This is a genomic window from Rhizobium bangladeshense, assembly GCF_017357245.1.
GTDB lineage: Bacteria > Pseudomonadota > Alphaproteobacteria > Rhizobiales > Rhizobiaceae > Rhizobium > Rhizobium bangladeshense.
The window spans coordinates 2,491,611-2,713,223 of sequence record NZ_CP071612.1 but is presented as its reverse complement, the minus strand read 5'-3'; the positions used below and the strand labels follow the sequence as shown (position 1 = coordinate 2,713,223).

Here is a 221,613-nt window from a genome sequence, read left to right as displayed (position 1 = left end):
ATCGGCGCTGGTGCGCTCCTCATCACCACCGAACCCCAGCCATTCGAAATTCGAGGTGCCGGGATGATCGCCGAAATAGTCCGAAAAGCCGCGGATCCGGTCGCGATGCACCTGATAGATGGGATGGCAGATCGCAACGACAGGCCCAGTTCGAAGTGCCATTCGGCTGATATAGAGCGCAGCCGTCCGGCCGGCGGCATTATTGTCGATGCCGACGAACTCCCCGACGCGCTCGGAAGCCCGGGTGACGACCTGGACCACGGGCAGGCCTTGCGAATTTACCTTTTCCACCGCGGCGCTGATCAGGGGGCTGCTTGGCACGGCAAGGATCAAGCCAGCGCGTGAAAGGTCGGTGGAGAGGATGCGTCGCGCAATCGCCTCCGGATTCATCTCGTCCGTGAAACTGCGGTGCACGACCACCAACGGATCGAGAGTCGCCGCAGTCCTTTCGAAGGCGTGGGATAGGCGACGATAGAAGCTCGTTTCCGGACGAACCATCAGCACTTCTATCCGGAGCAGGCCGCGATGGGTGTCGGGAAGCTTGCGCGGATAGTCCAGGTGACGCGCGGCGGATATGACCTTCTCGACCAGTTCCGGCCGAACGCCCCCGCGTCCGTTCAGGACCCGCTCGACCGTGGCCGTCCCGACGCCGGCGTGGCGGGCGATATCCCGATAATTCGGCTTGCTCACTTTCCAGTCCTTCGGATGCTAACGCGATGTGGTCGAACCTACGGGCAATTTTTGCTTCTTCATACAGCCGGGCGCCAAAACGCACAGGCAGTGACACAACGCAAAGCTTGTTTCGCGGGTGCAGCCGATCTATGATTTCTCACAATTCAGCATGAGATTGCAGGCAGAATTTCACCGTTAAACCGGCACGGTAGGCTTTGTCCCTCCGGCCGGGCGAAGGAGCTGGGCAATGAAAATTCTCATGGTTCTCACATCACATGATCAGCTGGGAAATACCGGAAAAAAAACCGGCTTCTGGCTTGAGGAGCTCGCGGCTCCTTACTTCGTCTTCCGTGACGCCGGGGCCGAGGTCGTACTCGCGTCGCCCAAAGGGGGCCAGCCTCCGCTCGACCCGAAGAGCAACGAGCCAGCATTCCAGACGGAAGACACGAGGCGATTTGAAAAAGATTCGGCCGCGACCGCTGCGCTCGCCAACACGTTGAGGCTGTCCGACATCGACCAGGCCGATTATGACACTGTGTTCTTCCCCGGCGGCCATGGCCCGCTTTGGGACCTGACGAACGACCGCAATGCGCACTCACTGATCGAGGAGACACTTGAGGCGGGAAAGCCGCTGGCACTCGTCTGCCACGCACCGGGAATCCTTACCAATGTCAAGGCGCCAGACGGCGGGCCGATCGCGAAGGATCGCACTGTGACCGGCTTTACCAATTCCGAGGAGGCCGCCGTGCAGCTCGTCGAGGTCGTGCCTTATCTGCTCGAAGACGTGCTGAGAGAACAGGGGGCTAGGTTTTCAGCAACTGATGACTGGGCGGTGCATGTGGTCCAGGATGGGCTGCTGATCACCGGACAGAACCCGGCCTCGTCGAAGCAGGCCGCACGCCTGCTGCTCAACGCGCTCGGCAATCAGGCCGCAGCATGACGCGCATGGGAGAAACGTGTCTGCGGTGCGGTGCAGTTGGGCTTCGAGCGATTTTTCTTAAAGAAAAGCTTTGGCGCAGTGTCGGGTCGGCGAGGGCTTGTCCGTCCTTAGCTCGTTCATTCCGTCTACAAAAGGATCACCATCATGCCAAGCACCATACGCCTGCACCGCGTTTTCGCGACCAGCCCGAAGAAGGTCTATCGCGCCTTCATCGAGGCTGACGCGCTTGCCAAATGGCTGCCGCCGAACGGCTTCCTCTGCACCGTGCACCACCTGGAACCGACCGTCGGCGGCACCTTCAGAATGTCTTTCCGCAACTTCACGACCGGCAACAGCCACGCCTTCGGCGGCGAATTTCTCGAGCTCGTCCCTGGCGAACGCGTTCGTTATACGGACAAGTTCGAAGACCCGAACCTGCCGGGCGAAATGGAAGTTACCGTGACGTTGAAGAAAGTCTCGGTCGGCACCGAGGTGGATATCACCCAGGCCGGCGTGCCGGATCTCATCCCGCCCGAAGCCTGCTACCTCGGCTGGCAGGAGTCTCTGCGCAACCTTGCCCGGGTCATCGAGCCGGATATCAACGAATAGTGTGACTGCGCGAGACTAGACGAGCCGCGCAGCCGCTTGCCACTTCTCCGCCCGTCATTCCACAATATTCCGTGGAACGGGGGCGGAGAGGCGGGAGTTGCAGGGGCTGGGGGTGGTCGGCCGAATTCTAAGTAATGAGCGCTTTGCTTTATTGTGCTGATCGTCTAGCGCGCGGGAAGCAGCGAAGACAGCCAGAGGGAATAGGTCAGGGATATGCCAGTCGACCACAAGACCATCGGCAGTGTCATCGCCTCAGAGATCAGCCTGGCCGTTTCCTGTGGATCGAGCTCCCAGGAAAACAGCGCGACCGCCTGTCCCGGCTGGCGAGTCTCCGGGAGTGCTTTCTGCATGTCTTCGAGCACGGACGCGGTAGCGGCTTGTTCGGCTGCTGACGCGTTCTGAACTGGAACAATCGCGGTATTGGCATTGTTTTCGGCTTCGCCGGACATTTGGAGCTCCTTGTTTGGTTTCGTTGGTAGAAAGCCGATCCGGGGCTAGAAGTTTCATGACATGTCGATGAAGTGATCGGCGTGGACTCAGCCGATGCTGACCTGATCGAGGAAAAGGGGAAACGCTCTGAAATTTCCCTCGCTTCGTCAACGCCTCGCGCACGCCGTCGCACCCCATTGCTCATTAGGCCTGAGCTCTGCGATTTCAGCCTCGGCGATCGCCGTCGCGCGCGTGCCCCGCCGACAAGAGGCCTCTCTCGCAGCGAACTCGGCCAGAAATTAACTGTCGCAAGAAAATCGCCTTCCATTTCACAGTATATATGTTAACACTTTATTAGGAGTGGGGAGTATTCCGGTTTTGATCTAAGAAAAATTGGCGTTGTTGCCGATAAATATCGGCGCGGCGGTGCGTTTTCGCGCTTCCGGCCGGTTTTATAAACTTGAATCAGTGCTGGTTTACTTGTGTTGTTTGTGGGGGTATTCTGATGGGTACGCAAAGCAGCGGCGGTGGCAGCACGATTTCTTTCGCCAATACGCCACAGGCGACGGATGACTCTTACATTTGGACGGAAGACCAGCTGCTCAGTCTCCAGCTCTACAACGCGGCTACCAAAACCATAACCCTCGACGTGATGTCGAATGATCTTGGCGGGAATGCCAAATCCCTGTTCTCCGTCGACGATGGAGACGGCAATCCAATTACCACCGACTATGAGCTGCTTGCGAAAGACGTCGGAGCGAATGGGGCATCTGCCTGGGAGAAGACCCTGCTCGGCAATTGGGTCAGGATCAACAATGGAAAGATCGAATACCGTCTTAGCGATGGAAGCGGCATCGCGGGCTCGGGCGCGGATATCAACACGCTGTCTGCCGGTGAAATCCTCAAAGATAGTTTCGTCTACGCGATACGACTCGGCAATGGCACGCTGAGCGAGGCAAATGTCACGATTTCGCTCACCGGCGCCAACGATGCGGCTTCGATCGTCGTCGATGCGACGGTCAGCGACGACCGGGCGACGGTCGAGGCGGGTGCGGCCGGCAGCGGCGATCCGAATGCCTCCGGCAAGCTGACGGTCAGCGATGTCGACGACGGCGAGGCGGTGTTTGCCGCCCCGGCCTCACTCGACGGCATCTATGGCAGCTTCAGCTTCAATGCCGCCACCGGCAGCTGGACCTATACGCTCGACAATAACCGGGCGGCGACGCAGGCGCTCAACCAGGGTGACGCCGTCAGCGACATGCTGAGCGTCAGCTCGCTCGACGGCACGGCCAGCCACAACATCGTCGTCGCCATCACCGGCGCCAACGATGCGGCTTCGATCGTCGTCGATGCGACGGTCACCGACGACCGGGCAACGGTCGAGGCGGGTGCGGCCGGCAGCGGCGATCCGAGTGCCTCCGGCAAGCTGACGGTCAGCGATGTCGACGACGGCGAGGCGGTGTTTGCCGCCCCGGCCTCACTCGACGGCATCTATGGCAGCTTCAGCTTCAATGCCGCCACCGGCAGCTGGACCTATACGCTCGACAATAACCGGGCCGCGACGCAGGCGCTCAACCAGGGTGACGCCGTCAGTGACACGCTGAGCGTCAGCTCGCTCGACGGCACGGCCAGCCACAATATCGTCGTCGTCATCACCGGCGCCAACGAAGCGGCTTCGATCGTCGTCGATGCGACGGTCAACGACGACCGGGCGACGGTCGAGGCGGGTGCGGCCGGCAGCGGCGATCCGAATGCCTCCGGCAAGCTGACGGTCAGCGATGTCGACGACGGCGAGGCGGTGTTTGCCGCCCCGGCCTCGCTCGACGGCATCTATGGCAGCTTCAGCTTCAATGCCGCCACCGGCAGCTGGACCTATACGCTCGACAATAACCGGGCGGCGACGCAGGCGCTCAACCAGGGCGACGCCGTCAGCGACACGCTGAGCGTCAGCTCGCTCGACGGTACGGCCAGCCACAATATCGTCGTCGCCATCACCGGCGCCAACGATGCGGCTTCGATCGTCGATGCGACGGTCAACGACGACCGGGCGACGGTCGAGGCGGGTGCGGTCGGCAGCGGCGATCCGAATGCCTCCGGCAAGCTGACGGTCAGCGATGTCGACGACGGCGAGGCGGTGTTTGCCGCCCCGGCCTCACTCGACGGCATCTATGGCAGCTTCAGCTTCAATGCCGCCACCGGCAGCTGGACCTATACGCTCGACAATAACCGGGCCGCGACGCAGGCGCTCAACCAGGGTGACGCCGTCAGTGACACGCTGAGCGTCAGCTCGCTCGACGGCACGGCCAGCCACAATGTCGTCGTCGCCATCACCGGCGCCAACGATGCGGCTTCGATCGTCGTCGATGCGACGGTCACCGACGACCGGGCAACGGTCGAGGCGGGTGCGGCCGGCAGCGGCGATCCGAATGCCTCCGGCAAGCTGACGGTCAGCGATGTCGACGACGGCGAGGCGGTGTTTGCCGCCCCGGCCTCGCTCGACGGCATCTATGGCAGCTTCAGCTTCAATGCCGCCACCGGCAGCTGGACCTATACGCTCGACAATAACCGGGCCGCGACGCAGGCGCTCAACCAGGGTGACGCCGTCAGTGACACGCTGAGCGTCAGCTCGCTCGACGGCACGGCCAGCCACAATATCGTCGTCGCCATCACCGGCGCCAACGATGCGGCTTCGATCGTCGTCGATGCGACGGTCACCGACGACCGGGCGACGGTCGAGGCGGGTGCGGCCGGCAGCGGCGATCCGAATGCCTCCGGCAAGCTGACGGTCAGCGATGTCGACGACGGCGAGGCGGTGTTTGCCGCCCCGGCCTCACTCGACGGCATCTATGGCAGCTTCAGCTTCAATGCCGCCACCGGCAGCTGGACCTATACGCTCGACAATAACCGGGCCGCGACGCAGGCGCTCAACCAGGGCGACGCCGTCAGCGACACGCTGAGCGTCAGCTCGCTCGACGGCACGGCCAGCCACAATGTCGTCGTCGCCATCACCGGCGCAGATGATGGGCCAGCTAGGCAGGCACCGACTGACATTAAGCTGACGCCCGTCGTTCCGGCGGACAGCGTCAACTTCAATAATTTCGAGTTCAGTGGTCTGCTGTCGGCGACTGATCCCGACGCAGGTGGATTCAGCTTCAGCATTGCTTCGCAGTCGAATCCGGGCTTGTTTTCGATAACCGGCAATACGCTTAATTCGGATGCGCTATCAACGAACGGCACATTTTCAGTGACGGTAACGGCAACGCAGACCGGTGATCCGATGGGGCCGGCCTTCGAAAAGACCGAGACGTTCACGATGATCACCGGTGGTAATGGCAATTCAGTCGACAATCCGAGCGGTGGGACGGGCGACGATGTGCTCTACGGCGGTGGCGGTAACGATATGATGTTTGGGCTCGGAGGTGACGACACTCTTTTCGGCCAAGACGGCAACGACACCCTCAACGGTGGTGTCGGCAATAATACCCTGACCGGGGGCGTGGGAAATGACACTTTCTTTTTCCAGAAGTTTGCCAACACCACGAACCATATGACTGACTTCAACGCTGGGACGAATAGCACAACCGTGGACAGGTTCCAGTTGGACGTTGGAGGCGGCACGTTCGAGTTCGCGGTCGGCAACAACGATATAAGCGTTGACAATGTGAAGGTGGGGAACAACGGCACGATCAATGTTGCCGGAACGGAGGTGGCCGTCAAAACGGACGTGAGTGTCACGAACGCAACGGTCCAGAGCACCATCAATGGTTACAGCAACATCACCACAGGGGCTTTGTTCGTGTTCCACAATACGGATCTCGGCCATGCGGCAGTCTACTACGATCAGAACCCAAGTTCAGCCGGCGGCGCGGTGCTGGTTGCTGAATTCGACAACATCACCACCCTTGGCGGGCTTGCAAACTTCAACTCGGGTGACTTCCTGTTTGGCTGAGGCGGTCTGTGATCACGACCAGGATTCACGGGGCTCGCAGACGATGAGGCACTTTTCCGACAGCAGCCGAACTCTACCTCATTACCGCGCTGGGGCCTGACGAGGACCTCCCGGGAGCTTTGTGCGCCGAGCGCGCTGGGCGCACAAGACTCATCGGGCGGTCGATAGCGTCACTTCACACGCGTTGCGGCAGCGTGCCGACTTCAATTGCTCCCATCGTTCGGCCTTGCCTTGGCGCTGTCGTTGGTGGTGTCCGACGCTGTTTTTCCGTCCGGTTGTTGGCCGAAATAGGTGCCGCCGAGGTGGCCGCCGGCGCTGGTGTTCCTGACCTGCTGTTCTGCACGTTTTTGAAGTTCACGAACGTTGGTCTTGCTCATGTTCGGCTCCTTTTTCGAGGTTCACGACTTCTCACCAACCGGTGGGGGCCGACACAGTTCCATATTTTCTGCCGGAACACTTCCTGGCCTTGGCGGTTTTCCCTACTCAACTAGGAGAAACGACGATGGGCATGACAACTCCCAAGGACGGGCCTCCGGGCACCACCGATCAGTCCCCCCGCTGGGAAGGACCGAAAGGAAACACTCCGCGCGGCTACGTGAAACCCAAGGACGATCCGGACAAAAACCGCGACGCCAACGGCGAAAACAATCGCGACCCGGAGATGAGCGACATTTCCGATGCGCTGAAGCAGAAGGGTGAATGACATGGCCGATCGGAAAAAGGACGCGGCCGGCCAGTTCGCCAGATCCCAAGCCGACCGGAAAGCGAGCGGCGTGGCGAGCGCAAAGCCGACGGTGATCACCGGCTCCGAGGATGCAACGGTGAACAAGAACCCTCCGGGCAAGAAGAAGCCTGAGAAGGACTGGGACATCAACTACGATCCCGCCGATACGAACGAGGGGCGGATGCGCTGAGCTTTTGGCGCACCGCCTCATTCCGTTCGCCTTAAGTTAACGGCCGAAATAAGCCGGATGGTCGATGTCAGCGAGCAGGCCGGGTTCTGTCGGCTGCCAGCCGAGGAGCGCGCGGGTGTGGGCGTTGGAGGTCGGCACGTCTAAGCCTGCAAACATCCCGAACCAGCCGAAATGTTCAGCTGCCTCTTCCCGTGGCAGCGAGACGGCCGGCACATCAAGCCGCCGGCCGATGAGTTCGGCAATCTCCCGGAATGGGACGCCCTCTTCGGCGACTGCCAGGAAAGGGCCGCCCACGGCGCCGCGTTCAAGCGCCAGGCGGTAGACGCGGGCAGCATCGAGACGGTGCACGGCCGGCCAGCGATTGTCCCCGCCGCCGATATAGGCGGAGACGCCCTTCTGTCGGGCCGTCTCGATCAGGATCGGCACGAAGCCGTGATCGCCATGGCCGTGCACCGAGGGTGGCAGCCGGACGGTGGAAGCGCGTACGCCACGGGCGACAAGAGATACCGCAGTGATTTCGGAGGCGCGGGGATATTTCTGCGTCGTTGGCATCGGCGGGTCCTTTTCGATGCCGATGCGGTCTGGCGCGTGGCCGAGGCCCGCCGTGACGAGCAGCGGGCGGTTGGAGCCCTGAAGTGCTTCGCCGAGAGCCTCGATGGCGCGCCGGTCAACGACGCAATTCTCCGCGAATTTCGAGAAATCATGGTTGAAGGCCGTGTGGACGACACCATCGGCCCCAGCCGCGCCGCGCTTCAGGCCCTCCAGGTCCTCTAGCGTGCCGCGCTGGACCTCTGCACCGGCAGCCGCCAGATCCGCCGCTCCCTTATCCGACCGAGCGAGGCCGAGAACCTGATGGCCAGCCGCAATCAACTCCTTTACGACGGCCGAGCCGACCCAGCCGGTGGCTCCGGTGACGAATACGCGCATGTCGATTTCTCCTAATGTGACGGAGACAGATATCGAGCAAAGTGCTATCATGGTAAAGTAGTGACTTTATCATGGTATAGTGGCTAATAGGATGAGCGAATTTGCCGCCTTCGAGAACCGGCTCGGCGCCTACCTTAGGGACCGCCGTGCCAGGCTTGATCCCGCCGCCCTCGGCTTTGCTGGCGAGCGACGCCGCACACCCGGCCTGCGCCGGGAGGAGGTGGCGAGCCGCGCCAATATCAGTGCGACCTGGTACACCTGGCTGGAGCAAGGCCGCGGCGGCGCGCCGTCCGCCGATGTGCTCGACCGAATTGCGCGGGCGCTGATGCTGACGGATATCGAGCGCGAGCACCTCTTCCTCATCGGTCTCGGCCGCCCGCCTGAGGTGCGCTACCGCGGGCAAGCTGGTGTCACGCCGCGGCTGCAGGGTGTGCTTGACGCGCTTGACCCCAGCCCGGCACTAATCCGCACCGCAATTTGGGACGTGGTCGCCTGGAACCGGGCCGCGACTGTGCTACTCACCGACTACGGCGCACTGCCGCCCGAAGAGCGCAACGTGCTGCGCTTCATCTTCCTCGATCCACGCGTGCGCGCCGCCCAATACGACTGGGAAAGTGTGGCCCGCTTCGTCGTCGCCGCCTTCCGGGTGGATGCGGCACGCGCAGGCGCTGCCGCCGAGGTGGAGCCGCTGGTCGACGAGCTCTGCCGGAAGAGCCCGGAATTCCGGGCCATGTGGCGTGACAACGACGTTCGCACCCACGGCGAGGGCGCCAAACACATCAAGCACCCGGTGCTCGGACCGCTCTCTTTCGAATATTCCGCCTTCCAGGTGGACGGCCGGCCGGATCTCAGCATGGTGGTGTACAATCCGACGACGGCCGAGGATGCGGCGAAGATCCGGGGATTGGTCGGATGAGACAGCCGGTACTGGGCGGCAGACGCCTTTAATTGACTACCTTCACGCTCAATACACCTTCCTCTGTCTTCCCCTCTTCGTAAGGTGAGCGGATGACGAGCCGGTCGCTACCGGTGTAGCCCTTGTCAGCCGTATAATAGCCGACGACGCCGTTAATCTTGACGCTTTCGCATTTCGAAGTTTTTCCGTCGAGCTTGGGGAAGAGCGGTTCATGGACGATTTCGAGACGCCCGTGTTTCGGCTTTTCGACCACATCCATGGCGGGATAGTCGATCTGGCGGCAGTCGTCGGCGATATGCCAGTTCTTGGCCACCAGCGTTCTGACGCCGCTGCGCACCGTGACTGACAGGGACTGCTGCCGGAAGCCCTCGGAGGTTGTCGTGCAGCTCGAAAGGAGAGCCGTTGTTAGGGATAATGCGACTGATATAAACAGGTTTTTCAAATTTCTCTCAATTTCCGCGGAGGCTCTCTTGAGTTTTGACGCGGCATCCTCCGATGCCCCTCATGCTGAGGTGCACAGCCTGAGGGGCGGAGTCTCGAAGTATGCGTCGCAGTATTCTTCTGCATTTTGGGAGCGATGTTTATCCGGCCAGTGTCTGGCAAACCGGCCGGTAAACTGCGGCCGCTTACTGCAGCGTACGCGTCTGGATCGGTTCGGCGGGGGCGTGAGAAGGGGACGCGGAGAGAGAGTTCCCTTCCAGGCCGGTCGCCACCACCGAGACGCGGAATTTGCCGTCGAGGCTGCGGTCGAAAATCGCGCCGACGACGATATCGGCGTCGTCCTGCACTTCGTCGCGAATACGGCTTGCCGCCTCGTCGACTTCGAACAGGGTCATATCCGAGCCGCCGGAGATCGAGATCAGCACGCCCCTGGCGCCCCTCATCGAGATGTCGTCCAGAAGCGGGTTGGCGATTGCCGCCTCCGCCGCCTTCATCGCCCGGCTTTCGCCGGCGGCTTCGCCGGTGCCCATCATGGCACGGCCCATTCCCTGCATGACCGACTTAACGTCGGCGAAATCGAGGTTAATCAGGCCTTCCTTGACGATGAGGTCGGTGATGCAGCCGACGCCGGCAAAGAGCACCCGGTCGGCCGTCATGAAAGCATCGGCGAAGGTGGTTTTCGCATCGGCGATGCGGAAGAGGTTCTGATTGGGAATGACGATAACGGTGTCAGCGGCCTGACGAAGCGCCTCGATGCCAGCTTCCGCCGTCCGCATGCGGCGATTGCCCTCGAAAGTGAAGGGCTTGGTGACGACGCCAACGGTCAGGATGCCGGCCGAGCGTGCGGCGCGCGCAATGACGGGGGCTGCGCCGGTGCCCGTTCCTCCGCCCATTCCGGCGGTGACGAAGCACATGTGCGACCCGGCAAGGTGGTCCATGATCTCGTCGATCGATTCTTCTGCCGCCGCATGACCGACTTCCGGCAGAGAACCGGCTCCCAAGCCCTCCGTCACATTGGCGCCGAGCTGGATGCGGCGCGACGCTTTAGAGGTAGCGAGAACCTGGGCATCGGTATTTGCTGCGACGAATTCGACGCCTGCGAGCTTTTCCGCAATCATATTGTTGATCGCATTGCCGCCGCCGCCGCCGACGCCGACCACAGTGATTTGCGGCCGCAGCCCGGTAATGCCGCTCTTGGCGTCCGTCATCGCACTCTCCTTTGATATGTCGTTTCCGCACGCCCTCGTCGCGGACAGCGAATCGGCGTCGAGCATAGTCGCCCAACAAGGCAGAGGCGAGGCGAAAGAAGCGATGGCGGCCTTAAGCAGCGCGAAGTTCTTGTCAGCTCTTTGTTGGCAAATCCGAGACAGCCGGCAAGCGCATGGCGTTTCCTCTGACCGCAGTGGCGTCCTTTCATGCGAGAGGTCCGGCAGCGTTGCTGATTTCGATCACAAGCTCCAACGGCGTGTGAACCAAAGTCGCGCCGCGGTGTTTACAGGCATGCGTCTTCTCTGAAAGGAACATCCCCATGCAAAGATTTTTGCTATCCGGTCTAGCCCTTGCAGCATCGGCCGCCACCGCATTCGCCCAACAGCCGCCCGCCTCACCACCCGCCTCACCACCCGCCGTGGAGCCGCCCGCAGCGACCGAGCCCGTGTCGCCACCTCCGCCGTCGGCGCCTGATAACGAGGGGAGTATGCGTCGCGGCTCGGATGAGCCGTCCCGAGACCGTCCCGACGACCGGTGGCATGGTTCGAGAGGCGGCATGGGCTTTCATGGTTACCGAGGTCATCGCATGCCGCCGCAGACCAAGGCAGCCCACTTCGAGATCGAGGATGGAGATACCCGGATAGACCTGAAATGCGCGGAGGACGAACCAATGAAGGTTTGCGCCGATCTGTTGCTGCAGGTGATAGATCGCTTGCAGGGCCAGGATTGATTTCACCCATCCGCGCTTGAGGTGAATGCATTGTGACGACGTGATCCTGGGGCGCGGGCTTCGCCCAAGGCTACGGTTCAGCGCGATCTGCTGCTTGACTTATGCCACAGGCGGGGAGCGGTCCTCCAATGGCAAGGTAGAGCTATCTGGCTTCCGGACGAGAACAGGGCAGGCGGGAGATTCTCGGCAGGCATGTTGGTTGCGCAAGCCTTAGATTGGCAGAAGGTGATCATCGATTCCTCCTAGGTCTTAATGCCGGCCGATTTTCAGCATGAGCAGCCCCATGAATGATTGGCGGGGCTTTTTGCTGACTTTGCGATCATTGCGATGCCAGCCCGGTTTGGCTCAGGACCTCCACGGGCGGAAATCGCACACAGTCTGCGGCATCGAAAGTGACCGAGAATTGCATCCGGTTTCGATTTGCCCAGTTGATCGCTGCCTGCGATTTTGCCCTCGGGATTTTGGTGGCGATCGTGCAATGCGGCACCCAGTTGCCGGGCCGATAGTGCGCATGACAATGGGCGGGATCGACTTCCCGGTGAAGTTCCGCATGCAGTTGGAAGAGCTGCTCGTCGTAGTTCGGCCGCGCCCATAAGATAAGCAATTCGTTCTCGAAGTAACCAATGCCCGAAAAACTTGACGTAACGGCAGGACGGACCCGGAAGACACGTTCTGCTGCCTCTGCCAAGCGATCGATGGCAATCTCCTGATAGACGGCGAGGGTGATATGAGGCGGATAATGCAAAGCCCGCATCGAGGCCGCCTCTTCGAATGCTGCGGCTTCATCCCAGAGCTTGAAAACCGATGAGGCGGTGTCGTTAAGACATTTGAGGCTGATCCCGTAAGGCATTTAGAAACGTATCCGGTTCGTTCCTGCCGACGATAATCGGAGGCCATGTGCTATGTCGAGCGGTCGAAAGAATCGATGGCGGCTGCCGCACATTGCCATCGGAAGATGAGCGTGACAGGCTCGGGACGAGGCGTCAATCATGACGGGAACCGGAATGGGAGAGAGATGATCGATTCGACCGCAACCGCACTGACCAGCAGGACTCGGCCGGCCGGGTTGTTCAGCTCCGGACCATCGCCCGCCATGCCGCCGGCGGAGTGGCAAAGGCGCGGGAGAAGGCCCGGTTGAAAGCGGCTTCGGTGGCATAGCCGGCGTCGCAGGCGATGGCCGCAATGGGCCGGGCGGTGGTGGCGAGCGCCGTGCTGGCGAGAGTGAGACGCCAGTCCCTGACATAGCGGATGGGCGAGATGGCGAGGATGGCCTGGAATCGGTCGGCGAGCGCGCTGCGCGAGAGGCCGGCGGCCGCTGCCAATTGTTCCAGGGACCAGTCTCGGCCGGGATCGCCATGGATCAGGGAAAGGCAGCGCGAGAGGGCGGGGTCGGCAAGCGCGGCGAGCCAGCCTGCTGCCTTTGGCGCGGTCATGCTGATCTGGTGGCGCAGGATCTCGATGAAGATGAGCTCCGTCAACCGCGGCAACATCGAGACGCCGCCGGCGCGTGGCCGGTCGACCTCCTCGACCATCTGGCGGATGGTGGCGCGCAGCCAATCGCCGTCATTGGCGACACGGGTTCTCACATGGATGAGCTTCGGCAGCGACTGGCGCAGAGGTCCAAAGCTCAAGCCGTCCCACTGCAGATAGCCGCAGAGCAACCTTACCCCTTGTGCCGCCTCGCCATAACGCAGCACCGGAATTTCACGCCATGGTTTCTCAGGCAGGTCGCGCGTCGGCAACACGAGCATGCCATTTTTGCCCGCGCCGAGTTGATGTCCGGTGCCGAAGGGAAACACCAGCACGTCGCCGGCTTCGAGATCGGTCTCTTCGCCCTCCGTTTTCAGCCAGCAGTTTCCGGCGACGACGATGTGAAAGGGCATGGTGCCGAAGGCCTTGCCCGAGAGGCCCGACAGGGATGGCGCCGCATCGGTCTGCCAGTCGCCCGTCGGCATAAAGCAGAACTGCAGCGCACCGGAAAGGCGGATGGTCGAAAGCAGCGCCGAAAGCACGTCGTCACGTATGACACCCTGAGCAGCTGGATTTTCGGGCAAGGCTTCAAGCATTCCGGCCAAATACGCGCCCCGCGCATCCTCCTATCATGATCTTGTTCAGGCCAAGCGGACAGCTTCGCTGAGATGGAACGTCAGCTCACAGGAGAATACTATGCAAACGCCAAGCGACAAACTGGTCGTACTCGTCACCAAGGGCATCGATTCCGAACTATCCTCCGTCGCCTTTACCATTGCCAATGGCGGCATCACCGCCGGACTGAGGGTTTCGGTGTTCCTCACGAGCGCTGCCATTGACCTGGTGCGGAAGGGCGGCCAGCGGATGACGCATGTGCCGCCGCTCGACCCGCTGTCAAGTCTGATCGAGAATTTCCAGCAGCGCGGCGGCACGATTTGGGCCTGCCCACCCTGCGTGACCTCCCGCGGTTACGCGCAGGAAGATCTGCTCGACGGCGTCGTCATCGTTGGCGCCAGCGCCATGCATGCGGAGATCAAGCAAGGGGCGGCGACGCTGTCGTTTTGAAGAGCCAGGCGCGAGAGCAGAATCGTCTATTCTTGCGCTCGGCAATATACTTGTGAGATTGTACCGCTATACATGCGATACCGCTGCATGGGCGGCGCGGAGGCTTCGATGATGCCCGTAAGGGTCAATGAGCGGATATCGGTGGCGGGACAGCCAGATTCAGCCGATTTTGCCGATTTTGCCAAGCAGGGCTTCGCAGCGGTCATTAATGCCAGGCCAGATGGCGAGGAGCCGGGCCAGCCAGGCAATGCGGCGGAAAAGATTTCCGCCGCCGCCGCGGGGCTCTCCTACAGTTTCGTGCCGGTGAACGGGAACGAGATTACGGAGGCCGACATCCGCGGCTTTCAGTCGGCGATGGCTGAGGCTAAGGGGCCGGTCGTTGCCCATTGCAAGAGCGGTACGCGGGCATTGACGCTCTATGTGCTGGGCGAGGTGCTCGAAGGGCGGATGAAGGCGGCGGATGTCCAGACCTTCGGCGAGAGCCTCGGCTTCGATCTTGCCGGCGCCCGCCGCTGGCTGGAAAAGGCGGCGAGCCCACGGCCTCAGGTGAAGGCCTTCTTCGAGCCCCGCACCTGCAGCGTGCAATATGTCGTCACCGATCCGGCGACGAAACGCTGTGCGATCATCGATCCCGTGCTCGACTTCGACGAGATGTCGGGCGCGACGGGAACGATGAACGCCGATGCCATGCTTGCCTACATCGAGGGCGAGCGGATGACTGTGGAGTGGATCCTCGACACGCATCCGCATGCCGATCACTTCTCCGCCGCCCATTATCTGAAGGAAAAGACGGGCGCGCCAACTGCGATCGGCGTCCATGTCAACGATGTGCAGAGGCTTTGGAAAGAGATCTATAACTGGCCAACGCTTGCAACCGACGGATCGCAATGGGACCGGCTCTTTGCCGATGGCGACACTTTCGAAATCGGCGATCTTACCGGCCATGTGATGTTTTCGCCCGGCCATACGCTGGCATCGGTGACCTATGTGATCGGCGATGCTGCCTTCGTCCATGATACGATTTTCACGCCGGACTCGGGGACGGCGCGAACGGATTTTCCCGGCGGCAGTGCGACCGCCCTCTGGCACTCGATCCAGGCGATCCTGTCGCTGCCCGAGGAGACCCGGCTCTTTTCCGGCCACGATTACCAGCCGGGCGGCCGTCACCCGCGCTGGGAAAGCACGGTCGCAGCGCAAGAGCGCGCTAATGCGCATATTGCAGGCATAGACGAGGCAGGTTTCGTCGCACTGCGTCAGGCGCGCGACCGCACACTGCCCAAGCCGAAGCTGATGCTGCATGCGCTGCAGGTCAATATCCGCGGCGGCCGGCTGCCGGAACCAGAGGAGAACGGCCGCCGGTATCTGAAGATCCCGCTGGATGCCTTATGATGGAGGCGACGAGGAGGCGAGGCCGTCATGAACTGGCTGGCCTTTTTCCCGGACTGGCCTATGATTTCCTATTGCATCATGCTTTCCGAAAATCGGAATCGGTGTTCGGAAAGCATGATGCGCAGTTTCAAGGTGCTACAGCGTCCTTTGCGCGTCCGACAGGACGCGTTGCGCTGTAAGGTGTGCGCGCCCGGTCGAACGGAGTTTTGAAATGCTCGAACGAAATCAGCTTCCTTTGCGCCCGGTTGCTCCCGGTTTCGCCGCCGCCTGGGTCACGGTCATTGCTGGCGCCAGCGTCGCTCTCAGCCTGCTTTTCGCCTGCATCACGCCTTTCGTTGCCCTGGCGGCAGTCTCGGCGGTCGCTCTTCCCAGGCAGATGGCGATAACGGCGGTGCTGCTTGCCTGGCTTGCCAACCAGGCGGTCGGATATCTCATGCTCGGCTATCCCCAGACCTTCGACAGCTTTGCCTGGGGGCTGACGATCGGTATCGCGACATTTGCGTCTCTCGCCGCATCACTTGGCGTGCTCCGCCTCGATACCGGCCCAGCCGTTACCATGGCTGGCGCTTTTACCGCCGGGTTCATTGCGTATGAAGGTGTGCTCTTTGCCGCGGCGGTAGTGCTTCCGTCAGGCGACGGCGCGTTCTCGGCAGCAGTTGTCGCCGAGGTTCTTTTGATCAACGCCCTGGCCGTGATCGGACTGATCTGCCTGCATATGGGCGCAGCGTCGAGCCGCGCGCTTGTCACAGCACAACCGGGACCGGCGCTGCCTTAAGCCCTTGCCTTGATAAATGTCTTCTCAAGGCTGCCGGCGCGCCTCTCGGCCCAGCAGGCGAAAGCGGGGTTGAGGTAGCGACCGGCAACCGCTATCTCGTTCCGACCCGCAAGCGGATCCTCACAAACCACAAGGCGCATAGCTTCCATGAGTCCCGATTTCCTCGTCACCCATTCCGGTGGTTTCCATGCCGACGAATTGCTGTCGAGCGTCATCCTGACGCGGCTTTTCCCGCAGGCGCGTCTGATCCGCAGCCGGGCGCCGGAATGGATCACGCCAGCTCCGGACCGGATCATCTATGATGTCGGCGGAGCCTACAATTCTGCTACAGGCGTATTCGATCATCACCAGCGCGGCGCGCCGCTGCGCGACGATGGCCAGCCCTATAGCTCGTTCGGTCTGATCTGGAAGCATTACGGCCGTCAATATCTCGCAGCCTCCGGTCTTCCCGAAGATCATGTCGAGGCCCTCCACGCCTCTTTCGACACCGGTTTCGTGCTGCCGATCGACCTGACCGACAATGGCGCGCTCAGCCCCTCGGGTCCTTTGGCGGGCTTGACGCTGCCGGCGCTGCTCGAGACCCTGAAACCGGTGTTCGATGAGACGGAGCCCGAGGCTGACGATCGCGCCTTTCTCTCGGCGCTGGGCATTGCCCGCAGTTTCGTCGAGGCGGGGATCGCGCAGAGCGCCGCAAAACTGCGGGCCGAGGCGATCGTTTATCGGGCGATCGAGGCTGCGGGACAGGGGCGTGTTCTGGAATTGCCGAGGGGAATGCCTTTCCGACCCGCCATCGTCAAGGCCGGTGCCGATCATCTGCTGTTCGTCGTCCACCCCCGCGAAAAGGATTGGTGCGTAACCGGCATTCGACGCGGCGACGAGGGGTTCGAGCTGCGGGCCGACCTGCCGGCGGCCTGGGCCGGACTTGCGAATGGTGAGCTGGAAGCGGCCTGCGGCATAAAGGGCGCAAGCTTTTGCCATAATGGCCGCTTCATCGCCGCCGCCAAGACCCGGGAGGCGGCCCTTGCCATGGCCGAATTGGCGGTAAAGGAGGCGCTTTCCGTCGAGGTGTAGTTCAAATGGCAGCAGCTGAGGGCGCTTCATCCCGCGGGAGCGTTCCTTCATCGTCGCTGTCGCAAGATTTGGTGACGGAAAGCGATCGCTTTGCCTGATGTTTGCGACAGCTCGGGATAGGCGACTTCGCGGCTGCTAGGAATAGCGCATCCGGAATGTCACCGACGTTGAACTTCAGACATCCTATGGTGCGAGATCGACATGATGTGCGCCGTGCGGCAGCGGCACGCGGCCGAGCCGGCTGAGCGTCGGCCGGTCGCCTTTTTCAACGCGGAAGACCTCGAGCCCCGGGCCGGCCTCAGGCAGGGATCCATCATGGCCCTGAAAAACAGTGACAAGGAAATGGTCTCCTGTTCGATCGAAGGCACCGCCCTCCGGCAGGACTCCCTCGAAGGAATAGTCTGCGCGCTTGGAGATGGCACCGGTTGCCGGGTCGAAGCTCAGAAGCGTGACGCTGGCGTTGCGGTGGAAGCGGGCCGAGCCGGGCGGGAAGGCGGTGCCGCGCATATTGACGGTAGCGACGAGCCGGCCATCCGGGCTGATGGCTATACCCTCGGAGGAGAAGTCAGTCTCAGCGGCGCCGACAAGATTGTGGCGTGCCGGTCGATGCGATTCCGCGGGATTGGCGAGCTTGATGACGCTGATCGTCGACGGTGTCTGCGGAATGCGGCCCTCCAGGTTCGTCGCAGCGAAGTTCCGGCCCCAGTTCGCGGTTAGATAATGGCGCCCGTCCGGCGTGAAGCGCCCGACGAAGGGATCTGCGCCGACCTTCACGACATTCCCCAGGGACGCAGCATGGGCGCGTCGTCGGCGCCGATGACCTCGAAGAAGGCGACACGGCTTTGGGTATTGATGTTGACCGCCAGGAAGTGGCCTGAAGGATGCCAGTGGACGTTGGTCGCGGTCACGCCACCGCGCGGGGCCGGTGCGGATCCCGTCACCCCCAGGTCGGCGAGGTCGAAACGAGCGAGGTGGCCGAAGCGACCGTTTCGATAGGCCACGATCTGGACGAAGCTCGCCTCCGGCGTGTTAGAGACGACGGCGATGCTCTCTCCGTCAGGGCTGATCGACAAAGCCTCGGGAAAGGCTTCAATCTCGATCGTGGCGGAGAGACGTGGGGCGCTGTCCGAAAGATCGACCGCGAAAAGCCGCCGGCCCGGCGGCAGGTCGCCGATCCTTTTACCACCCTCCGGACGCTCCCCAGCCTTTCCGTGACGAAAGCAGTTCTCCCGTCTTTGGTGAGTGCCAGGATTTCTGGCGCCGAGGTCACCGAATTGGAGATCGGTATCGAGCGAGTGACGATCTTGTTCTCAGCTTGCGACATGATAGTCAGCAGGTCGCGATAGCCTGCTTCTCGCGGTGCAAGCTCAGCGGTGCCATAGGTTTGGGCAAGGAAATCGCCGTCGGAGATGACGGCGATCCGACTTGCAGAAACACGGCCGAGAATCTCAGAAGCTGCTTTTGCGCCCCCGGCCGCTTGCGTGCTATCGGGCGCGGCAAGGCTAAAGGCGATGGCGAACGTCGCAGCGGCGAGGATTGGTCCGTTCATAACACTGCTCCCTTGTTGGCGGTCCTTAAAAATGCCGCCGATGCTGATAATTCTCCAATTGGAATTAAGCCGCCTGTGATAGGCGTTTTGCATTAGGAGGGTATCCTGGATATTCGTACGCTCGCCTGTTTCGTGGCCGTTGCCGAAGACCTGCATTTTCGCCGCGCCGCGGAACGGATGAACCTGACACAGCCGGCGCTCAGCCAGCGGATACGGGCGCTGGAAGGCGAGGTCGGAGCCGATCTTTTCGAGCGTGACAGGCGCGGGGTAGCGCTGACGCCGGCGGGCGCGGCCTTCCTCGGCCCAGCCCGCGAAGCGGTGCGGCACGCCAGCATGGCGAAGGCCGAAGCGCTGCGGGCGGTGCGCGGCGAGGTCGGGCGCTTGCGGCTAGGCTTTACGCCGATCGCCTTTTACGGCGTTCTGCCGGAAGCGGTGCAGGCGTTTCGTATCCGTCATCCGCAAGTCGAGGTCGATCTCATCGAGATGAGTTCGCCCAAAGTGGAAGCCGCGCTTGCGTCGGGTGACATCGACCTCGGCGTGCTGCATCCGCCGGTTTCGCGGGATCTCATTCTTTACGCCCTGCCGGACGAGCCGTTCGTTCTGGCGCTTCCGGCGACGCACCGGCTAGCGGAGCAGGCGGTCATCCGCGTCGCCGATCTTGCTCACGAGCCGCTATTGATTGCACCGCGGAGTATCGGCCCCGGTATTTACGACCGGGTGATTGCCCTCTTCACTGCCGAGGGGATCAGTCCCCGGATTGTCCAAGAGGTGACGCCTATGACCACATTGGTTGGACTCGTCGCGGCCGGAACCGGTCTGGGCTTCGTCACCTCCAGCATCGGGAGGGCGACCCGACCGGGTGTTGCCTATCGCCCTGTCCTCCCGCCGCCGCCATCCCTGCCGATCGCGGCGGCGTGGCACCCGCCTACATTGTCAGCCAGCGGCGAGCGCTTCCTGGAAGTCGTGAGGGTATTGGTCGAGCAGGGCGAATTTGCCAGAGCGGCGTCATGAACGGCGGCGCGAGGTGATGAGTAGTCCCGCGCAAACGCGGAAGCGATTGACTTGCAGCCGCGAAGGACTAACTTTATCCCATAGCAACCACCACCCCCGCGCGAATGATCGTGGAGGGTGAGAGTGGCTGGCGACCTTGAGGAGGATGAGGTTTGCCGTGGACTACCGTGTTGTTTTGCTGATCGCCACATCCGTCATTGCCCTTTTTCCTGCAGGCGCCGGGGCGCAGGAAGGAGATGCGACGGCCGGCGCCACCGTTTTCAAGAAGTGCGCGACTTGTCATGTCGTCGATTCCGATACGAACAAGGTCGGTCCGTCGCTGAAAGGGCTGTTCGGCCGCAAGGCCGGAACGCATCCGGGTTTTGCCTATTCGAGCGGTATGAAGGCGGCCGGCGAGGGTGGCCTCGTCTGGGACGAGGCGACGCTGCGTGACTACCTGCACAATCCGAAAGCAAAGGTGAAGGGGACGAAGATGGCCTTCGTCGGAGTGAAGGATGATCAGGAAATCACCAATCTCGTCGCCTACCTCAAGCAATATTCCCAATGAGAAGCAATACTCCAAATGACGGGGTGCGGCCGTTTGGCGATGCCTAAATCGCCGTAATTGCCGATATTTTCTATCTGTGCGATAATAAACACGGACTTTTTACGGAATGCGGTTTCACGGTCAACCTGCTCGAGGAGGAGCGGAAATGGCTGTCGTGCTGATCCTCGTCCTGATTGTCGTCGGCTCCGTGCTGTTCCATGTGCTGAGCCCTTGGTGGTGGACGCCGATCGCGTCCAACTGGACCTATATCGACAGCACCCTCGTCATCACCTTCTGGATCACCGGCATCGTCTTCGTGGCGGTGATTTCCTTCATGGCCTATTGCGTCTACCGCTTCCGCCACAAGCCGGGCAATCGGGCGCATTACGAGCCCGAGAACCGCAGGCTGGAGGTCATGCTCGCCTCGGGAACGGCGGTTGGCGTGGCAGCCATGCTGGCCCCCGGCCTCATCGTGTGGAACCAGTTCATATCCGTGCCGGCCGATGCCGCATCGATCGAAGTCGTCAGCCAGCAATGGCTGTGGAGCTTCCGCCTGCCTGGTGCGGACGGAAAGCTCGGTCGCGCCGAAACGCGCGACGTCACCCCGGAAAATCCGCTCGGCCTCGACAAGAACGATGCAAGCGGCCTCGACGATATCATCGTCGAAGGGGGCGAACTGCATCTGCCCGTGGGCAAACCGGTGCATATCCTGCTGCGCTCGGTTGATGTGCTTCATGATTTCTACGTGCCGGAATTCCGCGCCAAGATGGACATGATCCCGGGCATGGTGACCTATTTCTGGCTGACGCCGACGCGAACGGGCACTTTCGAGATCCTCTGTGCCGAACTTTGCGGCGTCGGCCACTCGCAGATGCGGGGCACCGTCGTGGTCGACAACGACGCGGACTATCAGACCTGGCTCGGGCAGCAGCAGACATTCACCCAGCTGACGGCGTCATCGGGAGAGCCGCCGCCGGCAAACTGAACCGGCGGGGAAAGGGAGGAGATATCATGGTCGAGATTCCGTCCGGCGGCGCAGATGTCATCCCGCCCGCTGAAGTCGAGGATGTCGAGCTTTATCATCCGCATAGCTGGTGGACGAAATATGTATTCAGCCAGGATGCCAAGATCATCGCCGTGCAATATTCGGTGACCGCCATCTCGATCGGTCTGGTGGCGCTGGTGCTCTCCTGGCTGATGCGGATTCAGCTCGCCTTTCCCGGCTATTTCACCTTCCTCGATGCCGATCACTATTATCAGTTCATCACCATGCACGGCATGATCATGGTGATCTACCTGCTGACTGCGCTCTTCCTCGGCGGCTTCGGCAACTACCTCATTCCGCTGATGGTCGGCGCGCGCGACATGGTGTTCCCTTACGCCAACATGCTGAGCTACTGGATCTATCTGCTGGCCGTTCTGATCCTCGCCGCCGGTTTTTTTGCGCCCGGCGGCCCGACGGGGGCCGGCTGGACGCTTTATCCGCCACAGGCGGTTCTGTCAGGCACGCCAGGAGGCAAGGACTGGGGCATCCTGCTCATGCTCACTTCGCTGATCGTCTTCATCATCGGCTTCACCATGGGCGGGCTGAACTATGTGGTAACAGTGCTGCAGGGACGCGCGCGGGGCATGACGCTGATGCGCATGCCGCTTACCGTCTGGGGCATCTTCACCGCGACCGTCATGGCGCTGCTCGCCTTTCCCGCGCTCTTCGTCGCCTGCGTCATGATGATGTTCGACCGCCTGCTCGGCACCAGCTTCTTCATGCCCGCCATCGTCGAAATGGGCGAGCAGCTGAAACACGGCGGCGGCAGCCCGATCCTGTTCCAGCACCTGTTCTGGTTCTTCGGGCATCCGGAAGTCTATATCGTCGCGCTGCCGGCCTTCGGCATCGTTTCCGACCTGATCAGCACCCATGCGCGCAAGAACATCTTCGGCTACCGCATGATGGTCTGGGCGATCGTCATCATCGGGGCGCTCAGCTTCATCGTCTGGGCGCACCACATGTATGTCAGCGGCATGAACCCGGCCTTCGGCTTCTTCTTCGCCACCACGACGCTGATCATCGCCGTCCCGACGGCGATCAAGGTCTATAACTGGGTGCTGACGCTCTGGCGCGGCGACATCCATCTGACGCTCCCGATGCTTTTCGCGCTCGCCTTCATCGTCACTTTCGTCAATGGCGGGCTGACCGGCCTGTTCCTCGGCAACGTCGTCGTCGACGTGCCGCTGTCGGATACGATGTTCGTCGTCGCACATTTCCACATGGTCATGGGCGTTGCGCCGATCCTCGTCATCTTCGGGGCGATATATCACTGGTATCCGAAGGTCACGGGGCGCATGCTGAACGAGGCGCTTGGCCAGATCCATTTTTGGGTCACGTTCCTCGGCACCTACGCGATCTTCTTTCCGATGCATTATCTCGGCCTGCTCGGTGTGCCGCGCCGTTACTTCGAGCTCGGAGAGATGGCCTTCGTTCCGCCGTCGGCCCATACGCTGAACGTCTTCATCACAGTCATGGCGCTCGTCGTCGGGGCGGCGCAGATCGTCTTCCTGTTCAATCTGGTCTGGAGCCTTTCGCGGGGCAGGGAAGCGGGCGGCAATCCATGGCGGGCAACGACGCTCGAATGGCAGACGCCGCAGACGCCGCCCGCGCACGGAAACTGGGGCAAGGAGCTGCCGGTGGTCTATCGCTGGGCCTATGATTACAGCGTGCCTGGCGCTGCCGAGGATTTCATTCCGCAGACAGAGCCGGCGGGCGGGAGCGTAACCCGGGAGAGCCCGGCATGAACGTCACGCTGATCTTCCTCGCGGCAATCATCGCCATCATCCTCTGGTGGCTTGCCGGACAGCGGCTGACCTCGAAGCCCTGGCTCGAAACCGGTTCGGTGCATCTGCCGGCTCATGACGGCGCCGATCGGCCGCCGGTGCCGGCGGTCAAGGTCGGACTGTTCGTGTTTCTCGGAGTCGTCGGGGCTCTCTTCAGTCTTGCCGTCAGCGCCTATTTCATGCGCATGGCATCGGCCGACTGGTGGGGGATGCCGGTTCCGCGCCTCCTCTGGGTGAACACTGCGGCCCTGATCTTAAGCAGCGCGGCGCTGGAATGGGCGAAAGGCGAAGCGCGGCATGGCCGCATGGACCGTCTGCGGCCGGCGCTTGCCATGGCAATGGCCCTTGCCGTCTTCTTTCTCGTCGGACAGATCCAAGCCTGGCGGGAGCTCGTGGCGGCCGGCTACGTGCTTGCCGACAATCCTGCCAACAGCTTCTTCTATATGCTGACCGGCATGCACGGCCTGCATATTCTCGGCGGACTTGCCGTGCTTGCCTACACGACCGTGAAGGCATTCGCCAGCGAAGCTTCGACGGACAGGCTCAGCCTCCGCGTCGATCTATCGGCCGTCTATTCGCATTTCATGCTTGCCGTCTGGCTCCTGCTCTTTGCGCTCTTTGCAGGGTGGGCGAACGATTTCGTCGATCTCTGCCGCACGTTGCTGAGCTAGCGCAATTCCAGCAAAAGTGTGCAGCGGTTTTGCGTCCGGAATTGCGTAAGAACAATGAGATAGGGCCTGAACCGAGGAGGTTTGGACATGACACGGATTATCCAGACACATGGCGAGCCCGGCCTCAGGTCGGCGGGCCTGCGCGGTGTCGCGGCCGATTTCGCTTCGGATCAACGCGCCTTCAAGACCGCCTCCTGGGGCAAGGCGATGATGTGGATCTTTCTCTTGAGCGACACCTTCGTCTTCGGCTGTTTCCTGATTGCCTACATGACCGCCCGCATGTCGACGCCGGTCGCGTGGCCCAATCCGAGCGAGGTCTTCGCGCTCCATATCGGCGGCCAGGACGTTCCGCTGATCCTGATCGCGATCATGACCTTCGTGTTGATCTCGAGCAGCGGCACCATGGCCATGGCGGTCAATTTCGGCTATCGCCGCGACCGCGGGAAGACGGCGGCGCTGATGCTGCTGACAGCGCTTCTCGGGGCAACCTTCGTCGGCATGCAGGCTTTCGAATGGACGAAGCTGATCACCGAAGGCGTGCGCCCCTGGGAGAACCCATGGGGGGCGGCGCAATTCGGATCGACCTTCTTCATGATAACGGGCTTTCACGGCACCCATGTCACGATCGGTGTCATCTTCCTCTTCATCGTCGCCCGCAAGGTCTGGCGCGGCGATTTCGACGAGGAACGGCGCGGCTTCTTCACCAGCCGGCGAGGGCAGTACGAGGCTGTCGAGATCATGGGCCTCTACTGGCATTTCGTCGATCTGGTCTGGGTCTTCATCTTCGCGTTTTTCTATCTGTGGTGAGGTCGTCATGAGCGAGACAACGGCACACGCCCAAACCCAAACGGTGCATGCACAGGCACACACCGGGCAGCAGCACCCGATCCGGCTCTATCTCTTCGTCTGGGGCCTGCTCTTCGTGCTCAGCGCCTTTTCCTACATGGTCGATTATCTCGGCCTTCAAGGTTATGTCAGGTGGACGCTGATCCTCGTGTTCATGATGCTGAAGGCCGGCCTGATCGTCGCCGTCTTCATGCATATGGCCTGGGAGCGGCTGGCGCTCGTCTACGCCATCCTGCTGCCGCCGGTGCTGGTGCTGGTCTTCGTGGCACTGATGGTGTCGGAAGCGGATTATACGATCTTCACCCGGCTCGCCTTTTTCGGGGCTACGCCCTGAGCGGCGCTATTCGCCCAGGCGAACTCTCACCTCCCACCACCCCTGCACGGGAAAGCGGGCAACTGCCTTCCGATTTTGGGGCCGATGCGGTAGCTTCCAATCGTCGGGAGGAGGCTTGATATGGCTGAAGTCGTGTTATTCCATCATGCACAGGGGTTGACCTCTGGCGTGCATGCCTTCGCTGACGAGATCAGGGCAGCCGGCCACATCGTGCACACTCCCGACCTATTCAACGGACGCACCTTCGAGAGCATCGAGGAGGGGCTCGCCCATGTCGGCGAGATCGGATTCGAATCTGTGAGGGAACGCGGCGTTCGGATCGCTGGCGAACTGCCTCCCGAACTGGTCTATGCCGGCTTTTCATTCGGCGTGCTGCCAGCGCAGAAGTTGGCGCAAACACGGCCTGGAGCTCGCGGGGCTCTGCTTTTCCATTCCTGTCTGCCGATCAGCGGCGAGTGGGCCTTCGGACCTTGGCCGGACGGCGTCCCGGTCCAGATCCACGGCATGGACAAGGACCCGATCTTCGTCGGCGAGGGCGATATTGATGCCGCCCGCGAGATCGTGGCGAAGGTCGCTGACGCGGAGCTCTTTCTCTATCCCGGCGACCAGCATTACTTCGCCGACAGCTCGCTTCCGTCATATGACGCTGATGCAACCGCGCTCCTCACTGCCCGCGTGCTTGCGTTTCTGGGGCGCGTCTGATTTCGGCGTTCATGGCTTGCTCTTACCCAGCGGCCGACAATCCAAAAAATGTCCGGTAAACGCGTCCTAAAACATAATGAAGGTCGCGCTCAAAGGCGGACTCGGCGATGATAGCGCCGTTTGCCATTCCGATCTTAGAACCCCATGATCTTCATTCCTCTTCCCTTCGTCGCTGCGCTCCTGCTGCTCATCCTGTTCGTTGTGGTCCTCAGGCGCGACGAGGAGGCGGCGCCGAACCTGCCTTTTCTGGCGCTGATTCTGCTTTCGGCGCTGCAATCCGTGCTTTCCGGCCTGCGTTGGGGTTATGGCGTGCAAGCGGTGGGGCTGGTTGCGCCCGTGACGGCGGCGATGGTGCCGCCCCTTGCCTATGCCGGGGTTTCCAGACTGGTGAGGACGAGCCGGCGGCCGCTTGCGGCGCGGATCGGGCTGCATGCCTTGCCCGTTATCCTCATCCTGCTGCTGGTAGCCTTCTGGCGGGATGCGATCGACATGGCGCTGGTGCTCGTCTTCATCGGTTATGCGCTGGCGATCCTGCTTTTGATGCGGCCGGGCGCGGATGCGCTGCGGCTCGCCCCCTTCGAAGGCGCCGTGCCGGCCTATCGGGCCATCATCTTCGCGGCCGCCGCACTGTGTCTCTTGGCCGCCGTCGATATCTTTGTCTTTCTCGATTTGACCTCGGCACATGGCGAGCGGGCGCTGGCGCTGATCAGCGTGGGAAACCTCGCCGCCCTCGTTATCCTCGGCATTGCGGCGGCGGCTGCCAGCCGCAGCCGGGCGCCGGCGGAGATGGCGGAGGCAGCGCCGAGGCCAGAATCCAGCGAGGATAAGGAAACGATTGCGGCAGTCGACGCGCTGATGGAGGCGAAGAAGCTCTACCGCGACGCCAATCTCAACCTCGACCGGCTCGCCCGCAAGGCAGGCATCCCCGCCCGCCAGATCTCGGCAGCAATCAACCGGGCGATGGATAAGAACGTCTCGCAATATGTCAATGACTACAGGATCGGCGAGGCCTGCCGCCTGCTGTCCGCTACCGAAAAATCGGTGACCGAGGTGATGTTCGAGGTCGGCTTCCAGACGAAATCGAATTTCAATCGCGAGTTCAGGCGGGTGACCGATATGACGCCGGTGGCTTGGCGACAGAGGAGGGGATGAGGGCTTGGCCGCCCGTCTCCCTCGTGGCCCCGGCCCTTGGCGTGTCCACATCGGGATGAGAACTGATCGCGGTGTGCCATGTCGCATAAACGTTGACGCGCGCCCGCCTTCCGGTGAACCAAGCGCCGCGCTCTTTCTCCGCACTCATCCATCCACATAGCGCGACCACCACGTACACAATCGCGATCGAGGACCGCCTGAATCATGTTCGAGGTCGCGGTTTTACCGCCGGCGGCCATTCTGTCGGCATGAACACGACATCGGAACATGAACGACACCTTGCCGCCAGCCTCAGATCGCTTTCGATCGAGCCCGCGGCCTTCGAGACGCAGCCGCCGGAACGCCGAGCCCGGCGGCTGCGAGTGTCGACGATGCTGGTCCTTGCGGGGGCGGTGTCGCTGACGGCGGTTCTTCTTTATCGGCCGGATGCGCTGGAGCGGATCGAGGCGACGCTTGCAAGGCTTATGGACGGCGACGCAGCGTTATCGGCCGGTGGAGCGGCGCTGCCAGTCATGGCTTTGCCTGAGGATACGGCGGTCGACAAAGCCACGCCTAATCAGGACACCGTCGCACCGACCAGGGGTGCGACCGCGCCGAGCCGCGAGATCAGCGGCTCCGGTTATGTCGTGGCGCCCGACATCGCCACCGTCTTTTCCAAGTATGAGGGGCGGATCGTCGCCGTCGAGGTAGAGGCGGGCGATCGGGTCGTGGCCGGCCAGTTGCTCGTGCGGCTCGATGATGCGGGCGCAGGCTTTGCGCTTCGTGGCGCTTACATAGCAAGACGGGTGGCGGAGCTGACGTTGGAGGCGAGGAATATTGCGCTCGTTCAGGCGCGGTCTTCGCTGGATCGTGCAGAGCGGTTGGCTGAGCATGATGCCATGTCGGCCGAGGCGATGGAGGCGGCGCGTACTGCCTTCGAAATAGCCGGCAATGCCGCGGCACAGGCGAGACAGGATCTCGAAAAGGCGAAGCTCGATATCGATAGGGCGCGCGAGCAGATGGAGGCGCTGGCCGTGCGGGCGCCAATTTCTGGCACAGTGACGCGGCTCGATGCCCATGCCGGCGACACGGTACTGTCACGCGAGGATAGCGTGCGGGAGAACGAAAGCCTGCTCGCCATCACCGATATGACCAGCCTGGCGATCGATGCCGATGTCGCCGAGGCCAACATGGCGCTGCTGCGGCCGGGTCTCCAAGGCGAGGCGGTGCTCGACGGCTTCCCCGATGAGCCCTTCGCGGTCGAAGTGGCGAAAGTTGCGCCGGTCATTTCCAAGGAGAAGGGCACGGTGACGTTGCGCCTATCGCCCTCTTCGCCGTTGCCGGCCATGCGGCCTGCAATGGCCGTGCGCATCCGGCTGGTGGTTGGCGGGGAGCCAGCGGGTACCCATCAGACGGCCCCGTCCTATCAAGGCCCCGGCCGCTGGCCTGCGCATCTCAGGTGAGGGCCGATCGGTGTGCTGCGAGCTGATCGGTTCCTGTGGGAACCGTCAAACCCATGACCAGTAACCGCAAAGGAACAGAAGCATGACAGACATCACAGAAGCCTATATCGCCCTAGCGGGCGTCAGGAAGTCCTTCAGGATCGGAGCGGAGACGATACCGATTTTTTCCGGACTCGATCTTTCCATTCCTCGCGGCGATTTCGTCGCTGTCATGGGGCCTTCTGGTTCCGGGAAGTCGACATTGCTCAATATGCTCGGTGGTATCGACAGTCCCGATTCCGGCGAAATCAGGGTCGGCCGCAGCCATCTCGAGCAGATGGGCGAAGGGGCAAGAGCGGTCTGGCGGGCACATGCCATGGGCATCGTCTTCCAGTTCTACAATCTGCTGCCGATGCTGAATGCGGCGGAGAACATCGAGCTGCCGCTGCTATTGAAGCCGCTCGGCCGCAAAGAGCGGCGGGCCCGCGTCGACACGGTCATGGATCTCGTCGGGCTCGCGGGCCGCCAGCGGCAGTTTCCGTCGAGCATGTCCGGCGGGCAGCGACAGCGCGTCGGCATTGCGCGCGCCATCGTCACCGATCCCGATCTCATTCTCTGCGACGAGCCGACCGGCGATCTCGATCGCAAATCAGCCGATGATATCCTGGAGATGCTGAGCTTTCTCAATTGCGAGCTTCAGAAGACCATCATCATGGTCACGCATGATCCAGAGGCCGCTTGCTTTGCCCGGCGCACGCTGCGTCTCAACAAGGGCGAATTCGTCAGCGAGGAAAGGGCGGGCCGATGACCTTCTTCCAGCTCATGCGGCGCAATGTCTGGCGCAAGCGGCTGCGCGCCATTTTGCTGATGTTTTCAGTCGGCATCGCCTTCCTGATCTACGGGCTTACGGCGAGCTTCGTCAGCGGCAGCCTAGGGGCGGCGGGCGCCAGCGACAATCTGCTCGGCGTCTTCAACAAGTCCAGCCGCGGGCTGCCGCTGCCACTGGCATACCTCAACCGAATTGCGGCCGAGGGCGATGTCGCGGCAGTCGCCTATACCGCGAGGATGCGGGGTTTCGTCGAGGTGGAAAAGAACGTGGTTGCCGTCAGCGCCGTCGATCCACAGGCGATCGCCGCGGCCAATGGCGACGAGTTGAGACTGACGCCGGAGCTGATCGCGGCAATGGAAGAGGCGGGCGATCGGGTGCTGGTCGGCAGGGCTCTAGCAGAAGCTGAGGGCTGGTCGATCGGCCAGCGCATCGGATTTACCGGGCAGCTTAGGGCTGACGGCAGCCGGAATTGGAGCTTCACGATCGCGGGCATTTTTGAGGGCGCACATGCCAGCACGGACACCTATTTCATGCTCGCCCGCTACGACGCCATCAATGCCGCCCGGGCGCGCAACAAGGATACGGTCGACTCCTTCGTGGTACGTCCGCGCCCGGGCGTATCGCCAAGTGTGCTGGCGGCGCGGATCGATGCTCTATTCGCGAATTCGGCGGCGCAGACGAGGACGCAGTCGGAAAAGCAGTTTCTTGAAGCGTTTCTCCGGCAATTCGCTGACATCGGCCTGATCGTGAGCCTCGTCGTGGGGGCGGCCTTCGTCACTATCCTGATGATCGCGGTCAACACTATGCTCTTTGCGGTGAGGGAGCGGCGTTTCGAGATCGGCGTGTTGAAGGTGCTCGGCTTTTCCAGTCCGTGGATTCTCGGGCTCATTCTTGGTGAGACGTTGTTTATCTTTCTTGTCGGCGGCGCCGGCGGACTTGTTCTCGCCAAGCTTGCGACGCTTTCCATCGGCCCGGAGTTCGGCCTCGTCTTCTGCACGGCCGTGCTCGCGAAATCTCTCACCATCGTGGCGGGGCTCGGCCTGCTGACCGGCCTGCTGCCTGCGGTGACCGCCGTGCGCTTGCCCATCATCAACGCCTTCAGGACGAGATAATCCAATGTCGTCAATGCTCAAGCAGACTTTTCTCATGATTAGAGTCAACCTTGAGAGCCTGCCGCGGCGGCTGTGGATCTCGCTGTCGATGGTGCTGTCGGTCGCCCTTGTCGTGGCGGTGCTCTCAGGTTTCCTGGCGATGGCGCGCGGTTTCGAGGCCGCGCTGGCGGGCGCCGGCTCGCCTGATATCGCCGTGATTCTCGGCGGCGGCACGAACCAGGAGACCGGTTCGGAGGTGCCGGCCGAGGCAATCCGCAGCCTTGTGGCCGTGAGCGGTGATACGGGCGTTGCCCGCGACGGAGCGGGTTGGCCAGTATTGTCACGCGAGACCGTCGTTCCCGTCGATATCAGACAAGGCGAAGGCGTCGAGCAGACGCTGTCGCTCAGGGGGATGGATCCGGCCGGCCCCAGTCTGCGCAAAGACACGCGGCTTGTGCGAGGCCAGATGTTTTCGCAGGGCGCGCGCGAGATCGTCGTCGGCGCCCGCACAGCCGATACCTTTCCCGGCTTCGCAGTCGGCGACACGATCCGCTTCGGCGCGCTCGACTGGAGGATCGTCGGGCATTTCAGTTCAGGCGGCAGCGCCTTTGAATCCGAGATCTGGGCGGATCTGGAGGCGGTGCAGGCGGCCTTCGACCGGCAGGGGCAGGTACAGAGCCTTCGTATGCGGCTCGATGGCGGAGGCGATCCCGCAAGAGCGCTGGCGACGTTGCGTGATCGTCTGTCGGCCTTGCCCGGCACACCGCTCGTCGCCGTCTCCGAGACTGATCTCTACGCCGGCCAGGCCGAGCGGACTGAAAGCCTGATCCGCCTGTTCGGCTGGCCGGTCGCGCTGCTGATGGCGGTCGGTGCGGCGGCGGGCGCATTGAATACGATGATGAGTTCGGTTTCCGAACGCAGCATCGAGATTGCGACGCTACGCCTCCTCGGCTTTGCCCGCCTGCCGGCCTTCACCGCCACCTGGGTGGAGGCGGTGCTCCTGTCGGTGGCCGGCGCCGGCCTCGGCGTCTTAGCCTCCAGGCTCGTTTTCGACGGTTGGCAGGCAAGCACGATGGGCGCCAACAACACCAGGATTGCCTTTCAGCTCGACGTCACTCCCGACGTAGTCTTCACCGCCGGCCTGCTGGGCCTTGCCATTGGCATCCTCGGCGGCGCGCTGCCTGCGATTGTCGCCGCGCGGCTGCCGCTGACTTCGGCGTTACAGGCGAGGGGAGAAGTGGCGCAGAGATGATCACCCATCCCCGTGGTGCAAGACGGCCTAGCGGGCCTTCTCACCATGGCGGCCGATCGGCATGCGTGTCGCTGTGGCCCGGGGATAAGCGAGCAGAATCAGGAGCTGTGCAGCCTGGACGCGAGGTACTTCCCGCCCGTGGTTCCTCGATTTATTCGCCTATGGGTCGTTGTTTTCCCGTTTTGAGTTGCGGCTTTTCGGCGCCTCATCGGACCCGGCGCCAATGCTTGTGGAATAAGGCTCGCTAACAGGTCCGCTGCCGCATTGACAACATCTTCTCGCCTTGTTGCCATGGCCGTTTGCCCCCGCCGCAGGCGATCGGCCGATCCTGGTCGATCCCGATGGCGACACAGCGATCCGACGAACAGGGCAACATGGCGATATGACAATCTACTATGTGAACTCAGCAGCTGGTTCCGACCGCAACAGCGGAACGACCCAGAACTCGGCTTTTGCGACTTTGTCCAAAGTGGAATCCTTGACGCTGAAACCAGGGGACAGCGTGCTTCTTGCCAAGGGGAGCGTGTTCAACGAACAGTTCGATATCAAATATTCCGGCAGCGAGAGTGCGCCGATCACGATCGGCAGCTACGGCACCGGCGCCGCACCCGTTATCCATAGCGGCGGTGACGGCATTCATAGTCTCTATGCCTCGAACATCGTGATCGAGAACCTCAAGATATCGAATACCGGCGGCCCTGGTATTTATGCTGGCAACGTCAAGAACTGGACGGTCCGAGACGTCGAGATCGCCAAGACCGGTTTGTCACAAAGCGACGGTGCCGTCACCTTCAGGAGCAGCCAGAACGTCACGATCGAAGACAGCAAGATAACGGGCGTTAACGGCGACGGCTTCTGGATCGAGAAGGTCAACGGCATAAAGCTTCTCAACAACACCGTCACCAGCGCGAACGGCTCGAGGGCCGATGCCGTACAGATGAACGACAGCAGCAATATTCTGATCAAGGGCAATCATCTCGATCAGACCGATGCCGATAGTCCAAAGGGCGTCATAGCACTGGTACGGGCCACGAATGCGGTGATCGAAGATAATGTGCTGACCGGCGGCGGCTTCGGCATCAGCGCGCCTGCGGGCAAGAATATCGCGATCCGCGACAACGACATCTCCGGATATCACGGTTACGACTGGTCCTTCGCCATTGGCCTCGGCGATCAGGGCAATTCGCAGGACTATGATATAGCCGGCAACTACATCCATGACGGCGCGTGGGGAGTGGTCGTCACCGCCTCCAGCGACACCAGCTACAGCCGCACCAATATCAAGGTCCATGACAATGTCTTCGACGACCTCACGCAGGCGGCGCTGAAGGTCGACAGGCCGGCATCCGGCTCCTTTTACGACAATACGATGGAGAGCGGCGTCAAGGCCACCAGTATATCGCCGGCCATCGCCGACGCGCATACTTTTACGGTCAAAAACAACCAGACGGTCGCCAATGTCGATACGATGCTGGCGAGCTCGGTTGCCGAGACTGCAGTAATGACGGAGGCGTCCGCCGATTCGGCCGTTGTCGCTGTGCACGACAATTTGAAGATCTTCACCGATACGGGGGCGGCCCATCGCGGCAACCTCCTCGAAAACGACAGCTCGGAGAACGGCACGCTGGCGCTTCGCCGCTTCGGTGACGAAAGCGTCGGCAAGCACGGCCTGACTTTGACTGGTGACTACGGCGTCATTCACGTGGACCGGGAAGGCAACTACGCCTATACGCTCGATGAAACGAAGCTTCCCGATCACAGCGGACATGTGAGCGAATCCTTCAGTTACGGGATCAATGACGGAACCTCGCATCATAGCGACACGGATACACTGACCGTGTTCGTCCATCTGGATGGCTTGCTGAGCTGAGGGCGAGGGGCGGGCTGATCACCCGCCCTCGTACTTCGGGGTTGCCTCGCCCTGACCCTGCGCGACAGCATGGTGCGTTACCGTTTCATTCACCTTTCGGTCTTTGTTTTATAGATTTTTTTCTCGTAAGTTGTATTCTTCGGGACGTAGCCTCCGCCAGGCGCTTCCCGGGAGCAGGCAGGCCCCATAGGCCCGCCTACCGCCGTAACGGCAATAGAACGCCATCTTGAGCGTGGCCTTCAGCTCTCGACCGCATCCGATTCACTCGTTGCAGCCGGCCAGACGGCTGCGCGACAATGCGAGAACAAGGCGATATGACAGTTTATTATGTGAATTCAGCGACCGGCTCCAACACCAATGCCGGAACCAGTGCAGACGCGCCCTTTGCGTCGTTTTGGGCGGTGGAGAATCTGAAGCTGCAGCCGGGCGACAGCGTGCTGCTCGCCGCCGGCACCGTGTATAACGATCAGCTTGACCTGAAATATTCCGGCACCGTCGCCGCCCCGATCACTATCGGCAGCTACGGCGTCGGCGACGCGCCTGTCATTCACAGCCCCAATGACGGCATTCATAGTCTCTATGCGTCGAACATCGTCATCGAGAATATAAAGATATCAGACACCGGCGGCGCGGCCATCTATGGCGGTTATGTCTCAAATTGGACCGTTCGTAACGTCGAGGTCGATCATACCGGGTTGACGAAATCCGGTTCCATCACCTTCCGCACCGGCTCGAACATCACGATCGAAAACAGCACGATCAACGACGTCAACGGCGACGGCATCTGGATCGAGAAGATCAAGGGCGTCACTCTTCTCAACAACACCGTCACCAATGCCCACGGCACGGCGGCGGATGCCGTACAGTTAAACGACAGCAGCAACATCGTCATCAGCGGCAATTATTTCGATCAGACAGGTGCCGTGACGCCAAAGGGCGTACTGACGCTCGTCCGGCCGGTGGACGCTGTGATCGAGGGGAACACCATCATCGGCGGCGGCTTCGGGATCAGCGCGCAGGCCGGCACGAATATTGCCATCCAGGATAACGATATCTCCGGCTATGGCGGCTACAGCTGGTCTTACGCCATCGGTCTCGGCGACTCGGGCGACACGCGCAACTACGATATATCAGGCAACTATATCCATGACGGCGTCTGGGGCGTGGCGATCAGTTCCGCCGGCACGGCGACCTATGTTCGTGAGGGCATTGATATCTACGGCAACCTCTTCGATGACCTGACCCAGGCAGCCTTGAAGATCGACCGGCCGGCGTCCGGATCCTTCCACGATAATTTCATTGCTAGCGATGTCACGCCATATAGCATCTCCCCCTCGGTCATCGCCGCAGGCACCTTTCCCGTCAGCGACAATACGACCATCGAAGCAGGTCTCACCACGCTTGCAAGCGCCGACAGTCTCGTCGCCACCGATGCAAGCGTCAGCCTCATGTCTGATGCCGGGCTCACATCTCACGACGGTATAAACCTTGCTTCCGACAAGACCGGATCAGATAAGGTCGGCGCCCATCAGAACGACCTTGTCGCGGAAAATGGTATATCGGATGGAACCCTGCTGCTTCGTCACTTCGGGGAGGCGGCTTTCGAAAAGCACGGGCTGACGCCCGGCAATGGCGATCACGGCGTCACGATTGAAGCAGCCGATCTCACCGGCCCCGAAAGCGGCAGCGGAATTTCCTTTCATGAGACCGCGCCTCTGCCGTCGCATCATACGGAATCGGACACGCCGATCTTCTCCATCCATCATGATGGCGTGCTGCACTGAGAAAAGCTCCAGCGTGTCGCCGCTGCCGGAATGCCGTGGCGGCACGGGCGCTCAGCGGTCGCCGAGCAGAATTCTCAAGACGTCGGTTTCGATTTCGGCGCAGATAATCTCATATTCAGCGATGATCGCAGGATCGGCCGATATATCCCTGCGCATGCGGTCGAGGACGGAGCAGGCCTCGCCATAGGTGCCGCATAACTCGTAAAGATGGGACCGGCTCGCTGCGGCGGCTCTGATCGTCGCCCGCGTTGCCGGCAACCTCATCATCAGCCTCGCCAGCCCCTGTTCAGCGGCATGCTTGGCTATATGAGCGATGCGTTCCTCTCTGACCATGCCATCATCCCTCGCTGCCTGTATTCTGCTGTCGAGGGTAGTACGCAGAAATGCCGCGTCTGGTTTCATGCCTGATGCGGGAAAGATTCCAGCTCGACGCGATCGGCTCAGGGAGAAAGGCCGATTGTGATCGTGGCGGACAGAACACCGCCTCCGAGTAGCGCGTGACAAGGACAGGCTGGGATTTCCGAGTAAATCCCGGCAATGATCGACGGCGACGAGCGCCGAAGCGCCGAGCCAGTGGATTTAAATGGCAACCTGTTCGCCAAGCTCGACGACGCGGTTTGATGGCAGGTTGAAATAGTCGGAGGGATCGATCGCAAAGCCTTCCAACCCCATGAATATCCGTTCCTGCCAGCCGGGCAAACCGGTGTTCGGTGTCCTGACGAGGTTGCGGCGACCGAGGTAGAAGGACGTTTTCATGATCTCGAACTTGAAGCCTCCCTCCCGGCAGAGAGCCAGGGCTCTTGTGACATCCGGATCGTCCATGAAGCCGAAGGTAATGTCCAGGCGCACAAACCGCGGCGAGAGCTGGCTGAGTTTGATGCGTCTGCTGTCGGGGACGTAAGGCTCGTCCTCGGTCCAGACGGTCAGGATCACGTTCTGTTCGTGGAGCACATGATTGTGCTTGAGATTGTGGAGCAGAACGCTCGGCGTCCGGTCCGGGACGCTGGTCAGAAAAACCGCGGTTCCCGGAACGGTGACCGGCGAATGGTCCGACTTCCGCTCGATCGACCGGATGAAGGAATCGAGCGGAATTTCGTTGTTGGCGCGCAGTCTCTTCAGGTAGGCCTGCCCGCGGGTCCACGTCCACATCAAAATCATGATCACCAGCGCCAAGGCGACCGGAACCCAGCCGCCGTCATGGATTTTCAACAAATTGGCGGCCAGGAACAAGACTTCGATAAAGAAGAGCGGCAGCAGCAGGGTGACGGCGAGCATGAGAGAGTAGCCCCAGACAGCCCGCAGGAACTGGAAGGACAGCATGGTCGAGATGACCATGGTTCCGGTCACAGAGATGCCGTAGGCAGTGGCCAGCGACTCGGAGTCGCCGAAGGAAAAGATCAGCATCAGTACGCCGACCAGCAGCAGAAGATTGACGCTCGGTACGTAGATTTGGCCGGTGTTGGTCTCCGATGTGAATTTGATCCGCAGCCTTGGCAGGAAGCCGAGATGAACTGCCGAGCGGGCCAAGGAAAACGCGCCGGTGATGACAGCCTGGCTGGCGATGATAGTCGCCATCGTTGCCAGGATGACCACGGGCAGCAGGATCCAATCCGGGTACATCAGAAAGAACGGATTGGTGGCCGTTTCCGGATGGGCGAGAACAAGCGCGCCCTGGCCGAGATAGTTCAGGAGCAATGCCGGAAAGACGAGCACGAACCATGCCGTCTGGATGGGGCGGCGCCCGAAATGCCCGAGATCGGCGTAGAGCGCTTCGGCGCCCGTCACCGTCAGAAAGACGGCGCCGAGCACGATGAGGCCGACGCTGCCGGCATGAGCGAGGAATGAGAGCGCATTGATCGGATTGAGGGCGGCCAGAATCCTCCAGTCGTCGCCGATATGGATCAACCCGCCGACAGCCATGGCAAGAAACCACAAGACCGTTATCGGCCCGAAGAACATAGACACAGCTGCAGTCCCCCTCGACTGCGCAGCAAAGAGAACGATCATGATAGCAGCCGAGGCGAGCGGGACATAATCGGCGAAAGCCGGCGTGACCAGCTTCAGGCCTTCGAGCGCTGACATGACAGAGAGGGCAGGCGTGATCATCGCATCGCCGATGAATAGGGCTGCTCCGATCAAGCCAGCGAAGAACAGCACCGGCACGTTTCGTCCCATCTTCTTCATCAGGAGGGCAAGAAGCGAGAGGGTGCCACCTTCGCCGTCATTGTCCGCCCTGAGCAGGAACAGCACATATTTGAAGGTCACGATGACTGTCAGCGTCCAGACCATCAGCGATATTAGGCCGATCACTTCCGGCCCGTGTACGCCATCGGCAGCAAAGGGCCTGAGCGCCTCGCGAAAGGCATAAAGCGGGCTAGTGCCGATATCGCCATAGACGACGCCGACTGCGCCGACAACCAGTCCGACAAAGCCGCTCCGGCTGGTGCCGTCACCGGTCTTGTCTGCATGTGTTGAAGTCATGTTTCCCCGCTCATGCCGCTTGCCTACAGACAGAAACATATGCCGTATTGGAGAAGGGCAAGTAAATTCGTATCGGTGCAAACTTTTCGTGACGAGGCGAGCATGAATGCCGGGTCGGTATGGCAAGTCGTGAGAAGCTCGGATGAATCGATTTCGGCCGAGAAAATTATGTAGTAGGCATCCGAAATCAGTTTCTAGGCCGGGACCGAGTGAGATGGAACCCACTCAATTGTTCGAACTGGTGGTTGCGATGTTTCTCGCGATCATCGCGTTGCACTACGCTGCCCACAGGCTGGGATTGCCGCCGTCCGTGGCGCTGCTGACCGGCGGCGCTTTGCTGGCCTTCGTGCCGGGGCTGCCGGCGATTACCGTCGATCCCGGGCTGGTGCTTGTCATCTTCCTGCCGCCGCTCCTGATGGACGGCGCCTGGGCCATCGCTCTCGTACGGCTGCGGCGCCATGTGATCGGCATCGCCGCGCTCGCCGTCGGGGCGGTATTCTTCACCTGCGCCGTCGTGGCCATCGTGACCCATCTTCTCTTTCCGTCACTTCCCTGGGCCGCCTGTGCAGCGCTTGGCGCGATCGTTTCGCCGCCTGACGCGGTGTCTGCCCGTGCCGTGCTGGAGCGCGTGAGGCTGCCGCGGCGGCTGCAGATTCTGCTGGAAGGCGAGAGTTTGCTCAACGACGCGAGCGGTCTGGTTCTCTTCCGCTTTGCCGTCGCCGCCGCTGCAACGGGGAGCTTCAGCGCGGCCGAGGTGGCTGGCAATTTCTTTGTGCTGGCGCTGGGCGGAGCGGTCGTCGGCGTCGTTGTCGGAACGGCATGGGTGAAATTCGTGCGGCGCTTGGGCGACGAATATCTCATCATCGCCGCTACCGTGCTGCTCGCCTGGATTTCCTATCTGCTCGGCGAATTGCTGCATGTGTCCGGCGTCATCGCCACTGTCACCACGGGTCTGATCGCTTCCTGGCACCAGCACACCGTCTTTTCGGCCGCAACGCGCATGCGAGGAACGTCGTTCTGGAACGTGATGATCTTCCTGATGGAAGCTTCGGTCTTCACATTGATCGGGCTGTCGTTGCGCGATCTCGTCGAGCGCGGCGGCGGTTTCGTCACGGTGATCGCCACCATGGGGCTGCCGATGCTGGCGATCCTCGTGACGCTCGTGATCGCGCGCTTTGCATGGGTCTTCGCTTCGGATTTCGTCATCCGGCTGTGTGCCGAGTTAGGCTTCAACCGCGTCCAGCCGTTGGGCGCCGGCGGCGCCACCGTCCTTAGCTGGGCGGGCGTGCGCGGTGTGGTGACGCTCGCCCTGGCCCTCAGTCTGCCGGCAGAATTTCCCGGACGCGACTTCATTCTCGCAACGTCATTCACCGTCATTCTTGGAACCGTGCTCGTCCAAGGAACGACCTTGGGGCGGATTATCGCTTGGGCGCGGCTGGTTGAGCCGGAGACGGAAAAAGCGCGTCTCACAATGAGCCAGGCCGAGGCCGCCATGGCGCAGGCGCAGCTTGGGACCGTGCAAAACCTGGCATACGACAGCGAGGGGAACCTCATCCATCCCCAATTGCTGGAGCGATACCAGCGCCGTGCCACAGCGATAGTCGACTACGCCGCGAGAACAGAACATTATATTCCGGTACTCCACGCTCATTTCGATGTCGTTCTCGAGGCGGTTGCAACCGGACGTCGGGAACTCATTCGCCTCCATCGAGCCGGGGATATCGATGACGAGACGCTGCAGGAACTGGAACGGGATCTCGATCTCGAGGAATTGAGCGCGATTTCAGCCAAAGCCTGAATTTGCGTCCGGTCGGAACGAAGGCAGCCGATCAGTAATACTTTACGAGCAAGTCGAAGTATTCGATGCGGTCCCTGTAAATATAAATCGCGTCGAAACTAATGCCCTAAGCTCTGCGTCCTTGTGAAGTGTCGGCGGTCGTTCCGCTGAGGTGTCCTTATGGCGCTGGCGTCTCGTCGCTTCCGAAGCCAAACGCTTCATTTCCCGGCTTCACCAACCGAGTGTCTGGAGGTTGTTACATTGTCCGTTTTCAGGGCGGTGTTGCTGGCCAAGTTGGGTTTCGTTTCTGTAAATTCTGAAAAAAACGCGGATAAATTGCTTCTAATTGCCGCCACGATTCAAATATACGTTCCGTCCGCGATTTTTTCTTCGCCACATTTCGGATGTTCCAAATTATCCAAACAATGGTGAGAAACAATGAAAATTATTCTCGTCATAGCCCTCACGGTTTTTGCCGTACCGTGTGAGGCCGACATGCTCGTGACGGCTTCAAAATACAATCGCATGCACGAACGTTCCATTTCCTTTCTCAGCATCAATCCCCGCCGAACGTCATGGTGCGGAGCCTTCCTCGCCTTCGTCGCCAAACGATCGTCGCGCCAGCCACCAGCCAATCCCAATATGGCAGTTTCCTGGAAGAGGTTCGGCAAGCCGGTCTTCTTCCGCTCGGCGAGGCGGGGAGATGTCGTTGTTATCCGAAGCGGCAGGCGGTTCCATGTCAGCCTGTTCGATCATTTCGATCAGCGACGCCAATACGTCTATCTCTTCGGCGGCAACCAATCCAACCGGGTGCAACTGTCACGCTACCGAGCCAGCTCGGTCGTTGCCGTTCGACGATGAAGCCCGGTTGCCTTCTGATGCATCCGAATTGCTGATCGACCGTCAATCGACGGCGTCCAGCTCGCACAGCACGCCGTCGACGGGGATGACGGCCAGCCTTTCGCGTTTGATATCGAACCTCCAGGCTTTGACCAGCTTCTCCGATCGATAGGAGCCGTCCGGCTGTTCCGCCATTCTGCCGAGCGCGAAGACGGAGGCATCGGGAAACCGGCTGGATGAGCAATAGGCCGGCTGCAGAAGTTCGTGGCGCGGGCTCGGCTTAGTGATCGTTACCTGGTCGACCATGGTCCAGACGGGGAGGTTTCCATTCATACCGGTCTGGCGTTGAAGTACGAGCGACAGCTTTGCGCCGCATTTGAGCTCGGCTGCCGCATAGGGCGGGCCTCCGGCCTGTCCCGGCAAGACGATCCCGCCGACTTCCACGCAGTCTTTCGCAGGAGGAAGCGTCGATTTTCCACGCGCCTCACTGGTATGGCCGGCGGCCGGGATCAGGGTGAGAAGAGCGACAATCGCGGGGAGATATCGAGACATGGGAAAAGCCATCATTTTTGTTCAACCGCCTTATCGCTGCGAAACAGGCCGCCTCTATGCAAGCGCTAGACACGGAGCGCGATGAGCGTGACACAGGTGAGGGATACCAGGCCGGCAATCCACATCACGTCCACGGCATCCTCGCACTGCACGCCATAGGGACAGCCGCGGTCGGCGTAGTCTGCCCACGCCATCAAAGCGCCGATCCCGGAGAGGAAAAAAGCCGGCATTGTGCAGGCCAGACCGATCACCATCAGGAAGATGGCTGCCGTTCCCGGAACGGCGTGTGATCGCCGTGACCTATTCATATCCGTTTCTCGTCTCGGTTATCGGTCGTTCCGATCGGGAGTGACTCGGAGCGACACGTCTCCTCCTCAATCCAGAAGAGAGGACCGTAATGCTGCTCGGGGAAGTGTCAATAGTGGAGCTGCGAGCGAATAAGGTCAGCCGCGGCTGACGCTCCGGAAGGCCGCGACAATGCTCTCCGCCGCCAACCTTGCCTCGTCCGCGGTGGTCTGGAAATTGATGACGGAGAGGCGCAGGACGTCGCGGCCGCGCCATCTGGCGCCGCCGGCGAAGAGGGTGGCCTCCTCGCGGATCTTTTCAATAGTCTTGCGGGTGATCGCGTCGCTTTCGTCGTCCGGGCGGTCAGTGGCGAAGCGGAGGATGAGCTGGTTCAGTGTGACTTCGTTCACGATGGTGATGCCGGATTCGCGCTGGAGATGCTCGGCCAGCAACCGGGCAGAGGCGCAGCATTGGTCGATGAGGGCGGCTATGCCGTCGCGGCCGAGATGCTTCAGCATCGCCCAGGTGGCGAAGCCGCGGGCGCGCCTGGAAAGCTCCGGCACGTAATGAGAGGGGTCGCGCTCGCCCTCTGATGCAAGCGGAAGGTAGCTCGCGGCAATCGTCATGGCACGGCGGTGGGCAAGCTCGTCGCGCACGATCGCATAGCCGCAGTCATAAGGCGTCTGCAGCCATTTGTGGCCGTCGGTCGCCCAGCTGTCGGCGGACTCGACGCCGCGGCTGAGATGGCTGAATTTCTCCGATGCCTGCGCCCAGAGGCCGAAGGCGCCGTCGATATGTACCCAAGCGCCTTTTTCTCGAAGCGCCGGGATCAAGCTCATAAAATCGTCGAAGCCGCCGGTATTGATCTGCCCGGCCTGGAGGATGGCGATGCAGGGGCCGACGACCGGGTCAAGCGCGCCGGTGAACGCGGCCGTGTCGATCCGGCCCATGGGGTCCGTCGGCAGGCGCAGCACGCGGTCGTGGCCGAGCCCAAGGAACTGAAGCGCGGAGAAGACGGTCGTGTGGGCGTCGTCTCCGATCAGCACGGTGATTTCGGGCGCGCCGAAAAGGCCCTTGGCGTCCGCATCCCAGCCGGCCTTGCGCAGCACTTCGCCTCGGGCGGCGGCAAGACAGGTGAAATTGGCGACCGTCGCTCCTGTGACGAAGCCGACAGAGCTTTCGGCCGGCAGCTTCAATATATCGAGAAGCCATCGCGCCGAGACGGTTTCGACGGCGGCTGCGGCTGGGGCGGCGGTGTGGTTGCCGGCATTCTGGCCCCAGGCGCTGGTCAGGAAATCGGCCGCGACGCCGACCGGATGAGAGCCGCCGATGACCCAGCCGAAGAAGCGCGGGCCGGTCATGAAGTGCAGGCCGGGCTCGGCGCCTTCGGCAAGCTGTCTGATGACATCGGCCATCTCGGCGCCGGCAGCCGGCAGCGGCTCGTCGAAGGTGGCAAGCGAGGCGGCATAGTCGTGCCGAGGCACATGGCGGGCGGGCGCGCGCTCACGAAACCCCGCCGAAAGCCGGGCTGCTTCCTGAAACAAAGATGCGATTGCCGACATGCGGGTCCCTCTCAGCCGAACGCCCGCCGGTCCTCAAGAGGACCGCCTCCAAACGAGCTGTCGGCGCCGGTAGTCTAAAACCTTTCCCGGCCGTGTTGAAGGGCTCAAATGGTGGCGGAGGATCGGCCGGCTGGCGGTAAGGGTGGCTGGGCTTTTTCGAGGATGACAAGCAGCCAGGCGACGCCGGCATCCATCAAGGCGACCTTGGGAAGCACGGCATTGATGCGGAACCGCGTGAGCTCCAGCGGCGCGTCGACGCTTTCGAGACCGAAGCGCGCCGCATGCATGGCGGCAAAGCGCCTCGGCAGGGCGCAGAGCAGGTCTGTCTCGGCAAGGATTGCGAGCGCGAACATGAAGTTCGGCACGGTCAGCGCGACGCGCCGTGTGCAGCCGAGCCTCGCCAGCGCCTCGTCGACGAAGCCGTGAGGATCCCCGCCGAGCGAGACGACCAGATGCTGCAGCTCGCAATACCGCGCGAGCGTCGGCTCATCGGCGAAAGCATGGCCGGCGCGCATTGCCACGACGAAATCCTCGTCATAAAGCCCGCCCACATGAAAGCGCTCAGGAATGTGCCCGGTGGGGATGACCGCGATATCGGTCACCCGGTCGTCGAGATCAGCGAAGGCGCCGCGCCAGGCGCGCTCAGGCCTGGTCTCCCCCGGCGTCGGCAGCAATTGGCGGATGCTGATATCGATGCCCGGCGCCGTGCGAGCAAGCTCGCCCAGAACAGGCGCCAGCAGCACGGCGGAAATGCCGTCAGGGGCGCCGATGGTGAAACGGCGCGTGGAGCTGGCGGGGTCGAAGGGTTCGGCGGCCGACAGCACGTTGCGCACGCGGGCGAGCACATCGGCGATCGGCGCGGAGAGCTCCAAGGCGCGGGCCGTGGGCACGACGCCCTTCGGCGTGCGCAGGAACAGCGGATCGTTCATGAGCCGCCGCAGGCGGCTGAGGCCGTGGCTGACGGCCGAGGAGGTGAGGTTCAGCCGCTCGGCCGCGTGCCCGACATGTCGCTCCTCCAGCACCGCCTCGAAGAGAACGAGGAGGTTGAGATCTGTGCGGGAGAGGTCAACCAAATTCAGCATATCGCTGAAATCATATCATTGGATTCAGCATGGCTGAAGTGGGATCGTCCGGCGGCGGCGTAAAGGGCGTTCGCATCGCTCATGGAGCAAGCTCATGTCATCAAAATCCAATTCAATACTGGCCGAGGCCGATCGCCGCTTTTCCGGCGCGGGCAACGAAGGTTTCGTCGTCAATCATGCGTGCGCCGAACTCGTCTGCCGCACGGCCGAGGCGAATGCGGCGTTGATGCGCGGTGATATTGAAGCCTATCGCGCCCTCAACCCGCATGCGGCCGATTTCACGCTGATGTCTCCCTTCGGCGGCCGGCCGACGCGTGAGGCCGAACTGACCGAGGAGCGCTGGCAATCCGTCGGCCGCTTCTTTACGAATGGCAGTTTCGAGCAGGAGGTGGTGCAGGCCTATGGCTCGGCCGATATGGTCGTACTTGCCGTCATCGAGCGCTGCAGGGTCGAAGTCGGCGGCCTGCCGATGCAGGACTGGTCGCTGCGCGTCACCCTGGTCTATCGCCGCGAGGGCGCAGAATGGCGGCTGGCGCACCGCCACGCCGACCCGCTTGCCAATGGCATCAGCCTGGAGCAGGCAGCGGCGCTGACGGCTTCCTGAAGCATGTCTGACAAAACCATGCAGCGGTTTTGATTCAGAGACATGTGAAAGATCTACAGCATATCCCCCAGGCTCCAGTGGTTGCTCCAGCGGGCGTCGATTTCGTCGTCGACGTTCTGGTAGCGGATGTCGGTGGAAAGGCGCAGCCGCCGGGCGCCGTCCTCGTTGGTGGTGGCGGCGTGGATCATGTAGGGGGAGTGCAGCACGACGTCGCCGGCCTCGTAATCGGCGGCGAGCCAGCGGGTGTCAAAGCGCTCGGCCATGTCGGGCAGATCCTTGGAGATCCAGCCGCCTTCGGCCATGTGGCTGTTATAAGCGCTGATCCGCTCCTCCGGCGAGAGATCGCCGCTCTTCGCCTGAAACTCGGCCTCCATGCTGCGGCCAAGCGCATGCGAGCCTTCGAGATAGACGAGGCCGCCCATCTCGACAGGGGTGTCGCCGATCGGGATCCAAGCCGTCACCAGCCGGCTGGTGCCGCCGCGGAGGTAGACGAGGTCGTAATGGGCGGGCGTCACGGCCGCTGTGCCCGGCTGGACGTAGCGCATCAGCTTGCGTTTATGGAGATAGGAGATGCCCTGGAGCAAGGCGTCCATGAAGTGCACGAGGCTCGGCTGGGCGCAGAAGCCTTCATAGGCGGCGGAGCGGACGATCGACATCAGCCGGCGGTTGGCGAGGTTCCAGTCGACGCCCTCGGTGGCGGCGATGCCGAGTGCCAAATCATGGCCGGATGCCAGCAGGCCGGTGTCGGCGAGGCGGGTGAAGACCCAGCGGCGAAAATCGATCACTTCGGGGCGCGGCAGAAGGCCCTTAAGCCAGACATAACCATCCTCCTCATAGCGGCGGCGGATGGATTCGATGCCGATGGCGGGATCGGTCGGCGCGAGCGCGCCGAGCCGTTCGGCGGGAATCGTTTTGCCATGGGCGACGAGGGGTGTTTGCAGCGTTCTCTTCCCGGCGGCAGTCGCGGCAATTGACATTTCATCCATCCACAGCTTGACTTCACCTGGTACCAATTAGCTCGCCGTGCGGGCCAATAGCCATGGAGGAAAACTGCAGCTGGACTTTTCGCTCATGAGGCAAGCCAAGGCCATCTATCGATCTTCCCTTGCTGTGGCCGGCGGGCTTGCCATCACCGGCAGCGGTACGCAGCATGCCCGCCATGCGGTGAAGGACCGGAAACTGCCGAGTTTCGCGGCCGTGCTGGTGGAGCGCGGACAGGGATTTCTCGAAACCGCCGCCGGCGGCCGCCAGCGCGTGGTTGGGCCGGCGCTCTTCTGGCTGTTTCCGAACCGGCTCCATTCCTATGGGCCTGACGAAGCCGGCTGGGACGAACGCTGGGCGCTGTTCGAGGGCTCGTTCACCCGCGATTTCGTGCGGATGCGGCTGATCGCCGAGCGCCATCCGCTCGTCGCGCTGCGCCATATCGAGGAGATGGCGCGGCTCTTCGGGCAGCTTCATGCCGATCTCATCGACGACAGCCATCTCGGCCGGGCCTCCGCGGCATTGGCGCTGCATCGCATCGTGATCGCGGCTGCGCGGCAGGCGGGCGCCGCTGCTGCTCGCGAGAGTGCGACGGCGACCGGCGATCTCATCGAGACGCTCAGGGGCAGGGCGCTGCGGCCGCTCGACCTTGCTGCTTTTGCCGCCGAGCACAGCATATCGCCGGCCACGCTGCGGCGGAAATTCATTGCCGAAACGGGCATGTCGCCCAAGGACTTCCAGCTTCGGGCGCGCATGGACCGGGCCAAGCAACTGCTCGCCACCACCGACGAAAAGATCGAAACCGTCGCCGCCATGGTCGGTGTCGCCGATCCTTTCTATTTCTCGCGTGTCTTCCACGAGCGAGAGGGCTGCAGCCCCCATGACTTCCGGATGCGGTACAGGCGAGGTTGAGCTGCTGCCGCCAGGGTCCCGCCATTTGTAGGGATATTGAAGATAAATCCAGCATTACGGGAGATGTTGCGCATTTTTCGCCAATAACTGTTTATTCTATGCTGTTCATTTCTGAAATTTACCAGGCTGCGCTAAAATCTATTGCCTTCTCTGGAAGTATCCATCAATGATGTGCGAAATATCATTCGCGCTGCTGTCAAGGCCGCTCTGTCGATCAGCGAGGGATATGCACTGAAATATTTCATTCTCTATGCGCTCGTGTGCTCGGCGGTCGGGATAGTTCTTCTCGTCGTCATCCATCAGATCGCGCCGTTCCAGATGGAGAGGCCGAACGATCAGGCGACCTTCGAACCGGCAGAGCAGCCGGATGATCTGGTCGTGCGGTCGACTCGCGAGCCGCCGGCGAGGGCGAGTGACCAGCGGCCAACCCAAGAACCAGCCGTCCGCACCGATCAATGGGATCTCCGCCCAACCGGCGAGCCGACTGTCCGCAAGGGCGGCCGGGTGGGAACTCCGGCGCAGTGATGGTGGATGGTATCGCCCTTGTGTTTTGACGACGGAGGGCGCGCCTGCCTCGTTCTTCGAGGCTTCTTTGGGGCACCTAAGGATGAGGGTCTCTTGAGGCTTTTTCCTTTACTGGCTTACCGTGTGGCTCTCCTTTTGTCCTGCCGGGCATCTCCCCACAAGCAGGGAGATCGGCTGGGCGATGGTTTCCCCAACCAACCGTCGTATGATTGTTTCGCTACGACAGCGAGGGAACGGTGCTGCAGCCTCTTGCCAATCTCCACTCTTGTGGGGGAGACGTCCGACAGGACAGAGGGGGTGACCCATAGCACATCCATCCAAGCTCATCCTGAAACGCGCATCCTCCGCAACCAAACGTACAGGGACGAGGTTCTCTCGAGCCTTGGCGCGCCGCGACGGGACAACAGAATCCGAACCCGACGCTTTCCCAATTGCATCCACTGCAGCCAACTGCGATGACATATCTCCAGTATTCCGGGAGGTCGCGATGAAGGCGGACGGCGTGACGATTAGGCTCATAGGGGCAGATGAAGTGCAGGCTTTTCGGCATATCCGCCTGGAAGCGCTTCGCGCTGAGCCGGCCTCCTTTGCCAGCCGCTACGAAGACTGGGAAAACCTGTCTCTCGAGGAGTGGCGCAATCGGCTGAAGGAGCCGGTTTTCCTTGCCTTTCAGGACGGCGAACCCGTCGGCATCATGGGCCTGTTTCGGCAGCGGTCGAGCAAGATGGCCCACCGCGCCACGATCGTCATGGTCTATGTCCGAGCCAAGCTGCGCGGAACGGGCCTTGCCGTCAGGCTTCTCAAGGCGATTTCCGAGCATGCGCGTGATATTGGCATCCGGCAGCTGGAGCTGTTCGTCAATGCCGAAAACCCTGGGGCGATGCGTTTCTACGAGCGGCAGGGTTTTGTTGAGATTGGCCGCGTTCCCGGCGCCGTGCTGGAGGATGGGAGGGAGATCGACGATGTGATGATGGCGCGGCGGCTAGTGGGTTAGGCCGTCGCGGCGCGGTCGAGGTTTGCAAAGGTATTGAAATGCCGCAGTGCGCCTTGCACTCACAGGGGGAGCATCCACCTTGCTCTTCGCGGCCCCTGCGTTCACCTCAGGGTGAGACTCTTTTGCTTGGGCGCGATATCTGTTTCTGCTGTTGCGGCGCGCCATCCCATCGCATTCCTCATGCTGCGGAGATCGCCGGAGGAGATAACGCTGTTCTGCTCCGTAGGTCTCGCCGGAACCGAAGTCGTCGCCTCGGCAATCCTCGATAGGTTGGGTGCGTCGGTGTAGGCTTTGCGTCGGGGGCTTCAGGTCTTTCTTTTCGTGCAGGTCATCGCCACGGCAGCATCTCAGGGGTCAGCCTCACCGGCGCTGGTGCGCGTTGAGGTAGAGGTGAAGTCGCGGTGCAGCCCCACCGAACCAAGCCATGCTTAGGGTTTGATTCAAGAACGTGCTTCAAGCCGCTGTTCACTCTGGCTGTTCCGCCCTTCTGCCGCCATACCGACCATATTGCTCATGCCAAGCCCCCTTCGCTTGGATGTCTGGCTCCTACCAGTTGCCGGGATCGGCGGTGTGATCGATGCTGGCGAATTCGTCAGCTTTGTTCCTGTCCAGCTTAATCTCTCTAGTCTCCTTCGTCTCGTCGGCGACCGAGTAGCTGTCAGGGACGGGTCCTCTTGAAAGTTCCTGGTACACAAGCAAGGCCGCCTCCTCGGCGGTATCGGCCTCAATCTCGCGCGTGAGGGTAACGGTGAACTTGTGCATGGCTTCGGCCCTTTCGATTGGCGCGCAGAAGATGCGCAGGTTGGTCAGTCTGACACGCTTTTTGCGGCGAGGACACAGAAAGCGTGTCGTTCGGAATTTGATTCAAGCGATGGTTCCAGATCTTTGTTTTAATGGATGTCGGGTGCCGGGACCCTGTCGTCGACGCCCGTCCGCGGTCTGCACGTTTCGGCTGCGCTGTGGCAGCGTATCACCGGGTCGTATTGCGGGTGGACCAACCGAACAGGGCCTCCCGCGGAAATAGCCTGCACGGGCTGGAGAAAGGCGGTCTGCCTCTTATTTGAGTGGGAATTGCAAACCGAGAGGGAAGGACCACGCAATGGCAAAGAACACGATCTGCCTATGGTACGACAAAGACGCTGAGGATGCCGCCCGCTTTTATGCAGCGACTTTCCCTGACAGTGCAGTGGGAGCCGTCATGCGTGCGCCGGGAGACTATCCTGACGGCAAGCAGGGCGATGTGCTGGTTGTTGAATTCACCGTTGCGGGTGTCGCTTGCATCGGCCTGAACGGCGGTCCTGCATTCAAGCACAGCGAAGCCTTTTCGTTTCAGATCGCCACGGAGGATCAGGAAGAAACTGATCGCTATTGGAACGCCATCGTCGGCAATGGCGGCCAGGAAAGCGAGTGTGGCTGGTGCAAGGACAAGTGGGGCTTGTCCTGGCAGATCACGCCGCGCGTCCTCTCCGAAGCACTCTCTGCCGGTGGTGACCAGGCAAAGCGTTCTTTTGACGCGATGATGACGATGAGAAAGATCGATGTCGCAGCGATCGAGGCGGCCCGGCGCGGCTGAGGCGCCATCGCCTGCCTGAAGCCGACAGAAGCCAGGCTGTCAGAACCAGAGATCGCGTACGCAGCGCCCGTCGGAGGGAAGGTCTTCGAATGTTTCCAGCCCGTCGAAATGATCGATGGGGAGATCAGCGACGAGCTCCGGCGGCGCAAGCCGCATGTTAACGGCCATGCGGCGGCGGCCGTCCTTTTGCAGGCGCAGACCGCGCCAGCTCAAGACGCAGGCGCAGGATGGGCAGAACAAGATTTCAAGAGACGACGCCTCCCTGCCGGAGCGGGTATAGGAGGCCGTCTGGCCGGTGAGCGCGATACGCTCTCCTTCGTAATCATACGCCCAGAGCGTGCCGTAGCGTCGGCAGAGGGTGCAGTTGCACGCGGTGATCGAACCCGGATCGCCTTCTAGTGTCCAGCCCGCCTTGCCGCAATGACATGAGCCCGTCAGCATGAGCGTGAGTTCAATTCCTGGTTCAAGCGCCGCATCCTGCCGTAATCGCGCAGCGACCGCAATTGCCATCAGTATATCGCTTTCCCCGCACTGTCCCGGCTGACGGATCACGTAGCCCGATGAAAGCCGAATTCCCTCGTGTCTATTCCACAAGCCCGAAGATAGGGCCGTAGCCGCCGTGCCAGGAGCGGTCGTTGCGACCCAGCGGCGGATAGAAGAGTCCAACACCACGTCCACCATCGAGAAACAAGGCGTCGGGACATTTCAGTTGGTCGCGGAAGAGTCGCGCGAAATCGTGGAAATTGACACTGTCTTCGCTGATCGCGAAACGCACCGCGCCGCTCGCGCAGACGCCGACTCCGCTTCGGCGGGTTCTGTCTGTGGACCCGACGATGAAGATCGGGTTCAGCTTGCCGGCGATGACGAGCATTGGGCCGGACTGCGTGGCGAACCGCACTTTTGGGGCGCGCGTCAGAAATTCATCGGTCGGAAGTATGCCGGCGCCTGCTTCACCAAGAAAGAACACGCCGTTCGGCTTTTTGTAGAAATTCGGAACCTGGCCGGCAGAGCCTCTGGCCGCTGCCGTATTGGCAGGTTTCAATTCCATGGCGTTCTCGACATATAGTCCCATCGGCGAGAAATCAGCCCGATACATTCCGGCGTTGACAGCCAAGGCTAGCGTTTTCCCTTCGGAGCGAACGGTTTCGGCAAGGCTTGAAAAACTGCGGTATGGTTCGCCATCGGGGCCTTTCCAGAACAGGCGCAGGTCGGATTTTCCCTCTCCCAGAGTGCAGACGACGTATGCCGCCTCTTCGAAAGTTTCCGCTTCGCACGGTTCGGCATGCGCTTGATGCAGGGATGTCGTCATTGCCGCCAGCATCATGGCCGCTGCGAGCACGCCTTGTTTGAGATAAGGGATTGGTGTCAGAGCAGTCATGATGGGACCTAAATTCCTATCGTGCGGCCGGTAACCCGGCTTTTCCTCGCCATCGGCGGCGCCCAGAATAGGAATTTCTGCCGGCACAGCAATGACTGTCGGCCGCGATTGGCATTCGATCATTCATGAAACGCTGAGGCTGTGTTCTGCCTTCCTTCCTCTGCTGCAATGACAGCATTCGGCTCCTCTTCCCCAGGGCAGAGCAGGAATACCGCCAGATGAACGGGCGAGGATGCCTCAAGGGCAAACCTTTCCCTTTACCATCCAATCGAAGCTGGGGACGTCAATCTACCAGGCAGTACGGGCGGTGCCGAGTGCTGTTGTATGAGAGGATGAGACATGGGCAACGTGCGCCTTGAGCGAAACGACGCAGTTTCCGGGAAAGCTGAGTTTGTGCACCATCAGGTGCTTCAGCAACGCCTCCGCGTCGCGCTTCTCGGTCAGCGGAAATGTCACAGTCATGCGAGTTCCTCCAATGAACCTACTTAGCACCTGCGGAAATTAATGGCTAAATTCTTTTGCGTCGCAACAAGAAAAATTGAAGGATAGAATTAAAATCGATTAACTTTTTGGTGGGCTGTTTAAAATCGTTTGAATTGTTTCGGTGTGCACTCGTGGAGTAGGTGGTTCGGCCGCGGGGACGCAGAGGAATTCGCCGAGCACGATCGGGTTGATGTCGACCACGATGCCCTCGATGAGGGCATCTGCAGATGCTTAGGATGGCGCCGCTGAGGTAAATCAGGCGCTCATTGCCTATTGCGAGCTGCCCAACTCCTGAGCCGCAGTCCGTTGAGCCTGATGAAGCCTTCGGCATCATGATGATCGTAGGCGATGGAGCTTTCCTCGAAGGTGGCGAGGTCGGCGCAATAGAGTGAGCAAGGCGAGGTGCGAGAGATGACCGAGGCGCTTCCCTTATAGAGCCTCACCGTCACTTCACCGCTGACGAAGGCCTGACTTCGGTCGACTAGGGCCTGCAGCATCTCCCGCTCGGGTGCGAACCAGAAGCCGTTGTAGATCAGCTCGGCGTAGCGCGGCATGATCTCATCCTTCAGATGTGCGGCGGCGCGATCGAGCGTGATGGATTCAATCCCGCGATGTGCGGCAAGCAGGATCGTTCCTCCCGGTGTCTCATATACGCCTCTCGACTTCATCCCGATAAAGCGATTTTCAACCAGATCGAGCCGCCCGATGCCATGCCGGCCGCCTATTTCGTTGAGTTCGGTCAACAAGACTGCCGGTCTCATCGCCTTGCCGTTCAGAGAAATCGGATCACCGCTCTCAAAGCCGATGGTGACGATCTCAGGGGCATCGGGAGCGTGGATGGGATCGACCGTGCGCCGGTAGATGTGATCGGGTGCGACCTCTGCCGGATCTTCAAGAATTCTGCCTTCAGTCGATGTGTGTAGAAGGTTGGCGTCGATCGAGAACGGCGCCTCGCCGAATTTGTCGCTCGGCACGGGGATCCGATGCTTTTCGGCATATTCCAGAAGCTGCGTGCGGGAAAGAATGTTCCATTGACGCCAGGGAGCAATGATCTTCATCGACGGGTCGAGCGCATTGACGGCCAGCTCGAAGCGGACCTGGTCATTGCCCTTGCCCGTTGCGCCATGGGCAACAGCGTCTGCGCCAACCTCCCGGGCAATGGCGACAAGATGCTTGGCGATCAGCGGCCGCGCGATCGAACTGCCAAGGAGATACAGCCCCTCATAAAGCGCGTTTGCCCGCAGCATCGGAAAGACGAAGTCGCGGACGAATTCCTCACGCAGATCAACGATGCGGATGTCCTTCGCTCCAAACGTTGCTGCCTTTGCCCGCGCTGGTTCCAGCTCTTCACCCTGGCCTAGATCGGCGGTGAAGGTCACCACCTCGCATCCGTAAGTTTCCTGCAACCACCTGAGGATGATCGAGGTGTCCAGCCCGCCCGAATAAGCGAGCACGATCTTCTCTATGTTTCCTGCCATCAGCCATCTCCACATTGATGCGTGGAACGATAGGCCAAATCATGCGCAAGAAGCTTGCGAAAATCCCCAAAAACTGCAGAAGTGAGGCATATTATGCCACTATGAGACGATTGTGAGCTATAAAATGCCGGTCATGATGGACGCGATCGACCGCCGTATTCTGCGCGTGCTGCAGCGAGACGGACGCATTTCAAATGTCGAGCTGGCACGAGAGGTAGGACTCTCACCCTCGCCCTGCCTGCGCCGGGTGCGCCTTCTGGAAGAGGCCGGGATCATCGATCGCTATGTCGCTGTCCTGGATCCGGCAAAGGTCGGGGCGGGGCTGACGGTTTTTGCCCGCGTCTGGTTCAAGACGCAGGATGCGGAGGTCACACTACGGTTTGCCGAGGCCGTCAGGCGGTTTCCCGAGGTGATGGAATGTTACCTGACGACTGGAGAATGTGATGCCGTACTTCGGATCGTCACTGCCGACCTGCACAGCTACTGGCGTTTCCAGGCCGACCACTTGACGCGCATTCCGAGCGTCCTCAGCGTCAAGACCGACGTGCCGATGGAAACGCTGAAGCGGAGTTTCGAACTGCCGTTGCGGTAGGGTCGCGTATGTATCGCACCAGCCATATAGGATGCCGCCGGTGGGCATCGTCCTTCGAGGCTGCTGCGGGGCGCCCAAGGGGAGGCTGAAGCGGCGCGGACGCCGGCGAGCCGCCGTCCGCGTGCCGGAGTTGTGCTTTCAGCGCTGCGGCATAGTCGGCGGCACGGATACCGTTTCGGCACTCACTCACTGGGCCGAGAAGAACATGGACGCGATCATTTGCGGCGCAACGCGCTTATGCGAAAGGTGTACCATTGACGGTGCCGGCGTCGGCCGCAGTATCTGATTGGGCCGCGGCGCAGGCGCTTCGTCGCCCGGCGGGGCAGGTGACGGCTCCTGAGCCATCCCGACGCCTCCTGCGCGGCGCATGGCATAGTCACAACACCTGGTACTGCTCGCCTATGCAGTTCTCATCCTGCGCAGCCGCGTTGCGCACCACCGCCATGCAGGCGCTACGACGTGGCTGACGACCGGGATGGTCGCGACCCCGAGGAGGATGCCGACAAGACCCGAGCCGGCAGCCTGGACCAGCCAGGAAATGACGCCGCTAACCGCCGGAATTGCATGCGCGGCGCGTTCCCCGGCATCGTGAAGAAGATGGCTCAGCCAGGCAAAGCCGAAGCTTTCGGCACCGTGGACGATGATGCCGCCGCCGACCCAGATCATCGCCGCCGTCCCGATGAGGCCAAGCACCTTGAGAAGGTAGGGCATGCCCTGCACCAGGCCGCGCCCGAGCATGCGCAAGAACGTGCTTCCCGGAGCGGAGGAAGAGCGTTGGGCAAGCCAGAGGCCGAAATCGTCAGCCTTCACGATCAAGGCGACGACACCGTAGACAGCGGCGGTGATCATAATGCCGACCAGGGCGAGAACCAGCGCCTGCATCGCTAGGCCGGACTCAGACAGGGAGCCAAGGGTGATCGCCATGATCTCGGCCGAGAGGATGAAATCGGTTCTGATGGCGCTCGCCACCTTCTCGTCCTCAAAGGTCTTGGGATCGATGCTGATCGTCTCGAGCGCATTCTCGTGGGCATGGGCTGCGTGCGGCATGACGAGTTCATAGACCTTTTCGGCCCCTTCATAGCAGAGGTAGAGCCCGCCGAGCATGAGCAGCGGCGTCACAGCCTGCGGCACGAGAAGGCTGAGGACGAGTGCGGCCGGCAGGAGGAACAGAAGTTTGTTCTTGAGGGAACCGATGGCGATCTTCGCGATGATCGGCAGTTCGCGCGCGGCAGCAAGGCCGGTCACATAACGCGGCGTGACGGCTGCGTCGTCGATCACGACGCCGGCGGCTTTGGCACCGGCTCTGCCCGCGTGGGCGACCACGTCGTCCAGAGAAGCGGCGGCCGCCTTTGCAAGCGTAGCGACATCATCAAGGAGGGCAATCAGACCGACACTCACAAGCAAACCTCTCATTCATGAACAATGGACGGCGACAATATCCAATCGGGCGACAGCCGGAAAGGGCACTCCGGATGGTCGCGGCGCCTGAAGGCCAAGTAATCGTAGGAAGCGTGCGGTTTCATTGCTGTTGCGCATAACCATTCGGACGGCAGAGCGAGAGCTATCCTGCGGTGGGGAGAGAACGCGGACGAGATATGCGGGGGGGAGGTCGGCATTGTCGGCGAGGATGAGGGCACCCGGCCTCAGGCGGTCCTCCACCAGTTCCAGGATGTCACGATAGAGTCCCTTTCCGCCCTTCGAACGGCTGCGCATCCTTGTTCACGCCTTTCTTCGCTCCGAGTGTGAGGAAGCGGCGATGTGGGTGGCGCTTCACGACGCCGCGCCGCTCTAACGGGATGCGCCGGAGGCGCAGGCGGCGAGGGCGTCAGGAGATCGGATTTTCGGGCTGTTCATGCAGGAGGTGCTGCCGTCGGTAACGGAGGCAAGCCGGGCGTTTGCCGGAGACCTGATCGTTACGACCCTCGCCACCGTGGGCAAACAGTTCTCCGAGATTCCCAGAAGTTTGGAGGATATCGAAGCCTATGCCGAGGCCATGGTCGACATGTTCGTTGCCAACCTTGAAAAGCTCTAATGCGGCGGGACAGGGTGAAACCCTGATAGTGGACCGCAACTCGGCGGATGAGAGGCTTTCCTTGATCCGCCGACGTCTCAATCCAACACCTGTTACGGCTATGTGTGCGGCAGAGATGATGGACAGATTTCGATATCTAGCGGTGGTCCAACTGCTTCGACAGTTCGGCAAGAAGTCTGTCCCGGGCGAGATTCATTTGAACGAGGTCTACGGCAACGGCGATGGCGCGGCGCCCTTCGATGCTGTCGATGTCAAGCTTTTTCTCGCAGCACCATTGCCGAACGGCGTCGGTGACGATGGTTATTTCGCTGTCGTCGAGTGAAATAAACGACAAGAGCATCTTCGTACCCTCTATAAGGCGGCTAGAACACGATGGTCTCTCAAGCGTCTTGCCAATGATCCGATGGGCCGATGACGCTTACTCTACGCTCATTCTGCAGCAATGCCAAAGCTATTTGGACATGTTTACTTCACGACAGGTCGAGGAACAGGAGTGCTGAGCATTATGTTCTGCGCAGTCTGGATAGGCGGTGTCGCAGAAGGCGAATGCCGAAAAAGGCGATGGCAAGCGGAAGGCCCCCTCCGAACTCCCCGCGTCGTCATTCCGGGCTAACCCGTAAGACTTCTGCTCGGCCGGGCTCCGCTCGATCCGCACGGACGAGCGTCTGCTATAATGCGCGACCCCGGTCGGTGGGCCTGTCTCATCCCAGGGCACGTTCTCGCGCATATGCAGGACAGCCGGCTCGTCCTGGTGCCGGATGAGTGTGCTTCCGACGCCGCTTACGACGGAGAGGTGGCCGGATTGAACCGGCGGCGCGGTTATTTCGCCAGTACGATATGTGTGGCCTTTTCGCTGGCGACATGCTCGGTGACGCGGAAGCCCAGCGCAGGAAGATCGATGTCTGCAAACATCGCCTCGCCCTTGCCGAGCACGACGGGCGAGACGGCGAAATGCAGCTCGTCGATCAGACCTGCCTGCAGATATTGACGGACGGTCGCCACCCCGCCGCCGATCTTCACATCCTTATCGCCGGCCGCCGCCTTCGCCTGATCGAGCGCCTCATGAATGCCGCCGGTGACGAAATGGAAGGTGGTGCCGCCCTCCATGACGAGCGGTTCGCGTGGATAATGGGTGAGGATATAGGTGGGGGCGTGATAAGGCGGGTTCGGACCCCACCAGCCCTTCCAGGCATCGTCGGGCCACTCGCCGCGGATCGGGCCGAACATGTTGCGCCCGAGAATGAAGGCTCCGAAATTGGCCATGGCACGGGACGCATAATCCTCGTCGATGCCCGACGAACCATCGTCCTTGCCCATCATCGCGCGGAAGGTGCGTGTGTGGAAGAACCACTGAAACAGTTCCGGCCCTCGCTTTCCGAGCGGATCATTCAGGCTTTGCTCCGGCCCTGCGCCGAAACCATCCACAGAAACTGAAAATCCTGCGACACGCACCTTGGACATGCCTTCCTCCATCTGATTGCTATCTGAAACTAGTTGTGTTCTCTCACGAGTGCTCCTATTATGCAACTGGTTTTTACAGGAGACGCCAGTGGATATAGAATTGCGGTCCGGCTGCCCGATCAACCTGACGATGGAAGTGCTGGGCGACCGATGGAGTCTGATTATCATCCGCGACATCATGTTCGGCAACCGACGGCATTTCCGCGATCTGCTCAATCATTCGGAGGAGGGGATCGCCTCCAATATCTTGGCGGCCCGGCTGAAGCGGCTTCTTTCGCTCGGCTTCATCAGCAAGCGCGACGATCCGAGCCATAGCCAGAAAGCAATCTATAGCCTGACGGAGCCGGCGATCCAGCTCGTTCCGCTCTTCGCCATGATCGGCGCCTGGGGAAGGCGGCACCTGCCGGTGAGCGAGGATCTGAGCATTCGCGCGCAGCTTCTCGAAGAGGGCGGGCAGCCGCTCTGGGACGAATTCATGGAGGATCTCCGGCGAATCCACATCGCCGATCCGATCGGTGGGGCGAACGGAACTGTGACTTCGCCGGTGCTGGCGCGGCTGACGGCGGCGTTTCTGGAGGTGCGGGAGAGGATGGCGGCGGGGGCCTGACGGTGCGCTGACAAGAATGGCGAGCAGGAGCGGCCGAATGGACTATGAAACTGCGCATTGGGAGTGGAAGGGTTCGCGCCAAGGCGGTTAGAGGCGTGTCTGCATTTGGCGCTCGTAGGGTCCGCTCTCTGCCAGCGCTGGAGCGTTCAGCCAATGCGCTCGCTTCCGCGCCATCCTGATTACCCACAAAATGGGGTCAATATTCGCTGGCAGGTCGGCTACCGCGCCCACGCTCAGTGAACGTGAGCGGACTGATTGCCGCTCAACGCTAATCTATCAAGCCGATTCGTTCGTCCAAAGCGGCCTCCAAATAGAGCCTTGAATATCAAGTCCGCAGTCAATCAGTCGTCCGTGAACGCTAGGTAGTGTGCCTTTTGTGAGGGGTAATAATCCTCGAAGGACGGCAGCGTCTTGCCTTCGCGTGCGGCGACCAGCATGTCGAGATAGTACTCCCAGCCCGGCGCTATGTCGCCCGCGGCTTTCCGGTCGCTCAGGGGCTGCACGAAGCGCAACTCCGTCTTGTCGTTCGTCTGTGTCAACGTCAGCTCGATGCGCCACTCGCCGTAGTCGTCCTTCATCGTTACGACCAGACGCCGAGGTGCCTCGCACTCCTCGATCATCAAGTTCGTCCACGGTTGACCTTTTTCATAACGCAATTGCAGGCGCACGACCTTTCCTGGGCCGGAGTCGCCTTCCCAGCCACCGAACCAGAGCGCGGTGTGTTTGGAACTCGTCAGGCTTGTCCATACGTCATCAATGGGGGCGCGAAATGTACGCTTCAGGATGAGGTCGTTTCCACGAATGTAGCCCGTAGGATCGGGAGTCATGCCGCCTCCTTCTTCTCCTTATCGCAAGTTGCGAGCTCAAAGCGAACGCCGCAGGCGAACCATAAACGTCAAAACGGTTCTCGGTCTAGTGGGCACGCCTGCGTGGGCATTCCTGATCAATTCACCTTGCGAGCTCCAAATTGCCAGCAAACTATCGACAGCCTTTGTCCACGAGGGGATGGCGCAATTAAAATGCCCCATCGCCTTATCGGAAATGGGAATGAATGACCGCCAGTGGCGCATGAATAGTCTCCGCATCTTTACCTCACGAACAATAGAACCAGCGGCCCGGCCAGCAGGCTGGCGAGGATGAAGGCGGAGAGGAGGTAGGTTTCGAGGATGCGGAGGATGGATTTGAGGTGGGGCATCTTTGTCGTCCTGACTTGTGATGCCCGATCCTCCAGCGCAACAATTGCAGCAGCATGACCTGCTGCCTTTCAAGTTCCGCAATGTTGCTGCAACCCTTGCGGCCGAAACCGGGCGCAAGGAATGGTGGGCGATGCGGATTCTGTTGATCGAGGATGAGAGGGAACTGGCCGGGGCGCTGTCTGTGGCGCTTGGTAAGCATGGGATCGTAACCGACCACACGCTGCATCTGGGCGATGCCGTTGAGCTGACGCGGCAGAACCACTATGACGCGATCCTGCTCGACCGGCGCCTGCCCGATGGCGAGGGGCTGCGCTTCATTCCTGAGCTCAGGCGCACGGGCAAGGACACCCCGATTATCGTGCTGACGGCGCTGAATGAGCCGAAGCAGCGGGTGGAAGGGTTAGATCTCGGCGCCGACGATTATCTCGGCAAGCCGTTTCTGGTCGAGGAGCTCATGGCGCGGCTGAGGGCCGTGCTACGCCGCTCACCAAACCTCTCGGAGCTCAAGATCACTGCCGGGCGTATGGTAATCGACCCGCTGCATCTGAGCGTTGCCGTCGGCGATGTGCCGCTCGATCTGCCCCGGCGCGAGCTTCTGGTGCTCGCGGCCCTCGCCAAGCGCAAGGAGAAGACCGTTCTGCGCTCGACGTTGGAGGCGGCGGTCTACAATTATGAAGAAGAAATCCAGTCGAACGCGCTTGACGCGCACATATCGCGGCTGCGCAAGCGACTTTCCGATGCCGGTGCCGGGGTTTCGATCCACAACATTCGCGGCGTCGGCTATCTCCTTAGGGAAGAGTGATGACCGGGACAGGAAACGCCAATCCCTCGCTCTGGTGGCGGCTCAGCTGGCAACTGAGCCTCGTCTTCGTCGCCGTGGTGACGGCCGTCATCATAGGGCTCTGCTTCTACGCCGCGTCAATCCTCTCGCCGAATGTCGCATTGGAGGACCATATCACCGCCGTGCTGGCTCCGGCCGTTGCGCTCGATTCCGAATGACGGCTTGAAATAGAGGATACGCCGGAACTTGAAGCGCTCAAGCAACAGTATGACGGGCTGTGGTATGTCGCTGCCACGACGAACGGTTCTTTTGTCTCCTACGGCGCCATCCCCGCGGCCTATAGTGAACTTGCACGTTTGACTCATTTGTTCGAAGGGGCCGATGTCAGGGGATCGGACGGCACGGAAGAGATCGCTTCGGTCGAGAGCGTCGAGACCGCGATCGGTCAGCTGCGGGTGCTCTTCGGCGGTGTCGCCGACAAGGGCTGGCCTGTCTTTATGCTGATGGGAATCGCTTATCCGATCTATATCCCACTCCTCGCCATCGCCTTGCCCGCGGTTTTTCTCGCCGTTCCCAGGATCGTAGGGCGAGGCCTCGCCAGTGTCAGCGAGGCCGCTCGCAAGGCATCGGAGATCGAACCGCGCCGCTACCATGCGCGCCTGCCGCTGGATGGCATTCCGAGGGAGGTCGCTCCGCTGGTGATCGCATTCAACGAGGCGCTCGACCGGCTGGAAAACGAGCACCGCAAACGGCAGCACTTCCTGATCGATGCGGCGCACGAGCTGAGAACGCCGATTGCGATCATGCAGACGCGGATCGACGGAACAGCGGAGGGGCAGGACCGGCGGCGATTGCTCGACGACGTCGCGCGTCTCGCCGAGACGGCCGAACAACTGCTCGACTTCGAGCGCAACGACCAGGCGACAGATCTGCGTGAGACCGTCGATCTCGTCGCAATCGCCCGTGGTGTAGTGGCCGATCTTGCGCCGCTTGCAATCGGCGGCGGCTACCAGATCTCGTTCCAGAGTGAGGTCGCGAGCCTGAAACGCCAGGGCAGTCCTTCGGCACTGCCGCGGGCGGTCAGCAATCTGGTGCGCAATGCAATCGACCATGGCGGCGGCAGCGGCATGATTACGGTGTCGGTGTCGGCTGCCGGCGGCGGGCGGATCAGCGTCGCAGATGAGGGGCCGGGCATTGCTGCCGAGCACCGGGAACTAGTGTTCGAGCCCTTCTACCGCGTCACCCCTAAGAGCAAGGGGGCGGGGCTCGGCCTCAGCCTCGTCAAGCAGATCGTGCTGAACCATGGCGGCGAGGTTTATATCGAGAGCCGTGCTGCCGGCACCGAGGTGGCGATCCGGCTCGGATAAGCCTGTTCCGACGGCCTGCGCTTCGGGAAAGATGTAATGCTGCGGCAATTCTTGGCCGCCAGTTTCACCGGCAATCATCGGCGACGGAGGCCAGACAGCGTGCGCAGCAATCGATCAATTTCATTTTTCTCAAAACCGGTTTCCAGAGCTTTTTCCCTGGCCCTGCCGCTGGCGCTTGCCGTGGCTGCGGCCGGCTGCAGCTCGGTCCCGCTCAAGGAGAGCGGGACGTTGACATCATACTCACATCTCGGCCCCGCAAAGGGCAAGCTGTCGAAATCGCGCGTCTATGTCGATGGTCTCAGTCTCGCTCCGATAAAGACGGTCGCAATCGAGCCGACAAGTTTCGCCTTCAGCGCCGCGACGCGTGTCAAGTCGCCTGCCGACCGGGCGATGGTCTCCAATGCGCTCGACCGGGCACTCTGCATTTCGCTCAGCGACAGGTACCAGATGGTGGCGCCAGGCCAGCAGGCGGATCTGACGATCCGCTCAGTTGTCACCGACATCGTGCCGACCAACAAGACGATGGCGGGCGTTTCGACCGTGGTGACCGTCGGCACCGGCTTAGCGCTGCCGGTGGGCGTGCCGCGGCTGCCGGTCGGCCTCGGCGGGCTGGCGGTGGAGGCCGAGGCCGTGGACAAATCGGGTGCGCAGCGCGCGGCGATGGTCTGGGCGCGGGGCGCGAACTCGCTGCAGAACAACCCGCGCGTTTCCGAGGTGGGTGACGCTTACGGCCTTGCCGCGAAATTCAGCAGCGACTTTTCCCGCATGCTGGTTTCGGGCAAGGAGCCGAAGGGATTGGACCTTCGGCTTCCCTCGCGCCAGCGGATGAAATCCTGGCTCGGCGGAAAACCGAAATATGTCGCCTGCGATGCCTTTGGTCGCGAGCCAGGGCTGGTCGGGGCGGTGGCGGCCAAATACGGCGCGCCGCCGCAATGGACCGAGAAGAAGCCGAAGCCGGCGGCTGCCAATTGACCGAGCGCTCGGCCGATATTGCGGAGTAACGGCGAAACACTCGACGTGGTCATCTCGCATCAAGAAGCCCCGCATCTTCATGCGGGGCGACCGGGTTCGGGATCGGATTAGCGGCACTGACGGCGCGGGCCGTAGTACGGCTGATAGGTGTTGTCCCAGGCGCGGTAGGACCGATAGCGGCTATAGCAATATTCGGCATGGGAGCTGTAGGCGCGCGGCTGCGAAGCAATGATGCCGCCGATGATGGCGCCTGCCGCAAGGCCACCTATGATAGCGCCGGTATTGTCGTGGCGCCGCCACCTGCGGTCATAGCGGCGGTCCCAGCCATAGCGGTCGCCCCGATAATAGTGGCGGTCGCGATAGTAGCGCCGGTTACCGTAATATCTGCGGCGATCGCCGTAGCGGGAGCAGACAATCGAGAACCTGCTGCAACCGACGGTCATGATCCGGGCATCAGTATTTGCCGGCGCCGGCTCGGCCCCCGATTGAACCGGGTTGGGCACAAAAGCCGGGCCTGCCGCAGCGGGCGTTCCGGAGAAGGCCGTCGCTATCGACAAGGCAATGACGGCGAGCCTGTTCATGTCATTCACCTAAAGTCACGCATGCGGCTGAGATAACGCGGATCTTGGAAAAAGTTCATTCTGGAACGGGAGGACGCGGATCTATGTGCGTCTTCGCTAACGCAAGCGGGCTCTGCGGCCGGGACGCCCAGGCAGTCTCGCACGCGGCAGGGGTCCTTGCCCGCGCCGGAGGGGTGATCGAGGAAGAACTACTGACTCTCGGCCAATGACGTCCAACCGTGCCGGAATTCGGCAAGAAGTTCAAATTGCAAGTAGATACTAAACTGGTTCTTATGGAACCGGTGCTTCAATGCCTGACATCGGTGTCATCCTCAATGTCAGAAAGACTACCATGCAGCTCTCCAGAATTATCGGCCTTCTCTGTCTGTCCACGACGCTGGCGCTTGCGCCCCTCAACATCGTCTTTACCGATACTTCACCTGCCTTCGCAAAGGGCGGTGGTGGCGGCGGCAACGGCGGCGGTGGCGGTGGCGGCGGTGGCGGCGGCGGCAATGGTGGCGGGAATGGAGGCGGAAATGGAGGCGGAAATGGCGGCGGCAGCCATAGCAGCGGCGGCGGAAAGGGAAACTCCAGCTCACGAGGAAAGGCTGAAAACGGCAGCAACTCAAATAAGTCCACCGGCAAGACAGGCAAGGCAAATACGACCAAGCAGGCTGTGACCACGAAGGGCGCTGCCAAGAAGACGGCTGCCGTCAAAGCGCCCGCTGAAAAAAAGGTGGCGAAGAAACCTGCGGCGCAGCTTGCCGGTCTCAATTCCTTGAAGCGTAATTTCCATGCGCTTATGAAGACGGCGGATCCGCGCATGTCTGCGATCGCGGCGTTCAGTACCGCTTACGCTCAATATGAGCTGACCAACGGCGTTGCTCCGCCAGCCGACGATCCGCTCCTCGGTGATGCGGCGCTGTCGGCAGCGCTTGCTGCCGCGACCAAGACAGGCACGGTCACTCCGGAAGCTCTGGGCTGGGCAAAGGATACACTCGGCGTCGGAACGGCTGTTGGCACGATTGACCGGATGCGGGAGACCATAGCGGCGCAGGCGGTGGAGACCCCTGCAACGGAAACCGAGACCGGCGATACCGTTGCTGGGAGCGAGACGACAGATCCCGCGGCGACTGCGGAAACACCGGAGGCCGACACCGACAGCACAGAAGAAGTATCCGGAACGACCGAGTCCGACCCGACTATCGATCCAACCGAAACCTCGGCAGCGACGAGCACAGAGGCGAACGGCCTCTGAGGCACCGGGCCAAATCGATCGTGAAGAGGATCAAGGGGGTAGGGTCTAATGCGCGCCATCAGACTCGCTTGCCGCCGGCAAGCAGGCGAAGCTGGTCTTCATCATGCACACCCTGCCGATAAAGCTCAATGATCAAGGCGCCGAGACGTTCGGCTTGTCCGCCTGATCTGTCAATATCGAGCCCGCTGCACAGGGCTTCATGCACACGCCTGCAAATATCGAGATCTTCGGAGGCGAGTGGTTCGTCACGCGTGCTGAACAGCTTGTCTGACATCGCAATCAGCCCCTTGGATGCCGTGAATCGCTATTGTGCAAGAAGATAATTTCGCAGCCTTTGCTCTGCAAGATGGGCGAACGTCCGAAATCAAAACAATATGAGACCCGCGGCAAGACGCGGACCGGGAGCAGTTGAAACCGATGGCGCCTCGGCCTGACGGAAGGCGTGAGCAGATCTATTTGACCGCGGGATCCTTGCCGCCTTGCTGCGACAGGCGCAGTTCTTTCAGCCGTTTGGTTTTTTCCCGCCGAGCCCGCTGCTCCGCCTCGATGGTTTCCTTTGCGGCTCGCTCGGTATTTTCGAAACGGTCCTGCCGGTAAGCCTTTGATGAGGGTTCACGTTCTCTTTTCATGGCCGCTAAACGCAAATCGACGAAAACGGTTTCATGATAAAACGGTTTTTGCCGGAAGCGGCGCAGTCGGCGGGCACCTCGTCAGCGCCCGACGAGAGGTAGGATCAGCCCTTGATAAAGGCCAGGATGTCGGGGTTTATGATATCGGCATGCGTCGTGCACATGCCGTGCGGGAATTTCTCATAGACCTTGAGCGTAGCATTCTGCAGGAGCTTGGACGAAAGCAGCGCGGAGTCGGCGATCGGCACGATCTGGTCGTCGTCGCCATGCATGACCAGGGTCGGCACGGTGATGATCTTCAGGTCCTCGGTGAAGTCGGTTTCCGAGAAGGCCTTGATACCGTCGTAATGCGCCTTGGCGCCCCCGATCATACCTTGACGCCACCAATTGTTGATAACCGGCTCCGAAACTTTCGCACCCGGCCGGTTAAAGCTGTAGAACGGACCGGCCGGCAGATCATGATAGAACTGGGCGCGGTTGGCCGCGAGCTGCCTGCGCAGGTCGTCGAAGACTTCGATCGGCAGGCCGCCGGGGTTGGCTTCGGTTTTCACCATAATGGGCGGTACGGCGCCGATAATGACGAGCTTGGCGACCCGGCCTTGCGGCTGGCCGTGGCGGGCGACATAGTGGGTCGCCTCGCCGCCGCCGGTGGAATGGCCGACATGGACGGTGTTCCTGAGATCGAGATGCTCGACGACGGCTGCGGCGTCGGCGGCATAATGATCCATGTCATGGCCGTCGCCGACTTGGGTCGAGCGACCGTGGCCACGCCGATCATGGGCAACGACGCGATAGCCCTTATCGAGAAAGTACAGCATCTGCGCGTCCCAGTCGTCGGAGCTCAACGGCCAGCCGTGATGGAACATGATAGGCTGGGCGCTCTTCGGCCCCCAATCCTTATAGAAAATCTCAACGCCGTCCTTGGTTGTGACTGTGTTCATCTCATGGCTCCTGGGGGTTGGGTGGATTGAAAATACTGCTACAAGTGGGATGGGCAGCGACGGGAGCGCTGTGACGTCTTGGGGTTGGAATGGAATGATGATGTACTTATTGAATGCCCCGTTTTATTCTATTGATATAACAGAATTTTGCATGATCGTTTGCTACGACGCTCGGTGCCCCTTTTACCGGTCAATGCGAGGCTTGCCCGGCTGCTGCGCGCCGCAACATTCCTGATCCCGAACCTCGGCTGCTGGTTTTCCTTGGCCGGTTCGTCATGGCGCAGTGAAGGCGGCGGAGCTAATGAGCCACTTTATTCCTGTTGGTTCAATCTATACGTTCGGCTAGGTGTGGTTCGCTTCCATCATGTTGTGCCGGATACAGCGCGCTGGCGCTCACTTGAACGTTGATCAACAGCCAACCATCTAATCCTTGACAACAACTCCACTAGCGACGATCGCAACCGCGATCGCTTCGCCAGCGGCTGGATGACCATCCGCCGCCCGAGGATCAGATCATGGGTTACATGGACAAGGACATAACGCCCCAGAACGACGGGGCGCTGATCGATGGCTATTCGCAATCGATCGCAGCAGCAGTCGACACGGTCGGCCCGGCAGTCAGCCGGATCGAGCGGGTCGGAAGCAGGCAGGGGCACGGGTCCGGCTTTGCCGTCTCGCCCGACGGCCTGATCATTACCAACAGCCATGTCGTCGACGACGCCAAGGTCGTTCGCATCACGACGCCGGACGGATTCATCACCGAAGGCCGGGTGCTCGGGCGGGATGTCGATACCGATATCGCTCTTATTCGCGCCAATGCCAGCACCGGGGCCTGGGCGAGGCTCGGAGATTCCCAGCGTCTGCGCAGGGGCCATATCGCGATCGCGATCGGAAACCCGCTGGGCTTTGAATGGACCGTCACTGCCGGCATCATCTCGGCGCTCGGCCGGTCGATGCGGGCGGCGAGCGGCCGGCTGATGGAGGATGTCATCCAGACCGATGCCGCACTCAATCCCGGCAATTCGGGCGGGCCGCTGGTATCTTCCAGCGGCGAGGTCATCGGCGTCAACACGGCTGTCATCCAAGGCGCACAGAGCATCGCCTTTGCCGTTGCATCGAACACGGCCAATTTCGTGGTGTCGGAGATTCTTCGTTACGGCCAGGTCAGGCGCGCCTTCATAGGTATATCAGGCGATACGATCGTGCTGCCGCGCAGGGTAGCGCTTGCGGCGGGTACGGTTCAGACGACTTCCGTTCGCATCCGGCGTGTCGAACCGGAAGGCCCGGCGGCGAAGGGCGGGCTGCAGGAGGGCGATTACATCCTCGCCATCGACGCCAACCCAGTCGGCGGCGTTGACGATATCGTCAGGTTGATGGATGGCAGCAGGATCGGCAAAGAGACGGAGATTATGGTGTTCTCAGTGGCCGGCCGGATCGAGAAGAAGGTATTGCTGCCGATGCCGCGGTCATGATGATCATTGCCATGGAGAGTTGCGGGCGGCCGCGACTTACCGAATGAGCGCGTGACCGCGACTGGCCATCCCAGAAGACGCGCTCTACGGCGCCGGCATGGCTTACATGCTTTGCGAAAGCAGAGCCCACGTCCCTTACGTCAGGCGCTGACCGCGTGCGGCTCCATTCCGGAAAAATCCACCGCCGCAAAGGCGGCCGCCAGCACTTCCGGTCCGGCGCCGCTTTTTGCCGCGTCGGTGGAGAGGATCTGGCGATAGCGCCGTGAACCGGGCAGGCCGGTGAAGAGGCCGACCATGTGGCGGGCCACGTGCTGCAGCCGGCCGCCGGCGGCGATATGGCTCTCGGCATAGGCCATCATCCGGTCGCACAGAGTCTGCCAGTCGGGTTCGGCCACCGGCGCGCCGAAGAAGCGGCGGTCGACGTCGGAAAGTATCGCGGCATTCTGATAGGCGGCCCGGCCGAGCATGACACCATCAACATGGGCGAGATGAGTTTCGGCCTCGTCGAGCGTGCGGACGCCGCCGTTGATGCCGATGAACACATCGGGCCAGCGCTGTTTCATCCGGTAGACGATCTCGTAGTCGAGCGGCGGGATCTCGCGGTTCTCTTTCGGGCTCAAGCCCTTCAGCCAGGCCTTGCGCGCATGGATCCAGATCGCGTCGGCGCCGGCATCGAGCACGCGACCAATAAGTGCTGGCAGGGCCTCTTCCGGCTCCTGCTGGTCGACGCCGATCCGGCATTTCACCGTCACGGGCACGGTCGCGACCGCCTTCATTGCCGCGACGCATTCGGCCACCGTCTCCGGCGTCAGCATCAGGCATGCGCCGAAGGTACCCGATTGCACACGGTCGGAGGGGCAGCCGACATTGAGGTTGATTTCGTCATAGCCATAGGGTTCGGCGAGCTTCACCGCCTCGCCGAGTTTGGCCGGGTCAGAACCGCCGAGCTGCAGCGCAAGCGGATGCTCGGCGGCGTCATGGCCGAGCAGGCGTTCCCGCGGTCCGTGGATGATCGCGTCAGCCACCACCATCTCGGTATAAAGCAGCGCCTGGCGGCTGATCTGGCGGTGGAAATAGCGGCAATGCCGATCCGTCCAGTCGATCATCGGTGCCACCGCGAATATCGGCCTCTTAGCAGTCATCGACGGTCCATTGTTCCTTGTAGCCGTTGCGCCTCAATGCCGGCGCTGCATCGCCCGTCGGACGAGATCATCATTAGGGGCGCATATAACACCTGGCCGTGCGATCGACAAATACAAGCGCCGCAACAAAAACGGCGCCCCTTTCGGAGCGCCGTTCCTGCCGCCGAAGCGATAATCTAGCTTACGAAGCCGAGATGTTGACAGCCTTCGGGCCCTTGCCCATGCGGTCCGGCTCGGTGTCGAAGGTAACCTGCTGGCCTTCGCGCAGCGACTGGATGCCAGAAGCCTGCAGCGCAGAAATGTGGACGAAAACGTCCTTTGCGCCGCCGTCCGGCGTGATGAAACCAAAACCCTTGTCCTGGTTGAAGAATTTTACGGTGCCTTTGGTGGCCATTGGGAGCGTCCTTTTCCCTTAGTCTGTGTAGTATCCGCGCCCCCGAGAGGAAGCGGACGGCTTTAGCTTTCGCCCCGAATCGTTGGGACGAAGGGTCAGTCGGAGAAGTCACGTACGGGGAAAGAACGTCTACGCAGGCGGGTATTCCCGCGCCCCTTCCGTGAAGGAAGAGATACCACATCAGTCCAGTCACCGGCATGCAAATGCCCGAGTAGGTGGATTGGTGCCATCATTTCGGTCAAAAGGCAAGCGACATTATTGTGGCATGGCCATTGTCGTGACAGGAAATGCCGAAGATTCAGATACTTGACGAAAACTTAGCAGATCGTTGCGCCGATGTGCCATAGCGGGATTCCGTGTCGAAACGGGATGAGGCGCGCTTCAGGTGGCCGCGCATGGATTTTGCGGAGCTGCGGTCGGAGCGCAGGCCATATCAATCAGCCCTCATGGTGAAGAGGATCGCAGAGCCTGCCTCCGGTGTTCCGGGCGCCGTTATTGCTCCGCCCTCATCGCGAGATGCGTAGCCTTAGGGCGAAGCCTCGAAGGACGGGGGCGGCCACCGGTGCCATTGCCTTTGATTCTGCAGAGGGGCTGTGCGGATTGCAGGTAAGGAGTTGTGCGCCCACCCTTGTGGTTCGAGACGCCCCCTTGGGTCTCCTCACGATGAGGGCTCTCTTCTGGCGCCTGCCGTTTTACTGCGCATCCCCGAGCAGTGCACTCAGGCTCCAGGGATTATCGCCCTGCTGATCGGCGATGTCGTCGACCTTCCAGCCGCCATGCTCGCGCACCAAGCTGTAGAAGAGCGTCACCTCCTTGCCGTTGTCGAACTGTACTTCCACCTCGGCCTTGTCGTCCAACAGGATCGGCTGTCCGATCCTAACATTGCTTGCCTCCCCGTCCTGGCCCGCAATAACGGGATCGAAATCGACCGCGCCGACATCGCCCTCGGGCGTGTTGTCGAGATCGGCCTGGAGAAGCTTGTTCAGATGGTCTGAAAAGAAGATCGAATAGGGCGAGGGCGCTTCGGCATCGCTCCTGTCGGTGTCGTAGCTGTAAAGCGCCTTGAGCAGCGCCTTCGGCGTCTTGTAGGTCTCCGCCAAGGCGGGCAGGGCCGCGAACGCCGAGATAGCAAGGCCGAGGATGATGATGGGTAGACGCATGCAGGCTCTCCTCCGATGAGCAGAGAATGATAGTCGAAACAAGCATCGAGGTGGAGCGGGATTTTCTGCGGTGGCCGACGTCGCCGGCGGCCTAGCCATCCCCGCCGGTCCTTTCAGCAATCGCCTGGAAATTACCGCCGGTGGGGCTTGCGGGACCGCAAGCCCCACCGGCGCTGAAAGTCGATCATGACGCATCTCGGCGCCCGGCAACGATCCTGCCGCGATTAGATCAAAGCGTCGTGCAGCAGGCTGGAAGACGACAGCTCGAAGACGTCCTTCACAGCCAGCGTGAAATCGTGGCTGGTAGTGTTTCCGGCCGCGTCATAGGCTTCGGCCGTGAAGGTCAGACTGTGGGTGCTTTCGTAGTCGATCGCGGCCTTCATCTGGATCTTGTTGCCGACGAGCTTGAAGATGCCGTCGGCATCATCGGTCAGCCGCCACTTCACCGCGCCGCCTTCCGGATCGACGGCGGAGAGAAGGCCGACCGAGGTGCCGATCGCGACATTCTCGGAGATCGAGCTGCGCGAGAAGGAGAGCTTGATCGGCGCCTGGTTGACCGGTGCCTCGTTCACGTCGAGGACGCTGATCGTGATGTCCTTTTCGACGGTCACTTTCCCATCGGAGACGGCCACCTTGATCGTGTGCGACTTGGCCGTCTCGTAGTCCAGCGCCTTCGAGGTGACGACGCGGTTGCCTTTTATCCGGAAGTGATCGCCCGCGCCGTCGAGCAGCGTGTATGTGAGGGGATCGCCGTCAGCATCCTTGGCGCTGAGCAGACCGACCGTGGTCCAGATCGGCGTGTCCTCGGACAGGGCGGTTTTCGACAGCTGGATATTGGTCGGTTCAGAGTTGTTGGGTTTGAAGGTCTCAGTGGCGAAATCATAGATGCCATCGGCAAAACGCGCGAGTTCGATGTTACGCAGCGTATCCATGCCCTCCTGCTCGCTCGTCAGGATGTGATCGCCATTGTCCAGCGCGAAGGAATAGTTGGCGAAATTGCCGGAGAAGACGGCAGTGTCATCTCCGGCGCTGCCGTCGAAAATGTCGTTGCCGCCAGTGCCTGTAAAGACGTCATTGCCGCCACCGGTCCTGACGTCGATGCCGAAAACGGTGCCGCTGATGGAGGCCGAGCGGTTTGCCAGTTCGTCTGATAGATCCGCATGGGCGGAGTCAGCCAATCTCAAGGAGATGACCTCGCCCTCAGAGGCTGGTCCATTGGAAACGACGATCTGCTCGAAACCTTCGAACTGAGCGGCGGAACCTACAGCATAGGCTCCCAGCGTAGCCAAGATTTCGAAATTCTTGACCGTAAGCCCGACAAGAATGCCGGCTTGCAGCGTATCGATGTCGGCGCCGCCGTCGATCGTTCCTGAGGAGGTAAAGTTGGCTCCGGTGATGTTGACCGTATCGTTGCCGCTGCCCGCTTCAATATCGAAGAGTTCAACGTGGGTGCGCAAGTCGCCATCGGTTATAGTATCGTCGCCTGCGCCGCTTTTGATGATGTCGTTGCCGGCAGCGGTATAGATCCAGTCGTTACCAGCGCCACTGTCAAAGATGTCGTTGCCAGCGGCGCCTTGAAGGTCGTCGTTACCGCTGCCGGTCTTGACGTCGATGCTGGACCCGTTGCCAACGATGTAGGCAGAGCGGCTTCCCAGCTCGTCGAAAAGATCAGCATGCGCACTGTCCGCCAATACCAAATTAACGCTATAGTCTTCGTGGTCTGGTTCGTTGTCGACGACGATCCTGTCAAAGCTCTCGAATTGCGCTGCGGTACCAACCACGTTGGCTAGACGCGTTTCAAGGATTTCGAAGTGTTGGATCATTATGCCAGTAAGGTTATAGGCCTGCAGCGTGTCCGTGCCGGCGCCACCGTCGACTATTCCTGAATTCTCGAAGTCGTTGGCATTGGCCAATGTTACGGTATCATTGCCGTCGCCCGCGTCGATCTTGAAGACTTCCGTGTCGGCGTAAAAGTCATTGCCATCAACGATCGTATCATCGCCTGCGCCGCCCGTGATGACGTCGTTGCCGATATCGTCATAGATTTTGTCGTTGCCTTCGCCACCAGTCAACTCGTCGTTGCCAGCATGGCCGTAGAGCGTATCGTTGCCGGCGTTGCCGTCAAAAATGTCGTCGCCGTCGGTCCCAGTCAGTTGGTCGTCGCCGCTGCCGGTCGCAACGTCGATACCAGATACGGTTCCCGTGACGTAGACCTCACGGGTCGCCAGCTCGTCGGAGAGATCGGCATGAGCACCGTCCGTCAAAGTCAAGGAGATGTGGTAGGCCGGATCGTCATAGGTGATAATCCTGTCGAAGCTTTCGAACTGGGCAGCCGAACCGGAAATGTCGCCCCCCTGCGTTTCAAGGGTCTCGAAATTCTGGATCGTCAGACCGGTCAGATTGTAGGCTTGCAAGATGTCGTCGCCGGCGCCGCCGTCGATTGTTCCGGTGTCATCCTGAGCAGCGTAACCATTGTCCAGAGTCACGATGTCGTTGCCGTCGCCCGCATCTATAGCGAAGACTTCGGTGTCCGGGTAAAAATAATCGCCGTCGAGGATCGTGTCGTCGCCCGCTCCGCCCTCGATGACGTCGTTCCCGACGCCGCCGTAGATTTGGTCGTTACCTTCGCCGCCGATCAACTGATCATTTCCGGCATTGCCGCGGAACGTGTCGTCGCCGGCGCCGCCGTCGAAGATGTCGTTACCATCGGTGCCATCGAACCGGTCATTACCGCCTCCGGTGGCTACGTCAATGCCGGAGGCCGTGCCGCTGATGTGGACCCGGCGGACTGCCAGTTCATCGGAGAGGTCGGCATGAGCGCCATCCGTCAAGGTCAAGTCGATGATAAAATCGTCGTAGGCCGGATTCTCGCGGACGACGATCTTGTCGAAGCTTTCGAATTGCGCTGCTGATCCGGCAAGCGCTCCTCCCGCTTCGAGGATTTCAACGTTCTGAATCGTAAGATTGGCAAGGTGGGTCCAGGGGGAAAGCGTATCGATCCCTTCGCCGCCATTGATTGTGCCGGTCAGCGTTCCGTCGTTCGACCCCAGAATTATCTTGTCCTCACCTTCCCCCGCGTCGATCGTCGTTGCCGGTATGGTGGTGGAATAGTAGTAATCGGCTATCGTGTCGTTGCCAGCGCCGCCGTTGATTGTGTCGTTGCCGGTGCCGCCGTCCAGCGTGTCGTTGCCGTCGCCGCCATTAATCGTATCATTACCGGTGTCGCCGAAGATCGTGTCCTCGCCGGCACCGCCGCTCAGCGTGTCTGTGCCGCCGCCACCCGATATAGTGTCGTTGCCGGCCCCGGTTGTGATCGCATTGTCGCCGTTCAATCCCGTCACGTTTGCGGAGACCGAGCCGAGTTCATCCGCCAGATTTGCCGTGCCGCTACCTGAGACGACGAGAGTGACTGAATCGAGAGGGTTTTCAGCGGAATAGCGGATGACGTCGTACGTTTCGAACTGAGCGCCGCTCTTGGTGATCGATGCACCGTTCGTGTCCAGAATATTCAGGGCCATATCAACTTTCCAAAAGATGCGTTGTACTCTGTAAAACGAGAAATCTTCAGAAGAACTGTTCTTGCTTGTTCAACGGACGACAACCCTTTGGGGATCTATGTCAATCCGCAACTGGATTTTCAATGGAGAATTGTGTATTTTAAGGCGTTTTGAACGAAAAACTAAGCTTTAACATTGTGTTATAGCTCGAATTAGAGAACTCTTCGCCGTATTTTAGTCTTTTAAATTATAGTAGATTCGCGTAATGGCTGTGGAAACTCGGCCTTGAACCCGGCTCTCTGCTGTCCCGGTTGTGCGCCGCTGTTCGGATGCTTGCAGCGCGGTTCCGCTTTACGCGAGCTCGATGAGTCCTGCTTCGGTGGGCCTGAAGCCGCAGCCGCTGTAGAAGCCGGTGAGGTGCGGTTCGAAATTGACATGCAGCCATTCGGCGCCGCGCTCTCGGGCGAGCTCCGTTGCTAGGCGGACCATGCGTGTCGCGATGCCTTGTCTCTGCATGTCCGGATGGACCGATGTATCGACGAGGAAGGCATGGATGCCGCCATCCCAGGCGACATTGACAAAGCCGACGAGCCTGTCGTCGCAATAAGCGCCGATATGGGCGAGGCTGCGGGAGAGGATGGCCGCGAAATCCCGGCTGTGCCAGCTGCCCCAGGCGGCGGAAAAGAGGGCGTTCAGTTCGCTGGTGGCGGGGAAGGGGTCTGTACGCAGTTCCAGCATTGGAGATTGCCTTCCTTCAGCGGGTCTGGACGCCTTTCCATCGCGGATGGGCGTCGCGGCCTCATTCCGTGACGACGACGAGCCGGCCATCGCGGCGTTCGCGGACTCAGCCGCGGAGCGCAGGCCGATTCTGGACAGAAGGGTCTTGAACATGGGCCGATGTCCCCGAGTGGTGATGTCCGCAGAGGTCGGTGCCGGCAGCGGCCCCAGGCAGGCCGAAAGGGTGAGGATCCATGAACCGGATCGAATGAAAGCCATGTCACCCGAAGCCGGCCGCACCTGAAATTAGGGCATGGAAGTTGCGGATCAATGACGGGCAGGTTCCCTCCACATCCTGTGTCGTCAGCGGCCTCGCCCAAACGTCTTGCAGAGATCCGGGCTGTCCAAGTTTTGGCATGCTCCTCCCATGGCCGTATGGCATTCAGTCATTCGCCGCGCGGACGCACGCGCCGGCTGGATTCCTGTGACAAGGACAGAAGTGACGGAGGACAAGGTAGTGTCCGCCAGCTGCAATCCATCACCCGCAACGCTCCCAACTCCAGCGCCGGCAGCAGCGTCTTGGAGGTTTGAAGGTCTCGGCGAAAGCGGGAAACGCGGTGAGCACGGACTGGCAAGGGCGGCAGGCGCGTGCGAGCTTCTTCTGGCGGCGAGGAAATCCATGGCCGTGTCCCAGACATCAGCGGCGGGCATTCCCGCGGGGGCGCAACTGAGGCTATGTTGACACCCTCCTTCTCCGGAACATAATCAGAACATCTAATGTTTCACCGGCAGAGAGGTTTCCATGTGCGGACGCATATACGTCAAGACCTCGCTTGAAGAACTGATCAGCAATTTCCCATTTGCGGTCAGGGGCGGGGATATTGACGAGCTGGGAAATCGCTTTCCCCGATGGAATGGCGCGCCGTCGTTGGATTACCCCATCATCATCAGGGACGTCGTGCGCGAGCCGGACATGGTAGGGCCCATCTTCGTGTCGGCACGCTGGGACCTGCTGCCCTCCTGGGCCAAGCCCGGGGGCCGCCCGCCGCCGGTCAATGTCCGCTGCGAGAGCATCGCTTCCAGTGGCGTGTTTCGCGCGGCATACCGCTCGCGCCGGTGCCTGGTGCCGATTAACGGCTTCTTCGAGTGGAAGGACATTCATGGCACGGGCAAGAACAAGCAGCCCTATGCGATCGCGATGAAGGACGGCTCTGCCTTCGCGCTCGCCGGCATCTGGGAAAGCTGGAAAGATGAGAACGGCATCTCGATGCGCAACTTCGCCTTCGTCACCTGCGAGCCGAACGAGATGATGGCTGAGATCCATGACCGCATGCCCGTCATCCTGCATCGCGAGGATTATGAACGCTGGCTGTCGCCGGAGCCGGATCCGAACGATCTGATGAGGCCTTTCCCGGCCGAGCTGATGACGATATGGACGATCGGACGGGGCGTCGGCTCGCCCAGGAATGACGGGCCCGAGATCCTCGAGGAAGTCGAGGACGATCCGGAGCCGGCGCTGCTCTAGGGCAAGCCAGGCAAGGGGTGGCGGTCTTGCCTCCGGAATTGCTCTCATTTTCACCGGCTCGGGCGGGAGCCCTTCAGGAAACCATGCGGCAAACACATCCTCACGAGGAGAGGACAACGCATGCAAGACGATGTCGGAACGCTGTTAAGGTCGTTCCTCAACAATGCCCTTCGCAGACAGACGCAGCGCCGGATCCGGGACTTCGGCGGCTATGAGATCGGCAAACGCCGAAAGCCTGATGTCATCGATGCGATCGCCAACGAGGTAGCAGCATTCCTCTGCACCTATCTCAACATCAATGCGAACGGCCTGCCGGCGAAGATGGAAGCAGTAGCTTCCGCCATCGCCCGGGCGCTGCGGAACGTCTCCGATGAACTCGCCTACAGGCTGACCTGGCGCGACGACCAGGCGTGGAGAACCGTGTGCGAGGCCGTCGCCGTTTTCCTGGAAGCCTGTATGGAGTTCGACCCGAAGACCTATGACGGGTCGCTGACGGCGCGATCGAACTATAACGGCTGGAAGGACTGGGAGGTGATTGTCAGCGGCGAGAGGCCAAGAGGCAAATGGCGCCACGCCTGGAAGGAAAAACCGGGCGACGATTTCATCGGCTTCGACGGCGAAACCTGCATGGGGCGGATCTTCAAGATCAATCTCACCGGCTCCGACGAGCGCTGGTACTGGCTGCTCGCCGCCGACGGCAGCCCGCGCCGCGGCTGGCCGGCGGCGGGGTACGAGGCGAGTGCCAGGAGTGCGGCCTGTCGGGTGGAGCGGATTTATTTTGCGCTGGTGAAGGGAGAGGCGAGGATTGTGTATAGGTGAGGAGGAAAGTGGGAGAGGGCGGTTGTCCATCAGGATCGGTTGGCTGAGGTCGCTCGCCCCGCGCTGTCGGGTATGGTAGGACCGACCGAGTAATTACCAGCAATGTATTCACGTACGGACGCGATTGAGTTGCCAGGTGAGTTATTGCATTTGGTGCCTAAAGGGGCACGGCCACCGTTCACAGATATCAGAAGAGCTTGGAGCGGAAATCCTGTCTTGGCAGCTGTCGCGGAACGAGCGTGGATCCATAGGCGAACTATTTGGTTGGGAACAAATCAAATGGGCCAGGTTGAGACCTTCGTAGAGCGGATCGCAGCTGTAAAGCTGGAGAACTGCTTCAATCCTTATGCAGATACATGTGAGATATTTGATCGACGATCAGCACCTTTAATCAGACGACAGAATTTGCTGCGCATCCTGTGCGCGTTGGGCGCTGCCGGTGAGATTGATGTCTGGGTGGGTCGGGATTTGGGCTATAGGGGCGGTAGAAGGACAGGTCTTGCTCTCACCGACGAACATAGTTTGGAACTCTATGCTTTCCACCTTAAAGTTTTTTCGCTCGAGCGATCCACGCATGGTCCTCCGGTGAAAGAGAGAACGGCGGCGAGCGTGTATCGAGTGCTCACCGCCGTGAACATACCGATCCTGACGTGGAATGTATTTCCTCTACATCCTCACGAAAGTGGCAAGCCGATGTCAAATCGCCAGCACACTCGCTCTGAAGCGGAACTGGGATTTAGTTTTCTGGAGGAACTCTGCACTTCGTTCCCGGTGAGAAATCTCATTGCTATCGGCAATGACGCTGCCGTCTGGACGCAGCGTTTGGCACCTCGAAATCTTTGTGTGCGTCACCCCAGTTACGGGGGGCAGACAATTTTCCTGAAGCAGATGAACGAGATTTATGGACAGCGCATAGAGAGCTACGGTCAAGGGGGAGCGATCTAAGCCTCAACGCCCCGGCCGCCCGGTCTTCCCCTTTGTCCGCCCCTTGCGCTTCTGCTCGCCCGGCTCCTCATAGCTCCCGGCGCCAACCCGGCCGCGAACCACCGGCCTGACGCCGTCGTCGCGTTCCGGCTGGCCTTCGAGCAGCGGTGAGAACCGCTTCGTGCCCTTGGCGGCGTCCGGCTTCTCCGGCACGTGGCCGATCACCGGTTTTTCCGTGCGGCCGACGGTCATTTCGTCGAGCGTGTTGCGGCGGAAGAGGCTCTTGCCTTCTCGGGCGGGGGTGGCGACGTGGCGGCCCATTTCGTCGAGGGCGGGTTTTTGGAAGAGGGAGGTGGAGGGTGTGACGCCCCCCTCTGTCCTGCCGGACATCTCCCCCACAAGGGGGGAGATTGATTTGCCGCGGCCTTTTGCTTCCATCGACTTGGCTTCCTCCCGCGCCATCGGGTCGTCCATAACGGCCAACTCGGCAGCCTTGAGGCGTTTGATTTCGTCGCGCAGACGGGCGGCTTTTTCGAAGTCGAGGTCGGCGGCGGCCTCGCGCATGCTCTTTTCGAGTGCGTTGAGATGGGCCTGGAGGTTGTTGCCGACGAGGTTGCCGCCGTCGGCGAAGCCTTTGCCGGAGACGCCCGAGATGTCGGCGCGGACGTGGTCGCGCTCGTAGACGCTGTCGAGGATGTCGGAGATCTTGGCCTTGACGGATTCCGGCGTGATCCCGTTTTCGAGGTTATAGGCCATCTGCTTTTCGCGGCGGCGCGCGGTCTCGTCCATGGCGCGCTGCATGGAGCCGGTGATCTGATCGGCATAGAGGATGACCTTGCCGTCGACGTTTCGCGCGGCGCGGCCGATCGTCTGGATCAGCGACGTCTCGGAGCGCAGGAAGCCTTCCTTGTCGGCGTCGAGGATGGCGACGAAGCCGCATTCGGGAATGTCGAGGCCCTCGCGCAGCAGGTTGATGCCGACCAGCACGTCGAAGGCGCCGAGGCGCAGGTCGCGGATGATCTCGATGCGCTCCAGCGTGTCGATATCCGAGTGCATGTAGCGCACGCGCACGCCCTGCTCATGCAGATATTCGGTCAGGTCCTCGGCCATGCGCTTGGTCAGCACGGTGCACAGCGTGCGGTAGCCCTTGGCCGCGGTCTCCCGGATCTCGCCGAGCACGTCGTCGACCTGGGTGCGGGCCGAACGGACTTCGACCGGCGGGTCGATCAGGCCCGTCGGGCGGATGACCTGTTCGGCGAAGACGCCGCCTGATTGTTCCATCTCCCAGCTGCCTGGTGTGGCCGAAACGGCGATCGTGTCGGGGCGCATGGCGTCCCATTCCTCGAAGCGCAGCGGCCGGTTGTCCATGCAGGAGGGCAGCCGGAAACCGTATTCGGCCAGCGTCGCCTTGCGGCGGAAGTCGCCGCGATACATGCCGCCGATCTGCGGCACGGTGACATGGCTCTCGTCGATGAAGACGATGGCGTTGTCGGGGATATATTCGAACAGCGTCGGCGGCGGATCGCCGGGATCGCGGCCGGTGAGATAGCGCGAATAGTTCTCGATGCCCTGGCAGGAGCCTGTGGCTTCCAGCATCTCGATATCGTAGCGGGTGCGCTGCTCCAGGCGCTGGGCCTCCAGCAGGCGGCCGGCCTTCTCAAGCTCGGCGAGGCGCAGCCGCAGCTCCTCCTTGATCGCCTTGATGGCGCCGTTCAGCGTCGGGCGCGGGGTGACATAGTGCGAATTGGCGTAGATCTTCACCGATTTCAGGTCGCCGGTCTTCTGGCCGGTCAGCGGGTCGAATTCGGTGATGGCGTCGATCTCGTCGCCGAACATCGAGATGCGCCAGGCGGCATCCTCGAGGTGGGCAGGGAAGATTTCGATCGTATCGCCGCGCACGCGGAAGGAGCCGCGGGTGAAATCCATGTCGCGGCGTTTATATTGCTGGGCGACGAGATCGGCCAGCAGCTGGCGCTGGTCCAGCCGGTCGCCAACCGACATCTGGAAGGTCATCGCCGTATAGGTCTCGACCGAGCCGATACCGTAGATGCAGGAGACCGAGGCGACGATGATGCAATCGTCGCGTTCGAGCAGCGAGCGCGTTGCCGAGTGGCGCATGCGGTCGATCTGCTCGTTGATCGAGCTTTCCTTCTCGATATAGGTGTCGGAGCGCGGCACATAGGCTTCCGGCTGGTAGTAATCGTAATAGGAAACGAAATATTCCACCGCATTGTCGGGGAAGAAGTTCTTGAATTCGGAATAGAGCTGGGCGGCCAGCGTTTTGTTCGGCGCCAGGATGACAGCCGGGCGCTGCGTCTCCTCGATCACCTTGGCCATGGTGAAGGTCTTGCCCGAGCCAGTGACGCCGAGCAGCACTTGGCTGCGCTCGCCGCTCTGCAGGCCCTCGACGAGGTCGCGGATCGCCGTCGGCTGGTCGCCGGCCGGCTTGTATTCCGAAGCCATGCGGATGGTGATGCCGCCTTCGGATTTGTCCGGGCGGGCAGGGCGGTGCGGCGTCCAGATCTTGCCGTTCTTGTGCAGCGGGTTGCCGCTTTCGATCAGCTTCGACAGCGCCTCCACCGTGGCGGTGACGCCGCCAGGCGCCAAACTGCCGGCATCCTCCAACGAGATGTCGAGGCCGGCCACCGGGTTGAGACCGGCGGCGGCCCGCGTCTTCGGGTCGGAGGAACCGCCGATCGAGACGCCGCGGGCCGTCTTGCCGACGGTCGCCTTCTTGTTGACGCTGACGGCCTCCGAATGCTTGCGCGCCGCGTTCTCCACCTTCTTCCGGTGCTTGCCAGCCTTGGAGGCAATCTCACGCTGGCTCTCGACGCCGGATGCTTCGGCATCGGCCTCAAGCTGCCTCACCCAATCGGCGACGGAGCCGGAGAGCGGGGCGCCTTCGAAGGACGATTGCGGGGCTTCCTCGAAACCATTCGAGGGCGAAGATTTTTTCGGAGATCTGGCCATGGCGCGAATATGGAGAGAGTCAGCGCGAAAGGGAAGAGGCAAAGAGTACAAAAGGGAAACGAATGAATCATTCGGATTGGCTCAACAATTCTTATGGCGGCGGCCGGAGCGCCCGTCTTGCCATTCGACGCCTCCGCGGAGCCACAGGGCCTTCCTTCGGTCCGCACTGGAACCGGCATCGGCCTTCAGCAGTTAGTCCTATGTCATCTCAGCGTCAGGTGCGACTGCCATTAGCGACCATTCCGCCTTCTGGAAAAAACCGATCTCTATCGATCTTGATACCGGCGAACGGCTGGTTCTCCGCTCACCGCAGGATGCGCTTTACGCACTCGTCACCGACTGGCCGGTGAATGGCGGCGTCCATCAGCAGAGGGCGATCGACTTCTGCCGTGCCTGGCTTGCCGGACGCATGCCGGCTGAAACGGTGCGGCAGGCTTTTATCCTTGCGGCGCTGGAAGCTGGCGTCTCGATCAATGATGATGGGGAAGGGGGTGCAAATTCCTCTTCAGATCGTCCGGTATAGATGGATTGACGCGGCCACATGCGCGGCGTCGACAATGTCTACTTTCATGTATTGCAAATATTGTTCCCGTTGTGTTTGTAGAATTCGCAGCGTTGTCGCGCTCGATTCTTTGGAGATTCATCTGAATGAAAATAAAAGTCCTTGCTTGCGCAGCCCTGCTGATGCTGGCGGGCTGCAACGCCCCCGTTTCGCAATCCGTTGCAGATTCCCAGCGTCCTCCCTCCAGTGACATCAGGCAGAACTTCATCGATATCGTATTCAAGAGAAGTTATAGACACGAAGCGGGCGAAGTCGTCTGGGCGCGGATTTCAAGCGTGGTGCTGCTCGAGCCCGAGAAGAAGATCTATGCTTATTGTGTGCGGGTGGTGCCCAAGCGCAGCTGGGGCGACTGGGCCTATCTCGGCGTCTCCTTTACGGAAGGCCAAATCCTCGGCGCAAGGCGAATGACTATCGTTGCAAGGACAAGCGGCTGCGCTACTACCCGTTTCCTGAGCTGACCGGCATGAAGACCTGACGCAGGACAAGGGCTTCGGCCGCGTCGCCGTTCAAGAGCTCGTTGAGCCGCGGCTCGGATCTGCGCGGCCTGAGAGGGTGGAGCCGCGAAGCACAGGCTTATACCAGCTTCTTTAAATCCCATCTGTCGACCATTGATAAAGCGAGATCAACTGAATGAAGTTTAGATCCCTTGCTTACGCTGCCCTGATGGCTCAGGCGGGCTGCCAAGCTCCGGCACCGCAATCAGTAGCAGATTCGCAGCGCCCGCCGTCCAGCTCCGTCCGACACGAGTACGTCGACGCTCTGCGGGGAACGATTAAGCCGGGGAACTTCGTAAAGGCCGAGATTTCCAGCGTGGTTCTGCTTAATCCGGAAAAGCAGATGTATGCCTATTGCACGCGCACGACGGAACGCAGCAACCCGAACTGGTCCTATATCGGCCTGGGCTTGCAACACGACATGATACTGCACCTAAGAAGGAACGATGATCGCTGCCACGATAAGCGACTGCGGTACTATGATTTTCCGGAACTGCGGAACATGAAGTACTAGGCAGACGCGGGACATTTGCCGGCCTCGCCAGCTACCGTCCGGGCGCCGTCAAAACCAGCGATCCCTCACACAGCGGCCGTCGGAAGGAATATCACTGGACGTGTCCAATCCATCGAAATGGTCGATCGGCAGCGAGCTTAGGGCGCGCGAGCCATCGATTCCTTAAAAGCATGGTCCGCAGCCTTGATCCATCTCCGGCAATGCATGCCCCGCGGATAAAAGTCTGTGGTTGAAGACTTACTGATCTCCCGCAATGCGGGCGGCAATGTTACAGCTGCCGCGGGAACTGGGGACCATTCATGAAAAAGATTATTATTGTACTCGTGGCGGTCGCGGCACTGGCCGGCTGCGCCAAACGTCCTGACGCCATCGTACAGGTTGATATACCGATGGCCGCCTATACCAACCTCAGCTGCGAGGCGCTCGCCGTCGAGCTCAAGAAAGAGAAGGCCAAGCTCGACGATCTCTCCAAGCAGCAGATCAGCGCAGCGAACGGCGATGCGTTCGGCGTCTTCCTCGTCGGCGTTCCAATCGGCAGCGTCGCCGGCGGAGACAAGGAAGGGGAAATTGCAGCGTCCAAAGGCAAGGTCTCGGCTATGCAGTCCGCCGGCATGAGCAAGGGCTGCAAGCTGCCCGGCTGATTGCATTGAGATCGAGTCAGGGCACCGGTCTACGCTCAGGAAATGCTTGGCGTTGGAAGCGGACTGCGCATTCCGCACTCTGCGCAACGGATAGGCCGTGTCAGCGAAGGCAGCGCTTTTGCCCGCGAGATCCATTCTCACATTTGCTTAAGCGAAGACGGCTTCTCTGGAGTCCTCCACTGTCGACGCCCTGCAGTACCATGCGAGGACGACAACCGATCCAATGGGAAATAACAGTGCAAGAAGCTGCCACCATCCGCTGCGGTTGCTGTCGTGAAGGCGTCGGGCGGCCATGGCGATCGACGGAAGAAACGTAGCCAGCCACCAGATCAGGTTCAAGGTTCCGCTCCGATCCACGACATACAAACCGATGGCGACGAGAAAGACGAAGAGCGTCGGGTACCAGAATTCCGATCGGCCCGCTCTGCCGCTGAAATTCACGTAGTTCTTGAAATAGCTTCCAATCGCCTGGCCGAAACCCATGGCCTGTGGCAGGCCGCCGAAGCGGTTAGGCCCGCCCGGCGGTTTCCTGAAGACGAAGATCAATGCTACGCCGATCGGCGGCGGGATGATCCTTTGAGAAGGCCGCGATCGCCGTCACTCAGCGCTTGACCAGAACGCTTGCCTGCACCGGCTGTTCGATGCCCTTCAGCGTCAGCATTCGCGTTTCGGCGTCTGCCGCGAGTTCGGGAGCCTTCGCGGCTGTTTCGGCCGAGATCAGGATCTCGCCGGCAGCCGCCTGGGATTCGAGCCTTGCGGCCTGGTTGACGACGCCGCCGATCGCGGTGAAATCGCTGCGGAAGCTCGAGAATTCGCCGATCTGGACCTCGCCGGAATGGATGCCGACGCCGACGCCCAGGGTGCGGCCTGGCAGGGAGTCAAGCGCCAGCCCGCCTAGCGCCGCAGCGCAGTTCCACTGGATCTCTCTGGCGGCGCCGATCGCCGCACTGGCGTGATCCTTGCGAATGATCGGGAAATTGAAGATCGCCATCAGGCCGTCGCCCATCTGCTTGTTGACAATTCCGTCATGCGCCCAGATCGCCTGGGCGCAGCGATCCTGGAACAGGCTGACGATTTCACTCAAGCGTATCGCCTCGATGCGCTCGGAAAGATCGGTAAAGCCCCTGATGTCGGCGAACAGGATGGTGGCGTCGACGGTGATCTGGCGCTGCTTCTTCACATATTGGAAGGAGCGCTCGCAGATCGTGCAGATATCGGGATTCATCTTGCTGCGGGTGATGCCGAGGGCGCGGAAGGGGAGCGCGAGCGGGCCGCCGATCGGGATCGGCATATGCATCTGATCCCAGCAGCCGCGGCAGATCCTGGCGCTGCCGTGCCTTGCCTGCTCTGTGAAGGTGAATTCTGTCGTCATGTCACAAGATCCAATGGCCGTGGTGAAGCTTCCGTCACTAAGTGGGTTTTGGCAACTGTTGTGTTGGTTGAGGAGGTTTCATAGCCACGGGCGGAGCCGTTGCGTCGGCCTACGGGCCGACTGCGTTGGCCTACGGACCAACTGCGTTGGCCGTGGGATAACAGACACAGTTGTTACTCCCACTGTTCGATGTCCGATGCGAAACTACGTCGGACCGATGCACGATGCATCGGCTTTCGAACAGGAGGCGCGGGAACTCGCGCCAATGAGGAGATTCAAGCGATGACTGCAACTGCCGGGAATGGAAAGAGCGGACAGGCCATGCAGAGGCCGCCTGTCGTGTCTCAGGAGGCTTGGGACGCGGCTCACAGGCAGCTTCTCGCGAAGGAAAAGGCGCATACGCGTGCCCGCGACGCGCTCGCCGCCGAGCGGCGGCGGATGCCGTGGATGGCTGTCGAAAGGCGATATGCTTTCGAAGCGCCGCAGGGCAGGGTCAGCCTTCACGACCTGTTCGAAGGCCGGCACCAGCTTATCGTCTATCGCGCCTTTTTCGAACCTGGGGTCTTCGGCTGGCCGGAGCATGCCTGCCGCGGTTGCTCGATGGTGGCCGATCAGGTCGCCCATGTCGCCCATCTCAACGCCCGCGATACGACTCTGGTCTTCGCCTCCCGCGCGCCGCAAGCCGACATAGCGAGGCTGAAGGAGCAGATGGGCTGGACGATGCCGTGGGTGACAATCACCGACGATTTCGATAAGGATTTCGGTGTCGACGAATGGCACGGCACCAATGTCTTCTACCGCGACGGCGAGCGCATCTTCCGCACCTATTTCGTCAACAACCGAGGCGACGAGCAGATGGGCGGCACCTGGAACTATCTCGACATCACGCCGCTCGGACGCCAGGAAGTCTGGGAAGATTCGCCTGCGGGCTATCCGCAGACGGCTACCTACAAATGGTGGAACTGGCACGACAGTTACGTTGCCGACGCCGAGCCCGACAAGAAGTGGGTCGAGGTCTCCGACGCCGGCGAGGCGGCGTTCCGGGAGGAAAGCGCAAAGGCGCGATCCTGAGCCTAGCCGAGCGTGCTGGACTGGAGAGTTGGCGTGACGATGGAGAGAGGTCAGCGGATCTGAAATGACTCCGGTTGCCTTGCCGGCCACTGCCCATGCATAGTGCCCGGCAACGCTGAGGGGCTGATGACCAGACTGCACGCGCTGTTTTGATGTTGCTTCCCGCGCCTGGCGCGGCGCATGCCGAAAACGCTGCGGCTGGCGAGGGAGGGATCAGCCGCATTCATTCCGTTCGGAAACTGCCGCTTTCCCGATGCCGGAGCGACGCCGCCATCAACTGGTTCCTGGACAAGGACTAGATCTGGTGGGGCGATCCCTTCACCGTGAGCGCCGCATCCTAGAACACATACCAGGAAACGCGAGTCCGTTATCGTACCAGGCGGCCGCCGCTGGAACTTTGTCGTCTGGACTGTGTTTGAGGTCGGCTTACAGGAGAAGACGATGCCGCGCTTCACGCAACCGCAGCCGACGCCCGGCAATTTCCAGTTCCCTGGCGAACAGTGGCAGGGCGACCCGATGATGGGCACCATCAATGCCGAGCTTGCCGACAAGGGTTTTCTCGTCACCAGCACCGACGAACTCATCACCTGGGCGCGCACGGGCTCGCTGATGTGGATGACCTTCGGCCTTGCCTGCTGCGCCATCGAAATGATGCAGATGTCCATGCCGCGCTACGATGTCGAGCGCTTCGGCGTCGCCCCGCGCGGAAGCCCAAGGCAGTCGGACCTGATGATCGTCGCGGGCACACTGTGCAACAAGATGGCGCCTGCGCTGCGCAAGGTCTATGACCAGATGCCGGAACCGCGCTACGTCATCTCCATGGGCTCCTGCGCCAATGGCGGCGGCTACTACCATTATTCCTATTCCGTCGTGCGCGGCTGCGACCGCGTGGTGCCGGTCGACATCTATGTTCCCGGCTGTCCGCCGACGGCCGAAGCGCTGCTCTATGGCATCCTGCTCCTGCAACGGAAGATCCGGCGCAATGGCAGCATCGAACGGTAGCGCCGATGACACGAGGAAATCAGTTATCATTTCGACACGCATTCCTTTTACCTCGGAAACTTTCGAGGGCAAGTTGCGTTGTAGCGGTTGCCGTCGGTGTGCCCGGCGGCCCGCTTGCCCATGGGAGGAGGAAGATCCATGAAAGTCCTGATCGTTGAAGACGAGAACATCATTGCCATGGAACTCGAGCGCATCGCGCAGGATGCTGGCCACCAGACTGTCGGGCCGGTTTCGACAATCGAGCAGGCGCTCGCCTATGCTCAGAGAAGCGATGTCGCACTGGTCGATCTCGGCCTTGCCGACGGCTTGAGCGGCGCGCAGCTCGCGCGCCGGCTGATCGATCGCCACGGCGTCGACGTGATCTTCGTCACCGGCAGTCCGGAAAGCGTCGGAAACGGCATCGAAGGCGCTCTCGATGTGATCGCCAAGCCCTTCACCGACGAGAGGATCGCCAGCGCGCTTTCGCGAGCGCAGTCCCTGCGTAGAGATTACGAAGGCAAGAACGCTGTCTTCTGACCCTTTGGGTGGCAAGGACCAAGCGTCGGGCCGACAAGTCAACCTCAAAGTCGTCGGCTCAAGCTGACGTCGCGGAGCACCGGACCGGATTTTCTCGTTCAGTGAAGGAAGTGGTGCGGATTTATCGCAATACCACTGCGAGGCCTCGTCCCGCGTTCAGCCACGTAGTGGCCAGTTCGATGAAGGCCTTGACCAGGGGCGACAGGTGGCGGCTGCTGGGTAGACGACGTGCATGACGCGCTCCCGGCAGTTGACGGGCGGCAGATCCTCGGCGCGGGGCCGAGGATGAGGGAGGGAAAGATCCTGCAGCCGACAGCGACTATCCGCTTGCGGCCGCCGACGGCGGGTTCATAATGAGCCATCTTCCTTGGGGAGGCTTCCATGCCGTCGAGTTTCCACGTCGAAAGTGCGGATGGTTATGAGCGGTTGATGGGCCGGTGGAGCCGGAAGCTGGCTCCGATGCTCATCGAGTTTACTGGGCTGGAGGATGGCGATCGCGTGCTCGATGTCGGCTGCGGCACCGGCAGCCTGGCTTTTACGCTTGCGCAAACGCCCGGCCCGCGGGAGATCGCCGCCATCGATTATTCGCCTGTTTTCGTCGAGGCGGCGAAGCGGGCCAATACCGATCCACGCATATCAATCCAACAGGCGGACGCCTGCGCCTTGCCTTTCGAGAACGACCGTTTCGACAGGGCGATGTCGCTGCTGGTGCTGCACTTCGTGCCGGAGACGGGCAAGGCGGTGTCCGAGATGGCCCGCGTCGTCCGACCCGGCGGCGTGGTCGCCGCCGCCGTCTGGGACCATTACGGCGGTATGTCGGGCATGCGGATGATGTGGGATACGGCCGTCATGCTCGACGACGACGCGCTGCCGCTGCGCCGCAGATATTGTTTCCAGCCGATGATGCGGCCGAGGGAAATGAAACGGACCTTCGTCGCGCAGGGCCTTTCCGATGTCGAGGAAACCTCGCTCCTGGTGCGGATGGAATATCATTCCTTCGACGACTATTGGGAACCGATCGCAGCCGGCGAGGGTCCGCTCGGCAGGTATGTGGCAGGGCTGGAGCCAACGAAGCGCAGGGCGGTTGATGCTGCCGTCAGGTCGGCTTACGAGGCCGGCGAGCCCGATGGGCCGCGGTCGTTCGCGTCGGTGGCGTGGGCGTGCCGGGGCAAAGTGATTTAGTCAGGTGCGCCAAGGCCATGAGCGGGCGATTGTTATGGTCGCGCTGATCGCCGTGCCCGTTGCGCCGCTCCGGGTCTATGCGCCGGGGCCGGTGCCGCTCGCCATCGGCGCGTTTCATGCGGATCTAGCGCTACCGTCGGTCAAAGAGGCTGGCGGCAGGTGTTGCCGGCCTTTCTTTTCGAATTGCTGTCGTGGCTTCTAACTCTGCACCATTTTGGCGGCCTAGAGCCGGAAGGGTTTGGATCTCAGCAATCGAGCATCCTCCGTCTTTAGCGGTAAAACCGAACCTTTTCAGTAAATTACAAATCGTCCATGTCGCGATATCGCCGCATTTCCCACAGATTCCCGTCGCAATCGGCTGTCAGCCTGTCACCATCAAGTGATCAGGAGTGATCGGCTATGAGCCTCTCTTTCCCGACGATGGCGGCGATCCGGTTCGGCTATGGTTTTCGACCGGGGGAGGCGGCGCCCCGAAGCAAGGATGAGCTGATCGGGCAGCTGTCCAAAGGGGCGTCGGCGACACCGGATTTTCCGCTCGGCGGCCCCGACATGCGCCACCGGGCGATCCTAAGCCTGCAGGCGCAGTTGAAGCAGATCCGGGAAGATGCCAAGACGGTAACGGACGATCCGACGCGGCGCGAGATGCGCAAAGCCGTGCAGCGCCAGGCGCAGCAGCAGTTCCAGCACGATGTGAATCTGCGGCTGATGCAGGCGGTGCTTTCGCCCTACGGCTTTTACGAACGGCTCTCGACCTTCTGGACCGATCATTTCTCCACCAGCGCCAGCAAGAGCCTGCCGATGCGCCTTATCGTGCCGCTCTACGAGGCCGAGGCGATCCGGCCGTTCATATCGGGCAGGTTCGGCGATCTCCTGCGCAGCGCCATCGCGCATCCCGCCATGTTGATCTATCTCGACCAGGCGGATTCGCTCGGGCCCGAATCGGCCGGCGGCATCAAGCGCAACAATGGGCTGAACGAAAATCTCGGCCGCGAACTCTTGGAACTGCACACGCTAGGCGCCGGCAGCGCCTACACACAGGCGGATGTCACCGCTGCGGCCATGGTGCTCACGGGGCTCACAATCGACCGTAAGGAGATGGACATCGCCTTCCGGCCGAATATTTCCGAACCCGGTGCGCATGAGGTGCTTGGTGTCAGCTACGGTGGGCGCCGGCGCTCGCGCGACGATTATCTCGACATGCTCGACGACCTTTCGGTCCATCCGAAGACAGCGGCGCATATCAGCCGCAAGCTCGCAATTCACTTCGTCTCCGATCAGCCCGACGAGCGGATGGTCTCGGATATGGAAGCGGCCTGGAAGAAGACGGATGGCGATCTCACCACCGTCTACACCGCCATGCTCGACCATCCCGCTGCCTGGCAGAACGAAGGCGCCAAGGCGCGCCAGCCGTTCGACTATGTCGTCGCGGGTCTGAGGGCACTGAATGCAGGCCCGGTCAACGGTGTCGTCGGCAGCTTCCTGGCCGCCAACCAGCAGGGCACAGATGAGGGCGACATGGCGGCGAATACGCCTGGCCTGGCGGGGTCGCCGGTGACGACGGATCCTGCTGGCGAGGCGAGGGAGAAGCGGCTCAAGTCCTTTCGGACGGCGCGGGCGTTGGGACAAGGGGCGCTGAGGCGCATGGGTCAGCCGACCTGGCAGCCGCCGAGCCCGGCCGGTTTCGAGGAAGGCTTTTCCGCCTGGATCACCGGCGGCCAGATCGCCGAACGCCTGGCTTGGGCGAGGCGGGCTGCGGCGCAGTTCGGCCGCGATGACGATCCACGCGCGTTCCTGAGATCGACGCTTGCCGATGCCGCGCGCGACGAGACGATGCGCGTGGTGTCGCAGGCTCCGAACAAGATCAGCGGCCTGACGCTGGTGCTGGCATCGCCGGAATTCAACCGCCGATAGGAGGCTCGCAATGAACCGGATTTTGCTTTCCCGCCGCGGCTTTCTGACGTCGGCCTGCTGTCTTGCCGCTGCCCCCGTCTTCACGCCTGTCACTTTCGCGGCGATGCCGGGCGATAGTCGTTTCGTCACTATCGTGCTGCGCGGCGCGATGGACGGGCTCGACCTGGTGCAGCCTTACGGCGATTCCGGTTTTGCAGCGCTCAGGCCGACCCTGGCGCTGACGCCGGATACCGGGCTTCTCGATCTTGACGGGCATTTCGGCCTCAATCCCGCCGCCGCCGAACTGATGCCGCTTTGGAAGAGCCGAGAGCTCGCCTTCGTAAATGCGGTCTCCACGCCCTATCGCGACCAGCGCAGCCATTTCGACGGACAGGACATGCTGGAATCCGGCGGCGAACATGTTGCCGAGGAGAAGACCGGCTGGCTGAACCGGGCGCTCGCCGTCATTCCGCGGTCGGATGCCCGCAAGGCGATCGACGTTAATACATCGACAGAACTCATTCTCTCCGGACCGAACAATGTCGACGTCTGGGCGTCGGATTCCAACCTGGCGCCGGCGCGTGACGAGATGCAGTTCCTGGCGCGGCTCTATGCCGGCGATCCGCCCTTTGCCGCAGCCCTTGCCGAGGCGACGCGGGCCGACACCGCCTCGATGATGGTCGAGCCGGATGGCCAGCATGGCGAAAAGATCGCCGACGTCGCTGCGCTCGCAGCCAAGATGCTGAAGGGCGACTACCGCATCGCCAGTTTCTCGATCACGGGCTGGGACACGCATATTGGCCAGGTCGGCCAGTTCAAGCGGCCGGCGCAGGATCTCGCCCAGGCGATCAATACGTTGAAGACGGTGCTCGGGCCGAATGTCTGGGGTAAGACCGTGGTGCTCGCCATGACAGAATTCGGCCGCACCATCCGCCAGAACGGTTCCGGCGGCACCGACCACGGTACCGGCGGCTGCGCGCTAATAGCAGGCGGCGCGATCAACGGTGGCCGCATCCTCGGCAAGTGGCCGGGGCTCGGCGACGGGCAATTGCTCGACGACCGTGACCTGATGCCGACCGCCGACGTGCGCGAGGTGGCGGCGGCGATGCTTTATCGGCAGTTCGATGTCGGTGTGGATGATCTGACGGGGAAGATTTTCCCCGGGTTGGGATTTGATAAGGGGTCACAGTTTTTAAAGGTGTGAGGGGTGACGCTAGCCTCTCCTCCCTCATGGCTGTGACAAGCACAGGCATGAGGGAGGAGAGATCGTGCTGCTCTGCCGCTGCCCAGTCCTTCGCGTGGGCTCAGGACGTTCGTCGCTGCAATCGATTCACTGGATCGATTGCTCGGGCTTCGCCCGACCGCTCCTCACTCCAATACATCATAAAGGCGAAAGATAAAGCTGACCTGATAGAGCAGGTTCGCTATAACGAAGGTCGTGTGAAAGCGGCGGTTGGCGGTATAGGCGGCGATGGCGCAGAGGAGGATGTAGATCATATTGCGGGCGGGATATTCCCAGCCGAGCGAGAGGATGCGCTCCGGCCCCTTGATCGCGGTGTCGAGAATATCGACGGCATAGATCAGGCCGAGGATGCTGAAGAACCATCTGCGCCGTGAAATGAAATATTCCTCGTAGCCGCCATATTCGTCGAGACTCGCCGGGAAGAGCAGGGCGCAGAGCAGGAAGAAGAGGCTGCAGAAGCAGATGAGGAAGAGATAGATGCCGAAGCCGATGGCGGGCACAGCTTGCAGGCGGTACTCCCACCACCAGATATGAATGATGAAGAGGAACAGGGACAGCGCCCAGCCAAGATGGACCGCATAGACACGCGCCTTGGCCGGATGCTGGACAATGCCCGCAACGCCGGTGAGCAGCCTCGCAAGGGAGAGGCTGATGACCATGCCCATCACCACCTTGATGTGAAGGAAGACCTCCGGAGAGCTGACCGTTTCCATCCTCTATCCCTTGGGCTTCAGGTTTGTCACTCCGCAGGGACTGCTTTGGGTTTACCCTCTTCATCCAATGCCACCATGATGAAGGTGCCGGCGGTTACCTTTTCCATCTTGGCATAACGCGCGCGATGCGCCCATGCTTCGACAATCAGCGTGATGGAGGTGCGGCCGACACGCTCGATGTCGGTGTAAACCGACAGCGTATCGCCGATCTTGACCGGCAGCTCGAAGGCCATCTCCTTGACGGCGGCGGTGACGACTCGGCCCTTGGCGCGCTCGGCTGCGCGGATGCCCGATGCAAGGTCCATCTGCGCCATGACCCAGCCGCCGAAAATATCACCGGCCGGATTGGCATCGCCTGGCATGGCGAGCGTGCGCAAAGTCAGTTCGCCTCTCGGCTTGGCAGCGTCGGTCATCAAGGGCTCTCCATCCAGGCTTTGTCATAGGGCGGGCGATTCATCGATGAGCACCCTAGTGGAAAGGTTGAAGGCTGTAAAAGACGGCAGAGGCAGGAGCGACACTTTGTTTGACAAGCTGGAGTAAGCAGCGGCTGAAGAAATCTGGTATTGGGCTCCATCCAAATTTCGTTCAATTTCAGTCGGTTAATTTTACAATCTCCCTTCATCGAGCAGTATTTTAGTATTTGCTAATTAAGCTTTACGCTCCAGTAATTCAGGTGGTGCAGTATGGGGCTGATCTCACTTATAGAATCGCCGGGAACCTCATGCGCAACGTCAAGATTTCTACCCGCCTTTATTGCCTCGTCGGATTTACCCTTGCCGTGCTGGCGGCGACGATGGTCTTCTTTCTGAACTACTCTTATTCGGAGCTGGAAGAGGAGCGGAAGGCAGGGCTGGCGCAGCTGGATGCGACGGCGCTCGGCATCTTCGACAAATATTACAAGATGGAACAGGCGGGCACGATGACCCGCGAGCAGGCGCAGGCGGCCGCCAAGGACGTGATCGGCGCCATGCGCTACGGCGCCGACGGCTATTTCTGGATAAACGACATGCATCCCAAGATGGTGATGCACCCGATCAAGCCTGCGCTGAACGGCACCGATATCTCCCAGATGAAGGACCCCTCAGGCAAGTTCCTGTTCGTCGAGTTCGTCAACAAGGTGAAGAAGGACGGCAAGGGCTTCGTCGATTATTACTGGCCGAAGCCGGGCGCTGACGAGCCGGTGCTGAAGTATTCCTATGTCGCCAGTTTCGAGCCGTGGGGCTGGATCGTCGGAACTGGTGTCTATGGGGACGACCTCGCAGCGCTCTATCGTCACAATGTGATCTGGGCCGCTATGGCTTGCCTGATCGGCGCCGCAGCGACAATCGCGATCGCCTTTGCCATCGTGCGCAGCGTGACGGCGCCGATTGCCCGGCTGAAGAAAGCGATGCATGCGATTGCCGCCGAAGAGGCTTCGGTGGAGATTGCCGGAAGCGAGTATCGCGACGAGGTCGGGCAAATGGCCAAGGTGCTGCTGGTGCTGCGTGACTCTGTCGACGAGCGCAGTGCGTTGCGTGCACGGGAAGACGAGAGACAGCAGCAGATCGAAGAAGAGCGCCGCGGCAACGAGGCGAGCCTGCGCTCCGTGTCGGACCGTCAGACCCACGCGATGCAGGCGCTCGGCGTCGGCTTGGAGAAGCTGGCGGGCGGTGACCTGACGGTTTCAATCGGCGATATCGGTGAGGAGTATGGGAAGCTGCGGAGCGACTTCAACGCCGCTGTCGATGCGCTGAATGGTGTGATCCATGCGATCGCAGAATCGAGCCGTGTCGTCAACGACAGCGCGTCCGACATCAGCGACGCGACGAGCAATCTGTCCAAGCGTACGGAACAGCAGGCGGCCGCACTCGAAGAAACGGCGGCTGCGCTCGATGAAATCACGGCGACTGTCAAGACCGCATCCGAGCGGGCGAACGAGGCGCGCGAAATGGTCGCCGAAACGAAGGCGAGCGCCGGACGTTCCGGCGAGATCGTCCGCAACGCGGTCACCGCGATGGGCCGAATCGAGGAATCCTCGAGCCGTATCAATCAGATCATCTCGGTTATCGATGAGATCGCCTTCCAGACGAATCTTCTGGCGCTGAACGCCGGCGTCGAGGCTGCGCGGGCAGGCGAGGCGGGCCGCGGCTTTGCCGTCGTTGCGCAGGAAGTGCGCGAACTCGCCCAGCGTTCCGCCAATGCCGCCAAGGAGATCAAGGCGCTGATCAGCAGTTCGGCGGTGGAAGTCGAGGGCGGGGTTGCGCTGGTGCGCTCGACGGGCGACGCGCTGCTCGAGATCGAGGCGCTGGTCAATCAGGTCAACGATCATGTCGCCTCGATCGCGACGGCGGCGCGTGAGCAATCGACGGGGCTCAACGAGATCAACAGCTCCGTCAATCACATGGATCAGATGACGCAGCAGAATGCCGCGATGGTCGAGGAGACGACGGCGGCCAGCCGCACGCTCGCCGACGAGAGCACGCAGCTGAAGGCGCTGCTTTCGAATTTCCGCTTGCGCGAGGCGGGGCGGCCGGCAGAGGCCAGATACACACGGGCAGCGTGAGAAGCAGCAGAAATCAGAGGCCGGGCGACCGGCCTTTTTCATTTTTGTCGCCTTCAGATTGTGCCGGTAAGTTTTCATTCACCGTTTTTAATTAAAATTGGACCGAGTTTTTTCGGTCACTCTGCGGCCGGCCTATGGAAGCGATTAGAGTATGGCGTTTGTTTCCTTTCCTCGGCGAGCCTTCCTGCCCGTGCTGCTCTCGGCGGCGCTGACGACCTGTTCGATCAGTGACGGGCTCACGCCGCCGGCCAATGTCGACAACGGCACCAGGGTCAGTTCGATCTCGCCGGCGCGGGCGCCGGCCGCGCGTATGGCGCCTGCAGTGCGCATGCCGCCGGTGGAGAGTCAGGCCTCCTATCCCGTTTCCGGTGCGCCTGTCGGCAGCAGCCAGGGATCCGTTGATTATCTCGATACGCCGAACCTTGCCGGAAGTGGCCAAGCTGCGCGCGCCGCGCCGGGCAGGCGGTCCGGCCGGCTGCCGATGATCGACAGCGACGAAGCGATGGCGGCAGGCCAGCAGACCGAGAATTGGGGCGGCACGCAGAACCTTGCCATCCCCTCCGGCGGCGTCAACATGGATGACGAGCTCGGGGCCGAGCCGGTCGTCGGTTTGGCGCAGGAGCAACAACAGCAAATCGCCGAAGGCAACGCCACCGAGCCCGTCGTCGACGGCATCGGCACCGACACACCGACCCAGCTGAACCAGCCCGCGCCGCAGGCGATTCCGCTGCCGGCAGCACAAGCGCAGATGAGCCGGGCGCCGACCTGGAGTGATGGCAGCCCCGTCGTGGCCCCGACCCGTGTTCCTGAAGAGGACGAGGCCGAGGAAATGGCGATGCTCCGGCCGAACAATCCGATGATGAGCCAGCCCGCAGCACCTGTTGACCCGAGCGTCATGCCGGCTTCCGAGCTCGCCTGCCGACGCGAGCTGAAGCGCATGGGCGTGCTCTTCGATGAGAAGCCGCCGATCTCGCAAGGGCCGGCCTGCCAGGTGCCTTATCCGGTTTCACTAAGGGGGCTCTCCGGCAATATCGGCGTGAAGCCGGCGGTGACGCTGAACTGCCAGGTGACGCTTGCCTTCGCAAAATGGGTGAAGAACGAGCTGGCGCCGTCAGCCCGCTATCGCTACTGGAGCGGCATCAGGACGATCCAGCCGCTCGGTGGCTATTCCTGCCGTCGTATGAACAACAGCCGGCAGAGATATAATCCGATGTCGGAACATGCCCGCGGCAACGCCATCGATGTCGGCAAATTCGTGCTGAAGAACGGTCACGCGATCGACGTGCGCAAGAAGGGGCTCTTCTCCTTCCGCGAGGGCCGGCTCTTGAAAGCCGTTCGCAGCGACAGCTGCCGCTATTTCAATACGGTGCTCGGACCGGGCAGCAACCCGGAACACTGGAACCATTTCCACTTCGATCTGCGCTCCCGCAAGAGCGGCAGGGTCTATTGCAACTGACCCAGGTCGTCCAAGCAAGCCCGCCAACTCCAGAAAGGGGTTCATCCCGGCGCCTGGGCGCGCTATAGAGCGGCGAGGCGAATTGCCGTTAGCGAGTTTGATCCATGAGCTATGAGTTCCATGTCGGCCAGAAGGTCGTCTGCATCAACGATACTTTCAAGCATGTCAGCATCGACCAGCTCATCCGCAAGGGCGAGATCTACACGATCCGCTGGGTCGGCGAATATACGCATTATGTCGACGGCACCTTCATCGGCGTGAAGCTTGCGGAGATTCATCGCGGCAACGATGACGGGCCGGAGGGCTACGGCGCGGCCGATATGCCCTATCGCGCGACGCGCTTCCGGCCGCTGGTAAAGGACAAGATCGCATCGCTGCGCAATCTTTTGGCGCCGACGCCCGATGCGCCGGTGGAACCCAAGGAAAAGACCAGGAAGAAAGAGAAGGTCTGACGATCGCTCAGTCCTGGCGAGATGGCACGGCCATTTCTCCACCTGCGAGCCTAGACGAAGGCAGCGGCGCTCCATCTGCGGGGGCCGCTAAAGCGGACGGTGACGGACATCGGAAACTTCAGTTGAAGATAAAGCAAAGTTTGCAAGGCACAAGTTTGTTGAATTTCTGAGGAGGTTAAGACAGAGTGCCGGCCGCATAGACTTGGCGTCTTCTTTGTTGCAGATCGCGCATCCGGTTTCACGCGTATTGCATCACGTGGTGACTTAAACGCAAAATGACTTTCGTTCTGAAGACTTTCGGCAGCTTGCAGCTTGTCGACCGAGGCGGAAACGTGGTCGCCTTCCCGGAGAAGGGGCTTCTGCTTCTTGCCTATTTGTTGACCGCCGATCAAGGGTCAGCGGATCGATCGACCTTGGCTCGTTTCCTCTGGGGCGAGGCTGACAAGGGCGTGGCGCTTTCGACCTTGCGAAAGGTGATTTCGAGGATCAATGCCCGTCAGGCCGAGCTCGGCGTGGCTCTGATTTCGCTGCATGGCAATCTTGTCTCGCTGGAGCGGAGCTCTCTTTCTTCCGATCTTCTGCTGCCAGGCAAGGAGGCGGACGCCGAGCCGCTCCTTCGGCTGGAGCATGTCGTGAGGCTCATGAACCAGCCCTTCTTAGGGCCCGTCAACTGCCATAGCCGCGAGTTTCAACGCTGGCTCGCGGAGCGGGAAAGCAGCCATATCGAGATTCTCGTCCATACGTTGAGAGCAGCATCCGGGCTGGCGCGCTCGCGCAAGGAATCCGAACTCCTGAAGAATGCGGCGGTTATCCTGTTTCAGACGGAACCTAAGGATCCGGAGACGCTGAAGATGCTCATACCGATCTTCCAGGCGGAGGAAGAGGTCGAGCTCCTTCGGAACCATTTCGAGAAACGGCATAATTCCATTCTGCGCGGAATCGCAGTGCGCGATGGCTCGGTTGGCAATGACGGACGATCCCTGCATCCCGCAGCGCCTCCGAAAGAAAGGCTTGAAGCCGGCCTTTCCCTGGAAGCCGAAACGACCCGGCTCGAAATCCCGCGCCTGGTGCTGCTTCTTCCGAGGAATCAATCAAGCCGGCCCGAGGCGGGTTTTCTCGCCGCATCCCTGGTGGAAGACATCACCATTGGTTTCTGCGCCTTCAACAGTCTGCAAGTCATAGCGCCGCATTCGGCCGTTCAGATCGGCCATCATACGGAGACGCAGAAGGCCTTCTTCGAACGCCAGCGGGTCAACTACATATTAGACACGCGGATCAGTAATGTGGGCGACGAGGTGACCTTGTTCGCGCAGCTGATTTTTTTCGACCAGAACCAGATTCTCTGGGCCGAGAGATTCAGTCTCGATCACATGGAACTATTGAAGGACAGGAGAGCCGTTGCCCGACAGATCGCGCTTTCGGTGTCGAGCGAAATCGAGCGCCATGAAGCGCTTCGGGAAGATCTGAACCCGGTCGCTTATCATCGCTACCTCGTCGGCCGGCGGCATCTGGCGCGGCTGACCCTTCCGAACCTCAGGCGCGCGCGCAAGGAAATGAAAGCCGCGCTTAGCGTCAGCCCCGATTTCGCGCCAGCGCTGAGCTCCGTGGCGCGGACCTATTCCAAGGAGTGGCTGCTGACCGCCCGAGGCGATATCGAATTGCTGAAAACGGCGGAAAACTCGTCGAGGCAGGCGATCGAAAAGCGGTCGGACTTCGCCGACGGGTATCGCGAGTTCGGCGTGGCCAAGCTTTTGCAGGGTGCGTTCGATGAAAGCGCTGAGGCAATGGAAGTGGCGGAGAACCTTGCGCCGCACTATGCCGACGTGATTGCCGACTATGCGGATACGTTGGTTCATTGCTCGCTCCCGGCCATGGCTCTCAAAAAAATCGAGCGGGCGATAGAGTTGAACCCGCTCGCTCCCGACACCTACTTCTGGACCGCGGCGGGGGCAAACTACGCCCTTGGCGAATTCGAAGCTTCGCTGGATTACATCAGCCAGATGGCGGACCCCAGCCTGGCGGACAGGCTGTCAGCCGCAAGCTGCGCAATGTTGGGCCGCCAGGACAAAGCGCGGGTGTTCGTGCGCAGATTTCGCGAAGCCAATCCGGACTTCGATGTGGATAAGTGGCTGTCGTCCGTTCCGAGTAAAGAGCAATGGCATAAAGATCTTTATCGTGAAGGTCTGAAGAAAGCAGGATTTTAAGTATCAATCACTGGAAGGGGGAAAGCATGGCTAGAGTGGTCGTTATCAGCATTGAGGGCGAAGATGATCTTTGGGTGGCGGATCTCGACAGCAGGACCGTCCAACCTCTTGCTGCTCCGAAATCCGGCGGGCTTCAAACGGTAGCCGATCTCCGCGCGACCGGCGCAGTCGTCACCAAGGGCGTCAATGTCGCGGTGGTCGTGAAGTCGACGGAGGCAGCTCTTTCAGGCCATTACGACGGCTAAGGCCATCGTCCTTGCCCGATGGCATTCAAGTGGCGATCGTCGCTGGAAACGTCAGCGGGCCGATTAGGCCGTCTTCCGGCTAATCAACAGCCCCGGTTTGCCTGCTGACCTCGACAGCGCCGTTGCCTTGCCGAAAGGTATCGGCAATCGCTTCGCGGAAGCGGGCGAGCCATGCCGGATGAATGGGCGGCAAGCGTCTGCTGCAGTTCCTGAGGCAGCAGGACCTGCCGTTGCCGCCGAGAACCAGCCGGGCCCGCAGTCTACGTCGAGTATGCGATCGCGGTGCAGGGCAAAGTCAAACCTGTCTTCCCTCATTCCTGTGACCAGCAAAAGGAATGAAGGGAGAAGGCGGGAGACATCTTTACCATACGGCGTCACTCAAAGGGCTCGCAAGCCACACCAATCGCCGTTCAATTCTACTTATGCACGCGGCGCCAAAGATAACACGTTTGAAGCTAAATTCCGACACTTTCCCGATCGAAGCTCCGCGTCATTGAGACTTGGGGAGACGTGATGTCGGGCATTCTTATCGCCACCTTGTTGGCAACGGCTTCAGCAAAGATTCCCGCCGGATTGTCCGGCGGTGAGGCTCTCTATTCCGACTGCCGCGGGTCCCGGGAGTTCGTTGTGGGTTATGCAGCGGGTTGGCTGGACAAATGGAATAGTGACGAGTTTCTCGCCCGGCGCATTTTTGCCGAGGCCCCTCCCAAGCCCAGCAGGATGGTGAACTCGGCGCATTTTGCGATCGCCGTTGGCATCAACGTCTGTATTCCCGAGGGAACCACGGCGGAAGCAGTCGGTAATACGCTGTGCACCTTCCTGGAGGAAAATCCCGGCATGCGCGAGGCGACCGGCGACGAGCTGATGACCACGATGGCTCATTACAAATACCATTGCCCGATTCCCTGAGGGATAGTCATGCCGGCTTGTTGGCCTCGATGAAACGGCTAAGCGAGGTGGCGGCGTTAAGCATGTGCGCGCGCATGCGCCGCGAGGCCATTTCGCCATCGCCTTCGGCGATCGCCTGCATGATGGCTTCGTGTTCGTCGCGGGAGCGGCTCAGCCGCTCGCCTTGTCGCAGCTGCGTGCGGCGGAAGGCGTTCAGGCGGTTGCGGATGGTGATCGCCTGTTCGGCTAGAAAACCATTGTGGGTGGCGTGATAGATGGTTTGGTGGAACTGGCGGTTGAAGCTGTCATAGGCGTCGAAATCGCCGGACTCGACGATCGGGCGGGAGAGCTCGTGCAGTTCGATAAGGCGGCTGCGTTCCAGCGGCGTCATGCGGTAGGTGGCGAGGCGGACGCAGACGGCTTCGATCTCGGCCACAGTCTCGAACATATCCATGATGCGCTCCGGCGTCATCCTGGTCACCACGCCGCCGCGGCGGGCGCGAAGCTCGACGAGTCCTCCGGCCGCAAGCTGGCGCAGCGCTTCGCGCACCGGGGTGCGGGAGGCGCCGAAACGGTCGGCGAGCTGCTGTTCGTCGAGCGCCGCACCTGCCACGAGCGTCCCCGCGGCAATTTCGTCGGTCAGCGCATTGCGGATGCGGTCGGAGAGGAGGGCACGATCATCGTCATCCTCGGTTTCGAAACCATTCGCCATTGCTGATCTCCACACCTCTTGCTGTATGCAACTTTAAGCTGGAACGTCACGATTGTATGCGTTATCCATATCACGAAGGTGTTACGTATCCAATAATTGACATTGTGTAGAATGGGAATACAAAAATCCTCTGTCGGGGTAGTTTTGTATACGCGGTCCACCACAGAGCCGAATTAGAATGCGGAAGCAGGCTCTCGAAGTCTTGCGTCTACGATGAACGCTTCCAACACGATGTCATCGATCACAATGTGTCGATCAGAATGTCATCGAGCGGCGATTTTCGCCGAGTGCCATCAGTGCTTCGGCCCCATGTTCTCGACCTTTCAAACAGTCCCAACACCTAAGGAAACCAGATCATGATGATGAACAGACGGGTTTTTTCGGCCGCTCTCGTTGCCGGCGCTGCGGCCACTCTTCTTTCCAGCCGTGGCATGGCCGCGACATCAGCTCCCGTCAAAGCGCGCAATGTCGTGCTGGCGCATGGGCTATTTGCCGACGGTTCCTGCTGGACCGAGGTGATCGCACGGCTGCAGGCGGCCGGCCTGAATGCGACGGCGGTGCAGAATCCGCTGACGACGCTGCCCGAAGCGGCGTCAGCGGTAAAGCGGGTGCTTGACCGGCAGGACGGTCCGACCGTGCTCGTCGGTCATTCCTTCGCCGGCATGCTCGTGACCGAGACCGGCGTTCACCAGAACGTCTCGGCGCTGGTCTATGTCGCGGCTCGCGCGCCGGATGCCGGCGAAGATTATACTGCGCTCGCCAAGACCTATCCGGCGCCGCCGGCCTCTGCGGGCATAGTCTTCGACGGTGACGAGGGCCGGTTGAGCGAAGCCGCCTTTCTCAGGGATTTTGCAGGCGATCTGCCGGAAGCCAAGGCCAGGGTGCTCTATGCCGTGCAGCAGCCGTTCCAGAAGGCGCTGCTATCAGGCAAGACGACGGAGGCCGCATGGCGCTCCAAGCCAAGCTGGTATGCGGTTTCGACCGAGGACAGGACGATCAATCCCGATCTCGAACGCTTCATGGCCAAGCGCATGGGGGCAAAGACCATCGAGGTGAAGGCCAGCCATCTCTCGCTGATCTCTCATCCTGACGAAATCAGCCGGCTGATCCTGGAGGCGGCGGGGGCCGCAGCCTGACGCACATATGCAGGGTTGGGTGCCAGATACGGGATGCTCAGTCTGGTAGTGTTCACGATTCCAATGACCTCCGGTCAGTAGCGGCAAGGCTTGCACAGCCGGGCCTTTCACGCGACAAAGCATGGATGAGCATTCCCAAGACACATCCCTTCGCCTTCGACCCGACCTACGGCATGCGTCTTCAAGAGCTTTTGGCGATCGAGCCGCCGGAGGAGCCTGAGGGTTTCGATGCGTTCTGGGAGGCGCGGTATCTGAAGGCGCTGGCGGTCGATCCGCAGCCGGCGCTTTCGCTCAGCAAGCTCAGCCACCCCGACTGGCACGTGCTCGATCTCGTCTATTGCTCCACCGGCGCGTTCAAGATCGGCGGCTGGCTACTGCTGCCGCGCCAGGGGCAAGTGAGGCGAGGTCTGGTAGTCGGGCATGGGTATGGCGGGCGAGATCAGCCTGATTTTGATCTGCCGATCACGGAAACGGCCGTGATCTTTCCCTGCTGCCGCGGGCTGTCGCTGAGCAGCCATCCGCCGATTTCTCAGAACCCGTCCTGGCATGTGCTGCACGATATCGATAAGCGAGACGCCTATATCATCGGCGGCTGCGTCGAGGATATCTGGCTTGCCGTCTCGACGCTTGTTACGGTCTATCCCTGGCTCTCCGGCCGCACCGGCTATAGCGGCATCAGCTTCGGCGGGGGCGTCGGGGCGATGGCGATCGCCTTTGACGAGCGCATCGATCGCGGACATCTGGCGCTTCCGAGCTTCGGCCACCAGCCGCTGCGGTTGAAGCTGCCGACTGTCGGCAGCGCGCGATCGGTGCAGGAATATCAGGTCGACCACGGAAACGTGCTGGAGACGCTGCGCTTCTACGACGCAGCGACCGCGGCGCGGCGGATCGAGGTGCCGATGCTGACGGCGGTGGCACTTTTCGACCCCTCGGTCGCGCCGCCATGCCAGTTTGCTGTCGCAAATGCGATACGAAAATATAATGAAATCTTCATCCTGGACGCCGGCCATTTCGATTACCCTGGAAGTGCTGAGCAAGAGGCGGTTCTCCGCAACAAGATCGGACAGTTCTTCAGGGTGCCATGAACCGCGAATATCTGCGCTGGTACAGTCAGCGGCTCTATCGAGACATGGAGATGCTGGTGTTCGGCCATGCCGGCGCCAAGGTGCTGTTTTTCCGACGCGGGAAGGGCGCTTCTTCGAATATGAGCAGCTTGGCCTGGTGGCGAGCCTTAGCGATAAGTTGCAGGCCGGGCATATCCAGCTCTATTGCATCGAAGGCCTAGCCGCCGACAGCCTCTACGGGCTCCACCATCATCCGGCCGAGCGCATCCGCCGGCATGCGGTGCTGGAGGATTATATCCTCCACGAGGTGCTGCCACTGATGGCGGCGAAGAACGCGCATGACTGCACCATCGTGCATGGATGCAGCCTCGGCGCCTTCCAGGCCGCCAGCCTCGTCTTCCGCCATCCGCACCTATTCCGCAAGCTCGTCGCCTTTTCCGGCCGCTACGACCTCACGATGAAGGTGGAATCCTTCGGCGACCTGTTCGACGGCTATTACGATGACAGCGTCTATTTTCACACTCCGACGCACTTCCTGCCCGGTCTCGGCGCCGACTGGCGGCTCGAGAGGCTGCGCGAGATCGACATTGTGCTAGCCATCGGGGAGGCCGATCCTTTCCTCGATAACAACCGCTATCTCAGCCGGCTGCTTGCCGAAAAGGACATTCGCCATCAGTTGCACGTCTGGGACGGCCGCGCCCATCGCGCCGGCGCCTGGCGGATGATGGCGCCGCTCTACATTTGAGTTGTTGGAGGCTGTCACGGCCAGCGCAAAGCCGCCGTCGCCACCGGCGCATCCCAGAGTGCGATCTCCTCGTCGGTCAGCAAGGCGAGGGTGACGGACAGTCCCTGCATGTCGAGCGAGGTAACGTAGGTTCCGACAAGCGAGCGCTCGATCGGGATGGCTTTCTCCTCGATGAAACGGCGGGCGCCGGCATAGGCGAGATAGAGTTCAGCAGGCGGCGTGCCGCCGAGGCCGTTGACGAAGAGAAGCGCCCGGGCGCCCGGCGTCACCGCTATGTCGGCGATAATCGTCTCGCAGAGACGCATGATGATGGCGTTGGCGGCGGCGAAGGGCTGCGTGTAATGGCCAGGTTCGCCGTGAATGCCGACGCCCATTTCCATCTCGTCGGGTTCGAGCGAAAACGTCGTGCGCTCGGTCTGCGGCACCGTCACGCCGTTCAGCGCGACTCCCATCGAGCGGATGCGGGTGTTCAGCCCCTCGCCAAGCTGCTTCAGTTCGGCGAGGGGCATGCCGCCTTCGGCGGCGGCACCCAGGATCTTTTCAACAATCAGTGTTCCCGCGACGCCGCGCCGGCCGCGGCCTTCGCCTGATCTCGATGTCTCGATATCGTCGCTGACGACGATCATGTCGAGGCTGTGGTGGTCACCGGCCATCTCGATCGCCATTTCGAAATTCATCAGGTCGCCGTCGTAATTCTTGACCAGGAGCAGGCACCCGGCGCCGGTATCGGCCTCTTCGATGGCGGCAATAATCTGGCTCGGCGTCGGCGAGGTGAAGATATGTCCAACGCAGGCGGCATCCAGCATACCCTGACCGACGAAGCCTATATGCATCGGCTCGTGGCCGGCGCCGCCGCCGGATATCAGCCCCACCTTGCCTGATGTGAGATGGCGGCGGCGGACGCATTTGCGCTCGGTCCCGAACACCACGAAGGTCTCATGGGCGCGCACGAAGCCTTCGACGCTTTCGGCGACCATGGTTTCCGCGGTGTTCATGAACTTTTTCATCAAGCCTCTCCCAAGGCCAAAGGCATCACGCTACGTCAGCCCGCTCACGCTTCACTGCTCGCTCGCCCCCGATATCGCGACGATCTTCTGCACGAGATCGGAGATCGCCTCTTCCAGGAGGCGGTTTTTCCTGTCGTCGCCGAAGTCGGGCACCATCAGCGAAAGGTGCCGCAATTTCTCGGAATGGCCGAGATCCGGCAGCTTGCCGGGATGGGCGGCCTGATATGCTTCGAGAAAGCGTTCTTCCTCGGCGGCGCTGAAGTGGCAGACGCGCACGATCGTCGCGAGATGGCGCGCCGGCAGCGGCGTCGCATAGGTCGGACTGGTGATCTGGGTGACGAAGCTGCGGTGCTTGCCGAGCGCCGTCGCCAGGCGCTGGCGCGTGCCGGACGGCCTGTTGTCGATGATCTGCGCCAGAATGGACTTGTAGGCGATTATGGCGTCTTCGGTGTCTTCACGCGCCATCCTACTCTCCGGCTGCCCTGGTGCCATCGGCGTTGAGGCCGATGATCGCCGATCTTATCGCGGGACGATGGGCGGGCGCCACGGAAAAATGCCGGAGGCCGGCAGCAAGCAACTCCGGGAGATAGCGGGGATCGCCGGCCATGTCGCCGCAGATGCTGAGGGGTTTGCCGCCGGCAAGTTTTACCGCCTGCTCGATCAGCCGGAGCACGGCTGGTGCCACCTTGCCGGCATCGACCTCGTTGCCGTCCCGGTGCGAGGCGGCGAGATATTGCGTCAGATCGTTGGTTCCGAAGGAGAAGAAGGCCGCGGATGCGAAGGTGTCGAGCATCAATGCGGCCGATGGCACTTCCACCATCATGCCGATCGGCGGCATCCGGTGCTGCAGGGCGCGGCGGCCGAGCTTTTCGGCTTCCTCGCGGAACAGTTCGCGCATCCTGTCGACCTCTTCGGGAAAGCTCACCATCGGCAGCATTACCGAGAGCTTGCCGAAGACGGCGGCGCGCAGCAGGGCGCGGGCCTGGACGCGGGCGATTTCCGGCCGGGCAAGCAGCAGCCGGACGCCGCGCAGGCCCGGCTCGAGAGCCGGCGGGTCTTCGAGGCCGGCAAGCGGCTTGTCGCCGCCGATATCCAGCATCCTTATGGTCACCGGCTTTTGGCCAGCCTGCTCCAGCACGCGGCGATAGATCGCCAGCTGCCGTTCCTCATTGGCGGCATCGGCGATCGAGGTGACTGAGAATTCCGAGCGCATCAGCCCGACGCCCGCCGTTGCCGGATCGAGCGCATCGATCTCGGCGGGATCGTTGATGTTGATGGAGATGAGAATCGGTACGCCGTCCGTCGTGCGCAGCTCGCCGCTTTCAAGCTTGGTGTCGCCGGCTGGCGCGAGCGGCGGGATCAGCATGCCGCCCGCCTTGAGGATGACGGCGCCGGCGTCGCCATCGACGCCGACGGGATCGCCGTCCGCTGCTGAAAAACGGCCTGTGCCGACCACCATCGGCACCGATTTCGCCCGGGCGAGCAAAGCGACGTGGCCGGCGGCGCTGCCTGCGAACAGCGCGATACCGCCGCCCTTCGACCAGTCATGAGCGAGGAAGCGGCTCGGCTCCATATCCTTGCCGACGAAGACCGAACCGGGCGGGAAATCGGCGACCGGGGTGCCGGCCAGCGCGCCGAGCACGCGGTTCTTGATGTCGAGAATATCGACGGCGCGCGCGCGCATCGGTTCCTCGTCGGCTGCTTCGAGTTCGCCGATATAGGCGTCGAGCGTGGCGATCCAGGCGAAGACGACATTCTCCTCGGCTTGCATGCGCGCGCCTGTTGCTTCCGCGATCGTCGGATCGCGCAGCACCTCGATCTGGAAATCGATGATATCGCGACTTTCGGCATCGGCGCCCTCGGCGAGCCGCTCGAGTTCGCCGATCGAGATATGGATTGCCGTCTCAAGCGCGCCGTAGCCGCCGGCGGGCGTGGAAACAGCCTTCGGCTCCTCGGCGAGAAAGGCCGGGCCGGATGCGATGCCCGGGGACGCGCTCTTTGCTTTCAGCCTAAGCGGTTCTGCCATGTTTCGTTTCCTCATCGAAATTGCGCTCGATGAGTTCCTTGAGCGCGCGGATCGCCTCTTCGGCGAGAATGCCGTCCGCCCGTATCCGGAGGATCGAGCCTTTGCGGATGCGCGCGCCCATGACCTTGATGATGCTCTTGCCGTTCAGCCAGACGTCGCTGCCGTTGACGGCGATCTCGATCGAGCAGGGGAAGGACTTGGCAAGTCGTGTGAAGGTGACGGAGGGGCGGGCATGCAGCCCAACGCCGTGCTTGACTTCCACCTCCGTCTGGCAATTCACGTGCAAAGGATCAGGCTCCTGTTTCTCAATACGCCATCGGTTCGTCATCAGGGGGACAGTTCCTCGGCTGTGGCGACGACCTTGGCGAGCGACGCGCCCCCTGAGGCTTCGGCGGCGGCGATGACGGCGCCTTCGACGAGCGGTGCGTTGCAAATGGAGACAAGGGCCGACCGGGGAAGGCCCAGCATTTCGATCGCCATCTCGCTGTTGGTCTCGGCACCGCCGAGATCGACGAAAACGGCGACGCCGGCATCGGACCAGGCGGCCTCGATCGCCTTCAGAATACCGCCGGCATCGGTGCCGAGCTCGCCATGGACGTTGCCGCCCGACCAGGCGAGCGGCACACAGTCGCCGACCATCTGTCGCACCATGTCGGCGATGCCCCTTGCCACCAGCGGCGAGTGGGAGACGATCACAATGCCCACATTTGCGGTCTTTCCATTCATGCCGGTCCTTTCATTCATTGGGGGCGGTGCTCCCCGAGATAGCGGCAGATCGCAGTGGTCAGCAGCGCGCAGCTCGACGCGCCGGGATCGACATGGCCGATCGACCGGTCGCCGAGATAGGCGGCGCGTCCGCGCATCGCCTTCATCGCGGCGGTCCTGTCGGCGGACCACTCGGCCTTGCGAGCTACGTCACTGAGCGGTGACCGCTTCGCCAGCGCGGCATGGACGGGATAGAGTACGTCGAGCAAGGTCTTGTCGCCGGCGTGTGACCGCCCGCGCCTTGCCACGGCGTCAATCGCCTGTTTCAGCACCAGGGAAAAATCGGCCCTCTCCTCATTTTTGCGAAGCTCGCGGCCGATCTCGATCAGCAGCGTGCCGTATAGCGGGCCGGCCGCTCCGCCGACATTCATCACCAGCGTCAGGCCGATCTTTTCCACCGCCTCGGGGAAGGGCAAGCTGGACAGGCTTTCGCCCTCGGCGCTCACCGCCTCGCAGCCGCGCCGCATATTGGTTCCGTGATCGCCATCGCCGATGGCGCGATCGAGTGCGCAGAGGTGATCGGCGTTTTCCGCGATTGTCGCGCGGCACACTTCGATCAGTCCCGCCACAAGCACCGGTTCCACCTGCACTGCCTTCCTCCCTGTCGCCCTCTCTCCTGGGGGCTTTCGAAATTTACCCGGTCAGGCGAGGCTTGCCGCCACGCCGAACGCGCCGGCAACCGCGACCGCTCCGGGGTCCGCGACACCCGCAAGGTCGCTTTCGCCGACATAGGAGGCGCGTCCGGCTCTCGCCTTCGTCATCGTCTTTGTCGACTCCGCGCCTGATGCCGCTGCCCTTGCCGCGGCAGCGATATCGCCGGACGCAAGCGCCTGCAGGGCAGGCGACAGCGCATCGACCATCGTCCGATCGCCGACGCCTGCTCCTCCATAGAACGTCATCCTGTCGAGCCCGGCAAGAAGAGCCGCTGAAATATCGGCTTTATCGGCCATCGCTTTTGCCGCAGCGGTGAAGAAGATCGACAGCAGCACGCCGCTCGATCCACCCATGCTGGTGCCGAGGATATCGCCGAGCGAGGCAAGCGTTGCCGCTGGCTTATCGAGCGGCAGCGTGTCGAGGCGGGCAAGCACGCTACGGGCGCCTGCGGCCACCGTCGAGCCGGTATCGCCATCGCCGACGCGGCCGTCCAGCCGGTTGAGCTCGTTCTCCTGCGCGATCAGGTGCTCACAGAGTGCCGTGATCAGGCGTCGGTTACGGCTGTTCTCGCCTGGTGTGGCCGCGCCGTTCAGGGGGGCCGCCGTCCTCGACGCAGGGATGACCCTGATCTCCTGGCGTTCGACGGCCGGCATCCAGGCATGCGGCTCGACCTCTGCCGTCAGCGCCGCTTCGCGCGCGGCATCCAGGCGGATCAGCGACAGCGAGAAGCCGTTCATGTTAAGCGCGGTCATCATCGGCGCCGGGCCGACGATCAGCCTGATGTGGCGGCCAAGCGGCGAGGACAGCACTGTCTTGGCGATGACGGTCATTTCGAGCGGCGGCACGGCGCCGAGATTGTTGACGAGGAGGGCGTGGTTTGCTCCTTCGCGCAAGGCCGGGGTCAGGCGCGCCGCCATGGTAGCGACGATGTCGGCGACCGGCTGGAGCGCGATGCGCTCGGCGCCGGGTTCGCCATGGATGCCGAGGCCGAGTTCGCCTTCATCGGCCCCGAGGCGATCCTCGTGCGCCTGTCCGGGCACGCTGCAGGTGGAGAGCGACATGCCGAGCGAGACGATATCGCCGGCTGCAGCCGCGGCATGGGCCGCGACCGTCTTGAGGTCCTCGCCCCTTTCGGCGTGATAGCCGGCGATCTTGTGTACGAACAGCGTGCCGGCGACGCCGCGCGGCTGGTTGATGCCGGGGATGGCGATGTCGTCGGCCACGATGACCATTTCGACATCGAAGCCCTCGGCGCGCGCCTTTTCGGCGGCGAGACCGAAATTCAGGCGGTCGCCGGTATAGTTCTTGACGATCAGCAGGGCGCCCTTTGGGCCGGTCACGGCGCGGATCGCCGTCAGCACCGCATCGACGCTGGGCGAGGCGAAGATCTCGCCGGAGACGGCCGCCGTCAGCATGCCCTTACCGACGAAGCCGGCATGGGATGGTTCATGGCCGGCGCCGCCGCCCGAGATGATCGCCACCTCCGACTTGTCCCAGTCGGCGCGCAGGATCACCTTGATGTCGGGAAAGCTGTCAAGACGGGCGAGACGGCCGCTGCTCGTCGTCAGAAGCAGGCCGTCCAGAGCTTCGGTGACGATGGTTTCCCTGCGGTTGAAGAAGTGTTTCATCGATTGAGACCCGTCCAATTGTTTTTTCATGCCATATCATTTTGTTTGCCGCTCACGACAGGCGCTGTCCAGCCGCATCGAAATAAAGCGGATCGCGCAGTGTCAGGCTGATCCGGTCGCCCGGCGCGATCGCCAGATATGGATCCGCAAGTGTGACGAGCTTGTGATTGCCGGCCCTGATATGCAGATGGTTCTGGTCGCCGAGATGCTCGATCCAATCGACCTCGGCATTGGCATCCTTGCCGACGGCGATATCGAGATGTTCGGTGCGCGCGCCGACGGTTTTGGTGCCGGAGGGCGGACGGCCGCCGGGCAGCAGGTCCGCCGGCAGAAGGTTGATGTGCGGCTGGCCGAGGCGCGCGGCGACATGCAGGTTGGCGGGATTGCCGTAGATTTCCCGCGGCGTTCCCACCTGCAGCAGCCGGCCCTCGGCGACGATGCCGATGCGATCGGCCATGGTCATGGCTTCCACCTGGTCGTGGGTGACATAGAGCAGCGTCGAGCCAAGCTCCTTCTGGATGCGCTTCAGCTCCAGGCGCAGTTCGGCGCGCAGCTTGGCGTCGAGCGAGGAGAGCGGCTCGTCCATCAGATAGATTGCCGGCCGGCGCACCAGCGCCCGGCCGATCGCGACGCGCTGCATCTCGCCGCCGGAGAGCCTGGTCGAGCGGTTTTCCAGCTTGTGGTCGATGCGGACCATGCGTGCGACCTCGCGCACGCGCCGGTCGATCTCCTCCGCGCTCAGCTTGCGCACCGGCGCCTTCAGCGGGAAGGCGAGGTTCTCGTAAACTGTCATGTGCGGATAGAGCGAATATTGCTGGAAGACGAAGGCGACGTCGCGCCCGGCCGGCGCTTCGGCCGCAACATTGCGGCCGCCGATCTCGATGCGGCCGCTGTCGGGCCTTTCGAGCCCGGCGATCAGCCTGAGCGTCGTGGTCTTGCCGGCGCCTGTGGGACCGAGCAGCACGACGAATTCGCCGTCGCGGATAAAAAGATCGAGCTCATCGAGAGCCTGGGTGTCGCCGAAGCGCTTGCTGAGATTTCTGAGGACGACATCAGCCATGCCGGGTCTCCTGATAGAGCTGGGATGGCACCGCGCGGCCCGAGACGCAGTCGAAGAGCGCGAGGTTCGCCGGGTTGAATTCGAGACCGACGGTCTCGCCGATCCGGAAGCTGCGGTTGGCGGGAACGCGGGCCTTGATCAGGCCGCCCGGGGTTTCCACTGCTACAACCTGATTGGTGCCGAGATATTCGCTGCCGTAGACGGCGCCGCGAAGGGGCGAGGCGTCGCTGAAGCGGATGTGCTCCGGCCTGACACCGAGCGCCAGTTCGCTCTCGGCCATGTCCTGATGGATCTCGGGAACGGCGACATTAACACCGTCGAGCAGGATGGATCTGTCGCCGCTCTTTAGGCCGGAGGTGAAGCGCATGAAGTTCATTGGCGGCGAGCCGATGAAATCGGCGACATACATGGTCGCCGGCTTGGCGTAGATTTCCTGCGGCGTGCCGAACTGCTCGATGACGCCGTGGTTCATCACGGCGATCTTGTCGGCCATCGCCATCGCCTCGTGCTGGTCGTGGGTGACGTAGACGGTGGTGGCATGGATACGGTTGTGCAGTTCGCGCAACTCGTGGACCATGATCTCGCGAAACTCGGCGTCGAGCGTACCAAGCGGCTCGTCCATCAGGAAGCATTTCGGGCGGCGGACGATGGCGCGGCCGAGCGCCACGCGCTGCCGGTCGCCGCCGGCAAGGCCCGAGACCGAGCGGTTGAGAATATGATCGATCTGCAGCAGACGGGCGGTCTCTTCGACGCGCTGACGGATCTCGGCCTTGGGCATGCCCTGCGACAGCAGCGGGAAGCCGATGTTTTTGCGCACATTCATATGCGGGTAGAGCGCAAAGAGCTGGAAGACGAAGGCGATGTCGCGGGCGCTGGCGCGATTGAAGGTGACGTCCTCACCGTCGAGATGGATCTTGCCGCTGCTGGGCAACTCCAGGCCGGCGATCATGCGAAGCGTCGTTGTCTTGCCGCAGCCGGAAGGTCCGAGCAACGCCAGGAACTCGCCATCATGAACGGTGAAGCTCGAATCCTGAACGGCCACGAAGCTGCCGAATTCCTTGCGAAGATTTTCGATCCGGATGTCCGCCATGGTTCACTCCGGGAATTTCGAGACGATGATGAACATGAAGGTGCCCACGAGCAGGATCACCAGCGAATAGGTGTAGAGCACCAGCAGGAAGGGCTGGAACAGCATCAGAAAACCGAGCCCGATCAGCACCGTGGCGATGTTTTCCATCGGACCGCGGCGCAGGAAGAACGGCCGTTTCGGGCGGGCAGGGGTGCGGGTGCGTGTTTCGATCAGGTGGCTCATTTGCGGACGGCTCCGAAGGTGATGCCGCGCAGCAGTTGCTTGCGCAGGAGAATGGTGAAAACGAGGATCGGGATCAGGAAGATCGTCGTGCCGGCGGCGACGGCGGGCCAATCCTGCCCGCCTTCACCGATGATTGTCGGAATGAAGGGTGGCGCGGTCTGGGCCTCGCCCGACGTCAGAAGGGCGGCGAAGGCATATTCGTTCCACGCGAAGATCAAGCAAAAGATCGAGGTAGCGGCGATACCGGTGGTCGCCTGCGGCAGCACGACCTTGCGGAAGGCCTGCAGCCTCGAATAGCCGTCGATCATCGCCGCTTCCTCGTATTCGCGCGGGATCTCGTCGATGAAGCCCTTGAGCAGCCAGACGGCGAGCGAGACGTTAACGGCGGTATAGAGCAGGATCATGCCGAGCGCCGTGTCCGACAGACCGAGCTCGCGATACATCAAATAGATCGGGATGGCGACGGCGATGGGCGGCATCATCCGCGTCGACAGGATGAAGAACAGCAGGTCGTCGGCGAGCGGCACCCTGAAGCGGGAGAAGCCGTAGGCGGCGAGCGTGCCCAGGAAGACAGCCAGGAAAGTGGAGCCGAAAGCAATGACCAGCGAGTTGACGAACCGCGGCAGGAAGTTCGACGGACCCGCGATCACCATGTTGCGTTTGCGGGTCACCTCATCGCAGGTGCCGACCGGCGCCGGCAGCGCGGCGATATAGTCGGATGTCTGCCGCGTGCGCGTGGTGAAGAGGTTGCAGTAGCCTTCGAGCGACGGCGTGAAGACGATCTTCGGGGGATAGCTGATCGAATCCGGCGGCGATTTGATGCTGGTCAGGAAGATCCAGACGAGCGGGATGAGGGTGATCAGCGCATAGAGCACGACGATCGTGCCGGCGATGCGCTTGCTGTTGAGGCTCGGCTCGACGACCGAATGGGCGGAGTTGGCGGCGCTCATCTTTGCTTCACCTTGTTCAATGCCTTGACGTAGATGTTGGCGAGCCCGAACACCGCGACGAAGAGAACGATGGCGAAGGCCGAGGCCCGGCCGGTCGCCCAGCTTTCGAAGGCGGCGCGCTTCAACGTGATCGAGGCGACCTCGGTGACCGAGCCCGGCCCCCCGCCGGTCAGCAGCGTCACCATGTCGAACATCTTGAAATTCTCAATGCCGCGGAAAAGCACCGCGAGCATGATGAAGGGCAGGGCCATCGGCACGGTGATCGACCAGAACTGGCGCCAGGGCGATGCACGATCGACCTCGGCCGCCTCGTAGATATAGTCGGGAATCGAGCGCAGCCCGGCGAGGCAGATCAGCATCACATAGGGCGTCCACATCCAGGTATCGACGATGATGATCGCCCAAGGCGCCAGCGAGACATTGCCGAGCATCTGCACTTCGGATGTCGGAATGCCCGACACCAGCGAGACGGCATAGGCGAAGAGGCCGATCTGCGGCTCGTAGAGAAAGCGCCAGAAGTTACCGACCACGGCCGGCGACAGCATCATCGGGATCAGGATGATCGTCGTCCAGAAGGCATGGCCGCGAAACTTGCGGTCGATCAGGTAAGCGAGCGCAAAACCGATCACCGTCTGCAGCAGGATCGTCCAGAAGACGAAATGGGCGGTGGTCTGCATCGCCTGCCATATATCGGGATCGTTGAGAACGCGTTCGTAATTTCCTAGGCCGACGCCCTGGACTGGCGCATTCGGCCGGTTGGCGCGGTAATTGGTGAAGGAGAGATAGACCGCCCAGATGAGCGGGAAGATGTTGATCGCCAGGAGCAGGGTGATGGCAGGCGTTATGAACAGCCAGGCAATCGCCCTGTCGGAGAGGCCGCGGACGCGCCGGGCGAGCGAGGCGGGCGTTGCCCTTGCTGTCGCGTCGGCCGCTTTCTCCACGATGGAGGAATGGGAAATGGTCAAGTTTTCACCCGATCTTTTGGAATATGAAAGATCCGGCGGCCCGGTTCGTCTGCCGATCCGGGCCGCCATCCTGGTTAGGATGGCGCGCAGAGGGATGCCAGTCCCTTCGGGCACTAGATTTTGCCGTCGTCCTTGAAGACGTCGCTCCAGTCCTTCACCAGGCCGTCGAGCGCTTCCTTGGCAGTGCCATTGCCGGCCACGACGTAGTTATGGACGCGCTTCTGCATGGCCTGCAGCAGCGAGGCGTAGCTTGGCTCGGCCCAGAAGTCCTTGACGATTGCCATCGAGTCCAGGAAGGCCTGGGCATAGGGCTGGCTCTTGGCGAAATCAGGCGCGTTGACGACCGAATTCAGGCAGGAGAAGCCGCCGAGTTCCCACCACTTGGCCTGTACGTCGGGCTGTGCGAACCACTTGATGTACTGCAGGGCGGCGTCGCGCTTGTCGGAATAGGAGACCACTGAGATGCCTTGTCCGCCGAGCTGGGCGAAATGCGCCTTCTCCGCCGGATTGGGGAAGAAGCCGATCCTGTCGCCGCCGACCTTCTCATCCTTGTGGAGGCCGGGCCAGGTGAAGGCGAAGTTCATCTGCATGGCAACCTGGCCGGATTTGAAGGCGTCGGCGGATTCGACCATGTAGACGTTGGAACTGCCGGGCGGCGTGCAGCAGTCATAGAGCGACTTGTAGAATTCGAGGCCCTTGACCGCGTCGTCCGAATTGACGAAGCCTTCCATCTCGTAGGGCTTCTTCGGATTGTCGTACTGGAAGCCCCAGTCGTAGAGAACGTTGGTGACGCCCATGGTGATGCCTTCGGAGCCGCGCTCGGTATAGATCGAGGCGCCGTAGACAGTCTTGCCGTCGATCTCACGCTTCTGGAAGAACTCGGCGATCTGCTTCAGTTCGTCATAGGTCTTCGGGGCTGCGAGGTCGTGGCCGTATTTCGCCTTGAATTCCTTCTGCAGTTCGGGCTTTTCGAACCAATCCTTGCGATAGGTCCAGCCGACGACATCGCCCATGGCGGGCAGCGCCCAGTAGTTCGGGGTATTCTTCGGCCACTCCGAGTAGCCGACGACCGTTGCCGGCACGAAGTCATCCATCTTGATGCCTTCCTTGTCGAAGAAGTCGTTCAGCTTGACGTAATGGCCGTTCTCGGCCGCGCCGCCGATCCACTGGCTGTCGCCGATGATGAGGTCGCAGAGCTTGCCGTGGGAATTCAGCTCGTTGAGGAAGCGGTCGGCATAACTCGTCCAGGGAACGAATTCGAACTTCATCTGCGTGCCAGTCTTGGCCGTGAAGTCCTTCGACAGCTCGACGAGCGCATTGGCAGGGTCCCATGCGGCCCAGCAGAGCGTCAGTTCATCGGCTTTGGCGAGATTGGGCAATGCCGACGACATGACGAATGCCGCGGCTAGCCCCAAAAGGGCTTTCGATGTTTTCTGCATGAGTTCCTCCCAGAACCAAGCCGGCTCCCCACCGGCGTCGCATGTTCACCCGTTTCAGAAAATGCTCACATGAACTCCTCAATCATCATGTTTAGCAATATGTTTAGTGATAGACGGTTTTATAAACAATGCAAGCGGCAATCGTTGCTGCATTGCACAGGTTGCAGCGCAAAGTCGGAGCGAGAGGGCCGGCTGTTTAGGGGAATTTCCGCACGTTTCAGAAAATTTTTTCCTGACCGTACCGATGCAGCGATATCAGGCCTCGCTGCAATATGGATGGCGCGATATGGACCGTTCGCCGCTCCCGTATTTTCCCCGGAGCGGTGCAAACTCGGCCTCGCTCCGGCGGGGCCTTTTTCTTTGCGTCTGCCCCTGTCGGGCGTATTGGAATATTCCAGCATAGTGCGAGATTTAGCCTTTCCGCCCCGATGCAACGGGCGTATTCAGCCAGGGCGCGGTTTTATGTCCGCGCGTCCCTCGCGCGGCAGATCACTGATCGGCTTCCTCCCGTTCCCTGTCGCGACACCGGATTTCCATTGGCAGATCGATGACCACAGCAGAGATGAGCAAGAACGAGCAAGAGGCCGCAGGCGGCCGTCAGGCGAAGATCGTGGCTTTGGTCGTCGCGGTTTCCTTCTTCATGCAGATCCTCGACGGCACTATCGTCGCCACCTCGTTGCCGCAGATGGCGGCAAGCTTCGGCGTGCAGCCGGTGTCGATGAGCATCGGCATCACCGTCTATATGCTGACGATGGCGGCCTTCATTCCGCTGTCAGGCTGGCTCGGTGACCGCTTCGGCGCCCGTCGCGTCTTTCTGATGTCGATCGGCGTCTTCACTGGCGCCTCGCTATTCTGCGGGCTCTCCGGCAGCCTTATGGAATTCGTGTTGTGGCGTGCGCTGCAGGGGGCGGGCAGTGCGCTGATGACGCCGGTGGGGCGTATCATCGTGCTGAAGAACGCCCGCAAGTCCGAACTCGTCCAGGCCATCGCGCTGATCACCTGGCCCGCGCTGACGGCGCCCGTGGTCGGCCCAGTGCTCGGCGGCTTTATCACCACCTATGCCAGCTGGCATTGGAATTTCCTGATCAACATCCCGATCGGTATTGTCGGCATGGGGCTCGTGCTGCGCTTTGTGCCGGAACAGCGCGAGGCAGATCCCGGCCGGCTCGATATGCCAGGCTTCATCCTGAGCGCGACGGGCCTGACTTTCCTGCTCGCCGCGCTTGAGCTTTCGGTCACATGGGAAGGCGGGCTGTGGCTCGTCATCTCGATGCTGGCGGCCGGCATCGTACTATCCGCCATGGCGACACGGCATTTCCTTGCCGTCGACAATCCGCTGCTTGATCTCTCGGCCTTTCGAGTCCAGACCTTTTCAATGTCGACGCTCTCGGCGGGCACGGCCTGCCGGACGGCGATCAACGCGACGCCGTTCCTGCTGCCTCTGTTGTTCCAGCTCGGCTTCGGGCTGAGCTCGATTTCCGCCGGCGCCTATCTGCTCGTCTATTTTCTCGGCAACTTCAGCATGAAGGCAGTGACGACGCCGCTGCTGCGCTTCTTCGGCTTCCGCACCGTTCTGGGACTCAATGGGTTGATTGCGGCGCTTTCGATCGTCGCCTGCGGCTTCCTGACGCGTGACACGCCGCCGTTTTTCATCCATGCGCTGCTTTTTCTCGCCGGCCTGTCGCGGTCGATGGAGTTCACGGCGCTGAACACGCTCGCCTTTGCCGATATCGGCCCGGCGCAGCGAAGCTCGGCCTCGACGCTGTCGAGTATGCTGCAGCAGGTGTCTATGCTGCTCGGCGTCGCAGTGGCCGCCGCCGTGCTCAATATTTCCTCTGCTCTGAGAGGTGCCGGCAATCCCGCGCTGGCCGATTTCCGCTGGGCCTTCGTCGTGATCGGTGCGATCGGCATCGTTTCGTCGCTGCGCTTCCTGCAATTGCCGAAAGAGGCGGGCGCCGAAGTTTCCGGCCATCGGAAATTCCAGAAAACTTAACGCCGCGGGAGCTAAGCGGGCGGCTCGCGGTTGATAGCGCTCATTTTCGCATTTCCGACTCCCCGCAATGCCGTTTTCGACTCCTGCATTCCGCCGCCTGCGACAAGAGCGAGGGCTGAGCGCTGTTTACCTCAGGCGGTCAATGCAATACGACATTGCATGCCGACGACTCGGACGCTTGCGAGCAGTCGTTGCTTAGAGAAAACGCTGGGAGACGGAATGAGCAGTTCTAGCGGCGATGCGGATGCCCTGATCCACATCCTCTGTATCGACGACGACGAGGGGCTCGCCCTCCTGATGCAGAAGAACCTCGCGCGGCGCGGCTTTTCCGTCGAGTGGGCGCAGAGTGGTGCTGCCGGCCTTGCGCGGCTTGGCAAAGGCGGTATCGACGCCGTAGTGCTCGATCATCTGCTGGGCGGCGAGACCGGGCTCGATATCCTGACCTCCATCACGGCACTGGGGGATCATCCTCCAGTCATCTACGCAACCGGGTCGGACGACACCAGCATCGCCGTCGCGGCGCTGAAGGCGGGTGCCGATGATTACATGCTGAAGGGAGTTTCGGCCGACTATTTCGATCTGCTCGCCGCCACGCTCGAACAGGCATTGGAGCGGGCGCGGTTTCGTCGGGAGACGGCGCATGCGCAGGAGGTAATCCGCCAGCAGCGCGATCTTGCGGAGATGCTGCTTGCCGAAGTCAATCACCGCATTGCCAACAGCCTGGGCCTCGTCGGCGCGCTGATCCGCATGCAATCCTCCATGACCAAGGATCAGGTGGCGATCGACGCCCTGCACGAAACTCAGATGCGCATTAACGCCATCGCCAGCGTGCATCGCCGCCTGTATACCAAGCGGCAGGTCGGCTCCGTGCAGGTCGATGAATATCTGAACAGTCTCCTGACCGAGCTTGAAGCTTCGATGCGCGATGACAAGCGGCCGCACCGTATCATGCTGACTGCAAAACCGGTCAATCTGGCGACTGATAAGGTGATCACGCTTGGGTTGATCGTCAGTGAGCTCGTCACCAATGCTTTCAAATATGCCTATCCGGACAGCGTCTCGGGCGAGATCCGCGTCCTGGTCGACCAAACGGAAGAGGCGGTGCGTGTCATCGTCGAGGATGATGGTTCCGGCTTCGATCCGTCAGGCCCGGCCCGCGGAACCGGCCTCGGCACGCGCATCCTGACGGCCATGGCCGCGAGTTTGCAATCGGATTTCGCTTATGATCCCGAGCATGACGGAACGAGGGCGACGCTGGTATTTTCGTTGCATGAGGGGAAGTAGGCGGGAAGAGTAACGATGAAGGTCGTGCCTCACAGTCCTTATCCGCCTTACCATGACCTCCCGCCAGGAAAGAAGGTGGCGGCAGCCGGATGAACCGCTATCGGTGCCAGCTGTCTCTTATTCGACAACATCTTGCAGAAATCGCATCATCAATCCTAACGCTACGGGAGGCAAAAAAATGACGGCCATCCGCACACCTCGGGAAGTCTATGATTTCTGGTTCGTCCGATGCGGTCGGGACCTGTGGTTTCGCGCAACCCCGGAACTCGATGTCGAGATCCGCGATGTTTTCCGCGACACGCATCTGGCGCTTGCCGCAGGCGTCGGTGACGAATGGCGGGCCGACCCGGTGAGCCGGCTGGCGGCTGTCATCGTGCTCGATCAGTTCCCCCGCAACATCTATCGCGGCACCGGACTAGCCGTTGCTACCGACGGGCTGGCGCTTCGAGAAGCCAAGCTCGCGCTAGCCGCAGGCGCCGACCAGGCGGTGGAACTTGCGTGCCGGACTTTCTTCTATCTGCCGTTCGAACATGCCGAGAACCTCGACGAGCAGGAGCGTTCGGTGGCCCTGTTCACTGCGCTCGGCGACGAGGAATATCTGGACTATGCGGTCCGCCACCGCGACGTGATCGCCGCCTATGGGCGTTTTCCTCACCGCAACGCCATGCTCGGGCGGGAATCGACGGCCGCTGAGCTCGATTATCTCTCAAAGCCCGGCGCCGGCTTCTGAGTGCGTCGCTCGAGGGCGCAGCGGTTTCGGGGACGTGACCTCAGCGCCGGAACAAGCGCGGCGCAAGGCGCCTTAGGCATCTTCCGCCTTTGTGTCGCCTTTCTTTGCGATGAAAAGCGAGCATTCAATTTCGACGACAACCTTTTCCGGAGGCCTTTTTGCGGCTGAGATCAATCCTCCTTTGCACCGTTCTTTTCGTGACGCTGACGCTCGCCGGCGCGCATTTCGAGAGCGCAGCAGCCCTCGCGCAGGAACCGCAGCCGCAGGCGGCAACGGCAGAGGCGCCGCTTGCCGATACGCCATCGGCGCAGGCGGCGAAGGAGATTGAGAAGGCGAAGACCCAGCTTGCCTCGCTTCAGGAAAGCGTCAAGCAGAATGCCGATAATGACGATGCGCTGGTCGGGCTTGCGGCCAAGGCCGACGAGCTCAGCCGCGCCGTCATCACCATCTCGGTCAACCTGAGGCCGCGTTTCGACCAGATCAGGAACCGGCTGACCGAAATCGGCGAGCCGCCGAAGGAGGGACAACCGCCCGAGGCGCAGATTGTCACGGACGAGCGCAACGCGCTTGCCGCCGAGCGCGCGCAGATCAACGCGGTGACCGAAGACGCCGAAAACCTGTCGATCGCGGTGACTAAGCTCATGAACGAGATCATCGCGATGCGGCGGCAGCTGTTCGCCGATACGCTTTTCAGGCGCACGGAAATTTCTGTCTCGGTACTCGACGATGCCGCAAGCGCCTTCGTGCACGAGATCAGCGAATTTTCGCAGGCTCTAGCGAGCTGGGCCTCCTTCGTCTGGAAGTTCAAGCGCTTCCCTCTATTTGCGGCGATTTTCCTTTCGCTCGCCTCCGCGCTTATCCTGCTTTCCGGCAGCTACCGGCTGTTCGGCTCCTATCTGCGCCGCGACGAGACAGTCGAGAATCCATCCTATATCGGTCGGCTGTCGATCGCCTTCTGGTCGACCTTGATCCGCACGCTGGCGCTTGCGGTGCTGCTCGTCACCTCCTTCTTCTTCCTCAATAGTTTCAATGTTTTGCGGCCGGACATTGCGCCTGTCATCGGCGCGCTGTTCGGAACGATCGGCCTCGTCTATTTCGTCGGCCGCTTCGTCAACGCCATCTTCGCGCCGCAGGAACCGCGCTGGCGGCTCGTCAAGCTTTCCAATCTCGGCGCCCGCTCGATCGGCTACTGCCTATCGGCAATGGCTGTCGTCAACGGTCTCGACTATCTCTTCGGCACCGTCAGCGAGGCGATGGGCTCGCCGCTGGTACTGACCGTAGTCCGGAGCCTGATTGCTGCGCTGATCATCGGCATCATTCTGATTGCCGTCTCCTTCAGCAAGCCGATGCTGGCGAGAAGCGGTGATCCCGACGCGCCGGGCAGACATTGGCCACGCGGCATGGCGATCATCCTACGTGTCGTCGGCGCCGCTTTGATCGTCACGGCGCTTGCCGGCTACGTCGGGCTTGCCCGTTTCGTCGCCACGCAGCTCATCATCACCGGGGCTGTTGTCGCCACCATGTATGTCGGCCTGCTCTCCGGCAAAGCGATCTCGCGGCAGGAAAGCTTTGGCGACACTTTCTTCGCTCGCTTCCTGACGAGGCGCTTCAACCTCGGTCCGGTGGCGATCGATCAGGTCGGCCTGCTCGTCGGCCTGGCCATCTATGCGGTGGCGCTGCTCGTCGGTATTCCGCTGATCCTGCTGCTCTGGGGCTTTCATGTGCAGGATCTGCAGCTTATCGCCTTCCGACTGTTTACCGAGGTCAAGCTCGGCGGCATCAGCATCTCGCTGCTCGGCATCTGCACCGGCATCTTGCTGTTTGCTGGCGTCTACCTCTTGACGCGCTGGCTGCAGCGCTGGCTCGATGGCAACGTGATGGCACGAAGCCATGTCGATCTCGGCGTGCGCAATTCGGTAAAAACAGGCATCGGCTATCTCGGCGTCGGCATTGCCGCGATCATTGGCGTCTCCGCCGCTGGCATCGATTTGTCGAGCTTCGCGCTGGTCGCCTCGGCACTGTCGGTCGGTATCGGTTTCGGCCTGCAGAACATCGTCTCCAACTTCGTCTCGGGCCTGATCCTCCTGGTCGAGCGGCCTTTCAAGGTCGGCGATCATGTCGTGTCAGGCACTGCCGAAGGCATTGTCAAGCGGATCTCGGTTCGCGCCACCGAGATCGAGACTTTTCGTAAACAGGCGATCATCGTGCCGAATTCGGAACTGATCAACGGCCTCGTCGGCAACTGGACGCATCGCAACAAGATCGGTCGCTCGGAAATCCCGGTTTCGGTCAGCTACAACGCCGATCCGCAGCAGGTGATGGATATACTGCTGGAGTTGACGGCCAAGGTGCCGCTCATCATGCGCAATCCGGAGCCTCACGTCGAATTCCTCCGTTTTGGCCCGTATTCGTTGGATTTCGAGCTGCGCTTCTTTCTCGCCGACATGGGCGACGGCATGGCGGTTCGAAACAATTTGAGGATCGAAATCCTCAAGCGCTTCAAAGCTGAAGGTATCGAGATCCCGCTGCCGCAGAGCGACCTTACCATCCATCGTGACGCCGCGCCCAGCCTTCCCAATGCACGCAAGGAGCGGAAGGAGGGCCAGGAGGCTCCTAGGGATAGGCCGATGGAGGAAGAGGATCGGCCGGTGCGGCAACTTCGCGGGCGGACGGCGGAGAGCTGAACGGCTCGTTCAGCCATCATTCACAGGTCTATGTGCATGATCCCTTACATCGGGATTGCTGCCGAGGGCAGCACCGATCGTTTGAGGGGAGGGCGCACCCGCGCCGCCGCACATGATGGCAAGATTTGCTGCCGTTCTGCTTGTCCCGCTGCTTGCCGCGCCCGCGGTCGATGCGGCATCCGTCACCAACACCGACGCTGCCGCCGTGGTCCTCGTCATCACCGAGGGCGGACAGCGCGTCGAAGTCGTGGTTGATGCCGGCGCTTCCGAAAATCTCTGCTCTTCCGGCTGTTTCATGACGACTCCGGACGGCGACCGCATCGGGCTCGATGGCGGGGAGACCATCGATATCGTCAAAGGCTCGGCGGTGGTCAAATAGGATAGGGGCTTGTCAGGCTACGGCTCTCCGCGTGCCAGAGCCACTTCCGCCGGCGCCGATGTCCGCATCAGTCGCCGGATGGCGAGGAATGCCGCTACGGCCACGGTGCCAAGCATCGCAGTGATCGTCAACGACCAGGATATGCCGACATTTCCTATCAGGAAGGCGAGCGCGAACGGCGCCGTCGAGGAAACCACGAGGCGAGCCGATATCACCTTTCCCTGCCGCTGCCCATAGCCGTCGCTTCCGAAGAGCGCCAACGGCAGCACTCCCTGCACGATGCTGCTGAGGCCGGAGCCGAGACCGAATATTACGGCGAAGACCAATGCACCGGCAACCGATGGCGCCGTGACGAGGAGAATGACAAGGGCCGTCGGCAGCAGCATTGCGGAAATGATGGCTAGCGTCAGCTGCGGCAGGCCGCCGCCGAGGACCATGTTAATGAAGCGGCTCAGCACCTGCGACGGGCCAAAAAGCGTGCCGACCATGACGGCCATGGCGCCGAGCCCAAGCGCCGACATGACAGGCACCATGTGAACAAGAAGGGCAGCATTGACGAAACTTTCCAGTGCAAAGCCGGTCACCATCAGAACGAAGGCCGGCGTGCGTGCCGCGGCGGGAAGGCCCGGTTCGACACGCCTCGTTGCGCCGGCCTTCTCGCGCGTGCCGGTATCGCCGGCGCTGTGCGCCAACCAGGCATGAATGGGAAGACAGACCAGGAGATTGAGCGCGGCAAAGATGAAGTAGACGTTCTGCCATGAGAGATGGGCGTGCAGCGTCGTGGTAATCGGCCAGAAGATGGTCGAGGCGAAACCGCCGATCAGCGTGAGATAGGTGATGCTGCGCTGGGCCAATTGCGGCTGGATCTGAACGAGCAGGGCGAAGGCTGCGGCGTATTGCACCAGGTTCGAAGCTGTTTCGATGGCGATCAAGGCTATCACGAAAGCGATTTTGCCGGGAGCGAGGGCGCAGGCGGCAAGCGCGGCTGCTGCGATGGCCGAACCTGAGGTCATGACTCTGCCCGCGCCGAAGCGATCGATCCATTTGCCCATGGTCGGCGCAACCAGGCCGCCGATCAGCAATGCCGCAGAAAGTGCCCCGAAGATCCATTCCTGTGACCAGTCGAGGCCGCGCGCCATGTCCGGTGCGAGGATGCTGAAGCTGTAATAGAGGGTGCCGTAGCCGATGATCTGTGTGAGGCCGAGGGCGAGGATGGCGGCAACGGGCGGATGTTCGAAAGCGGCGGGCGTCATATGGACTTGAGGCCCACGCGCCGCTCGAGCTTGTCGGCCTCTTCCCTGCGCTCGCTGTAGCGGTCGGTGAGATAAGCCGAGGCGTCACGTGTCAGCCATGTGAATTTCACCAGTTCCTCGCAGACGTCCACGACGCGGTCGTAAAAGGATGAGGGTTTCATGCGCCCATCGCTGTCGAACTCCTGAAAAGCCTTCGCCACCGATGACTGGTTGGGGATGGTGATCATCCGCATCCATCGGCCGAGGACTCGCATCTGGTTCACTGCATTAAACGACTGCGACCCGCCGGATACCTGCATGACGGCAAGCGTCTTGCCTTGTGTCGGCCGGACCGAACCCACCGACAGCGGTATCCAGTCAATTTGCGCCTTCATGATTCCACTCATCGCCCCATGTCTCTCAGGGCTGACCCAGATCTGGCCCTCTGACCAGGCTGAGAGCTCGCGCAGTTCCTGCACCTTCGGATGGGTGACCGGAGCTCCGTCGGGAAGGGGAAGGCCCTCGGGATCGAAGATCCGCACCTCACAGCCCAAGTGCTCGAGCAGCCGTGATGCCTCATACGCCAGGAGGCGGCTGTAGGACACGGCCCTGAGTGAGCCGTAGAGGATGAGGATGCGCGGCTTGTGGGTGGAGAAGGGCGGCCGCAGAGCCGCCAAATCCGGCTGGCGAAGATGCGCCGGCGAGGCGGCCGGGAGGTCAGACAACGCGCTTGCCTTCGGCATCGAGCACCTTTTCGCCGTCTTCCTTTGTGAATGGTCCCTTGTGCGTCTCCGGCAGGATTTCCAGGACCACCTCGGACGGTCGCGAAAGGCGTGTGCCGAGCGGCGTGACGACGAAGGGCCGGTTGATCAGGATTGGCTGCGCCAGCATGGCGTCGAGAAGCTGATCGTCGGTCAGATCAGGATTGTCGAGGCCGAGTTCGGCATAGGGCGTATCTTTCTCGCGGATGGCCTGGCGCACCGTGAGGCCGGCATCGACTATCATTTTCGCCAATTCCTCGCGCGATGGCGGGTTCTTAACATATTCGATGATATCAGGCTCGATGCCGGCATTGCGGATCATCGCCAGAGTGTTGCGCGACGTGCCGCAGCCGGGATTGTGATAGATGGTGACGTTCATAGCTTCGCCTCTGATGGCAGGGTTGATGAGGATGTTTCGGCTGGCTGCAGCAGCCAGGTGAACAGCAAGAGAGCAGCAACCGCGCCGATGATTTCGGCGATCCAGAAACCCGGGAGATCGACCGGGCGGATGCCGGAGAAGGTGTCGGTCAGGGAGCGGGCGAGAGCAACCGCCGGATTGGCGAAGGAGGTCGAGGCGGTGAACCAGTAGGCGGCGGTAATGTAAAGCCCGACCAGCCATGGAACTGCCTTCTGCTCGAAGCGGATACCGGCGAGAATGACCGAGACGAGGCCGAAGGTCGCGATACCCTCGGAAAACCATTGCGGGCCGCCGGTGCGGACCTTGCTCGACATCTCCAGAAGCGGGAGTGCAAACATCAGGTGAGCGGCGATCGTCCCTGCCACGCCTCCGGCGATCTGCGCCAGCACATAGCCGCCGAGCTCGCGTTTCGGCAGGGAACGCGACATGGCGAAGATCAGTGAGACGGCCGGATTGAAATGGGCGCCGGAGATCGGTCCAAGGACGGTGATCAGCACAACCAGGATCGCTCCGGTCGCAAGCGTATTTCCGAGGAGGGCGAGGCCGACATCCTCGGTCAATGATGTCGCCATGATGCCCGATCCGACGACCGTTGCGACCAGCATGGCGGTGCCGAAGGCCTCTGCGACCAGCCGGCGCGGCAGATCGAACGACGCCATCAGCCAGCCCCTGCCGGTTTTGCGGTTGTGCCTTCCATCGCGCCGATCTGGTGCAAATGCTGCTCCAGCGCCAGCTTGTCGATCGACGACAAGGGCAGGCTGAGGAAGGCCATGATCCGGTTCTTGAGGAAGCGGGCGGCCTGGGCGAAGGCGCGGCCCTTCTCGACGTCGCTGCCCTCGACGGCGGCCGGATCCTCGACGCCCCAGTGAGCGGTCATCGGATGGCCGATCCAGACGGGACAGGCTTCGCCGTGGGCGGTGTCGCAGACGGTGAAGATGAAGTCCATCTGTGGTGCGCCGGGCTTGGCGAACTCGTCCCAACTCTTAGATCGGAAGCCGGTCGCGGGGTAACCCAATGCCTGCAGCTCCTTCAGGGCCAGAGGATTGACCTCGCCTTTCGGCTGGCTGCCGGCTGAATGGGCCTTGAACCGGCCCTTGCCTTCCGCCTCCAGGATGGATTCGGCCATAATCGAGCGGGAAGAATTGGCGGTGCAAAGAAAGAGCACGTTATAAGCGCGGTCAGTGGTCATTGCAGTCCCTCCTTGGTTGCAGGTGCACAGCATGCAACAACTACGGCGGCGGGCGCGCAGATTTCCGCGTTTCCGCCGCAACAATCCTCCATCAGGAAACGGATCAGGCTGCCGAGCGCATCGTAGTTGGCGGTGTAGATGATCGAGCGCGATTCACGCTGCTGGGTAATCAGCCCGGATCGCTCCAGCTCCTTCAGGTGGAAGGAGACGTTGGACGGCGAAACCTCCGCCTTTTCGGCGATGGAGCCCGCCGCCATTCCGTCAGGGCCCGAGACGACGAGCATGCGGATGATGTGAAGGCGCGTTTCCTGCGACAGGGCGCCGAATGCGGCGAGGGCTTGACGTTGATCCATATTTCAATAATCCTTGAATCGTTGAAACGAGGATTAGCGCAGATGAGTGCAATCGACAACAATAAAAGTCAGGCGGACGAAATCAGCCTCGGTCTGCTGCTTAATGCGCTCTCCCACGACAAGGAGGCGCCGCTGGTTTTCCATTACGAAGGCCGGGCGGTGAAGCCTGGCTATCATGTCACCGAGGTGAAGGCGGGCCAATTCGCGGCGCTGGATTGCGGCGCCAATCCAGAAGCATGGATGGAAATTTTCATTCAGCTTTGGGATATCGATGAAGACCAGCGCACGCATATGTCGGCCGGCAAAGTTCACACGATCATCCGAAAGGTCACTGAACATGTGGAGTTGGACGGCAACGCCAAGCTCACTTTCGAAGTCAGCGACGGCATCCGGCCGATACAGCTCTATCGTGCGGGGATGCCAATCTTGCGTTCCGGCGCCATCCATGTTTCGCTTTCGCCGCGGCCGGCAAGCTGCAAGCCGCGCGATCGCTGGCTCGCCCAGGAGGACAGGAAGGCCGTCGGCTGCTGCAGCCCGTCGGCGGCGGGGAGCCGTTGCTGCGCCTAGGATCGCATATGCCTGGGCTTGGGTTTCTATTCAATGATCTGCACGGTGTCGTCAATTAGCCCGATATCGGCGAGACGCCATGGGCCATTTTCTGCCGTCGCCGGATTTGCGGTCAGGCTCTGATTGATGCCTGAGTATCCCACCATCTGAGCACCCGCATCGCCCGCAGCGTTATCCAGCGCGAAGGCTGACCTTGCTCCTCGTCTACATGGAACCAGACGCGTCCCGGCAGGCGCCAGTCGATCGGCCATCGGCCGTCCTGTAAACGCCTTGAACGGAGATGGTCTATCGCCTCGCCGAGGCGAGGATCGGGGTCGGCGCCGGTCAGTATGGCGCTTGACCTGAAGTAGTCGAGCGCACGCAGGATGTCGTAGCGCCAGCGATTGGGGTGGAGGAAGTGCAGGAAGCGTTCGTCTGCCGGTTCGCCGGTGCCGAGGCGTCGAAATAGGTTGCGTTCAAGCAGGAAGTTCTCACCCGTGCTGCGCGCCTCGCGGGACAGTGGCGTGCCGCCCGTCGATCTTTCGAATTCCAGTAAGCCTTCCAGCACGTTGATAGTGCTGGCGAAGGAGGAGCGAAGAGAACCGCGGGCTCGTTCGCAGTTCCAGCCGCCGTCGTCGAGGCGCTCGCCGGTAAGCCTCTCGACGATGGAGGAGACGTCGATGCCAAAATAGGCGCCGTCTGCCACGGTCCGGCCGTTGATGCATTCCTCGACCTCCCCCTCCCAATAGGGTTGGCCACCTTCTTCCCAACGGGCGTTGGCGCCGATCAACGCGACGGTGCGCCCGGCGCGTTCCGATGACGGGTCGAGACCGAACTCTCGCAGTTGCGACAGCGAAAATGTCGTGGCCGTCCAAGGCTGGCCGTGCTCGCGCCATTCATGGGGATCGAATTCGGCGGGCAGAAAGGCGCCACCCGCCCATTGCCCGTCTTCGTCCTGAAAGGAGAGGAGCTTCGCGCCCCAGCCTTCGGTTTCAACTTTGGCCCGCTCGGCCATCCATTCCCGCGCCGGAGCGTCGATGAGGTCGCGCATCACCTGCCAGCGGATCGCCGGATCGGAATCAAGAAGCCATTCGATCACCCAATCCAATCCGATCATGGCGGACCTCTGCTGCTGGGGCGGCGGATGGCTCCTTATAACCTCTTGGAGGAGTCTGCCGCCGGTTGTCGGCGAAAGCTTCGTCTACGTCCCTTTTCTTAAGCATATCCGCAAGAAATCGAAAGCGGTTCCCGTCTGGCAGCTTCTTCTTTTCCTGTCCCGGCTCTGATTAATCATTAGTCAAAGCAATTGACGTATCGGTTTGAGCGGTGATGGATTTTTTATTGAAGGCTTAGCGATGGCATTTTTAGGTATTTCGGGGATGCAATATTCCGGAGAGATGTTTGCCGGCGCGCGCATTATTGTCGCGGAAGATTCAAACGTATTCACCTCGATGATCAGCAAACGCCTCAAGGAGTTGTTCGACATAGAGGTCGAGATCTGCCGCAACTTCGAGGACCTGCAGTTCTCTTACGACAAATCGTCCGATCCGATCACGCTGGCGATCTCGAATATCAATCTGCCCGGCGCCGAAAACGGCGAAGCGCTCGAATATCTGGTCGACCTCTCGATCCCGACGATCGTCTTCACCGGCACCTTCCATGAAGGCATGCGGGACAAGCTGATCGCCAAGGACATCGTCGACTATATCCTCAAGGACAATATCTTCGCCGTCGACCTTCTGGCGGAGTCGATCTGCCGGTTCCTGACCAATCATCGCCATCACGTGCTGATCGTCGACGACAGCGCGACGGCGCGCGCGCTGCTGTCGAGTCGGCTGAAGCGCTATAATTTCCGAGTCAGCACCGCCGAAAATGGCGCCAAGGCGCTGGAGATCCTGAAGGCCAATCGCGACATCGGCCTGATGATCACCGATTACAATATGCCCGATATAGATGGCTTCGAACTGACGCGGCGGATCCGGGCCCATATCGGCTCGCACGAATTGCGCATTATCGGTGTTTCCTCCTCATCGAACAGGCTGCTTTCGGCCCGGTTCCTGAAGGCGGGCGGCAATGACTTCATGCTACGCCCGTTCATCGACGAGGAGTTCTACTGCCGCGTCAACCAGAACCTCGACACGCTGCTGCAGATCCAGTCAATGCGCAAGGAGCGGGCGGTTGCCTGACGGCTCTTCCAGGATTGCGATGAAGCCTGGGGCGATCGTCGCTGCCGGAGGCCGGATTTTTGCAATTACAGGTAATCAGAATATTTGTCCCCTTCACGCGGACGGGCCTCTCGGCTATCGTCCGCCGCGCCGGGAGGAGGGCCGAGTCGAGCCCGTCAGGCGCATGGGGGAGTAGCGGCTGTGGCTTTTCAGGCGGATTTTCAGCGGGATGGGCTTGGGCTGCGCTCCAGCGGCCTCAAAATACTTCTGGTTGAAGATTCCCGAATGTTTTCCGCCGTGCTCTGCCACCGGTTCCAGACGGAGCTTGGTCTTGCCGTCAAATCCTGCTCGTCGCTGAAGGCGCTTCGCAGGGAGCTCGCCGAGGACAGCCACGGCTACACCATGGCGGTCGTCGATCTCAACCTTCCGGATTCGCCCTATGGCGAAGCGCTCGACTGCACGATCGAACACGATATTCCGGCAATCGTGTTCACCGCCACGTTCGATCTCAATACGCGCAACAAGATCTTGGAGCGCAATGTTATCGATTACGTGTTGAAGGACAATGAGTTCGCGCTCGACAACCTCGTCGCCACGGTACGCCGCGCGATCTCCAACCGGAAAACGCGGGTCCTCGTCGTCGACGATGTCGTCTCGGCACGCCAGGTTCTTGTCGACCTCTTGAAGGCGCAGCAATATCTCGTCGTCGAGGCAAGCTCAGGGCTCGAGGCGCTGGCTGCGCTCGAAGCCTATAGCGATATCGAACTCGTCGTCACTGATCATCACATGCCCGATATGAGCGGTTACGAGCTCACGCGGCGCATCCGACACCGCTTCGGATCGGACCGGCTGCGCGTCATCGGCGTTTCCTCATCCAACGATCGCATGCTGTCCGCGAGTTTCCTCAAGGCCGGCGCCAGCGACTTCGTCTACCGGCCCTTCGTGGCCGAGGAGCTGCAATGCCGCATCGCCAACAATGCGGAAACACTGGCGCAGATGCGCCAGTTGAGGGCTGCTGCCGCCTGCGACTATCTCACCGGCCTCTATAACCGCCGCTATTTCTACGATAACGGTCCAAAGCTGGTGAACGAGTGCCTGCGGCTGAAAGTGCCGAGTTCGGTTGCCATTCTCGATATCGACCATTTCAAGCGGCTGAACGACACATACGGGCATGAGATCGGCGACAAGGTGCTGAAGGCAGTCGCAAACAGGCTGTTCACGATCTTCGATGGCAGCGACAACCTGCTCTCGCGCCTCGGCGGCGAGGAGTTCGCCATCCTCTTTCCGCAGATGGATTCGGCCGCCGCCACCAAGCTCTGCGACGAGATCCGCTCGGATATTTCGCGGCTGAAGGTAACGGCCGACGACGAGGAACTCGGCGTCACAATCTCGATTGGCATCGCCGAGATCGGCAGCTACGAAACTTTCGAAAACTACCTGAATGCCGCTGACCAATTCCTCTATATGGCCAAGCATCGCGGCCGTAACCAGGTCTACTCCGACGCCAAGATGACGGAGGAGGCGGCGCAGTAGAGCTGCTTGCCGTGTTGCTTCGCCTTACGTCAAGGCTCCCTCGTTCGCACTGATGGCCGCCTCTCACCGTAGCGGCCTACGCCGCGACCGCCTGTCTTGACGTCGCCATCGTCAACTTGCGCTCGGCGCGTTCCTGCTGCGGCGAGCGGTGGTAGAGTTCGCGATAACACTTGGAAAAATGCGAGGCCGAGACGAAGCCGCAGGCGACGGCGACCTCGACGACGGGCATCGAGGACTGCACCAGCAGGTGGCGCGCGCGGTCAAGGCGAATTTCCAGATAGTAGCGCGCCGGCGAACGGCCCATCTCCTGGCGGAACAGCCGTTCGATCTGGCGGCGGGAGAGACCGGCGCCATCGGCGATCTCGATCAGCGACAGCGGCTCGGCGAGATTGCCTTCCATCAGCTCGATGATCGACAGCACCTTGGCGTTCTGAACGCCGAGGCGGGCGCGCAGCGGCAGGCGCTGGCGGTCGTGCGGGTTGCGCACGCGGTCGGTCAGGTGCTGTTCACAGATGCGGTTGACGAGGCTTTCACCGAAATCCTCGCCGATCAGGTTCAGCATCATGTCGAGCGAGGCGGTGCCGCCGGCACAGGTATAGAGATTGCCGTCGACCTCGTAGAGATCGGCATAGACCTCCGCCTGCGGAAAGGCTTCGGAAAAGCCGGGCAGGTTCTCCCAGTGGATGGCGCAACGCTTGCCGTTCAGAAGGCCGGCCTGTGCCAGCACATGCGCGCCCGTACAGAGGCTGCCGACGGCGACGCCGCGATTGTAGCATTCACGCAGCCAGGCATTGACGGATTTGTTGTTGAATTCCTCGATATCGATGCCGGAACAGACGAGCACCATGCCGGGACGGTTTTCGCCGCCAAGATGGCGGCGCTCCTCGGCAAGCGAGGAGTTCGCCTCGATGCCGATGCCGCAGGAGGAATAGACCTTCTCTCCGTCGACCGAGGCGAGCCGCCAGGTATAGGCCTGATAGCCGAGCATGCGGTTGGCGATGCGCAAGGTGTCCACCGCTGCCGAAAAGGGCAGCATGGTGAATTGCGGTACCATAAAGAAGACCAGTGAGCGCTTCTTGATCTGCATCCTGTTCATAGCGAAATCCATGCTCGAGGGGTGATGACATATTCGTTGCGCGGAATGCGTCGCGCCGATGTCCTAAAAGCGACAGTGGCATGGAAAAATGCGGCCGGGAAGAGCAAATATGCGACATTGACCGGAATTTGACCGGTCAAATCGCCGGCCTGGGAGGAGGACAGGCTTTTAGACGACTGAAATTCGGGATCGAAGACGGTTGGGAACGGCACAGCGGGGATGAAAAAGGCGGCGTTGCGCGAGGCAGACGCCGCCCTCATCTCGGGAGGAATGTCGCATTCATTACATGGTCCGGTGTTTGCTGTCGTCGGTGCTCGGCCAGCCGATGTCCTTGCGGACGTCAAAGGGCATGGCTTCAATTTCACGGGCGGTCCGCCAGCGCGTCCAGGCAAGCATCAACTTATGGGCGTAGTGGCCCAGATCGAAGCGGCCTTCGCCGGAGGTGAGGGTCTTGCCACCACCCCGATAGGTGAGCGTGGTCATTATCCAGTTCCTTTCCTGGGTCAGAGGCATGGTCGCCGATGGGAGGCTCGTCCATGTCCACGCTGTTAATATGGGCGTCGGGCACTCATCATTCAAACGAATAGAGCTTATGGATAGCATCAACGATATTGAATGATCTCAGCGCCGCCCGACCCTGGTCTCATGGCTGCACCTCTTGGGAAGCGACGGCAGCCCGGCAAGTCTTACGAACCAGCGCGCGAGCCCTGTAGCGCCAGTTCAAGGCCTCGGAGGACCAGGGGGCAGCGGGGCGAGTTCACGGATTTATGAACCAGACAGATGGGTTTAGCGACGAACGACATCTAATCTTCTTAAACGGATGCACTACGTCCTAGCCCGGCGCTGAGCGTTCGGGCCTTGCCCTCACTCCCGATAAACCCAAACGGAGCGGACATGCCGAACCATATCCATGTGGAACTAATGGGTACCGGGATCATTCCAGCTCTCCCTGTTGCCGTCGTCATCCTAGCGGCAGGGAGATCAAGTCGAATGGGCAAAGGAGAGAATCACAAGCTCCTTGCCACTTTCGACGGCGTCCCTCTGGTTCGAAAGTCCGTCCTTATCGTATTATCCTGCCAATGTTCCCGCGTTTACGTCGTCACCCGGCCACAGGCATGACGAAGTGCTGAAGGCGATCTGTGATCTGCCAGTCGAGGTGGTGCGCAACGAGGACTACGCATCGGGCATGGCGGCATCCTTACGGGTCGGAGTGGCACGTGCGCAAAAGGATCGGCCGGACGGCATCATGATAGCGCTCGCCGACATGCCTGCGATAACGGATCTGCATCTCAATCTGCTGATCGACGCTTTTCGCAAGAATGGCGGCAGTCATGTGGTGCGCGCCGTCGCGAATGGTTGCAGGATCTCATTCAGGATCTCAAGGGTGACGTTGGCGCGCGCCTTTTGATTGATGGTCATGATGTGCCCCGCGTCGAGGTGGAAATCGGAGAGGCGGCTCTGATCGACGTTGATACTCTCGAGGAGTTGCATGCCGCGGGAGGGGTTCTCCCGTTCGAGGGGTGACGGCATGACGGTTCATTTAAATCTTATCGACCGCTCATGACCGAGCTTCACAAAGGAAATTGTGCGGTCCGGGTCTGGGCCGTCTGCATCTAATGGGCTGCGGGCGGGGCGATGATTCCGAGGTTGCTGAGCCCGACGACGATCAGTTGGACTGCGACTGCGGTCAGCAGAATGCCGAAGACGACCTCCGAGACGATCATGCTGGCAGGCTTCATGTGCTTGGCAAGCTTATCGGTATTGGTGAATACCAGATAATCGAACGCACCGACGATCAGGATCAGGGCAATGACGAGCATGGCGCTGGCGACCGAGACGACTTCGCCAGAGGCGATGATGATGATGGTGATGCCGACAGGATTGAGCAGGTACGGGACCGCAAGCGGAAATACGGCCAGCTTGTCCGGGTCGAGCGGAGCTGCAACTTCGTCGTGCGGTCTTTCCGTTGGTCCCGATGCCATCTTGATCGCGATCAGCGCGAGGATGATGCCGCCGGCGACCGCGACCGCTCCGCCCGTAATGTGGAGGAGCCGCATCAGCAGTGCGCCGGTCGCGAACAGAATCAGGGCCGTGACCACGGCGATCAGAACCATACGGCGGCCAATGCGAGCTTTGGTCTCGGTGTCGAAGGCATGGGTCTTTTCCAGGAACGGCACGAGGGCGATCTTTGGTCCCAAACCGATCAGAAGGAGCAGAAGAAGTTTTCCGACAAGTGCGGCATCGATGACTGTGAAATCCATGAACCTACCCTCTGAAAATTTAACGCGAAATAGGGGCGGCTCCCCCTATAGGGGAAGGCCACAAGGCAGGGAGCAAAAAAGGGGCCTTTTGTGCTTCGTTCAGCGGGGGCATACGTCCCAGAACCCCGTGGTTTTGGCGGGTGTGGTGTAGTACCAGCATTGTCCGGATTGAGGTGGCGTACCTGCCAATGAAACGGCCGCAGCGCCCGTAACGAAACCGATGGCGGCGCCTGCGGCGATGGCAGTGCCGGGACGCCAGTAGCGACGAGGAGTGATGACCACGACGCCACGCCGCACGGGCGGTCGAACGACAGGACGATAGGCCGGACGGGTGCGTCCGACTGCAGCGCATCCGCGCGGTCCGCAGGCGGCCGCACCACAGCCTCTCGGACCGCATGCAGCCACGCCTCGACGAGCCTCGACAGTCGTCGGAATGAGAAGGGGCGCGCAAACCATCATCAACACCGCAAGTGTTGAAAGCATGTGTGTCAGGATGACCAGGATCTTCATCTCGTTTCCTCCTATTCTCCGTGTCTCAGGCCACGTCTGTTCAGGCCGGACCCGCGGCTATCGCTACATTGTGCGCCGCGATCGTCTGCTGGGCGGCGGCGCCGACGGCGTCGCCGTTTCCGCCGGAGACCTGGACAGTCGGCACGGCGAGCTTGATGCCGTTTTCATGGAACGCCTCATGGATCATTCGGAGTGCCCGCCGCTTCAGCGTGAACTGCTGGCCTGGAAGGGTCATGACCTTCATTCGCAGGAGCAGACCGGAGTCGCCGAGGCTATCAATCCCCTGCATTTTCAGGGGCTCGATGGTCGTTGCTTTGAACTCCGGATCCTCGAACAATTCCAGGCCTATCTTCTTGATTATCTTGCGTGCCTTCTCGATATCGGAATCGTAGGTGACAGTGATCGTCATCTTCTCGATCACCCAATCGCGGCTCATGTTCTGGATCGCTCCGAGCTCGCTAAAGGGGACGATGAAGACCGCTCCGCGGTGGTGCCTGAGCTTGACGGATCGCAAACTGAACGACTCGACGGTGCCCTTGTAACTGCCGCTCTGGATGTATTCGCCCACGCGGAAGGCATCATCGAGCAGGTAGAACACTCCGCTAATGACGTCCTTGACCACGGTCTGCGCCCCGAAGCCGATTGCGACGCCAACTACTCCTGCACCTGCGATCAACGGGCCGATTTCGATACCGAGGGACGACAAGGCCATCATGATCGCGATTGCGACGAAGAGGATCATCAGGAAATTGCGAAGGATCGGCAGAAGGGTCCTGATGCGCAAGCGCCGCCGCTCCCGATCGCTTCCGGCTTCGAGGACCGCCTCGGTGTCGCCGAGCTTGCGATCGATCAGGACTGCCACGAGGTTCCAAGCCAGGTCGACGATCATGAGAATGATCCCGGCGCTGAGGAGGCCACGCACGAGTCGCAGAAGGGGAGAATCTTGCATCGTCATCTCAGTCAACCGGACGTCCAGCGCCTGCGCAAGCAGGACGATGGCTGCGACGATCAGTGCGGCTCTGATGCCGCGTTCGACGACCACGGAGACGACGGTGCTTCGCTTATGACCATCCTCCTCGGTTGCGGGAGACCGCAAGATATTGTCGACCGACGCCTTGGTAAGGGCGATGGCGGCGGGTAGGGCGGCACCGACCACCGCTATCCAGAACAGCCGCATGGCACCGACTACCCATAGCAGCCAGGCGGCAAAGAAATAGGACGTCCAGAGCCAGTTGCGGGCCCTCACGCCGATTCGGCTGGTTTGGCTGGAAGGCGATCGGGACGGACGTCTCCATACGGCTTCAATGACGATCAAGAGAAGGACGAGGCCGAGGCAATAGGCGGCCAGCTGCCGGGCCGGAAGGGAAAAGCCTAACGTGTCGAGCAGGCGGATGGTCACCCATCCGAAGGCATACCAGCCGACGAGATAGGCCAGCCGTTTCGCCCAGTGGCAGGCGGCATCCCGAGCGAGCGGGACGACCCGAAACCCGCCCTCTTCTTCGGCCCGCGGTGTCAGGAAAACCTCGAAAAGGGCGCTCCCCAGACGGAAGATGACGGTCGCCAAGAGGTATCCGACGACGATCTCCCTGATGACAGGCGGCCATTGGAACAGCAGGAAAAAGCCGATGCTGCCGAGGCCGAAGGAAAGGACGTAACATCCCGCCCACAGAAATCTTGCCGCCAATGCGACAACTCTTCCCGATATGGTCCGGTAGGACGCGCGCGACATCCATCTGCGCCAGCCGACGCTGACCCACCAGAACAGCCATTGAGCGGCCAGCCCAGCGGCGACGAAGGCGGCGATCAGGAGAATCGGCCGCGTCCCGCCGTTTGCCCGAATGTCCGCTTCGACGATGGCCCAGGCTCGGGTCGTCTCCAGGGGAAAGGAATTCACCGCGCCGAGAAGGGCGGAAGCGTGGGCGCGGAACCGCATCGTGAATTCGGAAAAAGAGGGGTCGCGGTTCGGCACTTCCAGGGGTGGTTCCGGCACATGCCTGGCGGCCTGCGACTGCTGCTGCAGGAAGCGCTGGACGTCAGGATCCGAGAACATTGCGATGAAGCGCTGGACGCTTTCAGGCTGCGGGTCCACAGGCGTCGGGCTTTGCGCCATGGCAATCGAGGCGCAGAGAAGAAGGGAGGCCAGGGCGGCCCCCGCGGAAAAAGGCACTATCGTGCGGATCCTAGACAGCACAACCATTGTCCATCCCGATTTGGCGAACCTCCCCGAACCGTTGGCGGAAAGGATCAGGCTCGCCGCGTCACGTGCCGCCGCCACTTGCCTGTGCCGGTTAAGAGCTTGTCCCAAAGCCCTGCAGGTCGCCCAAATGAGCCGCGGCGATCACTGCGGCTTGTAGGTCAGACTATGCGAAGATGAGATGGCTTACCCGTATGATCTGGTATGTTACGGCGAGGAGACAGTATCAGCGGGGCTGCAGTTCGGAGATGCCGGTGACGGATGACGCCAATTTGTCAGGATCGGGGACCGTCAGTCCTGCCTTGCGAAGACCGCGGATCAGACGGTCCCGATCGTCAGGCTGAATGTTGCGTATTGCAAGTTCCGTTGCAATGTTCGGCAGGAAGTCAGGCCGCATGGCGACGAAAACCTCCCCCTCCCGCCGCGCGTCCTCCATCATGCCGGCCTCGGCATAGATGATGGCAGCCACGACATGGAAGAGCGGGAACTTCTGCATGTTCGCCTGTCTGATCTGCAGCAGGGCAGTGTGATTGTCGTGGAGCATGTAAGCCGCCAGTGCGCGTGTCCCATGGTAGAAGCCGCCGCCGCCGGGATTGAGCGCGATGGCCTCATCAAGGAGAGCTGCTCCGCGCCGCCATTGGCCACCCATTGCCAGCCGCGTTCCGAACTCGCCCATCAGTTCGGTGTCGTTGGGGTTCGTGGCCAGGGCCTGTTCTCCCACGCGCAAGGACTCGGGGAGCTGCCTGTCGAAGAACAGCGTCGTCATCAGCGCCTGAAGGCCTCTCGTATTGCTCGGATCGAGCTGTGTCGCTCGCCTGGCAGCACCGAGCGCATGCTCTATGGTTGCCTCCTTGTTTCGCGTCGAATTGAACCTGTACCTGTCCTCGTCGAGGTAGACGATCGATAGCATCGCCCAGGCGGTCGCATAGTTCGGAAATCGAGCTATCGCGCTCTCAAGGCAACTGCGCACTCGCGAATGCGCTTCGGCGCTCAGTTCCGAACGGTAGGCGTAGAAGCGCAGCGTGCACTCATACGCACCGAGGTCGTCCGGGGGCGGACTGGCGGCGTCAACCTGTGCCATCACCCCATACGGCTGGGCGATGGCGGTCGCGACCTTTCTGGCAACGTCCGTCTGGATCGCAAAGAGGTCTCCCGACGCGAGATCCTTGTCGTAGTTCTCCGACCAGAGGATTTCGCCGTCCGAGGTGTCGAGCAGCCTGGCGGTTACGCGAAGACGCTGGCCCGAAGTTCGTACACCGCCGGTCAGCAGATAGCGCGCGCCGAATTCCGCCCGGATTTCCGATGCCCGCACATCCGCCGGAAGAGATCGGGAGGTCTCGCGGCCGAAGACTTTGATCTCCTTGAACCGCGGGAGGACGGTCATCAGTTCTTCTGTCAGGCCGGCACTGTAGAGCTGCGCCTCAGGCCCTTCGCCAAGATTGGCAAAGGGAGCCACCACCAGGGCCGGACGATCGGGCGATGGACTTGCAGCCCTTTGGAGCGAAGAGGCTGTAGGCAATGCTGCCAGCCAATAGAGTGAAAGAGCAAGCATGGTGACGGCAATAGCGCCTAGCAACAAAACTTGTCTCGCCCGCTCCCAGCGTCCGGGGCGGGCCGGAGAGGGCAGCGCTTCCACATCTTCGTTGCGCGTGTCGGCAGAGGCTGGGCAGGACCAGGTGAAGGTGGGGACATAACCGCCCTTCGGAATATCAATCCGTATTGGATCATGCTGGCCGGCAACCAGATAATAGCGCTCGAGCGATCGTCGCAGGCGTCCTGCCTCGATCCTGACAACTGGATCGTCCTGGGTGAAGCCGGTATCCCGGCCGAATACTTCGATCGCAATGGAATAGGCTTTGATCCGGTTGCCTCGACCGGCGAGGGTCTCAGAGACGACATAGCGGAGAAAAGCTGCGGCGCGGCCAACGCCAGGAAATTCAGGACTGGATATAACGCGCTCCAGTTGTCTCGTGATGTCGTGCGCTTGAGGCCCCGACTCTGAAGGAAAGGGCGCCGCAGACCCTTCTGGCGGCATAGACGTCAGCATGTCTGTCCCCAATCCCCCGTTGAGTCACATCACTGCCAGACTGTATGTAACAGTAACATACTCCTCGAACCGGTCGTCGTCCATGAAGATCGGGAGCCGGCACACGCTGCAGTGGCGGCGTCACATATTCGGTCAGGAGCGAACCATGGACGAAGGCGTGGCAGCGGTCCGTCGGCATTTTCCGGCCAGGGCCAAGGCGATCGATGTTCTTGCCGCCCGCAGTGAGGACTTTCGGGAAATCTGCAGGGACTTTGCCGACGCCGGACTGGCGGTGGAAAAATGGAGCGTCTCAGCCGATCCGAAGCGTGTCGAGCGCATTGCCGAGTACCGAGAACTGATCGCAGAGCTTCTCAAGGAGATAGAGGGCGCGCTCGACATCGCTTCGACGCCGCCACCCGCCCGCTGATCTATGCGGTCGATCCGAAGGCCAGTCATGGGCAGGCGTATGTTACGGTTACTTACTTGCGCCCCACCCGTTCGGTCACGACCATCGCGACAGACAGCTGGCGCTTAAAATCATGCTTCACCAACGCTTTCGAAGGATCTTGCCGTGGTTTCCGAAAATATGGATGAGCCTGTCATCTCCTCAACACCCCGGAATCCATTGCGCAGCATAGCTCTCGCGGTCGTACTGCTGGCGATGGCTCTGTTCGTCCTCTCCATTTTCATGGAGCGGCGTACACCGTCGACGTCGCAAGCGCAGGTCCATGCCTACATCGTTGGCATCGCACCCGAGGTCACCGGTCGAGTCGTGGAAGTCGGGGTCGCCGACAATTCGCGCGTCGAGCCCGATCAGGTTCTCTTTAGGATCGATCCCGAACGTTACGAGCTCGCCGTCAGCGAAGCCGAAGCAGCGCTTGCAAGCGTCGGCCAATCGATCGGGGCGTCGACCGCGGCCGTCGATGCGGCACAGGCCAAGCTCGTTCAGATCGAGGCGGACCGAGACAATCTGCGCGATCAGTATGCCCGGGCGACCGAGTTGGTGAAGCGCGGGGTTTTTTCCAAGGCCCGGTTCGATGCGGCCAAGTCCGCTTATGATCAGGCCGAGGCTTCGGTGTCGGGGGCGCAAGCCGACCTTGTCAAGGCCAAGGAGCAACTCGGCCCGTCCGGTAACGACAATCCACAACTGCGTGCAGCCCTTGCCGGATTGGAAAAGGCCCGGCTCGATCTGGTGCGGACGACCGTCCGGGCACCGTCAGCCGGTGTTGTCACCAATCTTCAGCTCACCATCGGCAAGGTCGTCTCGGTGGGCCAGCCGGCAATGACCTTCATCGATGCCGGCACCATCTGGATCAATGCGGCATTCAAGGAAAACAGCCTGGAGAAGGTCGCCGTCGGCAACAGAGCGGACATCCTCTTCGACGCACTTCCCGGCCGGTTATTCCCGGCAACGGTCGAGAGCGTCGGGTTCGGGGTATCGCAAGGCAGCACCGACCCGAGTACCGGATTGCCCACGATCCGCAACGACAGCGGCTGGGTCCAGGAGCCGCAGCGGTTTCCTGTCCGGCTGAACTTCGAGGAGGGGCAGCGGCCGAAGGGCGGGGTACGCTACGGCTCTCAGGCGATCGTCGTCATCTACACGGGCGACAACCCGGTCACCAATGCCTGGGGATCGCTGTGGATCCGTCTCATGTCGGTGCTGACCTATGTCAGCTGACGGAGAGCAGAAACGCAAAGGGCTGCGGGTCGCCTTCGCAGTCTCAGTCGGCTTCACCTTGGCAGTCCATGCCGGTGCTGTCCTGCCCTTCCTCGGTCCGCTCTTTGCTGCTCAGTTTCTCCTTGGAAGTTCGCGGCCCATGCCACCTGGCAAGACCATCGGCGCAGCGCTGGTCATTCTCTTTGCCGGTATAGCGATGATGGCGTTGACCGACCTGCTCGGCGAACGTCCGATGCCTTTCCTGCTGATCCTTGGGCTCACTTATTTTGCGTGTTTCGCGCTACAGTCGGCGGGACGGGGAGGGCCAGCTGTTTTCCTCGTGCTCGTCGTGTCGATCATCGTGCCCCTCCTCGGCATCCTGAACAAGGAACTCGCGAGTTCTATCCTGTCGATCCTGGTTGCGGCGGTTGTGTCGGGCGCGGCTCTCATGTGGCTCGCCCATGCGATCTTTCCCGAACCGGTCTCTCCGAGGAGCGAAGCGGTCGCAGTTGAAGAACGGCCGCCGGCCTTACTTCGGGCTCTGGCAAATGCTTTCATCCTTCTGACGTCCGTCGTCATGTGTCTGACGAGCGACAATCTGAGCGCCGCGGTAGTCATTCCCATAACCGTGGCGTCGCTGCTCGGGCAGTTGGACGTTGCCGCAAGCGCGCGGGCGGCGATTGGATTGGTGTTCGTCAATTTCTGCGGCGGCGTGCTGGCCTCCGTTGCCTATGCAGCGCTATTGCTGCGCCCAAGCCTTCTCTCGATTTTCCTCATCCTGCTGGTCGTCGCCCTGCTCATTGGAGGGCGCGCTGCCGCTCGCTCGAAGGACGCTCGCGTGTTCGCGGGTGTCCTAACCATATTCCTTATTCTGTTCGGTCTTGGTGTCTCTCCGCTCCCGGGCAGTGCCGCGGAATCCTTCGCGAGCAGGATTGCCTATGTCGCGGCAGCCTTGATCTACGCGCTGCTCCTGTCGGCTGTTCTATGGCCGCCGGGAGAGGAAGGAAACAGGCCGCACCAAGCCGCTCTTAAGCCGAATGTCGACGGCCCATAGAGAGAGTGGTCATGTCCGTGAGCGTGCGGCAAAAAGCTTTGGAACCATGTTTCCCCCACGCCGTTGCCGCCTGGTAACTGCCAGTGACGCAAAGGAGGAAATGATGATTTCCGCAGACCAGATCCGTGAACATATGGAAGTCCTGACGGCCGACGGCACTCATGTCGGAACGGTGGATCACCTCGACGGTCCGACCCGCATCAAGCTGACGAAGACCGACTCGGAGGACGGCAAACACCATCTGATTCCGCTCGATTGGGTCGATCACGTCGACGCCCATGTTCACCTATCGAAGAATGCCCGGGATGTCCGCAGCCAATGGGCCACCATCAATTGAGGAGTGCAGGCTGCGGCTCAGGCCGCAGCCTCCTCCTGAACGGAGCACCCATGACACGACAATTTGAGAAGGGCGATGAAGTCAGCTGGGACGCCAGTCAGGGAAAAACCGAAGGCAGGGTCATCAGGAAACAGGCCAGCCGGACGAAGATCAAGGGTCATATAGTGAAGGCGTCGGCGGAGAACCCGCAATATATCGTCGAGAGCGATAAATCCGGAAATCGAGCCGCGCACAAGCCTGAGGAACTCAGGAAGCTTTGACGCCGGCAATGGTTCATCCGGAGGAGAGGAGGTCGAATATGCCAGCCAAATCGAAGGCCCAGCAGAAGGCGGCAGGCGCCGCACTTTCAGCCAAACGCGGGGAAACGCCCAAGAAAGAACTCAGGGGCGCTTCGAAGCAGATGGAAGAATCCATGAGTGAAAAACAGCTCGAGGAATTCGCGTCGACCAAGACCAAGGGCAAACCCGAGCATGTCTCCAAATGATCGTGCAAGAGCCTGTGAGACGCTATGCCGACGTCGAATGCATGGAAAATCCTGCGACTTGATAGGCCTCTGAAAGAGCATCGAAAATCGCGCGGGCGGAGGCGTCTTGGTCCTTGGCCATCCATCGCAGTTCAAACGTGACGCCGGGGCGGCCCTCGCTGGTTTGCCCAAAAGAAACGAACCGGGCAACGCAACCGAGCGGTCCAAGCACCTCCGACAAATCAGGCAGATCGGCTTCGGAGCTATGGATGACGAGCGTGGCCTTCTGTTCGGAGCGCAGCCACATATCCAGCTGCTTCATTGGCGACAAGACGATGAAGGCGACCAAGGTCGCCGCCATGCCGGTCAGGATCTGGCCGCCGCCGAAGCAGAGACCTACGACCGTCATGAACCACATGGTTGCCGCCGTGGTGACGCCGGTCATCATGTCGCCGCGTCTCAGGATCGCTCCGCCGCCGATAAAACCTACGCCTGTGAGAATGCCGAGCGGAAAGCGCAGCACGTCCATCTGCGTGAAATAACTAAAGGTTTTTCCGTAGGTCGACAGAAGGAGATTTGCTTGGATCATCGCCAGGCAGGCGGCAAGAGCCACCAGGATCGTGGTCCTGAAGCCCGCCGCGTGACCGCCGCGCTCGCGATCGAGGCCGATGAGGCCGCCCGCGATCACCGTCAGTAAGATCCGCACGGCGATCTCCCACCAGCTTGGCGTCAGCGGCATCGCTTCCGTCAGGAACGAAGGCATGGTCTGATCCTGACTGTTTCGCAGCTCCTTCGCTGCCGGCGGGGCATTTCGATCCTCCTGCGCTGCAGTGCATCCGGATCAGATAACGCGATGTCGGCCAGGACGTTCCGGAAGCCCGGCCGCAGACGTCGGCAATACGGCAAGATTGGCGGTTTCCCGGTCATGGGTGTATGGATGTTCCAGACCGGGCTATCGCACCAACCAAAAGAGCGCGTGGCACATCTAAAACGGAGTTATTGATTGGCCGTTGCCTTCACCAAGGAAGAGAGTTTCGAAACCGCTTCGGAAACGCTGTTGCCGGACCGGCCAATTTCGCCGCATCCGAACCTCGTCACGGAAGCCGGGTTGAAGGCTCTTGAACTGCAGTTTCAGCAGGCGCGCGCGGCCTATGACGCTGCGAGCACCATCGAAGACGTAAATGAACGGCGGCGCCAAGCTGCCAATCCTTTACGTGATCTCCGATACTTATCGGCCAGACTTCGCACAGCCCAGCTCATGCCTGACCCTGCGTCAGCCGAGGTGGTTGCCTTTGGCAGCACGGTCACTTTCAGCCGGGACGACGGACGCGTGCAGACTTATCGGCTCGTCGGAGAAGACGAGGCAGATCCCAAGGCGGGATCGATTTCCTACGTCTCCCCGGTGGCGCGGCTTATGATGGGCAAGGCTGTCGGCGATGTGGTGGAGGCAGGTGGCCGGGAGCTGGAGATTATCGCCATTTCCTAGAGCAGATCTCAACGCCGCACGACCTGGTGTCGCCGCTCCACCGAGACATTGTGAACAGGGTTCCTGACGGCTCAAAGACGGCGCTTAGCCACGGCGACGACTTCACGTGTCAACTCCGCCAGGCGATCGGCGGCGAGGCGGTTTATCTGCCAGTAGAGCGGGACGTCAAGCGGCGTGTCTGCGACTAGCTCGACCAGCCGTCCCGATGCGAGGTGATCGCGGGTGAGCTGGGTCGGGTTCATTCCCCATCCCATACCTGAAAGGGTGGCCTCGACGAAGCTTTGCGGCGAGGGTAGCCAGTGTGTGGGGTAGTCCAAATCCTGGCCGAAGGTTTGCCTTACCCAGCTGCTCTGAAGCCTGTCCTTCTGGTTGAAGGTCAGGGCGGGAGCGTTGCGGATCGCCTCCGACGTCACGCCGTCTGGAAAGTGGCGTGCGACAAAATCAGGTGTTGCGGTGGCGTTGTAACGCAGAGTTCCAAGGGCGAAACGCCGGCATCCTCGGATCGGCTTCTCCAGGCTGGTGACGGCTGCGATCACGCGTCCTCGCTGCAGCCATTCGGCGGTGTGATCCTGGTCGTCGACAGCGACATTCAATAGATAGGACGAGGTCTTGGAGAAATTCGACATGGCCTCCACGAACCATGTGCCGAGGCTGTCGGCATTGGTCGCGATCTGAAGTGTCACTCTTTGGCGTGGCTCGTCTGGATCGACAAGAGCCGGCAACTGCGCGAAAAGCTCGGCTTCCAGCATGCCGACATTCTCGATGTGACGACAGAGCCATTCTCCTTTTTCGGTCGCCGTACAGGGGGTGCCTCTGGCGATCAGAATGACCCCGAGGCGTTCCTCGAGTTGCTTCACACGCTGCGAGACCGCCGAAGGCGTCACGTTCAACAGGGTCGCCGCCCTCTCGAAGCTGCCGGTTTGGACCACGGTTGCGACGGCGCGCAGGGCGGGATAGTCAAGCATGAGTTAGTTTCGCTTAATCAAGATAAGGCGGATTAATTAGACTAATCCAATTTCAGGCGATACCGCAACTTCATCGAGCTTGAGAGTGGTTGCCGAAGACGATGAATTTCTCTGTTTATGCCACTGGTCTGATGATGGGGCTCAGCCTTATAGTCGCGATCGGCGCTCAGAACGCCTTCATCCTTCGCCAGGGGTTGCGCAATGAACATGTCTTCGCCGTCTGCCTGGCATGCGCCCTGTCCGACGCCGCATTGATCGTGCTCGGCGTGACCAGCCTGCAGCGGATCGCCGGACTGCTACCTTGGCTCGATCCGGTCATGCGCTATGGGGGAGCGACGTTTCTGGCATGGTACGGAGCCAAGAGCCTCTATTCCGCCTTGCGGTCATCCGCTGCGCTCACAGTGGCGGCGGCTGAAACGGCAAGCTTTTCCCGGACGCTTGTGACTTGCCTCGCGCTCACCTGGCTCAATCCGCATGTGTATCTCGACACAGTGGTGCTGCTAGGTACGATCTCGACGCGCTATCCTGGGGAGCAGGCTTCCTTTGCCTTAGGCGCGGTGACGGGCTCCTTCCTGTTCTTCTTTTCGCTTGGATATGGCGCAACATCGCTGCGGCCGATCTTCTCCAAGCCCTCGTCCTGGCGGATGCTTGAAACGCTCGTCGCTGCGACGATGTGGATTATAGCCTTCAAGCTGATCCGTGGGGTCTGAGCCACGATTAGGCGCGGTACGACGGTCCTACGATCCTCAGGACCCGCTTCGGCCCAGGGGCCGTGCTCAGGTAAGGCAATTCTATTTCACGCTGGCAGTCAGCCAGCAGGTGCGACGGAAATCGCTTCAATTCCCGGAGCGCATGTTCGTGATTCGCATCCCTGCGCCGGCGCGACTTGAATGCGGAAAGGGCTTGTAGGATATTCCAGGTGCTTGATTGCGCCATGTCCAGCCTCCTTTGCTGCGCTTGTTTCCGATACGCAGACTATGGGAGCGATTGACATTCAATCAAACAAAATGATATGCGGTTAAAGATCAGAAAAATTGAAAGATGCGACGATGAGCCTTCCCTTTCGCCGTCCCATTCCTTTGCTCGACAACGATGTGCTGCGCACCTTCGTCGCCATCGCCGAGACGGGCAATTTTTCCACCGCCGCCGAAGCGGTATTCCGCACGCCGTCAGCAGTGTCGATGCAAATCAAGAAGCTCGAGGAACAGCTCGGCGCGACACTGTTTTTGCGCGACGCACGCTCGGTGACGCTGACGCGCCACGGCGAGATGCTGCTCTCCTACGCCCGCAACATTCTTGCGTTGTCGAACGAAGCCGTATCGCGCTTCATTATGCCGGAACTTACAGGTGTAGTCAGGCTAGGCGCGCCGGAGGATATCGGCGAGCGGCTGCTGCCGAGAATTCTGAAGAGCTTTGCCGAAAGCTATCCCGGCATCATGGTCGACGTGACGATCGATATGAGCGTCGGGCTGAAGAAGCGCATGGAGGAGCAGCGGCTCGATCTTGCGTTGATCAATTGCGCGACGCGGCCGTTTCCGACCGGTGGCGAAATTGTGTTTCGTGAGCGGCTGGTCTGGGCAGGCGCAAGGTGCGGTTCGGCGCATCGGCGCGACCCGCTGCCGATCTCGATCTGGGAGGATGGCTGCATCTGGCGCCAGGAGGCGCTCGCCCAACTCGAACGCAACAAGCGGCCTTATCGCGTCGCCTATCTCAGCGGCCATACGATGGCGCAACGCGCCGCCGTGCTCTCCGATCTCGCCATCGCGCCGTTGCCGCTCTCCTATGTCAGCGAGGACATGACGATCCTCGGCCTGCAGGAAGGGCTGCCGGAGCTCGGCTCCTTCGATATCCGCCTGCTGACTGCCTCGCAGATGTCGGGGCCGATCGAGACGGTAGCCGACAGCATCCGCAGCGCTTTTGCCGAGAGAGCGAAGGCGGTTGCCGCCTGAGGCCGTCCCCAGCGACTGAACCTTTTGTTACCTTGTGCGTTATCGGCGCGGATGGCATGAGTGCCGTTCGGGGTTGATTTCAAACAAGGATATTCGAAATGACGACAACGGCCAAAATTGCCGCAGCCTTCATGGTTCTTCTCGCTCTTTCCTCCTGCGGCAATACGATCCGCGGCATCGGAAAGGATACGGCGAGCGCCGTCAACGCCACGCAGGATGCCGGTCGCTCCGTCGACCGCGCGGCGAAGAAGTAACGGCTGGCAGCTTTGCCGGACCGAACAGGCCATCCGGGGCCGGATCAAGGCGCCGGAGGATACGCTTTTTCGAGGCCGCCGGATCGGCTGAGACCGATCCGGAAGACCTGGTAGGCGGGATGCTGGCTCGAGCGAGCGGTTTCCATCAGCCGTATCTGCAGGCGATCCGGCGCCTGGGTCCCAAGCCACAATCCAAGGTTTTCGAGCTTCAGCGAGTTCAGGAAACGCGATGCCGCGGCGAGGTCGAGATGGCGTCGCAGGCCGGCGAGCAGGTTGTCGTCCTGAGCGCCGTTTTCCATGAGCAGGGCCAGATACGACTTATCGGCATCCGACAGGGCGGCTAGCTTTTCCGCGACAGTATCGCGGTCGGGGAAGGGAAGGTTGCCTGTCATGCGAATCGTCCGGTCGTTGGCGCTACTGCCGTTATAAGCTCGCTTTGACTTTCTCGGCTACATCGACCGGCACCCATTTCATCCATAGGTTCTCGTAATTGCGCAGGAAATAAATCGCGGCGTCCTCGTTGCTTTCGCTATTTTCATCCTGCCAAGCGAGCACCTGGTTGATCGTCTGATTGTCCCATTTGCGGGTCTTGAGATAGGTCATCACAGGACCGGCGCGGCTGGCGAAAGACCGCGTCATCAGCGTGAAGGCGCGTGAGACCGGATAGGAATTGAGCTGGGGCCTGGCACAGCCGGCAACCGCAGTGCAGCGGTCCCATTCAGTCTTGTTATGACTGACGCCGAAGCTCAGCCGCGTCATGTCGTATTTGCCGAGGATGGCGGTCGGCGCCCAGTAATAACCGAGCCAGCCGATCTTCTTGTCGAAAGCTCGGGCAATCGAGGCATCGAGCCGCTGAGGACTGCCGGTCTCGACAAGTTCGAATCCTTTTTTGTCGGCGGCGAGGGCCTTGAAGAGATTGGTGGTCGATATCTGGCAGCTCCAGTCGGCGGGACAGTTGTAAACCGCGCCTTTCGACGGAACATCTTCGGCAGGGAAGAGCTCCGGATGCTTCAGCGCGTCCTCGACCGAGCGAATATCGGGATTGGCGTCGGCAATGAATTTGGGGATAAACCAACCCTCGACCGCACCATCAGCGAGTATCTCAGCACCCTGCACCAGCCGACCGCTATTGACTGCCTGATCAAGCAGGGCTCTGACGGAATTGATCCAGTATTCCGAGGCGATATCGGGGGTGCCTTTCTCATTCATCGAGGCGAAGGTCGGAAGGGTATCGCCATCGACGATGGTGACTGAGCAGCCGTAGCCTTTTTCGAGTATGATCTTGTCGAAGTTTGCCGCAATGGCGGCCGAGGCCCATTTCATCTCGGCGATCGAAACACTGCCGCATTCGGCGGCTTCGGCCGGCGCGGTCGTGCTAAAAAGAGCCGCGGCAAAGACGGCCGAAATCAAAAGCGTCTTCATCGTCGTCCCCAAATTTATTTAGGCAACGTGCTGCCGGCACTCGCCGACAAATTTCCGGCGCCTGAAGGAATGCCTGGTGGCGTTACCACGACAGCCGTGTTCCCGTTCACTGGCTCCGGCAGCTCGTTGCAGACCATATTTAGCAATGGCGTATTTTATCGAAGCCTACGCGTTCGCTCGCAGAAATCAACCGTCTTCCGCGTATGGTTGCGTTACTAAATTATTGAATTCGAAGAATTTAGTTCGTGGCTGAAATTCCGCAGATCGAAAATGGACGCCGTCCGCGAACGCCGGTGCAATGGCGGCAGAAATTCCGCCGAACATATCAAAAAAAGTCAAAATTAACCTTTGCGTAAGCCTTCAATAACTCTCCGGTAAGAATGTGCCGTTATCAGTTGGGGCGTGGCGGCAACGACCGCTGCTTCTCCGGTTCAGGTAGTGCGTACCGGAGAAAGCGAGCTTCGCCGTGTAGGGGCGAAGACGCCTGAGTTTTCGGCAAACCGCGCAGAGCCATGGCCATGCGCGGTTTTCGCGCTTTCGCGAGAATGTTCGAAGTCTTGACCCGGGATCGGCGGCCATTGTAGGCCTCGCCTCAACGAAAGGCGGCCGCCATGGCAAGAGCGATCATGCTGCAGGGAACCGGCTCGGATGTCGGCAAGACCGTATTGGTGGCGGGTCTCTGCCGGCTGGCGGCCAATGCCGGGCTCACCGTGCGGCCGTTCAAGCCGCAGAATATGTCGAACAACGCTGCGGTCGCCGATGACGGCGGCGAGATCGGCCGGGCACAATGGCTCCAGTCGCTCGCCGCCCGCACGCCGTCCTCGGTGCATATGAACCCGGTGCTGCTCAAGCCGCAATCGGAAAGCGGCAGCCAGATCATCGTACAGGGCAGGGTGTTCGGGCAGGCGAAGGGACGGGATTATCAGCGGCTGAAGCCGCAACTGCTCGGCGCCGTGCTCGATAGTTTCGAAAAGGTGTCTGCCGGCGCTGACCTCGTCGTCGTCGAGGGGGCCGGCTCGCCGGCAGAGATCAATCTCAGGGCCGGCGACATCGCCAATATGGGTTTTGCGACGAAGGCGCGCGTGCCCGTCGTGCTCGTCGGCGATATCGATCGCGGCGGCGTCATCGCCTCGCTGGTCGGAACGCATGCGATCCTCGGCGAGGCCGATCGGGCGATGATTTCGGGCTATATCATCAACAAGTTCCGCGGCGACGTTTCGCTGTTCGACGACGGCATCCGCGCCATCGAACGCTTCACCGGCTGGTCATGCTTCGGCGTCGTGCCGTGGCATTCAGGGGCCGCGCGTCTGCCGGCCGAGGACTCCGTCGTGCTCGAACGGCTGGCAAGGGCCGGGACCGGGGCGCTGAAGATCGCGGTGCCGGTGCTGCCGCGCATCGCGAATTTCGACGATCTCGATCCGCTGCGTGCGGAGGCGGATGTCGAACTGGCTTTCGTGCGAGCGGGAGAGCGGCTGCCTGCCGATGCCGGTCTCGTGATCCTGCCAGGTTCGAAATCGACGATTTCAGATCTCGCCGATCTGAGGGCCCAGGGCTGGGACCGGGATCTCCAGGTGCATGTAAGACGCGGCGGCCGGGTGATCGGCATTTGCGGCGGCTATCAGATGCTCGGCCGCACGGTGCACGACCCGCTTGGGCTCGAGGGCGGTGCGCTGGAGACGCCGGGGCTCGGGCTTCTCGATGTCGAAACCGAGATGGCGCCTGAGAAGACCGTACGCAATAGCGAGGCCCGCTCGACAGAATATGACGCGCCGCTTGCCGGCTACCAGATCCATCTCGGCATCACCCGCGGTCCGGACTGTATCAGGCCTTCAGCGATCGTCGACGGCGCCCCCGACGGGGCGCTGTCGGCTGACGGCAGGATCATGGGCACCTACCTGCACGGGCTCTTCGGCAGCGACGCCTACCGCGCCCGGCTGCTGGAGAGCTTTGGGCTCTCGGGCGAGCGGGGGAATTATCGTCAGGGCGTTGAGCAGGCGCTCGATGAAATCGCCTGTGAATTGCAACGTTCCCTCGACCCGCGCTGGCTGGCCGAGCTGGTTGGTTAGCTGCCGGAGGCGGGACCTGCAACAGCCGGCTGCGGCTTCGCGTCTCAGGTGAGGTGTGTTGAAGAAGCTCGCGTTAGGAGCCATTTGAGAGTGCCGGATTTGGCCGTCGATCAGAAGTCCGAGAGGGGCTCGCCCTGGAGTGCGTAGCCGAAGTTCGGAGCTTCGAGGGAAGAGGAGGTCTCACGGTCGTATCGCATCAATATTTCGCCTAGGAGTAGTATCGCGATCCGAAGCAGGCTAATGAATGGTTGTTGATCCTCGCGGAGTTTGGAAAATTAAAGATCATATTCAGTGGATTATAGAGCAGGGAATCACGAGCGAGCATATTGGCGATCTCGTCGCCGGCCTGTGTGAACGGCTGATTGCGGACGGGTTTCCGATCTGGCGGGCGAGCATTCGCATGCCGTCCCTGCATCCTATGTATCGCGGCATCGCGGCCAATTTCATGCGGGGCGGTGAGACAGTTCTCGAGAATGCGGAGCACGGCAGCGAGACCGAGCGCAATTTCGAGAAGACGCCGATATTCTATCTTCTGAACCGCGGTGAGAAAACGGGGCGGTGGAACCTGGCGAAAGGCGAGGGTCTCCACTATGCCGAGCTTTACGAATTTGCGCTTGCCGGCGGCACGGACCACGTGATCAATCTTTTCGAGTTCCCGAAGGAAGTCGCGCTGAGGGGGCTCGGTTTCTCTCTGACGAGTGACGCTGCGGGCGGATTTTCGGATGATCAGCTGGCGATCATCGACGGACTGTTCCCGGCGCTGGGGCTTGCCGCTTACCGCGTGGCGGTTTCGAAGACCGCGACCGATATCCTCGCCGTCTATACCGGCGCCAGGACCAGCGCACGCATCCTTGCCGGAGAAACCCGCAGAGGCATGGGCGGATCAATCGATGCCGCCATCCTTATTGCGGACCTCCGCAACTTCACGGCGCTGACCGAGGTTTATCAGCCAGGAGAGATCGTCGGCTTTCTTAATGAGCATTTCGAGCTGATCGACCGGCATGTCGAGGAAAATTCCGGCGAGATCCTCAAGTTCATGGGCGACAGCGTGCTGGCAATCTTTCCGACGGAGGCCGAGGATCCGCAAAAGGCCTGCAGGGCCGCATTGGCTTCGGCGCAGAACCTGTTGAGGGCAAACGAGAAGCTCAATCGCGAGCGGACGCTGAATGGCGGCCCCGATATCGGGATTGATGTCGTCTTGCATCTCGGCGAGGTTTTCTACGGAAATGTCGGCGCCCAGGGGCGATTGGACTTTACCGTGATCGGCAGGGCCGTCAACGAGGCGTCGCGGCTTGAAAAGCTGTGCGGAACGCTTGAGCAGCCGTTGCTGCTGTCGGAGAGCTTCGCAGCGACCTGTGCCGTGCCCTGCGACTATCTCGGGTCTTTCGAGCTGCGTGGCGTTTCGAAGAGAGCCGACGTCTTCAAGCTTGCTGGCCGAGCCTCATAGAGCGTCGTGCGTCTTTTCGGACGCACAAAGGACGCTCTACCGCTATAAATCTACGCATCGGCCGATGCGTCAGATTTCGCCCGACACCTCGCGGCGGCGGCGGTCGAGTTCTTCGCTGTAGCGGCGCAGCGTGTGGCTTTCGCTGAGCTGTCCCACCACCTTGCGCTCAATCAGATTGTTGACGACGGCGAGCGCCTCGCTTTCGCTCTTGTCGAAGATAGCCGCCGCTTGCCTGGCGTTCATCTGCGGCTGCAGGAAATCGTTGCGGTAGCGGACGAAATCGGCGAGCGCCTTGCCTTCATCCTCGACGTCCGTCGGGTTGGCGTAGATCTCCGGGACCAAAACGAGGCCGGCATATTTGTCGCTCTCCTCGACGAGAATGACGCGCTGGGTCGAGCCGATCGGAAAGGCCTGCTTGAATTCCTCGAGCGAGATACCCGCCTTTGCCGTCTTGACGTCGGCGCGCATCAGTTTGTCCACAGTCAGGTTGCGGATCCAGCCGACGTCGTGGGCGCTGCGGATGCTTTCGCCGCGCAGATGGAAGCGCCATGTGGCGAAGGAGTAGCCGAAGGTCGAGCGCACGACGAGCGAGGAGATGATGACGGCGGCGAGCACCAGCGCGGTGATCGGAAAGTCGCCGGTAGTTTCGAGCGCCAGGAAGGTCATGGTCAGCGGCCCGCCGATGACCGCGACGGCAAGCGAACTCATGCCGACGACGGCATAGATGACGGGCGTCAGCGTCGCATCGGCGAAATAGGGGCCGCAATAGGCAAAGAGCTTGCCGAGCAGGGCGCCCATGAACAGCGAGGCGAAGAACAGGCCGCCCCTGAAGCCGGAGCCGATCGAGATCGCCGAGGCGAGGGATTTCAGGAGAAAAAGGCCGATCAGCGCCGGGATCGCCACGTCGCGGGACAGGTTGAGGTGTAGGGCGCCGTGGCCGGCCGAAAGCACCTGCGGTGAGATCATCGCCAACAGCCCGACGATGATGCCGCCGAGCGCCGGGCGGAAGGGCGGGGCAATCGAACTCTTGCGCGCCAGCTCCTCGACGAAGGCTACCCCCTGCATGAGGAGGATGCCGACGCCGGCGCAGAAGACACCCAGCAACAGCGCCGGGACATAATCGGCCGGCACGACCGAGCCGAAGCTACCTATATCGATGGTGAAGTCGCCCTCGGCAAGCAACCTTGCGACGAGGGTGGACACGAGGGCTGAAACGACGACCGGCGTCAGCGATACGATCGTATAGGTGCCGATGATCAGCTCGAAGGCATAGAAGGCGCCGGTCAGCGGCGCGTTGAAGGCGGCGGCGATGGCGCCCGCCGCGCCGCAGCCGACGAGGATGCGAAGGTCCGAGCGGCGGAGCTGCAGCTTCAGGCCGAATTTCGAGGCGAGGCCGGCGGCAAGCTGGGTGTAGCCGGCCTCGAGGCCGACGGAGGCGCCGAAACCGTTGGAGATCAAATTTTGCACGGCGACGATGATGCTGTCGGTGAGCGACAGGCGGCCGCCATGCAGCGCATTGGCCTCGATCGGATCGACCATCGGCTTCTTGCGCCGTTTCGCCAGTACAAAGAGCAAGAGGCCGAGCAGGAGGCCGCCTATCACAGGAGCTGTGAGCAGCAGCAGCTTGTCGTCGATCAGCGAGGAGCTCAGCCTCTCATCGTCCGATATGCCGAAGATCAGCTGGTGCAGCTCGTTGGAAACCAGGCTCATCCCTGTGACGGCAAGCCCAGAGGCGATGCCGACGACAGCGCCCGCCAGCGACAGGCCGACTTCGCTGCGGCGGGTCAGCGCGCGCAGCCGCCCGGGGTCGAAGAAAACACGCAGCGCCCGCAGGCGGCGCCGATCCAATTTCATAAGCATGGCTAGACAACTAGGCGGGAGAGACCCGGTCAAGGGCGACAACGCAGTCCGCTTGCGATGGAATTGCGGCGAAAAGCCGGCGCGCCGATCAAATATTCACGACGTAAGTCTCTGATTAAAGACGACATTTTCGGTAGGGTCAGTCGCATTGGCTTTGGACATTCACGTGATTCAGCCCCGGGGTGGCGGCGAAGGTCGGTTGACTTCATCTCCCGGCTTGCCTAACCATCCTGACATAACGGATGGTTCCGGATCCGCGTTACGCTTTCCGGATGAAAAGGGAATGTGACGGGGCGGACCCAAACCGGGCGCCTTCATCACAGCCGACCCCGCGACTGTAGAGCGGTCAGGGTCTTCCATCCGGCATCGAGACTTTCCGTTGGCAGCCTGCAAGGGTGCGGGCGGGCGGAACGGACCAGATGCCGGAAAAGCCACTGGATATGCATGGTGATCAACCGGGGTCGGACGCCTCTATATCTACGAATCGTCCACCTTTTCATCGATGCAGCCGGGAAGGCGAGGCAGATCCGCCGGTACAATCAGGGGCGACCGGAAACGGTCGTCCCGATCGTGCCGATACCCGCGAGCCAGGAGACCTGCCATCGGTGCCGGGCATAATGCCCAATTTGGGCGCATTGCCCGCTGCCAGCACGGAGGTTGTTTTGGCTGAACGATCGAATTCGGCGCTGCCTTCGGCGGCGCGTACGGGTTTCCCCTTCTCCCCAGCAGGGAGAAGGTGGCCCGACGGGTCGGATGAGGGGGCCACGCAGCACCTCCGTCCTTTTGCTCTTCGCTTGCGCTCGGGGCATTCACGGCTTCGCCGCTCACCCCCTCAACCGCCTGCCGACACCTTCTCCCCGCTGGGGAGAAGAGGGATGTGGAGCCGCCCCACCTTCTCTCGCAGGAGCGTCGGAGCATGACCGCAACCCTCATCCTCGGCGGCGCCCGCTCCGGCAAATCCCGATTTGCCGAAAATCTCGTCATTTCCACCGGCCTCGAGCGCCATTATATCGCGACCGGCCGTGCCTGGGACGACGAGATGCAGGCGCGTATCGACCAGCATAAGGACGATCGCGGCCCCTCTTGGATCACGCATGAGGAGCCGCTGGCGCTTGCCGAGCGACTTGCGGCTATCGATGGCGAGGGCAGGGCGATCCTGGTCGATTGCCTGACGCTCTGGCTTACCAATCTGATGATGGACGGGCGTGATATTGCGGTTCAGGCTGCTGCGCTTGCCGCCTGGTTGCCGCAGGCGAAGGCGCAGCTCGTTATCGTTTCCAATGAAGTCGGCCTCGGCATCGTGCCCGAGAATCGCATGGCGCGGGATTTTCGCGACCATGCCGGCCGGCTGCACCAAATGATCGCGGCGAAGGCCGACGAAGTCTATTTCATCGCGGCTGGTCTGCCGCTGAAAATGAAGGGTTGAAGTCCATGAACCAGCAGAAGATTCCCGCAACCGTCATCACCGGCTTTCTCGGCGCCGGCAAGACGACGATGATCCGCAACCTGCTGACCAATGCCGGCGGCAGGAAGATTGCGCTCATCATCAACGAGTTCGGTGATCTCGGGGTCGATGGCGATGTGCTGAAGGGCTGCGGCGCAGAGAATTGCACCGAGGACGACATTATCGAACTCACTAATGGCTGTATCTGCTGCACCGTCGCCGACGATTTCATTCCGACTATGACGAAGCTCCTGGAACGCGAACAGAGGCCCGACCATATCGTCATCGAAACCTCCGGCCTCGCCCTGCCGCAGCCGCTGGTCGCCGCTTTCAACTGGCCCGATATCCGTACGCAAGTGACCGTCGACGGCGTCATCACCGTTGTCGACAGCGCGGCCGTTGCCGCCGGTCGTTTCGCCGACGATCACGATGCGGTCGAGGCGGCGCGCAACGACGACGACTCGCTCGATCATGAGAGCCCGATCGAGGAGCTGTTCGAAGACCAGCTCACATGCGCCGATCTCATCGTCCTCAACAAGACCGATCTGATCGATGAAGATGGCCTCGGCCGCGTGAAGAGCGAAGTCGCCTCCCGCATTGCCCGCAGGCCGGTCATGATCGAGGCCAGGAATGGCGAGGTGCCGGCAGGCGTGTTGCTCGGTCTCGGCATCGGCACGGAAGACGATATCGCCAACCGCAAGTCCCATCACGAGCTGGAGCACGAGGAGGGAGCGCCGCATGATCACGACGAGTTCGACAGCTTCGTTGTCGAACTCGGCGCTGTTTCCGATCCGCAAGGCTTTGTCGAGAAGCTGAAAGGGATCATCGCCGAGCACGACGTGCTGCGCCTCAAGGGCTTCATCGACGTCTCGGGCAAGCCCATGCGCCTGCAACTGCAGGCCGTCGGCAGCCGCATCGACCAGTATTTCGACCGCGCCTGGGCACCGGGCGAGGCGCGCCGTACGCGCCTTGTCGTCATCGGCTTGCACGAGATAAATCAGGACGCGGTGCGCAAGGCCATCGAAGCGCTCGTTCAGGGATAACAGATGCATCTGCTTCTGGCCCAGCAGGGAACGATCAGCGACGGCGAGGAGGCAATCGACCTCGGACAGTCGCCGGGCGATATCCTGTTCCTTTCGGCTGCCGACACCGAACTTGCCGCGGTCGCGGCCGCCTATCGCGGGTGTGAGGGGATGCCTCATTCGCTGAGGCTCGCGAATCTGATGAGCCTCAAGCATCCGATGTCGATCGATACCTATGTCGAACGAACGGCCCGGCACGCCAAGCTGATCGTGGTGCGTGCGCTCGGCGGCGCCAGCTATTTCCATTATGCGCTGGAGGCGCTGCACTCCGTTGCCGCTCGCAACGGTGCACTGATTGCGGCATTGCCTGGGGATGCGAAGCCGGACGCCGGGCTGGCGCCGTTTTCGAATGTAGCGCTTGAGGATCTCAATGGGCTCTGGGGCTATCTGATCGAGGGCGGCGATACCAATACGCGGAGCTTCCTTGCTTATGCCTCGGCGATGCTGTCGGGCGCAGAGAAGCCGGCGCCGGCAGTGCCTTTGATGAAGGCGGGGATCTGGTGGCCGGAGCGAGGGGCGATCGGGGTCGAGGAGTGGCGGCGGGTGACAGCACCGTCATCGACCAAGGCGGCGATACCCCCCTCTGTCCTGCCGGACATCTCGCCCCTTGTCGGGGAGATGTCCGGCAGGACAGAGGGGGGTACCCCAAGCTCGACAGAAGAGGTGGAATTCGAACCCACGCCCCCCATCGTCGCCATCAGCTTCTACCGTGCCCTCGTCCAGAGCGGCGAGACCGAGCCGGTCGAGGCGCTGGTCGAGGCCCTGGCCGCACTTGGCCTGCGGCCGCTGCCGGTCTTTGCCTATAGCCTGAAGGATCCCGTTTCGACAGGCATTCTCGAGAGCGTGTTTTCGGCGCTGAAACCCGATGTCGTCATCAACACAACGGGCTTTGCGGTCTCTGCACCGGGCGCGGACCGGCAACCGACGGTACTGGAGGCGAATGACGCCATCGTGCTGCAGGCGGTCCTGTCGGCCTCGTCGAAGGAAGCCTGGGAGGCTTCGTCTCAGGGCCTCTCGGCGCGCGATCTCGGCATGAATGTGGCGCTGCCTGAAGTTGACGGGCGCGTGTTGGCGCGGGCAATCTCCTTCAAGACGGCGGCCCGCTACGATGCGGCGGTCGAGACCAATATCGTTGCAAACGTGCCCGATGCGGGCCGGGTGCGCTATACGGCGGAACTCGCCGCCAACTGGATGCGGCTGCGTCGCACGCCGGCCCATAGCCGGCGCATCGCCCTCGTAATGGCGAACTATCCGAACCGCGACGGCCGGCTCGGCAACGGCGTCGGCCTTGACACGCCAGCCGGCAGCATCGAGGTGTTGCGCGCGATGGCGGCGGCGGGCTATCCGGTCGCCGATGCTCCGGCCGACGGCGACGCGCTGATCCGGCATCTGATGGAGGGGCCGACCAATTCCGGGCACGACGGCAAGGTTATCCGCGAGACGCTTTCGCTGAGTCACTACAAAGGTTTCCTGGAATCTCTTCCCAAGAAGATTCAGGATGAGGTGACGGACCGCTGGGGCGGTCCAGAAGACGATCCCTATTTTTGCGGTAGCGGCTTCGCCCTGCCTTTTGCCCGCTTCGGCGGCATCCTCGTCGGCATCCAGCCGGCGCGCGGATACAATATCGACCCCAAGGAAAGCTATCATTCGCCGGATCTCGTGCCGCCGCACGGGTATCTTGCCTTCTATGCCTTCCTGCGCGGCGAATTCGGCGCGCATGCGGTCATTCACATGGGCAAACACGGCAATCTCGAATGGCTGCCGGGCAAGGCGCTGGCGCTTTCGGAAGATTGTTATCCCGAGGCAATCCTCGGGCCGCTACCGCATCTCTATCCCTTCATCGTCAACGATCCGGGCGAGGGCACGCAGGCCAAGCGCCGAACTGGCGCGGTCATCATCGACCACCTGACGCCACCTTTGACGCGGGCCGAGAGTTACGGGCCGCTCAAGGACCTGGAGGCGCTTGTCGACGAATATTACGAAGCCTCCGGCGGCGACCCTCGCCGCATCCGATTGCTCAGCCGGCAGATTCTCGACCTTGTGACCGATATCGGCCTCGACCGCGATGCGGGGATTGCGAAAGGCGAGAGCGAAGGTGAGGCGCTGAAGAAGCTCGACGCCTATCTCTGCGATCTCAAGGAGATGCAGATCCGCGATGGGCTGCATGTGTTCGGCGTTTCGCCGCAGGGGCGGCGGCTTACGGACTTGACCGTGGCGTTGGCGCGGGTCCCGCGCGGGCTGGGAGAGGGCGGGGATGCGAGTTTGCAGCGGGCGATTGCTGCGGACGCGGGATTGAGCGTGGTGCCCGCGATACCCCCCTCTGCCCTGCCGGACATCTCCCCCACAAGGGGGGAGATCGGCAAGTCGCTTGGGCTTGGTACAAAAGAAGCGTTGGAGAATGCCTCACCTTCGGCGGAGGAGATGGAGCGAGACCTCTCATCCCCGACCTCCCACCTTGTGGGGGAGATGTTCAGCAGGACAGAGGGGGGAGCCTCCATCTTCGACCCTCTCGATTGCGACATGGCCACCGCCTGGGCTCGCCCTAAACCGGCAATCCTAGCAGATATTCTCGACGCCCCCTGGCGAACCAACGGCGATACCGTCGAACGCATCGAATTGCTCGCCGCGAAGTTCGTTTTCGGCGAGATGGAATGCCCGCCTCTCTGGTCCCAAACCAGATCGGTACTCTCCGAGATTGAAACTCATCTCAAACCCTCCATCCTCGCCTGCGGCCGCGCCGAGATCGATGGGCTTCTCAAAGGACTCGACGGCCGCTTCGTCGCCCCCGGCCCCTCCGGTGCCCCGACCCGCGGCCGGCCGGACGTGCTGCCGACGGGCCGAAATTTCTATTCGGTCGACAGCCGCGCGGTGCCTACGCCAGCGGCCTATGAACTGGGCAAGAAATCGGCCGAATTGCTGGTGCGCCGCTATGTGCAGGATCACGGCGAATGGCCGGTTTCCTTCGGGCTGACGGCCTGGGGCACGTCGAACATGCGCACCGGCGGTGACGATATCGCCCAGGCGCTGGCGCTGATCGGTGTCAAGCCGCTCTGGGACATGAGTTCGCGCCGCGTTACCGGCTACGAGATCATACCGCCGGCGGCGCTCGGGCGACCGCGGGTGGATGTGACGCTGCGCATATCCGGCTTCTTTCGCGATGCTTTTCCGGAGCAGATCGCGCTGTTCGACAAGGCGATCCGGGCTGTTGGCGCGCTCGACGAGGATGAGGTCGATAATCCGATCGCTGTGCGTATGCGCGGCGAGGCGGCAAGCCTTGCAGCCGCCGGTCTCGACGCCGCGTCCGCGAGACGGCGGGCGGGCTACCGCGTCTTCGGCTCGAAACCCGGCGCCTATGGTGCGGGCCTGCAGGCGCTGATCGACGAGAAGGGCTGGGAGCGGCGAGCCGATCTCGCCGAAGCCTATCTTGTCTGGGGCTCCTATGCTTATGGCGCCGGTGAGGAGGGCAGGGCCGAGCGCGGTCTGTTCGAGGAACGGCTGCGCTCGCTGCAGGCCGTCATCCAGAACCAGGACAATCGCGAGCACGATCTGCTCGACAGCGACGACTATTACCAGTTCGAGGGCGGCATGGCGGCGGCGGCCGAACAGCTCGCAGGGACGCGGCCTGCAATCTATCATAACGATCACTCCAGGCCCGAACGGCCAGTGATCCGTTCGCTCGAAGAGGAAATCGGCCGCGTCGTGCGCGGCCGAGTCGTCAATCCGAAATGGATATCGGGCGTCATGCGCCACGGCTACAAGGGAGCAGCCGAGATCGCCGCCACCGTCGATTATCTTTTCGCCTTCGCGGCGACGACGGGCGCGGTCGGTGCGCATCATTTCGACGCGGTCTATCGGGCCTTCGTCGCCGATCCGGCCGTGCGCAGCTTCATGATCGAGAAGAACCCGGCGGCATTCGACGAGATGAGGGAGCGGCTCGGAGAAGCGATCGACCGCGGCCTTTGGACGCCGCGCAGCAATTCGGCCCGGTTCGACCTGACCGCCACACAACTGAATGAGGTGCATCGATGAGCGACGAGACCACGGACAACGACCCAGGCGGCAAGGACGATGTGCGCCACGCCGAGAAGATGGCGAAGAAGAAGGCCGCGCGCGACAAGATCATGGCGACGAAGACCGATGGCAAGGGCCTGGTCATCGTCCATACCGGCAAGGGCAAGGGCAAATCGTCGGCAGCCTTCGGCATGATCTTCCGCCACATCGCGCATGGCAAGCCGTCAGCCGTCGTGCAGTTCATCAAGGGCGCAATGTGGACCGGCGAGCGCGACCTGATCGAAAAGCATTTTTCCGATCTCTGCCAGTTCCACACCATGGGTGAGGGGTTCACCTGGGAGACGCAGGATCGCGCCCGCGACATCGCAGCCGCCTCGGCCGCCTGGGACAAGGCCAAGGAGCTGATCCGCGACGAACGCAATTCCATGGTGCTGCTCGATGAGATCAACATCGCGCTGCGCTACGACTATCTCGACATCAACGAGGTCGTCGCCTTCCTGAAGAGCGAAAAGCCTCATATGACGCATGTCGTGCTGACGGGGCGCAACGCCAAGGAGGAACTGATCGAGATCGCCGATCTGGTGACGGAGATGGAACTCGTCAAACACCCCTTCCGCTCCGGCATCAAGGGCCAGGCGGGCGTGGAGTTTTAAAGCCGTCAGCTGAGCCCTGGCTGCGCAGGATCGCGGCCGTTTCCTCATCCGCCGGAAAGAAGGATTCGACCGCAAGTTCCGACAAGGTGATATCGACAGGCGTGCCGAAGACAGTCGTTGTTGAGATTAGCGATAGGAGCCCAGCTTTGGTCGAAAGCCGGAGAGGAACTGCGATACCGGCATAGTCGGGGTGGTTTTCGCCGGGCCGTTCCGAAACCGGATAGGACCGCAGCTCCTTCAACAGCGTTTCCAGGATGGGATCGCCCGAGGCCGCTATCTGCTGACGCAACCTATCGAGGAGGTGGCTGCGCCACTCAGAGTGATTGACGATATGTGACGCCAATCCCTGCGGGTGCAGGCTGATGCGCAGGACATTGACGGGCGGCGTGAGCAGCGACTGATCGACAATGCCTGAGAGCAAGCGAGCGATGGCGGCGTTGGCCGTGACGAGGGTCCAGTGGCGGTCGACGGCCAGCGCCGGGAACGGCTCGTGCCCCTTCAGCACCATGTCGACGGCGCGCCGCGCCGCCTCAAGGGCAGGATCATCAAGCTTGCGTTCGGCAAAAATGGGGGCAAAACCCGCCGCCAGCAGCAGCGGGTTTCTTTCGCGGAGCGGCACTTCCAGCCGTTCGGCAAGATGCAGCAGCATTTCGCGGCTGGGTGTCGCGCGCCCGCTTTCGATGAAGCTCAGATGCCGTTGCGAGATCTCCGCCTCCAGCGCCAGGTCGAGTTGGCTCATGCGCCGGCGCTGACGCCATTCGCGCAGGTAATCTCCGAGAGAGCGGGCGGCCGGCGTCATCCGGCGGCTGCCGGCAATTGGTCGATGAAGCCGCGCACGGATTTCAGCTTGCCGCCGTCGAGTTCGGCGAAATCCGTGCCCTTGATCACCGCTTCGCCGTTTTCAGGCCCGAGCCCCCAGGAAAAGCGCAGATTATCGCCATAGCCGTCGGCCGCGCCGATCAGTTCGAAGCGGAAGCCGGGGAAGCGGCTTTGCACGGCCTCGACCAGCGCATTGATCTGCTCACGACCTTCGCCGCGCATCAGCGGATCGACATATGTGGCTGCTTCCGCCCAGCTCTCGGCGATGAGGGCGCGGCGGCGAGCGCCATCCGTCTCGTTCCAGATGGCGAGGTAGCGCTCGGCTTTGTTCTTTGCATCATTCATCGGGTCCATCTCCTTTTGATCGCCCGTCAGTTCCGGGCAGGTCGATCATGTGGGAAGGCGGTGCACCCTATCAATTACGCCCGAGGTAATGGAAGACGGTGGGGCGCTGGCTCAGATACCAAGCCAAACCCGCAGCGGATTTGTGGGATCGGCGAGCAGCTTAACCGCCAAAGCGACGCAGACGATTACGAGCAACGGCTTGATCAGCTTTGCGCCGATGCGCATGGCGAGCCGTGAGCCCAATTGTGCGCCGAGGAACTGGCAGACGCCCATTAACAGGCCGATCTTCCAGAGGATCGCGCCGAAGCTTGCAAAGACGATCAGCGCGCCGAAATTGGAGCCGAAATTGAGAAGCTTGGTATGGGCGGTTGCCTTCAACACGCCGAAGCCGGCGAGCGTGACGAAGGCGAGCATGAAAAAAGAACCAGTGCCGGGGCCGAAGACGCCGTCGTAGAAGCCGATGGCGGGCACCAGCATCAAGCCGAATGCGAAGGGCGTGATGAGTCGGTGTTTGTCGAGGTCATTGAGATTTGGCTTGACGGCAAAGAAGATCGCGATCGCCAGCAGCAGCACCGGCATGATCGCTTGAAGCACCTGTCCGGGTACGATCGTGGCAAGAGCGGCGCCAAGAGCGCCGCCCATGACGGCCATGAGCGCCATCGGCAGCTGTTCGGCAAGCTCCACATGGCCCTTGCGGGCATAGGCGAGCGTGGCGGACGCGGCGCCGAAGATCGATTGCACCTTGTTGGTCCCGAGCGTCTGCAGCGGCGGAATGCCGGCGATCAGCATGGCGGGAACGGTGATGAGACCGCCGCCGCCGGCAATTGCATCGACGAAACCGGCAAAGAAGGCAGCCGCGCAGAGCAGCAGAAGCAGATGGAGGGCAATATCAGGCAAGATACTATTCCAGAAGGTCTTTCAGCCGGTCTTGTTGCATTTCCCTCTCCAAGCTGCAATGGCTGCAAGGACAGAGCAAGGGCACATTCGGCTGCTTCCATGAGCGACATTTCTTTCGGCACGGCAAGACGCCATGTGCTCGGGCTTGGCTGCGAGCGCGGGACGCCGCCTGCGGAGGTGTTGGCGCTCGCCGTCGAGGCGCTCGAGGCGGTCGGGATCGGTGCGGACGAGCTCGCCGCCATTGCTTCCATCGGCAGCCGGCGGCAGGAGGCGGCAATCCTGGCGGTCGTCAGGCATTTTGCCGTGCCGGTCGTATTTTTCGACGCGCCGCGGCTGGAGCGGGAAACGCCGCGGCTTAAAAACCCATCGGCTGTCGTCTTTGCTCGCGTCGGCTGCCATGGCGTTGCGGAAGCCGCAGCGCTTGCGGCGATCGGCGACGATGCCGAATTGGTGCTTGGCAAAATCAAATCGCCGCGGGCGACGGCGGCCGTCGCCCGCGGCGGGTTGCGGAAAGCCTGATCGTCGCTATGGTGCGGCAATTCGCGGCGCCAACCGGCAGCCTCGCGATTCACATCTAGAGGACATATCATGCACAAGGTCATTTATGACACTGACCCGGGCGTTGACGACGCCATGGCGCTTCTCTTCCTGCATCGCCACCCCGAAATCGATCTGATCGGCATCACCACAGTCTTCGGCAATGCATCGGTCGAGACGACGACGCGCAATGCACTCTTCCTCAAACGCGAATGGAACATTCCGGCGCCCGTCGCCAAAGGCGCCGGCGTCACCATCGACGCCACGCGCGCCGAGCGGGAATGGCCTTCCATGGTGCATGGCGACAACGGCCTCGGCGATATCGAGGTACCAAAGACGATCGACTTGCCGCTAGATCCGCGCCCGGCGCACCGCTTTATCATCGACACCGTGCGCGCCCATCCAGGCGAGGTGCGCCTGGTCGCGGTGGGGCGGATGACTAATCTGGCGATGGCGTTGAAGGTGGATCCAGAGATTGCGACCCTGGTCAAGGACGTCGTCATCATGGGTGGCAATTTCTATGTACCCGGCAATGTCTCGCCGGTCGCCGAGGCCAATATTCACGGGGATCCCGAAGCCGCCGACATCGTCATGACCGCGCCTTGGAAGGTGGCCGTCATCGGCCTCGACGTCACCTCGATCACCACCATGAGCCGCAGTTATCTCGGCAGGATGGCGACCGAGGGAGATGGTGCCGTGAAACTGCTCGATGCACTCTCCCAGTCCTACATCGACTTTTACAAGCATGCGGTCGAGGACGGCATGATGGTGCATGACAGCTGCGCCGCAGTCTACGTTGTGGCGCCGGAGCTGTTCTCGTCCATATCGGGTGCGGTGCGTGTCGTCTGCGGCGGCATTGCCGATGGCCAGACGATCGTCAAGCCGGACGGTCGCCGGTTCCCGCCGGGCGATTGGGATGGCCTGCCGAGCCATATCGTCACCACCGGCATCGAGTCGGAAAAGGTCCTCAACCTGATCCGCGGTACGCTGCTTCGCGGCTGAGTGTCTCGCAGGCTGATTGCAGCAGGCGTCAACTTTCGGCTTGCTTTTTTCGTGGCGTCACACTCGGTCTTGCGCCTAGATTTCGGTGCGGCCGCCGCAGATGCTCGGGACAAGCCCGAGCATCACGAGGGGGAGTTGGACGACTCTGTTAGCACTCCGTGCTGTAGGCGGTCTCGTTTGGACGATGTCATAATACATTCATGTTGTTGCGGCGCTTTGCTGCGATCTCGAATCCGCTTGTTTACAAATTGATTCATCCTCATCTCAGCAACTTCAAGTGAGGTGCTGCAGGCGGCGTTGACCTTGGTCCTTGCTGGGCCTAGATCAACAAAATGTTTAATAGCACATTCTCCCATTTGCCGGCCTTGGAGCCGGGCAGCGTCTGGCTCGTCGGGGCCGGTCCGGGTGATCCGGGCCTGCTGACGCTCCTGGCCGCCAAGGGGCTCGCCGAGGCCGATGTGATCGTCCATGACGCGCTGGTCAATGAGGACTGTCTTAGGCTCGCGCACCCCGGCGCCGAACTCGAATATGCCGGCAAACGCGGCGGCAAGCCCTCGGCGAAACAGCGCGATATTTCGCTGCGGCTGGTGGAGTTGGCGCGTGCCGGCAAGCGGGTGCTGCGGTTGAAGGGTGGCGATCCCTTCGTCTTCGGCCGCGGCGGCGAAGAGGCGCTGATGCTGGTCGAGCATAATATACCGTTCCGCATCGTGCCCGGCATCACCGCCGGTATCGGCGGGCTTGCCTATGCCGGCATTCCGGTGACGCATCGCGAGGTCAATCATACGGTGACGTTTCTCACCGGCCATGATTCCTCCGGTATCGTACCTGATCGAATAGACTGGGAAGCGATCGGCAAGGGGTCGCCCGTGATCGTCATGTACATGGCGATGAAGCATATCGCCCAGATCAGCGCCAACCTCATTGCGTCGGGCCGCTCGCCGTCCGAGCCCGTGGCTTTTGTCTGCAATGCGGCGACCGGGGCGCAGCAGGTGCTGGAGACGACGCTTGGGCAGGCGACCGAGGCTGTCACCGCCTCCGGGCTCGAGCCGCCGGCGGTGGTCGTCGTCGGCGAGGTGGTGCGGCTCCGAGCCTCACTTGACTGGCTCGGCGCTCTCGCCGGGCGGCGCCTGCAACCCGATCCATTCCGCCAGTCCGGCCAGGTGCTGGCATGAGCGGCCTCCTGATTGCAGCTCCTTCCTCCGGTGCCGGCAAGACGACGGTGACGCTCGGCCTGCTCAGAGCCTTGCGTCGGCGGGGCATAGCGGTCGCGCCTGGCAAGGCCGGCCCCGACTATATCGATCCCGCCTTCCATGCGGCGGCGAGCGGCACGCCCTGCCTGAATTTCGACCCCTGGGCGATGCGGTCGGAGTTGATTTCGGCCAATGCCACGCTACACCGCTCCGGCGACCGCATTCTCGTCATCGAGGCGATGATGGGGCTGTTCGACGGAGCGGCCGACGGCAAGGGGACGGCGGCGGATCTGGCCGCCCAGCTCGGCCTTTCCGTGGTGCTGGTCATCGACGCCTCACGCATGTCGCAGTCGGTCGCGCCGCTGGTTGCCGGTTTTGCCGGCTTCCGCGCCGATGTCCGCGTTGCCGGCGTTATCCTCAACAAGGTCGGCAGCGAACGGCACGAGGCGATGCTGCGTCAGGCGCTCGAGGCGATCCGCATGCCCGTGATCGCCGTGATCGGCAGCGACAAGGCGCTTGCCTTGCCGGATCGCCATCTCGGCCTTGTCCAAGCCGGTGAACATACACGTCTTGAAGGTTTCATCGAGCATGCGGCGGACGCCGTCTCCGAGGAATGCAATTTCGAGTTTCTGCTGCGTATCGCAAGGCAGGGCCTGAACCGGCCGTCGGCCGCCAATATCGATCGTCTGCCGCCGCTCGGCAGTCGCATTGCGGTGGCCCGGGATATCGCTTTCGCCTTTTCCTATGAGCACATGCTGCTTGGCTGGCGGCGGCGGGGGGCTGCGATTTCCTTCTTCTCGCCGCTCGCCGACGAGGCGCCCGCTGCCGATGCGGATGCGATCTATTTGCCCGGCGGCTATCCTGAGCTGCATGCCGGCAAGCTCTCACAGGCGCCGACTTTCCGCGCCGGCCTTCTCGATGCGGCGGCGCGGGGCATCCGGATCTATGGCGAGTGCGGCGGCTATATGGTGCTCGGCGAAGGCCTGATCGATGCAGAGGGCAAGCGCCACGAGATGCTCGGCCTGCTACCCGTCGTCACCAGCTATGCCGCGCGCAAACGCCATCTCGGTTACCGTCACGTCATGCCGCTCGACGGCGCGATCTTTCAGCGGGCGATGACGGCGCATGAGTTCCACTATTCCACCCTCATTTCGGAGGGCCGGGGCGAGCGGCTGTTTCAGGTCCGGGATGCGCTCGGAACCGATCTCGGCCAGGCGGGGCTCCGGCGCGGGCAGGTGTCGGGTTCCTACATGCATCTGATCGATCTCGCCGGGATCTCCGCGTGAGCGCGCCGATCTTCCATGGCGGCGGCATTACCGCTGCTGCTGCCACCTTTGGCGGCAGGCCGGAGGACTGGCTCGACCTTTCCACCGGCATCAATCCATGCCCAACCGCTCTGCCGGAAATCCCGAAAAAGGCTTGGCACCGCCTGCCGGACAGCTATCTGGTCGATGAGGCAAGGCGGGCGGCGGGCGATTACTACGGGAGCGGCAAAATCCTGCCGCTTCCGGTGCCTGGCACGCAATCGGTGATCCAACTTCTGCCGCGATTACTCACAGAGGGTGGGGGCGCCCGAACGGATGGCAAAGTCGCCATGGTGGACAACAGGGTCGCGGTCGTGGCGCCGACCTATGGCGAGTATACACGCGCTTTTATTTCGGCGGGTTTTGCCGTCGATACGGTCGGTGATGTCGCTGCGATCGGGGCCCGGCATCGGCTTGCCGTTGTCGTGAATCCGAACAATCCCGATGGGCGGACATGGCCGGTCGAAACGCTCATTGGCCTGCATGACAGGATGAAGGCTGCAAATGGACTTCTCGTCGTCGATGAAGCCTTCGGCGATGCTGTTCCGGCACTCAGTCTCGCAGGCAACATGCAGAGGCTCTCAAATCTGGTGATCTTCCGCTCCTTCGGCAAGTTTTTCGGGCTCGCCGGCCTGCGCCTCGGTTTTGCGATTGCGCATGAAGACATTCTCAAACGTTTCGAGGAATGGCTCGGACCCTGGGCAGTCTCAGGGCCGGCCCTTTCCATAGCAGGCTCGCTGCTGCGTTCGGACGTTTCTCCCATCCGCCGGCTTATCGATGAGCGCGCCGCCGCGCTGCATTCGGTGCTGACCGGAGTCGGGCTGCAGGTCGCAGGGAGGACGGCGTTGTTTGCCCTTGTCGACCATGCGAGGGCGAGCGACATTTACACGCATCTCGGCCGGCATCATATTCTGGTCCGCAAGTTCGACTATGCGCCCGCATGGCTGCGCTTCGGGCTTACGCCGGGCCCGGCGGCGGACCTGCGGCTTGGCGAAGTCCTTCAGAGATTTGAGCGATGACGATCGACCAAAACCTACTCGTGCTGCTTCTGGCGCTGCTGCTCGACCGGATCGTCGGCGATCCGCAATGGCTCTGGTCACGAGTGCCGCATCCTGTCGCGATTTTCGGAGTGGCAATCTCCTATGCCGATGGGCAGCTCAATCCTTCAAGCCTCACGGGCCATCAGCGACGGATGAATGGTGTTGCTGCCATCCTGGCGCTGCTGTTGCTGGCCTTGGCGGCAGGCTTCGTGTTCGGCCGGTTTTTCGCGCTGTTCGGCCTCGCCGGCATCCTGCTGGAAACCGGACTGGTGGCGATCTTCCTGGCGCAGAAGAGCCTTGCCGATCATGTCGCCGCCGTTGCTGTCGCCTTGCGTGAGGAGGGGCTTATCGGTGGGCGGGCCGCCGTCTCCCGCATTGTCGGGCGCGATCCCGAGACGCTGGATGAGCCCGGCGTCTGCCGCGCAGCGATCGAAAGCCTTGCCGAGAATTTCTCCGATGGCGTTGTGGCGCCTGCACTCTGGTATGCCATCTTCGGCCTGCCCGGGCTTTTCGCTTACAAGATGCTGAACACGGCGGATTCGATGATCGGCCACAGATCGGAGAAATATATCGATTTCGGCTGGGCCGCCGCCCGGCTCGACGACGTCGCCAACTGGCCGGCTGCGCGTTTATCCATCCTGCTGATTGCCGCCGGCGCCTGGATCCGGCGCGGCACCAGCGCCTGCCGCGAGGCGATCCGGGTCGCGATGCGTGACGGCGGCCTGCACCGTTCGCCGAATTCCGGCCGGCCGGAAGCGGCAATGGCCGGCGCACTGAATGTCCAGCTCGCCGGACCACGCATCTATGGCGGCGTACTCGTGACCGAGCCGATGATCAACAATTCCGGCCGCGATGTAGCGACCTCCGGCGACATCGAGGATGGCGTCTCGGTGTTTCAGGCGAGCTGCATGGTGCTCACCGGCGTGACGTTCGGATTGTTTTTGTGCTTCCTGTGAGGGGCTTGCGGCATCACTCACGCCCGGTGGACAGTTCCGTCGCAAACGTTTATGCGAAACGCCTCACATCCATCAGACCGGAAGCAGAGCGATGACAGTTCAGGTTGAACTACCGTGCCCAAAGTGCAAAAGCACCAAGATGAAAATCGAGCGGCCCGAGATCCGCGAGACCGACATCATAACCTGCGCGGCCTGCGGCCATAATCTCGGCACCATGGCTTCCATCCGCGAAAAGATGAACAAGGCCTACCAGAAGCTCAAGCAGACCCCGGCGGCGAGCAAACTTCAGTGAGGCGAGCTATGCTCCTGCGGCGCTAACGCCTGTTTCTGCCGGTTAGAACTGTGATTACCATTCGGATTAAAGCTATATAATAAGTATCGTCGTAGTCTCTCTGTCGTGAGGGCGCAATCCAACTGCGCGGGCGCGAAGAGGGGTTATCATGAAGACGATTGTTGTGGCCGCAGCCGCAAGTTTATTGCTGCAGTTTTCTCCGGTTGCGGCTGAGGCGGCAACGCTGGTTGCGAATATCAGCATCGGCAAACAGACGATGACCGTCACCGAGAACGGCTTCGTCAAGTATCGCTGGAAGGTTTCGACCGCGCGCAATGGCTATGTCACGCCGACTGGCTCCTGGAGCGCAAAATGGCTGTCGCGCAACCATCGCTCCCGCAAATACGACAATGCGCCGATGCCTTACGCAGTGTTTTTCAACGGTGGTTATGCCGTTCATGCCACTTTCGATCTTAAGCGGCTCGGCACGCCGGCCTCGCATGGCTGCGTTCGCCTGCATCCCGATAATGCGGCAGAGTTCTTCTCACTGGCGCGGCAGGCAGGCCTAGCCAATACCCGTGTGGTTATCAGGCGCTGATCCCGGATCAGCGCCCGAACCGACTCTACATCCGATCCTCTTATGCGCTGATCCCGGATCAGCGCCTGAATCCGAATTCGACCTTTGATTGCGTTATGCGCTGATCCTTTCCAGCTCATCCAGATCGGGCACGACAATATGTCTGGAGTTCTCGATCAAGATGACACCCCGCTTGCGCAGCCTGGTCATCTGCCGGCTGACGGTTTCGATCGTCAGCCCGAGAAAATCGGCGATCTCTGCGCGCGACAGCGGCAGGTCGAAGGCCGTGCTGATGGCGGTTTGCGGCTCTGCATGGGTTGCGATGAGGTGGAGCAGGCTTGCAACTTTCTCCTCCGCCGTGCGGCGGCCGAGCGTCAGCATCCATTCGCGTGCGGCGTCCAGCTCGTTGAGGGCCTGATCGTGCAGCCTGCGCTGCAGCTCCGGCGTCTCTGCAATCATGCGGTCGAGCAGGTTGCGCGGGAAGACACAAATATCGGCGTCGGTTGCCGCTTCCGCCGACAGTGTGCTTTCGCGCACGAAGGGTCTGCCGACGAAATCGGGAGCGAACTGCAGCCCGACGATCTGCTGGCGTCCGTCCGCCATCATCTTGCAGAGCTTTACCACCCCGCGCATGATGTTTGAATAAAAAGAGCACTCCGGTCCTTGCGCAATGATCTCCGAGCCCGCCTCGATCTTGCGGCGCAGGGAGTGGCGGTTGAGCTCCTTCAGCTGGGCGTTCGACAAGGCGCCGCAGACGACACCGTGACGCGCCTGACAGGAACGACATGCGACGGGCGTGCCTGTTTCGAAAATCTCACTGCTGGCGACGTCCATCGTCGTGATCCTTCAAAAAACCGGACATGCCGGAACGCGATCGGGATCTCTTCCGGCAGAGCTTGATGAATATCAAATGCCGGCGCGCATTATTTGATTCAGATCAAAGACCGATGCGGATGTTGGACAAGCGAATTCTGCGTCCACACGCCTGATTCGATGGCTTTCGTCCCGTCGGCGAAACTATTCCTCCGCCTCGACATCCCCTTACTTCGTCTCCGCTCGCCGCTCTGGAGGTATTTGTCTTGACGCATGCTATTCCTGCAGAAATCGAGGCATGGTTTTGCGCCACATGCCCTATTTTCGGCGCGCGCGCTCGCCGGCGTTCCATTGCTGTTTAGGCAACACCTTGTTGTCAAATTGCCGCGACGCCCGGACGAAAGCATTGGCTTTTGAAAAGGATTTGCCTATGAGGGGGTCTAAATCGTCATTTCATGAGGTACAGCGCGTGACCGCTACATTCGATAAAGTTGCCGACATTATTGCAGAAACCAGCGAGATCGATCGCGCCACGATCACGCCGGAGAGCCATACGATCGACGACCTCGGTATCGACAGCCTCGATTTTCTCGACATCGTCTTTGCGATCGACAAGGAATTCGGCATCAAGATTCCGCTCGAAAAGTGGACGCAGGAGGTCAACGAAGGCAAGGTTTCCACGGAAGAATATTTCGTGCTGAAGAACCTCTGCGCGAAGATCGACGAGCTCAAAGCAGCCAAGGCCTGAGCGACATATCAGTGTTTTTTGAACGCCCTGCCGCCCTGACCATGGCGGCCGGGCGGTTTCGTTCCTAGATCGGTTCAGATTCATGATGAATCGCCCGAACCGTTCTGCGGTTCTGTTCTTACGCAATTCCTGCGAAACCTCTTCGCACTTTTCCCGGAATTGCTCTAAGTAGGCGTCACCGGCGGGCGGAGATGGCTCGTCGGGCCGGAGGATCCGAATGCTGCTGGAATATTTCCAGATGATTGACCGCGTTCAGGCGGTGGACCTGAAGAAGGGTACGCTTACGGCGCGCTCCGTCGTGCCGGCCAAGAGCCCCGTTTTCGAGGGCCATTTTCCCGGCATGCCGCTCGTTCCCGGAGTGCTCTTGATCGAGACTATGGCGCAGGCCTCCGGGATGCTGGTGCTTGCCGCCACCGATTTTGCCGCCATGCCCTTCTTGATGTCGGTCGACGGCGCCAAGATGCGCACTTTCGTTGAACCGGAGGCCGTGCTCGACATCGAGGCGGTGCTGGAACACGACGGTTCGGGTTTCGCGGTCACCAAGGCCAAGATCACCAGCGGCGGCAAGAAGGTCTGCGATGCGCAGCTGAAACTGCGCACCATGCCCTTCAGCGAGGTTCCGCTCGGCGATATCGTAAAAAAACGCGCCGGCGAGGTCGGGCTTCTCGACGCGATCGCAGCGCAGGGAGTGGTTGGATGAACAAGGCTGCAAACGACGTCGTCATTTCAGGCGTCGGCATCGTCACCTGTCAGGGCGTCGGAAAGGACGCGCATATTGCGCTGCTTTCTGCCGAGCGTGCCCCGACGGCAATCGTCGAGATCGAGAAATTCAAACCCTATCCGGTGCATCCGCTGCCCGAGATCGACTGGTCGCAGCAGATCGCAAAGCGCGGCGACCAGCGCCAGATGGAGAACTGGCAGCGCATCGGCGTCTTCGCCGCGGGTCTTGCGCTCGACGATGCCGGCTTCAAGGACAATATCGAGGCCTGCGGCACGATGGACATGATCGTGGCCGCCGGCGGCGGCGAGCGCGACATCAACGTCGACACGCTGATCGTCGACGAGGGTCTGAAGCGCAACGATCGCGAGCTGCTGCTTAATGAGAAGCTGACGACGGAACTGAGGCCGACGCTCTTTCTAGCGCAGCTTTCCAACCTGCTTGCCGGCAACATATCCATTGTTCACAAGGTCACGGGCTCCTCGCGCACCTTCATGGGCGAGGAAGCGTCAGGCGTTTCCGCCGTTGAGACAGCCTTCTGGCGCATCCGCTCCGGCGAATCGACCCATGCGCTAGTTGGGGGCGCCTTTGCTGCCGAGCGTCCCGATATGATCCTGCTCACCGAAGCGGTTGGCGCGCATACGCGCGGCGAATGGGCGCCGCTCTGGTCGCGCTCCAGCCTTGAGGGCGGCGGCATGATCACCGGTTCCGCCGGCGCCTTCCTGGTGCTGGAATCGCGCAAGCATGCGGAAGAGCGTGGCGCGCACATCTATGCGACGATCAGCGCTGTCGAAGGCGATCGCGGCAATCGCGGCGCCGGTAATTTCGAAGCGCGGATGGAGCGGCTGTTGAAGCCCGCCGCGGAGCTCCCGGCAGAGAGCACGGCGATCTTCTCCGGCTCGACCGGCATGCACGAGATCGCCGCCCGCGAGAAGGCGGTGCTGGAACATCAGCTTGCGGGTGCTGCGATCCGCGGCTTCGGCGGTATTTCCGGCCACACCATCGAGGCGCAGTTCCCGCTCGGGCTGGCGCTCGCAGCCCTTGCCATCGATGCCAAGGCCAAGGTTCCGCCCTTCGATACAGCCCACGAAGCGCCGATGAAGGCGGGTACGAAGGCAGCCGTCGTAACAACGGTCGGACATCAGCGCGGCGAGGGTGTCGCCGTTCTTTCCGCAGAGGCGTGAGGAGAGAGATATGACAGCTTCCGCTTACAAGGATCATCTCGGCCGGCCGATCGTTGCAGTGACCGGCATGGGCATCATCACTTCGCTCGGCCAAGGTCTGAAGGACAACTGGGCGGCCCTTTCCTCCGGCACCTCCGGTATCCACGCGATCAACCGTTTTCCTACAGAAGGCCTATCGACACGGATCGCCGGCACAGTCGATTTCATCGAGATTCCGGTGCCGAATGCCGTCGAGCGCTCCTATGCCTTTGCGCGCGAGACGACCATCGAAGCATTGGCCGATGCCGGTCTCTCGGGCGATTTCAATGGTCCGCTGTTTCTTGCCGCGCCGCCGATCGAGCCCGAATGGAGCGCTCGTTTCGAACTCGCAGACCGCTCGCCGGCTGCCGACCATCCGGGCGACGCCTATGAGCGCTTCCTGACGGCGCTGCGCCAGCGGCCCGACCCGGCCTTCCACGAGGCGGCGCTGTTCGGCGCGATTTCCGAGCGCCTTGCCGACCGGTTCGGCACACGTGGCCTTCCCGTGACATTGTCGACGGCCTGTGCTTCCGGGGTCACCGCCATCCAGCTCGGCATTGAGGCGATCCGCCAGGGCCGCACCGATCGGGCTCTGACCGTCGCGACCGACGGGTCGCTGAGCGCCGAAGCGCTGATCCGCTTCTCTCTTCTGTCGGCCCTTTCGACCCAGAACGACCCGCCGACCAAGGCTTCCAAGCCCTTCAGCAAGGATCGCGACGGTTTTGTCATTGCCGAGGGCGCGGCGACCCTGGTGCTGGAATCGCTGGAAGCGGCGGTTGCCCGCGGCGCCAAGGTGCTCGGTATCATGAAGGGCGCCGGCGACAAGGCCGACAGCTTCCACCGCACCCGGTCCTCGCCCGATGGCGGTCCGGCCATCGCAACGATCCGCGCGGCTCTTGCCGATGCCGGCATCGACGAGAGCGGCATCGGCTATATCAATGCGCACGGCACATCGACGCCTGAGAACGACAAGATGGAATATGGCGCGATGTCAGCCGTCTTCGGCGAACGGCTCGTCGGCATTCCGGTGTCGTCGAACAAGTCGATGATCGGACATACGCTGACGGCGGCCGGTGCGGTTGAGGCAGTGTTCTCGCTGCAGACGATGCTGACAGGCACGCTGCCGCCGACGATCAACTACACCAATCCCGATCCGTCGATCGTGCTCGATGTCGTGCCGAACAAGAAGCGGGAAGCCCAGGTTTCGGCTGTGCTTTCCAACTCCTTCGGCTTCGGCGGGCAGAATGCCAGCCTTGTCATGGCGCTCGAACCGGCTTAAGCGGTTCCCGACAATTTTGATGACAAGAAAAACGCCTTCGAGGCGAGGGATTTTGCCATGCGCGCTTTGCAACTGATCGACGACCGCAAGCTTGAGATCACCGACCTGCCGGAGCCGGATGCACCTGCTGCAGGCGAGGTGACGCTGCGCGTCAAGGCGGTGGCCCTCAACCATATCGACGTTTGGGGCTGGCGCGGCATGGCTTTCGCCAAGCGCAAGATGCCGCTCGTGATCGGCGCTGAGGCTTCCGGGGTCGTCGACGCGATCGGGCCGGGTGTCGCCAATGTGCTGCCGGGTCAGCTCGTCTCGATCTATGGTGCGCGCACCTGCGGTCTCTGCCGACCCTGCCGCGAGGGCCGCGACAATCTCTGCGAACATGTCTCCGGCGTGCACGGTTTCCATCTCGACGGTTTCGCGCAGGAAAAGGTCAATCTGCCGGCGCGCCTGCTGGTGCCGGCTCCTCCCGGGGTCGATGCGATCGGCGCGGCGTTGGCGCCCGTCACCTTTGGCACCGTCGAGCACATGCTGTTCGACAATGCCAGACTCGAACCCGGCGAAACGATCCTCGTCCATGCCGGTGGCTCCGGCATCGGCACGGCAGCGATCCAGCTCGCCAAGAAGATCGGCTGCACCGTCATCACCACGGTCGGTTCCGACGACAAGATCGAGAAGGCCAAGGCGCTCGGCGCCGATCACGTCATCAACTATCGAACTGACCGCTTCGAAGGTGTGGTGCGCAAGCTCACGAAGAAGAAGGGCGTCGATGTCGTCTTCGAACATGTCGGCAAGGATACCTGGGCAGGTTCGATGCTCTGCATGAAGCGTGGCGGGCGTCTCGTCACCTGCGGCTCAACCTCGGGCGTTTCCACAGAAATGAACCTGATGATGCTGTTTCAACAGCAATTGAAGCTGTTCGGCTCTTTCGGTTGCCGCATGGAGAATATGGCCAACGCGATGCAGAAGATGGGCCGTGGGCTCGTTCATCCCGTCATCGACACAGAAGTCGGCTTCAATGATATCGACCGGGCGCTGGAGCGGATGGAATCGCGTCAAATCTTCGGCAAGATCATCCTCAAGATGGATTGAGCTCACGTGAAGCTGATCATCACCCGGATCGTTCTGGCGCTCAGGAATTTCCAGCAATGGCTGGTGGCGCAGGCGATGTTCGGCTTCCTGAACATATTGAAGCTGTTTCCCGCCGATGGTGCGATTCGCTTTGCAGACAAGGCGATGCGCCGCCTCGGCCGTCGGACCCGTCGCCATAGGCTGATGCTCGTCAATCTGCGCAATGCCTTCCCTGAGAAGAGCGACGCCGAGATCGAGGAGATCGCTCTAGGCAGCTGGGGAAATATGGGTCGGCTCGCAGCCGAATATGTCTTCCTCGACCAGCTGTTCGACTACGATCCCGAAAAACCCGAGCCGGGCAGGGTTGAGGTGTCGGGCATTCCGATTTTCCTCGATCTGCGTGACAACCCGCGGCCCTTCATCGTTTTCACGGGACATACGGCCAATTTCGAGCTGCTGCCGGTGGCAGGTGCAGCCTTCGGGCTGCATGTGACGGTGCTTTTCCGGCCGCCGAACAATCCCTATATCGCCAAAAAGGTGTTCGATTTCCGCAGCGCGCGCATGGGCAAGCTGGTGCCTTCGCATGCCGGCTCCTCCTTCGCGCTCGCGCGCCAGCTGGAAGCGGGCCAGGGGGTGGGCGTGCTCGTCGACCAGAAATTCGGCAAGGGGCTGAAGGGCACCTTCTTCGGGCGTGAGGTGAAGACAAATCCGTTGCTGCCGAAGCTGGTGCGGCAGTTCGATTGCGAGGTCTATCCGGCGCGCTGCATCCGCCTGCCGGGGAATCGCTATCGGCTGGAAATCGAGCCGCGGCTGGAGATGCCGCGCGACGCCAAAGGCAATCTCGACCTGCCGGCGGCTGCCCAGCTCCTCAACGACAAGGTGGAAAGCTGGGTGCGGGAATATCCGGAACAGTGGCTCTGGTATCACGACCGCTGGCAGATCAAAAAGACTCTCGCGCCTTGAAAAGCACACCCTTATTTATCAGCGGTGAAAAGCGGCAGGTGCTCTCGGATTGAAACCGAGTAAACTTCATGTTAGCCGTCACCACCAGTGCGAGAATGATATCTACCTTAAGGCGCATCTTGGAAAAATGCAGCCGCGTCAATTTCGGACACGCCACTTGGGACAATGGGAGTGGGAGGCGTCTTGCTGGAGCTTTTTCGAGCCTTTTCCTTGCGATGCGCGCAAATAGAGGAAGCCATACGCCGGGGCGACGATCAGCGCGTCATGTCGCTCGACCGTCATGTCGAGCCGCTGGTCGAGGCGATTCTTGCGTGCCAGGCGGGCAATCTGCTCGAAGTCTACATGCAGCTGCAATTCGTCAGCCATCTTGTCGCTCGGGACGCCGACGACAGCGCCAGTGTCCGAGGACATACGGCGGTGCTTTCCTACCTGCTCGACCGCTATTTCGGCACGCATGGGCCGGACTGGCGGGTGCCTTCGCCGCAGGATATCCGCATCGATCCGCCGGCAGCCTACGTGCCTGACACCGATAACGGCAGCTTCCTCAACGCGGCAATCCTCGAAGGCCTGCCGGATCGGGTGGCCGTGCTGACCAGAGACTACCGCTACCTCTATTCCAATGCGGCCAACAGCGCCCATCTCGGTAGGAAGCCGATGGAGCTGATTGGGCGTCACCTCTCCGAATTCATCGGCGAGAAACGTTTTGCCGAATGCGCCAAGCATAAGCTGGACGCGTGTTTTGCCGGCGAGGCGCTCGACTACACCTACGAGCGTGCAGCCGACGAGGGGGCATCGCGGCAGGTGCGATGTCGCATGTCGCCGTTGCGCGATGCGGGCGGCACTATCATCGGCGCTATGATCGTGATGGATCGGTAGTCTAGAGCCTTTCCTGGTCAGATTGAAGCATTCTGTTGCCTCAAACGGAGTCGGCCGGTCGATCAGCCGGCCCGTTTCAGCCAACCCGAGCCGGACACCTTTCCGCCAGGATCAAAGGCGATCGGCTTGGACGTACCTGGGGTATGCCCTGACGAAAACCTGCTCCGGCAGAATGCTTCAATCTGACCAGGAAAGGCTCCAACTTATGCCGTCGCCCAGACGGCGAGCTCGTAGCCGTCGCGGTCGAGGAAATGGAAGCGGCGGCCGCCGGGGAAATCGGTGATCGGCCGGCAGATCGTACCGCCGGCACGTTCGACAGAGGTCAGCACTTCTTCCAGATCCCTGGCATAGACGACCACGAGCGGGCCGCCCGGACGGACGGGGCCGAAATCGGTGAAGCCGCCTTTCAGCCGGCCATCGTCAAATTCGCAGTAATTCGGGCCGTAATCGGTGAAACGCCAGCCGAAGGCCGAGCCGTAAAAGGCTTTGGCGGCAGCGATGTCGGAGACGTTGAATTCGACATAATCGATGCGGCGGTCGTTGTGTTCGGAGTTTTCAGCCATCTATCTCTCCATCAGGGCTTTCAGCATAACGAGATCCTTCTCGATATGCGCGGCATCGGCAGCAAACTGCTCATCTGTCATGCCGGGCAGGCGCAGTAGCGTGAACATGACCTCGCAGCCATCGCCGTTCGGCACGATACGCAGGGCATTATAAACCCTGAGCCCGGATTCGATCGTCACCGTATGGTCGATCACGCCGAATTCATTGACGGGAACAAAGCTTACCTTGATGGTGCCGAGGGGACCGTGGGCGATCCAATCGGCACCATCCGGTTCGAAGCCGGTGGCAAGGCCGGAGGCCCAGAGCGGCATGTTCTCCGGCTTGCCGGCGAAGTCGTAGACGTCACGCCAGTCGCGCTCGATCGATTGGTGGATGATTTTTGCAGGCATTGTGGCCATGGCTTGCAGGTCCTTGTCCTTGGTTTCCCCGAAATAATAAGGCCATCCGGCAGCGTCTTGAACAAAACGGTCAGCCAGAGTCTTCCAGCATGCCGAGTTGGTCGAGGATGATCGCGGGGGTCAGCGTCGAGAGTTCCCCAACCTCGCGCGTCATGTGAGCCTGGTCGGCAAAGCCGGCTTCAAGAGCGATGCGTGCAAGTGGCAATGTGTCCGCCCTGCGGCAGAGGTCGAGGAAACGCTGGAACCGGCGGATGCGTTCCAGGGTCTTTGCGCCGTAGCCGAAATGGTGGTGGCAGCGGCGGCGCAGCTGCCTTTCGCTGATGCCGAGCCGGTCGGGCAGGCCGGTGGCCGGGCTGCCGCTGTCGGCGGCGGCGAAGATCACGGCGGCGTCGCGGGCTGGCTCCTCCTCATTTCGCGCGGCCTCCTCGAGCAAGCGGCCAAACATCGACGCGGCGGCTGCGGGATCCGGGCAATCCCGCAGCCGCGCCTCGAAATCGCTCGTGTCCTTTCGGCCGATATCGGCAAGCGGCACGGAGAGGCCGACCAGCGCCGAGAGCGGCGTCTTCAGCCAGGATGCGGCCGCGCCCGGGGCAAAACGCGCCCCGATAACGGTCGAGCCGGGCCGGATGACAGGAAAGGTCGCCGTCCTGTCGGGGCCGGCGACGACCAGCCGGTCGTCCATCCAAAGCAGATCGCAATAGCCGTCCGGCACAATCGCCACAGCTGGCGGCGGCCCGTCGAAGAGAGTATTGGACCACAGGCGGTTGAAATGGCGCCGCAGCGTCGGCGGCGGCGCATATTCGAGGTAGCGGCCGGCGCGGGCCGCAAGCAGCGCCCTGTCTTTTCGTCTCTTCGAAACCAAGCGACATCTCCCTAGGTCCGCATGATAACATGAGATAGGGCGTCGCGGGTGACTGCGCGAAAATTGCGGCGTCCGGATCAGTCTGTAATTGCATGTTGTCAGACAAGTTGGGTCACCGAAGCCGCAATTCATTGGCTTTTGCGAACCGATTAGACCCTCGCTAGACTTGCCGTTTGAGCGAGACAGTGCCACAACACCGGTCCAAATGACACATCGGAGGTTTGTCGTGGAAAAGGCAGAAATCGGACTGATCGGCCTTGCGGTCATGGGCTCCAACCTGGCGCTCAACATCGCGGAGAAAGGCAATAAAATCGCGGTCTTCAACCGCACGCCTGAGAAAACCGACGAATTCTACGAGAGCGCCGGCGATCTCAAGAAGCAGATCATTCCCTGCAAGACGATCGAGGAGTTCGTCGATGCCATCCGGCCGCCGCGCCCGATCATCATCATGATCAAGGCCGGCGATGCCGTCGACCAGCAGATGGAGGCATTGCGCCCGCATCTGACCAAGGGCGACATTATGATCGATGCCGGCAACGCCAATTTCCGCGACACCGTCGCCCGCTTCGATCGCCTCAAGGATACGGAACTCACCTTCATCGGCATGGGGGTTTCCGGCGGCGAGGAAGGCGCCCGCCATGGGCCTTCGATCATGGTCGGCGGTACCGAGGAATCCTGGAAGCGCGTCGAGAAGGTGCTGACCTCGATTGCCGCCCGCTACAATGACGAGCCCTGCGTCGCCTGGCTCGGCAATGACGGCGCCGGCCATTTCGTCAAGACCATTCATAACGGCATCGAATATGCCGACATGCAGATGATCGCCGAAATCTACGGCATCCTGCGCGATGGACTCGGCAAGAGCGCCGCCGAAATCTCCGGCATTTTCGGCGAGTGGAACAAAGGCAGGCTGAACTCCTACCTGATCGAGATCTCCGAGAAGGTGCTTGCGGCGACCGATCCGGTCGCCGGCGGCCCGATGGTCGACATGATCCTCGACAAAGCAGGCCAGAAGGGCACCGGCAAGTGGTCGGCGATCGAGGCGCAGAATATGGGAATTCCGGCAACGGCGATCGAAGCCGCAGTCGCCGCCCGCAGCCTCTCTTCGATGAAGTCGCAGCGCGAGGCCGCCGAGAAGATCTTCGGAAGTCTGGGCAACGCTTTCCCGACCGCCTACGGCGCAGAGCTCAACAGGGATCTGGAACTGGCGCTGTTTGCCGGCAAGATCGGCGCCTATGCGCAGGGCTTTGCCGTGATGGCGGAAGCCTCGAAGGAGTTCAACTGGTCGCTCCCGATGCCTGTTATCGCGAAGATTTGGCGCGCCGGCTGCATCATCCGCTCGCAGTTCCTCGACGAGATCACCAAGGCCTTCACCGACGCGCCTGATGCGGCGAACCTCATCGTCACGCCGGCCTTCTCGGCCATGGTCAAGGAATCGATTCCGGCGCTCCGCCGCGTCGTGACCGCCGCTCTCGCAGCAGGCCTGCCGGTGCCCGCGCTCACCTCGGCGCTCACCTATTTCGACGCCTACCGCCAGGGCAGGGGAACCGCAAACCTCATCCAGGCCCAGCGCGACTTCTTCGGCGCCCACGGCTTCGACCGCCTCGATGGTAAGGATTTTCATCATGGCCCCTGGGGCAGCGGTGTTGCGACGTTCTGAGATCCGCAGAGGAGATGGAGAGAAAGCCCGGCCGTTGCGTCGGGCTTTTTTCGTGAGGTGCGTTGCCTAGGCCAACAACTGTGTTGTTTCTGTTTGAGCAAGTTGGCTTGTTGATTTTTGGCTTTCCCTTCATAGCATCTGAAGATCGTTCCGGAGGACTACAGGAATGCTCGTCCGATACGAGACGCCGGCAGATATCGAAGCGATTCAGAATGTGACCTCGGCTGCCTTCAAGCCCATGCCCTACAGCGAGGGTACGGAGGCGGAGATCATCCGGAAGCTTCGCTTGAGCGGCGATCTGGCGATATCGCTGGTCGCCGAAGAGGATGGCGAGATCCTGGGGCATGTCGCGTTTTCGCCGGTGACGATCAACGGCGTGCATGTCGGCTGGTTTGGGCTCGGTCCGATTTCCGTGACGCCGGAGAGACAGAGGCAGGGCATCGGCAGGGCGCTGATGGCAAAGGGACTTGCATTGCTGAAGGCGATGGGCGCGAGCGGATGCGCGCTGATCGGCAATCCAGAAGTCTACAGCGGTGCCGGCTTCAGCAGCGACGGGCAACTGACATATCACGATCTCAATACGCGGTTCGTGCAGCGAATTGTCTTTCGGGGGGCGGCGCCGAGCGGGACGCTGCGATTCGCTCCGGCGTTCGAAGACTAGCGGTAAAGGGTGACGACATGTCCGAAATGGGCGCGATTACAATCCGGACCGAACGCCTGACGCTCCGACAGCCCGACATCAGCGATTTCCCCGCCTATGCTCGGCTGATGGCTTCGCCACGCTCTGCCGGAATGGGCGGCCCGTTCGATGTGAGGGCGGCGTGGGGGATGTTCTGTCATGACGTCGCTCTCTGGCAGCTTTTCGGCCATGGGGCGCTGATGATCGATCTTTCGGAAACCAGCGAATGCGTCGGCCAGGTTGGGATCAATCATGGGCCGCTCTTCCCGGAAAAGGAGCTGGGATGGTTCGTTTATGAGGGGCACGAGGGGCGAGGCTATGCGACGGAAGCAGCCTTCGCGCTGCGCGGCTGGGCCTTCGCGACGCTCAAGCAGTCGTCGCTTGTCAGCTATATCGCACCCGGAAACGCAGCCTCGATCGCTGTTGCGGAGCGCCTGGGGGCGCGTCTCGATCCCGCTGCGCCTCGAACCGATCCCGCCGATCTCGTCTATCGTCACCTTGCTTCCTGAAACCATGCGCGCAGGCCGCAAGACGGTTGTGGTAGACGTTTCGATGCTTACATGTTGATAGGTCAGGATCGGACGCTGCAAGAGATGGGGTTAGCGGATGACGGCCACGCAACAGGAACATTGGGACGAGGTATACCGCACGAAAGCCGCCGACAGCGTCAGCTGGTATCAGCCGACGCCGGAGCCTTCACTCAGGGCGCTTGACGAGATGCATCTGCCGGTTACGGCCGCGCTAATCGATGTCGGCGGCGGCGCGTCGAGCCTTGTCGACCGCCTGGTCGAGCGTGGATGGTCCGACCTGGCCGTTCTCGATATTGCTGCGCCGGCGCTTGATGTCGCCAAGGCGCGGTTGCGGGGTGATGCAACCCGTATCGCCTGGCTGGTGACCGATGTCACCAAATGGAGACCGGGACGCCGCTACGATGTTTGGCACGACCGCGCCGTTTTTCACTTCCTTACCGAGCCGGAGCAGCGGCTCGCCTACCGTCGGGCCCTGGAAACAGGCACGGCGCCAGGCAGCGCCGTGATCATCGCCACCTTCGCAACTGATGGGCCGGAGCGGTGCAGCGGTTTGCCGGTCCAGCGTTACGATGCAGCCGCCCTGGCGGCGGAATTCGGTTCCGCCTTTTCGTTGGAGCGGGAGTGGCGAGAGGAGCACATGACGCCCGGCGGCGGCAGGCAATCGTTTCAGTGGTGTGTCTTTCGGCGGCGATGAGATCCGCCCGCCCCGGAGGGGCGCCTACTTCGCCTCCAGGCGATCCAGGATAAAATTGGCCCGCTCTGCGACCGGGATCTTCGGCAGCGCGACAATGTCGTAGCCAAGTGTCGGATAGGTGGCGGTGAGCCGCTCATATTCGGCTACGGCCTCTTCGAAGCAATGGCGGCGCTCAGGGTCGGTCGTGTAGATCTCGGGCCATCGCGGGTGAGAAAGACGCTTCTGTTATGGCGATGGGCGGTGCTCAATCTTTCCAGGACCGGTTCGCCGGTCAGGTGCTGGAGCGCCGAGGCGGCATCGATCAAGCCGCGGTCGAAAATATCAAGCGGCTTTTTCGCGCGCTGCCGCGTGGTCGGCAATTGCCATCTCGGTTGCGCGGCGGGCGAAGGCAACCATGTCGACCCAGGGCAGGGCTGCTCCATCGCTCGCCGGCTCCTGCTTGACGATCCGCCGGCTGGGTTCTTCGATAATCGTATGGTTGCGGCGGCCAAGCTCCGAAAGCAGTGTTGCTTTTCCGCCGCGGTAACATACCGAAATAACCTGCCCATGCCCTAATCTGCCCGGCGGGAGCGCGCCATGCCGTGTTCCACCAGGCGGTCGATAATTTCGGGATAGCTGACGCCGCTTGCCGCCATCGCCTTGGAATACATGCTGATATCAGTGAAGCCGGGAATGGTGTTGAGCTCGTTGATGACGAAGCGCATATCTGACGTCAGAAAGAAGTCGACGCGCGCCATGCCGTCGCAGCCGATAGCCCGGAAGGCTTTGGCGGCCGTGTCGCGCATGGCCGCCTCGACTTCGGCCGGCAGGTCGGCCGGCACTTTCAGCGCCGCGCCGTTCTCATCGACATATTTTGCGTCGTAATTGTAGAAGCCGTGGCTTTCCGCCGGAACGATCTCGCCCGGCCGGGAGACGAAAAGTTCTCCCGCTGGATCCTCCAGCACGCTGAATTCGATCTCGCGGCCCGCAATGAATTCCTCCGCAAGCAATGTGCGATCGTGACGGAAGGCCTCTGCAAGGGCGGGCGCGAATTCCTGGTTCGCGTGGACCTTGGCGACGCCGACCGACGATCCTTGGCGCGCCGGCTTGATGAAGAGCGGCAGTCCAAGCTCGCTTTCAAGGTCGGTCAGCGAAGGGACGGCACCTTCGCGGATCGCCACCGCGCGCGCCACCGGCAGGCCCGCCGCCCGCAGCAGACGCTTAGCGATATCCTTGTCCAGCGCGGCGGCCGAGCCGAGGATGCCGCAGCCGGCGAGTGGCACGCGGGCAACCTCCGCCATACCCTGCAACGATCCGTCTTCGCCGTGCGGGCCGTGCAGCACGGGGAACAGGACGTCGATCCTCACCAGTTCATATGGCGTGCCACGGGCGGGGATTGCCATCGCTCGTCCTCGGCCGCCCGGCACAAGGCAGACTTCCGTGCCAGATGAAGGTGTCGCCAGGACGCCGTCCACGAAACTGCTCAGCAGCCACTGCCCCTCGCGGGTGATGAAAACGGGGGTGGCGTCGTATTTCTCTGGCGTAAGCGCGCTCATGACATTGGTTGCCGAGAGCACGGAAACTTCGTGTTCGGCCGAGCGTCCGCCGAAGAGCACGGCGATGCGCAGCTTGGTTTGGGAAGGGGTCATGCGAACCTCCGGAGGGATCGGGTTGGAAGGTCAGACGTCGACCGATATGCCTCGATTGGCGAAGAAGCGGTCGAAGACGGCAAGCGGAAGAATGACATCGGCCTGGCTTGCCTCGTCATGGCCGGATGGGTTGTGGAAGCGGATCGTCTCGTTGCTTGCTGCCGTCACCAGCACCAGATGGCCCCCCTTCGACGGCGGCTCGCGCTCCGGCCAGCGGATGGCTGAATGCACCGAGGCGATGAAAAAGCGCCGCTTCGACAGGAGATCGGGAATGGTCGATGTCTGAACTGCGGTCATCGTCTCGGCGGCAAGCCCGAAATGGTCGCTCACGAAGCGCACGAAGGGCGCATAGATGAGCCCCTTGATCGAGGCGTCGATCTCGTTGACCACATAGCCGCCATAGACTGTGCAAGCGCGGGCAAGCTCGAGCGTCGGATGGATTTCGCCGCGGGCGGCAAGTATCATCTTCAGGCAGGCCATGCGCAGACATTCACCGCCCATTGCGCATATTCTTCGATGGTCGCGGCTCCCGAATGGCGCCAGAGCGGATCGCTGAGCAGCGCCTGCGGCCCTTCGGCAAGCACCGGCAGCGTCATGCCGGGCGTTTCCCATTGGCTGAAATAGGGCACGCTGCTCTGCTGCATTCTGTCGATATCCCCACGGTTCGTTCGTGAGATGGCCGGCAATCTTGGCTTTTTTTGAGCCGATGCCAAACTGCCAAGCCGAGGGCAGGGCGTCTGCCCGCTAGCCAGAGGCTGTAAGACAAGCCGGTCATCAAACTCGCACAGCTGTGGGATGAAGGTTTGCGCTCGAGGTCGTTGAGAGTCTATTCCATGCCATCACGCGGCGGGGGGGCGCCGACGGCAGAATAGGCATTTATCGTGCCGTCCTACCTGCCGTTCTCCGGCCAGATCGGTTGGCTGATGCTCTGCAGCAGTTCCGGTTCGACGCCGTCGATGCGGGCGATTACCGCTTTGGCCATTTCACGGCCAGCTTGGCGCACGTCTTCCTGGGCGGTGATGATCTCGGGCCGGATCCAGTTCAGAATCGGCACAGATTGTTTGGAGACCATGTCGAGATCGCGGCCCAGCGCCTTGCCGGCGGCTTCGATGCCGGCATTGACGGCGATCGCCGCGCTGCCGGCCGAGCAGACGATTCCATCCGGCGCATTGGCCGAGCGCATCATCACTTCGACGACGTCACGGATGTCGGCGAGCGGTGCGTCGGTATTGACGCGCAGCGGCACTTCCTCGGCGCCATAATCGTGCAGGCCGGTCTGAAAGCCAATGCGGATATGCGCGTAATAGGTGAGTTTGCTCGGCGGCTGCAGCAGCGCGATGCGGCGCCGGCCGCGCCTGACGAGCCGCTCCACCGCCTGATGGGCGAAAGCCTCGTTGTCGAAATCATGGAACGGGTGCGTGAGGCCGGCATCGGTGCGGCCATGCGTGGCGAAGGGCATGCCGCGCTCGGACAGGAGCCGCACGCGCGGATCGTCCGGCTCGATGCGCGATATGATGACGCCGTCGGCCGAGCCGGTTTCGAGGATATAGCGCACCGGCAGCATCGGATCCTTGCTGTGGGAATGCGGCGTGACCACGATATGATAAGGTGTGCCGGACAGCACTTCCGATATGCCGAAAACCATCTGACTCGAGAAGCCCATGATCTCCTCGTCGATGCTCAGGACGAGGGCGATGACGTTGGTCTTGCCGGTGCGCAGGCGCACGCCCGCTCTGTTAGGCTGATAACCGAGCTGGCGAGCGACCATGCGCACCCGCTCCTTGGTCTCGGCGCCGATATCCGGCGCATCCTTCAGCGCGCGCGATACCGTCGTTACGCCAAGGCCAGTCATGAAGGCGATCGTCTTCAATGTAGGGCGCTCGCGTGTCACCGCCGTCGACGTCGCCTGTCCGAAATTTCCCTTGTTTTCCATCCCTGTAGGCCTGCCTCGCGCGAATTGGTCTCGCTTATAGAGGCTTTTCCAGGCGCCGTAAGCCCGCCGCCTGCCAAAATCGCGCCTCCCTGAAGGATGTAATCTGTAACGATACAGTAGAAATGTCGAGCATTTTTTCTTATATGCGGTGCAGCATCGTCCGCCCAGGTTGAATCCGTGGTTTTTGCCGCATTTTTCTGCAGTTGCGAAGCGGGTAGCGTGGTCTGTCAGGCAAAGTATAAAAAAAATTCGCGTTCTTTCAACATATTGACCAAAAGGCGTGTAAGCCGAGAAACCAAACCGATCGCTGGTGTAAGGGATGTGGCGGCGCTGCTGGAGACTATTACAAGTAGCAAATCGGTTCGTTAAAGAAAAATTTCCAAGCGGGCAGTTGCGTCGGAAAATCGATTGATCTAAGTTTTTCCGGCAACGTTTCAGTGAGGGAGGAGAACTCATGAAAATCCGTATGATGGCGGCCATGCTTGCCGCTTCAGCAGCACTTCCGCTCAGCGCCGCCAGCGCAACCGATCTCGAAGTCACGCATTGGTGGACATCCGGCGGCGAATCCGCAGCTGTCGCCGAGCTGGCAAAGGCGTTCGACGCCAGCGGCAATCACTGGGTGGACGGTGCCATCGCCGGTTCCGGCGGCACGGCGCGTCCGATCATGATCAGCCGCATCACCGGCGGCGACCCTATGGGTGCCACCCAGTTCAACCATGGCCGCCAGGCCGAGGAACTCGTTCAGGCCGGCCTGATGCGCGACCTGACCGATGTCGCAACCGCCGAGAAGTGGAAGGACATCATTCGTCCGTCGAGCCTGCTCGATTCGTGCACCATCGATGGCAAGATCTATTGCGCTCCCGTCAATATCCACTCCTGGCAGTGGCTCTGGCTTTCGAACGCTGCCTTCAAGAAGGCCGGCGTCGAGGTTCCGAAGAACTGGGACGAGTTCGTCGCCGCTGCTCCGGCTCTCGAAAAGGCGGGCATCATCCCGCTTGCCGTGGGCGGCCAGCCGTGGCAGGCCGCAGGCGCCTTCGACGTGCTGATGGTCGCGATCGCCGGCAAGGACACTTTCAACAAGGTCTTCAAGGACAAGGACGCCGAAGCTGCTGCTGGTCCTGAGATCGCCAAGGTCTTCAAGGCTGCCGACGATGCCCGCCGCATGTCCAAGGGCAGCAATGTTCAGGATTGGAACCAGGCGACCAATCTCGTCATAACAGGCAAGGCTGGCGGCCAGATCATGGGTGACTGGGCGCAGGGCGAATTCGCGCTTGCGGGCCAGAAGGCCGGCACTGATTACACCTGCCTGCCGGGCCTCGGCGTCAACGAGATCATCTCGACTGGCGGCGACGCGTTCTACTTCCCGTTGCTGAAGGACGAGGAGAAGTCCAAGGCGCAGGCGGTGCTTGCCAAGACCCTGCTCGATCCCAAGACCCAGGTTGCCTTCAACCTGAAGAAGGGTTCGCTGCCGGTGCGCGGTGACGTCGACCTCGCCGCCGCCAATGATTGCATGAAGAAGGGTCTCGACATCCTCGCGAAGGGCAACGTGATCCAGGGCACCGACCAGCTGCTTTCGGCCGACAGCCAGAAGCAGAAGGAAGACCTCTTCTCCGAATTCTTCGCCAATCCGTCGATGACGCCGGAAGACGCCCAGAAGCGTTTCGCCGAAATCATCTCTTCGGCCGACTGATCGGCAGACTTGCTGTCCTGGCGATCCGGCTCCTCGGAGCCGGATCTTCCCGGATGGTCTTGCTGGTATTCCCGGCAGATCGCCGGACGGGATGAAAAACGGCCGTCACCGGCCGCAGCTGCCATTTGAGGAGAAGCGTTCATGACGGGTCAAGCGCAAGCAGGCCGGCCAAACAAGTTACTGCGCAATCTGAACGCCAAGATTGCGTCCATCCCGATGATCCTGACAGCGCTGGTGATTTTTGTCGGCGGCACACTCTGGACGGTATTTTATTCCTTCACCAATTCGAAGCTCCTGCCGCGGTTGAGCTTCGTCGGTTTCGATCAGTACGAGCGCCTCTGGGCCGCGCCGCGCTGGGTGACAGCGATCGAGAATCTGGCGCTCTACGGCATCCTCTCGCTGATCTTCAGCCTGGTCATCGGCTTCCTGCTCGCTGCGCTTATGGACCAGAAGATCCGGTTCGAAAATACCTTTCGCACCATCTTCCTTTATCCTTTCGCCTTGTCCTTCATCGTAACGGGGCTCGTCTGGCAATGGGTTCTGAACCCGGATTTCGGCATTCAGTCGGTGGTGCGTTCGCTCGGCTGGACGAGCTTCACCTTCAATCCGCTCTATACGCCCGAGATCGTTATCTACGGCATTCTGATTGCGGCGCTGTGGCAGGGAACGGGGTTGGTCATGTGCCTGATGCTAGCCGGCCTGCGCGGCATCGACGAGGATATCTGGAAGGCTGCGCGCGTCGACGGCATTCCGATGTGGAAGACATATCTCCTCATCGTCATCCCGATGATGCGGCCGGTCTTCATCACGACGATCGTCATCATCGCCTCCGGCATCGTCAAGGTTTACGACCTCGTCGTGGCGCAGACATCGGGCGGTCCGGGTATCGCCTCGGAAGTGCCGGCCAAATACGTCTATGACTACATGTTCCAGGCGCAGAATCTGGGGCAGGGCTTCGCCGCATCGACGATGATGCTGGTCACGGTCGCGATCATCATCGTTCCGTGGGCCTATCTGGAATTCGGAGGAGGGCGCAAGCGTGGCTAATATCGGAACCCTCAACACCACCGCAGCCGGTATCGATGCGGTCGCGCCGAGACTTGGTGACGGCCCGAGCGGCCCGAAGCCGCGCCCGAGGCTGTCTGCGCGCAACATCATCCTCTACGGTACGCTGACGGTTGCAGCGCTCTATTACTTGCTGCCGCTCTATGTGATGGTCGTCACCTCGCTCAAGGGCATGCCGGAAATCCGCCTTGGCAATATCTTCTCGCCGCCGATGGAAATCACCTTCCAACCCTGGGTGAAGGCTTGGGCGGAGGCTTGCACCGGCCTCAATTGCGACGGCCTGTCGCGTGGTTTCTGGAACTCCGTGCGCATCACGGTGCCGTCGGTCATCATCTCGATCGCCATCGCTTCGGTGAACGGCTATGCACTGGCGAACTGGCGCTTCAAGGGTTCGGAGCTCTTCTTCTCCATCCTGATCATCGGGGCGTTCATTCCCTATCAGGTGATGATCTATCCGATCGTCATCATCCTGCGTGAAATCGGCATCTACGGCACCCTGACCGGCCTCGTCATCGTCCATTCGATCTTCGGCATGCCGATCCTGACGCTGCTCTTCCGCAACTACTTCGTGTCGCTGCCGGAGGAGCTGTTCAAGGCCGCGCGTGTCGACGGGGCGGGCTTCTGGCAGATCTTCCTGAAGATCATGATGCCGATGTCGCTGCCGATCTTCGTCGTGGCGATGATCCTGCAGGTCACGGGCATCTGGAACGATTTCCTGTTCGGCGTCGTCTTCACACGGCCGGATACCTATCCGATGACGGTGCAGCTCAACAACATCGTCAATTCCGTCCAGGGCGTGAAGGAATACAACGTCAACATGGCAGCAACGATCCTCACCGGCCTGGTGCCGCTGATCGTCTATTTCGTCTCCGGGCGACTTTTCGTTCGCGGCATCGCCGCCGGCGCAGTGAAGGGGTGATCACATGAACATGAATTCAACTGTCTCCAATTCGAGCGTCTCGATCAAAGATCTCTCGCTGAACTTTGGATCGGTCAGCGTGCTGAAGGATCTCAACCTTGAGATCAATGATGGCGAATTCCTGGTACTGCTGGGATCGTCCGGCTGTGGCAAGTCGACCTTGCTCAACTGCATCGCGGGCCTGCTCGACGCTTCGGAAGGCCAAATCTTTATCAAGGGCAAGAACGTCACCTGGGAGGAGCCGAAGGACCGCGGGATCGGCATGGTCTTTCAGTCCTACGCGCTCTATCCGCAGATGACCGTCGAGAAGAACCTCTCCTTCGGCCTTCGTGTCGCCAAAGTGCCGCAGGCCGAGATCGACAAGCGCGTGGCACGCGCGGCCGAGATCCTGCAGATCCAGCCGCTCCTGAAGCGCAAGCCAGCCGAACTATCAGGCGGCCAGCGCCAGCGCGTGGCGATCGGCCGGGCGCTGGTGCGCGATGTCGACGTCTTCCTGTTCGACGAGCCGCTGTCCAACCTCGACGCCAAACTGCGCTCGGAACTTCGCGTCGAAATCAAGCGCCTGCACCAGTCGCTGCAGAATACGATGATCTACGTCACCCACGACCAGATCGAGGCGCTGACGCTTGCCGACCGCATCGCCATCATGAAGAGCGGCATCATCCAGCAGCTCGACGATCCGACGACGATCTACAACCGGCCGCGTAATCTCTTCGTCGCCGGCTTCATCGGCTCGCCGTCGATGAATTTTCTGCGCGGCGAGCTCATCAAAACCGGTGACGGGATCGCCTTTACGGCCAACGGCGTCAATTTCTCGCTCGACGCCTATGATGCCGGCGAGACGCTGCAGCCCGGCCGCAAGGTGGTGCTCGGCGTTCGCCCCGAACACATCAAGGTCAACGAGAATGCCGGCGGCGAAGAACATGACGCCACCGTCGATATCGAGGAGCCGATGGGCGCGGACAATCTTCTGTGGCTGAAACATGCCGGCCACACGATGTCGGTCCGCGTCAACGGCGCGCGACGCTTCAACGTCGGAGCCAAGGTGAAGCTCAGTTTCGACATGGCGCTGGCTTCGGTCTTCGATGCGGAGAGCGAGCTGCGTCTTTAGAGGAATTCTTCGCGGGCGGGGTCCGAGATGGCGCTGCCTGCTTGCTGCAAGGCTGTTTATATGAATTCGACCGGCGCTTCACCCAGATCTGCGCGCGCTTGGGAAGAGGCCAACTCCGCGCTCCGTCATTCTCGGGCTTGACCCGAGGATCCATGCCGCGGCTGCTGGCGAATGTCGTGTGGATGCTCGGGTCAAGCCCGAGCGTGACGGAGGGGAAGCGGTCATGACGACCGACAAATACCGGACCGCGGTCATGCGCCGTCCATTTCAAAATGCAAATCGGAAATGAAATCGTGACGCAACAAACAACCCCCTCCAGCATTGACCTTTCCGGTTCGTGGCAGCTCACCTCCGTCGACGGCGAGATCAAGAGCACCATCACATTGCCCGGCGACGTGCACACGGCGCTGCACAGGGCAGGGCTCATCCCCGATCCCTATTTCGGCCGCAATGAGGAGAAAGTGCAGTGGGTAGCGCAGCGCGAATGGGCGGTCGAGCGCAGCTTCACACTGCAGGAGGTCGAAGGCGACTGGTATCTTGATATCGACTATCTCGACACGGTGGGCAGCGTCTATATCAACGGCTTCCTGGCGCTCGAAGCCGACAACAGCTTCCGCCGCTACCGGCCTGATGTTTCCAGCATGCTGAAATCGGGCGACAATGTCATCCGCATCGTCTTCGCCTCCAATCCCGGTGTCGGCGCTGAACGGCAGAAGCAGCAGCCCTTCTATGTTCCCTACAGCACCGGCAATTCGCCGATCCCCGACGGCAATATGCTGCGCAAGCCGCAATGCCATTTCGGCTGGGACTGGAATATCGCCATTGCGCCGTTAGGCCTCTACGGCACGATTGCGCTGAAGAAGCTCGAGACGGCGCGCATCGAACATGTCGTCACCCGCCAGGTCCACAATAATGACGGCTCGGTCGACCTGACGGTCACCGCCAGCCTGTTTGCGAAACATGCCGGCGTTGCCCAGGTCTATTTCGATCTCGACGGCGAGCGCGTCCGCCTCGACGTCGGCGTCAAGGGCGAGACTGATGTCAACTATCTCTTCCATATTGACGAGCCGCGCCTCTGGTGGCCTTCCGGCAGCGGTGAGCAGGCGCTCTATACGCTTTCCGTCGAGCTGTCCGACGAGGTGGTGACGAAGCAGATCGGCCTTCGCGCCATCGATCTGATCACCACCCCGGATGCTTCAGGCGCCCGTTTCGCCTTCAAGGTCAACGGCCGCGAGATCTTCTGCCGCGGCGCCAATTGGATTCCCGCCGACGCGCTCTATTCGCTGTCTTCGCCCGAGAAGACGGAGGATCTGCTGCAATCGGCGAAGGCCGCCAATATGAACATGATCCGCGTCTGGGGCGGCGGTTTCTACGAGCAGGATTATTTCTACGATCTTTGCGACCGGCTCGGCCTCCTGGTCTGGCAGGACTTCATGTTCGCCTGCAACCTTTACCCCTCGACCGAGGACTTTCTCGGCAATGTGGCAATCGAGGTGGATTACCAGGTGCGCCGGCTATCTTCCCATCCCTCCATCGCGCTCTGGTGCGGTGACAACGAGCTTGTGGGCGCTCTCACCTGGTTCGAAGAATCAAGGAAGGACCGCGACCGCTATCTCGTCTCCTATGATCGCCTCAACCGGACGATCGAGCAGGCGGTGAAGAAGGCGTTGCCCGGCGCGCTCTGGTGGCCGTCGAGCCCGGCTTCAGGATACCTTGATTTCGGCGATGCCTGGCACGCCGACGGCTCCGGCGACATGCACTACTGGTCGGTCTGGCACGAGAACAAGTCGTTCGACAATTACCGCTCGGTGCGTCCGCGCTTCTGCTCGGAATTCGGCTTCCAGTCCTATACCTCGCTGCCTGTCATCAGGACCTATGCCGAGGAGAAGGATATGAATATCGCTTCTCCCGTCATGGAACTGCACCAGAAGAATGCCGGCGGCAATGAACGCATCGCCGGCACGATGTTCCGCTATTTCCGTTTCCCTAAGGATTTCCCGAACTTCGTCTATCTCTCCCAGATCCAGCAGGGCCTGGCGATCAAGACGGCAGTGGAGTATTGGCGCTCGCTGAAGCCTCATTGCATGGGTACGATCTACTGGCAGCTCAATGATACCTGGCCGGTCGCCTCCTGGTCGAGCCTCGATTATGGCGGGCGCTGGAAGGCGATGCATTACCTCGTCAAACGCTTCTTCCAGCCGGTGGCGGTCGCCGCCATTCCTTCCGAGGACGGCAAGAAGATCCGCTTCTCGCTGGTCAACGATACTCTCGCCGATGTCAGCGTCGATCTTTCGATCTCGGTTCTCACGATGAAGGGCGAGCGGAAGCACCTGAAAGATGTGCAGGCGGTCTGCTCGCCGGATGCGGCGGTGACGGCTGCGACGATCGATGTGTCCGATATCGCCGAGGGAACGCTGCTCGCCTGGCGTTTCACTGTCTCGAACGGCATGGGCGGCGAGGGGCATCACGTCAACGGCACCTACAAAGCCCTGGAGCTCGCGCCCGCAGGGCTGATGGTCACCCATGAATATGTCGAGGCAAGCGGCGCCATCGATATCAACGTCACCGCAAAGGGACTTGCGCTCTTCGTGATGATCGAGAGCGAGACGGACGGCAAATATTCCGACAACGCCTTCGATCTTGCGGCCGGCGAAAGCCGCCGCATCACCTTCACCCCGGCACATCAGCTCGAACGCGGCAAGCTGCCGGACTTCCGGTTCTACGACCTGCATTCCTGCCAATCGGCGGATTGATCCTTCCCAAGCGTGGGCACGAGGCCCAAGGAGAACATAATGACGAAACTCAGCTACCAGCTCTACAGCGCACGTAATTTTCAGCCCTATTCGGCGATTTTCGAAAAGCTTGGCAAGGCGGGCTATGCGGAAGTCGAGGGCTTCGGCGGCATCTATGCCGATCTCGATGATGCCGGCCTGAAGAGCCTTCGCGCCGAGCTGGACAAGAACGGCCTCGTCATGGCGAGCGGCCATTTCAGTCCCGATTTCCTGGAGAAGGAAGTTCAGAAATCGCTAAACATCGCCAAGATCCTGGGCATGGATTCGATCTATGCGCCGCATCTGGCGGCCGACCAGCGCCCTTCCGACGCCGCCGGCTGGACTGCCTTCGGCAAGCGCCTGCAGGAGATGAGCAAGCCTTACAAGGACGCCGGCTACGAGTTCGGCTGGCACAACCATGATTTCGAGTTCGTCAAGCTGGCAGACGGCTCGCTGCCGATCGAGCGCATCTTCGAAGGCGCGCCTGACATTTCCTGGGAAGCCGATATCGCCTGGGTTATCCGCGGCGACGCCGATCCCTTCGCCTGGATTGAGAAACTCGGCTCGCGCATCACCTCGGTTCACGTCAAGGACATTGCGCCGGCCGGCGAAGCGAAGGATGAGGATGGCTGGGCCGATGTCGGCCACGGCAAGGTCGAGTGGGCCAAGCTGATCACTGCACTGCGGGCCACCAAGGCGAAGCACTTCGTCGTCGAACATGACAACCCAAGAGATATCGACCGCAATATCAGCCGCTCGATTGCATCCTTCAAGACTTATTGAGGCACATCATGACCAGGGAACTTGGCGTCGGCATCATCGGATGCGGCAACATCTCCACCACCTATTTCTCGCTTGCACCGCTCTTCAAGGGGCTGAAGGTGCTGGCCTGCGCCGATATCAACGTGCAGGCCGCCGAGGCCCGCGCCAAGGAATATGGCGTCAGGGCACAGACGATCGACGCGCTTCTCGCCAATGACGAGATCGACGTCGTCGTCAATCTGACGATCCCGGATGCGCATTTTCCGGTGTCGAAGGCGATCCTCGAAGCCGGAAAACACGTCTATTCGGAAAAGCCGCTGGTGCTTTCGCTAGAGCAGGGCGAGGAGCTTCGCCGCATCGCAAAGGCGAAGAATCTTGCCGTCGGCTGCGCGCCGGACACTTTCCTCGGCGGCGCCCATCAGCTCGCCCGCAAGTTCGTCGACGATGGCGGTATCGGCCGGATCACTTCGGGCGCTTGCTATGTGATGAGCCCCGGCATGGAGATGTGGCATCCGAACCCGGACTTCTTCTTTCTGCCGGGCGGCGGCCCGATCCTCGATCTCGGCCCCTATTACATCGCCAACCTGATCAACCTGATCGGCCCGGTGAAGCGCGTCGGCGCCATGACCTCGATGGCCTCGCCGACCCGTACGATCACCAGCGAGCCGCGCCACGGCGAGATCATTCCCGTCAAGACGCCGACGACGATCCAGGCATTGCTCGAATTCGTCAATGGCGCCACCGTGACGCTATCGGCGAGCTGGGATGTGTGGTCTCACCGACATGCCAATATGGAGCTCTACGGCACCGATGGCTCGCTCTACGTGCCGGACCCGAACTTCTTCGGGGGCACCGTCGAGGCAAGTGGCCGCGACAAGGACATCAAGCCGCTCGAGGCCTGGGAGCATCCCTTCGGCAAGATCAATCAGGAAAGTCCGAGCGGCTCGCGCGCCAATTACCGCACCGCCGGCCTTGCCGATATGGCAATGTCGCTGATCGAGGGCCGTGATGCGCGCTGCTCGCTTGATCGCACCCTGCACGGCGTCGACGTCATGACTTCGATTCTGAAGTCAGGTGAGGAGGGACGGTTCATCGACCTGACGACGACTTGCACCCAGCCGGCCGCGCTTGGCATCGAAGAGGCGCAGGCACTGTTGAGGTAGCGGAGAAAGCGCACCTGCGCTTGCCGTATTGGCGCGCTTGCTCCATTAGTTTCGTCATGTCGGCCTCGCGTCACTGTGGTCCGGTTTTGCCGATGGTTGCCCCTCACCCCAACCCTCTCCCCGTGAACGGGGCGAGGGGACTTGCCATGCAAGAGGTGGTGGGGAACGGAGGCTACTGCACTTGCCTTTTCCCCGCTCGCCGGGAGAAGGTGCCGGCAGGTGGATGAGGGGCAGGTGTCGGCGCTTTCGTGAGCCGAGGACGTCGCATGCCGACGACGCTGATATTCGATGAAGGAGACTTCCATGAGCTGGCAACCGGCCGCAGACCGTTATTCGAAAATGAAATATAACCGCACGGGCCGCTCCGGCCTGAAGCTGCCGGCCGTCTCCCTCGGCCTCTGGCACAATTTCGGCGGTGACACGCCGCATGACCGAAAGATCGACATGTGCCGCACGGCTTTCGATCTCGGCATCACCCATTTCGACCTTGCCAACAATTACGGCCCGCCTCCCGGCAGCGCAGAGACCGCCTTTGGCGAGATCCTGCGGACAGAATTCTCCGGCCTACGCGACGAGCTGATCATCTCCTCGAAAGCCGGCTACAACATGTGGTCAGGTCCTTACGGCGAATGGGGCAGCCGCAAATACTTGATCGCCTCCTGCGACCAGAGCCTGAAGCGCATGGGTCTCGACTATGTCGACATCTTCTATTCGCACCGCTTCGATCCCGAGACGCCGCTCGAGGAGACCTGTGGTGCGCTCGACCATATCGTTCGCTCAGGCCGGGCGCTCTATGTTGGCATCTCCTCCTATAACTCACAGCGCACTCGCGAAGCCGCCGCCATTCTCAAGGATCTTGGCACGCCGTGCCTGATCCACCAGCCGAGCTACTCGATGCTCAACCGGTGGGTCGAGGACGACAGGCTGCTTGACACGCTTGCTGACGTGGGCATGGGCTCGATCGTATTCTCGCCGCTGGCTCAGGGCATGCTGACGTCGAAATATCTCGGCGGCATTCCCGAAGACAGCCGCGCGGCACAGAACCACTTCCTCAAGCGCGACTTCATCCGCCCCTCCATCATCGACAATATTCGCAAGCTGAACGAGATTGCGGAAAGGCGTGGCCAAACGCTGGCGCAGATGGCGATTGCCTGGGTGCTGCGCGGCGGGCGCGTAACTTCAGCGCTGATCGGCGCCAGCCGCTCGTCGCAGATCGTCGATTGCGTTAAGGCGCTCGATAATCTCGAGTTCAGTGCGGAGGAGCTTGCGCAGATTGATGTCTATGCGAAAGAGGCTGATATCAATCTCTGGGCAAAGTCGGCGGAGCGGGATTAGGAGAGGCAGATTGGGAGTTTGGGGCAGTACGCTGCCACATCCTCCCTCATCTCTGTCCTCGGAGGCGTCCGAGGGATGTCACAGGGATCCAGATAGCCCAAATCCTTGGGTTGAAGGCACTCATTTCGCCGCGCAGAGGCGCGGCGGCTGACGAGCACAGGAATGAGGGGGGCAAGTTGGTGCTGTAGCCCGTTCCCATTTGACGTACGTACCACAGGCAACAATCGAGGAGGAGCCGCCATGATCCGCAATCCCATCCTGCCCGGGTTCAATCCCGATCCGTCGATCTGCCGCGTCGGCGACGATTATTACATCGCCACCTCCACGTTCGAGTGGTATCCGGGCGTACAGATCCACCATTCGCGGGATCTGGTGAACTGGGCCCTCGTGCGCCGGCCTCTTGAGCGCGCCTCTCAGCTCGATATGCGCGGCAACCCTGACAGCTGCGGCATCTGGGCGCCGTGCCTTTCCCATGCCGACGGGCAGTTTTGGCTGGTCTATACCGACGTCAAGCGCTTCGACGGTAATTTCAAGGATGCTCATAATTATATCGTCACTGCGCCCTCGATCGAGGGCGAATGGTCCGAGCCGATCTATGTCAATTCCTCCGGTTTCGATCCCTCGCTTTTCCACGACGAGGACGGCCGCAAATGGTTCGTCAACATGCAGTGGAACCACCGTACCGAAAGTTATGGCGGTTCGCCGAAATCGCCGGCCTTCGACGGCATCCTACTGCAGGAATGGGACCCGCTGGCGAAGGCGCTGAAAGGGCCGATCAAAAACATCTTTGCCGGTAGCCCGCTCGGCCTCGTCGAAGGCCCGCATCTCTTCAAGAAGAACGGCTGGTACTATCTGACCACCGCCGAGGGCGGCACCGGCTACGACCATGCCGTCACCATGGCCCGCTCGCACGGGATCGAAGGGCCTTATGAGCTGCATCCGAACATGCATCTCATTACCTCGAAGGATCATCCCGGCGCCGTGCTGCAGCGGGCAGGGCACGGGCAATATGTCGAAACACCAGACGGCGAGGCCTATCACACCCATCTTTGCGGCCGGCCGCTGCCGCCGAAGCGGCGCTGCACGCTGGGGCGCGAAACCTCTTTGCAAAGATGCGTCTGGCGCGACGATTGGCTCTATCTCGAAAACGGCACTTCGGTGCCAGATGTAGATGTGCCGGGTCTCTTTGGCGCCGTGCCAGCGGAAAAGCCGATGCGCAGCGAATACAATTTCGACGGGGGCAAGCTGCCAGCCGATTTCCAGTGGCTGCGCACCCCCGAACACGGCCGCATCTTCAGCCTGACGGACCGTCCCGGCCATCTCAGGCTAATAGGGCGCGAGAGCATAGGCTCCTGGTTCGAGCAGTCGCTGGTCGCGCGTCGGCAGGAGCATCATAGTTTCCGCGCCGAAACCGTGATCGAATTCTCGCCTGACACCTACCAGCAGGTCGCGGGGCTGACGCATTATTACAATCGCCACAAGTTCCACGCCGTCGCAGTGACGCTGCACGAAACGCTCGGCCGCTGCGTCACCATCCTTTCCTGCAACGGCGACTATCCGAACGGCCGCCTCAGCTTCCCGGCCGGAAGCGGCGTGGCAATTCCCGCCGACGGTCGCGTCCAGCTTGCGATGGAAATCCGGGAAAACGACCTGCAATTCTTCTGGCAGACGGAAGGCAAAGGCGCCTGGCAACCGATCGGCCCGGCCCTCGATGCCGGCGTGATTTCCGACGAGGGCGGGCGCGGGGAGCATGGCTCCTTCACCGGCGCCTTTGCCGGCGTGTTCGCCTTCGATACGTCTGGGCGGGGGAAGGCGGCGGATTTCGACTGGTTCAATTATGATGAATTGTGAGGGGTGGCGCCTGCAGCCTCCACCTCCCTCGTCCTTCAGGGCCCCTGCGGGGCGCCTCATGATGAGGGCTGATTGTTGTGCTGTGTCGTTAGGGCCAGCATACGCCGTTGCGCAAAATCCGGTGTTATTTGGCCCGAGCTGCGCCTTCCGGCGTGGAAGCGCGACCTCCCTCCGGCCTCATCCTGAGAGCATTTATCGATTTTTCGATGCAGTCTCTGAGGTGCCCGGCAGGGGCTTCGAGGGACGAGGTCGCCCACCGCCTCAACGGCGACACAAAAAGAAAGCCGGCGCAGAGGCCGGCTAAGACGAACGCGGCTGGACGGGGATACTGGCCGGTTCCAAGCAGTTGGTGACTGACAATAACTTTCATTACATGCCGAGGCAGCGGAAAAGGGCGCAACGAGAACGCCGGAAAACGGCTCCGCAAAGGAATGGGCGGCGGGGCGGATACCGGTTGCTTGCCTCGGCTCTCTTATCGAGCATGAATATCACCGGATGATGACATCCGGAGCCGGCCGCTACCTTTCTTTTCAGGGAGGATCGCGTGATGTGATGACAATCGTAAGTCGGCTATGGGAGGCTTGTCAGTGGGTGATCGACTGGACGAAGGCCACTGTGTTGGCGGGGCGTGAATGCAGTGTTCACGTTCCCGAAGGATGTCAAAGCGTCACAGAGAGACTATATAGCGGGCCGAAATACTTCGAGAATCTGCAAGAGTCCTGCATGGCCCCCATTATTTCCGTTCAGAACCTGACCAAAACTTATGCCAACGGGTTCGAGGCCCTGAAGGGCGTCAACCTCGACGTCGAGAAGGGCGAGATCCTGGCTCTGCTCGGACCGAACGGCGCCGGCAAGACGACCCTGATCTCGATCATCTGCGGCATCGCCAATCCGAGCGGCGGCCGGGTAGTGGTGGCCGGCCACGACGTCGTCAAGGATTTCCGCGCCACGCGCTCGATGATCGGACTGGTACCGCAGGAACTGACCACCGATCAGTTCGAAACGGTGTTCAACACGGTGAGTTTTTCGCGCGGGCTACATGGCAAGAAAGCCAATCCAGCGCATATCGAGAAGGTGCTACGGGCGCTCTCGCTTTGGGACAAGAAGGACAATACGCTGCGCCAGCTCTCCGGCGGCATGAAAAGACGGGTTCTGATCGCCAAGGCGCTCTCCCATGAGCCGAATATCCTTTTCCTCGATGAGCCCACAGCTGGCGTCGACGTGACGCTGCGAAAGGATATGTGGCGCGTTGTCGAAGAACTTCGGGCTTCTGGCGTCACCATCATCCTGACTACCCATTACATCGAAGAGGCCGAGGAAATCGCCGACCGCGTCGGTGTCATCAACGGCGGCGAGCTGCTGCTGGTCGAGGACAAGGCGGCGCTGATGGCGAAGCTCGGCCGGAAGCAGCTCATACTCGATCTAGTGGAACCGCTGAGGCGGCTGCCGGACTGTTTTGCCGACAATGGCCTGACGCTGGAAGCGGACGGCAGCCGCCTCACCTATGATTTCGACGCTGATAACGAGCAGGAAAGCATCCCAACGCTGCTGACCCGACTGGGCGAGAACAATATCCATTTCAAGGATCTCTCGACGCGGCAGAGTTCGCTCGAGGATATCTTCGTGGCGTTGGTGGGAGCGGAAAAATGAACTTCGAAGCGGTCAAATCCATCTATTTCTTCGAGATGGCGCGCACGCGCCGTACCCTGCTGCAGAGCGTCATCTCGCCCGTCATCTCGACCTCGCTCTATTTCATCGTCTTCGGCGCCGCTATCGGCTCGCGCATCCAGGAAGTGGAGGGCGTCTCTTACGGCGCCTTCATCACGCCTGGTCTCATCATGCTGACGCTGCTCGGCCAGTGCATCAGCAACGGCTCCTTCGGCATTTACTTCCCGAAATTCACCGGCACGATCTACGAGGTGTTGTCGGCCCCCGTGGCGATGACGGAGATCCTGCTCGGTTACGTCGGGGCGGCGGCAACCAAAGGCCTGATCATCGGCGTCATCATTCTCTTGACCGCCAATCTCTTCGTCGACGTCCGGATCGAGCATCCCTTCATGATGATCCTGTTCTTCCTGTTGACGGCTATCACCTTCAGCCTGTTCGGCTTCATGATTGGCATCTGGGCCGGCAATTTCGAGCAGCTGAACCTCATTCCCATGCTTGTGGTGCCGCCGCTGACATTCCTCGGCGGCAGTTTTTACTCGGTCAACATGCTGCCGCCCTTCTGGCAGGCGGTCAGCCACTTCAACCCGGTGCTCTACCTCGTCAGCGGTTTCCGTTGGAGCTTTTACGGGATTGCTGATGTCAACCCGGCGATCAGCCTGGCGATGATCACCGTGTTCCTGGCAATCTGTCTGGGAACGCTCGGCTGGATCTTCAAGACAGGATATCGGCTGCGCAACTGAAGCGGTCCCAAACGAGCGCCGCAATTTCAACATCAAGATTGCTTAGCGAGGCTTGGTCGGTTCATGGGGCAATCGGGATTGGTGGCAGCAATGTCTTCGGATGTTTCGCAATCGCCTCGATCTTCTGCCTAGCTCCGCAGAGTCTGTCGGAGGAGGCCACCCATCCCATCAAGGTTACCTATGCCGTGGCGATCGAGGGAAAGGAGCCTTTATCCGCTGAGGTGTCATGCCTTCCTGACAGTACCTGCAGCCTCGCCGATCAAAGCGATCCCACCATCAATCTTGCGATCACATTGCATTCGGGCTCAGGGGCGAATGGTGGATTGAGCATTTATTGTCCGCCGAATCCTTGCTCCTTTCAGAACTCGCGACCGCGGGTAGAGTTCTCCGGTCGGCGAGCTACTGTCGATATTTTGTCGGGTGAGGCTGACTCTGGTATCACGACTCTGCTGGCTGTAAGGCGACGCCAGCGGATCGGTGAAGTTCTAATCTCTTACTGATTACGCTCACGCGCTGCTGACGAGCAGCGCGCCTGACAGGATGAGGAGGGTGCCTATGGCAAGCTTGACCATGTTCAGTTCGGAGGCTTCGCCTAGATAGACGGCAGCGATTGCCAGCGTCACCAGCACGTTGCAGCTCCAGATAGGAGCGAGTTTCGACACCGGAATGCCGTAAGCAAAGAGCGCGAAGCTGATGAGGCCGGTGCCTGCGGCGAAGCAGGCGCCTCCCGTGGCGGCAAAACCAAGGCCCTCGGCGGTCCAGGGCGCGGGGCGCCAGATGAGGGCGGCGATCAGGCCTGCGAGTGCGCAGGCCGAACCGAAGGCGATCATATAAATGGCGGAGCCGGTCGCGGCCGTGGCACTCTGCTTCTGAAAGATGGCGGTGATGCCCCAGAAAATGGCGGGCAGAATGCCGCCGACCATGATCGGCCAGAATGAATTCATGGCGAAACTCCTGTCGCACCCATGGGTCAAGGCTTTCGCTTCAAGCGAATGCCGGTCGAACATGCTGGGTGCCACCAGACTAGGAGTTTCTTTTTGCTCTTTGTGGTCTTGTTATTGCGTTTGAAGGTGACAGATCAGGTCGCCGCCGTAAAGCGGCATTGGGCTATTTTCAGGGGTGCCGGAAACCTAGCGTTGACGAGGTTCGGGTTTCCGTCTAGCTGTACGACCATGAAGATCGCAACGGTTCATGTCGTGGTGATAGAGCGCATGGGCAGGATGGTGTAACCATCCGGCGAGCAGCCCCATGCGCGGTAAATCGAGCTCCTGACGGGGCTTTTTTTGTGCCCTGAATTTGCGCTGCGCCTCGTCAGATTCCCACAATCTTCCTGACAAGACCGGACGAGACCATGTCACGCTACGATTCTGCGCAGACTTCAGGCAACCGCCCCACTTCGACCCCGGCGCCCAGGCGCACGTTCCTTCTTCTGCTGACGGCGCTCTCCGTGTTGCCGATCAATATATATCTGCCGGCGCTGCCAAATATCGCAGCTACGTTCCAGGCCGATTTCGCAGTCGTCAATCTTTCGATTGCGGGCTATGCGATCATCAATGCCCTGACGGAAATCGTTGCGGGCGCGATGTCGGATCACTACGGGCGTCGACCAGTCGCACTGATCGCCGTTTCCATCTTCATTGTGGCCTCCATCGGCTGCGCGCTGGCTCCCAATATTGGCATCTTCCTATTGTTCCGCGTGATGCAGGCGTCGATCGCCGCCTGCTTCTGCGTCGCTCTCGTCGCCATCAAGGAGACGGCGGGTGAGCGCGGAGCCGCCAACAGGATCGGCTACGCGGCAATGGGATGGGCTATCGCGCCGATGCTCGCTCCGAGTTTCGGCGGTGTTCTGGATGAAGTCTTGGGATGGCGCGCGATCTTCCTCGCTCTTGCGCTCCTTGGTGCAGCCATCCTCGTCATGTCAATGCGCGAGCTCAAGGAAACCGCCGGACTCGCATCGAGACCGCGCGGCAATTACTTTGCTTCCTACAGGCAGCTTCTCAGTTCATCGCGGTTCTGGTCGTATACGCTGTGCATGGCCTGCTCCACCGGCACTCTCTATGTTTTCCTCGGAGGCGCATCCATGGCCGTCAGTTCCTCGCTCGGCGGATCAAGCGCGAAGCTGGGCTTCTTCATGGGAATGATTCCGGCAGGGTTCATTCTGGGCAGTTATCTCGCTGCCCGACTCGGGGGGAAATCACTCAGCACCACGCTCGTCATTGCGCGCTTGTCAACGTGCATCGGCCTGCTGCTGGGACTGACGCTGTCGATCTCAGGCGTCACGCATGTCCTGGCATTTTTCGGTCCCTGTATGTTCATCGGTATCGGCAATGGCTTGACCTTTCCCGCCGCCAATCTCGGTGTTATGTCGGTTCGGGCCGATCTCGCAGGCACCGCCGCAGGCCTTGCCGCAGCGATGTCGATCGCCGGTGCAGCGCTGATCGCTTCGATCGCCGGGCTGTTTCTCCGGGAGGCAGGGGCCGTTCCGACACTGCTCGTGATGTTGCTGACGTCCGCATCGCTTGCCTTGTCGGCAGCGCTCCTCGCAGCTCTTGTTGATCGACGACTCGCGTGCCGTGTTCCTGATGGACAGCCGTTTAAAAGCGGATCTGGGGGATGATTTATTCTGCCGGCTCAATCACGCATGCGCAGTTCATCAGTCTGCATCTGCAAAGAACCCAGCGTTTCCAGGAAGCTCATGCCGAGCAGGCTCTGGTCGAGCCGGCCGTCCTCGGCGACCGTGGCTGCCACATTGTTGCGGACGATCGGGCCGATCGACACCTGATCCAGCGTGATCGGGGCTGCGCGGGTTCGCCCGTTAGCGGTCATGACGGTCATCGAGTAGGTGAGGCGGGTGAGATCGATGCCGATACGTTCGGCGTCCTCGTGCGAGAGCGCCACCATGCTGGCGCCCGTGTCTACGAGCATCTCGACCGTTTGGCCGTTGACATCGACCTCGGCCTCGAAATGGCCGTTCAACAGCTTGTGCAGAATGATTTCCTCGCCACCTTCGCTCGTCGTGACGACGACGGCGCGACCGGGAAGGAGGCCGGCGAGCACCCGATTGCCGACTCCGAGTGCCTCCTGCCGATAGAGATAGACAGTCACAAGCGCTAGGATGATGACCAGCCATATCATCATCTGCCGCATGGTTTCACCGACGCTGCGCCTGCTTGCCCAGACCCCGGCCGACAGCATCAGCGCGATTGGCAGCAAGTAAATGAAGCGGCCGAACTCGTCGCTTTGCATGCCGAGGATGCGGCCGCGGTCATCGCTGAGGATTAGAACGGCAAGGCCGATGCCGATCACGACAAGGAAGAGAGTGAAACGAATCATAAAGGCCGCTCCGGCCGCTCGGCGGGGTTCGTTGTCATCCGGCTCCTCGCAACCGCGGTCGCGAGCCTTGCCGGCAACTGTGCAATGATCCGGCGCCGCTCGGCATCGGTATAGTTCGTCCAGCCACCAATCTCCTGAAGGGTGCGGCCGCAACCAGCGCAAAATCCCGTCGCCGAGACCATGGAGCAGACGTGAATGCAGGGTGTTTGCATGGAGGATATATCGGAGTTTCAAAGAGCCGTGGCAAGGGCGCAAAGGGTGGCGATTTCGCAAATCTGCTGCATCGCGCCCAGCGTGTCGCCTGTGTGGCCGGCAAGCTTGCGGCGGATGACTGCGGTGAAGGCAAATCCTGCAGCGCCGCTGGCGAGCAAGCTGGCGACGAGCGGCTGCAGGCCGAATGCCGGCCAGATCAGAAGCGCGGCGAGCAGACCGGCCGAAACGAGCGCAAAATGCATCGCCGCCTCATTCGGCTGGCCGGTCGAGGCGGCCACGCCATCGACTTTTGCCGGCGGCAGCCGTTGCCAGTGCCAGGCGATAGCGCCGCGGCTCAGCGCTGCGACGGCAGGAACCGCAAGGGCTGCGGCGAGCGGCGAGGAATTGCGGACAATGGCGGCGAGTGCGGCCGCCCGGACCGCGAAGGAAAGAATCAGCGCTATCGCGCCATAGGTGCCGATCCGGCTGTCCTTCATTATGATGAGGCTATGCTCGCGGTTCTTGCCGCCGCCGATGCCGTCGGCTGTATCGGCCAAGCCATCTTCGTGCAGCGCGCCAGTGGCAAGAGCCTGGACGGAAAGCGCGATCAGCGCCGCCACCAGTGGATCGGCACGAATGCCCAAAAGGATAAGGAGGGCGAGCGCCGGGATGAAGCCAATGACAAGGCCGGCAAGGGGAAAGGCACGCACCAGGCGGCCGAGCCTGCCGTCATAGGCTTTGAACAGCGCTGGCGGCATGGGAAGGCGGCTCAGAAAGGCAACGGCGCGGGCGGTATCGACCGCATAGTCCTTGATCTTCATTCTGTTTCGTTCTGCCGGAGGGGCTGCGGTGCTTTTGGTGTTGTTCGCTACGTCCGCCGGCTTTAAGAGAAAGCCACCGCAAAGAAGCTGATTTGCGTCAAAAAAACAAGAACAGCCGATTCATAGGAAAACCGCACAGATGAGCGTTTCAGGCCTGCCGTTCGACGATTTCCGTACCCTGCTCCGTGACCTGCCGGGGCCGGATGCCCGCGCGCTGGTGGCCGCGCGCGAACGCGACGCGCAGTTGACCAAGCCGCCGGGCGCGCTCGGACGGCTCGAGGAGATTGCTTTCTGGCTTGCCGCCTGGACTGGGCGCCAGCCTGCCGTCAACCGGCCGCTGGTGGCTATTTTCGCCGGCAATCACGGCGTCACCAGGCAAGGGATCACGCCTTTTCCGGCAACGGTGACGCAGCAGATGGTCGAAAATTTTGCCGCCGGCGGCGCGGCGATCAATCAGATTTGCGTTGCCCACGACCTCGGACTGAAGGTCTTCGATCTTGCTCTCGATTATCCCACCGGTGACATCACCGAGGAAGCGGCGCTTTCCGAGCGTGATTGCGCCGCAACCATGGCCTTCGGCATGGAGGCGATCGCCGGCGGTACAGATCTGCTTTGCATCGGTGAGATGGGGATTGGCAATACGACCATTGCGGCAGCGATCAACTATGCTCTCTATGGCGGATCGGCGCGAGACTGGGTGGGACCCGGCACCGGTTCGGAAGGCGAGATGCTGGAGCGCAAGATCGCCGCGGTGGAGAAAGCGGTGGAGCTGCATAGCGACCATCTCGACGATCCCTTGGAGATCATGCGTCGGCTTGGAGGCCGCGAGATCGCGGCGATGGCCGGCGCCATCCTAGCCGCCCGGATGGAGCGCATACCGGTGCTGATCGACGGCTATGTCGCAACTGCCGCGGCGGCGATCCTGAAAGCCGCCAATCCCTCCGCGCTCGATCATTGCCTGATCGGCCATGTCTCCAGCGAACCCGGCCATCTGCGCGCGATCGAGATGCTCGGCAAGACGCCGCTTTTGGCGCTCGGCATGCGGCTGGGAGAAGGCACCGGGGCGGCGTTGGCCGCCGGCATTGTCAAAGCCGCGGCTGCCTGCCATTCCGGCATGGCGACGTTTGCCCAGGCAGGTGTGAGCAACAAGCATTAGGGGATCGATCTTGACGAAGCCCGCGGTGACGAAGCAGACCGGATTTCGGCATTTCATCGCCGCGGCCAGTTATTCCTGGGCGGGCTTCCTGCGGGTGCTGAAGGAGGCGGCCTTCCGTCAGGAGCTCGGTTTCTTCGTCGTTTCGATGGCGGCGCTGGTGTCGGTGGGAGCCACCGCCGGTGAGATCGTCGCCGCGGTCTTGCTGTTTCTCGGGCTGTTTTCGATGGAGGCGATGAATACCGCTGTCGAAGAGGTGATCGACCGGATTTCACCGGAAATTTCGATCGTCGGCAAACATGCCAAGGATCTCGGTTCCTTCGCCGTGGCCTGCATGATCGCCGCCTGCTGCCTCTACCTGAGTTTCGTGCTCGGCAAGCACCTGTTTTTCACCTGAATCAAGCGAAACTCTTGCGCCTGCGCGCTACAGGCTGGGCCTCTTCGACGGCCGGAAGGCTCTGGAGCACGCGCTTGGCAGGCAGGATGGCGATGACCTCCGTGCCCTCACGTAGCTTCGATTTCAGCAGGAATTGTCCGTCATGCTTGGCAAGGATCGCCTGGACGATCGGCAGGCCGAGCCCGGTACCCTGTTCGGCGCTCTTGATGGCGATCGAACCCTGACCGAAGGCCGAGAGGACGACGGGAATCTCTTCTTCCGGAATGCCTGGGCCGTTGTCTCTGATCGAGATGTATTGTCCGCCGCCGGCCGTCCAGCCGACCTTGACGTGGATCTCGCCTCCCTGGGGCGTGAACTTGACGGCATTGGAGAGGAGGTTGAGCACTACCTGGCGCATCGACTTCTCGTCCGCCCAGATAGCCGGCAGCTGCCGCTCAAATTGATCCGAAATGGCAATGTTCTTGGCGCGGGCTCGCAACTGGACCATGCCAATGCAATCTTCGGTGATATCGAGCAGCGAGATCGCTTCCTCGCTCAGTTCGTATTTGCCGGCCTCGATGCGCGACAGGTCGAGGATTTCGTTTATCAGATCGAGCAGATGCTGGCCGGAGCGATGGATATCGCCGGCATATTCCTTGTAGGTCGGATTGGCGAGCGGGCCCATGACTTCGGCCGACATGACCTCGGAGAAGCCGAGGATGGCATTCAGCGGAGTCCTGAGCTCGTGCGACATGGACGCAAGGAAACGGGACTTAGCGAGGTTTGCCTCTTCGGCGCGGCGGCGTGCCTCGTCAGACATCGATTTCGCTACTTCCAGTTCGGCGATCAGGTCGTCTTTCTCCGACTGATAGGAGAGGATCCTGAGGTTCGATTTGAAGAGCCGGTCGCTGATATAGTTGAAGAAGAGGAGAGTGGTGGTGAAGACCCCGGTCAGGCTGATTTCGAGAAGGTCGCGCGACAGACCGCTCTTGGCGCCAAGCGCCAGGACCGCCGGTGCGAATGCGACCAGCACGGCTGGCGTCAACATGAAGTTCGACATCGCCGTGACGGAGAGCGCAATCAGCAATGTTGCGCCCTTATAGAGAATGAAGCTCGACGGCTCGCAGGTGTCGCACCCCTGGAGCGCGAACACGGCCCAACAGCAGCCGACCAGGAATTGGCCGAGCAGCAGCAGCCGGCGCCACTTGCGGGCGCTCTCGGAGGTGATCTCCTGCCTGCGCGCGCGCCGGGCGAGCAGGATGTTGCCGGCGTGACAGGTGAGCGTCAGCAGCGCCCATAACAGTAATTGGGTATCTTGAGTGAAATAGACGCCGAGTGCGGTGATGATGACGATGAAGAGCGGCATGATCGTCGCGCCCTGCATCATTGACGCTATATACATCTTGAGTACGTCACGGTCGAAGGCGGAATTGGACGCGTGACCGGACTGCAGGCGTTCGCGCGTCTGCCGCACAGCCTTGGAAACGGGCTTATTGCGGTGGCTGCGCGACCTGTCGACGATAATCTTGTCGGTCGATGTGCTTACGCCGGTACTCATGTGCACGTTGAAACTTCATCCCAGGGTGGATAAGAGCTTAACCGGCAATTCTTAAGAAGATGTTTGCCATCTTTGCCAAGGATTTGTTTTTTAAGGAGGCGAAAGCGTGACACGGGGCCTGCGCCTGATTCGTGACGGCGTGACCGCTTTTGCCCTGTTGGCCCTCCTGGCGCTGATTACCGCCAAGATCAACGATAGCGCAACAATCAAGCGTGCGGGCGCCTTTCATGCTGCCGATGGCGATAGCCTGACATTGGGCAGGGAGCGCTTTCGCCTCGAAGGCATTGATGCGCCTGAGCTTGATCAGAGCTGCGAACGTGCTGGAAAGGCCTGGGCTTGCGGACGCCTGGCGCGCGAGGCGCTGCAGGAGATGGTGCGGGCATCGGGAACGCTTTGCCAAGGCAACCGGCGCGACCGCTACGACAGGTTGCTTGTCGTCTGTCGGAGTGGGACGGGCGGCGACATCAATGCCGGCATGGTGCGCCGAGGCATGGCCGTTTCCTATGGTGGTTACGGCAGGGAAGAGATGGAGGCGAGGGGAGCGAAGGCGGGGCTGTGGGCTGGGACTTTCGAGCAGCCGCGCGATGTGCGCGATCATGCCCGCCAGAAAACCGGTTACAGCGACGCGCTGCGCTTCATCGGGCGAATCGTTGGGTGGGAGTAAAGCGATGACCGACGAAGCCAAGCTGGAAAATCTGCGGCGGGAAATTGCCGCCTGTCGCATCTGCCGCGACGCCCCGGCGAAAGGGCCTGAGCACCGGCTGCCGCACGAGCCGCGGCCGGTGGCGGTGATTTCGTCGAGCGCACGTATTCTGATCGCCGGGCAGGCGCCTGGCCTTCGGGTGCATGAGAGCGGTCTCCCATTCGACGATGCCTCGGGCGACCGGCTGCGATCATGGCTCGGCGTTGACAGAGCAAGCTTCTACGACCGCAAGCGATTCGCCATCGTGCCGATGGGCTTCTGCTTTCCCGGCTACGACGACAAGGGCGCGGACCTGCCGCCGCGTCGCGAATGTGCACCGTTCTGGCGGCAAAGAGTAATGTCGGTGATGCCGCAGATCGAACTGGTGCTGGTTATCGGCCAATATGCGCAGGCCTGGCATATGGCTGGCGAAGGACGAGGCAATATGACCGAGACGGTGCGGGCGTGGCGTGACAGCCTCCTGTCCGGCCGGCTGCCGGAGGTGCTGCCGCTGCCGCATCCGAGTTGGCGCAACAGCGGCTGGCTGAAGCGCAATTCCTGGTTCGAGCACGAATTGCTTCCTTACCTGCAGGAGCGGGTGAAAGTGCTGCTTTCCTGAAACAAAATTCTTTTCCTCGCGCGGAATCGGGTTATACAAAGAAAATAATTCGAAAGGACTGACGTGCGCATGGACCGCCTCGACCGAAAAATACTGCGTCTGCTGCAAGAAGATTCGACGCTTGCCGTTGCCGACCTCGCCAAAAAGGTGGGGCTTTCGACGACGCCATGCTGGCGGCGGATCCAGAAAATGGAGGAAGATGGCGTCATCAAGCGTCGGGTCGCCATCCTCGATCCAGAGAAGGTCAATACCAAGGTCACGGTCTTCGTGTCGATTCGCACGGCTACTCATTCGATCGAGTGGCTGCGCCGCTTTTCCGAGGTGGTCGCCGAATTCCCCGAAGTGGTCGAATTCTATCGAATGAGCGGTGATGTCGACTATCTCCTGCGAGTCGTCGTGCCCGACATTGCAGCCTATGACGCCTTTTATAAGCGGATGATCGCGAAAATCGAGATTCGCGACGTCTCCTCCGCCTTTGCGATGGAGCAGATCAAGTATTCGACGCAGCTGCCGCTCGATTACATGATTCTTGAGAACGCCAAATCCAACGAGGATTGACGCTCGGGTGTGCGATCTGCGATCGCCAGGGGTGTCGCCAACAGGTTGCGTTCGAAGCTTGGGCAGCAGTCATCTAAGTCGCCCGGAAGGCCGGCCGTCTGAGGCGATTCGGCCGCTTGCCGCAATGGCCGTCGAAATGCGGCTTTCAGAAGAATGCGGCGTCGGCTGCGGGAAAAGTCGGAAAAATCGCAAAAAAAAGCTCCAAATTCACCAAAAAAGTGGAAAAATATATAGCTTGGTAACGATCGCGGGACTATGATCTGTGGCATCAGTGAGCGCTTTGTCATCATTTTGACTCATTGATATCGAATTCAGAACACCATGTTCTACACCGCTACCGTGTATATGTTCATTTGTCTGCGGTAGAATTTATATGCTTCACCATAATGTTCGACGGGGTCGGATGGTGAAGAATTTGAGATGGGGCGAAGCGCGTGCGGCTTGCGATGGAGGTTTCCATTGCGAGGCCGTTTTTGTGCGTTATTCGCTTAATATTTGAAATTGTTGTATAAAAATCACGTCGCTGGCGAAAGTTGCGCTGGCGAACCCCTTTCACATGTATCGAGAATTGCTTGATAGAGCCTTCTATGGGATGACGGTTTGGCGGTTCGATCGATCCGCACGCCGAGATGGCTGTTCAAACTGGGCCGGCTTCAAATTGACTACCCGACGAGACGTCAGCCCCGATCGACAAAGGAATGGATTGGTAAATGAACATCAGAATGGTTTTGCTCGCATCAGCAGCAGCATTTGCTGCATCGACGCCGGTTCTTGCAGCTGACGCTATTGTTGCTGCTGAGCCGGAACCGGTTGAATATGTTCGCGTCTGCGACGCTTACGGCACCGGCTACTTCTACATCCCCGGCACCGAAACCTGCCTCAAGATCGAAGGCTACATCCGTTTCCAGGTTGACGTTGGTGATCAGCCGCTCAACCTCTCGGCTGACAACGACTCCGATTGGGATGCCCGTACTCGCGGCCAGGTTCAGTTCACGGCCAAGAGCGACACCGAGTATGGTCCGCTGACCGGCGTCATCGTCATGCAGTTCAATGCTGACAATGCCTCCGAACAGGAAGCTATCCTCGACTCCGCTTACCTCGACGTCGCGGGCTTCCGCGCTGGTCTGTTCTACAGCTGGTGGGACGATGGCCTCTCGGGTGAAACCGACGACATCGGCTCGATCGTAACGCTGCACAACTCCATCCGCTATCAGTATGAAAGCGGCGACTTCTACGCTGGTCTCAGCGTCGACGAACTGGAAGACGGCTTCTACAAGTCCGGCGAAGGCCCGAACAACGTAGGCGTTGCCTTCGGCGTTGGCGGCACTGCAGGCGCCTTCAGCTACCAGGTCACCGGCGGCTGGGACTTCGACAACGAAGACGGCGCTATCCGTGCAATGGGTACGGTTGAAATTGGTCCCGGTGCGCTCGGCCTCGCTGCCGTATACTCTTCCGGCCCGAACTCCTACTACTCCGCAGCTGAATGGGCTGTCGCTGCCGAATACGCAATCAAGGCAACCGACAAGCTCAAGATCACCCCTGGCGTCCAGTACTACGGCGACTACTACGTTGCCGGCGACGACTTCAGTGACGGCGATGCCTGGAAGGTTGGTCTGACGGTCGATTACCAGATCGTCGACAACTTCTACGCCAAGGCTTCGGTTCAGTACCTCGATCCGGAAGATGGCGACGACTCCACCTCGGGCTACTTCCGCCTGCAGCGTTCGTTCTAATCCACTTAGTGGATGCCCCCGGTCTTCGGACCGGGGGCACTTCAAAGCAGTTTCTGATCCGAGTGACCTCCGATCAGCTACGGGGACGGGTCCGGTCTTCCCTGCCGGACCGTCCTTGCAGCGTTTTAAAACGCATCGTATGGCCGTCTTTTCAGGTCGCCATCCAGGTAAGCCGAACCGGCATGTTGTGTATCGCACGACGGCATCCTGTCAGCCTTCAATGGGAAACTTCTTAACCTAATCGATTGTCTGGTCGGAAAATCCAGACCCCAATGACGATGAGGCGAAAGCCTCAGCCTTGGGCGCGGCAACGCTTTACTTCAGCCGGGCCAACAGCTTTTCGCCGCTCAGCTCCCTGACCGCGTCCGTGCCGATCCAGCGGGCGGTTTTATCGGGACTTTCGGCCAGAAGCTCCGCCAGCCCCAGCGCCGGCCCGTAGCAGGCGCGATTGCGCTTGCCGATACTGCGTAGTGCCCAATTGACCGCCTTGCGAACGAAGTTGCGGGAATCGCCCGAATGCGCCTCGATCAGCGGCAGCCAGGCGAGAATGGTTGCGTCGGCCTCGTCCTTCCGATGGACAGCGGCGCCGGCGATCATCGCGAATGCGGCGCGACGGACAAATTCACGCTCGTTGGCAGCGAATTCCGGGATGAGCTCGTCCAGGCGCGCCTCAACGAAGAGATCGGCGGCGCAGTCGACGATCTCCCAGGAATTGAAATCATCGGCCCAGTTTCTTGCCTCGTCCACCGTCAGCCGCTTCGGCTCGGCCGTGTAGAGAGCGAGCAGGCGGGCCTCGCGGATATGGCTTTGCCAGAGCTGCGTTGCCCTGGCGTGATCCCTCTTCGCCAATCTGGCGACCGCCCTGATGTTGGGATTGGAAATGCCGAGGGCGCGGCCGGTGACGATGCCGAACCGCGCCATCCCGGCTATAGCCTCCTCCGAGCGCAGCGTTTCGAGATGCGCGATCAGTTCAGCCGGATCGGAGGAGGGACCGATCATTTCTCGAGCCGGGCGAGCAGCGAGGATGTGTCCCAACGATTGCCGCCCATTGCCTGGACGTCGCCGTAGAATTGGTCGACGACCGCAGTCACCGGCAGCGTGGCGCCATTGCGGCGCGCTTCCGCAAGCACGATGCCGAGATCCTTGCGCATCCAGTCAACCGCGAAGCCGAAATCATATTTGCCTGCATTCATGGTCTTATGGCGATTTTCCATCTGCCAGGAACCAGCAGCACCCTTGGAAATCACTTCAACGACCTTTTCGATGTCGAGACCAGCCCGCTTGCCGAAATGCAGCCCTTCGGCAAGTCCCTGGACGAGACCGGCGATGCAAATCTGATTGACCATCTTGGTCAACTGCCCGGAGCCTGCCGGCCCCATGAGGCCGACCATGCGGGCATAACTTTCGATGACGGGCCTAGCGCGCTCGTAAACCGCCTCGTCGCCGCCGCACATGACGGTCAGGACGCCGTTTTCTGCGCCGGCCTGGCCGCCGGAGACCGGAGCGTCGATAAAGTCGACACGTCTTTCCTTTGCCGCGGCATAGAGTTCGCGAGCAACCTCGGCGCTGGCAGTGGTGTTGTCGATCAGCACAGCACCGGGCTTCATGCCTTGCAGGGCGCCGTTCTCGCCTGAGGTCACCGACCGGAGATCTTCATCATTGCCGACGCAGACGAAGACGAAATCGGCACCTTCCGCCGCCTCGGCCGGAGTGGGGGCGGATTTGCCGGAGAATTTATCAGCCCATACCGCGGCCTTTTCGGCGGTACGGTTATAGACGGTGACATCATGGCCGCCCTTCGTCTTCAGATGACCGGCCATGGGGAAGCCCATGACGCCGAGACCGATAAACGCGACTTTTGCCATATGTCCTATCCTTATCCTGAGTGAGAGGCCCTGAGGATTAACCGAAACGGCGCAAGCAGAAAAGCCGTGAAGACGGACTTCCTTCCGGTTGGCGCATATGAGGCTGGTCGCCATTTTGCCGAGCCCTAGATGGGAACGAAAGATAATGTTTGCCAGGGGTGACATGAACGAAATTCCGGTGATCGAGCCGCGCCGCAAGGGCCGCAGCGCACGCAGGCAATGCTCATTCCGTCGCGGCAGATGGTCGAGGGGCAGATTCGACTGGCGCCTGAGGGTGTTCTCACCGAGGCCGGCGTCCTGCGCCGCCGTCTTGCTGCGCATTACGGAGCGGATGCCTGCTGTCCGGTGACGGTGCAGCGGCATCTGCGTGCGATCGCCGAACTGTCCTTCGGCGCGATGGAGAAGGGCGAGCCGGTTTCGGTGGTGACGCCATATTGGCGCATGGTTGATCCGGCGAGCCTGCTCGCCAAACGTCTTGCTGGCGGTCCCGTCTTCATTCGCGAGCGGTTGGCCGCCGAACGCCGGGAGCGGTAGCGAGACGAGAGGGCGCGTGGAACTCCGTCTGTTCGTGATTCCGGGCGAGTTTGCGGAAGGCGGCATGGGGATAGCCCTCACCACATCAAGCGCGAAAAAATATTCCGCGAAGGGTACAACAATGGCAAACTCATATTATCGATATAATCTCTAGTCTATGTCAGTATTTCTGCGAACGGAGGCCAGCTCTGGAACGGAGCGTGGTCAACCGCCGTCGACCGACAGGACGCACAAATGCTCGCGCGCAGACAGACGCCCGACCTTCTTCTCGCTGCCACCGCGCCTCTTCCAGGCATTCGCGCGGCGGCGGTGTGCTGCCATGTCAGGCATATGCCTGCTCGCCAAGACGCTTGCGGCGCGAGCTGATCTTCGAATTTCGCAGCAAAGGACTGTTTTCATGACCGCCACCTTCGATCCCATCAATTTTCTCTGGTTCATCCCCACATCGGGCGACGGCACTTATCTCGGCTCCTCCGACCTGAACCGGGCGCCGGAAATCGGCTATCTCACCCAGATCGCGCAGGCAGTAGACCGGCTCGGTTATTCCGGCGTGCTGTTGCCGACCGGGGTGGCGTGCGAGGAATCCTTCGTGACGGCAGCCGCACTTGCGGCAAAGACCGAGAAGCTGCAGTTCCTGGTGGCGATCCGCCCAGGCACGGCATCGCCTGCCTATTACGCGCGTCTTGCGACTACGCTCGACCGCATTTCCAACGGCCGCCTGCTACTCAACATCGTTGTAGGCGGCAGCCCGGCGGAGCTTGCCGGTGACGGCATCCATCTCGAGCATGACGAGCGCTATGCCCATGCCGAGGAGTTTTTCACCGTGTTTGAAGAGCTGCTGGACAAGGGGACGGCGAGCTTCGACGGCAAATACATCAAGGCGACCAATGCGCGCCTCGGCTTTCCATCGGTGCAGAACCCGCGCCCGCCGCTTTATTTCGGCGGTTCGTCGGATGCTGGCATCGACTTCTCGGTCGGCCGCGTTGACAAGTACCTGACCTGGGGCGAGCCTCCGGCGCAGGTGGCCGAGAAAGTCGCTAAGGTCCGCAAGGCGGCTGCCGAGCGCGGCCGCGAGGTGACCTTCGGCATCCGCCTGCATTTCATCGTCCGGGAAACCGATGAGGAAGCCTGGGAGGCGGCCGAGCGGCTGATCCGCCATCTCGACGACGATACGATCCGCGAGGCGCAGGAACGCTTCGTCCACGAATCCGACTCGGTCGGGCAGAAGCGCATGGCCGCTCTTCACGGCGGTCGCCGCGACAAGCTTGAGGTCTCGCCGAACCTCTGGGCCGGTATTGGCCTGGTGCGCGCCGGCGCAGGCACCGCGCTTGTCGGCTCTCCGAAGACGGTGGCCGCCCGCCTTCGCGAATATCAGGAACTTGGCATCGATACAGTGATCGGCTCCGGCTACCCGCATCTCGAAGAGGCCTATCGTGTGGCCGAATTGCTCTTCCCGGAACTCGGCATCACCCGCGAGCAGCAGCGCCTTGCCTTCAACAATGAGTTCGGCCGCAAGCAGATCTTCGCCGGCGGCAGCCATGGCGGCAACCTGAAGGTCATCTCGGGCTCCTGAACCCTAACAAAGATACAGGCTTGTATCGCCGGAAGCCGACTGCGGCCTCCGGCATTCTTTTCCTGTTGGTTGCCGTCAAGGCTGCCGGTTCGTATTTACGCATAGCCGATTAGCTATACCTGATGTATTCATATTTTTTCGCTTGTTGCCTCCGCTGGCAGGTTGGCGATAGAGTTTCCTTTTCGTGGTTTGCAGGGCCTCCTGTCCGTGGCTTGACAGACGTATGCCTCCATGGCTATAGATTGATTCATAGCTGAACAGGTATGGATCTCCAAATGTCGGACATTCAGGACGTGCTCTTCAGGACGCTTGCGGATCCCACCCGGCGCGCGCTTTTCGAGCGGCTGTGCCGGGAAGGGGAGAAGACGGTCGGGGCCTTGACGGCGCAGGCCGGCGTCTCACAGCCGGTCGTTTCGAAACATCTGGGGCTGCTGAAGCAAGCCGGCCTGGTGCGCGATCGCCATGAGGGGCGGCAGACCCATTATAGCGCGCAGCTCGGCGCGCTCGCGCCCCTCGTCGACTGGACGAGCGAGATGGCCGGCTTCTGGCAAAGCCGCTTCAATGCGCTCGAAGATTTGCTGAAGAGGATGGATCAATGACTGACATATCGACCGAAACACGTTCCGTCGTTATCGAGCGGGAGATGTCTTTCCCCGCGGAAAAGATCTGGCGGGCGCTGACTCAGCCGCACCTGATCCAGGAGTGGTTGATGAAGAGCGACTTCAAGCCGGTCGTCGACCATCGTTTCAATTTCAATGCCGATTGGGGCGCGGTCGACTGCCGAGTCATGGAAGTCGAGCCATACAAGACCCTCGCTTACAGCTGGGGCGCCTATGGCCTGGAAACCCTCGTGACCTGGACGCTCATGCCGACGGGCACAGGTACGCATCTGCGCATGGAGCAGTCGGGCTTCCGGACGGATCAGCGGCAGGCTTATGGCGGTGCCAGGAGCGGGTGGCCCCAATTCTTCGACAAGATGGAACAGGTGCTGGAGCAGCTTGACTGAGCCGCCGAGCCGGCGGTGCGTCGGGCTGATTTTTGAGGAGGAGGCTTCGTTGAACGGGAACAACCGTGTCCGCAGGTCCACCGTTGGCTGTCCATTGCCTTTACGCTCGCTGTCATAGCCAATATCATCCCCATGATGCAGGAGCAGTCGGCGCTCTGGATTGGGCCCTTGGCGCTGCTGCCGATCGGCCTGCTTCTCGTTACTGGTCTCACCTTTTTTGTGCTGCCTTATGGCGCGAAACAGCGCGACGTGGGACGCATCGGCGGATAGGAGGAAACGCTATGACGGGCAGAACGACGAAGGGCGCGGAGAAGGTCACGAAAAAGGCTGCCGCCAAACCGGCAGTCGCGGTACCGAAGCTTCTGTCGGGCGGTAACCCCCAAATTCCTAAGGGGTACGGCGATGCGCCCGTGCAAGCCTACATCGCCGCAATGCCAGGCTGGAAAAGTGAGATCGGGCGTCGCCTTGATGCGCTGATCACCAGAACCGTTCCCGGCGTTTCCAAAGCGGTTAAATGGAACTCGCCCTTTTATGGAATGGAAGGGCAGGGTTGGTTCCTCGGCGTCCATTGCTTCGCAAAATATGTCAAAGTGGCTTTTTTCAACGGCGCGTCGCTGCATCCTCTGCCGCCAGGCGAGTCCAAGCAGAGAGAGGTGCGCTACCTCGACATCCGTGAAGGCGACGCGTTCGACGAAGAGCAGATCGCCTCCTGGGTAGAGCAGGCGAGCCGATTGCCCGGCGAACGGATGTGAGGTTTTGATGCGCGGCGTCGGAGAACGACAAATATGAGGAAGGCATAACGATGAAGAAGACCGATGTCGGGGACGGAAGCGGGCAAGCCTCTCCCTCTCAATTGATCGATGCGAGGATCGAGGAGCTCAACGATTGGCGCGGCGAAATGCTCGCGCGGGTCCGAACGCTCATCAAGGAGGCTGAGCCTGAGGTGGTCGAGGAATGGAAGTGGCGAGGCGTTCCGGTGTGGGAACGCGCCGGCATCATCTGCACCGGTGAGACCTATAAGAGCGTGGTGAAGCTTACTTTCGCCAAGGGGGCCTCGCTTGAGGATCCGAAAGGCCTTTTCAACTCCAGTCTCGAAGGCAGCACCCGGCGCGCCATCGACTTTCATGAAGGTGATGAAATCAACGAGGAGGCATTGAAGGCGCTTATTCGAGCCGCCGCAAAGCTGAATACGTCTGCGCAGGCGGCGGGCTCGCGGAAGAAATCGAGCAGGGCGTGATACTTCATCCGGCCGGGCTTAATGGATCGGGCTCGTCTCGCGCTCGAGGAAGAGCGTAAGATTATCGAGGCCGATCTCGGTGCCCTGAAGACGGGCTCCGTTGTCGGCGTAGCCGTCTAGGAAGACCACCTGCTCGGTGAACACCATCCTCGTGCCGCCGGCCTCGGCTTCGAAGGCGACGGTGGCGAGCGAGGCGGAAATTCGGGATTCGCCGAGCTTCATATCGTAGGCATAGATGATGCGGTTATCTGGCACGATATCAATGTAGTGGGCGTCGTAGGCGTGCAAAAGTCCGTCCGTGTCGGCCACATAGTTCTTCTCAGCGCCGCCGGGGCGGAAATCGAGCGCGTATTCCAGCGGCACCCAATCGCCGTGGCAGGCGAACCATTGGCGTTTGGAGTCCGGCGTCGACCACGCGCGGAAGACCCGGGCGACAGGCGCCTTCAAGCGGCGTTCGATCACGAAGGAGGTATGTTCGGCAGAACGTGTCGTCATTCTGGAAGGGTCTCCGTTTCATCGGCGAGAAGTCGGTCCAGCCTATCAAAGGCCCCGGTCCAGCGGGTCTTTCGCTGTTCCACCCAACGGTCAATTGCGGCGAGGGCGTCCTGCTGCAGGCGGTAGGTCCGCACCCGGCCGGATTTTTCGGAAAGCACGAGCCCGCTCTCCTCCAGCACCTGGAGATGTTTCATCACGGTGGGCAAGGCGACGGCGAGCGGCGCGGCGAGTTCGGTGACGGACGCCGGGCCGCGGCCGAGGCGATCGATCATGCCGCGGCGGCTGCGATCGGAAAGCGCGTGGAACATGCGGTCGAGATCGGCCTGGCTTTCGATCATTCTGCCGCATCCCGGAAGCGAGCCGGCAGCTTTTCATGATAGGGATAGAACCTGAAATAGGGGCGGGCCTCTTCCAGCGCCCTTGCGAAGGACGAGCGCGCCAGCAGCCTGTTGTAATAGGCGCGAAGCTTCGGCTGCTCCTCACAAAACGGGACCAGCGTCTCGGCATAGAAGAGCGCGGGAGCCGCGGCGCAATCAGCCATGGTGAAGGCCTCGCCTGTTACCCATGAGCTTTCGCCTAGCTGCTTTTCGATCATCGCATAGGCAGTTGTAAGCGTCGCCCTGCAGGCGGCCACCTCTATCTCGTCTGCGGTTCCCTCGGGACGGCGGCGATGGCTGACGATCGTCTGCATTGGCGCCTGGACATATTGGTCGAAGAAACGGTCCCAGAGGCGGACCTGCAGCGCACGGTCGATTTCGAGCGGCAGCAGGCGCGTGGGACCGGAGTAATAATGGTCGAGATATTCGATGATTATCGTCGTTTCGGGGATGGTGCTGTCGCGCGCTTCGTCCCTGAGCAACGGCATCTTGCCGATCGGCCAGAAGCGGAAGAGATTGGCGCGCGAAACCTCATCGGAAAGGTCGACGAGACGATTTTCAAAGGGCGTCGCGTTTTCATAAAGCGCGATCAGCACCTTTTGGCAGAAGGAGGCGAGCGGATGCCCATAGAGCACGAGCGACATGCAGCGACCTTTCCTGTTCGGTATAAACTTTACCGAACGACTAAGTATCAGGTCTGAAAGCGCTGCGCAACAGATACTTCGCTAATCATGCAACTATTCTCTCAGCCGATATACCGCGCGATCACCAGATGGCCTGGTGTCGGCTGGCCGTCTTCCATGCGAACGTTGATATCCGATAACTCGACCAGTTCGAAACCGGTGGCGGTGAGGCGCTCCCTTACATAGGCACCGGCATGAGCGAAGCGCTGGTGCGGGCCAACCATGTAGGCGCGGCCGGCAAGTGTCGCCTCGGGCAGGGTTTCGGAGGAGAAGATGAACAGGCCGCCTGGCATCAGGTTTTCGGCGGCGCCGAAGAAAAGCGGTTCGAGCGCACCGAGATAGGGCAGCACGTCTGTGGCGGTGATGATGTCGAAGGCGTCCTCGTCATTATCCTCGAGGAAGTCCTCGACCTCAGCGACGAAAAGCGTATCGTAAAGATCCTTCTCGTGGGCAAGCTCAACCATCTTCTCCGATATGTCGATGCCGGTCATATCATCGCAGAGGTCGCGCAGAGCGCCGCCGGTGAGGCCGGTGCCGCAGCCGAGGTCGAGCAGCCGCTTGAAAGGTCCGAGCTGCAATTGCTGCAGGCGCTGGCGCACCAGCATCGGCACGTGATAGCCGAGCTGCTCGACGAGCACGTCCTCAAAGACTTCGGCATGCTGGTCGAACAAGGTCTCGACATAGGCATCCGGCGCCTTGGCCGGCATTTCGCCGCGGCCCATCGCAGCGATGCGAACGGCGGCTCCGCCGTGGTCGTCGGGATCGATCGCCAAGACTTCCTCGTAGGCCGCCACGGCCGCATCGACATCGCCTGATTTCTCCAGCGCCAATGCGCGGTTATAGGCCTCGGCAAGGGCTTCTTCGTCGATCTTCTTTGCCATAGCGGTCCGTGTCCTTTTGTTGCAGGCATGGCTGTAAGGCGGCTTTCAGTGTTTTGCAATGGCGCGGCTACCGGCGCAGAATGGCCGAAAAGAAACCGACTGGAGGAAATGCCATGAAAGCGGAGCAAGACAGGCTGCTACCGGCAAGGGAAGGAGAGGGCGAGCGCCCCCTGCTTCCCACGACGCCGGGCGAGATCACCAACACGCTCATCCATTATTACCGCGGCGAACTCGGGCGCATGACCAGCTGGCGCGATCGCATAGATCGGACGTCCAATTGGGCAATCACGGTGGTGGCTGCGCTGCTCTCGGTGTCGCTATCGACGCCGACCTCGCACCACGGGGTGCTGCTGTTCGGGGTTATGCTGATCACACTGCTGCTGATGATCGAGGCGCGTCGCTACCGCTTTTTCGACATTTACCGGGCCCGTATCCGTCAGATCGAGCGCTGCTATTTCGCGCAGATTCTGGCGCCCAACCCCAATGGCGGCAGCGAATGGGCTGCTGTGATCGCCGGCAGCCTGCGTCGTCCGCGCTTCTTGTTGAGCTATGGAGAGGCAATGCACCGCCGTCTCAAACGCAATTACGGTTGGATGTATTTCATCCTGCTGCTTGCATGGTGCCTGAAGATTTCGACGCCGAAACTGCAAACAGAGGGCGCGCCGGCACTGCAGGCGCAGTCATGGACCTATGTCATCGACAATGCCGTGCTCGGACCCGTTCCCGGCGTCGCAGTCATCGCGGCAGTCGTCGCCTTCTACATCGGCATCCTCTGTTTTGCGCTGCGTCCGGATCGCGACGAGGGCGAATTCGGCCATGGAGAAGCGCATGTCTGATCAGTGCAGGATGAACTCGCCTTTCAGCGCCCGCCACTCGGTTGCCGAGATCAGCTTGCGGTGGACGTAGCGCACCGAATGCAACGGTCCGTCGAGCTTTTCCTGCCAGAATTTCAGAAATCCGCGCATTTCGGGAAAATCGGGGGCGAGGTCATAATCCTGCCAAACGTAGGTCTGCAGGATCGTCGGGTGATCCGGCAGGTGATAGAGGATCTGCGCGGTTGTCAGACCATAACCCTGCAGTTGCTTTTCCATATCTTTGTGCATCGTATTCAGCTTCTTCTCGTTCGCACTCGCGCTTTATTAGCGCCACGTGAAATGGAAGCACGCGAGTGGTTAACGCAAGCTTAACAGATACGCTGCGGGAGAAGTATTCTTTTTATTTTCAATGGTTTGGCAGCATGTAGAAGCGAGTGCTGCCAAGCTGATGCGCGTCGTCATCCGAAAACTGCGACGCACTTGGGCACCGTGCATCACCGCTTCAGATGCCGCGTCAGGCGACGCTCGATCCAGGCCCAGAGATGGCGCAGCGCCTCAACGATGGTGAGGTAGAAGATCGCCGCCCAGAGATAGGTCTGATAATCGAATGTGCGAGAGAAGGCGTAGCGGGTCTCGCCCATCAGGTCGAGCACGGTAATGATAGCAACGAC

The 221,613-nt window shown here is 61.3% G+C and carries 223 protein-coding genes, 11 pseudogenes and 1 riboswitch (2 of these 235 running past the window's edge); of the genes and pseudogenes, 135 read left to right on the top strand and 99 right to left on the bottom strand.

What is annotated here, in order from left to right; translation table 11 throughout:
- Positions 1-690, bottom strand: partial view of a LacI family DNA-binding transcriptional regulator gene (locus J2J98_RS13260; protein ID WP_207601279.1) — the 5' portion only. The gene continues 312 nt to the left of window position 1, outside the view; the window shows 690 of its 1,002 coding nt (coding positions 1-690); the start codon lies at positions 688-690; its stop codon lies beyond the left edge, outside the window.
- A 229-nt stretch (positions 691-919) separates the two neighbouring features.
- On the opposite strand from J2J98_RS13260, the gene J2J98_RS13255 reads away from it, so the two are divergent.
- A complete protein-coding gene (locus J2J98_RS13255) occupies positions 920-1,612 on the top strand; it encodes a type 1 glutamine amidotransferase domain-containing protein (protein WP_064705406.1) in 693 nt (230 codons plus the stop codon).
- A gap of 144 nt (positions 1,613-1,756) precedes the next feature.
- Entirely contained in the window at positions 1,757-2,200 is a 444-nt protein-coding gene (locus tag J2J98_RS13250) for an SRPBCC family protein (protein ID WP_207601278.1), read from the top strand.
- Positions 2,201-2,364: 164 nt separating this feature from the next.
- Here J2J98_RS13250 and J2J98_RS13245 read toward each other — a convergent pair whose 3' ends face one another.
- The gene (locus J2J98_RS13245; protein ID WP_207601277.1) at positions 2,365-2,649 is read right to left on the bottom strand and encodes a hypothetical protein; all 285 of its coding nucleotides are present in this window, start codon (positions 2,647-2,649) and stop codon (positions 2,365-2,367) included.
- 485 nt (positions 2,650-3,134) lie between these two features.
- Here J2J98_RS13245 and J2J98_RS13240 point away from each other — a divergent pair, with 485 nt between their 5' ends.
- The gene (locus J2J98_RS13240) at positions 3,135-6,578 is read left to right on the top strand and encodes a VCBS domain-containing protein (RefSeq protein ID WP_207601276.1); all 3,444 of its coding nucleotides are present in this window, start codon (positions 3,135-3,137) and stop codon (positions 6,576-6,578) included.
- Between the two features lie 203 nt (positions 6,579-6,781).
- Here J2J98_RS13240 and J2J98_RS13235 read toward each other — a convergent pair whose 3' ends face one another.
- Entirely contained in the window at positions 6,782-6,955 is a 174-nt protein-coding gene (locus J2J98_RS13235) for a hypothetical protein (protein ID WP_020921649.1), read from the bottom strand.
- Positions 6,956-7,080: 125 nt separating this feature from the next.
- Here J2J98_RS13235 and J2J98_RS13230 point away from each other — a divergent pair, with 125 nt between their 5' ends.
- Both J2J98_RS13230 and J2J98_RS13225 read left to right on the top strand, forming a co-directional pair.
- Positions 7,081-7,281, top strand: a complete 201-nt coding sequence (locus J2J98_RS13230) for a hypothetical protein (protein ID WP_207601275.1) — start codon at positions 7,081-7,083, stop codon at positions 7,279-7,281.
- A 1-nt stretch (position 7,282) separates the two neighbouring features.
- Complete coding sequence (locus J2J98_RS13225; protein ID WP_207601274.1) at positions 7,283-7,492, top strand: hypothetical protein; 210 nt, start codon at positions 7,283-7,285, stop codon at positions 7,490-7,492.
- A 36-nt stretch (positions 7,493-7,528) separates the two neighbouring features.
- Here the strand turns inward: J2J98_RS13225 and J2J98_RS13220 are convergent, their stop codons facing one another.
- Positions 7,529-8,419, bottom strand: coding sequence for an SDR family oxidoreductase (locus J2J98_RS13220; protein ID WP_207601273.1), 891 nt, complete (start codon positions 8,417-8,419; stop codon positions 7,529-7,531).
- Between the two features lie 91 nt (positions 8,420-8,510).
- Between J2J98_RS13220 and J2J98_RS13215 the strand changes: the two genes are divergently transcribed.
- Positions 8,511-9,335, top strand: a complete 825-nt coding sequence (locus tag J2J98_RS13215; RefSeq protein ID WP_207601272.1) for a helix-turn-helix transcriptional regulator — start codon at positions 8,511-8,513, stop codon at positions 9,333-9,335.
- A gap of 28 nt (positions 9,336-9,363) precedes the next feature.
- Here J2J98_RS13215 and J2J98_RS13210 read toward each other — a convergent pair whose 3' ends face one another.
- Complete coding sequence (locus J2J98_RS13210; protein ID WP_207601271.1) at positions 9,364-9,777, bottom strand: hypothetical protein; 414 nt, start codon at positions 9,775-9,777, stop codon at positions 9,364-9,366.
- 184 nt (positions 9,778-9,961) lie between these two features.
- The gene (ftsZ, locus tag J2J98_RS13205) at positions 9,962-10,984 is read right to left on the bottom strand and encodes a cell division protein FtsZ (protein ID WP_064705398.1); all 1,023 of its coding nucleotides are present in this window, start codon (positions 10,982-10,984) and stop codon (positions 9,962-9,964) included.
- Between the two features lie 320 nt (positions 10,985-11,304).
- Between ftsZ and J2J98_RS13200 the strand changes: the two genes are divergently transcribed.
- Complete coding sequence (locus tag J2J98_RS13200; RefSeq protein ID WP_138393314.1) at positions 11,305-11,715, top strand: hypothetical protein; 411 nt, start codon at positions 11,305-11,307, stop codon at positions 11,713-11,715.
- Positions 11,716-12,034: 319 nt separating this feature from the next.
- Here J2J98_RS13200 and J2J98_RS13195 read toward each other — a convergent pair whose 3' ends face one another.
- Both J2J98_RS13195 and J2J98_RS13190 read right to left on the bottom strand, forming a co-directional pair.
- Complete coding sequence (locus tag J2J98_RS13195) at positions 12,035-12,565, bottom strand: 2'-5' RNA ligase family protein (protein WP_207601270.1); 531 nt, start codon at positions 12,563-12,565, stop codon at positions 12,035-12,037.
- Positions 12,566-12,785: 220 nt separating this feature from the next.
- Positions 12,786-13,781, bottom strand: coding sequence for an AraC family transcriptional regulator (locus J2J98_RS13190; RefSeq protein ID WP_207603130.1), 996 nt, complete (start codon positions 13,779-13,781; stop codon positions 12,786-12,788).
- Positions 13,782-13,881: 100 nt separating this feature from the next.
- On the opposite strand from J2J98_RS13190, the gene J2J98_RS13185 reads away from it, so the two are divergent.
- From J2J98_RS13185 to J2J98_RS13170, 4 genes are all read left to right on the top strand, one after another.
- Entirely contained in the window at positions 13,882-14,250 is a 369-nt protein-coding gene (locus J2J98_RS13185; RefSeq protein WP_207601269.1) for a DsrE family protein, read from the top strand.
- A 108-nt stretch (positions 14,251-14,358) separates the two neighbouring features.
- Positions 14,359-15,639: a bifunctional sulfur transferase/dioxygenase Blh gene (blh, locus tag J2J98_RS13180; protein WP_207601268.1), complete on the top strand. Its 1,281-nt coding sequence runs from the start codon at positions 14,359-14,361 to the stop codon at positions 15,637-15,639.
- Between the two features lie 211 nt (positions 15,640-15,850).
- Positions 15,851-16,414 carry a hypothetical protein gene (locus tag J2J98_RS13175; protein WP_207601267.1) on the top strand — a complete coding sequence of 188 codons (564 nt, stop codon included), beginning with the start codon at positions 15,851-15,853 and terminating at the stop codon, positions 16,412-16,414.
- Positions 16,415-16,561: 147 nt separating this feature from the next.
- The gene (locus J2J98_RS13170) at positions 16,562-17,485 is read left to right on the top strand and encodes an MYG1 family protein (protein WP_138393319.1); all 924 of its coding nucleotides are present in this window, start codon (positions 16,562-16,564) and stop codon (positions 17,483-17,485) included.
- A gap of 183 nt (positions 17,486-17,668) precedes the next feature.
- Here J2J98_RS13170 and J2J98_RS30350 read toward each other — a convergent pair whose 3' ends face one another.
- On the bottom strand, positions 17,669-18,259 hold the full coding sequence (locus J2J98_RS30350; RefSeq protein ID WP_246569371.1) for a lactonase family protein: 591 nt from the start codon (positions 18,257-18,259) through the stop codon (positions 17,669-17,671).
- The gene (locus tag J2J98_RS30345) at positions 18,256-18,558 is read right to left on the bottom strand and encodes a hypothetical protein (RefSeq protein ID WP_246569370.1); all 303 of its coding nucleotides are present in this window, start codon (positions 18,556-18,558) and stop codon (positions 18,256-18,258) included. The genes J2J98_RS30350 and J2J98_RS30345 overlap by 4 nt, the downstream gene beginning before the upstream one ends.
- 578 nt (positions 18,559-19,136) lie before the next feature.
- Between J2J98_RS30345 and J2J98_RS13160 the strand changes: the two genes are divergently transcribed.
- The 15 genes from J2J98_RS13160 (at position 19,137) to J2J98_RS13090 (ending at position 35,352) form a co-directional block, all read left to right on the top strand.
- Positions 19,137-20,045: a LysR family transcriptional regulator gene (locus J2J98_RS13160; protein WP_313904419.1), complete on the top strand. Its 909-nt coding sequence runs from the start codon at positions 19,137-19,139 to the stop codon at positions 20,043-20,045.
- 157 nt (positions 20,046-20,202) lie between these two features.
- A complete protein-coding gene (locus J2J98_RS13155; RefSeq protein WP_246569368.1) occupies positions 20,203-20,592 on the top strand; it encodes a c-type cytochrome in 390 nt (129 codons plus the stop codon).
- Positions 20,593-20,737: 145 nt separating this feature from the next.
- On the top strand, positions 20,738-21,556 hold the full coding sequence (locus J2J98_RS13150) for a cytochrome c oxidase subunit II (RefSeq protein WP_138393322.1): 819 nt from the start codon (positions 20,738-20,740) through the stop codon (positions 21,554-21,556).
- Between the two features lie 26 nt (positions 21,557-21,582).
- Positions 21,583-23,361, top strand: coding sequence for a cytochrome c oxidase subunit I (ctaD, locus tag J2J98_RS13145; RefSeq protein ID WP_207601266.1), 1,779 nt, complete (start codon positions 21,583-21,585; stop codon positions 23,359-23,361).
- Positions 23,358-24,071, top strand: coding sequence for a cytochrome c oxidase subunit 3 (locus tag J2J98_RS13140; RefSeq protein WP_207601265.1), 714 nt, complete (start codon positions 23,358-23,360; stop codon positions 24,069-24,071). Before ctaD ends, J2J98_RS13140 begins: the two co-directional genes overlap by 4 nt.
- An 87-nt stretch (positions 24,072-24,158) precedes the next feature.
- Positions 24,159-24,878: a heme-copper oxidase subunit III family protein gene (locus tag J2J98_RS13135; RefSeq protein WP_064705389.1), complete on the top strand. Its 720-nt coding sequence runs from the start codon at positions 24,159-24,161 to the stop codon at positions 24,876-24,878.
- A 7-nt stretch (positions 24,879-24,885) separates the two neighbouring features.
- The gene (locus tag J2J98_RS13130; protein ID WP_064705388.1) at positions 24,886-25,251 is read left to right on the top strand and encodes a cytochrome C oxidase subunit IV family protein; all 366 of its coding nucleotides are present in this window, start codon (positions 24,886-24,888) and stop codon (positions 25,249-25,251) included.
- Between the two features lie 120 nt (positions 25,252-25,371).
- Positions 25,372-25,953: a dienelactone hydrolase family protein gene (locus J2J98_RS13125; protein WP_064705387.1), complete on the top strand. Its 582-nt coding sequence runs from the start codon at positions 25,372-25,374 to the stop codon at positions 25,951-25,953.
- 144 nt (positions 25,954-26,097) lie between these two features.
- The gene (locus tag J2J98_RS13120) at positions 26,098-27,105 is read left to right on the top strand and encodes a helix-turn-helix domain-containing protein (protein WP_207601264.1); all 1,008 of its coding nucleotides are present in this window, start codon (positions 26,098-26,100) and stop codon (positions 27,103-27,105) included.
- 248 nt (positions 27,106-27,353) lie between these two features.
- Entirely contained in the window at positions 27,354-28,547 is a 1,194-nt protein-coding gene (locus tag J2J98_RS13115) for an efflux RND transporter periplasmic adaptor subunit (RefSeq protein ID WP_246569367.1), read from the top strand.
- 82 nt (positions 28,548-28,629) lie between these two features.
- Positions 28,630-29,334: an ABC transporter ATP-binding protein gene (locus tag J2J98_RS13110; protein WP_138393326.1), complete on the top strand. Its 705-nt coding sequence runs from the start codon at positions 28,630-28,632 to the stop codon at positions 29,332-29,334.
- A complete protein-coding gene (locus J2J98_RS13105) occupies positions 29,331-30,467 on the top strand; it encodes an ABC transporter permease (protein ID WP_207601263.1) in 1,137 nt (378 codons plus the stop codon). Before J2J98_RS13110 ends, J2J98_RS13105 begins: the two co-directional genes overlap by 4 nt.
- A gap of 4 nt (positions 30,468-30,471) precedes the next feature.
- Positions 30,472-31,698 (top strand): ABC transporter permease, encoded by a 1,227-nt coding sequence (locus tag J2J98_RS13100; RefSeq protein WP_207601262.1) that lies wholly within the window; start codon positions 30,472-30,474, stop codon positions 31,696-31,698.
- A gap of 382 nt (positions 31,699-32,080) precedes the next feature.
- The gene (locus tag J2J98_RS13095) at positions 32,081-33,568 is read left to right on the top strand and encodes a right-handed parallel beta-helix repeat-containing protein (RefSeq protein WP_207601261.1); all 1,488 of its coding nucleotides are present in this window, start codon (positions 32,081-32,083) and stop codon (positions 33,566-33,568) included.
- A gap of 314 nt (positions 33,569-33,882) precedes the next feature.
- The gene (locus J2J98_RS13090) at positions 33,883-35,352 is read left to right on the top strand and encodes a right-handed parallel beta-helix repeat-containing protein (RefSeq protein ID WP_207601260.1); all 1,470 of its coding nucleotides are present in this window, start codon (positions 33,883-33,885) and stop codon (positions 35,350-35,352) included.
- A gap of 51 nt (positions 35,353-35,403) precedes the next feature.
- On the opposite strand, the gene J2J98_RS13085 is transcribed toward J2J98_RS13090, so the two are convergent.
- The gene (locus J2J98_RS13085; RefSeq protein WP_138393331.1) at positions 35,404-35,685 is read right to left on the bottom strand and encodes a nodulation protein; all 282 of its coding nucleotides are present in this window, start codon (positions 35,683-35,685) and stop codon (positions 35,404-35,406) included.
- 246 nt (positions 35,686-35,931) lie between these two features.
- Entirely contained in the window at positions 35,932-37,833 is a 1,902-nt protein-coding gene (locus J2J98_RS13080) for a potassium transporter Kup (RefSeq protein WP_207601259.1), read from the bottom strand.
- A gap of 214 nt (positions 37,834-38,047) precedes the next feature.
- Between J2J98_RS13080 and J2J98_RS13075 the strand changes: the two genes are divergently transcribed.
- Together J2J98_RS13075 and J2J98_RS13070 are read left to right on the top strand one after the other, a co-directional pair.
- Positions 38,048-39,631 carry a Na+/H+ antiporter gene (locus J2J98_RS13075; protein ID WP_207603127.1) on the top strand — a complete coding sequence of 528 codons (1,584 nt, stop codon included), beginning with the start codon at positions 38,048-38,050 and terminating at the stop codon, positions 39,629-39,631.
- 417 nt (positions 39,632-40,048) lie between these two features.
- Complete coding sequence (locus J2J98_RS13070) at positions 40,049-40,471, top strand: TIGR02594 family protein (protein ID WP_207601258.1); 423 nt, start codon at positions 40,049-40,051, stop codon at positions 40,469-40,471.
- 42 nt (positions 40,472-40,513) lie between these two features.
- Here the strand turns inward: J2J98_RS13070 and J2J98_RS13065 are convergent, their stop codons facing one another.
- The 4 genes from J2J98_RS13065 to J2J98_RS13050 all read right to left on the bottom strand — a co-directional run bounded on the left by J2J98_RS13065 (position 40,514) and on the right by J2J98_RS13050 (position 43,931).
- On the bottom strand, positions 40,514-41,002 hold the full coding sequence (locus J2J98_RS13065; RefSeq protein ID WP_171049159.1) for a hypothetical protein: 489 nt from the start codon (positions 41,000-41,002) through the stop codon (positions 40,514-40,516).
- Between the two features lie 65 nt (positions 41,003-41,067).
- Positions 41,068-41,310: a hypothetical protein gene (locus J2J98_RS13060; protein WP_207601257.1), complete on the bottom strand. Its 243-nt coding sequence runs from the start codon at positions 41,308-41,310 to the stop codon at positions 41,068-41,070.
- A 135-nt stretch (positions 41,311-41,445) separates the two neighbouring features.
- Positions 41,446-42,849 carry a pyridoxal phosphate-dependent decarboxylase family protein gene (locus J2J98_RS13055; protein ID WP_207601256.1) on the bottom strand — a complete coding sequence of 468 codons (1,404 nt, stop codon included), beginning with the start codon at positions 42,847-42,849 and terminating at the stop codon, positions 41,446-41,448.
- A 104-nt stretch (positions 42,850-42,953) separates the two neighbouring features.
- Positions 42,954-43,931, bottom strand: a complete 978-nt coding sequence (locus J2J98_RS13050; protein ID WP_064713680.1) for a LysR family transcriptional regulator — start codon at positions 43,929-43,931, stop codon at positions 42,954-42,956.
- Between the two features lie 94 nt (positions 43,932-44,025).
- On the opposite strand from J2J98_RS13050, the gene J2J98_RS13045 reads away from it, so the two are divergent.
- Positions 44,026-44,535, top strand: coding sequence for a YybH family protein (locus J2J98_RS13045; RefSeq protein WP_207601255.1), 510 nt, complete (start codon positions 44,026-44,028; stop codon positions 44,533-44,535).
- A gap of 53 nt (positions 44,536-44,588) precedes the next feature.
- Here the strand turns inward: J2J98_RS13045 and J2J98_RS13040 are convergent, their stop codons facing one another.
- Positions 44,589-45,512, bottom strand: a complete 924-nt coding sequence (locus J2J98_RS13040; protein WP_138393340.1) for a phytanoyl-CoA dioxygenase family protein — start codon at positions 45,510-45,512, stop codon at positions 44,589-44,591.
- 94 nt (positions 45,513-45,606) lie between these two features.
- Between J2J98_RS13040 and J2J98_RS13035 the strand changes: the two genes are divergently transcribed.
- The 4 genes and pseudogenes from J2J98_RS13035 to J2J98_RS30340 form a co-directional block, all read left to right on the top strand.
- Positions 45,607-46,428 (top strand): helix-turn-helix transcriptional regulator, encoded by an 822-nt coding sequence (locus tag J2J98_RS13035; RefSeq protein ID WP_207601254.1) that lies wholly within the window; start codon positions 45,607-45,609, stop codon positions 46,426-46,428.
- 171 nt (positions 46,429-46,599) lie between these two features.
- Positions 46,600-46,953 carry a hypothetical protein gene (locus tag J2J98_RS13030; protein WP_245296670.1) on the top strand — a complete coding sequence of 118 codons (354 nt, stop codon included), beginning with the start codon at positions 46,600-46,602 and terminating at the stop codon, positions 46,951-46,953.
- 487 nt (positions 46,954-47,440) lie between these two features.
- The gene (locus J2J98_RS13025; RefSeq protein WP_138393342.1) at positions 47,441-47,947 is read left to right on the top strand and encodes a GNAT family N-acetyltransferase; all 507 of its coding nucleotides are present in this window, start codon (positions 47,441-47,443) and stop codon (positions 47,945-47,947) included.
- A 186-nt stretch (positions 47,948-48,133) separates the two neighbouring features.
- A pseudogene (locus tag J2J98_RS30340) lies at positions 48,134-48,235 on the top strand (ornithine cyclodeaminase family protein); the annotation flags it as partial.
- 258 nt (positions 48,236-48,493) lie between these two features.
- Here J2J98_RS30340 and J2J98_RS13020 read toward each other — a convergent pair.
- Entirely contained in the window at positions 48,494-48,709 is a 216-nt protein-coding gene (locus J2J98_RS13020) for a hypothetical protein (RefSeq protein ID WP_064705370.1), read from the bottom strand.
- Positions 48,710-49,046: 337 nt separating this feature from the next.
- Between J2J98_RS13020 and J2J98_RS13015 the strand changes: the two genes are divergently transcribed.
- Positions 49,047-49,520, top strand: a complete 474-nt coding sequence (locus tag J2J98_RS13015) for a VOC family protein (protein WP_207601253.1) — start codon at positions 49,047-49,049, stop codon at positions 49,518-49,520.
- A gap of 39 nt (positions 49,521-49,559) precedes the next feature.
- On the opposite strand, the gene J2J98_RS13010 is transcribed toward J2J98_RS13015, so the two are convergent.
- From J2J98_RS13010 to J2J98_RS12995, 4 genes are all read right to left on the bottom strand, one after another.
- Entirely contained in the window at positions 49,560-49,961 is a 402-nt protein-coding gene (locus J2J98_RS13010; protein ID WP_207603126.1) for a GFA family protein, read from the bottom strand.
- Positions 49,962-50,103: 142 nt separating this feature from the next.
- Positions 50,104-50,880: a phosphodiester glycosidase family protein gene (locus tag J2J98_RS13005; protein ID WP_207603125.1), complete on the bottom strand. Its 777-nt coding sequence runs from the start codon at positions 50,878-50,880 to the stop codon at positions 50,104-50,106.
- Between the two features lie 306 nt (positions 50,881-51,186).
- Positions 51,187-51,360, bottom strand: a complete 174-nt coding sequence (locus J2J98_RS13000; protein WP_167358937.1) for a hypothetical protein — start codon at positions 51,358-51,360, stop codon at positions 51,187-51,189.
- Between the two features lie 284 nt (positions 51,361-51,644).
- Entirely contained in the window at positions 51,645-52,859 is a 1,215-nt protein-coding gene (locus J2J98_RS12995; RefSeq protein ID WP_207601252.1) for an argininosuccinate synthase, read from the bottom strand.
- 124 nt (positions 52,860-52,983) lie between these two features.
- Here J2J98_RS12995 and J2J98_RS12990 point away from each other — a divergent pair, with 124 nt between their 5' ends.
- Positions 52,984-53,451, top strand: coding sequence for an Lrp/AsnC family transcriptional regulator (locus J2J98_RS12990; RefSeq protein ID WP_138393493.1), 468 nt, complete (start codon positions 52,984-52,986; stop codon positions 53,449-53,451).
- Positions 53,452-53,850: 399 nt separating this feature from the next.
- Here the strand turns inward: J2J98_RS12990 and J2J98_RS12985 are convergent, their stop codons facing one another.
- Positions 53,851-54,849: a DUF808 domain-containing protein gene (locus tag J2J98_RS12985; RefSeq protein WP_138393346.1), complete on the bottom strand. Its 999-nt coding sequence runs from the start codon at positions 54,847-54,849 to the stop codon at positions 53,851-53,853.
- Positions 54,850-55,023: 174 nt separating this feature from the next.
- Positions 55,024-55,146 (bottom strand): annotated as a pseudogene (locus tag J2J98_RS30335) (O-methyltransferase); the annotation flags it as partial.
- On the opposite strand from J2J98_RS30335, the pseudogene J2J98_RS12980 reads away from it, so the two are divergent.
- A pseudogene (locus tag J2J98_RS12980) lies at positions 55,142-55,483 on the top strand (TetR/AcrR family transcriptional regulator); the annotation flags it as partial. The pseudogenes J2J98_RS30335 and J2J98_RS12980 overlap by 5 nt on opposite strands.
- A gap of 136 nt (positions 55,484-55,619) precedes the next feature.
- Here J2J98_RS12980 and J2J98_RS30330 read toward each other — a convergent pair.
- Both J2J98_RS30330 and J2J98_RS12970 read right to left on the bottom strand, forming a co-directional pair.
- Complete coding sequence (locus J2J98_RS30330; protein ID WP_246569366.1) at positions 55,620-55,823, bottom strand: hypothetical protein; 204 nt, start codon at positions 55,821-55,823, stop codon at positions 55,620-55,622.
- Positions 55,824-56,302: 479 nt separating this feature from the next.
- Positions 56,303-56,944 (bottom strand): dihydrofolate reductase family protein, encoded by a 642-nt coding sequence (locus tag J2J98_RS12970; RefSeq protein ID WP_138393348.1) that lies wholly within the window; start codon positions 56,942-56,944, stop codon positions 56,303-56,305.
- Between the two features lie 88 nt (positions 56,945-57,032).
- Between J2J98_RS12970 and J2J98_RS12965 the strand changes: the two genes are divergently transcribed.
- A complete protein-coding gene (locus J2J98_RS12965; protein ID WP_138393349.1) occupies positions 57,033-57,551 on the top strand; it encodes a winged helix-turn-helix transcriptional regulator in 519 nt (172 codons plus the stop codon).
- A gap of 341 nt (positions 57,552-57,892) precedes the next feature.
- Here the strand turns inward: J2J98_RS12965 and J2J98_RS12960 are convergent, their stop codons facing one another.
- A complete protein-coding gene (locus J2J98_RS12960) occupies positions 57,893-58,378 on the bottom strand; it encodes an SRPBCC family protein (RefSeq protein ID WP_207601250.1) in 486 nt (161 codons plus the stop codon).
- 499 nt (positions 58,379-58,877) lie between these two features.
- Here J2J98_RS12960 and J2J98_RS12955 point away from each other — a divergent pair, with 499 nt between their 5' ends.
- From J2J98_RS12955 to J2J98_RS12945, 3 genes and pseudogenes are all read left to right on the top strand, one after another.
- Positions 58,878-59,549: a response regulator transcription factor gene (locus tag J2J98_RS12955; protein ID WP_064706099.1), complete on the top strand. Its 672-nt coding sequence runs from the start codon at positions 58,878-58,880 to the stop codon at positions 59,547-59,549.
- Positions 59,549-60,895 (top strand): annotated as a pseudogene (locus tag J2J98_RS12950) (sensor histidine kinase). Before J2J98_RS12955 ends, J2J98_RS12950 begins: the two are co-directional and overlap by 1 nt.
- Positions 60,896-60,931: 36 nt before the next feature.
- Positions 60,932-61,867, top strand: coding sequence for a DUF3313 domain-containing protein (locus tag J2J98_RS12945; RefSeq protein ID WP_246569365.1), 936 nt, complete (start codon positions 60,932-60,934; stop codon positions 61,865-61,867).
- Positions 61,868-61,974: 107 nt separating this feature from the next.
- Here the strand turns inward: J2J98_RS12945 and J2J98_RS12940 are convergent, their stop codons facing one another.
- Positions 61,975-62,448, bottom strand: a complete 474-nt coding sequence (locus J2J98_RS12940; protein WP_207601248.1) for a BA14K family protein — start codon at positions 62,446-62,448, stop codon at positions 61,975-61,977.
- A 331-nt stretch (positions 62,449-62,779) separates the two neighbouring features.
- Here J2J98_RS12940 and J2J98_RS12935 point away from each other — a divergent pair, with 331 nt between their 5' ends.
- Positions 62,780-63,685: a hypothetical protein gene (locus J2J98_RS12935; RefSeq protein WP_207603124.1), complete on the top strand. Its 906-nt coding sequence runs from the start codon at positions 62,780-62,782 to the stop codon at positions 63,683-63,685.
- A 58-nt stretch (positions 63,686-63,743) separates the two neighbouring features.
- On the opposite strand, the gene J2J98_RS12930 is transcribed toward J2J98_RS12935, so the two are convergent.
- Together J2J98_RS12930 and J2J98_RS12925 are read right to left on the bottom strand one after the other, a co-directional pair.
- The gene (locus tag J2J98_RS12930) at positions 63,744-63,959 is read right to left on the bottom strand and encodes a hypothetical protein (RefSeq protein WP_207601247.1); all 216 of its coding nucleotides are present in this window, start codon (positions 63,957-63,959) and stop codon (positions 63,744-63,746) included.
- 459 nt (positions 63,960-64,418) lie between these two features.
- Positions 64,419-65,255, bottom strand: coding sequence for an alpha/beta fold hydrolase (locus J2J98_RS12925; protein ID WP_064705358.1), 837 nt, complete (start codon positions 65,253-65,255; stop codon positions 64,419-64,421).
- Positions 65,256-65,770: 515 nt separating this feature from the next.
- Here J2J98_RS12925 and J2J98_RS12920 point away from each other — a divergent pair.
- Positions 65,771-66,727, top strand: coding sequence for a S1C family serine protease (locus tag J2J98_RS12920; RefSeq protein WP_207601246.1), 957 nt, complete (start codon positions 65,771-65,773; stop codon positions 66,725-66,727).
- Between the two features lie 140 nt (positions 66,728-66,867).
- On the opposite strand, the gene dusA is transcribed toward J2J98_RS12920, so the two are convergent.
- The 5 genes from dusA to J2J98_RS12895 all read right to left on the bottom strand — a co-directional run bounded on the left by dusA (position 66,868) and on the right by J2J98_RS12895 (position 73,658).
- A complete protein-coding gene (gene dusA / locus J2J98_RS12915; RefSeq protein ID WP_207601245.1) occupies positions 66,868-67,869 on the bottom strand; it encodes a tRNA dihydrouridine(20/20a) synthase DusA in 1,002 nt (333 codons plus the stop codon).
- A gap of 181 nt (positions 67,870-68,050) precedes the next feature.
- Positions 68,051-68,263: a cold-shock protein gene (locus J2J98_RS12910; protein ID WP_003540801.1), complete on the bottom strand. Its 213-nt coding sequence runs from the start codon at positions 68,261-68,263 to the stop codon at positions 68,051-68,053.
- Positions 68,264-68,955: 692 nt separating this feature from the next.
- A complete protein-coding gene (locus J2J98_RS12905; RefSeq protein ID WP_207601244.1) occupies positions 68,956-69,423 on the bottom strand; it encodes a DUF3828 domain-containing protein in 468 nt (155 codons plus the stop codon).
- 224 nt (positions 69,424-69,647) lie between these two features.
- Positions 69,648-72,941, bottom strand: a complete 3,294-nt coding sequence (locus tag J2J98_RS12900) for a metal-binding protein (protein ID WP_207601243.1) — start codon at positions 72,939-72,941, stop codon at positions 69,648-69,650.
- A 330-nt stretch (positions 72,942-73,271) separates the two neighbouring features.
- Complete coding sequence (locus J2J98_RS12895; RefSeq protein WP_207601242.1) at positions 73,272-73,658, bottom strand: GNAT family N-acetyltransferase; 387 nt, start codon at positions 73,656-73,658, stop codon at positions 73,272-73,274.
- Between the two features lie 781 nt (positions 73,659-74,439).
- Here J2J98_RS12895 and J2J98_RS12890 point away from each other — a divergent pair.
- From J2J98_RS12890 to J2J98_RS12880, 3 genes are all read left to right on the top strand, one after another.
- Entirely contained in the window at positions 74,440-75,162 is a 723-nt protein-coding gene (locus tag J2J98_RS12890; protein ID WP_207601241.1) for an SOS response-associated peptidase, read from the top strand.
- Positions 75,163-75,282: 120 nt separating this feature from the next.
- Complete coding sequence (locus J2J98_RS12885; RefSeq protein ID WP_207601240.1) at positions 75,283-75,981, top strand: hypothetical protein; 699 nt, start codon at positions 75,283-75,285, stop codon at positions 75,979-75,981.
- A gap of 279 nt (positions 75,982-76,260) precedes the next feature.
- Positions 76,261-76,926: a uracil-DNA glycosylase gene (locus tag J2J98_RS12880; RefSeq protein ID WP_207601239.1), complete on the top strand. Its 666-nt coding sequence runs from the start codon at positions 76,261-76,263 to the stop codon at positions 76,924-76,926.
- Between the two features lie 3 nt (positions 76,927-76,929).
- On the opposite strand, the gene uvrB is transcribed toward J2J98_RS12880, so the two are convergent.
- Entirely contained in the window at positions 76,930-79,875 is a 2,946-nt protein-coding gene (gene uvrB / locus J2J98_RS12875; RefSeq protein ID WP_207601238.1) for an excinuclease ABC subunit UvrB, read from the bottom strand.
- Positions 79,876-80,080: 205 nt separating this feature from the next.
- On the opposite strand from uvrB, the gene J2J98_RS12870 reads away from it, so the two are divergent.
- The 3 genes and pseudogenes from J2J98_RS12870 to J2J98_RS12860 all read left to right on the top strand — a co-directional run bounded on the left by J2J98_RS12870 (position 80,081) and on the right by J2J98_RS12860 (position 81,445).
- Positions 80,081-80,398 carry a DUF982 domain-containing protein gene (locus J2J98_RS12870; RefSeq protein ID WP_311044293.1) on the top strand — a complete coding sequence of 106 codons (318 nt, stop codon included), beginning with the start codon at positions 80,081-80,083 and terminating at the stop codon, positions 80,396-80,398.
- Positions 80,399-80,523: 125 nt separating this feature from the next.
- Positions 80,524-80,912 (top strand): annotated as a pseudogene (locus tag J2J98_RS12865) (hypothetical protein).
- Positions 80,913-81,067: 155 nt separating this feature from the next.
- Complete coding sequence (locus J2J98_RS12860; RefSeq protein WP_207601237.1) at positions 81,068-81,445, top strand: hypothetical protein; 378 nt, start codon at positions 81,068-81,070, stop codon at positions 81,443-81,445.
- A gap of 48 nt (positions 81,446-81,493) precedes the next feature.
- On the opposite strand, the pseudogene J2J98_RS12855 reads toward J2J98_RS12860, so the two are convergent.
- Positions 81,494-81,577, bottom strand: a pseudogene (locus tag J2J98_RS12855) (GFA family protein); the annotation flags it as partial.
- A 167-nt stretch (positions 81,578-81,744) separates the two neighbouring features.
- On the opposite strand from J2J98_RS12855, the gene J2J98_RS12850 reads away from it, so the two are divergent.
- Positions 81,745-82,086, top strand: a complete 342-nt coding sequence (locus tag J2J98_RS12850; protein ID WP_138393391.1) for a lipoprotein — start codon at positions 81,745-81,747, stop codon at positions 82,084-82,086.
- A gap of 147 nt (positions 82,087-82,233) precedes the next feature.
- On the opposite strand, the gene J2J98_RS12845 is transcribed toward J2J98_RS12850, so the two are convergent.
- On the bottom strand, positions 82,234-82,659 hold the full coding sequence (locus tag J2J98_RS12845; RefSeq protein ID WP_207603123.1) for a DUF805 domain-containing protein: 426 nt from the start codon (positions 82,657-82,659) through the stop codon (positions 82,234-82,236).
- Positions 82,660-82,687: 28 nt separating this feature from the next.
- The gene (locus tag J2J98_RS12840; RefSeq protein ID WP_207601236.1) at positions 82,688-83,458 is read right to left on the bottom strand and encodes an adenylate/guanylate cyclase domain-containing protein; all 771 of its coding nucleotides are present in this window, start codon (positions 83,456-83,458) and stop codon (positions 82,688-82,690) included.
- Positions 83,459-83,740: 282 nt separating this feature from the next.
- Here J2J98_RS12840 and J2J98_RS12835 point away from each other — a divergent pair, with 282 nt between their 5' ends.
- From J2J98_RS12835 to J2J98_RS12825, 3 genes are all read left to right on the top strand, one after another.
- Complete coding sequence (locus tag J2J98_RS12835) at positions 83,741-84,529, top strand: DUF899 domain-containing protein (protein WP_207601235.1); 789 nt, start codon at positions 83,741-83,743, stop codon at positions 84,527-84,529.
- 441 nt (positions 84,530-84,970) lie between these two features.
- Positions 84,971-85,531: a NuoB/complex I 20 kDa subunit family protein gene (locus tag J2J98_RS12830; RefSeq protein WP_064705343.1), complete on the top strand. Its 561-nt coding sequence runs from the start codon at positions 84,971-84,973 to the stop codon at positions 85,529-85,531.
- A gap of 138 nt (positions 85,532-85,669) precedes the next feature.
- Positions 85,670-86,047, top strand: coding sequence for a response regulator (locus tag J2J98_RS12825; protein WP_064705342.1), 378 nt, complete (start codon positions 85,670-85,672; stop codon positions 86,045-86,047).
- Between the two features lie 121 nt (positions 86,048-86,168).
- Here J2J98_RS12825 and J2J98_RS30855 read toward each other — a convergent pair.
- A pseudogene (locus J2J98_RS30855) lies at positions 86,169-86,267 on the bottom strand (LysR family transcriptional regulator); the annotation flags it as partial.
- Between the two features lie 161 nt (positions 86,268-86,428).
- On the opposite strand from J2J98_RS30855, the gene J2J98_RS12820 reads away from it, so the two are divergent.
- The 3 genes from J2J98_RS12820 to J2J98_RS12810 all read left to right on the top strand — a co-directional run bounded on the left by J2J98_RS12820 (position 86,429) and on the right by J2J98_RS12810 (position 90,323).
- Positions 86,429-87,229 (top strand): class I SAM-dependent methyltransferase, encoded by an 801-nt coding sequence (locus J2J98_RS12820; RefSeq protein ID WP_207601234.1) that lies wholly within the window; start codon positions 86,429-86,431, stop codon positions 87,227-87,229.
- A gap of 399 nt (positions 87,230-87,628) precedes the next feature.
- Positions 87,629-89,140: a DUF1800 domain-containing protein gene (locus J2J98_RS12815; RefSeq protein WP_207601233.1), complete on the top strand. Its 1,512-nt coding sequence runs from the start codon at positions 87,629-87,631 to the stop codon at positions 89,138-89,140.
- 10 nt (positions 89,141-89,150) lie between these two features.
- A complete protein-coding gene (locus J2J98_RS12810; protein WP_207601232.1) occupies positions 89,151-90,323 on the top strand; it encodes a DUF1501 domain-containing protein in 1,173 nt (390 codons plus the stop codon).
- Between the two features lie 164 nt (positions 90,324-90,487).
- On the opposite strand, the gene J2J98_RS12805 is transcribed toward J2J98_RS12810, so the two are convergent.
- Together J2J98_RS12805 and J2J98_RS12800 are read right to left on the bottom strand one after the other, a co-directional pair.
- On the bottom strand, positions 90,488-91,075 hold the full coding sequence (locus tag J2J98_RS12805) for a hypothetical protein (protein ID WP_207601231.1): 588 nt from the start codon (positions 91,073-91,075) through the stop codon (positions 90,488-90,490).
- A 26-nt stretch (positions 91,076-91,101) separates the two neighbouring features.
- Entirely contained in the window at positions 91,102-91,488 is a 387-nt protein-coding gene (locus tag J2J98_RS12800; RefSeq protein ID WP_064682465.1) for an acyl-CoA thioesterase, read from the bottom strand.
- Between the two features lie 308 nt (positions 91,489-91,796).
- Between J2J98_RS12800 and J2J98_RS12795 the strand changes: the two genes are divergently transcribed.
- From J2J98_RS12795 to J2J98_RS12770, 6 genes are all read left to right on the top strand, one after another.
- On the top strand, positions 91,797-93,617 hold the full coding sequence (locus J2J98_RS12795) for a methyl-accepting chemotaxis protein (protein WP_207601230.1): 1,821 nt from the start codon (positions 91,797-91,799) through the stop codon (positions 93,615-93,617).
- Positions 93,618-93,768: 151 nt separating this feature from the next.
- Positions 93,769-95,073, top strand: a complete 1,305-nt coding sequence (locus tag J2J98_RS12790) for an extensin-like domain-containing protein (protein ID WP_207601229.1) — start codon at positions 93,769-93,771, stop codon at positions 95,071-95,073.
- A 104-nt stretch (positions 95,074-95,177) separates the two neighbouring features.
- A complete protein-coding gene (locus tag J2J98_RS12785) occupies positions 95,178-95,525 on the top strand; it encodes a CAP-Gly domain-containing protein (protein WP_207601228.1) in 348 nt (115 codons plus the stop codon).
- A 275-nt stretch (positions 95,526-95,800) separates the two neighbouring features.
- Complete coding sequence (locus J2J98_RS12780; protein ID WP_064712754.1) at positions 95,801-97,729, top strand: hypothetical protein; 1,929 nt, start codon at positions 95,801-95,803, stop codon at positions 97,727-97,729.
- 26 nt (positions 97,730-97,755) lie between these two features.
- Positions 97,756-97,974 carry a hypothetical protein gene (locus J2J98_RS12775; protein WP_064712753.1) on the top strand — a complete coding sequence of 73 codons (219 nt, stop codon included), beginning with the start codon at positions 97,756-97,758 and terminating at the stop codon, positions 97,972-97,974.
- Between the two features lie 513 nt (positions 97,975-98,487).
- Positions 98,488-98,883 (top strand): hypothetical protein, encoded by a 396-nt coding sequence (locus J2J98_RS12770; RefSeq protein ID WP_064712752.1) that lies wholly within the window; start codon positions 98,488-98,490, stop codon positions 98,881-98,883.
- 7 nt (positions 98,884-98,890) lie between these two features.
- Here the strand turns inward: J2J98_RS12770 and J2J98_RS12765 are convergent, their stop codons facing one another.
- On the bottom strand, positions 98,891-99,574 hold the full coding sequence (locus J2J98_RS12765; RefSeq protein ID WP_064712751.1) for a GntR family transcriptional regulator: 684 nt from the start codon (positions 99,572-99,574) through the stop codon (positions 98,891-98,893).
- Between the two features lie 356 nt (positions 99,575-99,930).
- Here J2J98_RS12765 and J2J98_RS12760 point away from each other — a divergent pair, with 356 nt between their 5' ends.
- From J2J98_RS12760 to J2J98_RS12750, 3 genes and pseudogenes are all read left to right on the top strand, one after another.
- Positions 99,931-100,710, top strand: coding sequence for an alpha/beta fold hydrolase (locus tag J2J98_RS12760; RefSeq protein ID WP_064712750.1), 780 nt, complete (start codon positions 99,931-99,933; stop codon positions 100,708-100,710).
- Positions 100,711-100,835: 125 nt separating this feature from the next.
- Entirely contained in the window at positions 100,836-101,795 is a 960-nt protein-coding gene (locus J2J98_RS12755) for an acetylxylan esterase (protein ID WP_138393402.1), read from the top strand.
- Positions 101,792-102,519 (top strand): annotated as a pseudogene (locus J2J98_RS12750) (esterase family protein). Before J2J98_RS12755 ends, J2J98_RS12750 begins: the two are co-directional and overlap by 4 nt.
- 14 nt (positions 102,520-102,533) lie before the next feature.
- Here the strand turns inward: J2J98_RS12750 and J2J98_RS12745 are convergent.
- The 13 genes from J2J98_RS12745 to J2J98_RS12685 all read right to left on the bottom strand — a co-directional run bounded on the left by J2J98_RS12745 (position 102,534) and on the right by J2J98_RS12685 (position 114,325).
- Positions 102,534-103,526 (bottom strand): dihydroxyacetone kinase subunit DhaK, encoded by a 993-nt coding sequence (locus tag J2J98_RS12745; RefSeq protein WP_207601227.1) that lies wholly within the window; start codon positions 103,524-103,526, stop codon positions 102,534-102,536.
- A gap of 51 nt (positions 103,527-103,577) precedes the next feature.
- Positions 103,578-103,991 carry a hypothetical protein gene (locus tag J2J98_RS12740; RefSeq protein ID WP_008535099.1) on the bottom strand — a complete coding sequence of 138 codons (414 nt, stop codon included), beginning with the start codon at positions 103,989-103,991 and terminating at the stop codon, positions 103,578-103,580.
- Between the two features lies 1 nt (position 103,992).
- Positions 103,993-105,552, bottom strand: coding sequence for a putative PEP-binding protein (locus J2J98_RS12735; protein WP_207601226.1), 1,560 nt, complete (start codon positions 105,550-105,552; stop codon positions 103,993-103,995).
- Complete coding sequence (locus J2J98_RS12730) at positions 105,536-105,880, bottom strand: HPr family phosphocarrier protein (protein ID WP_138393407.1); 345 nt, start codon at positions 105,878-105,880, stop codon at positions 105,536-105,538. The genes J2J98_RS12735 and J2J98_RS12730 overlap by 17 nt, the downstream gene beginning before the upstream one ends.
- Positions 105,880-106,278, bottom strand: a complete 399-nt coding sequence (gene dhaM / locus J2J98_RS12725) for a dihydroxyacetone kinase phosphoryl donor subunit DhaM (RefSeq protein ID WP_037175071.1) — start codon at positions 106,276-106,278, stop codon at positions 105,880-105,882. Before dhaM ends, J2J98_RS12730 begins: the two co-directional genes overlap by 1 nt.
- A gap of 14 nt (positions 106,279-106,292) precedes the next feature.
- The gene (gene dhaL, locus J2J98_RS12720; protein WP_064705324.1) at positions 106,293-106,907 is read right to left on the bottom strand and encodes a dihydroxyacetone kinase subunit DhaL; all 615 of its coding nucleotides are present in this window, start codon (positions 106,905-106,907) and stop codon (positions 106,293-106,295) included.
- A 51-nt stretch (positions 106,908-106,958) separates the two neighbouring features.
- Positions 106,959-108,599, bottom strand: a complete 1,641-nt coding sequence (locus J2J98_RS12715; RefSeq protein WP_207603122.1) for a dihydroxyacetone kinase subunit DhaK — start codon at positions 108,597-108,599, stop codon at positions 106,959-106,961.
- Between the two features lie 52 nt (positions 108,600-108,651).
- Entirely contained in the window at positions 108,652-109,659 is a 1,008-nt protein-coding gene (locus J2J98_RS12710; RefSeq protein ID WP_138393409.1) for an ABC transporter ATP-binding protein, read from the bottom strand.
- Positions 109,652-110,749, bottom strand: coding sequence for an ABC transporter ATP-binding protein (locus tag J2J98_RS12705; protein WP_207601225.1), 1,098 nt, complete (start codon positions 110,747-110,749; stop codon positions 109,652-109,654). The genes J2J98_RS12710 and J2J98_RS12705 overlap by 8 nt, the downstream gene beginning before the upstream one ends.
- Positions 110,750-110,752: 3 nt before the next feature.
- Entirely contained in the window at positions 110,753-110,971 is a 219-nt protein-coding gene (locus J2J98_RS12700; protein ID WP_138393411.1) for a hypothetical protein, read from the bottom strand.
- A complete protein-coding gene (locus J2J98_RS12695; protein ID WP_207601224.1) occupies positions 110,968-111,921 on the bottom strand; it encodes a carbohydrate ABC transporter permease in 954 nt (317 codons plus the stop codon). The genes J2J98_RS12700 and J2J98_RS12695 overlap by 4 nt, the downstream gene beginning before the upstream one ends.
- A complete protein-coding gene (locus J2J98_RS12690) occupies positions 111,918-112,886 on the bottom strand; it encodes a carbohydrate ABC transporter permease (RefSeq protein WP_138393412.1) in 969 nt (322 codons plus the stop codon). Before J2J98_RS12690 ends, J2J98_RS12695 begins: the two co-directional genes overlap by 4 nt.
- 113 nt (positions 112,887-112,999) lie before the next feature.
- Positions 113,000-114,325, bottom strand: coding sequence for an ABC transporter substrate-binding protein (locus tag J2J98_RS12685; protein ID WP_064705318.1), 1,326 nt, complete (start codon positions 114,323-114,325; stop codon positions 113,000-113,002).
- Positions 114,326-114,872: 547 nt separating this feature from the next.
- Here J2J98_RS12685 and J2J98_RS12680 point away from each other — a divergent pair.
- The 5 genes from J2J98_RS12680 (at position 114,873) to J2J98_RS12660 (ending at position 121,395) form a co-directional block, all read left to right on the top strand.
- The gene (locus J2J98_RS12680; RefSeq protein WP_207601223.1) at positions 114,873-116,318 is read left to right on the top strand and encodes an MFS transporter; all 1,446 of its coding nucleotides are present in this window, start codon (positions 114,873-114,875) and stop codon (positions 116,316-116,318) included.
- Positions 116,319-116,537: 219 nt separating this feature from the next.
- The gene (locus J2J98_RS12675; RefSeq protein ID WP_207601222.1) at positions 116,538-117,602 is read left to right on the top strand and encodes a response regulator; all 1,065 of its coding nucleotides are present in this window, start codon (positions 116,538-116,540) and stop codon (positions 117,600-117,602) included.
- 178 nt (positions 117,603-117,780) lie between these two features.
- Positions 117,781-118,332, top strand: coding sequence for a DUF924 family protein (locus tag J2J98_RS12670; RefSeq protein ID WP_064705315.1), 552 nt, complete (start codon positions 117,781-117,783; stop codon positions 118,330-118,332).
- 158 nt (positions 118,333-118,490) lie between these two features.
- Positions 118,491-121,016, top strand: a complete 2,526-nt coding sequence (locus J2J98_RS12665; protein ID WP_207601221.1) for a mechanosensitive ion channel family protein — start codon at positions 118,491-118,493, stop codon at positions 121,014-121,016.
- Positions 121,017-121,128: 112 nt separating this feature from the next.
- On the top strand, positions 121,129-121,395 hold the full coding sequence (locus tag J2J98_RS12660; RefSeq protein ID WP_064705313.1) for a hypothetical protein: 267 nt from the start codon (positions 121,129-121,131) through the stop codon (positions 121,393-121,395).
- A 17-nt stretch (positions 121,396-121,412) separates the two neighbouring features.
- Here the strand turns inward: J2J98_RS12660 and arsK are convergent, their stop codons facing one another.
- From arsK to J2J98_RS12630, 6 genes are read right to left on the bottom strand one after another with little or no spacing between them, the layout of a single operon-like run.
- The gene (gene arsK, locus J2J98_RS12655) at positions 121,413-122,648 is read right to left on the bottom strand and encodes an arsenite efflux MFS transporter ArsK (protein WP_207601220.1); all 1,236 of its coding nucleotides are present in this window, start codon (positions 122,646-122,648) and stop codon (positions 121,413-121,415) included.
- The gene (gene arsH / locus J2J98_RS12650) at positions 122,645-123,370 is read right to left on the bottom strand and encodes an arsenical resistance protein ArsH (RefSeq protein WP_207601219.1); all 726 of its coding nucleotides are present in this window, start codon (positions 123,368-123,370) and stop codon (positions 122,645-122,647) included. The genes arsK and arsH overlap by 4 nt, the downstream gene beginning before the upstream one ends.
- Complete coding sequence (gene arsC, locus J2J98_RS12645; RefSeq protein WP_138393419.1) at positions 123,345-123,767, bottom strand: arsenate reductase (glutaredoxin); 423 nt, start codon at positions 123,765-123,767, stop codon at positions 123,345-123,347. Before arsC ends, arsH begins: the two co-directional genes overlap by 26 nt.
- Positions 123,764-124,465 carry an MIP/aquaporin family protein gene (locus J2J98_RS12640; protein WP_207601218.1) on the bottom strand — a complete coding sequence of 234 codons (702 nt, stop codon included), beginning with the start codon at positions 124,463-124,465 and terminating at the stop codon, positions 123,764-123,766. The genes arsC and J2J98_RS12640 overlap by 4 nt, the downstream gene beginning before the upstream one ends.
- On the bottom strand, positions 124,465-124,995 hold the full coding sequence (locus J2J98_RS12635) for an arsenate reductase ArsC (protein ID WP_064705308.1): 531 nt from the start codon (positions 124,993-124,995) through the stop codon (positions 124,465-124,467). Before J2J98_RS12635 ends, J2J98_RS12640 begins: the two co-directional genes overlap by 1 nt.
- The gene (locus J2J98_RS12630; RefSeq protein ID WP_207601217.1) at positions 124,992-125,348 is read right to left on the bottom strand and encodes an ArsR/SmtB family transcription factor; all 357 of its coding nucleotides are present in this window, start codon (positions 125,346-125,348) and stop codon (positions 124,992-124,994) included. The genes J2J98_RS12635 and J2J98_RS12630 overlap by 4 nt, the downstream gene beginning before the upstream one ends.
- A gap of 42 nt (positions 125,349-125,390) precedes the next feature.
- Here J2J98_RS12630 and J2J98_RS12625 point away from each other — a divergent pair, with 42 nt between their 5' ends.
- The gene (locus tag J2J98_RS12625) at positions 125,391-125,915 is read left to right on the top strand and encodes a DUF6428 family protein (RefSeq protein ID WP_207601216.1); all 525 of its coding nucleotides are present in this window, start codon (positions 125,391-125,393) and stop codon (positions 125,913-125,915) included.
- Positions 125,916-126,027: 112 nt separating this feature from the next.
- Here J2J98_RS12625 and J2J98_RS12620 read toward each other — a convergent pair whose 3' ends face one another.
- Entirely contained in the window at positions 126,028-127,011 is a 984-nt protein-coding gene (locus J2J98_RS12620) for a squalene cyclase (RefSeq protein ID WP_207601215.1), read from the bottom strand.
- Between the two features lie 238 nt (positions 127,012-127,249).
- Between J2J98_RS12620 and J2J98_RS12615 the strand changes: the two genes are divergently transcribed.
- Together J2J98_RS12615 and J2J98_RS12610 are read left to right on the top strand one after the other, a co-directional pair.
- On the top strand, positions 127,250-128,080 hold the full coding sequence (locus J2J98_RS12615; RefSeq protein WP_207601214.1) for a response regulator: 831 nt from the start codon (positions 127,250-127,252) through the stop codon (positions 128,078-128,080).
- Positions 128,081-128,260: 180 nt separating this feature from the next.
- Positions 128,261-129,592, top strand: a complete 1,332-nt coding sequence (locus tag J2J98_RS12610) for a diguanylate cyclase (protein ID WP_207601213.1) — start codon at positions 128,261-128,263, stop codon at positions 129,590-129,592.
- Positions 129,593-129,668: 76 nt separating this feature from the next.
- On the opposite strand, the gene J2J98_RS12605 is transcribed toward J2J98_RS12610, so the two are convergent.
- Positions 129,669-130,688, bottom strand: coding sequence for a GlxA family transcriptional regulator (locus J2J98_RS12605; protein WP_064705303.1), 1,020 nt, complete (start codon positions 130,686-130,688; stop codon positions 129,669-129,671).
- Positions 130,689-130,970: 282 nt separating this feature from the next.
- Positions 130,971-131,171 (bottom strand): hypothetical protein, encoded by a 201-nt coding sequence (locus J2J98_RS12600; protein WP_064705301.1) that lies wholly within the window; start codon positions 131,169-131,171, stop codon positions 130,971-130,973.
- A gap of 411 nt (positions 131,172-131,582) precedes the next feature.
- Between J2J98_RS12600 and J2J98_RS30780 the strand changes: the two genes are divergently transcribed.
- Positions 131,583-131,807, top strand: a complete 225-nt coding sequence (locus tag J2J98_RS30780; protein ID WP_311044292.1) for an NTP transferase domain-containing protein — start codon at positions 131,583-131,585, stop codon at positions 131,805-131,807.
- 4 nt (positions 131,808-131,811) lie between these two features.
- Positions 131,812-132,096, top strand: coding sequence for an NTP transferase domain-containing protein (locus J2J98_RS30775; protein WP_311044197.1), 285 nt, complete (start codon positions 131,812-131,814; stop codon positions 132,094-132,096).
- A gap of 205 nt (positions 132,097-132,301) precedes the next feature.
- Here the strand turns inward: J2J98_RS30775 and J2J98_RS12590 are convergent, their stop codons facing one another.
- From J2J98_RS12590 to J2J98_RS12580, 4 genes are all read right to left on the bottom strand, one after another.
- Positions 132,302-132,949, bottom strand: a complete 648-nt coding sequence (locus J2J98_RS12590; protein WP_064712721.1) for a MarC family protein — start codon at positions 132,947-132,949, stop codon at positions 132,302-132,304.
- 99 nt (positions 132,950-133,048) lie between these two features.
- On the bottom strand, positions 133,049-133,459 hold the full coding sequence (locus J2J98_RS30325) for a hypothetical protein (protein WP_082928126.1): 411 nt from the start codon (positions 133,457-133,459) through the stop codon (positions 133,049-133,051).
- Positions 133,460-133,499: 40 nt separating this feature from the next.
- Entirely contained in the window at positions 133,500-135,656 is a 2,157-nt protein-coding gene (locus tag J2J98_RS12585; protein ID WP_207601212.1) for a mechanosensitive ion channel family protein, read from the bottom strand.
- Between the two features lie 223 nt (positions 135,657-135,879).
- Entirely contained in the window at positions 135,880-137,700 is a 1,821-nt protein-coding gene (locus J2J98_RS12580; protein WP_064705298.1) for a hypothetical protein, read from the bottom strand.
- Positions 137,701-137,845: 145 nt separating this feature from the next.
- On the opposite strand from J2J98_RS12580, the gene J2J98_RS12575 reads away from it, so the two are divergent.
- The 6 genes from J2J98_RS12575 to J2J98_RS12550 all read left to right on the top strand — a co-directional run bounded on the left by J2J98_RS12575 (position 137,846) and on the right by J2J98_RS12550 (position 141,211).
- Entirely contained in the window at positions 137,846-138,106 is a 261-nt protein-coding gene (locus J2J98_RS12575) for a hypothetical protein (RefSeq protein ID WP_064705297.1), read from the top strand.
- A 144-nt stretch (positions 138,107-138,250) separates the two neighbouring features.
- Entirely contained in the window at positions 138,251-139,357 is a 1,107-nt protein-coding gene (locus J2J98_RS12570; protein ID WP_207601211.1) for an HlyD family secretion protein, read from the top strand.
- Positions 139,347-140,390, top strand: a complete 1,044-nt coding sequence (locus J2J98_RS12565; RefSeq protein ID WP_207601210.1) for a DUF2955 domain-containing protein — start codon at positions 139,347-139,349, stop codon at positions 140,388-140,390. Before J2J98_RS12570 ends, J2J98_RS12565 begins: the two co-directional genes overlap by 11 nt.
- A 103-nt stretch (positions 140,391-140,493) precedes the next feature.
- A complete protein-coding gene (locus tag J2J98_RS12560; RefSeq protein WP_003564293.1) occupies positions 140,494-140,727 on the top strand; it encodes a DUF2171 domain-containing protein in 234 nt (77 codons plus the stop codon).
- Positions 140,728-140,777: 50 nt separating this feature from the next.
- The gene (locus tag J2J98_RS12555; RefSeq protein WP_207601209.1) at positions 140,778-140,987 is read left to right on the top strand and encodes a hypervirulence associated TUDOR domain-containing protein; all 210 of its coding nucleotides are present in this window, start codon (positions 140,778-140,780) and stop codon (positions 140,985-140,987) included.
- A gap of 38 nt (positions 140,988-141,025) precedes the next feature.
- On the top strand, positions 141,026-141,211 hold the full coding sequence (locus tag J2J98_RS12550; protein WP_020921551.1) for a DUF3008 family protein: 186 nt from the start codon (positions 141,026-141,028) through the stop codon (positions 141,209-141,211).
- Positions 141,212-141,233: 22 nt separating this feature from the next.
- Here J2J98_RS12550 and J2J98_RS12545 read toward each other — a convergent pair whose 3' ends face one another.
- Positions 141,234-141,953: an MgtC/SapB family protein gene (locus tag J2J98_RS12545; RefSeq protein WP_207601208.1), complete on the bottom strand. Its 720-nt coding sequence runs from the start codon at positions 141,951-141,953 to the stop codon at positions 141,234-141,236.
- Positions 141,954-142,193: 240 nt separating this feature from the next.
- Between J2J98_RS12545 and greA the strand changes: the two genes are divergently transcribed.
- Entirely contained in the window at positions 142,194-142,676 is a 483-nt protein-coding gene (gene greA, locus J2J98_RS12540; protein WP_064705290.1) for a transcription elongation factor GreA, read from the top strand.
- Between the two features lie 71 nt (positions 142,677-142,747).
- On the opposite strand, the gene J2J98_RS12535 is transcribed toward greA, so the two are convergent.
- The gene (locus tag J2J98_RS12535) at positions 142,748-143,641 is read right to left on the bottom strand and encodes a LysR family transcriptional regulator ArgP (RefSeq protein ID WP_207601207.1); all 894 of its coding nucleotides are present in this window, start codon (positions 143,639-143,641) and stop codon (positions 142,748-142,750) included.
- Between the two features lie 101 nt (positions 143,642-143,742).
- Between J2J98_RS12535 and J2J98_RS12530 the strand changes: the two genes are divergently transcribed.
- Entirely contained in the window at positions 143,743-144,351 is a 609-nt protein-coding gene (locus J2J98_RS12530; RefSeq protein ID WP_207601206.1) for a LysE/ArgO family amino acid transporter, read from the top strand.
- A 7-nt stretch (positions 144,352-144,358) separates the two neighbouring features.
- Here J2J98_RS12530 and J2J98_RS30320 read toward each other — a convergent pair whose 3' ends face one another.
- Positions 144,359-144,577 (bottom strand): hypothetical protein, encoded by a 219-nt coding sequence (locus J2J98_RS30320; protein ID WP_246569364.1) that lies wholly within the window; start codon positions 144,575-144,577, stop codon positions 144,359-144,361.
- 113 nt (positions 144,578-144,690) lie between these two features.
- On the opposite strand from J2J98_RS30320, the gene J2J98_RS12525 reads away from it, so the two are divergent.
- Entirely contained in the window at positions 144,691-145,590 is a 900-nt protein-coding gene (locus J2J98_RS12525; protein ID WP_138393433.1) for a LysR family transcriptional regulator, read from the top strand.
- Between the two features lie 98 nt (positions 145,591-145,688).
- On the top strand, positions 145,689-145,844 hold the full coding sequence (locus J2J98_RS12520) for an entericidin domain-containing protein (RefSeq protein WP_010034675.1): 156 nt from the start codon (positions 145,689-145,691) through the stop codon (positions 145,842-145,844).
- 44 nt (positions 145,845-145,888) lie between these two features.
- Here J2J98_RS12520 and J2J98_RS12515 read toward each other — a convergent pair whose 3' ends face one another.
- Positions 145,889-146,236 carry a hypothetical protein gene (locus J2J98_RS12515; protein ID WP_207601205.1) on the bottom strand — a complete coding sequence of 116 codons (348 nt, stop codon included), beginning with the start codon at positions 146,234-146,236 and terminating at the stop codon, positions 145,889-145,891.
- 31 nt (positions 146,237-146,267) lie between these two features.
- Positions 146,268-147,266 (bottom strand): glycine betaine ABC transporter substrate-binding protein, encoded by a 999-nt coding sequence (locus J2J98_RS12510; RefSeq protein ID WP_207601204.1) that lies wholly within the window; start codon positions 147,264-147,266, stop codon positions 146,268-146,270.
- A gap of 611 nt (positions 147,267-147,877) precedes the next feature.
- Here J2J98_RS12510 and J2J98_RS12505 point away from each other — a divergent pair.
- Positions 147,878-149,332, top strand: a complete 1,455-nt coding sequence (locus J2J98_RS12505; protein ID WP_207601203.1) for a cobyric acid synthase — start codon at positions 147,878-147,880, stop codon at positions 149,330-149,332.
- Between the two features lie 244 nt (positions 149,333-149,576).
- Positions 149,577-150,779, top strand: a complete 1,203-nt coding sequence (locus J2J98_RS12500; protein WP_311044198.1) for an adenylate/guanylate cyclase domain-containing protein — start codon at positions 149,577-149,579, stop codon at positions 150,777-150,779.
- 69 nt (positions 150,780-150,848) lie between these two features.
- Here J2J98_RS12500 and J2J98_RS12495 read toward each other — a convergent pair whose 3' ends face one another.
- The gene (locus J2J98_RS12495) at positions 150,849-152,639 is read right to left on the bottom strand and encodes a chloride channel protein (protein ID WP_207601202.1); all 1,791 of its coding nucleotides are present in this window, start codon (positions 152,637-152,639) and stop codon (positions 150,849-150,851) included.
- Between the two features lie 226 nt (positions 152,640-152,865).
- Positions 152,866-153,014: riboswitch (cobalamin riboswitch) on the top strand.
- A 541-nt stretch (positions 153,015-153,555) separates the two neighbouring features.
- Between J2J98_RS12495 and cobU the strand changes: the two genes are divergently transcribed.
- The 4 genes from cobU to cobO are packed head-to-tail and all read left to right on the top strand — an operon-like array spanning position 153,556 to position 159,829.
- On the top strand, positions 153,556-154,065 hold the full coding sequence (cobU, locus tag J2J98_RS12490; RefSeq protein ID WP_207601201.1) for a bifunctional adenosylcobinamide kinase/adenosylcobinamide-phosphate guanylyltransferase: 510 nt from the start codon (positions 153,556-153,558) through the stop codon (positions 154,063-154,065).
- A 5-nt stretch (positions 154,066-154,070) separates the two neighbouring features.
- The gene (cobW, locus tag J2J98_RS12485) at positions 154,071-155,126 is read left to right on the top strand and encodes a cobalamin biosynthesis protein CobW (protein ID WP_207601200.1); all 1,056 of its coding nucleotides are present in this window, start codon (positions 154,071-154,073) and stop codon (positions 155,124-155,126) included.
- 3 nt (positions 155,127-155,129) lie between these two features.
- A complete protein-coding gene (gene cobN / locus J2J98_RS12480) occupies positions 155,130-159,194 on the top strand; it encodes a cobaltochelatase subunit CobN (protein WP_207601199.1) in 4,065 nt (1,354 codons plus the stop codon).
- Positions 159,191-159,829: a cob(I)yrinic acid a,c-diamide adenosyltransferase gene (gene cobO, locus J2J98_RS12475; RefSeq protein ID WP_064705280.1), complete on the top strand. Its 639-nt coding sequence runs from the start codon at positions 159,191-159,193 to the stop codon at positions 159,827-159,829. The genes cobN and cobO overlap by 4 nt, the downstream gene beginning before the upstream one ends.
- Here the strand turns inward: cobO and J2J98_RS12470 are convergent.
- The 3 genes from J2J98_RS12470 to J2J98_RS12460 form a co-directional block, all read right to left on the bottom strand.
- A complete protein-coding gene (locus J2J98_RS12470; RefSeq protein ID WP_207601198.1) occupies positions 159,801-160,628 on the bottom strand; it encodes a helix-turn-helix domain-containing protein in 828 nt (275 codons plus the stop codon). The two genes, cobO and J2J98_RS12470, sit on opposite strands and share 29 nt — an antisense overlap.
- On the bottom strand, positions 160,625-160,993 hold the full coding sequence (locus tag J2J98_RS12465; protein ID WP_064705278.1) for a nuclear transport factor 2 family protein: 369 nt from the start codon (positions 160,991-160,993) through the stop codon (positions 160,625-160,627). Before J2J98_RS12465 ends, J2J98_RS12470 begins: the two co-directional genes overlap by 4 nt.
- A gap of 111 nt (positions 160,994-161,104) precedes the next feature.
- Positions 161,105-161,890, bottom strand: coding sequence for a TSUP family transporter (locus J2J98_RS12460; RefSeq protein ID WP_207601197.1), 786 nt, complete (start codon positions 161,888-161,890; stop codon positions 161,105-161,107).
- 99 nt (positions 161,891-161,989) lie between these two features.
- On the opposite strand from J2J98_RS12460, the gene J2J98_RS12455 reads away from it, so the two are divergent.
- The 8 genes from J2J98_RS12455 to J2J98_RS12420 all read left to right on the top strand — a co-directional run bounded on the left by J2J98_RS12455 (position 161,990) and on the right by J2J98_RS12420 (position 168,788).
- Positions 161,990-162,409 carry a cobalamin biosynthesis protein gene (locus J2J98_RS12455; RefSeq protein ID WP_138393442.1) on the top strand — a complete coding sequence of 140 codons (420 nt, stop codon included), beginning with the start codon at positions 161,990-161,992 and terminating at the stop codon, positions 162,407-162,409.
- 69 nt (positions 162,410-162,478) lie between these two features.
- Entirely contained in the window at positions 162,479-163,429 is a 951-nt protein-coding gene (locus tag J2J98_RS12450) for a nucleoside hydrolase (protein ID WP_138393443.1), read from the top strand.
- 332 nt (positions 163,430-163,761) lie between these two features.
- The gene (gene cobA, locus J2J98_RS12445) at positions 163,762-164,601 is read left to right on the top strand and encodes a uroporphyrinogen-III C-methyltransferase (protein ID WP_207601196.1); all 840 of its coding nucleotides are present in this window, start codon (positions 163,762-163,764) and stop codon (positions 164,599-164,601) included.
- Complete coding sequence (locus J2J98_RS12440) at positions 164,598-165,905, top strand: cobyrinic acid a,c-diamide synthase CobB (protein WP_207601195.1); 1,308 nt, start codon at positions 164,598-164,600, stop codon at positions 165,903-165,905. Before cobA ends, J2J98_RS12440 begins: the two co-directional genes overlap by 4 nt.
- Positions 165,902-166,942 carry a threonine-phosphate decarboxylase CobD gene (cobD, locus tag J2J98_RS12435; protein WP_138393446.1) on the top strand — a complete coding sequence of 347 codons (1,041 nt, stop codon included), beginning with the start codon at positions 165,902-165,904 and terminating at the stop codon, positions 166,940-166,942. The genes J2J98_RS12440 and cobD overlap by 4 nt, the downstream gene beginning before the upstream one ends.
- A complete protein-coding gene (cbiB, locus tag J2J98_RS12430) occupies positions 166,939-167,919 on the top strand; it encodes an adenosylcobinamide-phosphate synthase CbiB (RefSeq protein ID WP_138393447.1) in 981 nt (326 codons plus the stop codon). Before cobD ends, cbiB begins: the two co-directional genes overlap by 4 nt.
- A gap of 91 nt (positions 167,920-168,010) precedes the next feature.
- Positions 168,011-168,211 carry an ECs_2282 family putative zinc-binding protein gene (locus J2J98_RS12425; protein ID WP_207601194.1) on the top strand — a complete coding sequence of 67 codons (201 nt, stop codon included), beginning with the start codon at positions 168,011-168,013 and terminating at the stop codon, positions 168,209-168,211.
- 148 nt (positions 168,212-168,359) lie between these two features.
- Positions 168,360-168,788, top strand: coding sequence for a L,D-transpeptidase (locus tag J2J98_RS12420; protein WP_064705269.1), 429 nt, complete (start codon positions 168,360-168,362; stop codon positions 168,786-168,788).
- A gap of 93 nt (positions 168,789-168,881) precedes the next feature.
- On the opposite strand, the gene J2J98_RS12415 is transcribed toward J2J98_RS12420, so the two are convergent.
- Positions 168,882-169,601, bottom strand: a complete 720-nt coding sequence (locus J2J98_RS12415) for a Crp/Fnr family transcriptional regulator (RefSeq protein ID WP_207601193.1) — start codon at positions 169,599-169,601, stop codon at positions 168,882-168,884.
- A 448-nt stretch (positions 169,602-170,049) separates the two neighbouring features.
- On the opposite strand from J2J98_RS12415, the gene J2J98_RS12410 reads away from it, so the two are divergent.
- The 7 genes from J2J98_RS12410 (at position 170,050) to J2J98_RS12380 (ending at position 176,431) form a co-directional block, all read left to right on the top strand.
- Entirely contained in the window at positions 170,050-170,328 is a 279-nt protein-coding gene (locus J2J98_RS12410; RefSeq protein WP_003540486.1) for an acyl carrier protein, read from the top strand.
- Positions 170,329-170,545: 217 nt separating this feature from the next.
- A complete protein-coding gene (locus tag J2J98_RS12405; RefSeq protein ID WP_138393449.1) occupies positions 170,546-171,028 on the top strand; it encodes a 3-hydroxyacyl-ACP dehydratase FabZ family protein in 483 nt (160 codons plus the stop codon).
- Positions 171,025-172,230 (top strand): beta-ketoacyl-ACP synthase, encoded by a 1,206-nt coding sequence (locus J2J98_RS12400; RefSeq protein ID WP_207601192.1) that lies wholly within the window; start codon positions 171,025-171,027, stop codon positions 172,228-172,230. Before J2J98_RS12405 ends, J2J98_RS12400 begins: the two co-directional genes overlap by 4 nt.
- Positions 172,231-172,240: 10 nt before the next feature.
- Positions 172,241-173,527, top strand: a complete 1,287-nt coding sequence (locus J2J98_RS12395; RefSeq protein WP_138393451.1) for a beta-ketoacyl-ACP synthase — start codon at positions 172,241-172,243, stop codon at positions 173,525-173,527.
- Positions 173,528-173,584: 57 nt separating this feature from the next.
- Positions 173,585-174,613: a zinc-binding dehydrogenase gene (locus J2J98_RS12390; RefSeq protein ID WP_138393452.1), complete on the top strand. Its 1,029-nt coding sequence runs from the start codon at positions 173,585-173,587 to the stop codon at positions 174,611-174,613.
- A 6-nt stretch (positions 174,614-174,619) separates the two neighbouring features.
- Positions 174,620-175,555, top strand: a complete 936-nt coding sequence (locus J2J98_RS12385; protein ID WP_138393453.1) for a lipid A biosynthesis lauroyl acyltransferase — start codon at positions 174,620-174,622, stop codon at positions 175,553-175,555.
- Positions 175,556-175,738: 183 nt separating this feature from the next.
- On the top strand, positions 175,739-176,431 hold the full coding sequence (locus tag J2J98_RS12380; RefSeq protein ID WP_207601191.1) for a PAS domain-containing protein: 693 nt from the start codon (positions 175,739-175,741) through the stop codon (positions 176,429-176,431).
- Positions 176,432-176,634: 203 nt separating this feature from the next.
- Here J2J98_RS12380 and J2J98_RS12375 read toward each other — a convergent pair whose 3' ends face one another.
- The 3 genes from J2J98_RS12375 to J2J98_RS12365 form a co-directional block, all read right to left on the bottom strand.
- On the bottom strand, positions 176,635-176,994 hold the full coding sequence (locus J2J98_RS12375) for a VOC family protein (protein WP_011425727.1): 360 nt from the start codon (positions 176,992-176,994) through the stop codon (positions 176,635-176,637).
- Entirely contained in the window at positions 176,995-177,393 is a 399-nt protein-coding gene (locus J2J98_RS12370; RefSeq protein WP_207601190.1) for an SRPBCC family protein, read from the bottom strand.
- A gap of 70 nt (positions 177,394-177,463) precedes the next feature.
- Positions 177,464-178,255 (bottom strand): helix-turn-helix domain-containing protein, encoded by a 792-nt coding sequence (locus J2J98_RS12365; protein ID WP_207601189.1) that lies wholly within the window; start codon positions 178,253-178,255, stop codon positions 177,464-177,466.
- A 205-nt stretch (positions 178,256-178,460) separates the two neighbouring features.
- Here J2J98_RS12365 and gndA point away from each other — a divergent pair, with 205 nt between their 5' ends.
- The 4 genes from gndA (at position 178,461) to J2J98_RS12345 (ending at position 181,815) form a co-directional block, all read left to right on the top strand.
- The gene (gene gndA / locus J2J98_RS12360) at positions 178,461-179,912 is read left to right on the top strand and encodes an NADP-dependent phosphogluconate dehydrogenase (RefSeq protein ID WP_207601188.1); all 1,452 of its coding nucleotides are present in this window, start codon (positions 178,461-178,463) and stop codon (positions 179,910-179,912) included.
- A 166-nt stretch (positions 179,913-180,078) separates the two neighbouring features.
- Positions 180,079-180,573: a GNAT family N-acetyltransferase gene (locus tag J2J98_RS12355; RefSeq protein ID WP_207601187.1), complete on the top strand. Its 495-nt coding sequence runs from the start codon at positions 180,079-180,081 to the stop codon at positions 180,571-180,573.
- 17 nt (positions 180,574-180,590) lie between these two features.
- Positions 180,591-181,100: a GNAT family N-acetyltransferase gene (locus tag J2J98_RS12350; protein WP_207601186.1), complete on the top strand. Its 510-nt coding sequence runs from the start codon at positions 180,591-180,593 to the stop codon at positions 181,098-181,100.
- A gap of 97 nt (positions 181,101-181,197) precedes the next feature.
- Positions 181,198-181,815 (top strand): class I SAM-dependent methyltransferase, encoded by a 618-nt coding sequence (locus J2J98_RS12345; protein WP_207601185.1) that lies wholly within the window; start codon positions 181,198-181,200, stop codon positions 181,813-181,815.
- A gap of 24 nt (positions 181,816-181,839) precedes the next feature.
- Here the strand turns inward: J2J98_RS12345 and J2J98_RS12340 are convergent.
- From J2J98_RS12340 to J2J98_RS12325, 4 genes and pseudogenes are all read right to left on the bottom strand, one after another.
- A pseudogene (locus J2J98_RS12340) lies at positions 181,840-182,283 on the bottom strand (AAA family ATPase).
- A gap of 83 nt (positions 182,284-182,366) precedes the next feature.
- Positions 182,367-183,443, bottom strand: a complete 1,077-nt coding sequence (locus tag J2J98_RS12335; protein ID WP_207601184.1) for a D-alanine--D-alanine ligase family protein — start codon at positions 183,441-183,443, stop codon at positions 182,367-182,369.
- Positions 183,444-183,473: 30 nt separating this feature from the next.
- Positions 183,474-184,087 (bottom strand): annotated as a pseudogene (locus tag J2J98_RS12330) (C39 family peptidase).
- Positions 184,088-184,332: 245 nt separating this feature from the next.
- Positions 184,333-185,376, bottom strand: coding sequence for a LacI family transcriptional regulator (locus J2J98_RS12325; protein WP_064705253.1), 1,044 nt, complete (start codon positions 185,374-185,376; stop codon positions 184,333-184,335).
- Between the two features lie 454 nt (positions 185,377-185,830).
- Here J2J98_RS12325 and J2J98_RS12320 point away from each other — a divergent pair, with 454 nt between their 5' ends.
- The 11 genes from J2J98_RS12320 to J2J98_RS12270 all read left to right on the top strand — a co-directional run bounded on the left by J2J98_RS12320 (position 185,831) and on the right by J2J98_RS12270 (position 200,451).
- Entirely contained in the window at positions 185,831-187,066 is a 1,236-nt protein-coding gene (locus J2J98_RS12320) for an ABC transporter substrate-binding protein (protein WP_064705252.1), read from the top strand.
- 141 nt (positions 187,067-187,207) lie between these two features.
- Entirely contained in the window at positions 187,208-188,113 is a 906-nt protein-coding gene (locus J2J98_RS12315) for a carbohydrate ABC transporter permease (RefSeq protein WP_064705251.1), read from the top strand.
- Positions 188,106-189,050, top strand: a complete 945-nt coding sequence (locus J2J98_RS12310) for a carbohydrate ABC transporter permease (RefSeq protein WP_064705250.1) — start codon at positions 188,106-188,108, stop codon at positions 189,048-189,050. The genes J2J98_RS12315 and J2J98_RS12310 overlap by 8 nt, the downstream gene beginning before the upstream one ends.
- Before the next feature lie 4 nt (positions 189,051-189,054).
- Positions 189,055-190,161 (top strand): ABC transporter ATP-binding protein, encoded by a 1,107-nt coding sequence (locus J2J98_RS12305; protein ID WP_064705249.1) that lies wholly within the window; start codon positions 189,055-189,057, stop codon positions 190,159-190,161.
- A gap of 293 nt (positions 190,162-190,454) precedes the next feature.
- Complete coding sequence (locus J2J98_RS12300) at positions 190,455-192,914, top strand: beta-mannosidase (protein ID WP_246569362.1); 2,460 nt, start codon at positions 190,455-190,457, stop codon at positions 192,912-192,914.
- 39 nt (positions 192,915-192,953) lie between these two features.
- On the top strand, positions 192,954-193,715 hold the full coding sequence (locus J2J98_RS12295) for a sugar phosphate isomerase/epimerase family protein (RefSeq protein ID WP_138393463.1): 762 nt from the start codon (positions 192,954-192,956) through the stop codon (positions 193,713-193,715).
- Between the two features lie 8 nt (positions 193,716-193,723).
- Complete coding sequence (locus tag J2J98_RS12290) at positions 193,724-194,857, top strand: Gfo/Idh/MocA family protein (RefSeq protein WP_207601182.1); 1,134 nt, start codon at positions 193,724-193,726, stop codon at positions 194,855-194,857.
- 303 nt (positions 194,858-195,160) lie between these two features.
- Complete coding sequence (mgrA, locus tag J2J98_RS12285) at positions 195,161-196,192, top strand: L-glyceraldehyde 3-phosphate reductase (RefSeq protein ID WP_207601181.1); 1,032 nt, start codon at positions 195,161-195,163, stop codon at positions 196,190-196,192.
- Positions 196,193-196,432: 240 nt separating this feature from the next.
- Positions 196,433-198,043, top strand: coding sequence for a glycoside hydrolase family 43 protein (locus J2J98_RS12280; protein WP_207601180.1), 1,611 nt, complete (start codon positions 196,433-196,435; stop codon positions 198,041-198,043).
- A 723-nt stretch (positions 198,044-198,766) separates the two neighbouring features.
- Positions 198,767-199,693 (top strand): ABC transporter ATP-binding protein, encoded by a 927-nt coding sequence (locus J2J98_RS12275; RefSeq protein WP_064705243.1) that lies wholly within the window; start codon positions 198,767-198,769, stop codon positions 199,691-199,693.
- Positions 199,690-200,451 (top strand): ABC transporter permease, encoded by a 762-nt coding sequence (locus J2J98_RS12270; RefSeq protein ID WP_064705242.1) that lies wholly within the window; start codon positions 199,690-199,692, stop codon positions 200,449-200,451. The genes J2J98_RS12275 and J2J98_RS12270 overlap by 4 nt, the downstream gene beginning before the upstream one ends.
- Before the next feature lie 506 nt (positions 200,452-200,957).
- Here J2J98_RS12270 and J2J98_RS12265 read toward each other — a convergent pair.
- The gene (locus J2J98_RS12265) at positions 200,958-201,395 is read right to left on the bottom strand and encodes a hypothetical protein (protein ID WP_064705241.1); all 438 of its coding nucleotides are present in this window, start codon (positions 201,393-201,395) and stop codon (positions 200,958-200,960) included.
- A 407-nt stretch (positions 201,396-201,802) separates the two neighbouring features.
- Here J2J98_RS12265 and J2J98_RS12260 point away from each other — a divergent pair, with 407 nt between their 5' ends.
- Positions 201,803-203,068, top strand: a complete 1,266-nt coding sequence (locus J2J98_RS12260; RefSeq protein WP_207601179.1) for an MFS transporter — start codon at positions 201,803-201,805, stop codon at positions 203,066-203,068.
- 14 nt (positions 203,069-203,082) lie between these two features.
- Here J2J98_RS12260 and J2J98_RS12255 read toward each other — a convergent pair whose 3' ends face one another.
- Genes J2J98_RS12255 through J2J98_RS12245 form a run of 3 tightly spaced genes read right to left on the bottom strand, consistent with a single transcriptional unit; the run spans position 203,083 to position 204,797 of the window.
- Positions 203,083-203,784, bottom strand: a complete 702-nt coding sequence (locus tag J2J98_RS12255) for a TIGR02281 family clan AA aspartic protease (RefSeq protein WP_207601178.1) — start codon at positions 203,782-203,784, stop codon at positions 203,083-203,085.
- A complete protein-coding gene (locus J2J98_RS12250; RefSeq protein ID WP_064712687.1) occupies positions 203,781-203,996 on the bottom strand; it encodes a DUF1289 domain-containing protein in 216 nt (71 codons plus the stop codon). Before J2J98_RS12250 ends, J2J98_RS12255 begins: the two co-directional genes overlap by 4 nt.
- A gap of 18 nt (positions 203,997-204,014) precedes the next feature.
- A complete protein-coding gene (locus tag J2J98_RS12245; RefSeq protein ID WP_207601177.1) occupies positions 204,015-204,797 on the bottom strand; it encodes an adenosylcobinamide-GDP ribazoletransferase in 783 nt (260 codons plus the stop codon).
- 139 nt (positions 204,798-204,936) lie between these two features.
- Between J2J98_RS12245 and cobT the strand changes: the two genes are divergently transcribed.
- Both cobT and J2J98_RS12235 read left to right on the top strand, forming a co-directional pair.
- Complete coding sequence (gene cobT, locus J2J98_RS12240) at positions 204,937-205,953, top strand: nicotinate-nucleotide--dimethylbenzimidazole phosphoribosyltransferase (protein WP_064705235.1); 1,017 nt, start codon at positions 204,937-204,939, stop codon at positions 205,951-205,953.
- Between the two features lie 10 nt (positions 205,954-205,963).
- Positions 205,964-206,347 (top strand): diacylglycerol kinase, encoded by a 384-nt coding sequence (locus J2J98_RS12235; protein WP_064712685.1) that lies wholly within the window; start codon positions 205,964-205,966, stop codon positions 206,345-206,347.
- Position 206,348: 1 nt separating this feature from the next.
- Here the strand turns inward: J2J98_RS12235 and J2J98_RS12230 are convergent, their stop codons facing one another.
- Complete coding sequence (locus J2J98_RS12230) at positions 206,349-207,884, bottom strand: sensor histidine kinase (RefSeq protein ID WP_064712684.1); 1,536 nt, start codon at positions 207,882-207,884, stop codon at positions 206,349-206,351.
- 106 nt (positions 207,885-207,990) lie between these two features.
- On the opposite strand from J2J98_RS12230, the gene J2J98_RS12225 reads away from it, so the two are divergent.
- The 4 genes from J2J98_RS12225 (at position 207,991) to J2J98_RS12210 (ending at position 211,476) form a co-directional block, all read left to right on the top strand.
- Entirely contained in the window at positions 207,991-208,548 is a 558-nt protein-coding gene (locus J2J98_RS12225) for a thermonuclease family protein (protein ID WP_064705232.1), read from the top strand.
- A 4-nt stretch (positions 208,549-208,552) separates the two neighbouring features.
- A complete protein-coding gene (locus J2J98_RS12220; RefSeq protein ID WP_064705231.1) occupies positions 208,553-209,185 on the top strand; it encodes a uracil-DNA glycosylase family protein in 633 nt (210 codons plus the stop codon).
- A gap of 69 nt (positions 209,186-209,254) precedes the next feature.
- Positions 209,255-209,743 carry an Lrp/AsnC family transcriptional regulator gene (locus J2J98_RS12215; RefSeq protein ID WP_004678404.1) on the top strand — a complete coding sequence of 163 codons (489 nt, stop codon included), beginning with the start codon at positions 209,255-209,257 and terminating at the stop codon, positions 209,741-209,743.
- Positions 209,744-210,453: 710 nt separating this feature from the next.
- Entirely contained in the window at positions 210,454-211,476 is a 1,023-nt protein-coding gene (locus J2J98_RS12210) for a porin (RefSeq protein ID WP_064705230.1), read from the top strand.
- A gap of 315 nt (positions 211,477-211,791) precedes the next feature.
- On the opposite strand, the gene J2J98_RS12205 is transcribed toward J2J98_RS12210, so the two are convergent.
- Positions 211,792-212,475 (bottom strand): DNA alkylation repair protein, encoded by a 684-nt coding sequence (locus J2J98_RS12205; RefSeq protein ID WP_207601176.1) that lies wholly within the window; start codon positions 212,473-212,475, stop codon positions 211,792-211,794.
- Positions 212,472-213,341, bottom strand: coding sequence for an NAD(P)-dependent oxidoreductase (locus J2J98_RS12200; protein ID WP_207601175.1), 870 nt, complete (start codon positions 213,339-213,341; stop codon positions 212,472-212,474). Before J2J98_RS12200 ends, J2J98_RS12205 begins: the two co-directional genes overlap by 4 nt.
- Before the next feature lie 163 nt (positions 213,342-213,504).
- Between J2J98_RS12200 and J2J98_RS12195 the strand changes: the two are divergent.
- From J2J98_RS12195 to J2J98_RS12165, 7 genes and pseudogenes are all read left to right on the top strand, one after another.
- Positions 213,505-213,875: pseudogene (locus J2J98_RS12195) on the top strand (hypothetical protein).
- A gap of 397 nt (positions 213,876-214,272) precedes the next feature.
- Positions 214,273-215,448, top strand: coding sequence for an FMNH2-dependent alkanesulfonate monooxygenase (gene ssuD / locus J2J98_RS12190; RefSeq protein WP_207601174.1), 1,176 nt, complete (start codon positions 214,273-214,275; stop codon positions 215,446-215,448).
- Positions 215,449-215,723: 275 nt separating this feature from the next.
- Positions 215,724-216,047 carry an ArsR/SmtB family transcription factor gene (locus tag J2J98_RS12185; protein ID WP_064706090.1) on the top strand — a complete coding sequence of 108 codons (324 nt, stop codon included), beginning with the start codon at positions 215,724-215,726 and terminating at the stop codon, positions 216,045-216,047.
- A complete protein-coding gene (locus tag J2J98_RS12180; RefSeq protein ID WP_207601173.1) occupies positions 216,044-216,454 on the top strand; it encodes an SRPBCC family protein in 411 nt (136 codons plus the stop codon). The genes J2J98_RS12185 and J2J98_RS12180 overlap by 4 nt, the downstream gene beginning before the upstream one ends.
- 87 nt (positions 216,455-216,541) lie before the next feature.
- Positions 216,542-216,724: a hypothetical protein gene (locus J2J98_RS12175; RefSeq protein WP_064712681.1), complete on the top strand. Its 183-nt coding sequence runs from the start codon at positions 216,542-216,544 to the stop codon at positions 216,722-216,724.
- Positions 216,725-216,735: 11 nt separating this feature from the next.
- A complete protein-coding gene (locus J2J98_RS12170) occupies positions 216,736-217,206 on the top strand; it encodes a DUF1801 domain-containing protein (RefSeq protein WP_207601172.1) in 471 nt (156 codons plus the stop codon).
- Positions 217,207-217,256: 50 nt separating this feature from the next.
- The gene (locus tag J2J98_RS12165) at positions 217,257-217,691 is read left to right on the top strand and encodes a DUF1801 domain-containing protein (protein ID WP_207601171.1); all 435 of its coding nucleotides are present in this window, start codon (positions 217,257-217,259) and stop codon (positions 217,689-217,691) included.
- Between the two features lie 18 nt (positions 217,692-217,709).
- Here J2J98_RS12165 and J2J98_RS12160 read toward each other — a convergent pair whose 3' ends face one another.
- The 4 genes from J2J98_RS12160 to J2J98_RS12145 all read right to left on the bottom strand — a co-directional run bounded on the left by J2J98_RS12160 (position 217,710) and on the right by J2J98_RS12145 (position 220,127).
- Positions 217,710-218,186, bottom strand: coding sequence for an SRPBCC family protein (locus J2J98_RS12160; protein ID WP_138395372.1), 477 nt, complete (start codon positions 218,184-218,186; stop codon positions 217,710-217,712).
- A complete protein-coding gene (locus tag J2J98_RS12155; RefSeq protein WP_138395371.1) occupies positions 218,183-218,524 on the bottom strand; it encodes an ArsR/SmtB family transcription factor in 342 nt (113 codons plus the stop codon). Before J2J98_RS12155 ends, J2J98_RS12160 begins: the two co-directional genes overlap by 4 nt.
- Positions 218,521-219,207 carry a glutathione S-transferase family protein gene (locus tag J2J98_RS12150; RefSeq protein ID WP_207601170.1) on the bottom strand — a complete coding sequence of 229 codons (687 nt, stop codon included), beginning with the start codon at positions 219,205-219,207 and terminating at the stop codon, positions 218,521-218,523. The genes J2J98_RS12155 and J2J98_RS12150 overlap by 4 nt, the downstream gene beginning before the upstream one ends.
- A 101-nt stretch (positions 219,208-219,308) precedes the next feature.
- A complete protein-coding gene (locus J2J98_RS12145) occupies positions 219,309-220,127 on the bottom strand; it encodes a class I SAM-dependent methyltransferase (protein ID WP_207601169.1) in 819 nt (272 codons plus the stop codon).
- A 113-nt stretch (positions 220,128-220,240) separates the two neighbouring features.
- Here J2J98_RS12145 and J2J98_RS12140 point away from each other — a divergent pair, with 113 nt between their 5' ends.
- The gene (locus J2J98_RS12140; protein WP_064705218.1) at positions 220,241-220,963 is read left to right on the top strand and encodes a DUF2270 domain-containing protein; all 723 of its coding nucleotides are present in this window, start codon (positions 220,241-220,243) and stop codon (positions 220,961-220,963) included.
- On the opposite strand, the gene J2J98_RS12135 is transcribed toward J2J98_RS12140, so the two are convergent.
- Both J2J98_RS12135 and J2J98_RS12130 read right to left on the bottom strand, forming a co-directional pair.
- The gene (locus J2J98_RS12135) at positions 220,964-221,230 is read right to left on the bottom strand and encodes an usg protein (RefSeq protein WP_011425678.1); all 267 of its coding nucleotides are present in this window, start codon (positions 221,228-221,230) and stop codon (positions 220,964-220,966) included. It lies immediately after the preceding gene.
- A gap of 206 nt (positions 221,231-221,436) precedes the next feature.
- Positions 221,437-221,613 carry the final stretch of an ABC transporter permease gene (locus J2J98_RS12130; RefSeq protein WP_064705217.1) on the bottom strand. The gene runs 654 nt beyond the window's last position, so the window shows 177 of its 831 coding nt (coding positions 655-831); its start codon lies off the right edge, out of view; its stop codon occupies positions 221,437-221,439.

Excerpts from the sequence above, each read along its gene's own strand:
- J2J98_RS13255 (WP_064705406.1), top strand. The coding sequence starts at position 920 with ATGAAAATTCTCATGGTTCTCACATCACATGATCAGCTGGGAAATACC.
- J2J98_RS13250 (WP_207601278.1), top strand. The coding sequence starts at position 1,757 with ATGCCAAGCACCATACGCCTGCACCGCGTTTTCGCGACCAGCCCGAAG.
- J2J98_RS13245 (WP_207601277.1), bottom strand. The coding sequence starts at position 2,649 with ATGTCCGGCGAAGCCGAAAACAATGCCAATACCGCGATTGTTCCAGTT.
- J2J98_RS13240 (WP_207601276.1), top strand. The coding sequence starts at position 3,135 with ATGGGTACGCAAAGCAGCGGCGGTGGCAGCACGATTTCTTTCGCCAAT.
- J2J98_RS13235 (WP_020921649.1), bottom strand. The coding sequence starts at position 6,955 with ATGAGCAAGACCAACGTTCGTGAACTTCAAAAACGTGCAGAACAGCAG.
- J2J98_RS13230 (WP_207601275.1), top strand. The coding sequence starts at position 7,081 with ATGGGCATGACAACTCCCAAGGACGGGCCTCCGGGCACCACCGATCAG.
- J2J98_RS13225 (WP_207601274.1), top strand. The coding sequence starts at position 7,283 with ATGGCCGATCGGAAAAAGGACGCGGCCGGCCAGTTCGCCAGATCCCAA.
- J2J98_RS13220 (WP_207601273.1), bottom strand. The coding sequence starts at position 8,419 with ATGCGCGTATTCGTCACCGGAGCCACCGGCTGGGTCGGCTCGGCCGTC.
- J2J98_RS13215 (WP_207601272.1), top strand. The coding sequence starts at position 8,511 with ATGAGCGAATTTGCCGCCTTCGAGAACCGGCTCGGCGCCTACCTTAGG.
- ftsZ (WP_064705398.1), bottom strand. The coding sequence starts at position 10,984 with ATGACGGACGCCAAGAGCGGCATTACCGGGCTGCGGCCGCAAATCACT.
- J2J98_RS13200 (WP_138393314.1), top strand. The coding sequence starts at position 11,305 with ATGCAAAGATTTTTGCTATCCGGTCTAGCCCTTGCAGCATCGGCCGCC.
- J2J98_RS13195 (WP_207601270.1), bottom strand. The coding sequence starts at position 12,565 with ATGCCTTACGGGATCAGCCTCAAATGTCTTAACGACACCGCCTCATCG.
- J2J98_RS13190 (WP_207603130.1), bottom strand. The coding sequence starts at position 13,781 with ATGCTTGAAGCCTTGCCCGAAAATCCAGCTGCTCAGGGTGTCATACGT.
- J2J98_RS13185 (WP_207601269.1), top strand. The coding sequence starts at position 13,882 with ATGCAAACGCCAAGCGACAAACTGGTCGTACTCGTCACCAAGGGCATC.
- blh (WP_207601268.1), top strand. The coding sequence starts at position 14,359 with ATGATGCCCGTAAGGGTCAATGAGCGGATATCGGTGGCGGGACAGCCA.
- J2J98_RS13175 (WP_207601267.1), top strand. The coding sequence starts at position 15,851 with ATGCTCGAACGAAATCAGCTTCCTTTGCGCCCGGTTGCTCCCGGTTTC.
- J2J98_RS13170 (WP_138393319.1), top strand. The coding sequence starts at position 16,562 with ATGAGTCCCGATTTCCTCGTCACCCATTCCGGTGGTTTCCATGCCGAC.
- J2J98_RS13150 (WP_138393322.1), top strand. The coding sequence starts at position 20,738 with ATGGCTGTCGTGCTGATCCTCGTCCTGATTGTCGTCGGCTCCGTGCTG.
- ctaD (WP_207601266.1), top strand. The coding sequence starts at position 21,583 with ATGGTCGAGATTCCGTCCGGCGGCGCAGATGTCATCCCGCCCGCTGAA.
- J2J98_RS13140 (WP_207601265.1), top strand. The coding sequence starts at position 23,358 with ATGAACGTCACGCTGATCTTCCTCGCGGCAATCATCGCCATCATCCTC.
- J2J98_RS13135 (WP_064705389.1), top strand. The coding sequence starts at position 24,159 with ATGACACGGATTATCCAGACACATGGCGAGCCCGGCCTCAGGTCGGCG.
- J2J98_RS13130 (WP_064705388.1), top strand. The coding sequence starts at position 24,886 with ATGAGCGAGACAACGGCACACGCCCAAACCCAAACGGTGCATGCACAG.
- J2J98_RS13125 (WP_064705387.1), top strand. The coding sequence starts at position 25,372 with ATGGCTGAAGTCGTGTTATTCCATCATGCACAGGGGTTGACCTCTGGC.
- J2J98_RS13120 (WP_207601264.1), top strand. The coding sequence starts at position 26,098 with ATGATCTTCATTCCTCTTCCCTTCGTCGCTGCGCTCCTGCTGCTCATC.
- J2J98_RS13115 (WP_246569367.1), top strand. The coding sequence starts at position 27,354 with ATGAACACGACATCGGAACATGAACGACACCTTGCCGCCAGCCTCAGA.
- J2J98_RS13110 (WP_138393326.1), top strand. The coding sequence starts at position 28,630 with ATGACAGACATCACAGAAGCCTATATCGCCCTAGCGGGCGTCAGGAAG.
- J2J98_RS13105 (WP_207601263.1), top strand. The coding sequence starts at position 29,331 with ATGACCTTCTTCCAGCTCATGCGGCGCAATGTCTGGCGCAAGCGGCTG.
- J2J98_RS13100 (WP_207601262.1), top strand. The coding sequence starts at position 30,472 with ATGTCGTCAATGCTCAAGCAGACTTTTCTCATGATTAGAGTCAACCTT.
- J2J98_RS13095 (WP_207601261.1), top strand. The coding sequence starts at position 32,081 with ATGACAATCTACTATGTGAACTCAGCAGCTGGTTCCGACCGCAACAGC.
- J2J98_RS13090 (WP_207601260.1), top strand. The coding sequence starts at position 33,883 with ATGACAGTTTATTATGTGAATTCAGCGACCGGCTCCAACACCAATGCC.
- J2J98_RS13085 (WP_138393331.1), bottom strand. The coding sequence starts at position 35,685 with ATGGTCAGAGAGGAACGCATCGCTCATATAGCCAAGCATGCCGCTGAA.
- J2J98_RS13080 (WP_207601259.1), bottom strand. The coding sequence starts at position 37,833 with ATGACTTCAACACATGCAGACAAGACCGGTGACGGCACCAGCCGGAGC.
- J2J98_RS13075 (WP_207603127.1), top strand. The coding sequence starts at position 38,048 with ATGGAACCCACTCAATTGTTCGAACTGGTGGTTGCGATGTTTCTCGCG.
- J2J98_RS13070 (WP_207601258.1), top strand. The coding sequence starts at position 40,049 with ATGAAAATTATTCTCGTCATAGCCCTCACGGTTTTTGCCGTACCGTGT.
- J2J98_RS13065 (WP_171049159.1), bottom strand. The coding sequence starts at position 41,002 with ATGTCTCGATATCTCCCCGCGATTGTCGCTCTTCTCACCCTGATCCCG.
- J2J98_RS13060 (WP_207601257.1), bottom strand. The coding sequence starts at position 41,310 with ATGAATAGGTCACGGCGATCACACGCCGTTCCGGGAACGGCAGCCATC.
- J2J98_RS13055 (WP_207601256.1), bottom strand. The coding sequence starts at position 42,849 with ATGTCGGCAATCGCATCTTTGTTTCAGGAAGCAGCCCGGCTTTCGGCG.
- J2J98_RS13050 (WP_064713680.1), bottom strand. The coding sequence starts at position 43,931 with ATGCTGAATTTGGTTGACCTCTCCCGCACAGATCTCAACCTCCTCGTT.
- J2J98_RS13045 (WP_207601255.1), top strand. The coding sequence starts at position 44,026 with ATGTCATCAAAATCCAATTCAATACTGGCCGAGGCCGATCGCCGCTTT.
- J2J98_RS13040 (WP_138393340.1), bottom strand. The coding sequence starts at position 45,512 with ATGTCAATTGCCGCGACTGCCGCCGGGAAGAGAACGCTGCAAACACCC.
- J2J98_RS13035 (WP_207601254.1), top strand. The coding sequence starts at position 45,607 with ATGAGGCAAGCCAAGGCCATCTATCGATCTTCCCTTGCTGTGGCCGGC.
- J2J98_RS13025 (WP_138393342.1), top strand. The coding sequence starts at position 47,441 with ATGAAGGCGGACGGCGTGACGATTAGGCTCATAGGGGCAGATGAAGTG.
- J2J98_RS13020 (WP_064705370.1), bottom strand. The coding sequence starts at position 48,709 with ATGCACAAGTTCACCGTTACCCTCACGCGCGAGATTGAGGCCGATACC.
- J2J98_RS13015 (WP_207601253.1), top strand. The coding sequence starts at position 49,047 with ATGGCAAAGAACACGATCTGCCTATGGTACGACAAAGACGCTGAGGAT.
- J2J98_RS13010 (WP_207603126.1), bottom strand. The coding sequence starts at position 49,961 with ATGCTGACGGGCTCATGTCATTGCGGCAAGGCGGGCTGGACACTAGAA.
- J2J98_RS13000 (WP_167358937.1), bottom strand. The coding sequence starts at position 51,360 with ATGACTGTGACATTTCCGCTGACCGAGAAGCGCGACGCGGAGGCGTTG.
- J2J98_RS12995 (WP_207601252.1), bottom strand. The coding sequence starts at position 52,859 with ATGGCAGGAAACATAGAGAAGATCGTGCTCGCTTATTCGGGCGGGCTG.
- J2J98_RS12990 (WP_138393493.1), top strand. The coding sequence starts at position 52,984 with ATGCCGGTCATGATGGACGCGATCGACCGCCGTATTCTGCGCGTGCTG.
- J2J98_RS30330 (WP_246569366.1), bottom strand. The coding sequence starts at position 55,823 with ATGCTCTTGTCGTTTATTTCACTCGACGACAGCGAAATAACCATCGTC.
- J2J98_RS12970 (WP_138393348.1), bottom strand. The coding sequence starts at position 56,944 with ATGTCCAAGGTGCGTGTCGCAGGATTTTCAGTTTCTGTGGATGGTTTC.
- J2J98_RS12960 (WP_207601250.1), bottom strand. The coding sequence starts at position 58,378 with ATGACTCCCGATCCTACGGGCTACATTCGTGGAAACGACCTCATCCTG.
- J2J98_RS12955 (WP_064706099.1), top strand. The coding sequence starts at position 58,878 with ATGCGGATTCTGTTGATCGAGGATGAGAGGGAACTGGCCGGGGCGCTG.
- J2J98_RS12945 (WP_246569365.1), top strand. The coding sequence starts at position 60,932 with ATGCTGCGGCAATTCTTGGCCGCCAGTTTCACCGGCAATCATCGGCGA.
- J2J98_RS12940 (WP_207601248.1), bottom strand. The coding sequence starts at position 62,448 with ATGAACAGGCTCGCCGTCATTGCCTTGTCGATAGCGACGGCCTTCTCC.
- J2J98_RS12935 (WP_207603124.1), top strand. The coding sequence starts at position 62,780 with ATGCAGCTCTCCAGAATTATCGGCCTTCTCTGTCTGTCCACGACGCTG.
- J2J98_RS12930 (WP_207601247.1), bottom strand. The coding sequence starts at position 63,959 with ATGTCAGACAAGCTGTTCAGCACGCGTGACGAACCACTCGCCTCCGAA.
- J2J98_RS12925 (WP_064705358.1), bottom strand. The coding sequence starts at position 65,255 with ATGAACACAGTCACAACCAAGGACGGCGTTGAGATTTTCTATAAGGAT.
- J2J98_RS12920 (WP_207601246.1), top strand. The coding sequence starts at position 65,771 with ATGGGTTACATGGACAAGGACATAACGCCCCAGAACGACGGGGCGCTG.
- dusA (WP_207601245.1), bottom strand. The coding sequence starts at position 67,869 with ATGACTGCTAAGAGGCCGATATTCGCGGTGGCACCGATGATCGACTGG.
- J2J98_RS12910 (WP_003540801.1), bottom strand. The coding sequence starts at position 68,263 with ATGGCCACCAAAGGCACCGTAAAATTCTTCAACCAGGACAAGGGTTTT.
- J2J98_RS12905 (WP_207601244.1), bottom strand. The coding sequence starts at position 69,423 with ATGCGTCTACCCATCATCATCCTCGGCCTTGCTATCTCGGCGTTCGCG.
- J2J98_RS12900 (WP_207601243.1), bottom strand. The coding sequence starts at position 72,941 with ATGGCCCTGAATATTCTGGACACGAACGGTGCATCGATCACCAAGAGC.
- J2J98_RS12895 (WP_207601242.1), bottom strand. The coding sequence starts at position 73,658 with ATGCTGGAACTGCGTACAGACCCCTTCCCCGCCACCAGCGAACTGAAC.
- J2J98_RS12890 (WP_207601241.1), top strand. The coding sequence starts at position 74,440 with ATGTGCGGACGCATATACGTCAAGACCTCGCTTGAAGAACTGATCAGC.
- J2J98_RS12885 (WP_207601240.1), top strand. The coding sequence starts at position 75,283 with ATGCAAGACGATGTCGGAACGCTGTTAAGGTCGTTCCTCAACAATGCC.
- J2J98_RS12880 (WP_207601239.1), top strand. The coding sequence starts at position 76,261 with ATGGGCCAGGTTGAGACCTTCGTAGAGCGGATCGCAGCTGTAAAGCTG.
- uvrB (WP_207601238.1), bottom strand. The coding sequence starts at position 79,875 with ATGGCCAGATCTCCGAAAAAATCTTCGCCCTCGAATGGTTTCGAGGAA.
- J2J98_RS12860 (WP_207601237.1), top strand. The coding sequence starts at position 81,068 with ATGAAGTTTAGATCCCTTGCTTACGCTGCCCTGATGGCTCAGGCGGGC.
- J2J98_RS12850 (WP_138393391.1), top strand. The coding sequence starts at position 81,745 with ATGAAAAAGATTATTATTGTACTCGTGGCGGTCGCGGCACTGGCCGGC.
- J2J98_RS12840 (WP_207601236.1), bottom strand. The coding sequence starts at position 83,458 with ATGACGACAGAATTCACCTTCACAGAGCAGGCAAGGCACGGCAGCGCC.
- J2J98_RS12835 (WP_207601235.1), top strand. The coding sequence starts at position 83,741 with ATGACTGCAACTGCCGGGAATGGAAAGAGCGGACAGGCCATGCAGAGG.
- J2J98_RS12830 (WP_064705343.1), top strand. The coding sequence starts at position 84,971 with ATGCCGCGCTTCACGCAACCGCAGCCGACGCCCGGCAATTTCCAGTTC.
- J2J98_RS12825 (WP_064705342.1), top strand. The coding sequence starts at position 85,670 with ATGAAAGTCCTGATCGTTGAAGACGAGAACATCATTGCCATGGAACTC.
- J2J98_RS12820 (WP_207601234.1), top strand. The coding sequence starts at position 86,429 with ATGCCGTCGAGTTTCCACGTCGAAAGTGCGGATGGTTATGAGCGGTTG.
- J2J98_RS12815 (WP_207601233.1), top strand. The coding sequence starts at position 87,629 with ATGAGCCTCTCTTTCCCGACGATGGCGGCGATCCGGTTCGGCTATGGT.
- J2J98_RS12810 (WP_207601232.1), top strand. The coding sequence starts at position 89,151 with ATGAACCGGATTTTGCTTTCCCGCCGCGGCTTTCTGACGTCGGCCTGC.
- J2J98_RS12805 (WP_207601231.1), bottom strand. The coding sequence starts at position 91,075 with ATGGAAACGGTCAGCTCTCCGGAGGTCTTCCTTCACATCAAGGTGGTG.
- J2J98_RS12800 (WP_064682465.1), bottom strand. The coding sequence starts at position 91,488 with ATGACCGACGCTGCCAAGCCGAGAGGCGAACTGACTTTGCGCACGCTC.
- J2J98_RS12795 (WP_207601230.1), top strand. The coding sequence starts at position 91,797 with ATGCGCAACGTCAAGATTTCTACCCGCCTTTATTGCCTCGTCGGATTT.
- J2J98_RS12790 (WP_207601229.1), top strand. The coding sequence starts at position 93,769 with ATGGCGTTTGTTTCCTTTCCTCGGCGAGCCTTCCTGCCCGTGCTGCTC.
- J2J98_RS12785 (WP_207601228.1), top strand. The coding sequence starts at position 95,178 with ATGAGCTATGAGTTCCATGTCGGCCAGAAGGTCGTCTGCATCAACGAT.
- J2J98_RS12780 (WP_064712754.1), top strand. The coding sequence starts at position 95,801 with ATGACTTTCGTTCTGAAGACTTTCGGCAGCTTGCAGCTTGTCGACCGA.
- J2J98_RS12775 (WP_064712753.1), top strand. The coding sequence starts at position 97,756 with ATGGCTAGAGTGGTCGTTATCAGCATTGAGGGCGAAGATGATCTTTGG.
- J2J98_RS12770 (WP_064712752.1), top strand. The coding sequence starts at position 98,488 with ATGTCGGGCATTCTTATCGCCACCTTGTTGGCAACGGCTTCAGCAAAG.
- J2J98_RS12765 (WP_064712751.1), bottom strand. The coding sequence starts at position 99,574 with ATGGCGAATGGTTTCGAAACCGAGGATGACGATGATCGTGCCCTCCTC.
- J2J98_RS12760 (WP_064712750.1), top strand. The coding sequence starts at position 99,931 with ATGATGATGAACAGACGGGTTTTTTCGGCCGCTCTCGTTGCCGGCGCT.
- J2J98_RS12755 (WP_138393402.1), top strand. The coding sequence starts at position 100,836 with ATGAGCATTCCCAAGACACATCCCTTCGCCTTCGACCCGACCTACGGC.
- J2J98_RS12745 (WP_207601227.1), bottom strand. The coding sequence starts at position 103,526 with ATGAAAAAGTTCATGAACACCGCGGAAACCATGGTCGCCGAAAGCGTC.
- J2J98_RS12740 (WP_008535099.1), bottom strand. The coding sequence starts at position 103,991 with ATGGCGCGTGAAGACACCGAAGACGCCATAATCGCCTACAAGTCCATT.
- J2J98_RS12735 (WP_207601226.1), bottom strand. The coding sequence starts at position 105,552 with ATGGCAGAACCGCTTAGGCTGAAAGCAAAGAGCGCGTCCCCGGGCATC.
- J2J98_RS12730 (WP_138393407.1), bottom strand. The coding sequence starts at position 105,880 with ATGACGAACCGATGGCGTATTGAGAAACAGGAGCCTGATCCTTTGCAC.
- dhaM (WP_037175071.1), bottom strand. The coding sequence starts at position 106,278 with ATGAATGGAAAGACCGCAAATGTGGGCATTGTGATCGTCTCCCACTCG.
- J2J98_RS12715 (WP_207603122.1), bottom strand. The coding sequence starts at position 108,599 with ATGAAACACTTCTTCAACCGCAGGGAAACCATCGTCACCGAAGCTCTG.
- J2J98_RS12710 (WP_138393409.1), bottom strand. The coding sequence starts at position 109,659 with ATGGCTGATGTCGTCCTCAGAAATCTCAGCAAGCGCTTCGGCGACACC.
- J2J98_RS12705 (WP_207601225.1), bottom strand. The coding sequence starts at position 110,749 with ATGGCGGACATCCGGATCGAAAATCTTCGCAAGGAATTCGGCAGCTTC.
- J2J98_RS12700 (WP_138393411.1), bottom strand. The coding sequence starts at position 110,971 with ATGAGCCACCTGATCGAAACACGCACCCGCACCCCTGCCCGCCCGAAA.
- J2J98_RS12695 (WP_207601224.1), bottom strand. The coding sequence starts at position 111,921 with ATGAGCGCCGCCAACTCCGCCCATTCGGTCGTCGAGCCGAGCCTCAAC.
- J2J98_RS12685 (WP_064705318.1), bottom strand. The coding sequence starts at position 114,325 with ATGCAGAAAACATCGAAAGCCCTTTTGGGGCTAGCCGCGGCATTCGTC.
- J2J98_RS12680 (WP_207601223.1), top strand. The coding sequence starts at position 114,873 with ATGACCACAGCAGAGATGAGCAAGAACGAGCAAGAGGCCGCAGGCGGC.
- J2J98_RS12675 (WP_207601222.1), top strand. The coding sequence starts at position 116,538 with ATGAGCAGTTCTAGCGGCGATGCGGATGCCCTGATCCACATCCTCTGT.
- J2J98_RS12670 (WP_064705315.1), top strand. The coding sequence starts at position 117,781 with ATGACGGCCATCCGCACACCTCGGGAAGTCTATGATTTCTGGTTCGTC.
- J2J98_RS12660 (WP_064705313.1), top strand. The coding sequence starts at position 121,129 with ATGATGGCAAGATTTGCTGCCGTTCTGCTTGTCCCGCTGCTTGCCGCG.
- arsK (WP_207601220.1), bottom strand. The coding sequence starts at position 122,648 with ATGACGCCCGCCGCTTTCGAACATCCGCCCGTTGCCGCCATCCTCGCC.
- arsH (WP_207601219.1), bottom strand. The coding sequence starts at position 123,370 with ATGCCGAAGGCAAGCGCGTTGTCTGACCTCCCGGCCGCCTCGCCGGCG.
- arsC (WP_138393419.1), bottom strand. The coding sequence starts at position 123,767 with ATGAACGTCACCATCTATCACAATCCCGGCTGCGGCACGTCGCGCAAC.
- J2J98_RS12640 (WP_207601218.1), bottom strand. The coding sequence starts at position 124,465 with ATGGCGTCGTTCGATCTGCCGCGCCGGCTGGTCGCAGAGGCCTTCGGC.
- J2J98_RS12635 (WP_064705308.1), bottom strand. The coding sequence starts at position 124,995 with ATGACCACTGACCGCGCTTATAACGTGCTCTTTCTTTGCACCGCCAAT.
- J2J98_RS12630 (WP_207601217.1), bottom strand. The coding sequence starts at position 125,348 with ATGGATCAACGTCAAGCCCTCGCCGCATTCGGCGCCCTGTCGCAGGAA.
- J2J98_RS12625 (WP_207601216.1), top strand. The coding sequence starts at position 125,391 with ATGAGTGCAATCGACAACAATAAAAGTCAGGCGGACGAAATCAGCCTC.
- J2J98_RS12620 (WP_207601215.1), bottom strand. The coding sequence starts at position 127,011 with ATGATCGGATTGGATTGGGTGATCGAATGGCTTCTTGATTCCGATCCG.
- J2J98_RS12615 (WP_207601214.1), top strand. The coding sequence starts at position 127,250 with ATGGCATTTTTAGGTATTTCGGGGATGCAATATTCCGGAGAGATGTTT.
- J2J98_RS12605 (WP_064705303.1), bottom strand. The coding sequence starts at position 130,688 with ATGAACAGGATGCAGATCAAGAAGCGCTCACTGGTCTTCTTTATGGTA.
- J2J98_RS12600 (WP_064705301.1), bottom strand. The coding sequence starts at position 131,171 with ATGACCACGCTCACCTATCGGGGTGGTGGCAAGACCCTCACCTCCGGC.
- J2J98_RS30780 (WP_311044292.1), top strand. The coding sequence starts at position 131,583 with ATGCCGAACCATATCCATGTGGAACTAATGGGTACCGGGATCATTCCA.
- J2J98_RS12590 (WP_064712721.1), bottom strand. The coding sequence starts at position 132,949 with ATGGATTTCACAGTCATCGATGCCGCACTTGTCGGAAAACTTCTTCTG.
- J2J98_RS30325 (WP_082928126.1), bottom strand. The coding sequence starts at position 133,459 with ATGAAGATCCTGGTCATCCTGACACACATGCTTTCAACACTTGCGGTG.
- J2J98_RS12585 (WP_207601212.1), bottom strand. The coding sequence starts at position 135,656 with ATGGTTGTGCTGTCTAGGATCCGCACGATAGTGCCTTTTTCCGCGGGG.
- J2J98_RS12580 (WP_064705298.1), bottom strand. The coding sequence starts at position 137,700 with ATGCTGACGTCTATGCCGCCAGAAGGGTCTGCGGCGCCCTTTCCTTCA.
- J2J98_RS12575 (WP_064705297.1), top strand. The coding sequence starts at position 137,846 with ATGGACGAAGGCGTGGCAGCGGTCCGTCGGCATTTTCCGGCCAGGGCC.
- J2J98_RS12565 (WP_207601210.1), top strand. The coding sequence starts at position 139,347 with ATGTCAGCTGACGGAGAGCAGAAACGCAAAGGGCTGCGGGTCGCCTTC.
- J2J98_RS12560 (WP_003564293.1), top strand. The coding sequence starts at position 140,494 with ATGATTTCCGCAGACCAGATCCGTGAACATATGGAAGTCCTGACGGCC.
- J2J98_RS12555 (WP_207601209.1), top strand. The coding sequence starts at position 140,778 with ATGACACGACAATTTGAGAAGGGCGATGAAGTCAGCTGGGACGCCAGT.
- J2J98_RS12550 (WP_020921551.1), top strand. The coding sequence starts at position 141,026 with ATGCCAGCCAAATCGAAGGCCCAGCAGAAGGCGGCAGGCGCCGCACTT.
- J2J98_RS12545 (WP_207601208.1), bottom strand. The coding sequence starts at position 141,953 with ATGCCTTCGTTCCTGACGGAAGCGATGCCGCTGACGCCAAGCTGGTGG.
- J2J98_RS12535 (WP_207601207.1), bottom strand. The coding sequence starts at position 143,641 with ATGCTTGACTATCCCGCCCTGCGCGCCGTCGCAACCGTGGTCCAAACC.
- J2J98_RS12530 (WP_207601206.1), top strand. The coding sequence starts at position 143,743 with ATGAATTTCTCTGTTTATGCCACTGGTCTGATGATGGGGCTCAGCCTT.
- J2J98_RS30320 (WP_246569364.1), bottom strand. The coding sequence starts at position 144,577 with ATGGCGCAATCAAGCACCTGGAATATCCTACAAGCCCTTTCCGCATTC.
- J2J98_RS12525 (WP_138393433.1), top strand. The coding sequence starts at position 144,691 with ATGAGCCTTCCCTTTCGCCGTCCCATTCCTTTGCTCGACAACGATGTG.
- J2J98_RS12520 (WP_010034675.1), top strand. The coding sequence starts at position 145,689 with ATGACGACAACGGCCAAAATTGCCGCAGCCTTCATGGTTCTTCTCGCT.
- J2J98_RS12515 (WP_207601205.1), bottom strand. The coding sequence starts at position 146,236 with ATGACAGGCAACCTTCCCTTCCCCGACCGCGATACTGTCGCGGAAAAG.
- J2J98_RS12510 (WP_207601204.1), bottom strand. The coding sequence starts at position 147,266 with ATGAAGACGCTTTTGATTTCGGCCGTCTTTGCCGCGGCTCTTTTTAGC.
- J2J98_RS12505 (WP_207601203.1), top strand. The coding sequence starts at position 147,878 with ATGGCAAGAGCGATCATGCTGCAGGGAACCGGCTCGGATGTCGGCAAG.
- J2J98_RS12500 (WP_311044198.1), top strand. The coding sequence starts at position 149,577 with ATGGTTGTTGATCCTCGCGGAGTTTGGAAAATTAAAGATCATATTCAG.
- J2J98_RS12495 (WP_207601202.1), bottom strand. The coding sequence starts at position 152,639 with ATGCTTATGAAATTGGATCGGCGCCGCCTGCGGGCGCTGCGTGTTTTC.
- cobU (WP_207601201.1), top strand. The coding sequence starts at position 153,556 with ATGACCGCAACCCTCATCCTCGGCGGCGCCCGCTCCGGCAAATCCCGA.
- cobW (WP_207601200.1), top strand. The coding sequence starts at position 154,071 with ATGAACCAGCAGAAGATTCCCGCAACCGTCATCACCGGCTTTCTCGGC.
- cobN (WP_207601199.1), top strand. The coding sequence starts at position 155,130 with ATGCATCTGCTTCTGGCCCAGCAGGGAACGATCAGCGACGGCGAGGAG.
- cobO (WP_064705280.1), top strand. The coding sequence starts at position 159,191 with ATGAGCGACGAGACCACGGACAACGACCCAGGCGGCAAGGACGATGTG.
- J2J98_RS12470 (WP_207601198.1), bottom strand. The coding sequence starts at position 160,628 with ATGACGCCGGCCGCCCGCTCTCTCGGAGATTACCTGCGCGAATGGCGT.
- J2J98_RS12465 (WP_064705278.1), bottom strand. The coding sequence starts at position 160,993 with ATGAATGATGCAAAGAACAAAGCCGAGCGCTACCTCGCCATCTGGAAC.
- J2J98_RS12455 (WP_138393442.1), top strand. The coding sequence starts at position 161,990 with ATGAGCGACATTTCTTTCGGCACGGCAAGACGCCATGTGCTCGGGCTT.
- J2J98_RS12450 (WP_138393443.1), top strand. The coding sequence starts at position 162,479 with ATGCACAAGGTCATTTATGACACTGACCCGGGCGTTGACGACGCCATG.
- cobA (WP_207601196.1), top strand. The coding sequence starts at position 163,762 with ATGTTTAATAGCACATTCTCCCATTTGCCGGCCTTGGAGCCGGGCAGC.
- J2J98_RS12440 (WP_207601195.1), top strand. The coding sequence starts at position 164,598 with ATGAGCGGCCTCCTGATTGCAGCTCCTTCCTCCGGTGCCGGCAAGACG.
- cbiB (WP_138393447.1), top strand. The coding sequence starts at position 166,939 with ATGACGATCGACCAAAACCTACTCGTGCTGCTTCTGGCGCTGCTGCTC.
- J2J98_RS12425 (WP_207601194.1), top strand. The coding sequence starts at position 168,011 with ATGACAGTTCAGGTTGAACTACCGTGCCCAAAGTGCAAAAGCACCAAG.
- J2J98_RS12420 (WP_064705269.1), top strand. The coding sequence starts at position 168,360 with ATGAAGACGATTGTTGTGGCCGCAGCCGCAAGTTTATTGCTGCAGTTT.
- J2J98_RS12415 (WP_207601193.1), bottom strand. The coding sequence starts at position 169,601 with ATGGACGTCGCCAGCAGTGAGATTTTCGAAACAGGCACGCCCGTCGCA.
- J2J98_RS12405 (WP_138393449.1), top strand. The coding sequence starts at position 170,546 with ATGCTGCTGGAATATTTCCAGATGATTGACCGCGTTCAGGCGGTGGAC.
- J2J98_RS12400 (WP_207601192.1), top strand. The coding sequence starts at position 171,025 with ATGAACAAGGCTGCAAACGACGTCGTCATTTCAGGCGTCGGCATCGTC.
- J2J98_RS12395 (WP_138393451.1), top strand. The coding sequence starts at position 172,241 with ATGACAGCTTCCGCTTACAAGGATCATCTCGGCCGGCCGATCGTTGCA.
- J2J98_RS12390 (WP_138393452.1), top strand. The coding sequence starts at position 173,585 with ATGCGCGCTTTGCAACTGATCGACGACCGCAAGCTTGAGATCACCGAC.
- J2J98_RS12375 (WP_011425727.1), bottom strand. The coding sequence starts at position 176,994 with ATGGCTGAAAACTCCGAACACAACGACCGCCGCATCGATTATGTCGAA.
- J2J98_RS12370 (WP_207601190.1), bottom strand. The coding sequence starts at position 177,393 with ATGGCCACAATGCCTGCAAAAATCATCCACCAATCGATCGAGCGCGAC.
- gndA (WP_207601188.1), top strand. The coding sequence starts at position 178,461 with ATGACACATCGGAGGTTTGTCGTGGAAAAGGCAGAAATCGGACTGATC.
- J2J98_RS12355 (WP_207601187.1), top strand. The coding sequence starts at position 180,079 with ATGCTCGTCCGATACGAGACGCCGGCAGATATCGAAGCGATTCAGAAT.
- J2J98_RS12350 (WP_207601186.1), top strand. The coding sequence starts at position 180,591 with ATGTCCGAAATGGGCGCGATTACAATCCGGACCGAACGCCTGACGCTC.
- J2J98_RS12345 (WP_207601185.1), top strand. The coding sequence starts at position 181,198 with ATGACGGCCACGCAACAGGAACATTGGGACGAGGTATACCGCACGAAA.
- J2J98_RS12335 (WP_207601184.1), bottom strand. The coding sequence starts at position 183,443 with ATGACCCCTTCCCAAACCAAGCTGCGCATCGCCGTGCTCTTCGGCGGA.
- J2J98_RS12325 (WP_064705253.1), bottom strand. The coding sequence starts at position 185,376 with ATGGAAAACAAGGGAAATTTCGGACAGGCGACGTCGACGGCGGTGACA.
- J2J98_RS12320 (WP_064705252.1), top strand. The coding sequence starts at position 185,831 with ATGAAAATCCGTATGATGGCGGCCATGCTTGCCGCTTCAGCAGCACTT.
- J2J98_RS12315 (WP_064705251.1), top strand. The coding sequence starts at position 187,208 with ATGACGGGTCAAGCGCAAGCAGGCCGGCCAAACAAGTTACTGCGCAAT.
- J2J98_RS12305 (WP_064705249.1), top strand. The coding sequence starts at position 189,055 with ATGAACATGAATTCAACTGTCTCCAATTCGAGCGTCTCGATCAAAGAT.
- J2J98_RS12295 (WP_138393463.1), top strand. The coding sequence starts at position 192,954 with ATGACGAAACTCAGCTACCAGCTCTACAGCGCACGTAATTTTCAGCCC.
- J2J98_RS12290 (WP_207601182.1), top strand. The coding sequence starts at position 193,724 with ATGACCAGGGAACTTGGCGTCGGCATCATCGGATGCGGCAACATCTCC.
- mgrA (WP_207601181.1), top strand. The coding sequence starts at position 195,161 with ATGAGCTGGCAACCGGCCGCAGACCGTTATTCGAAAATGAAATATAAC.
- J2J98_RS12280 (WP_207601180.1), top strand. The coding sequence starts at position 196,433 with ATGATCCGCAATCCCATCCTGCCCGGGTTCAATCCCGATCCGTCGATC.
- J2J98_RS12275 (WP_064705243.1), top strand. The coding sequence starts at position 198,767 with ATGGCCCCCATTATTTCCGTTCAGAACCTGACCAAAACTTATGCCAAC.
- J2J98_RS12270 (WP_064705242.1), top strand. The coding sequence starts at position 199,690 with ATGAACTTCGAAGCGGTCAAATCCATCTATTTCTTCGAGATGGCGCGC.
- J2J98_RS12265 (WP_064705241.1), bottom strand. The coding sequence starts at position 201,395 with ATGAATTCATTCTGGCCGATCATGGTCGGCGGCATTCTGCCCGCCATT.
- J2J98_RS12260 (WP_207601179.1), top strand. The coding sequence starts at position 201,803 with ATGTCACGCTACGATTCTGCGCAGACTTCAGGCAACCGCCCCACTTCG.
- J2J98_RS12255 (WP_207601178.1), bottom strand. The coding sequence starts at position 203,784 with ATGATTCGTTTCACTCTCTTCCTTGTCGTGATCGGCATCGGCCTTGCC.
- J2J98_RS12250 (WP_064712687.1), bottom strand. The coding sequence starts at position 203,996 with ATGCAAACACCCTGCATTCACGTCTGCTCCATGGTCTCGGCGACGGGA.
- J2J98_RS12245 (WP_207601177.1), bottom strand. The coding sequence starts at position 204,797 with ATGAAGATCAAGGACTATGCGGTCGATACCGCCCGCGCCGTTGCCTTT.
- cobT (WP_064705235.1), top strand. The coding sequence starts at position 204,937 with ATGAGCGTTTCAGGCCTGCCGTTCGACGATTTCCGTACCCTGCTCCGT.
- J2J98_RS12230 (WP_064712684.1), bottom strand. The coding sequence starts at position 207,884 with ATGAGTACCGGCGTAAGCACATCGACCGACAAGATTATCGTCGACAGG.
- J2J98_RS12220 (WP_064705231.1), top strand. The coding sequence starts at position 208,553 with ATGACCGACGAAGCCAAGCTGGAAAATCTGCGGCGGGAAATTGCCGCC.
- J2J98_RS12215 (WP_004678404.1), top strand. The coding sequence starts at position 209,255 with ATGGACCGCCTCGACCGAAAAATACTGCGTCTGCTGCAAGAAGATTCG.
- J2J98_RS12210 (WP_064705230.1), top strand. The coding sequence starts at position 210,454 with ATGAACATCAGAATGGTTTTGCTCGCATCAGCAGCAGCATTTGCTGCA.
- J2J98_RS12205 (WP_207601176.1), bottom strand. The coding sequence starts at position 212,475 with ATGATCGGTCCCTCCTCCGATCCGGCTGAACTGATCGCGCATCTCGAA.
- J2J98_RS12200 (WP_207601175.1), bottom strand. The coding sequence starts at position 213,341 with ATGGCAAAAGTCGCGTTTATCGGTCTCGGCGTCATGGGCTTCCCCATG.
- ssuD (WP_207601174.1), top strand. The coding sequence starts at position 214,273 with ATGACCGCCACCTTCGATCCCATCAATTTTCTCTGGTTCATCCCCACA.
- J2J98_RS12185 (WP_064706090.1), top strand. The coding sequence starts at position 215,724 with ATGTCGGACATTCAGGACGTGCTCTTCAGGACGCTTGCGGATCCCACC.
- J2J98_RS12180 (WP_207601173.1), top strand. The coding sequence starts at position 216,044 with ATGACTGACATATCGACCGAAACACGTTCCGTCGTTATCGAGCGGGAG.
- J2J98_RS12170 (WP_207601172.1), top strand. The coding sequence starts at position 216,736 with ATGACGGGCAGAACGACGAAGGGCGCGGAGAAGGTCACGAAAAAGGCT.
- J2J98_RS12165 (WP_207601171.1), top strand. The coding sequence starts at position 217,257 with ATGAAGAAGACCGATGTCGGGGACGGAAGCGGGCAAGCCTCTCCCTCT.
- J2J98_RS12160 (WP_138395372.1), bottom strand. The coding sequence starts at position 218,186 with ATGACGACACGTTCTGCCGAACATACCTCCTTCGTGATCGAACGCCGC.
- J2J98_RS12155 (WP_138395371.1), bottom strand. The coding sequence starts at position 218,524 with ATGATCGAAAGCCAGGCCGATCTCGACCGCATGTTCCACGCGCTTTCC.
- J2J98_RS12150 (WP_207601170.1), bottom strand. The coding sequence starts at position 219,207 with ATGTCGCTCGTGCTCTATGGGCATCCGCTCGCCTCCTTCTGCCAAAAG.
- J2J98_RS12145 (WP_207601169.1), bottom strand. The coding sequence starts at position 220,127 with ATGGCAAAGAAGATCGACGAAGAAGCCCTTGCCGAGGCCTATAACCGC.
- J2J98_RS12140 (WP_064705218.1), top strand. The coding sequence starts at position 220,241 with ATGAAAGCGGAGCAAGACAGGCTGCTACCGGCAAGGGAAGGAGAGGGC.
- J2J98_RS12135 (WP_011425678.1), bottom strand. The coding sequence starts at position 221,230 with ATGCACAAAGATATGGAAAAGCAACTGCAGGGTTATGGTCTGACAACC.